The 228,504-nt window shown below is 45.4% G+C and carries 247 protein-coding genes, 1 other RNA gene and 1 pseudogene (1 of these 249 only partly in view); 102 read left to right on the forward strand and 147 right to left on the reverse strand.

Annotated features, from left to right (window positions below; translation table 11 throughout):
- Positions 1-167: 167 nt before the first annotated feature.
- The 5 genes from VC178_RS05340 to VC178_RS05360 form a co-directional block, all read right to left on the reverse strand.
- Positions 168-1,211: a fumarylacetoacetate hydrolase family protein gene (locus VC178_RS05340; protein ID WP_215318296.1), complete on the reverse strand. Its 1,044-nt coding sequence runs from the start codon at positions 1,209-1,211 to the stop codon at positions 168-170.
- A 113-nt stretch (positions 1,212-1,324) separates the two neighbouring features.
- Entirely contained in the window at positions 1,325-3,238 is a 1,914-nt protein-coding gene (feoB, locus tag VC178_RS05345; protein ID WP_323481827.1) for a ferrous iron transporter B, read from the reverse strand.
- Entirely contained in the window at positions 3,231-3,476 is a 246-nt protein-coding gene (locus VC178_RS05350; RefSeq protein WP_215295084.1) for a FeoA family protein, read from the reverse strand. Before VC178_RS05350 ends, feoB begins: the two co-directional genes overlap by 8 nt.
- A gap of 190 nt (positions 3,477-3,666) precedes the next feature.
- Positions 3,667-4,434 carry a molybdate ABC transporter substrate-binding protein gene (gene modA / locus VC178_RS05355; protein WP_323481828.1) on the reverse strand — a complete coding sequence of 256 codons (768 nt, stop codon included), beginning with the start codon at positions 4,432-4,434 and terminating at the stop codon, positions 3,667-3,669.
- A 34-nt stretch (positions 4,435-4,468) separates the two neighbouring features.
- On the reverse strand, positions 4,469-5,485 hold the full coding sequence (locus VC178_RS05360; RefSeq protein WP_323481829.1) for a substrate-binding domain-containing protein: 1,017 nt from the start codon (positions 5,483-5,485) through the stop codon (positions 4,469-4,471).
- Between the two features lie 75 nt (positions 5,486-5,560).
- Here VC178_RS05360 and VC178_RS05365 point away from each other — a divergent pair, with 75 nt between their 5' ends.
- The gene (locus VC178_RS05365; RefSeq protein WP_323481830.1) at positions 5,561-6,385 is read left to right on the forward strand and encodes a substrate-binding domain-containing protein; all 825 of its coding nucleotides are present in this window, start codon (positions 5,561-5,563) and stop codon (positions 6,383-6,385) included.
- 80 nt (positions 6,386-6,465) lie between these two features.
- On the opposite strand, the gene VC178_RS05370 is transcribed toward VC178_RS05365, so the two are convergent.
- The 3 genes from VC178_RS05370 to VC178_RS05380 all read right to left on the reverse strand — a co-directional run bounded on the left by VC178_RS05370 (position 6,466) and on the right by VC178_RS05380 (position 8,792).
- Positions 6,466-6,915, reverse strand: a complete 450-nt coding sequence (locus tag VC178_RS05370; protein WP_323481831.1) for a thioesterase family protein — start codon at positions 6,913-6,915, stop codon at positions 6,466-6,468.
- Positions 6,912-8,060, reverse strand: coding sequence for an iron-containing alcohol dehydrogenase (locus tag VC178_RS05375; protein WP_323481832.1), 1,149 nt, complete (start codon positions 8,058-8,060; stop codon positions 6,912-6,914). The genes VC178_RS05370 and VC178_RS05375 overlap by 4 nt, the downstream gene beginning before the upstream one ends.
- Before the next feature lie 150 nt (positions 8,061-8,210).
- The gene (locus VC178_RS05380) at positions 8,211-8,792 is read right to left on the reverse strand and encodes a hypothetical protein (RefSeq protein ID WP_255534192.1); all 582 of its coding nucleotides are present in this window, start codon (positions 8,790-8,792) and stop codon (positions 8,211-8,213) included.
- A 145-nt stretch (positions 8,793-8,937) separates the two neighbouring features.
- On the opposite strand from VC178_RS05380, the gene VC178_RS05385 reads away from it, so the two are divergent.
- From VC178_RS05385 to selD, 5 genes are all read left to right on the forward strand, one after another.
- The gene (locus tag VC178_RS05385) at positions 8,938-9,378 is read left to right on the forward strand and encodes a GNAT family N-acetyltransferase (protein WP_323481833.1); all 441 of its coding nucleotides are present in this window, start codon (positions 8,938-8,940) and stop codon (positions 9,376-9,378) included.
- A 21-nt stretch (positions 9,379-9,399) separates the two neighbouring features.
- On the forward strand, positions 9,400-9,822 hold the full coding sequence (locus VC178_RS05390) for a YbgC/FadM family acyl-CoA thioesterase (protein WP_323481834.1): 423 nt from the start codon (positions 9,400-9,402) through the stop codon (positions 9,820-9,822).
- A 10-nt stretch (positions 9,823-9,832) separates the two neighbouring features.
- Positions 9,833-10,411 carry a hypothetical protein gene (locus VC178_RS05395; RefSeq protein WP_323481835.1) on the forward strand — a complete coding sequence of 193 codons (579 nt, stop codon included), beginning with the start codon at positions 9,833-9,835 and terminating at the stop codon, positions 10,409-10,411.
- 142 nt (positions 10,412-10,553) lie between these two features.
- The gene (locus VC178_RS05400; protein WP_323481836.1) at positions 10,554-11,834 is read left to right on the forward strand and encodes a DEAD/DEAH box helicase; all 1,281 of its coding nucleotides are present in this window, start codon (positions 10,554-10,556) and stop codon (positions 11,832-11,834) included.
- A gap of 25 nt (positions 11,835-11,859) precedes the next feature.
- Complete coding sequence (gene selD, locus VC178_RS05405; protein ID WP_323481837.1) at positions 11,860-12,927, forward strand: selenide, water dikinase SelD; 1,068 nt, start codon at positions 11,860-11,862, stop codon at positions 12,925-12,927.
- A gap of 7 nt (positions 12,928-12,934) precedes the next feature.
- On the opposite strand, the gene VC178_RS05410 is transcribed toward selD, so the two are convergent.
- Entirely contained in the window at positions 12,935-13,210 is a 276-nt protein-coding gene (locus VC178_RS05410) for a cupin (protein ID WP_323481838.1), read from the reverse strand.
- Positions 13,211-13,275: 65 nt separating this feature from the next.
- Between VC178_RS05410 and VC178_RS05415 the strand changes: the two genes are divergently transcribed.
- Positions 13,276-13,569: a DUF1330 domain-containing protein gene (locus VC178_RS05415; RefSeq protein WP_216125319.1), complete on the forward strand. Its 294-nt coding sequence runs from the start codon at positions 13,276-13,278 to the stop codon at positions 13,567-13,569.
- Between the two features lie 53 nt (positions 13,570-13,622).
- On the opposite strand, the gene VC178_RS05420 is transcribed toward VC178_RS05415, so the two are convergent.
- Entirely contained in the window at positions 13,623-13,811 is a 189-nt protein-coding gene (locus tag VC178_RS05420) for a hypothetical protein (protein WP_087909716.1), read from the reverse strand.
- A gap of 159 nt (positions 13,812-13,970) precedes the next feature.
- Between VC178_RS05420 and VC178_RS05425 the strand changes: the two genes are divergently transcribed.
- Complete coding sequence (locus VC178_RS05425) at positions 13,971-14,954, forward strand: Bug family tripartite tricarboxylate transporter substrate binding protein (protein ID WP_216125318.1); 984 nt, start codon at positions 13,971-13,973, stop codon at positions 14,952-14,954.
- A 19-nt stretch (positions 14,955-14,973) separates the two neighbouring features.
- Complete coding sequence (locus tag VC178_RS05430; protein WP_323481839.1) at positions 14,974-16,563, forward strand: rhodanese homology domain-containing protein; 1,590 nt, start codon at positions 14,974-14,976, stop codon at positions 16,561-16,563.
- Positions 16,564-16,570: 7 nt separating this feature from the next.
- Here VC178_RS05430 and VC178_RS05435 read toward each other — a convergent pair whose 3' ends face one another.
- Positions 16,571-17,371: a fumarylacetoacetate hydrolase family protein gene (locus VC178_RS05435; protein WP_323481840.1), complete on the reverse strand. Its 801-nt coding sequence runs from the start codon at positions 17,369-17,371 to the stop codon at positions 16,571-16,573.
- Positions 17,372-17,456: 85 nt separating this feature from the next.
- Between VC178_RS05435 and VC178_RS05440 the strand changes: the two genes are divergently transcribed.
- Together VC178_RS05440 and VC178_RS05445 are read left to right on the forward strand one after the other, a co-directional pair.
- Positions 17,457-17,768, forward strand: coding sequence for a hypothetical protein (locus tag VC178_RS05440; protein WP_323481841.1), 312 nt, complete (start codon positions 17,457-17,459; stop codon positions 17,766-17,768).
- 12 nt (positions 17,769-17,780) lie between these two features.
- A complete protein-coding gene (locus VC178_RS05445) occupies positions 17,781-18,002 on the forward strand; it encodes a TIGR02450 family Trp-rich protein (RefSeq protein WP_215295114.1) in 222 nt (73 codons plus the stop codon).
- A gap of 49 nt (positions 18,003-18,051) precedes the next feature.
- Here the strand turns inward: VC178_RS05445 and VC178_RS05450 are convergent, their stop codons facing one another.
- On the reverse strand, positions 18,052-18,579 hold the full coding sequence (locus VC178_RS05450) for a hypothetical protein (protein ID WP_215295116.1): 528 nt from the start codon (positions 18,577-18,579) through the stop codon (positions 18,052-18,054).
- Positions 18,580-18,688: 109 nt separating this feature from the next.
- Here VC178_RS05450 and VC178_RS05455 point away from each other — a divergent pair, with 109 nt between their 5' ends.
- Together VC178_RS05455 and VC178_RS05460 are read left to right on the forward strand one after the other, a co-directional pair.
- Positions 18,689-19,075 (forward strand): group II truncated hemoglobin, encoded by a 387-nt coding sequence (locus tag VC178_RS05455; RefSeq protein ID WP_215295118.1) that lies wholly within the window; start codon positions 18,689-18,691, stop codon positions 19,073-19,075.
- A gap of 104 nt (positions 19,076-19,179) precedes the next feature.
- Entirely contained in the window at positions 19,180-19,947 is a 768-nt protein-coding gene (locus VC178_RS05460; RefSeq protein WP_323481842.1) for a TerC family protein, read from the forward strand.
- Positions 19,948-19,959: 12 nt separating this feature from the next.
- Here VC178_RS05460 and VC178_RS05465 read toward each other — a convergent pair whose 3' ends face one another.
- Genes VC178_RS05465 through VC178_RS05475 form a run of 3 tightly spaced genes read right to left on the reverse strand, consistent with a single transcriptional unit; the run spans position 19,960 to position 22,600 of the window.
- Positions 19,960-21,177 (reverse strand): NAD(P)/FAD-dependent oxidoreductase, encoded by a 1,218-nt coding sequence (locus VC178_RS05465; RefSeq protein WP_323481843.1) that lies wholly within the window; start codon positions 21,175-21,177, stop codon positions 19,960-19,962.
- Between the two features lie 3 nt (positions 21,178-21,180).
- Complete coding sequence (locus VC178_RS05470; protein WP_215318315.1) at positions 21,181-21,693, reverse strand: hypothetical protein; 513 nt, start codon at positions 21,691-21,693, stop codon at positions 21,181-21,183.
- A 49-nt stretch (positions 21,694-21,742) separates the two neighbouring features.
- Entirely contained in the window at positions 21,743-22,600 is an 858-nt protein-coding gene (locus VC178_RS05475) for a TIGR00730 family Rossman fold protein (RefSeq protein ID WP_323481844.1), read from the reverse strand.
- A gap of 179 nt (positions 22,601-22,779) precedes the next feature.
- Here VC178_RS05475 and VC178_RS05480 point away from each other — a divergent pair, with 179 nt between their 5' ends.
- From VC178_RS05480 to VC178_RS05495, 4 genes are all read left to right on the forward strand, one after another.
- Positions 22,780-22,992 (forward strand): hypothetical protein, encoded by a 213-nt coding sequence (locus VC178_RS05480; RefSeq protein WP_215318317.1) that lies wholly within the window; start codon positions 22,780-22,782, stop codon positions 22,990-22,992.
- Between the two features lie 54 nt (positions 22,993-23,046).
- Entirely contained in the window at positions 23,047-23,868 is an 822-nt protein-coding gene (locus tag VC178_RS05485; RefSeq protein ID WP_323481845.1) for an ABC transporter substrate-binding protein, read from the forward strand.
- 62 nt (positions 23,869-23,930) lie between these two features.
- Positions 23,931-24,833, forward strand: a complete 903-nt coding sequence (locus tag VC178_RS05490; RefSeq protein WP_323481846.1) for an NAD(P)H-hydrate dehydratase — start codon at positions 23,931-23,933, stop codon at positions 24,831-24,833.
- Between the two features lie 6 nt (positions 24,834-24,839).
- Complete coding sequence (locus VC178_RS05495) at positions 24,840-25,817, forward strand: DMT family transporter (RefSeq protein WP_323481847.1); 978 nt, start codon at positions 24,840-24,842, stop codon at positions 25,815-25,817.
- 14 nt (positions 25,818-25,831) lie between these two features.
- Here VC178_RS05495 and VC178_RS05500 read toward each other — a convergent pair whose 3' ends face one another.
- From VC178_RS05500 to VC178_RS05515, 4 genes are all read right to left on the reverse strand, one after another.
- Positions 25,832-26,080, reverse strand: coding sequence for a protein tyrosine phosphatase (locus tag VC178_RS05500; RefSeq protein WP_323481848.1), 249 nt, complete (start codon positions 26,078-26,080; stop codon positions 25,832-25,834).
- A gap of 74 nt (positions 26,081-26,154) precedes the next feature.
- Positions 26,155-27,303: an aminotransferase class V-fold PLP-dependent enzyme gene (locus tag VC178_RS05505; RefSeq protein WP_216125291.1), complete on the reverse strand. Its 1,149-nt coding sequence runs from the start codon at positions 27,301-27,303 to the stop codon at positions 26,155-26,157.
- A gap of 54 nt (positions 27,304-27,357) precedes the next feature.
- Positions 27,358-28,254 carry a tripartite tricarboxylate transporter substrate binding protein gene (locus VC178_RS05510; protein ID WP_323481849.1) on the reverse strand — a complete coding sequence of 299 codons (897 nt, stop codon included), beginning with the start codon at positions 28,252-28,254 and terminating at the stop codon, positions 27,358-27,360.
- A 57-nt stretch (positions 28,255-28,311) separates the two neighbouring features.
- Positions 28,312-29,241, reverse strand: coding sequence for a fumarylacetoacetate hydrolase family protein (locus tag VC178_RS05515; protein ID WP_323481850.1), 930 nt, complete (start codon positions 29,239-29,241; stop codon positions 28,312-28,314).
- An 82-nt stretch (positions 29,242-29,323) separates the two neighbouring features.
- Between VC178_RS05515 and VC178_RS05520 the strand changes: the two genes are divergently transcribed.
- Complete coding sequence (locus VC178_RS05520; RefSeq protein ID WP_323481851.1) at positions 29,324-30,292, forward strand: tripartite tricarboxylate transporter substrate binding protein; 969 nt, start codon at positions 29,324-29,326, stop codon at positions 30,290-30,292.
- Positions 30,293-30,303: 11 nt separating this feature from the next.
- Here VC178_RS05520 and VC178_RS05525 read toward each other — a convergent pair whose 3' ends face one another.
- From VC178_RS05525 to tcuA, 3 genes are read right to left on the reverse strand one after another with little or no spacing between them, the layout of a single operon-like run.
- Entirely contained in the window at positions 30,304-31,278 is a 975-nt protein-coding gene (locus tag VC178_RS05525) for a Bug family tripartite tricarboxylate transporter substrate binding protein (RefSeq protein WP_216125277.1), read from the reverse strand.
- Between the two features lie 38 nt (positions 31,279-31,316).
- Positions 31,317-32,459, reverse strand: a complete 1,143-nt coding sequence (gene tcuB, locus VC178_RS05530; protein WP_323481852.1) for a tricarballylate utilization 4Fe-4S protein TcuB — start codon at positions 32,457-32,459, stop codon at positions 31,317-31,319.
- Positions 32,447-33,850, reverse strand: a complete 1,404-nt coding sequence (gene tcuA / locus VC178_RS05535; protein WP_216125267.1) for an FAD-dependent tricarballylate dehydrogenase TcuA — start codon at positions 33,848-33,850, stop codon at positions 32,447-32,449. The genes tcuB and tcuA overlap by 13 nt, the downstream gene beginning before the upstream one ends.
- Positions 33,851-33,962: 112 nt before the next feature.
- Here tcuA and VC178_RS05540 point away from each other — a divergent pair, with 112 nt between their 5' ends.
- Positions 33,963-34,916: a dihydrodipicolinate synthase family protein gene (locus tag VC178_RS05540; protein WP_323481853.1), complete on the forward strand. Its 954-nt coding sequence runs from the start codon at positions 33,963-33,965 to the stop codon at positions 34,914-34,916.
- On the opposite strand, the gene VC178_RS05545 is transcribed toward VC178_RS05540, so the two are convergent.
- A complete protein-coding gene (locus VC178_RS05545) occupies positions 34,913-35,833 on the reverse strand; it encodes a DMT family transporter (protein WP_323481854.1) in 921 nt (306 codons plus the stop codon). The genes VC178_RS05540 and VC178_RS05545 overlap by 4 nt on opposite strands.
- Before the next feature lie 141 nt (positions 35,834-35,974).
- On the opposite strand from VC178_RS05545, the gene VC178_RS05550 reads away from it, so the two are divergent.
- From VC178_RS05550 to VC178_RS05570, 5 genes are all read left to right on the forward strand, one after another.
- Positions 35,975-37,120 (forward strand): alpha-hydroxy acid oxidase, encoded by a 1,146-nt coding sequence (locus VC178_RS05550; RefSeq protein ID WP_215295154.1) that lies wholly within the window; start codon positions 35,975-35,977, stop codon positions 37,118-37,120.
- Positions 37,121-37,312: 192 nt separating this feature from the next.
- The gene (locus VC178_RS05555) at positions 37,313-37,921 is read left to right on the forward strand and encodes a hypothetical protein (protein WP_251369955.1); all 609 of its coding nucleotides are present in this window, start codon (positions 37,313-37,315) and stop codon (positions 37,919-37,921) included.
- A 25-nt stretch (positions 37,922-37,946) separates the two neighbouring features.
- A complete protein-coding gene (locus VC178_RS05560; RefSeq protein ID WP_215295156.1) occupies positions 37,947-38,135 on the forward strand; it encodes a hypothetical protein in 189 nt (62 codons plus the stop codon).
- Between the two features lie 102 nt (positions 38,136-38,237).
- Positions 38,238-38,780, forward strand: coding sequence for a cytochrome b (locus VC178_RS05565; protein WP_216176809.1), 543 nt, complete (start codon positions 38,238-38,240; stop codon positions 38,778-38,780).
- A gap of 12 nt (positions 38,781-38,792) precedes the next feature.
- Entirely contained in the window at positions 38,793-38,969 is a 177-nt protein-coding gene (locus VC178_RS05570) for a hypothetical protein (protein ID WP_215295160.1), read from the forward strand.
- A 57-nt stretch (positions 38,970-39,026) separates the two neighbouring features.
- Here the strand turns inward: VC178_RS05570 and VC178_RS05575 are convergent, their stop codons facing one another.
- Together VC178_RS05575 and VC178_RS05580 are read right to left on the reverse strand one after the other, a co-directional pair.
- Positions 39,027-40,127 (reverse strand): alkene reductase, encoded by a 1,101-nt coding sequence (locus VC178_RS05575; RefSeq protein ID WP_323481855.1) that lies wholly within the window; start codon positions 40,125-40,127, stop codon positions 39,027-39,029.
- A 70-nt stretch (positions 40,128-40,197) separates the two neighbouring features.
- Positions 40,198-41,118 carry a hydrogen peroxide-inducible genes activator gene (locus VC178_RS05580; RefSeq protein ID WP_215318331.1) on the reverse strand — a complete coding sequence of 307 codons (921 nt, stop codon included), beginning with the start codon at positions 41,116-41,118 and terminating at the stop codon, positions 40,198-40,200.
- Between the two features lie 150 nt (positions 41,119-41,268).
- Here VC178_RS05580 and VC178_RS05585 point away from each other — a divergent pair, with 150 nt between their 5' ends.
- Together VC178_RS05585 and VC178_RS05590 are read left to right on the forward strand one after the other, a co-directional pair.
- Positions 41,269-41,433, forward strand: coding sequence for a rubredoxin (locus VC178_RS05585; RefSeq protein WP_215295166.1), 165 nt, complete (start codon positions 41,269-41,271; stop codon positions 41,431-41,433).
- A gap of 65 nt (positions 41,434-41,498) precedes the next feature.
- The gene (locus tag VC178_RS05590; protein ID WP_323481856.1) at positions 41,499-42,668 is read left to right on the forward strand and encodes an NAD(P)/FAD-dependent oxidoreductase; all 1,170 of its coding nucleotides are present in this window, start codon (positions 41,499-41,501) and stop codon (positions 42,666-42,668) included.
- A 75-nt stretch (positions 42,669-42,743) separates the two neighbouring features.
- On the opposite strand, the gene VC178_RS05595 is transcribed toward VC178_RS05590, so the two are convergent.
- Positions 42,744-43,337: a urate hydroxylase PuuD gene (locus VC178_RS05595; RefSeq protein ID WP_215295169.1), complete on the reverse strand. Its 594-nt coding sequence runs from the start codon at positions 43,335-43,337 to the stop codon at positions 42,744-42,746.
- Between the two features lie 169 nt (positions 43,338-43,506).
- On the opposite strand from VC178_RS05595, the gene VC178_RS05600 reads away from it, so the two are divergent.
- Entirely contained in the window at positions 43,507-44,487 is a 981-nt protein-coding gene (locus VC178_RS05600; RefSeq protein ID WP_323481857.1) for a tripartite tricarboxylate transporter substrate binding protein, read from the forward strand.
- A gap of 45 nt (positions 44,488-44,532) precedes the next feature.
- On the opposite strand, the gene VC178_RS05605 is transcribed toward VC178_RS05600, so the two are convergent.
- The 5 genes from VC178_RS05605 to VC178_RS05625 all read right to left on the reverse strand — a co-directional run bounded on the left by VC178_RS05605 (position 44,533) and on the right by VC178_RS05625 (position 49,812).
- A complete protein-coding gene (locus VC178_RS05605) occupies positions 44,533-45,309 on the reverse strand; it encodes a 3-hydroxybutyrate dehydrogenase (RefSeq protein ID WP_323481858.1) in 777 nt (258 codons plus the stop codon).
- A 129-nt stretch (positions 45,310-45,438) separates the two neighbouring features.
- A complete protein-coding gene (locus VC178_RS05610) occupies positions 45,439-47,835 on the reverse strand; it encodes a xanthine dehydrogenase family protein molybdopterin-binding subunit (protein ID WP_323481859.1) in 2,397 nt (798 codons plus the stop codon).
- A gap of 19 nt (positions 47,836-47,854) precedes the next feature.
- On the reverse strand, positions 47,855-48,364 hold the full coding sequence (locus VC178_RS05615; protein WP_215318336.1) for a (2Fe-2S)-binding protein: 510 nt from the start codon (positions 48,362-48,364) through the stop codon (positions 47,855-47,857).
- Positions 48,365-48,391: 27 nt separating this feature from the next.
- On the reverse strand, positions 48,392-49,246 hold the full coding sequence (locus VC178_RS05620) for an FAD binding domain-containing protein (protein ID WP_215318337.1): 855 nt from the start codon (positions 49,244-49,246) through the stop codon (positions 48,392-48,394).
- 89 nt (positions 49,247-49,335) lie between these two features.
- Complete coding sequence (locus VC178_RS05625) at positions 49,336-49,812, reverse strand: CoxG family protein (RefSeq protein ID WP_215295181.1); 477 nt, start codon at positions 49,810-49,812, stop codon at positions 49,336-49,338.
- Between the two features lie 112 nt (positions 49,813-49,924).
- Here VC178_RS05625 and VC178_RS05630 point away from each other — a divergent pair, with 112 nt between their 5' ends.
- The 8 genes from VC178_RS05630 (at position 49,925) to VC178_RS05665 (ending at position 57,065) form a co-directional block, all read left to right on the forward strand.
- A complete protein-coding gene (locus tag VC178_RS05630; RefSeq protein ID WP_216125249.1) occupies positions 49,925-50,617 on the forward strand; it encodes a TetR/AcrR family transcriptional regulator in 693 nt (230 codons plus the stop codon).
- Positions 50,618-50,631: 14 nt separating this feature from the next.
- Positions 50,632-51,090, forward strand: coding sequence for a glyoxalase (locus VC178_RS05635; protein WP_323481860.1), 459 nt, complete (start codon positions 50,632-50,634; stop codon positions 51,088-51,090).
- A gap of 9 nt (positions 51,091-51,099) precedes the next feature.
- Positions 51,100-52,341 carry an FAD binding domain-containing protein gene (locus VC178_RS05640; RefSeq protein WP_323481861.1) on the forward strand — a complete coding sequence of 414 codons (1,242 nt, stop codon included), beginning with the start codon at positions 51,100-51,102 and terminating at the stop codon, positions 52,339-52,341.
- 74 nt (positions 52,342-52,415) lie between these two features.
- Positions 52,416-53,651: an ABC transporter substrate-binding protein gene (locus tag VC178_RS05645; RefSeq protein ID WP_251369956.1), complete on the forward strand. Its 1,236-nt coding sequence runs from the start codon at positions 52,416-52,418 to the stop codon at positions 53,649-53,651.
- A gap of 116 nt (positions 53,652-53,767) precedes the next feature.
- Positions 53,768-54,622: a branched-chain amino acid ABC transporter permease gene (locus VC178_RS05650; protein ID WP_323481862.1), complete on the forward strand. Its 855-nt coding sequence runs from the start codon at positions 53,768-53,770 to the stop codon at positions 54,620-54,622.
- Positions 54,623-54,635: 13 nt separating this feature from the next.
- The gene (locus tag VC178_RS05655; RefSeq protein WP_215295189.1) at positions 54,636-55,595 is read left to right on the forward strand and encodes a branched-chain amino acid ABC transporter permease; all 960 of its coding nucleotides are present in this window, start codon (positions 54,636-54,638) and stop codon (positions 55,593-55,595) included.
- Positions 55,595-56,347, forward strand: a complete 753-nt coding sequence (locus VC178_RS05660) for an ABC transporter ATP-binding protein (RefSeq protein WP_323481863.1) — start codon at positions 55,595-55,597, stop codon at positions 56,345-56,347. Before VC178_RS05655 ends, VC178_RS05660 begins: the two co-directional genes overlap by 1 nt.
- A 13-nt stretch (positions 56,348-56,360) precedes the next feature.
- Positions 56,361-57,065 (forward strand): ABC transporter ATP-binding protein, encoded by a 705-nt coding sequence (locus VC178_RS05665; protein WP_216125238.1) that lies wholly within the window; start codon positions 56,361-56,363, stop codon positions 57,063-57,065.
- 43 nt (positions 57,066-57,108) lie between these two features.
- Here VC178_RS05665 and VC178_RS05670 read toward each other — a convergent pair whose 3' ends face one another.
- Entirely contained in the window at positions 57,109-57,612 is a 504-nt protein-coding gene (locus VC178_RS05670) for a YqaA family protein (RefSeq protein WP_216125236.1), read from the reverse strand.
- Positions 57,613-57,767: 155 nt separating this feature from the next.
- On the opposite strand from VC178_RS05670, the gene VC178_RS05675 reads away from it, so the two are divergent.
- The gene (locus VC178_RS05675) at positions 57,768-58,937 is read left to right on the forward strand and encodes an acyl-CoA dehydrogenase family protein (RefSeq protein ID WP_215295195.1); all 1,170 of its coding nucleotides are present in this window, start codon (positions 57,768-57,770) and stop codon (positions 58,935-58,937) included.
- 21 nt (positions 58,938-58,958) lie between these two features.
- The gene (locus VC178_RS05680) at positions 58,959-60,143 is read left to right on the forward strand and encodes a CaiB/BaiF CoA-transferase family protein (RefSeq protein WP_323481864.1); all 1,185 of its coding nucleotides are present in this window, start codon (positions 58,959-58,961) and stop codon (positions 60,141-60,143) included.
- On the opposite strand, the gene cls is transcribed toward VC178_RS05680, so the two are convergent.
- Genes cls through VC178_RS05695 form a run of 3 tightly spaced genes read right to left on the reverse strand, consistent with a single transcriptional unit; the run spans position 60,140 to position 62,567 of the window.
- Entirely contained in the window at positions 60,140-61,618 is a 1,479-nt protein-coding gene (gene cls, locus VC178_RS05685; RefSeq protein WP_323481865.1) for a cardiolipin synthase, read from the reverse strand. The two genes, VC178_RS05680 and cls, sit on opposite strands and share 4 nt — an antisense overlap.
- Positions 61,615-62,367: an endonuclease/exonuclease/phosphatase family protein gene (locus VC178_RS05690; RefSeq protein WP_215295201.1), complete on the reverse strand. Its 753-nt coding sequence runs from the start codon at positions 62,365-62,367 to the stop codon at positions 61,615-61,617. The genes cls and VC178_RS05690 overlap by 4 nt, the downstream gene beginning before the upstream one ends.
- Positions 62,364-62,567 (reverse strand): hypothetical protein, encoded by a 204-nt coding sequence (locus tag VC178_RS05695; protein WP_215318347.1) that lies wholly within the window; start codon positions 62,565-62,567, stop codon positions 62,364-62,366. The genes VC178_RS05690 and VC178_RS05695 overlap by 4 nt, the downstream gene beginning before the upstream one ends.
- 67 nt (positions 62,568-62,634) lie before the next feature.
- Between VC178_RS05695 and VC178_RS05700 the strand changes: the two genes are divergently transcribed.
- Positions 62,635-63,330, forward strand: a complete 696-nt coding sequence (locus tag VC178_RS05700; protein ID WP_323481866.1) for an ABC transporter permease — start codon at positions 62,635-62,637, stop codon at positions 63,328-63,330.
- Complete coding sequence (locus VC178_RS05705) at positions 63,323-64,030, forward strand: ATP-binding cassette domain-containing protein (protein ID WP_323481867.1); 708 nt, start codon at positions 63,323-63,325, stop codon at positions 64,028-64,030. The genes VC178_RS05700 and VC178_RS05705 overlap by 8 nt, the downstream gene beginning before the upstream one ends.
- An 11-nt stretch (positions 64,031-64,041) precedes the next feature.
- On the opposite strand, the gene VC178_RS05710 is transcribed toward VC178_RS05705, so the two are convergent.
- The 12 genes from VC178_RS05710 to VC178_RS05765 form a co-directional block, all read right to left on the reverse strand.
- On the reverse strand, positions 64,042-64,332 hold the full coding sequence (locus VC178_RS05710) for a hypothetical protein (protein WP_215295209.1): 291 nt from the start codon (positions 64,330-64,332) through the stop codon (positions 64,042-64,044).
- Positions 64,333-64,342: 10 nt separating this feature from the next.
- Entirely contained in the window at positions 64,343-65,398 is a 1,056-nt protein-coding gene (locus tag VC178_RS05715) for a formate dehydrogenase subunit gamma (protein ID WP_215295211.1), read from the reverse strand.
- 47 nt (positions 65,399-65,445) lie between these two features.
- The gene (locus VC178_RS05720) at positions 65,446-65,682 is read right to left on the reverse strand and encodes a hypothetical protein (RefSeq protein ID WP_215295213.1); all 237 of its coding nucleotides are present in this window, start codon (positions 65,680-65,682) and stop codon (positions 65,446-65,448) included.
- On the reverse strand, positions 65,682-66,338 hold the full coding sequence (fdh3B, locus tag VC178_RS05725; RefSeq protein ID WP_215295215.1) for a formate dehydrogenase FDH3 subunit beta: 657 nt from the start codon (positions 66,336-66,338) through the stop codon (positions 65,682-65,684). Before fdh3B ends, VC178_RS05720 begins: the two co-directional genes overlap by 1 nt.
- Before the next feature lie 27 nt (positions 66,339-66,365).
- Positions 66,366-69,344 carry a formate dehydrogenase subunit alpha gene (locus VC178_RS05730; RefSeq protein ID WP_323481868.1) on the reverse strand — a complete coding sequence of 993 codons (2,979 nt, stop codon included), beginning with the start codon at positions 69,342-69,344 and terminating at the stop codon, positions 66,366-66,368.
- A 65-nt stretch (positions 69,345-69,409) separates the two neighbouring features.
- Positions 69,410-69,631 (reverse strand): hypothetical protein, encoded by a 222-nt coding sequence (locus VC178_RS05735; RefSeq protein WP_215295218.1) that lies wholly within the window; start codon positions 69,629-69,631, stop codon positions 69,410-69,412.
- Positions 69,632-69,747: 116 nt separating this feature from the next.
- On the reverse strand, positions 69,748-70,380 hold the full coding sequence (locus VC178_RS05740; RefSeq protein ID WP_323481869.1) for a molecular chaperone TorD family protein: 633 nt from the start codon (positions 70,378-70,380) through the stop codon (positions 69,748-69,750).
- Positions 70,377-72,467 (reverse strand): 4Fe-4S binding protein, encoded by a 2,091-nt coding sequence (locus VC178_RS05745; RefSeq protein ID WP_323481870.1) that lies wholly within the window; start codon positions 72,465-72,467, stop codon positions 70,377-70,379. The genes VC178_RS05740 and VC178_RS05745 overlap by 4 nt, the downstream gene beginning before the upstream one ends.
- A gap of 11 nt (positions 72,468-72,478) precedes the next feature.
- On the reverse strand, positions 72,479-73,045 hold the full coding sequence (locus tag VC178_RS05750; RefSeq protein ID WP_323481871.1) for a DUF3306 domain-containing protein: 567 nt from the start codon (positions 73,043-73,045) through the stop codon (positions 72,479-72,481).
- On the reverse strand, positions 73,042-73,557 hold the full coding sequence (locus VC178_RS05755; RefSeq protein ID WP_323481872.1) for a DUF3305 domain-containing protein: 516 nt from the start codon (positions 73,555-73,557) through the stop codon (positions 73,042-73,044). Before VC178_RS05755 ends, VC178_RS05750 begins: the two co-directional genes overlap by 4 nt.
- Positions 73,558-73,589: 32 nt before the next feature.
- Positions 73,590-74,678, reverse strand: a complete 1,089-nt coding sequence (gene apbC, locus VC178_RS05760) for an iron-sulfur cluster carrier protein ApbC (protein WP_323481873.1) — start codon at positions 74,676-74,678, stop codon at positions 73,590-73,592.
- A gap of 128 nt (positions 74,679-74,806) precedes the next feature.
- A complete protein-coding gene (locus VC178_RS05765) occupies positions 74,807-75,001 on the reverse strand; it encodes a heavy-metal-associated domain-containing protein (protein WP_216176854.1) in 195 nt (64 codons plus the stop codon).
- 51 nt (positions 75,002-75,052) lie between these two features.
- On the opposite strand from VC178_RS05765, the gene VC178_RS05770 reads away from it, so the two are divergent.
- Positions 75,053-77,326 carry a heavy metal translocating P-type ATPase gene (locus VC178_RS05770; RefSeq protein ID WP_323481874.1) on the forward strand — a complete coding sequence of 758 codons (2,274 nt, stop codon included), beginning with the start codon at positions 75,053-75,055 and terminating at the stop codon, positions 77,324-77,326.
- Positions 77,327-77,333: 7 nt separating this feature from the next.
- Here VC178_RS05770 and VC178_RS05775 read toward each other — a convergent pair whose 3' ends face one another.
- Positions 77,334-78,131, reverse strand: coding sequence for a DUF3047 domain-containing protein (locus VC178_RS05775; protein ID WP_215295235.1), 798 nt, complete (start codon positions 78,129-78,131; stop codon positions 77,334-77,336).
- A 47-nt stretch (positions 78,132-78,178) separates the two neighbouring features.
- Between VC178_RS05775 and VC178_RS05780 the strand changes: the two genes are divergently transcribed.
- Genes VC178_RS05780 through VC178_RS05800 form a run of 5 tightly spaced genes read left to right on the forward strand, consistent with a single transcriptional unit; the run spans position 78,179 to position 83,719 of the window.
- Positions 78,179-79,675: a glycosyltransferase family 39 protein gene (locus VC178_RS05780; RefSeq protein ID WP_323481875.1), complete on the forward strand. Its 1,497-nt coding sequence runs from the start codon at positions 78,179-78,181 to the stop codon at positions 79,673-79,675.
- Between the two features lie 49 nt (positions 79,676-79,724).
- The gene (locus tag VC178_RS05785) at positions 79,725-80,768 is read left to right on the forward strand and encodes a lysylphosphatidylglycerol synthase transmembrane domain-containing protein (protein ID WP_215318377.1); all 1,044 of its coding nucleotides are present in this window, start codon (positions 79,725-79,727) and stop codon (positions 80,766-80,768) included.
- 18 nt (positions 80,769-80,786) lie between these two features.
- The gene (locus VC178_RS05790; protein WP_215295241.1) at positions 80,787-82,055 is read left to right on the forward strand and encodes a glycosyltransferase family 9 protein; all 1,269 of its coding nucleotides are present in this window, start codon (positions 80,787-80,789) and stop codon (positions 82,053-82,055) included.
- Positions 82,052-82,843 carry a phosphatase PAP2 family protein gene (locus VC178_RS05795; protein ID WP_323481876.1) on the forward strand — a complete coding sequence of 264 codons (792 nt, stop codon included), beginning with the start codon at positions 82,052-82,054 and terminating at the stop codon, positions 82,841-82,843. Before VC178_RS05790 ends, VC178_RS05795 begins: the two co-directional genes overlap by 4 nt.
- A gap of 6 nt (positions 82,844-82,849) precedes the next feature.
- Positions 82,850-83,719, forward strand: a complete 870-nt coding sequence (locus VC178_RS05800; protein ID WP_323481877.1) for a 23S rRNA (adenine(2030)-N(6))-methyltransferase RlmJ — start codon at positions 82,850-82,852, stop codon at positions 83,717-83,719.
- 18 nt (positions 83,720-83,737) lie between these two features.
- Here VC178_RS05800 and VC178_RS05805 read toward each other — a convergent pair whose 3' ends face one another.
- The 16 genes from VC178_RS05805 to VC178_RS05880 form a co-directional block, all read right to left on the reverse strand.
- Entirely contained in the window at positions 83,738-84,304 is a 567-nt protein-coding gene (locus VC178_RS05805; RefSeq protein ID WP_323481878.1) for a heme-binding protein, read from the reverse strand.
- Positions 84,305-84,372: 68 nt separating this feature from the next.
- Complete coding sequence (locus VC178_RS05810) at positions 84,373-85,317, reverse strand: LD-carboxypeptidase (RefSeq protein ID WP_323481879.1); 945 nt, start codon at positions 85,315-85,317, stop codon at positions 84,373-84,375.
- The gene (gene tadA, locus VC178_RS05815; RefSeq protein ID WP_323481880.1) at positions 85,314-85,772 is read right to left on the reverse strand and encodes a tRNA adenosine(34) deaminase TadA; all 459 of its coding nucleotides are present in this window, start codon (positions 85,770-85,772) and stop codon (positions 85,314-85,316) included. The genes VC178_RS05810 and tadA overlap by 4 nt, the downstream gene beginning before the upstream one ends.
- Positions 85,773-86,237: a 6-carboxytetrahydropterin synthase QueD gene (queD, locus tag VC178_RS05820; RefSeq protein WP_323481881.1), complete on the reverse strand. Its 465-nt coding sequence runs from the start codon at positions 86,235-86,237 to the stop codon at positions 85,773-85,775.
- A 31-nt stretch (positions 86,238-86,268) separates the two neighbouring features.
- Positions 86,269-86,922, reverse strand: coding sequence for a 7-carboxy-7-deazaguanine synthase (gene queE / locus VC178_RS05825; protein ID WP_323481882.1), 654 nt, complete (start codon positions 86,920-86,922; stop codon positions 86,269-86,271).
- 27 nt (positions 86,923-86,949) lie between these two features.
- The gene (locus tag VC178_RS05830; RefSeq protein WP_323481883.1) at positions 86,950-87,678 is read right to left on the reverse strand and encodes a hypothetical protein; all 729 of its coding nucleotides are present in this window, start codon (positions 87,676-87,678) and stop codon (positions 86,950-86,952) included.
- On the reverse strand, positions 87,654-88,355 hold the full coding sequence (locus VC178_RS05835) for a hypothetical protein (protein WP_323481884.1): 702 nt from the start codon (positions 88,353-88,355) through the stop codon (positions 87,654-87,656). The genes VC178_RS05830 and VC178_RS05835 overlap by 25 nt, the downstream gene beginning before the upstream one ends.
- Before the next feature lie 28 nt (positions 88,356-88,383).
- Positions 88,384-89,181 (reverse strand): ferritin-like domain-containing protein, encoded by a 798-nt coding sequence (locus tag VC178_RS05840; protein WP_323481885.1) that lies wholly within the window; start codon positions 89,179-89,181, stop codon positions 88,384-88,386.
- A 514-nt stretch (positions 89,182-89,695) separates the two neighbouring features.
- The gene (locus VC178_RS05845) at positions 89,696-90,295 is read right to left on the reverse strand and encodes an alternative oxidase (protein ID WP_323481886.1); all 600 of its coding nucleotides are present in this window, start codon (positions 90,293-90,295) and stop codon (positions 89,696-89,698) included.
- Between the two features lie 62 nt (positions 90,296-90,357).
- Positions 90,358-91,695 carry an NAD(P)/FAD-dependent oxidoreductase gene (locus VC178_RS05850; protein WP_215318412.1) on the reverse strand — a complete coding sequence of 446 codons (1,338 nt, stop codon included), beginning with the start codon at positions 91,693-91,695 and terminating at the stop codon, positions 90,358-90,360.
- A 42-nt stretch (positions 91,696-91,737) separates the two neighbouring features.
- Positions 91,738-92,211, reverse strand: a complete 474-nt coding sequence (locus VC178_RS05855; RefSeq protein WP_215318414.1) for a TspO/MBR family protein — start codon at positions 92,209-92,211, stop codon at positions 91,738-91,740.
- 26 nt (positions 92,212-92,237) lie between these two features.
- A complete protein-coding gene (locus VC178_RS05860; protein ID WP_215295268.1) occupies positions 92,238-92,378 on the reverse strand; it encodes a hypothetical protein in 141 nt (46 codons plus the stop codon).
- Between the two features lie 11 nt (positions 92,379-92,389).
- A complete protein-coding gene (gene dxs / locus VC178_RS05865; protein ID WP_323481887.1) occupies positions 92,390-94,276 on the reverse strand; it encodes a 1-deoxy-D-xylulose-5-phosphate synthase in 1,887 nt (628 codons plus the stop codon).
- Between the two features lie 14 nt (positions 94,277-94,290).
- Positions 94,291-95,592: a glutamyl-tRNA reductase gene (hemA, locus tag VC178_RS05870; RefSeq protein WP_323481888.1), complete on the reverse strand. Its 1,302-nt coding sequence runs from the start codon at positions 95,590-95,592 to the stop codon at positions 94,291-94,293.
- A gap of 139 nt (positions 95,593-95,731) precedes the next feature.
- Entirely contained in the window at positions 95,732-95,971 is a 240-nt protein-coding gene (locus VC178_RS05875) for a hypothetical protein (RefSeq protein WP_215295274.1), read from the reverse strand.
- A 42-nt stretch (positions 95,972-96,013) separates the two neighbouring features.
- The gene (locus VC178_RS05880) at positions 96,014-96,220 is read right to left on the reverse strand and encodes a hypothetical protein (RefSeq protein WP_323481889.1); all 207 of its coding nucleotides are present in this window, start codon (positions 96,218-96,220) and stop codon (positions 96,014-96,016) included.
- 243 nt (positions 96,221-96,463) lie between these two features.
- Between VC178_RS05880 and pufB (VC178_RS05885) the strand changes: the two genes are divergently transcribed.
- The 6 genes from pufB (VC178_RS05885) to VC178_RS05910 all read left to right on the forward strand — a co-directional run bounded on the left by pufB (VC178_RS05885) (position 96,464) and on the right by VC178_RS05910 (position 98,947).
- A complete protein-coding gene (gene pufB / locus VC178_RS05885; protein ID WP_112294365.1) occupies positions 96,464-96,607 on the forward strand; it encodes a light-harvesting antenna LH1, beta subunit in 144 nt (47 codons plus the stop codon).
- A 15-nt stretch (positions 96,608-96,622) separates the two neighbouring features.
- Positions 96,623-96,826, forward strand: a complete 204-nt coding sequence (locus VC178_RS05890; protein WP_216125127.1) for a light-harvesting protein — start codon at positions 96,623-96,625, stop codon at positions 96,824-96,826.
- 87 nt (positions 96,827-96,913) lie between these two features.
- The gene (locus tag VC178_RS05895; RefSeq protein WP_215318423.1) at positions 96,914-98,326 is read left to right on the forward strand and encodes a PucC family protein; all 1,413 of its coding nucleotides are present in this window, start codon (positions 96,914-96,916) and stop codon (positions 98,324-98,326) included.
- Positions 98,327-98,373: 47 nt separating this feature from the next.
- Positions 98,374-98,610 carry a hypothetical protein gene (locus VC178_RS05900; RefSeq protein ID WP_215295281.1) on the forward strand — a complete coding sequence of 79 codons (237 nt, stop codon included), beginning with the start codon at positions 98,374-98,376 and terminating at the stop codon, positions 98,608-98,610.
- A 2-nt stretch (positions 98,611-98,612) separates the two neighbouring features.
- Positions 98,613-98,795 carry a hypothetical protein gene (locus VC178_RS05905; protein WP_215295283.1) on the forward strand — a complete coding sequence of 61 codons (183 nt, stop codon included), beginning with the start codon at positions 98,613-98,615 and terminating at the stop codon, positions 98,793-98,795.
- Entirely contained in the window at positions 98,792-98,947 is a 156-nt protein-coding gene (locus tag VC178_RS05910; RefSeq protein WP_216176880.1) for a hypothetical protein, read from the forward strand. Before VC178_RS05905 ends, VC178_RS05910 begins: the two co-directional genes overlap by 4 nt.
- A 24-nt stretch (positions 98,948-98,971) precedes the next feature.
- Here the strand turns inward: VC178_RS05910 and VC178_RS05915 are convergent, their stop codons facing one another.
- Entirely contained in the window at positions 98,972-99,448 is a 477-nt protein-coding gene (locus VC178_RS05915; RefSeq protein WP_416350543.1) for a glutathione peroxidase, read from the reverse strand.
- Positions 99,449-99,567: 119 nt separating this feature from the next.
- Here VC178_RS05915 and VC178_RS05920 point away from each other — a divergent pair, with 119 nt between their 5' ends.
- From VC178_RS05920 to VC178_RS05935, 4 genes are read left to right on the forward strand one after another with little or no spacing between them, the layout of a single operon-like run.
- The gene (locus VC178_RS05920) at positions 99,568-100,764 is read left to right on the forward strand and encodes a Coenzyme F420 hydrogenase/dehydrogenase, beta subunit C-terminal domain (RefSeq protein ID WP_323481891.1); all 1,197 of its coding nucleotides are present in this window, start codon (positions 99,568-99,570) and stop codon (positions 100,762-100,764) included.
- 26 nt (positions 100,765-100,790) lie between these two features.
- Entirely contained in the window at positions 100,791-101,375 is a 585-nt protein-coding gene (locus VC178_RS05925; RefSeq protein ID WP_323481892.1) for an NnrU family protein, read from the forward strand.
- Between the two features lie 24 nt (positions 101,376-101,399).
- Positions 101,400-101,750: a hypothetical protein gene (locus VC178_RS05930; RefSeq protein WP_323481893.1), complete on the forward strand. Its 351-nt coding sequence runs from the start codon at positions 101,400-101,402 to the stop codon at positions 101,748-101,750.
- 20 nt (positions 101,751-101,770) lie between these two features.
- Positions 101,771-102,334, forward strand: a complete 564-nt coding sequence (locus VC178_RS05935) for a lipocalin family protein (protein ID WP_215318432.1) — start codon at positions 101,771-101,773, stop codon at positions 102,332-102,334.
- Here VC178_RS05935 and VC178_RS05940 read toward each other — a convergent pair.
- From VC178_RS05940 to bchF, 12 genes are all read right to left on the reverse strand, one after another.
- Positions 102,331-102,453, reverse strand: a complete 123-nt coding sequence (locus VC178_RS05940; RefSeq protein ID WP_255534195.1) for a hypothetical protein — start codon at positions 102,451-102,453, stop codon at positions 102,331-102,333. The genes VC178_RS05935 and VC178_RS05940 overlap by 4 nt on opposite strands.
- A gap of 64 nt (positions 102,454-102,517) precedes the next feature.
- Positions 102,518-103,720, reverse strand: coding sequence for a geranylgeranyl diphosphate reductase (locus tag VC178_RS05945; protein WP_216176885.1), 1,203 nt, complete (start codon positions 103,718-103,720; stop codon positions 102,518-102,520).
- A gap of 43 nt (positions 103,721-103,763) precedes the next feature.
- Positions 103,764-105,119 carry a BCD family MFS transporter gene (locus tag VC178_RS05950; protein ID WP_323481894.1) on the reverse strand — a complete coding sequence of 452 codons (1,356 nt, stop codon included), beginning with the start codon at positions 105,117-105,119 and terminating at the stop codon, positions 103,764-103,766.
- A 12-nt stretch (positions 105,120-105,131) separates the two neighbouring features.
- Positions 105,132-106,019, reverse strand: a complete 888-nt coding sequence (gene chlG, locus VC178_RS05955; RefSeq protein ID WP_251372021.1) for a chlorophyll synthase ChlG — start codon at positions 106,017-106,019, stop codon at positions 105,132-105,134.
- A gap of 11 nt (positions 106,020-106,030) precedes the next feature.
- On the reverse strand, positions 106,031-106,783 hold the full coding sequence (puhE, locus tag VC178_RS05960) for a putative photosynthetic complex assembly protein PuhE (RefSeq protein WP_215295302.1): 753 nt from the start codon (positions 106,781-106,783) through the stop codon (positions 106,031-106,033).
- A 4-nt stretch (positions 106,784-106,787) separates the two neighbouring features.
- The gene (acsF, locus tag VC178_RS05965; protein WP_255534196.1) at positions 106,788-107,882 is read right to left on the reverse strand and encodes a magnesium-protoporphyrin IX monomethyl ester (oxidative) cyclase; all 1,095 of its coding nucleotides are present in this window, start codon (positions 107,880-107,882) and stop codon (positions 106,788-106,790) included.
- 19 nt (positions 107,883-107,901) lie between these two features.
- Positions 107,902-108,366 (reverse strand): photosynthetic complex assembly protein PuhC, encoded by a 465-nt coding sequence (puhC, locus tag VC178_RS05970; protein WP_216176888.1) that lies wholly within the window; start codon positions 108,364-108,366, stop codon positions 107,902-107,904.
- Positions 108,363-109,022 carry a photosynthetic complex putative assembly protein PuhB gene (puhB, locus tag VC178_RS05975; protein WP_215295305.1) on the reverse strand — a complete coding sequence of 220 codons (660 nt, stop codon included), beginning with the start codon at positions 109,020-109,022 and terminating at the stop codon, positions 108,363-108,365. Before puhB ends, puhC begins: the two co-directional genes overlap by 4 nt.
- A gap of 24 nt (positions 109,023-109,046) precedes the next feature.
- Positions 109,047-109,817 (reverse strand): photosynthetic reaction center subunit H, encoded by a 771-nt coding sequence (puhA, locus tag VC178_RS05980; protein WP_215295307.1) that lies wholly within the window; start codon positions 109,815-109,817, stop codon positions 109,047-109,049.
- A 56-nt stretch (positions 109,818-109,873) separates the two neighbouring features.
- Positions 109,874-111,322, reverse strand: a complete 1,449-nt coding sequence (locus VC178_RS05985; RefSeq protein ID WP_323481895.1) for a BCD family MFS transporter — start codon at positions 111,320-111,322, stop codon at positions 109,874-109,876.
- 2 nt (positions 111,323-111,324) lie between these two features.
- A complete protein-coding gene (gene bchM, locus VC178_RS05990) occupies positions 111,325-112,050 on the reverse strand; it encodes a magnesium protoporphyrin IX methyltransferase (RefSeq protein ID WP_323481896.1) in 726 nt (241 codons plus the stop codon).
- Between the two features lie 19 nt (positions 112,051-112,069).
- Positions 112,070-112,744: a 2-vinyl bacteriochlorophyllide hydratase gene (gene bchF, locus VC178_RS05995; protein WP_323481897.1), complete on the reverse strand. Its 675-nt coding sequence runs from the start codon at positions 112,742-112,744 to the stop codon at positions 112,070-112,072.
- A 295-nt stretch (positions 112,745-113,039) separates the two neighbouring features.
- On the opposite strand from bchF, the gene VC178_RS06000 reads away from it, so the two are divergent.
- From VC178_RS06000 to VC178_RS06020, 5 genes are all read left to right on the forward strand, one after another.
- Complete coding sequence (locus VC178_RS06000; RefSeq protein WP_323481898.1) at positions 113,040-113,879, forward strand: cobalamin B12-binding domain-containing protein; 840 nt, start codon at positions 113,040-113,042, stop codon at positions 113,877-113,879.
- 1 nt (position 113,880) lies between these two features.
- Positions 113,881-115,293 carry a transcriptional regulator PpsR gene (gene ppsR, locus VC178_RS06005; RefSeq protein ID WP_323481899.1) on the forward strand — a complete coding sequence of 471 codons (1,413 nt, stop codon included), beginning with the start codon at positions 113,881-113,883 and terminating at the stop codon, positions 115,291-115,293.
- Positions 115,294-115,303: 10 nt separating this feature from the next.
- Entirely contained in the window at positions 115,304-115,990 is a 687-nt protein-coding gene (locus VC178_RS06010) for a spheroidene monooxygenase (RefSeq protein ID WP_323481900.1), read from the forward strand.
- The gene (gene crtD / locus VC178_RS06015; RefSeq protein ID WP_323481901.1) at positions 115,953-117,548 is read left to right on the forward strand and encodes a 1-hydroxycarotenoid 3,4-desaturase CrtD; all 1,596 of its coding nucleotides are present in this window, start codon (positions 115,953-115,955) and stop codon (positions 117,546-117,548) included. Before VC178_RS06010 ends, crtD begins: the two co-directional genes overlap by 38 nt.
- 116 nt (positions 117,549-117,664) lie before the next feature.
- The gene (locus VC178_RS06020) at positions 117,665-118,420 is read left to right on the forward strand and encodes a carotenoid 1,2-hydratase (protein ID WP_323481902.1); all 756 of its coding nucleotides are present in this window, start codon (positions 117,665-117,667) and stop codon (positions 118,418-118,420) included.
- Between the two features lie 22 nt (positions 118,421-118,442).
- Here VC178_RS06020 and VC178_RS06025 read toward each other — a convergent pair whose 3' ends face one another.
- From VC178_RS06025 to VC178_RS06090, 14 genes are all read right to left on the reverse strand, one after another.
- Complete coding sequence (locus VC178_RS06025; protein ID WP_215318451.1) at positions 118,443-119,477, reverse strand: phytoene/squalene synthase family protein; 1,035 nt, start codon at positions 119,475-119,477, stop codon at positions 118,443-118,445.
- Positions 119,474-120,991 (reverse strand): phytoene desaturase, encoded by a 1,518-nt coding sequence (locus tag VC178_RS06030; RefSeq protein ID WP_323481903.1) that lies wholly within the window; start codon positions 120,989-120,991, stop codon positions 119,474-119,476. Before VC178_RS06030 ends, VC178_RS06025 begins: the two co-directional genes overlap by 4 nt.
- Before the next feature lie 77 nt (positions 120,992-121,068).
- Positions 121,069-122,136 (reverse strand): photosynthetic reaction center cytochrome PufC, encoded by a 1,068-nt coding sequence (pufC, locus tag VC178_RS06035; protein ID WP_215295322.1) that lies wholly within the window; start codon positions 122,134-122,136, stop codon positions 121,069-121,071.
- Positions 122,133-123,155 carry a photosynthetic reaction center subunit M gene (gene pufM / locus VC178_RS06040; protein ID WP_216861642.1) on the reverse strand — a complete coding sequence of 341 codons (1,023 nt, stop codon included), beginning with the start codon at positions 123,153-123,155 and terminating at the stop codon, positions 122,133-122,135. The genes pufC and pufM overlap by 4 nt, the downstream gene beginning before the upstream one ends.
- A gap of 18 nt (positions 123,156-123,173) precedes the next feature.
- Positions 123,174-123,998: a photosynthetic reaction center subunit L gene (pufL, locus tag VC178_RS06045; RefSeq protein WP_215295324.1), complete on the reverse strand. Its 825-nt coding sequence runs from the start codon at positions 123,996-123,998 to the stop codon at positions 123,174-123,176.
- Between the two features lie 83 nt (positions 123,999-124,081).
- Positions 124,082-124,288: a light-harvesting antenna LH1, alpha subunit gene (pufA, locus tag VC178_RS06050; RefSeq protein WP_088524712.1), complete on the reverse strand. Its 207-nt coding sequence runs from the start codon at positions 124,286-124,288 to the stop codon at positions 124,082-124,084.
- 261 nt (positions 124,289-124,549) lie between these two features.
- Positions 124,550-124,702 carry a light-harvesting antenna LH1, beta subunit gene (gene pufB / locus VC178_RS06055; protein WP_215295328.1) on the reverse strand — a complete coding sequence of 51 codons (153 nt, stop codon included), beginning with the start codon at positions 124,700-124,702 and terminating at the stop codon, positions 124,550-124,552.
- Positions 124,703-124,844: 142 nt separating this feature from the next.
- A complete protein-coding gene (gene bchZ, locus VC178_RS06060; protein ID WP_323481904.1) occupies positions 124,845-126,302 on the reverse strand; it encodes a chlorophyllide a reductase subunit Z in 1,458 nt (485 codons plus the stop codon).
- On the reverse strand, positions 126,302-127,840 hold the full coding sequence (gene bchY, locus VC178_RS06065) for a chlorophyllide a reductase subunit Y (protein ID WP_215295331.1): 1,539 nt from the start codon (positions 127,838-127,840) through the stop codon (positions 126,302-126,304). Before bchY ends, bchZ begins: the two co-directional genes overlap by 1 nt.
- A gap of 24 nt (positions 127,841-127,864) precedes the next feature.
- A complete protein-coding gene (locus VC178_RS06070) occupies positions 127,865-128,872 on the reverse strand; it encodes a chlorophyllide a reductase iron protein subunit X (RefSeq protein ID WP_215295333.1) in 1,008 nt (335 codons plus the stop codon).
- Entirely contained in the window at positions 128,869-129,834 is a 966-nt protein-coding gene (gene bchC / locus VC178_RS06075; RefSeq protein ID WP_251369963.1) for a chlorophyll synthesis pathway protein BchC, read from the reverse strand. Before bchC ends, VC178_RS06070 begins: the two co-directional genes overlap by 4 nt.
- 143 nt (positions 129,835-129,977) lie before the next feature.
- Positions 129,978-131,096, reverse strand: coding sequence for a methyltransferase (locus tag VC178_RS06080; protein WP_215295335.1), 1,119 nt, complete (start codon positions 131,094-131,096; stop codon positions 129,978-129,980).
- Between the two features lie 39 nt (positions 131,097-131,135).
- Positions 131,136-132,038, reverse strand: a complete 903-nt coding sequence (locus VC178_RS06085) for a polyprenyl synthetase family protein (protein WP_215318464.1) — start codon at positions 132,036-132,038, stop codon at positions 131,136-131,138.
- Positions 132,039-132,095: 57 nt separating this feature from the next.
- On the reverse strand, positions 132,096-135,914 hold the full coding sequence (locus tag VC178_RS06090) for a magnesium chelatase subunit H (RefSeq protein ID WP_323481905.1): 3,819 nt from the start codon (positions 135,912-135,914) through the stop codon (positions 132,096-132,098).
- 264 nt (positions 135,915-136,178) lie between these two features.
- On the opposite strand from VC178_RS06090, the gene bchI reads away from it, so the two are divergent.
- A complete protein-coding gene (gene bchI / locus VC178_RS06095) occupies positions 136,179-137,225 on the forward strand; it encodes a magnesium chelatase ATPase subunit I (RefSeq protein ID WP_323481906.1) in 1,047 nt (348 codons plus the stop codon).
- Positions 137,226-137,252: 27 nt separating this feature from the next.
- Complete coding sequence (locus VC178_RS06100) at positions 137,253-139,172, forward strand: VWA domain-containing protein (protein WP_323481907.1); 1,920 nt, start codon at positions 137,253-137,255, stop codon at positions 139,170-139,172.
- Here VC178_RS06100 and bchO read toward each other — a convergent pair.
- Both bchO and VC178_RS06110 read right to left on the reverse strand, forming a co-directional pair.
- Positions 139,169-140,035 carry an alpha/beta fold hydrolase BchO gene (gene bchO, locus VC178_RS06105; RefSeq protein WP_323481908.1) on the reverse strand — a complete coding sequence of 289 codons (867 nt, stop codon included), beginning with the start codon at positions 140,033-140,035 and terminating at the stop codon, positions 139,169-139,171. The genes VC178_RS06100 and bchO overlap by 4 nt on opposite strands.
- 3 nt (positions 140,036-140,038) lie before the next feature.
- A complete protein-coding gene (locus VC178_RS06110) occupies positions 140,039-140,965 on the reverse strand; it encodes an alpha/beta hydrolase (protein ID WP_323481909.1) in 927 nt (308 codons plus the stop codon).
- 62 nt (positions 140,966-141,027) lie between these two features.
- Between VC178_RS06110 and VC178_RS06115 the strand changes: the two genes are divergently transcribed.
- On the forward strand, positions 141,028-142,011 hold the full coding sequence (locus VC178_RS06115) for a protochlorophyllide reductase (protein ID WP_323481910.1): 984 nt from the start codon (positions 141,028-141,030) through the stop codon (positions 142,009-142,011).
- 9 nt (positions 142,012-142,020) lie between these two features.
- Here the strand turns inward: VC178_RS06115 and bchL are convergent, their stop codons facing one another.
- The 5 genes from bchL to VC178_RS06140 all read right to left on the reverse strand — a co-directional run bounded on the left by bchL (position 142,021) and on the right by VC178_RS06140 (position 147,374).
- Positions 142,021-142,926, reverse strand: coding sequence for a ferredoxin:protochlorophyllide reductase (ATP-dependent) iron-sulfur ATP-binding protein (gene bchL / locus VC178_RS06120; RefSeq protein WP_215295351.1), 906 nt, complete (start codon positions 142,924-142,926; stop codon positions 142,021-142,023).
- A 39-nt stretch (positions 142,927-142,965) separates the two neighbouring features.
- Positions 142,966-144,531 carry a ferredoxin:protochlorophyllide reductase (ATP-dependent) subunit B gene (gene bchB, locus VC178_RS06125; RefSeq protein WP_323481911.1) on the reverse strand — a complete coding sequence of 522 codons (1,566 nt, stop codon included), beginning with the start codon at positions 144,529-144,531 and terminating at the stop codon, positions 142,966-142,968.
- Positions 144,528-145,811: a ferredoxin:protochlorophyllide reductase (ATP-dependent) subunit N gene (locus VC178_RS06130; RefSeq protein WP_255535726.1), complete on the reverse strand. Its 1,284-nt coding sequence runs from the start codon at positions 145,809-145,811 to the stop codon at positions 144,528-144,530. Before VC178_RS06130 ends, bchB begins: the two co-directional genes overlap by 4 nt.
- A gap of 260 nt (positions 145,812-146,071) precedes the next feature.
- Positions 146,072-146,275 carry a hypothetical protein gene (locus tag VC178_RS06135; RefSeq protein ID WP_215295355.1) on the reverse strand — a complete coding sequence of 68 codons (204 nt, stop codon included), beginning with the start codon at positions 146,273-146,275 and terminating at the stop codon, positions 146,072-146,074.
- Between the two features lie 121 nt (positions 146,276-146,396).
- Positions 146,397-147,374 (reverse strand): NAD-dependent epimerase/dehydratase family protein, encoded by a 978-nt coding sequence (locus tag VC178_RS06140; RefSeq protein ID WP_323481912.1) that lies wholly within the window; start codon positions 147,372-147,374, stop codon positions 146,397-146,399.
- Between the two features lie 339 nt (positions 147,375-147,713).
- Here VC178_RS06140 and VC178_RS06145 point away from each other — a divergent pair, with 339 nt between their 5' ends.
- Positions 147,714-149,486 carry an ABC transporter transmembrane domain-containing protein gene (locus VC178_RS06145; RefSeq protein ID WP_323481913.1) on the forward strand — a complete coding sequence of 591 codons (1,773 nt, stop codon included), beginning with the start codon at positions 147,714-147,716 and terminating at the stop codon, positions 149,484-149,486.
- Positions 149,487-149,521: 35 nt separating this feature from the next.
- On the opposite strand, the gene VC178_RS06150 is transcribed toward VC178_RS06145, so the two are convergent.
- Positions 149,522-150,055 (reverse strand): Rrf2 family transcriptional regulator, encoded by a 534-nt coding sequence (locus tag VC178_RS06150; protein ID WP_323481914.1) that lies wholly within the window; start codon positions 150,053-150,055, stop codon positions 149,522-149,524.
- Positions 150,056-150,237: 182 nt separating this feature from the next.
- On the opposite strand from VC178_RS06150, the gene VC178_RS06155 reads away from it, so the two are divergent.
- Genes VC178_RS06155 through VC178_RS06170 form a run of 4 tightly spaced genes read left to right on the forward strand, consistent with a single transcriptional unit; the run spans position 150,238 to position 153,842 of the window.
- Positions 150,238-150,846, forward strand: coding sequence for a hypothetical protein (locus VC178_RS06155; protein ID WP_323481915.1), 609 nt, complete (start codon positions 150,238-150,240; stop codon positions 150,844-150,846).
- A 10-nt stretch (positions 150,847-150,856) separates the two neighbouring features.
- Positions 150,857-151,948: a hypothetical protein gene (locus VC178_RS06160; RefSeq protein ID WP_323481916.1), complete on the forward strand. Its 1,092-nt coding sequence runs from the start codon at positions 150,857-150,859 to the stop codon at positions 151,946-151,948.
- A gap of 26 nt (positions 151,949-151,974) precedes the next feature.
- Entirely contained in the window at positions 151,975-152,727 is a 753-nt protein-coding gene (locus VC178_RS06165) for a substrate-binding domain-containing protein (protein WP_323481917.1), read from the forward strand.
- 23 nt (positions 152,728-152,750) lie between these two features.
- Positions 152,751-153,842, forward strand: coding sequence for an amidohydrolase family protein (locus VC178_RS06170; RefSeq protein ID WP_323481918.1), 1,092 nt, complete (start codon positions 152,751-152,753; stop codon positions 153,840-153,842).
- Here VC178_RS06170 and VC178_RS06175 read toward each other — a convergent pair.
- On the reverse strand, positions 153,839-154,528 hold the full coding sequence (locus VC178_RS06175) for a nitroreductase (RefSeq protein ID WP_323481919.1): 690 nt from the start codon (positions 154,526-154,528) through the stop codon (positions 153,839-153,841). The two genes, VC178_RS06170 and VC178_RS06175, sit on opposite strands and share 4 nt — an antisense overlap.
- 248 nt (positions 154,529-154,776) lie before the next feature.
- Between VC178_RS06175 and VC178_RS06180 the strand changes: the two genes are divergently transcribed.
- On the forward strand, positions 154,777-154,995 hold the full coding sequence (locus VC178_RS06180; protein ID WP_215318496.1) for a hypothetical protein: 219 nt from the start codon (positions 154,777-154,779) through the stop codon (positions 154,993-154,995).
- A 5-nt stretch (positions 154,996-155,000) separates the two neighbouring features.
- Here the strand turns inward: VC178_RS06180 and VC178_RS06185 are convergent, their stop codons facing one another.
- Together VC178_RS06185 and VC178_RS06190 are read right to left on the reverse strand one after the other, a co-directional pair.
- The gene (locus tag VC178_RS06185) at positions 155,001-155,378 is read right to left on the reverse strand and encodes a hypothetical protein (RefSeq protein WP_323481920.1); all 378 of its coding nucleotides are present in this window, start codon (positions 155,376-155,378) and stop codon (positions 155,001-155,003) included.
- Positions 155,379-155,609 (reverse strand): hypothetical protein, encoded by a 231-nt coding sequence (locus VC178_RS06190; RefSeq protein ID WP_323481921.1) that lies wholly within the window; start codon positions 155,607-155,609, stop codon positions 155,379-155,381.
- A gap of 137 nt (positions 155,610-155,746) precedes the next feature.
- Here VC178_RS06190 and VC178_RS06195 point away from each other — a divergent pair, with 137 nt between their 5' ends.
- Positions 155,747-156,418: a carboxylesterase gene (locus VC178_RS06195; RefSeq protein WP_323481922.1), complete on the forward strand. Its 672-nt coding sequence runs from the start codon at positions 155,747-155,749 to the stop codon at positions 156,416-156,418.
- Here VC178_RS06195 and VC178_RS06200 read toward each other — a convergent pair.
- The 4 genes from VC178_RS06200 to pmbA form a co-directional block, all read right to left on the reverse strand.
- Positions 156,415-157,200 carry a sulfite exporter TauE/SafE family protein gene (locus tag VC178_RS06200; protein ID WP_323481923.1) on the reverse strand — a complete coding sequence of 262 codons (786 nt, stop codon included), beginning with the start codon at positions 157,198-157,200 and terminating at the stop codon, positions 156,415-156,417. The two genes, VC178_RS06195 and VC178_RS06200, sit on opposite strands and share 4 nt — an antisense overlap.
- Before the next feature lie 28 nt (positions 157,201-157,228).
- Positions 157,229-158,515 carry a divalent metal cation transporter gene (locus VC178_RS06205; protein ID WP_323481924.1) on the reverse strand — a complete coding sequence of 429 codons (1,287 nt, stop codon included), beginning with the start codon at positions 158,513-158,515 and terminating at the stop codon, positions 157,229-157,231.
- A 102-nt stretch (positions 158,516-158,617) separates the two neighbouring features.
- Positions 158,618-159,700 (reverse strand): TRAP transporter substrate-binding protein DctP, encoded by a 1,083-nt coding sequence (locus tag VC178_RS06210; protein WP_323481925.1) that lies wholly within the window; start codon positions 159,698-159,700, stop codon positions 158,618-158,620.
- A 65-nt stretch (positions 159,701-159,765) separates the two neighbouring features.
- On the reverse strand, positions 159,766-161,112 hold the full coding sequence (pmbA, locus tag VC178_RS06215) for a metalloprotease PmbA (RefSeq protein WP_323481926.1): 1,347 nt from the start codon (positions 161,110-161,112) through the stop codon (positions 159,766-159,768).
- Positions 161,113-161,138: 26 nt separating this feature from the next.
- Here pmbA and mog point away from each other — a divergent pair, with 26 nt between their 5' ends.
- Complete coding sequence (mog, locus tag VC178_RS06220) at positions 161,139-161,762, forward strand: molybdopterin adenylyltransferase (RefSeq protein ID WP_323481927.1); 624 nt, start codon at positions 161,139-161,141, stop codon at positions 161,760-161,762.
- A gap of 5 nt (positions 161,763-161,767) precedes the next feature.
- Here mog and orn read toward each other — a convergent pair whose 3' ends face one another.
- The gene (gene orn, locus VC178_RS06225) at positions 161,768-162,352 is read right to left on the reverse strand and encodes an oligoribonuclease (RefSeq protein ID WP_215318514.1); all 585 of its coding nucleotides are present in this window, start codon (positions 162,350-162,352) and stop codon (positions 161,768-161,770) included.
- A 15-nt stretch (positions 162,353-162,367) separates the two neighbouring features.
- Here orn and VC178_RS06230 point away from each other — a divergent pair, with 15 nt between their 5' ends.
- Both VC178_RS06230 and rsgA read left to right on the forward strand, forming a co-directional pair.
- A complete protein-coding gene (locus VC178_RS06230; protein WP_323481928.1) occupies positions 162,368-163,618 on the forward strand; it encodes a M48 family metallopeptidase in 1,251 nt (416 codons plus the stop codon).
- Positions 163,619-163,632: 14 nt separating this feature from the next.
- On the forward strand, positions 163,633-164,646 hold the full coding sequence (rsgA, locus tag VC178_RS06235; protein WP_323481929.1) for a ribosome small subunit-dependent GTPase A: 1,014 nt from the start codon (positions 163,633-163,635) through the stop codon (positions 164,644-164,646).
- Here the strand turns inward: rsgA and VC178_RS06240 are convergent.
- From VC178_RS06240 to rpsP, 6 genes are all read right to left on the reverse strand, one after another.
- Complete coding sequence (locus tag VC178_RS06240) at positions 164,591-165,547, reverse strand: CobD/CbiB family protein (protein ID WP_323481930.1); 957 nt, start codon at positions 165,545-165,547, stop codon at positions 164,591-164,593. The two genes, rsgA and VC178_RS06240, sit on opposite strands and share 56 nt — an antisense overlap.
- The gene (locus tag VC178_RS06245) at positions 165,544-166,281 is read right to left on the reverse strand and encodes a CoA pyrophosphatase (protein ID WP_323481931.1); all 738 of its coding nucleotides are present in this window, start codon (positions 166,279-166,281) and stop codon (positions 165,544-165,546) included. Before VC178_RS06245 ends, VC178_RS06240 begins: the two co-directional genes overlap by 4 nt.
- A 65-nt stretch (positions 166,282-166,346) precedes the next feature.
- Positions 166,347-166,742, reverse strand: a complete 396-nt coding sequence (gene rplS, locus VC178_RS06250; RefSeq protein WP_215318522.1) for a 50S ribosomal protein L19 — start codon at positions 166,740-166,742, stop codon at positions 166,347-166,349.
- A 136-nt stretch (positions 166,743-166,878) separates the two neighbouring features.
- Positions 166,879-167,625: a tRNA (guanosine(37)-N1)-methyltransferase TrmD gene (gene trmD / locus VC178_RS06255; protein WP_323481932.1), complete on the reverse strand. Its 747-nt coding sequence runs from the start codon at positions 167,623-167,625 to the stop codon at positions 166,879-166,881.
- A 27-nt stretch (positions 167,626-167,652) separates the two neighbouring features.
- Positions 167,653-168,219, reverse strand: coding sequence for a ribosome maturation factor RimM (gene rimM, locus VC178_RS06260; RefSeq protein ID WP_323481933.1), 567 nt, complete (start codon positions 168,217-168,219; stop codon positions 167,653-167,655).
- Between the two features lie 91 nt (positions 168,220-168,310).
- Positions 168,311-168,556 (reverse strand): 30S ribosomal protein S16, encoded by a 246-nt coding sequence (gene rpsP, locus VC178_RS06265; protein ID WP_068948964.1) that lies wholly within the window; start codon positions 168,554-168,556, stop codon positions 168,311-168,313.
- 311 nt (positions 168,557-168,867) lie between these two features.
- Here rpsP and VC178_RS06270 point away from each other — a divergent pair, with 311 nt between their 5' ends.
- Positions 168,868-169,311, forward strand: a complete 444-nt coding sequence (locus VC178_RS06270; RefSeq protein WP_251372027.1) for an META domain-containing protein — start codon at positions 168,868-168,870, stop codon at positions 169,309-169,311.
- A gap of 5 nt (positions 169,312-169,316) precedes the next feature.
- Positions 169,317-169,781: a hypothetical protein gene (locus VC178_RS06275; protein ID WP_251372028.1), complete on the forward strand. Its 465-nt coding sequence runs from the start codon at positions 169,317-169,319 to the stop codon at positions 169,779-169,781.
- A gap of 38 nt (positions 169,782-169,819) precedes the next feature.
- Here VC178_RS06275 and VC178_RS06280 read toward each other — a convergent pair whose 3' ends face one another.
- The 5 genes from VC178_RS06280 to VC178_RS06300 form a co-directional block, all read right to left on the reverse strand.
- Complete coding sequence (locus VC178_RS06280) at positions 169,820-171,607, reverse strand: acyl-CoA dehydrogenase (protein WP_323481934.1); 1,788 nt, start codon at positions 171,605-171,607, stop codon at positions 169,820-169,822.
- Positions 171,608-171,647: 40 nt separating this feature from the next.
- Entirely contained in the window at positions 171,648-172,583 is a 936-nt protein-coding gene (locus VC178_RS06285; RefSeq protein WP_323481935.1) for an electron transfer flavoprotein subunit alpha/FixB family protein, read from the reverse strand.
- Positions 172,584-173,333 (reverse strand): electron transfer flavoprotein subunit beta/FixA family protein, encoded by a 750-nt coding sequence (locus VC178_RS06290; protein ID WP_323481936.1) that lies wholly within the window; start codon positions 173,331-173,333, stop codon positions 172,584-172,586.
- An 86-nt stretch (positions 173,334-173,419) separates the two neighbouring features.
- Positions 173,420-175,072: an acyl-CoA synthetase gene (locus VC178_RS06295; protein ID WP_323481937.1), complete on the reverse strand. Its 1,653-nt coding sequence runs from the start codon at positions 175,070-175,072 to the stop codon at positions 173,420-173,422.
- 43 nt (positions 175,073-175,115) lie between these two features.
- Positions 175,116-176,036, reverse strand: a complete 921-nt coding sequence (locus VC178_RS06300; RefSeq protein WP_216124950.1) for a histone deacetylase family protein — start codon at positions 176,034-176,036, stop codon at positions 175,116-175,118.
- A gap of 47 nt (positions 176,037-176,083) precedes the next feature.
- Here VC178_RS06300 and VC178_RS06305 point away from each other — a divergent pair, with 47 nt between their 5' ends.
- Positions 176,084-177,394, forward strand: coding sequence for a lytic murein transglycosylase (locus VC178_RS06305; RefSeq protein WP_323481938.1), 1,311 nt, complete (start codon positions 176,084-176,086; stop codon positions 177,392-177,394).
- Here VC178_RS06305 and cysM read toward each other — a convergent pair.
- From cysM to gyrA, 15 genes and pseudogenes are all read right to left on the reverse strand, one after another.
- Positions 177,391-178,302: a cysteine synthase CysM gene (cysM, locus tag VC178_RS06310; RefSeq protein WP_215318539.1), complete on the reverse strand. Its 912-nt coding sequence runs from the start codon at positions 178,300-178,302 to the stop codon at positions 177,391-177,393. The two genes, VC178_RS06305 and cysM, sit on opposite strands and share 4 nt — an antisense overlap.
- 41 nt (positions 178,303-178,343) lie before the next feature.
- Positions 178,344-178,769, reverse strand: coding sequence for a ComEA family DNA-binding protein (locus tag VC178_RS06315; RefSeq protein ID WP_216124948.1), 426 nt, complete (start codon positions 178,767-178,769; stop codon positions 178,344-178,346).
- 87 nt (positions 178,770-178,856) lie between these two features.
- Complete coding sequence (rfaD, locus tag VC178_RS06320) at positions 178,857-179,876, reverse strand: ADP-glyceromanno-heptose 6-epimerase (RefSeq protein WP_323481939.1); 1,020 nt, start codon at positions 179,874-179,876, stop codon at positions 178,857-178,859.
- Positions 179,873-180,802: a D-glycero-beta-D-manno-heptose-7-phosphate kinase gene (rfaE1, locus tag VC178_RS06325; RefSeq protein ID WP_323481940.1), complete on the reverse strand. Its 930-nt coding sequence runs from the start codon at positions 180,800-180,802 to the stop codon at positions 179,873-179,875. Before rfaE1 ends, rfaD begins: the two co-directional genes overlap by 4 nt.
- A gap of 29 nt (positions 180,803-180,831) precedes the next feature.
- Positions 180,832-182,196 carry a UDP-glucose/GDP-mannose dehydrogenase family protein gene (locus VC178_RS06330; RefSeq protein ID WP_323481941.1) on the reverse strand — a complete coding sequence of 455 codons (1,365 nt, stop codon included), beginning with the start codon at positions 182,194-182,196 and terminating at the stop codon, positions 180,832-180,834.
- Between the two features lie 74 nt (positions 182,197-182,270).
- Complete coding sequence (lapB, locus tag VC178_RS06335; RefSeq protein ID WP_323481942.1) at positions 182,271-183,482, reverse strand: lipopolysaccharide assembly protein LapB; 1,212 nt, start codon at positions 183,480-183,482, stop codon at positions 182,271-182,273.
- 66 nt (positions 183,483-183,548) lie between these two features.
- Positions 183,549-183,887 (reverse strand): annotated as a pseudogene (locus VC178_RS06340) (integration host factor subunit beta); the annotation flags it as partial.
- A gap of 52 nt (positions 183,888-183,939) precedes the next feature.
- Positions 183,940-185,613 (reverse strand): 30S ribosomal protein S1, encoded by a 1,674-nt coding sequence (gene rpsA / locus VC178_RS06345; protein WP_215295463.1) that lies wholly within the window; start codon positions 185,611-185,613, stop codon positions 183,940-183,942.
- 146 nt (positions 185,614-185,759) lie between these two features.
- The gene (gene cmk / locus VC178_RS06350; RefSeq protein WP_323481943.1) at positions 185,760-186,422 is read right to left on the reverse strand and encodes a (d)CMP kinase; all 663 of its coding nucleotides are present in this window, start codon (positions 186,420-186,422) and stop codon (positions 185,760-185,762) included.
- 15 nt (positions 186,423-186,437) lie between these two features.
- A complete protein-coding gene (gene aroA, locus VC178_RS06355) occupies positions 186,438-187,757 on the reverse strand; it encodes a 3-phosphoshikimate 1-carboxyvinyltransferase (protein ID WP_323482040.1) in 1,320 nt (439 codons plus the stop codon).
- 8 nt (positions 187,758-187,765) lie between these two features.
- A complete protein-coding gene (locus VC178_RS06360; protein ID WP_323481944.1) occupies positions 187,766-188,647 on the reverse strand; it encodes a prephenate dehydrogenase in 882 nt (293 codons plus the stop codon).
- 28 nt (positions 188,648-188,675) lie between these two features.
- The gene (hisC, locus tag VC178_RS06365) at positions 188,676-189,794 is read right to left on the reverse strand and encodes a histidinol-phosphate transaminase (protein WP_323481945.1); all 1,119 of its coding nucleotides are present in this window, start codon (positions 189,792-189,794) and stop codon (positions 188,676-188,678) included.
- 49 nt (positions 189,795-189,843) lie between these two features.
- Entirely contained in the window at positions 189,844-190,923 is a 1,080-nt protein-coding gene (gene pheA, locus VC178_RS06370; protein WP_216124919.1) for a prephenate dehydratase, read from the reverse strand.
- On the reverse strand, positions 190,923-192,020 hold the full coding sequence (gene serC, locus VC178_RS06375; RefSeq protein ID WP_323481946.1) for a 3-phosphoserine/phosphohydroxythreonine transaminase: 1,098 nt from the start codon (positions 192,018-192,020) through the stop codon (positions 190,923-190,925). The genes pheA and serC overlap by 1 nt, the downstream gene beginning before the upstream one ends.
- A 26-nt stretch (positions 192,021-192,046) precedes the next feature.
- Positions 192,047-194,755, reverse strand: coding sequence for a DNA gyrase subunit A (gene gyrA / locus VC178_RS06380; RefSeq protein ID WP_323481947.1), 2,709 nt, complete (start codon positions 194,753-194,755; stop codon positions 192,047-192,049).
- A 160-nt stretch (positions 194,756-194,915) separates the two neighbouring features.
- Between gyrA and ompA the strand changes: the two genes are divergently transcribed.
- The 12 genes from ompA (at position 194,916) to VC178_RS06440 (ending at position 204,126) form a co-directional block, all read left to right on the forward strand.
- A complete protein-coding gene (ompA, locus tag VC178_RS06385; protein WP_216176979.1) occupies positions 194,916-195,497 on the forward strand; it encodes an outer membrane protein OmpA in 582 nt (193 codons plus the stop codon).
- A 97-nt stretch (positions 195,498-195,594) separates the two neighbouring features.
- Complete coding sequence (gene ubiG, locus VC178_RS06390) at positions 195,595-196,284, forward strand: bifunctional 2-polyprenyl-6-hydroxyphenol methylase/3-demethylubiquinol 3-O-methyltransferase UbiG (protein ID WP_323481948.1); 690 nt, start codon at positions 195,595-195,597, stop codon at positions 196,282-196,284.
- Positions 196,285-196,292: 8 nt separating this feature from the next.
- Complete coding sequence (locus VC178_RS06395; RefSeq protein WP_323481949.1) at positions 196,293-196,973, forward strand: HAD-IA family hydrolase; 681 nt, start codon at positions 196,293-196,295, stop codon at positions 196,971-196,973.
- A 64-nt stretch (positions 196,974-197,037) separates the two neighbouring features.
- Positions 197,038-197,396: a transfer-messenger RNA gene (gene ssrA / locus VC178_RS06400) on the forward strand.
- 164 nt (positions 197,397-197,560) lie between these two features.
- A complete protein-coding gene (locus tag VC178_RS06405) occupies positions 197,561-198,019 on the forward strand; it encodes a mobile mystery protein A (RefSeq protein ID WP_216176985.1) in 459 nt (152 codons plus the stop codon).
- Positions 198,016-198,603 carry a mobile mystery protein B gene (locus VC178_RS06410; protein WP_323481950.1) on the forward strand — a complete coding sequence of 196 codons (588 nt, stop codon included), beginning with the start codon at positions 198,016-198,018 and terminating at the stop codon, positions 198,601-198,603. The genes VC178_RS06405 and VC178_RS06410 overlap by 4 nt, the downstream gene beginning before the upstream one ends.
- Positions 198,604-198,676: 73 nt before the next feature.
- Positions 198,677-199,447, forward strand: a complete 771-nt coding sequence (locus VC178_RS06415; protein ID WP_323482041.1) for an enoyl-CoA hydratase/isomerase family protein — start codon at positions 198,677-198,679, stop codon at positions 199,445-199,447.
- On the forward strand, positions 199,444-200,370 hold the full coding sequence (locus VC178_RS06420) for a hydroxymethylglutaryl-CoA lyase (protein WP_323481951.1): 927 nt from the start codon (positions 199,444-199,446) through the stop codon (positions 200,368-200,370). Before VC178_RS06415 ends, VC178_RS06420 begins: the two co-directional genes overlap by 4 nt.
- Position 200,371: 1 nt before the next feature.
- Positions 200,372-201,337: a tripartite tricarboxylate transporter substrate binding protein gene (locus tag VC178_RS06425; RefSeq protein WP_323481952.1), complete on the forward strand. Its 966-nt coding sequence runs from the start codon at positions 200,372-200,374 to the stop codon at positions 201,335-201,337.
- 20 nt (positions 201,338-201,357) lie between these two features.
- Positions 201,358-202,551, forward strand: coding sequence for a CoA transferase (locus VC178_RS06430; protein ID WP_323481953.1), 1,194 nt, complete (start codon positions 201,358-201,360; stop codon positions 202,549-202,551).
- Complete coding sequence (locus tag VC178_RS06435) at positions 202,548-203,711, forward strand: acyl-CoA dehydrogenase family protein (protein WP_323481954.1); 1,164 nt, start codon at positions 202,548-202,550, stop codon at positions 203,709-203,711. The genes VC178_RS06430 and VC178_RS06435 overlap by 4 nt, the downstream gene beginning before the upstream one ends.
- A gap of 22 nt (positions 203,712-203,733) precedes the next feature.
- Positions 203,734-204,126, forward strand: a complete 393-nt coding sequence (locus tag VC178_RS06440) for a cupin domain-containing protein (RefSeq protein WP_215295491.1) — start codon at positions 203,734-203,736, stop codon at positions 204,124-204,126.
- A 39-nt stretch (positions 204,127-204,165) separates the two neighbouring features.
- On the opposite strand, the gene VC178_RS06445 is transcribed toward VC178_RS06440, so the two are convergent.
- The 7 genes from VC178_RS06445 to VC178_RS06475 form a co-directional block, all read right to left on the reverse strand.
- Positions 204,166-206,244: a TonB-dependent receptor family protein gene (locus tag VC178_RS06445; protein WP_323481955.1), complete on the reverse strand. Its 2,079-nt coding sequence runs from the start codon at positions 206,242-206,244 to the stop codon at positions 204,166-204,168.
- A gap of 80 nt (positions 206,245-206,324) precedes the next feature.
- On the reverse strand, positions 206,325-206,501 hold the full coding sequence (locus VC178_RS06450; RefSeq protein WP_323481956.1) for a hemin uptake protein HemP: 177 nt from the start codon (positions 206,499-206,501) through the stop codon (positions 206,325-206,327).
- A gap of 5 nt (positions 206,502-206,506) precedes the next feature.
- Positions 206,507-206,968, reverse strand: a complete 462-nt coding sequence (locus VC178_RS06455; RefSeq protein ID WP_323481957.1) for an energy transducer TonB — start codon at positions 206,966-206,968, stop codon at positions 206,507-206,509.
- Between the two features lie 266 nt (positions 206,969-207,234).
- Positions 207,235-208,407 (reverse strand): class I SAM-dependent methyltransferase, encoded by a 1,173-nt coding sequence (locus tag VC178_RS06460; protein ID WP_323481958.1) that lies wholly within the window; start codon positions 208,405-208,407, stop codon positions 207,235-207,237.
- 11 nt (positions 208,408-208,418) lie between these two features.
- Positions 208,419-209,273, reverse strand: coding sequence for a pirin family protein (locus VC178_RS06465; protein WP_216124900.1), 855 nt, complete (start codon positions 209,271-209,273; stop codon positions 208,419-208,421).
- Between the two features lie 21 nt (positions 209,274-209,294).
- Positions 209,295-209,846 carry a carboxymuconolactone decarboxylase family protein gene (locus VC178_RS06470; RefSeq protein ID WP_323481959.1) on the reverse strand — a complete coding sequence of 184 codons (552 nt, stop codon included), beginning with the start codon at positions 209,844-209,846 and terminating at the stop codon, positions 209,295-209,297.
- A 9-nt stretch (positions 209,847-209,855) separates the two neighbouring features.
- Complete coding sequence (locus VC178_RS06475) at positions 209,856-210,857, reverse strand: tripartite tricarboxylate transporter substrate binding protein (RefSeq protein WP_323481960.1); 1,002 nt, start codon at positions 210,855-210,857, stop codon at positions 209,856-209,858.
- A gap of 89 nt (positions 210,858-210,946) precedes the next feature.
- Here VC178_RS06475 and VC178_RS06480 point away from each other — a divergent pair, with 89 nt between their 5' ends.
- From VC178_RS06480 to VC178_RS06510, 7 genes are all read left to right on the forward strand, one after another.
- Positions 210,947-211,717, forward strand: a complete 771-nt coding sequence (locus tag VC178_RS06480; protein ID WP_323481961.1) for a sulfurtransferase — start codon at positions 210,947-210,949, stop codon at positions 211,715-211,717.
- 82 nt (positions 211,718-211,799) lie between these two features.
- Complete coding sequence (locus tag VC178_RS06485; protein ID WP_215295504.1) at positions 211,800-212,795, forward strand: Bug family tripartite tricarboxylate transporter substrate binding protein; 996 nt, start codon at positions 211,800-211,802, stop codon at positions 212,793-212,795.
- Between the two features lie 28 nt (positions 212,796-212,823).
- On the forward strand, positions 212,824-214,197 hold the full coding sequence (locus VC178_RS06490) for an MmgE/PrpD family protein (RefSeq protein ID WP_323481962.1): 1,374 nt from the start codon (positions 212,824-212,826) through the stop codon (positions 214,195-214,197).
- Positions 214,198-214,218: 21 nt separating this feature from the next.
- Positions 214,219-215,196: a D-2-hydroxyacid dehydrogenase family protein gene (locus VC178_RS06495; RefSeq protein ID WP_323481963.1), complete on the forward strand. Its 978-nt coding sequence runs from the start codon at positions 214,219-214,221 to the stop codon at positions 215,194-215,196.
- A 2-nt stretch (positions 215,197-215,198) separates the two neighbouring features.
- Complete coding sequence (locus VC178_RS06500) at positions 215,199-215,738, forward strand: chromate transporter (protein WP_216124888.1); 540 nt, start codon at positions 215,199-215,201, stop codon at positions 215,736-215,738.
- The gene (locus VC178_RS06505) at positions 215,735-216,259 is read left to right on the forward strand and encodes a chromate transporter (protein ID WP_323481964.1); all 525 of its coding nucleotides are present in this window, start codon (positions 215,735-215,737) and stop codon (positions 216,257-216,259) included. The genes VC178_RS06500 and VC178_RS06505 overlap by 4 nt, the downstream gene beginning before the upstream one ends.
- Positions 216,260-216,267: 8 nt before the next feature.
- Positions 216,268-217,245, forward strand: coding sequence for a tripartite tricarboxylate transporter substrate binding protein (locus VC178_RS06510; RefSeq protein ID WP_323481965.1), 978 nt, complete (start codon positions 216,268-216,270; stop codon positions 217,243-217,245).
- A gap of 12 nt (positions 217,246-217,257) precedes the next feature.
- Here VC178_RS06510 and crcB read toward each other — a convergent pair whose 3' ends face one another.
- From crcB to VC178_RS06530, 4 genes are read right to left on the reverse strand one after another with little or no spacing between them, the layout of a single operon-like run.
- The gene (crcB, locus tag VC178_RS06515; protein ID WP_216177010.1) at positions 217,258-217,635 is read right to left on the reverse strand and encodes a fluoride efflux transporter CrcB; all 378 of its coding nucleotides are present in this window, start codon (positions 217,633-217,635) and stop codon (positions 217,258-217,260) included.
- Between the two features lie 9 nt (positions 217,636-217,644).
- Positions 217,645-218,424 (reverse strand): 4,5-DOPA dioxygenase extradiol, encoded by a 780-nt coding sequence (gene ygiD / locus VC178_RS06520; RefSeq protein WP_323481966.1) that lies wholly within the window; start codon positions 218,422-218,424, stop codon positions 217,645-217,647.
- A 9-nt stretch (positions 218,425-218,433) separates the two neighbouring features.
- Positions 218,434-218,571: a hypothetical protein gene (locus tag VC178_RS06525; protein WP_172793433.1), complete on the reverse strand. Its 138-nt coding sequence runs from the start codon at positions 218,569-218,571 to the stop codon at positions 218,434-218,436.
- Between the two features lie 44 nt (positions 218,572-218,615).
- Entirely contained in the window at positions 218,616-218,783 is a 168-nt protein-coding gene (locus VC178_RS06530) for a hypothetical protein (protein ID WP_323481967.1), read from the reverse strand.
- Positions 218,784-218,811: 28 nt separating this feature from the next.
- Between VC178_RS06530 and VC178_RS06535 the strand changes: the two genes are divergently transcribed.
- Positions 218,812-219,477, forward strand: coding sequence for a site-2 protease family protein (locus VC178_RS06535; protein ID WP_215295519.1), 666 nt, complete (start codon positions 218,812-218,814; stop codon positions 219,475-219,477).
- A gap of 86 nt (positions 219,478-219,563) precedes the next feature.
- Positions 219,564-220,016, forward strand: a complete 453-nt coding sequence (locus VC178_RS06540) for a cytochrome c (RefSeq protein ID WP_323481968.1) — start codon at positions 219,564-219,566, stop codon at positions 220,014-220,016.
- A 5-nt stretch (positions 220,017-220,021) separates the two neighbouring features.
- Here the strand turns inward: VC178_RS06540 and VC178_RS06545 are convergent, their stop codons facing one another.
- Positions 220,022-220,702 carry a cytochrome b/b6 domain-containing protein gene (locus tag VC178_RS06545; protein WP_323481969.1) on the reverse strand — a complete coding sequence of 227 codons (681 nt, stop codon included), beginning with the start codon at positions 220,700-220,702 and terminating at the stop codon, positions 220,022-220,024.
- A gap of 42 nt (positions 220,703-220,744) precedes the next feature.
- Here VC178_RS06545 and VC178_RS06550 point away from each other — a divergent pair, with 42 nt between their 5' ends.
- Positions 220,745-221,950: an MFS transporter gene (locus VC178_RS06550; protein ID WP_323481970.1), complete on the forward strand. Its 1,206-nt coding sequence runs from the start codon at positions 220,745-220,747 to the stop codon at positions 221,948-221,950.
- 24 nt (positions 221,951-221,974) lie between these two features.
- Here the strand turns inward: VC178_RS06550 and VC178_RS06555 are convergent, their stop codons facing one another.
- Positions 221,975-222,916 carry a 3-hydroxyacyl-CoA dehydrogenase family protein gene (locus VC178_RS06555; RefSeq protein WP_323481971.1) on the reverse strand — a complete coding sequence of 314 codons (942 nt, stop codon included), beginning with the start codon at positions 222,914-222,916 and terminating at the stop codon, positions 221,975-221,977.
- Positions 222,917-223,000: 84 nt separating this feature from the next.
- On the opposite strand from VC178_RS06555, the gene VC178_RS06560 reads away from it, so the two are divergent.
- The 4 genes from VC178_RS06560 (at position 223,001) to VC178_RS06575 (ending at position 227,933) form a co-directional block, all read left to right on the forward strand.
- On the forward strand, positions 223,001-223,930 hold the full coding sequence (locus VC178_RS06560; protein WP_323481972.1) for a 2-hydroxyacid dehydrogenase: 930 nt from the start codon (positions 223,001-223,003) through the stop codon (positions 223,928-223,930).
- A gap of 11 nt (positions 223,931-223,941) precedes the next feature.
- Entirely contained in the window at positions 223,942-224,868 is a 927-nt protein-coding gene (locus VC178_RS06565) for a dihydrodipicolinate synthase family protein (protein WP_215295531.1), read from the forward strand.
- A gap of 35 nt (positions 224,869-224,903) precedes the next feature.
- Positions 224,904-225,854, forward strand: coding sequence for a TAXI family TRAP transporter solute-binding subunit (locus tag VC178_RS06570; protein WP_215295533.1), 951 nt, complete (start codon positions 224,904-224,906; stop codon positions 225,852-225,854).
- A gap of 66 nt (positions 225,855-225,920) precedes the next feature.
- Positions 225,921-227,933 (forward strand): TRAP transporter fused permease subunit, encoded by a 2,013-nt coding sequence (locus tag VC178_RS06575; RefSeq protein WP_323481973.1) that lies wholly within the window; start codon positions 225,921-225,923, stop codon positions 227,931-227,933.
- Between the two features lie 105 nt (positions 227,934-228,038).
- Here the strand turns inward: VC178_RS06575 and VC178_RS06580 are convergent, their stop codons facing one another.
- On the reverse strand, positions 228,039-228,504 hold the 3' portion of the coding sequence (locus VC178_RS06580) for a mandelate racemase/muconate lactonizing enzyme family protein (RefSeq protein ID WP_215295536.1). 668 nt of this gene lie beyond the right edge of the window; the window shows 466 of its 1,134 coding nt (coding positions 669-1,134); its start codon lies off the right edge, out of view; the stop codon is at positions 228,039-228,041.

Below are 228,504 nucleotides of genomic sequence, written 5' to 3' on the forward strand. Positions count from 1 at the left end.
CCGCTTAAGACCACCTGACTTTAGAAACTCTTTAACTACCTTTAGCTTGAACTGCTTGCTGTACTTGCTCATAAAACAAAACCCCCTTGGTTGGACATAGCGTCCAACTTTTGGGGGTCAGTTCACTAGGGTGGCTTTTCTAATGTACGGCTTAGTTTTAAGTTAGCTTATGCCAAGGTAAATTTGAGTTCACCAAGATTTCCTACTGAACTGACTACCTTATCGCCCTTCTTCAGCCAGACTTGTTTGTCTTTCGGCATCCCTGCTATTACGCCTTCCGGAGTTCCCGTAAAGATAATATCGCCAGGCTCTAGAGTCCAATAGGTACTGATATAGGAGATCATCTTTTGGGTGTTATGAATAAAGTCTGAGGTATTTGAGTTTTGACGTAACTCACCATTGACCCAAGTTTTGACCGTCAAGTTGTTAGGGTCACCCACTAAATCAGCCGTCACAAAATAAGGGCCGATTGGTGCGTACTGATCCAAGGTCTTACCTACCATCCACTGACCATTGGGTAGATCTAGTTGCAAGTCACGCGAGGAGAAGTCATTAGAGGTGCAATACCCACCAATATAATCGAGCGCCGCAGATTCGGGGATGTTACGCCCTTGCTTGCCCACCACAATCAACAGCTCAGTCTCATAGTCAAGCTTGTAAGACACTGATGGCGGAGGAATCTGCAATAAGCTGTTATGCGCAGTCAGAGTGTTATTGTATTTATTAAACAATGGTGGAACGCGTGGGTAACCACGACCAACCTCATCAGCATGGGCACGGAAATTTAAGCCAACACAGATAATCTTGCCTGGATTTTTAAATAGACGTCCAAAAGTAATGTCAGATTCTTTTAAGTAAGGAACACCAGATTTATCTGCGCTAGCCACTACTCTATTAAATCCTGCAGCATTACCTTCTTGCAACAACTGATCTAGCGTAGTTGGAGCGGCAATCTTCATCTTCTTGGCTACAGCGCGGACATCAATTACGCCCTTTGGAGTCACAACCCCTAAAGTCTCTGTACCGTCAGAATTCATAATGGAGAGGATCTTGCTGTTCTTCACCATTTCACGAGGACCCTTGTATGGCTCACCACCCCATACTGAAGTTTGATGTGCAGAAGCTTCTTGCATTACACCCATAGTGGAAGCTGCTACTAAACCAGCACCTGCTGCTGATGCGGTTTTCATAAATTGACGGCGTGAACTCATCCATTTCTCCTTTTGTTTTAATAAATTATTTCAATTGCTAATTAATCACTACAAAAGGAATATTACTGCAGCAAAATATGCGGTGGTGCAGCAAATAGAATGAAAACGGACGACTAAGCCAAGCCGAAGAAAGTCGCAATGCGGTAGGTAATGAATGAAGCAATGTAAGCTAGTCCGAACAAGTAGCTCAGCATAATGATTGGAATCTTCCAACCACCCGTTTCGCGCTTAACCGCAGCAATGGTTGAAAGGCACTGCGGCGCAAACACAAACCATGCCAGCAAAGAAAGAGCCGTCGCTAACGACCAACCACTAGAGATCAATGGAATCAATGCTTCTGCTGCATCAGCACTAGAGCTTGATAAGGCGTAAACCGTTGCAAGTGAACTCACGACTACCTCGCGCGCAGCCATGCCAGGCACTAAGGCAATGCTGATCTGCCAGTTAAAACCAATTGGTGAGAAGACATGCGCTAGGGCCTGTCCGATGACGCCAGCAAAACTATATTGAATCGGAGATGCAGTTGCGCCTTCTGGTGGCTGCGGAAAGCTCGATAAAACCCATAGGCCAATGGTCATGATCAAAATAATGCCACCCACACGACGCAAGAAAATTTCTGCGCGTTGCCATAGACTGATGGCTAAATTGCCTAAGCGTGGTAAGTGATAACTCGGTAACTCCATCATGAGGGCGTTCATTCTGAACTGCTCACTAGTAAATCGTTTCAGCACCCAGGCTACAGCCATGGCCCCCAAGATACCGGCCAAGTACAACAAGAACAGTACTAAGCCTTGCAAATCAATGCCGGCCCATAATTTCTGTTCCGGAATAAATGCAGAGATTAATAAAGCGTACACCGGCAGACGCGCTGAACAAGTCATCATCGGTGCGATCAAGATGGTGACTAAACGATCGCGCGCATTAGAGATACTACGCGTTGCCATGATGCCAGGAATAGCGCAGGCAAAGCTAGATAGAAGGGGAATGAATGAGCGCCCCGATAAACCAACGGAGCCCATCACACGATCCAAGAGATAAGCCGCTCTGGGTAAATAACCAGACTCTTCTAGCAACAAAATAAAGAAGAACAAAATCAAGATCTGCGGCAGAAAGATCACAACCCCACCTAATCCAGCCAAGATGCCATTAATCAACAAGCTACGTAACCAGGTGTCTGGCAGAACCTCACTCATTTGTGTGCCAAGATATTCAATCGAGGTCTTAATCAATTCCATCGGCATGGTTGCCCAAGTAAAGACGGCTTGGAAAATGCAAAAGAGTAAGGCAACCAAAATCATCGGACCAAATATTGGGTGTAGCAATACTGCATCCAAGCGATCACTCAGTTGATCGGGAATAATTTGGTCAAGACCCAAGTTCTGCAATATGCGCTGTACCTGCACGTTGTCAGATTCTGTATGGGCAATATGCGAAGCAACATTTTCTAAGGTGGCATCACTAGTACCGGTGCGCAAGGCATTGAGATTACGCCAATCTAATTCTGATAAGAACTGCTTGATACCATCTGCGCCATCTGACTGTATGCCAACACTCGTAATCACCGGTAGCCCCAGTTCCTGAGAGAGTGCAGCTGTATCAATCTGCAAGCCTTGGCGTTTAGCGATGTCGAGCATATTGAGTACTACAACGCATGGCAATCCCAAGCGCTTCGCAGCTAATACTAGGCGTAGATTGCGACGCAAGTTCATAGCACTCAAAATGCACAAAACTAAGTCGGGACGTTTCTCCCCTTCTGCTCTGCCCAAGAGGACATTACAAGTAACACGCTCATCCAAAGATCTTGGATAAAGACTATAAGCACCTGGCAAATCTAAGATACGAATATTTTTTCCAGACCCAAGTGCTAGTCGACCTTCTTTACGCTCAACAGTTACACCAGAATAATTGGCGACTTTCTGGCGACTGCCAGTGAGTAAATTAAATAATGCGGTCTTTCCGCAATTGGGATTACCCAATAAAGCGACGATTGGTTCGCTAGGGAAAAAATGGACGGTGGATTCAGACATGAGGAATTAACTCAACCTCAATCATCCGAGCTTCTGATTGACGCAAGGCAAATGTAGAAGTACCAACTCGAACTAGATAGGGCCCTTTTTTCAGCAGGCCTTTGCGCAGCAAAGTGACCTGCTCACCGGGAAGAAAACCAATATCTTCCAACTGCCCCTTAATTTGAGGGGCGCCTTTGGGGGCATTCACTTCACTCACCCGATAGAGGTTACCAAGGTCGACCTGATCTAAATTCATTCAATATGCTTTTTAGCTAGCTAAGAAGGGATTATAGCTTTAAATGAGAATGAATATCATTCATTCAAAAGCGCAATTATTCCTTTAATAATGAGGCATCCTAAGCCTTTGGGATTTGATCCAAAGCAAAAGTAATAGGCTTAATCCAGACTCATTTGAATTGATTGAGAAGAGACGCAAATACCTGGAATCAATTCAGTGCAGTAGGTGTTGTGAAGCCGTATTTACGCAGAATCGATTTAGCCTGCGGGCCTTGCATAAATTGATATAGATCTTGCGCCTCTTGTGGAGCATCTTTAATCAACACCATTCTTTGTTGAATGGGGGAATAGAGTTTGCTATCGACCAATATGAAGTTGGTCTCTTTTGCGACCCCTGATGACTTCACTAATGACAAAGCAGTAAAGCCAATATCTGCAGCACCACTCACTACGTATGTTGTAGCCACGCCAATGTTATCGGCATAGACCAGTTTATTTTTCGCCAGATCCCATAAGCCCTCTGTTTTGAGATATTCCATCGCTGCTTTTCCATAAGGCGCTAACTCAGGTTTTGCGATAGAAATCTTGTTTGCCTTCATGATGGCTCTACTGACCTCCGCCTTGCTGTTAACTAGCTGAATGCCAGCAGAGGTTTTGGCGATCAAGGCAAGCTTGCCAATGGCGTAGACAACTCCTTCATTGATCGTCTTGCCATTTTTATAAAGCTCAAGAGGAAAATACTCATCAGCGGCGATCAAGAGATTGAATGGCGCACCATTCATAATTTGAGCTGTGAAATTACCAGAGGAGCCATAGACTATTCTCAACTCTGATTTACCAGTAGCCTTGAACGCACCGGCAATCTCACTAAAGGCATCTTTCATATTGGCAGCAACAGCAACCGTTGCACCCTGAGCAAAAGCAAAGTTTGCAAACAGCAGGAGTGATGCGAATAGCGATAGTAGGCGCAAAGACATATTCAAAGAGATTGTAGCCTTCGATCAAACTCGCTCAAAGCCAGTCTTTTACCTGTCTATTAAGGCTAACTGCCTTATAGCCTGGTGTATTTCCAGAATAGCTGCGAATTTTACGAATCAACTTTGAAGATTCAGGCTGAGACACCATCTCCTTGTGCATGGCAATGAAGAAAATTTCATCTTGCAAAGGCACGAAGCCAAGACCATTTTCAAGTGCAATATTTTTTACTCCGATTCCAACGTCCGCCTTATCAGCCAGAATCGCATTAGCTACTGCAGAGTGCGTGAACTCTTCTTGTAGGTAACCATTAATCTCAAAGGGATCAATTCCCTCATTAATCAATAAGGTGTCGAGCATTAATCTAGTGCCTGAACCTATTTGACGGTTGATGAAGCGAATTTTTTGATTGAGCAAGTCCTCAATTGATCGAATGTGTCGTGGGTTCCCCTTTTTAACGATCAGACCCTGCGTTCGCTTCATCACTGGATATATTTGAATATCGCTTTTGGATAAACGCTGATGAATGGCCTTTGAGCTCTGCTCATTCGATACATGGTAGCCAGCAATATCAGCCTCATTATTGAGAAGCCTCTCCAGAGACTCTCCTGAACCAGCAATTTTCAGATTAAAGCCTTTTACTTCTCTGACAGCCTGCTGAATAATCGAATCGCTACTCGAAAAAAACTTCCAGCGAGCGCTTTCTGATTTTTGGATTTGGTTAATTTCTTTCAAGAGAGCTTCTTGATAAGAGCCCCCATACTTCAGATGCCCAGCCTGCATCTCATCAATAAATTTAAAGAGGAAAGAACCAAATTCAGTTAATTTTGATCCGTGACCTTTAGTTCGAACAATTAGAGGCATACCTAAAGTAGCCTCAACCTCATTCAATTTCCCCCATGCACCACGATAAGAGGTGCCAGACTTTTTACTAGCCACTACCAAAGAACTTCCGCTCTCGATCTCTTTTAGGATCTGAGATAACCAAACAAGATCAACAGAGCTTTTGCCCTGACTTTTCACAATCAGGGACGGGCGAACTTCAATTTGCATATGTAATTTTTTTCATATTCAATGCGTATTAATGTATGCGATGATAGCTACTTAATCAACCATTTGGTAAGTTTTATGAAAAAACTGATCTCTAATCTCTTTTTAAGTCTACTAATTGCTTTTTCTATTCATGCCCCACAAGCGCTCGCACAAGAAAAAAGTATTGTGGTTTCTTCCACTACTTCCACTGAACAATCTGGACTGTTTGGCTTCATCCTACCTATCTTCAAGATGAAGACTGGGATAGATGTCAAAGTGGTTGCCGTTGGTACTGGCCAAGCATTGGATATCGGGCGTCGTGGCGATGCAGATGTTGTCTTCGTTCATGACAAACCAGCAGAAGAGCTATTTGTCCAAGAAGGCTATTCCACTAAACGCAATGAGGTGATGTACAACGACTTCGTATTAATTGGACCCAAATCTGATCCTGCAAAAGTTGGCGGTGGCAAAGATATCCAAGCGGCATTCCAAAAAATTGCATCCGCCCAAGCACCCTTTGTTTCTCGTGGTGATAAGAGTGGCACACATGCTGCAGAGCTTCGCCACTGGAAAGGTGCTGGCATTCCCGTTTCACCAAGTCAGAGTTGGTACAAAGAAACTGGCTCAGGCATGGGCCCTGCCCTCAATACCGCCTCAGCAATGAATGGCTATATCTTGGCAGACCGTGCAACCTGGTTGAGCTTTAAGAATCGTGGTGACCTCACTATATTGGTTCAAGGCGACCCCAAGCTCTTTAATCAATATGGCGTGATGCTAGTCAATCCAGCCAAGTACCCGTCAGTGAAAAAGGCTGAGGGCCAAGCATTTATCGACTGGCTCATTTCCAAGAATGGTCAAGACGTGATTGCTAGCTATCAAATTGGTGGCGAACAACTCTTCTTTCCTAATGCTAAGAAATAGACTTATTGGGAAAAAATCTTAATGCCTCTATGCGCGCTTTGCCAACCATGTCTATCTGCATACTTCGGTTGAGAATGTATTCATTCAGCTACTTTTACAAGTTTCCGTAACACCTCGCGAACATCCTGTGGAATTGGTGTTGGTTTATTAGTCTTCCGATCAACATAAACATGGACAAAATATCCCATCGCTGAGGCAAGGTCATCCTCATTCTTAAAAATGGCGACTTCATATTTGACGCTACTATTTCCTAAATGTGCCACTTTCAATCCAACATGAATCATGTCGGGATAGGCAATTGGTGAAAAATATTGGCATTGGGTCTCAATCACCAAGCCGATAGCGCTGCTTTCAAGTACATCCAAAACATTTTGTTCAATGAGATAACGATTTACTGCTGTATCAAAAAAAGAGTAGTACACCACGTTATTAATGTGCCCATAAACATCGTTATCTATCCATCTAGAATGAACCTCTTCAAATGCTACAAAATCAGCGCGAACTGGTGGACTAGCTTTTTTATCGCTCATAAAGCCTCTCTATATAGCACTGCAGCGTCATTCAAAGTAATTTCACGAGGACTATTTTGTAATAAGCGTGTTTGCAGCATTGCATCTGCAGCCAACTGATCAATATCCTCTGCGGTGATACCAACCTCAATTAATTGTTTTGGCAACCCCAACTCACCAGCAAGACCGCCAAGATAGTTGGCCAGTTGAGTAGCCTGTTCAATGGATGAGCCTTGTAAGCCAGGCTTGATAATTTGACCCAACTCGGCATACATACTGTGCGCAGCTTCTAAATTAAAGCGCATCACAGGCCCCAGCATTAATGCATTTGATAGGCCATGCGGCACATGAAATCTTGCACCAATTGGATAAGCTAATGCGTGTACACCCGCTACAGGGGCATTCGTAAATGCCATTCCCGCGAGACAAGCACCTAACAACATGTTTTCACGTGCATCAATATCGCTACCGGTCCTAACCGCTTTATGAAGATTGTCAGCCAATAAACGCAAAGCCTCTTTGGCTAAACAATCAGAAACAGGATTTTTTAAGCGTTTGGTTGTAAAGGCTTCAATAGCATGAACCATGGCATCAATACCAGTTGCAGCGGTGACATGGGCTGGAAGTCCCAGCGTTAACTCGGCATCAAGCAATGCAAGGTCTGGGAGCAATTGAGGGGAAACGACGCCTTTCTTTTCACTCTCGCTAACAGTAACAATAGAAATGGTGGTTACCTCAGAACCAGTACCTGCTGTTGTAGGAACCAAGATCAGGGGTAAGCGCGGCCCTTTCGCCATGCCTACACCATAGACATCTGCTAACTTTTCTTTACCGGGGGCTAATAGGGCAACTAATTTGGCTACGTCCATTGAGCTTCCACCACCAAAACCAACGATGTAATCCGCTTTGGCATCTTGAGCTGCTTTTACAGCAGCATCAATCACTGATACGGGCGGATCAGCCTGCACATCAGAAAATATTTGCACTGGCAAACCAATTTCTTTGAACTGAGGTAAGGCTTTCTCAAGCAAGCCAGCGGATAGAACTCCTGGATCAGTAATGATTAGTACAGATTTTCCACCCCGCTCGGCAATTCTCTTGGCAAGATGATGAGTGCCGCCTCTTTCTACCAGGATGGAGCGGGTTGAGTGAAAGTCAAATTGCATATTTGCCTCTTACTAATTTTCTAAATTACTTCTTTTAATTTAAAACGCTTTATTTTTCAGAGTCTGTTCTCGACATCTCTTTCGCCAGATGAACATCTGTATGAAGAAAGATAAGGATGGGCCCCAGGTCTTGAACCTGGGGCCAAAGGATTACTTCTTAGGTGTTACGAAACCAATCGCTGTATCGTCAACAAACTCAACGATCACATCATCACCAGCTTTGAATTTCTCAAGACCTAACACTGCTGGGTCTACTTTCACTTTTTGCTTCTCGCCGCTAGGCATTGTGAAAGTGACGATACGGGTCTTTTGATCGATCGTTGAAATCTTCACAGTTGCATAGATAGTGTCTGTTGTTTCTTCGAATGGCTTAGCAGAACCTTTGCCAGCGATCGTTACAGAACGCACACCAGAAACACCTGGCTTAGCATCTTTAGCAGCAGCAGTTAATCCAACCGCAACCGCTTGTGCATGCTCAACCAAGAATACGTCACCTTTTTTGACTTTATCCAAGTCATTGATTGCTTTAGATACATTCATCTGTGCCAAGTTACCATTTGCATCTTTCAAAACAACAATACGTTTTTTAACATCTACAGAATCCACGGTTGCGCTAAGCACAATCACTTCAGCAGCTAAGGGCAACATTTTTGCAGGCGTTTGCGCAAAAACAGAAGTTGCACAAGTAATACCAACGGTAGCGAATAAACCAGCAAGTAAAGATTTCTTCAAGATAACTCCTAATTGAGGGGGTTCGATGGAACTAGATTCGGGCTTGATATGCCACTAGTGCATTGTAACCACGGCATGTTTAATTAAAGTTTCTTATTTGGTAAATTAAACCTCTATACACATTGCATTTCATACTGCCAAACCATTGAAAACTATAGAAATCTTCCTTTTGCCCTGGGAGCGTGCCTCAGAAGCCGCTTACTCCATCCGCAAGCAGGTGTTTATTGAAGAGCAAGGGGTTCCAGAAGCGCTTGAGCTTGATGAGTACGATCCCTCAGCAATGCATGTTCTGGCTCACCAAGACGGCCAATGTGTTGGCACCGCAAGACTAGTCGATTTGGATAATGGGCAAGCCCAGATTGGGCGTATGGCTGTCTTGGCAAACTTTCGAGGCCAAAACATCGGCAGGCAAATACTAGAAAAGCTATTGCTGACCGCTAAATCAAAAGACTTCTCTTCTCTGATCTTGCACTCTCAATTAACAGCAATGCCTTTCTATGAAAAACTGGGTTTTGTAGCTACCGGTCAAACCTACAATGAGGCGGGCATTCCCCATCGTAATATGATGCTTATATTATCTAAATAAATTAAAAACCAATCGCTAATAATGAGTTTGCCAAGCACTTTTATCTACACTCATCGGGTCTGCTATGCCGATACTGATGCTGCAGGATTTATCTATCATGCGCGCTACCTTGATATCTTCGAACGTAGTCGGGCTGAATGGTTAGCTCAAAAAAATCTCAGCCCGAGCAAGCTGATTACTGAATTCAAAATTTTGATGCCCGTTCGTGAGCTTCAAATGGAATTTCATAAACCAGGTCGCCTCGATGATATGTTGCATATCGATCAAGTCATTGAACGCCGAAGTAGAGCTCAGGTTAGCGTTCGACAAACCGCAAAACGAGCCACTTTAAAGACTTCTATGGAACTGGAATTAATTGCCAGCGCTTTAATTAATATCGTCTGCCTGGATGTTGATACCTTGAAACCCAAAGCTTTTCCTGATTTTCTATTTGCTGCTGAATAAAAGGTATCCCATGTCTGATGGAAAATTACTGACCTTCGTTAAAGAACTCAGCCTATTGCTTGAGCAAAAACCAAGTGAAGCAGTGATTTTCACTAAAGGCAAAAAGCTCTTAGAGAATCTCATTGCTGTCGACGATTGGCTACCAGTCGAATTTACTAAACCACATCCTCAGTATTACCAACAATATCTTCTCTATGCAGATCCATTGGATCGCTTTTCGGTTGTGAGTTTTGTCTGGGGCCCAGGTCAAAAAACACCCTTACATAACCATACCGTCTGGGGCATGGTCGGCCAATTACGCGGAGAAGAAAAAGGGACTCCTTACCATCGTCAAGCAGAGGGTGGCTTTAGAGCTGGCGAAGCTTGTATTTGTCCTCCGGGTTACGTGGATACCGTCTCACCGAATACGCATGACATCCATGTTGTTGAAAACAATCATCTCCATCAAACGTCCATCAGCATTCATGTGTATGGTGGCAATATCGGCAGAATTCAGCGCTCGGTATTTGACCCAGTGACTGGCGCAGAAAAATCGTTTGTCTCTGGTTATGCCAATACCGTTGTTCCTAACCTCTGGAATCCGGCTTAATTCAATAAAGTGAGTTCATTGAGGTCAATGACTTAAAATAGAAGCTCTTACTGCAAACGCGCTTGTGTGGCAGCTCACCCCATTGACCGGGATAGTCGATTTTTAAATACGTTGAATACGGGTCAATACTTTATTGGCCCCTATGTTATTTACAGATCTTGGTTTATCAGAACTCATTCTTCGCGCTATTGCAGAAGAAGGCTATACCAGCCCTACCCCTATTCAAGCGAAATCTATCCCCGCAGTTCTGAAGGGTGGAGATCTTTTAGCAGCAGCGCAAACTGGCACTGGCAAGACTGCTGGCTTCACACTGCCTATCTTGCAACGCCTCAGCAGCACTCCCAAAGCGAGTGGCAAAAGACTGTTACGGGTATTAATTTTGACCCCTACTCGCGAATTAGCCGCGCAAGTTCAAGAGTCTGTGCTGACTTACGGCAAGTACACGGGCCTAAAGTCAACTGTCATCTTTGGCGGTGTTGGCGCCAATCCCCAAATTAAAGCGATTGCTGGTGGCCTTGATATTTTGGTTGCGACACCAGGTCGCTTGTTGGATTTGATGTCGCAAAAATGTGTCTCACTCAACGATATTGAAATTCTAGTGTTGGATGAAGCTGATCGCATGCTCGACATGGGCTTCTTACGCGATATCAAAAAGATCTTGGCTGCCTTACCCAAGAAACGTCAGAACCTACTCTTCTCGGCAACCTTCTCAACCGAGATTAAACAATTAGCCGATGGCTTACTCAACTCACCAGAGTTGATTGAAGTCGCCCGTAGCAATAGTGCGAATGAAGCCATTGCGCAGTTAATCCATCCCGTTGATAGGACCAAGAAGCATCCGCTCTTAGCGCATCTTATTAAGAGCAATGACTGGAAACAGGTTCTGGTATTTACACGTACCAAGCATGGCGCCAATAAGCTCGTTACCCAATTAGAAAAAGACGGCATCACCAGCATGGCCATTCATGGGAATAAAAGTCAAACTGCGCGCACCAAAGCGCTAGCTGATTTTAAGGCGGGTAAATTAACAGCATTAGTAGCCAGTGATATTGCTGCGCGGGGCATTGATATTGATCAGTTACCTCATGTGGTGAACTATGACTTGCCAAATGTGTCCGAAGATTACGTCCATCGTATTGGTCGTACTGGTCGTGCTGGCTCTAACGGGGTTGCTGTTTCTTTAGTTTGCGTTGATGAGCACCAGATGCTGCGGGATATTGAAAAACTCATCAAACAAAAACTTCCTCAAGAAGTGATTGCGGGATTTGAGCCAGATCCAAACGCAGTAGCCCAACCCATACAACTGCGCAGCCAACAACACCAACAATCCAGAAAGCCCCGTGGTGGTGGCTCAGGAAGCGCTCCAGCTCGTCAGGCGCCAGCTAAGCGTAGCAGCCCACCGAAAAGAAGCTTCAATCGCTAACATTCTTACGGATTAAAATGTTTGCATGACACAAACAACCATTGCCGCGACACTCGAACCACGCTTAACCTCCCTCTCTCATGGTGGCGGCTGTGGCTGCAAGATTGCACCAGGGGTGCTCGCAGAGATATTGAAGAATGTTCCTCAGTTGCCTTTCCCCAAGGAATTGCTGATCGGCATTGAAACCTCGGATGATGCTGCGGTTTATCAAATTAATGAGTCGCAAGCCATTGTTGCAACGACTGACTTCTTCATGCCCATCGTGGATGATCCATTTGATTTTGGCAAGATTGCAGCAACCAATGCAATTAGCGATATTTATGCAATGGGTGGCACTCCATTATTTGCACTTGCTTTAGTTGGCATGCCGATCAAAGTCTTATCCAATAAAACTATTGCGCGCATTTTGGAAGGTGGCGCTGAAGCGTGTCGTAGCGCCGGTATTCCGATTGCTGGTGGTCACACGATTGATTCAGTGGAGCCAATTTATGGCTTGGTTGCAATTGGCATTGTTGATCCTCAGCGAGTGAAGAGTAATGCGAACGCTAAGCCGGATGATGTGCTGATTTTAGGAAAACCCCTTGGCGTCGGTATTTTGTCGGCAGCCTTGAAAAAGGATTTGCTTGGCCCAGACGGCTATCGAGAAATGATTTCGAACACAACCAAACTCAATGCTGCAGGTCCTGATTTAGCAAAGCTTGCTGGGGTACATGCCCTAACCGATGTTACAGGCTTTGGTTTAGCAGGTCATATGTTGGAGTTAGCACGGGGCTCTGGTTGCACCGCTCATATTGACTGGAGCCAAGTGCCACTCCTCTCAAACGTACAACATCTTGCCGATGAGGGAATTATCACAGGCGCATCTGATCGCAATTGGCAAAGCTATGGTGACGAAGTAGGTATTCCAGCAGATTTCACCTTAGCACAGCGTGCCTTGTTAACCGATCCGCAAACTAGCGGTGGCTTACTCGTCTCTTGCAGCCCAGATTGCGTTAAAGCAGTGTTAGATATCTTTAACCAACATCAATTCTTAGGCGCTAGAGTGATTGGCCAAATGGGCAAACGCCAAGACAAGCCCTTAGTTGTTTCTTAGTTGCTTCTTAGTTGACCGTTTGGCGAGACGCTAAATACTTTACGCCTTGTGGCCCATAGCGCTCTGCATGTTCTTGTTCAAAGGCTAGCTGAAAGACATCGCCTACTTCGTATTTTTTTGTCTCACCTGCGATATCAATCTCGATATACCCATCTAAGATCAATGCTTGTACCGAAAATGGATGGGTGTGATTGCCTAGTTGACCATTAGGAGGTTGTTGTACTTCCACTGGCGTCGGATAACCCGCCTTTTTGAGTTGCTGTAAAAATTGGGCTTGGTTCATGCTTTTACTATAGCGCGGATATACACTGCTGACATCAGTCATTTAAAGCGAGAAAACGAGGGTATATGGCAGTCAAAGTCATCGGATTAATGGAGCTCAGTGATCAAACTGCCTTTGAGCAATACCGCAGTCAGGTAGGTAAAACCGTGGAGCAGTACAAAGGCAGTATTGAGCACCGTGGCGAGATCACCGAAGTGTTTTGGAATGAATTATCCATTCAAGCCTTTAGCGCATTTGTAGAGTTGCATTTCCCCAGCAAGGAAGATGCGCATACTTGGGCTAATAGCCCTGAATACCAATCTCTTGTCGCTATTCGCAAGCAAGCAATGCGACTCACCCTCTTTGGTGTGGGGATCTAAAAGAAAAAGCCTAGTGGATTAGACTAGGCTTTTAGATCAATTGGGGGTAAGAATTACTTCTTAGCTTCCATTGCTTCTTTTGTAGCGGTAATTTCTTTACGACGCTCCTTACAAGCGCCAGCGATTTCTTGCAAGGCTTTACGAGCGCGAGCTGCAGATGCCTTAATACCTTTTTCAATAAATTTTTCGTTCTCAGCTTTGTATGTTTCGAAAGCAGCTAACAATGTATCGTGTTGTGACATCTTGTCTCCCATTCATCAAATAAATATTCATACCAACAACGAAGTCAGTATATCCCCATAAAAAGCACTAAAAATGGCGATTTTTATCAGGGATAACTCTTAGAAGCAGTCATTCAGCCAAAATGCTTTAATCAGACAAAATATCCTGGAGACATCAAAATGCTCAGAAAAATCCTAGTTTTAGCAACTGCCAGCCTGCTCTCCCTTGTCACCTTGATGGCAAGTGCTCAAAACACCACCTGGCCCGCCCCGAACAAGCCCATCACCTTTATTAACCCCTTCCCCCCAGGCGGCGCTGTAGATGCCTTTGGGCGCCCTTTGGCCAAACAGCTTTCTACCCAGCTCAATGATTCCATCGTGGTAGATAACCGCGGCGGGGCAGGCGGCACCCTGGGTGCTGGCGTTGCAGCAAAAATGGCTCCTGATGGATATACCTGGCTTCTTGGTGCAGTGCATCACTCGATTGCACCCAGCATGTACCCCAACCTGCCTTATGACATTACCAAAGACTTTGAGCCCATTGCCATCATCGGCAGCGTTCCCCATGTGGTCGTCGTCAACCCTAGTAAGTTTCCAAAAAATGATTTGAAATCCATCATTGAAGAAATTCGTAAGCATCCTGGCAAATACAACTATGCATCGACAGGCAACGGCACATCACAACACTTAGCTGGTGAGCTGTTTAAGATGCAAAACAAATTATTCATCACCCACATTCCCTATCGTGGCACTGGTCCAGCATTACAAGATTTAGTTGCCGGTCAAGTCGATATGATGTTTGACACCCTAGCTGGTGCAGCACCGTTTATTAAAAGCGGTCAACTTATTGCTGTCGCGGTTGCAAGTAATCAACGCAACCCTGCTTTTCCAAATGTACCTACCGCACAAGAATTGGGTATCAGCAATTTTGTAGTCTCGAGCTGGTATGCCATGTGGGCAATTAAAGGTACGCCCAAAGAGATTGTCGATAAGATGAGCACAGAAGTACAAAGCGCGCTTGCCTCACCTGAGATTAAAGAGCGCTGGGCTGGCATGGGCGCTACCGTACCAAAAATGAGCCGCCCTGAATTAGCCAATTACATCAACCAAGAGATTGTGCGCTGGAGCGAAGTGGTTAAAAAGTCCGGCGCTAAATTAGATTAATCAAAACAGTAGAGACAATATGAGCATTCCAGTAAAACATTATTCCTTCGTACGTAATAAACTTTTAAACAAAGAAGAAATTGCTTTTTTAGATGTCCGTGAAGAAGACCCACATGCACGCGAGCATCCTTTATTCGCTGCCAACTTACCACTCTCTCGTATTGAAATAGATGCTTACGGAAAACTGCCAAACACACATATTCCGATTGTGACGCTCGATGATGGCGAGGGCTATGCAGAGTTGGCTGCACAACGCTTACTGTCTTTAGGTTTTAGCGATGTATCTGTATTTGAGGGTGGTGTGCAAGCTTGGAAAGCTGCAGGTGGCGAAGTCTTTAAGGATGTAAACGTACCCAGTAAATCTTTTGGTGAGTTAGTGGAATCAAAGCGCCATACCCCATCCCTCTCTGCCCAAGAAGTAAAACAGCTCATCGACGATCAAGCAGATGTCGTCGTAGTAGACGTGCGTCGCTTTGATGAATACAACACCATGAGTATCCCTACTGGCATCAGCGTACCAGGCGCTGAGTTGGTTCTTCGTTTACCAGAGTTAGCACCCAATCCCAAAACCAAGATCATCGTCAACTGCGCCGGCAGAACTCGCAGCATCATCGGCACACAATCACTCATCAATGCGGGCATCCCCAATGAAGTCAATGCACTACGCAATGGTACGATTGGCTGGACTCTAGCGGGACAAGAACTGGACAAGGGTCAAACTCGCAAATTTAAAGATGTGAGCCAAGGCACTACCAGCGAAGCAGCGCAGCGGGCACGCAGGGTGGCTGATAGTGCTGGTGTGAAACGCGCCACTCTAGCTGATGTAGATCAGTGGAAATCTCAGAGTGAGCGGACAACTTATTTCTTTGATACTCGCACCCCAGAAGAATATGAATCCGGCCATCTTCCAGGATTTCGTTCGGTACCTGGTGGGCAACTTGTTCAAGAAACAGAAATGGTTGCTCCAGTGCGCGGCGCACGCATTGTCTTAGTAGACCCTAGCGGTGGCAGCGTTCGAGCCAATATGCCTGCCTCTTGGTTAGCACAAATGGCTTGGGAGGTTTATGTTCTCGATGATGTCAGCACTGCTGCCCTCACTGAGAAAGGTTCATGGCAGCCACCTTTACCAAACCTTCCTCAAGTGAAGATGGTTGATGCAATCACTTTAGCGAACTGGCTAAAAGCAGATAGCACTACGATTGCGGTAGATTTCAGTACACACGCTAATTATGTCAAGGGTCACATCCCTGGTAGCTGGTATGCCCTGCGCTCTCAATTGGCGGATGCGATGCAAAAGATTCCCAAAGCCAATCGTTATGTTCTTACCAGCGCACCTGCAGAATTAAGTCTATTTGTTGCACAAGAATTTCAGGTGCCAACTAACGCAGAAGTATTCGTTTTAGAAGGTGGCAATGCCGCATGGATTAGCGCTGGCTTAGAGCTAGAGAAAGGCCCCAGCCATCTAGCTTCCCCACCACTAGATCGCTACAAACGTCCGTATGAAGGAACGAGCGTAGATCCTGCAGCAATGCAGGCCTACCTCGATTGGGAGTTTGGTTTAGTGGAACAACTGGGCAAAGATGGAACCCATCACTTCTGGGTTCTTTAGCAATGAATCAAACTACCTTGATCACCAAATCGGGTAGTCGATCAATCGTGCAGCGGATCACATCCCCTTTGACTACTGGACCTACATTTTCTGGGGTTCCTGAATAAATAATATCCCCAGGAAAGATCTCATTCGCTTCAGATAACTTGGCGATCTGCTCTGCTACTGACCAAATCATTTGATTGAGGTCTGCACTTTGCTTGGTTACGCCGTTCACCGATAGGGTAATTTTTCCACTCTGAAAATGCCCCACTTGCGCCACAGGAAAGATCGGGCCAATAGGAGCGGAGTAATCAAAAGATTTACCAATTTCCCAAGGCTTTTTTTGATCTCCCATAAAACGCTGCAGATCTCTTCGAGTCATATCCAGACCCAAGGCATATCCATATACATGCTCTAGCGCTTTTTCTACTGGAATATTCTTGCCACCCTTGCTGATTGCAGCGACTAACTCAACTTCATAGTGATAGTTTTTAGTCAAGCTTGGGTAGGGATGTTCGACGATTTTATTGGGAGCCACAAATTGAATGGCATCAGTTGGTTTTTGAAAAAAGAATGGCGGCTCTCGAGTGGGGTCAGAACCCATTTCTCTAGCATGAGCGGCATAATTTCGACCAATGCAATAAATACGTCTAACTGGAAACTCTTCTGCACTGCCAGCGATGGGAATATAAGTTTGCCCAACGATAAATGGAGTTTTGATAGAAGCCGCCTGGGTCTGACCTGAGACTGCCGCCGTTGTGAAGGCAGCAGCACCAAGGCTCATTTTGAGGGCACTCCGACGACTCATATTTTTATTGATACTCATGTTGTCTCCACTATCAAATAGATTACACAATCTTAATACTAATTTAAAGAGTGAATGAAGTCATAAAACAGGGTAAGCTACCTCCATGAACTCTGCTAAAAAAGTACTCCATGCCCAGCTGCTCATTGTGATGTTGGCTTTACTTAGTGGGTGCGACAGAGAAACCTATACGACTTGGACTTGTCATTCCGCCAGCGAAACCAAAATCCCCATGGTGCTTCGTAAAGCACAAATGGAGTTTAAAGGGGGCAAGCTTGATTACTGTGGCAGTCTAGGTAATCTCAGCTATTTTGCTCAACAATGTCCCGCTCAAATTGAGCAATCGGGAACATTATTTACACCCTCCACTGGCCTACTTATTATGAATGGGCAAGAGTATCAATGCTCAGCACTCTAGGCAGCACTTCAGATGAATAAACTGAGTCCCAAGAAACTGCTACTCACTAAGTGGACTGCAGTAAAGCCGATTGCCAAACAAAAGCATTTTCTAGTGAGCAAGGTCATTCTTCCCGAGCCGCCCAACGAAAAAATAGAGTTCGTCGAGATTGAGGCAGTCTATAGCAAGAAGACGACACAGATTGCTTGGCGTGACCTCACTAATAGTGAGCTATGGGTACAAGGCTGGAAATAAAAAAACCGCCTCAACAATTGAGGCGGCTCTTTGGCTAATACACGGAGAATTAGTCAGACTTTTTCTTCGATGATGGTGTCTTCTTAACCAATTCATCAATATTTTTTTCTGCAGCATCCGCAACTTCATTCACAATACGGCGCCCTTCTTTAAACATATTCTGACCAGTAGTAGACATTTCGTGAACCACTTTAGATAACTTGTCGGCATGTGCTGGCATTTTATTTTCAGCATCTTCAAGCCAAGTTACCAGTGATGCGCGTACTTTTTCAAGATGCTTCTCTGTTTCATCAGCAGCGCCCTCACTCAAGTCTTTCAAGACAGCTTTCACTTTCTTTTGATAAGCGTTCGCCCGTTTAGCTGCTTCTTTTGTTGCCTCATCTTGCAAATCCTTCAACTTCGCCAAATCATTTTTAGCGGCAGATTTTGCACTATCTAAAGCATTCTTCATGCCCCACTCAATCTCAGCTAAGTGATGTTCACTCAATTTTTTTGCAGCCTCTAGCAAAGTATGTGAATAATCAAATAATTCTTTGGCTTTTTCACGTTGCCATTTTTGCAGTTCTTGTGCATCCATTTTTTCACTCCTATCAATATGGGGTTTATCAAATCTCTCATATCCACTCTATACCGAAATTGGCAGACTGCCAATTCCTTCTAATTTATGGCATTAAAATGACAATACCATGGAAAAACACAGTATTTATGAGGCCATTGGGGGCATCGATAAGGTAGATGAATTGGTCGATCGTTTCTATGATCTCATGGCACTAGAACCCCAGTTTGCCGAGCTTCAGGCTATCCATCCACCAGATTCAACCAGCTCTCGAGAAAAGCTTAAGTTCTTCCTCACAGGCTGGATGGGCGGACCTGACATTTATTCACCCAAATATGGGCACCCTATGCTGCGTGCTCGTCATCTGCATTTTAAGATTGGCATCCTAGAGCGCAACCAATGGCTAGCATGTATGTATCGTGCGCTTGAAGAGTGTGGCATTGACGGCAATATTGCTAAACAACTAGAAGAATCCCTCTTCAATACTGCCGATTGGATGAGAAATCAGCCCAACTAAATTTTGTAGTTTTATCCTGATGATTATTAGGGGTTTAGTTTAATCAAGCACTTTTTTTTGACTTCGATACACTTTAGCTTGAATTCAATTTAGAGAAATAAGCAATGATCGAAAGTGCCCTGCAATTATTAAGTGATCCCAATGCTTGGATCGCTTTTTTAACGCTCTCTGCTCTGGAAATTGTTCTGGGAATAGACAACATTATTTTTATTAGCGTCATTGCCAATAGACTGCCAATAGAAATTCGGGAAAAAGTACGGCGCTTTGGCCTGTTCTTTGCTTTAGCCACCCGCATCTTACTATTACTCAGCCTGACTTGGGTAATGAGTCTTACCACTCCACTCTTCACATTGTTAGATCATTCTATTAGCGGTCGTGATCTCATCCTATTGCTGGGTGGATTCTTTTTAATCTGGAAAGCATCTAAAGAAATCTACGTTGAAGTAGAAGTGGGCGAACACGATGCACAAATTGAAAATGTCGATAACGATACGGTCAAAAAGTCGATTCCCGCTCTATTTCTTAGCTCTGTATTACAAATCGGCTTACTCGATATTATCTTCTCGCTCGACAGCGTGATTACGGCAGTAGGTATGGTCGATGAAATCAGCGTCATGATTGCGGCCGTGATTGCTTCGATTCTCATTATGCTGATTGCTGCCAAGCCGATTGGCGACTTTGTGCAACGTCACCCTTCTATCAAGGTCTTAGCCCTCTCCTTCTTGACGGTGGTTGGCGTGGTACTGATTGCAGAAGGTATGGGTATGCATATTCCTAAGGGCTATGTATATGTTGCGATGGGATTCTCACTCACCGTAGAGTTACTGAATATTCGCTCGCGTGAGAAGAAAAAACTCAAGAAAAGTCATTAGTACTGGGGCTACCTAAAGAGCTTGAGCACAAGCATGGCCACTTGCCCAGGCCCACTGGAAATTGTGACCCCCTAAGTGCCCGGTGACATCAACACATTCACCAATGAAATATAAACCTGGATGTTGGCGCGACATCATCGTTTGCCCATCTAAGTCTTTTGTATCTACACCGCCTAACATGACCTCAGCCTTTTTCCAACCCAAAGTTCCGGCCGGCTTCACAGCCCAATTGGTGATGAGCTCTTTGAGGGCCTGACGATCTTTCTTGGATACCTCGGCCCACTTACGCCCCAGCAGATTTCTTTGTTCTGCAAAAGCTTTAGCAAGCCTTTGGGGTAAAACTGAAGCCAATATGGTTTCTGTCAGCTTAAGTCGATTGTCTTCATTGTTAAATAAGGTATCGCAGCTAAAGCCACCTGGTCGCTCAATGGCACCTAACCAATCAATATGGATAGGCTCACCCTCAAGCCAATAACTACTGGCTTGTAGTACCGCAGGTCCAGATAAACCTTTGTGGGTCAGCAATACATCTTCATTAAAGCGACATGCACCATAACGATAGCCTTTAGAGCCAGATGCGATCCGGACTGGAACACTCAGACCAGCAAGCTCATTCAGATTACCAAAGGTATCTGCAGTAAATGAGAGTGGCACTAATGCCGGCCTAGGATCAACCACCTCAAGACCAAACTGTTTTGCAATATCAAGGGAGTAAGCAGTTGCGCCAATTGCGGGAACAGGCAAGCCGCCCGTAGCCATGACTACAGAATGGGTTTTCTCTACGCCCTCGCTGGTATGAATGAGCCAATGCTCACCCTCTTTTGTAACAGCCGCTACTGCTACGGGATTACGGATTACGACTTTTCCTGTGGCACATTCAGTGAATAACATCTCGATAATCTGCTTGGCAGAGTCATCACAAAATAATTGCCCTTGATGTTTCTCATGGTAGTGAATGCCATGAGTAGTTACGAGTTTGATAAATTCTTTTGAGGAATATTTTGCTAAGGCACTCTTCACAAAATGAGGATTGAGCGAGAGAAAATTAGCAGGGCTGCTATGGACATTAGTAAAGTTGCAACGCCCTCCACCGCTAATACGGATCTTTTCACCTAAAACTGTTGCATGATCTAAAACGAGCACTTTTTTGCCAAGCTGACCAGCTACACCAGCACAAAACAGACCAGCTGCACCGCCACCGATAACGATGGCATCCCAAGCCTTCGTCATGATTTATTCAAAGCGATCAATGATCTCAGAAGAGATATTGAGTTTTTTCATGTGTAGCTTGGTATAGGCCTGACGAAAATTCTTGGTCATTGAAATCATGACAGAGGCAGTCCATGCAAAAGAAAACATCCCCGAGAAGGCAATGATGACTGCCAGCATTTTCCAGCCATCTGGCAGAATATCTTCCATGAAACCCATCGCGGTATAGGTGCTGCCACTAAACAAAATGCTTTGCCCTAAAGTAGGCACTAATTTCAATACAAACAGTGCGATACCCCAAATGAAAATTTCTGTAATGTGGGTGAGGAATAAACAAAATACACTGATGTAAAAGCAGGCAGCAACCGTGGAATATTTTTTCTCAGCTAAATACAGAAAAGTTTTGACTTCATAGCGCTTAGCAATCTGCAGTAACAAAACACCATGAAATACCATCACCACCAATAACATGAATCCACCTAAGAGGTAGCCAGGTAGGTCTAAATTGCTAGCAATGCTAGTTTGTGCAGGGTTCATAAATGGATTCGATTGTCTTTAGGCTATTTTACTTTGGCCGACAATGCCTTTAGGCCAATTGATACCAGTCTTGAATGATCTTCCAAGCTTCTTGGGCAGTCTCGACAAAATGGATCGCTTTCATATCCTCTTGATCAATCACCCCAAACTGCACCATTCCCTTAAAGTTCACCATCTCATTCCAAAAAGCTTTGCCGACTAATATGACTGGGATGCTAACTACCTTTTTAGTCTGCATCAAAGTTAACACCTCAAATAGCTCATCAAAAGACCCAAAGCCACCAGGATAAGCAACGATGGCCCTAGCTCGCAACATGAAATGCATCTTACGTAAAGCAAAGTAATGAAAGCGGAAACTTAAGCCTGGACTAATATAAGGATTCGGGTGCTGCTCTCTTGGCAAACTAATATTAAAACCAATCGTTTGATCACCCGCTTCAAATGCACCACGATTAGCCGCCTCCATAATTCCCGGGCCACCGCCAGTACAAATATGTAGCTTGTTAGAACTCTGTTGTTGAGTCGCGTTGTAATGCGCTACTAAAGCCCCGAAGTCTCTAGCAGACTCGTAATACTGACTATGAAGTAATGCTTTCTTGGCAGCCTCCAACTCTGTAGGCGTCTTGGCATCCTTGATGAATACTTCTGCATGCTCTCGACTGACAAAACGGGTAGAACCAAATACTGTAATCGTATGGTCTATGCCATGCTCTTTTAGTAGTATCTCAGGCTTGAGTAATTCCAATTCAAAGCGAATACCGATCGTTTCCCTGCGAGACAAAAATGCTTCATCGTCAAAAGCAAACTTATAAGAATCAACGGAATCTTCTTCAGACGTCTGACTCTTGTGAAGATTTAAAAACTCAGTAATGGTTTGAGCATTATTAATGGGAAGCTTTGGACTCATATTGCTACCTTAAAACATCTATGTGAAATCATCTTATCCTTTGTGCTGCCCCACTCAATATTCTCAGTATTAATACCTAGTTTAACCAGGAGAATCAGCCACTAGGGCTTGCGAGGATTTACTGAGGCTCTAAGTAGAGTTAATATTGTCAGAATTTAAACCAAACCGAGGGAAAATCCATGAGCAACCGTTCAATCATCATTATGGTACTTGTATTAGTTGGTGCCACAGCCTACTTACTCCTCAAGGGCGATGGCAATATTGATATGGGCGGTGAAAAGCATGGTGCTGAAGCAGTTCATATTGAAGATGCTAAAAAAGATGCTCCTGCAGCAGCTCCGGCTGCACCAGCGGCACCAGCAGCGGCCCCTGCAGCTGACGCGAAGAAGTAATTCTTCAATAGCAAATGAAACCGCGGTTCGCCGCGGTTTTTTTATACTTACTGAATGAACAAAGTTCTTTTCTTCCTCGCAATACTGTGGATTTCACAATCTAGCCATAGCCAACCCTCTGGCCAGTCCTATCGCCCCATGAAAACTATTGATCCCTCCATGATTTCCTCGTTTGCGCCTACAGGCACTCTACGTGTTGGCATTAACTTAGGTAACCCCATTTTGGCCAATGAAAATCCTGTGAGCCACCAAGCCCAGGGAGTGACGGTTGATATCGCCCAAGAAATCGGGAAGCGTATTGGTCTACCAGTCAAACTCATTCCATTCAAAACAGCAGGCAATACAGTGGATGCCGTGAAGACTGGGGAGATTGATTTAGTGTTCGTAGCAATTGATCCCGTCAGAGGCGCTGATATTAGCTATACGCCAGCCTATATCCAGATTGAAGGTGCTTATATGGTCAAAGCTAGCTCACCCATCAAGACAAATGAACAAGTTGACGTAGCTGGTAATGAAATCGTAGTTGGCAAAGGGAGCGCCTATGACCTCTACCTCACACGAGAAATCAAACATGCCACTCTTCTCCGAGCTACAAGCTCACAAGCAGTCGTGGATGACTTTATGTCAGGCAAAGGTAATGTGGCAGCAGGCGTAAAACAGCAGCTAGAGAGTGATGCCAAGCGCTATGAGGGATTGCGGATGTTGCCAGGTCGCTTTATGGCAATCAATCAAGCCATTGGTATTCCGAAGGCAAGACCTCAATACGAACTGACCACTGCATATTTAAGCGATGTGATTACTCAGCTCAAACAATCCGGCTTTGTGGCACAAGCATTGCAACGTCATCAGATTGAAGGCGCTAAGGTAGCGGACTAAGCTTACCCAATAAAGTAGCTCAATCAGCTAAATTCCAATGCATTCAGAGCGATACTATTGGTATGACCTTAGCACCTAGCAAGCTCGATATCCTCCAAGCGCTGAGCCCACTCGGCCCACTCATGTGTCTCAAGCGTGAGCCTGCTGAGCACAAGGGTCATGCTGGTAAAGCCGTCTTGATCGGCGGTGCACCTGGAATGGCAGGCGCCCTCCTCCTTGCCGGAAATGCTTGCCTTCATCTTGGTGCTGGCTGGACCATATTAGAAATGCTTGATCCTGCGTCTGCACGCGCTGATAGCAATCAACCTGAACTCATGATTCGCCTGGCCAACAATGAACCTAGCGAGGTATTAAATCAAAACCAACCTGATGTCATTGCGATCGGACCTGGGCTTGGTAATTCTGCATTAGCGATTAAATGGCTCAAGGCTTGCCTGGCTTATCCCAAGGTTCCGTTGATTATTGATGCAGATGCACTCAATTTGATTGCAGACTCAACTGAGTTACTTAGTGCACTTCAACTACGCAATCAACAATTTCCAGGTCAAAGTATTCTGACTCCCCACCCAGGTGAAGTGGGCAAGTTATTGAAATCTTCATCCGCAGAAATTCAAGCAGATCGCTTCAGCTCGCTTCATCAATTAGTTCAGTTAACTCAGTCTATGGTTGTTCTCAAAGGTCAACACACCTTAATTGCCGGACCCCAACACTCTGCAGTTCAATGTGAAGCCGGCAATCCCGGTATGGGCACCGGTGGCATGGGTGATGTATTGACCGGTAGCATTACAGCAATCGCTGCTCAAGGGGTGCATCACCATCTGAATCTTTGGGACTCTAGCTGCATCGCTGTTCAGCTCCATGCTTGCGCTGCCGATAGCCTAGTACAAAAAGGGGTTGGCCCAATAGGGTTAACTCCTTCTGAAGTAATTGCAGAGATGAGAAGCCTCCTGAATAAACTGTTATAAAACCGTATGCAATCCACTAGCGCTGAACATCACCACCGACGTTACCTCTATGGCATTTTGATGGCCGGAGTGGGCTCCATGCTCTTTTCCGGTAAAGCTGTATTGGTAAAGCTGGCTTTTGGTTATGGGGCCAATGCAGAAACTTTATTAGCATTACGTATGCTGATGGCACTTCCAATGTTTTGGAGCGTCTACTGGTGGGAGTCTCGCAGAAAACCAATGAGCCCGATTACTTGGCAAGACCGTGGCAAATTATTTTTCCTCGGTTTCTTAGGATATTTTTTATCTAGCTATATTGATTTTTTGGGACTGCAATATATCTCCGTTGGATTAGAGCGCATTGTTCTCTACCTGACACCAACGATTGTTTTACTCATTTCTTACTTTGCCTTAAACAAGTACATTTCAAGAATGCAGTGGTATGCCCTAGTTGTGGGATACCTTGGGGTATTTGTCGTCTTTATTCAAGATGCGAGCTCGACAGGCATTCATGCATGGCTCGGAATGATATTGGTCTTTGGCAGCGCATGCAGTTATGCCATCTATATGATTGGCTCTGGCGAAATGGTCAAGCGCATTGGTAGTGTGCGCCTAGTAGTCTACGCAAGCACGGCGTCTGCAGTATTTAGCGTGATTCAATCCTCACTGTATAACCCTAGCGCTGTGTTTGAACAGGCTGCACAGATTTACTGGCTCAGCCTTCTCAATGCAGGATTATGTACAGTAATTCCCATGTTCCTCGTGATGATTGCGATCAATCGCATAGGCTCACCACTCGTTGCACAGGCCGGCATCCTCGGTCCTGTCTCCACTATTTTCTTGGGTTACTTTATTTTGTCTGAGCCAATTACTTTGATGCAGATTGGCGGAATGGTGCTGGTGATTGCTGCTATGTGGTTATTAGTACGTAACGATGCCCCAAGAAAAAAGTCATCTGACTCTAAAACATCCGATGACTTTAATGAAGTGGAGCCCCTCAACTAAGAGCTTAGAAACTACTAAGCTGCTGGTTCTGTAGCTTTAGCTCTTTTCTTAGACTTCTTCTTGGTTTTTTTCTCGGCTTTCTTTTCTTTTTTAGTCTTCTTTGCGATCGCATTATCCGCTGGTGCTACATCTGGAGCAGCAGTAGGCGCTGAAGTAGGAGTAGCTGTCGTGGAAGAATCGGCAGCCATCGCGGAGATGGAAGATAACCCAATCGCTGCTGAAACAAGGGTGGCCAAACTAAAGCGAGCGATACGAGAAATCATACGACCCTCTAAAAAGGTTATGAATCATTTAAAAAGGCCATCATCAGACGGCCTTTTTGTTTTACTAAATCGCATTATGCAGGCTGCGCTTCTGCCTCAGTAATTTTTTCTAGGGCGGCAGCTAAGTGACCAACAGTACGGTCAACATGAGCCAGCTTTTCTAAACCAAATAAACCTAGACGGAATGTACGGAAATCTGATCTTTCATCACACTGAAGTGGCACACCTGCAGCAGTTTGCATGCCTAGCGCAATAAATTTTTTGCCAGACTGAATATCCGGATCCTTGGTGTAGCTCACAACTACGCAAGGGGCTTGGAAGCCTTTCGCAGAAACTGAGTGATAGCCTTTGGATACGAGTAATTCACGAACTTTGGTACCAAGCTCTACTTGTTTTGTTTTTAAAGCAGCAAAGCCAAGAGATTGTGTTTCTTTCATGACACCGCGCAAGATCTTGAGTGCATCGGTAGGCATAGTGGTGTGATACACATGGCCGCCCTTTTCATAGGCTTCCATGATTTGCAACCACTTTTTCAAGTCCATTGAAAAACTACTGCTTTGAGTAGTATCAATACGCTCACGAGCTCTTTCGCCTAAAGCGATTAAGGCGCAGCATGGCGAGCTGCTCCAACCTTTTTGTGGCGCTGTAATCAAGACGTCCACATTACAAGCTTTCATATCAACCCACATTGCACCAGAGGCAATGCAATCTAATACAAACAAACCATTTACAGAGCGCACTGCTTCACCAACTGCTTTGAGGTAATCATCTGGCAAGATGATGCCGGCAGAAGTTTCAACGTGAGGAGCAAATACCACGGCTGGCTTTTCTTTCTTAATAAAAGCCACTACTTCCTCAATCGGTGCAGGGGCAAATACACCCTGTGCAGAATCTTCTAATTGACGACCTTTGATAACAGATACATTGTCAGCGATATGGTCCAAGTCAAAAATTTGGGTCCAACGATAGCTAAACCAGCCATTGCGCAGCACTAGACACTTCTGTTTATTGGCAAATTGACGAGCAACTGCTTCCATGCCGAAAGTACCGCTACCAGGAACGATCACTGCAGAGCTGGCGTTATAAGCATCCTTAAGGACACTAGAAATATCGACCATCACACGTTTAAATTCTTCAGACATGTGATTTAAAGAGCGATCGGTGTAAACAACCGAAAACTCTAGCAATCCATCTGGATCAACATTGGGAAGTAAGCCTGGCATAGTAATTTCCTAGGGATTTCTGTGATTAGCCCTAAATGATACCGATTTAAGCATTTATTGCACTGCAATCTTGTTTTCTTTGATCAATTTGGCCCATTTTGACTGGTCTAGACGTAAAAACGCAGCAAATTCCTCGGCACTACCACTGGCAGGGTCACTTCCCCGCTCCAACATAGCCTTCCGAATTCTCTCCTGAGCTAAAACAAACATCACGGTTTGGTTGATCTTTTGCACCACCGATTTTGGTGTATTGGCAGGCGCGAACAATCCAAACCAACCTACTGCGCTATAGCCTGGTAGACCAGATTCGGCAACAGTGGGAATATTCGGCAAGGCTTCCGATCGCTTTGCACCCGTTTGCGCTAAAGCTAGTAACTTTCCAGATTCAATTTGTGGCATCACAGTTTGTGCAGGCGCAAACATTAAATCAATATGCCCTGCTAATAAATCCGTTAAAGCCTGCCCAGTTCCTTTGTATGGAACATGTAGTAATGTCACGCCAGCCATTGAAGCAAATAACTCACCTGCTAGGTGCGATGCCGAACCTGGTCCTGAAGAGCCATAACGAACTTTTCCAGGATTGGATTTTGCATAGGCAATTAAAGCCTTGATTGAAGTCACATTCAATCCAGAGTTAGTAGTAACAACATAGGGCGAAGCCGATACAAGCGCTACTGGAGAAAACTGTGCAATATTTTTTTCTGTGACGGCAGCAGTTGAGCCCATCAATAAGGTGTAGCCATCTGCTGGAGACTGGGCAACCAAGTCAGCACCAATGAAGCCGCTTGCACCTGGACGATTTTCAATCACGATAGATTGCTTCCATAATTCTCCGACTGTGGGAGCAATCAAACGAATTAATGTATCTGCGCCGCCGCCAGGTGGAAACGGCACGATGACTTTAATTGACTTCGAGGGATAAACATCGGCTGCGCTAACAAATGATGACACAAGAGTAGTACAACACAAAAGTACCAACATCAGAGGCAATGCTCGCTTCATAATGCTCTATTCAATAATCGTTGTGCGTAACGTAGAAATACCATCGATGGCGCACTCTACTACGTCACCGGGCTTTAAATAGAGATCTTCTGCATTTTCTTTGCCAACAGCAACACCGCCAGGTGCGCCCGTAGAAAACATGTCCCCTGCTTCAATGGGAATAAAGCGCGAGAAGTGCTCCAAAATATCTGAGATCTTCCAAATCTGATCCACTGTATTGACGCGCATCCGCTCTTGTCCATTAACCGAACAGGTCATCCACAAGTTATAAACATCGGGAATCTCATCGATCGTGACAATTTCTGGCCCAAGAGGACCAAAGCCTGGAATATTCTTACCTGTCCAAAAACGCGAACCAGATGCTACTTCACGTAATTGCAAATCGCGGCAAGTCAAATCATTCAAGATGGTGACACCCGCTACGTAATCCATAGCCTCAGCTTTTTTTGCCCCCAGGGCTCTTTTGCCAATCACAAAGACTAACTCAGGCTCGTAATCCAAGCGAATAATTCCCTTTGGACGCACTACTTTGGCTTCGTGACCAGATAAACAGGAATTAAGCTTAATAAATGAAGTGGGCTCTTGAGGAATTTCTTTAATCAAGTTAGTGCGCTTGAGCTCTTCTAAGTGTGTGCGATAGTTTTTACCAACACAGAGAAACTTTTCTGCATCGGTAATCGGGGGTAGGTAAGTAATTGTTTTTGGATTAATGAATAGGGATGAGTAATCACTTGCAGCAACTACCCAAGACTTAGCCTGATCCATCACCTTGCTACCAGCCTGCAAGAAGGCCTTCATATCGCCTGGGAAATCCGCAATTCCTAACTTTTTAGCAACATCGACAAATGGCAGAATTTGATCGCCAGAGGGATTTGGCAAGCGAGCACCGATTTCAGGATGATTTGAACCAGCGTGAGTAAAGGTAATGAGTCTCATGTTGTCTTTAAATTAAATTATTTAGAAGGGGGTATTAATGGTTAAAGTTGATACCATACTATAAAAATCATCGGAGACAAGCATGAAGATTCAGCAGTGTTTTTGTGGCGTCATTGCCTTTCTAGCGTTGTACTGTTCAATAGGTATGGCACAAGAATACCCAAATAAACCAATCAAGGTTGTGATTCCTTATGCTCCAGGCGGCCCGTCTGATATTTTCGGTAGGCTGCTCTTCCAAAAAATTACTGAAAATACTGGTTACACATTCTTTATCGAAAATAAGCCTGGAGCAAGTGCCAACATTGGCATTCAATATGTTGCCAAATCCAATCCTGATGGCTACACACTTCTTCTTAGCAGTAGTGCATTTGTGATTAACCCTTCTCTTATTGCAAATTCTGGATATGATGCAAGTCGTGATTTTGCGGCAATTTCATTGCCAGCAAGCTCACCTAATATCATCGTTGTTAATCCCACATTCCCCGCCAAAAATTTCAAGGAATTTTTGGCCTTAATCAAACAAAACCCAGGCAAGTATGACTATTCATCGCCTGGGGCTGGCACAAGTCCGCAGCTGACAGCCGAGTTGCTAAAGCTAAAGGCCAATTTAGACATTAAACACATAGCTTATAACGGTGGTGGGCCAGCGCTTCAAGCAGTCTTAAGCAATGATGTACCCATTGGTTTTGCAGTGTTACCGCCAACTGTCCAGCAAATTTCAGGAGGCAAGGTGCTTGGCTTAGCAGTAACCAGTTCCGCAAGATATCCTTCCCTACCAGATATCCCTACAGTTGCAGAATCTGGACTACCCGAATTTGAAGGGGAAACCATTCAGTTTTTGATGGCGCCTGCAGGAACCCCAAAATCGATCATTCAAAAACTTCATCAGGAAATTACCAAGGTCCTTGGCAATCAAGAGATGCGCAATAAACTATCCGGCATGGGCTTTATTGTCAGCCTCAGAACTCCAGAGCAATCCGAACAAAAGATTAAGCTTGAAGTTGAAAAATGGGCGCAGGTCATTAAGGCAAATAAAATTCAAGCAGACTAATGAAAGCATGATTAATTGGCTGTAATTCCTGCAGCCTTCACTACTAACTCATTCTTTTTTAACTCACTAGCCATAAAGTTTTTAAATTGCTCGGGGGTGCCCCCTATGATCACCGTACCCTCAGCAGAGAATATTTCGACAACTTCTTTATTGGCTAATCCGACATTCACCGCTTGATTTAATTGCTGAATAATTTTTTGCCCAGTACCAGCAGGGGCGAGGATTCCATACCAAGTACCAGCATCTACTCCACTTACCCCAGCCTGCACGAGGGTTGGAACTTCTGGCAATAGCGCAGATCTATTTTTAGAGCTTACCGCTAGTGCTCTTAGCTTGCCAGACTTAATAAATGGTGCAGATGTGCTCACCGTATCAAACAAGACATCAATCTCCCCGCCAAGCAAGGCAGTTAATGCAGGATTGGTTCCCTTAAATGGGATATGCGTCATATCTATTTTCGTCGCCATCTTAAAGGACTCGCCGGCAAGATGCGCTGCGCTGCCATTCCCAAAGGATCCATAATTCATTCTGCCCTTGGCATCCGATCCGGCCCTCAATAAATCAGCAACAGAATATATTTTTGAATCCGCATTGACTACCAACACTAAGGGTTGAGCAGATATCAGTATCACTGGCTCAAAACCTTTTACTGGGTCATACGGCAAATTAGGGTAAGTAAATGGGCTAACCGTTAAGGGCCCAGCTGCACTAAACAATAAGGTGTAGCCATCTGGCGAAGCTTTGGAGACAAAGTCCTGACCGATCGTGCCACCAGCACCCGCTTTATTCTCAACAAGAACAGGTTGATTCAGGCTTGAGGAAAGTATCTTGGCAATCAGCCTCGCCGTAATATCAGTGCCACCGCCAGGCGCGTACGGAACCACTAGCTTAATTGGTCTATTTGGGTAGGGTTGAGCCCATGTTGAGACAATCCCAAGAACCATTAAGGTCAGTAGAAAAACAGAATGCAGGAATTTTTTCTTCATCACAGTTCTCGCCTTCTTTGTGGAGTTAGAAATACATACTAGTCAGAGCCTAACTTCAATGTACTTGGCTGACGTTTCTCAACTGCATTTTTTAATAAGGCTGCCATACGATAAATGCCGTGTGCAAATTTTCCATAGGGCATAGTTAAAAATAAGCCCATCACAAACCCCAAATGAATGATCAGCAAATAAGACATCAAGGCACTTTCTCGAAGTACCAGTAAGAATAGGCCAGATAAGCTAATCAAAAACAGTAGCAAAATAAAAGCTCTGTCCATCGGCTTTTGGCGTGCATCACCATGAAGGGGATTGCGACGTAGATTTAAAAAGAGTAGTCCAATTGGGCCAATCAAAAGACCTAGTCCGCCAACCGTACCAAGAATCACTGGCAGACTATTAAACGCATAAGGAGCGTCTAGTTTCAGAACATAGTGGTATAGCGTTGCAACACTAGTAGATGCAAAACAGAGCATGAAGCCATAAAAGGTAAAGTGGTGAAAACGCTTTCGCCAAAGCGTGAAACCATCATCCTCATTATTACAACCCTGCCCGTGTCCGCCATCCAGGTATTTCATTGTCAAGGCGTCATGAGCTGATTCACCAATAGCAGCAATTGAAGCACCAGTCTTAGAAATATTGCGCCAGAAGTTATAAAAACCAATCCCTAGCGCAAGCATAGAAAAGGAAAATACGGCACCAAAGATTAAAACCAATACATTGTGAGGAAAGACGGCATAAAAGTTTCCATTTAAGGTTACGTTTGAATTTTCTCTGAGCGCTGTTGATAGCCACAAAAAGAAAGCCAAAGCCAAGGAACAGGCAAGCGCAACAATGACACCATTATTTTTATAAAGCCTACCGAATGATTTGGGCCAAGCATATTCAACATAGGTTTCTTGGCGAACAGCTGCCATAGCCTGCGGGACATTTACGGCAAATTCATTCGGAGGAGCATATTGGCATGAATGCAGGCAAGCACCACAGTTATGACAAAGATTTGCCAAATAATTAATATCTGCCTTATTAAATTGCAAACGCCTTGTCATAGCGGGAAACACTGCACAGAAACCCTCGCAATACCTACAAGCATTACAGATTGTCATGATGCGATCAACTTCACCCTCCTGATCGCTCATGCCAGTTCGCCTGGCCTCCTGAATTAAGTCATTTAACTGTTGCATCTTGATTCATTCCCTGCTGCAGAGGCGGCATTTCTACCAGCTATTCGACCAAAAGCAGTCCCTATGGCCATCCCAATACCAGCCGTGTAACCTTTGCCTAAAATATTTCCTGCCATCATTTCTCCAGCTACAAATAAATTGTTGCTGCGAGTGCCATTCAAAAATATCGCGGATGTCTCATCGGTTTTGAGACCAAGATAGGTAAACGTAACACCGGGTCGCAAAGGGTAACCATAAAATGGGGGCACTTCAATCGTGGTAGCCCAATGTGTTTTTTCAGGAGCTATACCTTCGGTATGGCAATTATCCAAAGTCGTATGGTCAAACTCGCCGGGTTTACAAGCCGCGTTAAATTCTTGTACCGTATTTTTTAACACCTCAGCGTCCAAACCAAGCTTAGAAGCTAACTCATCCAGACTATGAGATTCATTGCCGGAAAATACTGGGGGCATAAAGCGACCAATCGATTTCGAGTCAATAATCGAATAAGCAATTTGATCAGGCTGTTGGGCTACTAACCTGCCCCAAATTGCATAACGCTTAGGCCAAAAATCTTCACCCTCGTCATAAAAACGCTTGGCATGCTTGTTTACAACGATACCAAGAGAAACACAATCAATGCGGGTACAAATACCGCCATCATAAAGTGGCGACCGCGCATCAATTGCTGCCATATGTGCCTGAGTGGGATCTCCAACCTGATCCGCGCCAGCGGCAATCATGTGTTTTAGAAGAACCCCTTTATTAAAGGTGGTTCCGCGGATTAAAAAATTATCCGCCGGACTTGCGCCATGCTCGTCAATGCCCCATGCTTCTCGCTGCCATTCAATATTAGATTCAAAACCTCCTGCAGCAAGTACGCAACTTTTTGCTGCAATTCTTCGACCGTCCTTAAGATGGGCTGCAACAAATTGTTTATCTGAAAGCTCAATTGAAGTAACCTCAGAGTCATATTGAATATCAATACCAGCCTTTTCAGCGCTTCGGTAGTAGGCGTTTACCAATGCCTTGCCACCACCCATAAAAAATGCGTTAGTTCTAGATAAGTGCAAAGTACCAGAAAGAGGAGCCTGAAAATGCACTCCATATTTTTGCATCCAAGTACGACAAGTTGCAGATTCACGAATGGCAATCCTCGCTAGAGGCTCATTGGTTAAGCCACCAGTTACTTTGAGCAAATCCTGCCAATATTCATCTTCAGGATAGGATTCCAATAAAACATCTTGAGGCTCTTCATGCATACAACGGATGTTTCGAGTGTGTGAAGAGTTGCCACCACGCCATTCCTTGGGGGCAGACTCAAGCAATGTCACAGACGCCCCAGACTCTCTTGCCATTAACGCTGCACATAAGGCAGCATTACCTCCGCCAATTACTAGTACGTCGGTCAAAATAAACCTTTTTATTTACTGTTGGTGTACGAAAAGTAACTTTACTATAGAATTTGCTACAACATCATCGAGCCCTAAAAGCACTCTCCCATTTAAAACCTAAAGGTCTGCAATGCCTGAAAATCAAAAATCCCTTGTGCTTCGCGGCCTTTACCCTGCAACGATTACACCCTTCAAAGCCGACCTGAGCGTAGACTATGAAGCCTTAGCCCGCCACCTTAAAGAGACCGCTCATACACCTGGGGTCAAGGGGCTTGCAGTAAATGCTGGGCTCGCAGAAATCCTACAACTTTCAGATGATGAGAAAAGGAAAGTACTGCATTTAGCTCGAGAAATTTTGCTCCCCGGACAAATATTGATTAGCGGAATTGAAGGAAGAGGACCTGCAGCCGTTAAAGATGGTCTTCTAGCAAAAGAAGCTGGGGCAGATGCACTATTAGTACTCAATCCATTTGATGCGCGCCCATATCGTAGACTGGCTCAAAACCCTGCATCAGCTTATCAATTCTTCAAAATGTTGGATGAGCAGGTTGATTTGCCAATGATTGTTTTTCAATACCCCGATCCATCTGGCTGCGCTTACTCACTAGAATCTTTGGTCAAAATTTCTACCATTCGAAATGTGGTTGCAGTGAAAGCCGCCTGCGGAACAGTGACTCGTTATGTGCAAATTTGGGAAGCATTGCACGACAAACTCACTGTCTTAGCCGCACTTGATTCACCTCCACTGCTAGGAATGCTGCTGCATGGCGTTCATGGAGCGTTAATTGGTATCAGCGTTATAGACACGCCAAAGTGGGTTGAGTTAATTGATGCCGCAATGAATGGCGACGCCGTTAAAGCACAAAAAATTCACCGTGATTTTTGTATTCCAATCATGGATGGAGTCTTTGAAAACCAAGAGCCAAGCTCTCCCACCAGTGAAGTGGCTTGCGTTAAAGAAGCTTTAGTACAGCTTGGGCAAATTCCTAACTCTCTCGTGAGACCGCCAGCAGTAGATGTCACTGAGAGTCACCGCACTCATGTTAAGCGGGGTTTAATTGCTTCCGGCTTATTAAAAGGCTAAGCAGCATTTCCTTTTGGGCTGGTGGTTTTAGAGGAAACCCAAATCCCAGCCACAATCAAGGCAAACGCTAAGGCATGAAATAACTGTGGGGGCTCACCTAACATAGCTGCAGATAAGATGGCAGTAAACAGCGGAATAAAGTTTGCAAAGAAAGCGGCTACGGTAGGACCCGCTCCACTGACACCCATACCCCAGCAACGGTAAGCAATGAGTGAGGGTCCAACGGCGACAAACAGAATCAAAGAGCCAGTCCATAGATTGAGATCAAGATAAGCATGCCCAGTGGCAATCTCAAAGCCATCAAACAGTCCGGTCCATAACAGGCCCACCAATACTTGGGCCATCAAAAAATCTGCCCAAGGCCATTGACGTTCCGAGCTTGAACCAGGCTTACTAAGCATCCAGCTATAAGTAGCCCACAAGAACGTGGCTAACATAATAAAGAGATCGCCGATAACCAATTGCATCCCCAGCAAGGTGGATGGCTCACCTCTCGTTAATACAATCGCTACCCCAAGTAAAGAAACGATGGCGCCAATCAATTGCAGTAGATTTGGCTTCACTTGGTAAAACACAGCACCAATAAACAACATCCAAATTGGCATACTGGCACCAATTAAGGTGACATTGATTGCGGTAGAAGTTTGTAACGCTAGATATAAAAGAACGTTATAGCTACCTACCCCAAAGAGACCTAAGAGCACAAAACGCTTCTTGTTCTGCCATAAATCACTTCCCGGTTTAAAGACACGCCAACCCAAAGGTAGTAAGAGTAAAGCGGCTAGACCCCAACGTACCGTACTCAAGGTAATCGGCGAAACACTGCCCACCAATAAGCGCCCAGCTATCGCATTTCCAGCCCATAAGGCTGTCGCGATCAACAGATAAGTAGCAGTAGCAAAGATCAGTTTAGGCATGCAATCGTGAGGGATGGGTAGCCATTAAAGGCGCTCTGAATAGGTATACCCTAGCATTGTAGAAACAAATCCTCGGTATTGCTAAGATAGAGCTTAATTAGATAAATGCTAATCCAAAAGAGCAATCAATAAGGGTTCACAGTGCCAATCATTACCAATATCGAAGACTTACGGGTTCTTCACCAAAAACGTACCCCCAAGATGTTTTATGACTATGCAGATTCAGGGTCTTGGACAGAGTCTACCTATCGTGCGAATGAATCTGATTTTCAGAAAATCAAATTACGTCAACGTGTCGCAGTCAATATGACCAATCGCACCACCAAAACAACGATGGTGGGTGAAGAGGTGGCAATGCCAGTAGCGCTGGCACCCACTGGTTTAACTGGTATGCAACATGCAGATGGCGAAATTCTGGCAGCAAGAGCTGCTGAAAAGTTTGGTGTGCCCTTCTGCTTGTCAACGATGAGTATCTGCTCGATCGAAGATGTGGCTGAACGTACTACCAAACCCTTTTGGTTTCAGCTTTACGTCATGAAAGATCGTGGCTTTATTGAGCGCCTCATTGAGCGTGCAAAAGCAGCGAAGTGCTCCGCCCTAGTCTTAACACTCGATTTACAAATCTTAGGTCAACGTCATAAAGATTTAAAGAACGGCTTGTCTGCCCCTCCAAAGCTAACGATCGCCAATATGATGAATATGGCCACGAAGCCACGCTGGTGCTTAGGAATGGCGATGACACCGCGCAGAACATTCCGCAACATCGTCGGTCACGCTACTGGTGTAGGCAATATGTCTTCACTCTCCTCTTGGACTGCGGAGCAATTCGATCCAGGTTTGAACTGGGGCGATGTTGAATGGATCAAAAAACTCTGGGGTGGCAAGCTCATCATCAAAGGCATCTTGGATGAAGAAGATGCGCGCCTCGCAGCAAACTCAGGCGCTGATGCATTAATCGTCTCAAACCATGGCGGTCGCCAACTCGATGGTGCGATTTCGAGTATCCAAGCGCTACCCGGGATTGTGAATGCCGTAGGCAAAGATATTGAAGTCTGGATGGATGGTGGCATTCGCTCTGGCCAAGATGTTTTAAAAGCATGGGCATTGGGTGCGCGCGGTACGATGATTGGGCGCCCCTTTCTCTATGGCCTAGGCGCCATGGGTGAGGCTGGCGTGACTAAATGCCTCGAACTCATCCACAATGAGTTAGATATCACTATGGCATTTACAGGTCATCGTGATATTCAGGATGTGACTAAAGACATTTTGTATCCGGGAACTTTCTAAATTTCTTATCTCCTTAACCACCCCGCTTTAGTCTTTGGGATTGCATTTCTGTGCTTCGCTTTATCTGTTCTTTTTGGTAACGCAGTACTGAGTCGCTTTCGCACGAAAGACACCGAAACCTCAGAAGACCTCGGCGTCATTCAAACGGCAACCCTGACCTTACTGGCACTCATTATTGGCTTTACTTTCTCAATGGCGATTGACCGGCATGACAATCGAGAGACTCTCGAAGAAGGTGAAGCCAATGCTATTGGTACTGAATATCTCAGGGCGGATCTTCTACCGAGCAAGGCTTCCGCTAGAACCAAGGACCTCCTCAATCAATACCTTGATCAGCGCATTCTCTTCTACTCAAGACAAAGTAAAGATAAAGTTCAGGAGATACAGCAAAAGACCGATGCACTTCAGAATGCCCTCTGGGTTGAAGTGCTAGAGGTCGCTCGTTCACAGCCAAGCCCCACTATAGCCCTGGTCATTTCAGGCATGAATGATGTTTTAAATTCTCAGGGATATGTACAAGCCGCCTGGTGGAATCGAATCCCCTATCCTGCCTGGGCCCTCATGTCAGCAATTGCCATATGTGCAAATATGTTGGTTGGCTTTGGTGCCCGCAATTTTAGAAAAAATGTAGGGCTTTTCATGATCTTCCCTTTTGTGACATCGATATCTTTCTTTTTAATAGCAGATATTGATAGTCCGAGAGGTGGCGTGATCCGCATTGAACCACGCAATCTCATGACTCTGAAACAAAACTTAAATCCCAAGATGGTCATCACCAATCCATCTTCAACCAATCATTAAGCTACACCCCAAATAGGCGGTAATCATGAAACGTGTTGTTGATGTGTATAAGAACCGCGGCCGCGAGTTGGTATGGACTTACGTTATTCACCTGCAAAATGATGATGAGTTTCATCCTGGCCAACTCGATTTTGAGGTCGAAGCGCTACGCCTATCTCTGCTGGATAAAAGAGGTCTGCTGAGCGAGCTTAGCGCCAAAGTAAGGCTAAATTAACCCTGGGATACCCAGAAATAGGGGAAATTACCCATAGTCTTGTTATTGCTAATGAGAGTCATTATCATTTATGATGAATCATTACCTCAATAACGCCTTACTATGTCTAAATCACAATATCACCCTGCCTCCATCTTTCTTCACTGGTTTGTATTCCTTCTCGTCATCGCAGCATTTATTGCTATTGAATTAAAAGGTCAGTTTCCTAAAGGGAGTGAGCCCCGTGAGCTTTGTAAAATAGTTCACGGTGTGATTGGGCAGCTCATTTTTTTAGCCATGGCCCTTCGCCTCATGGTTCGCTTGGTTTATGGCGTTCCTAAGCCTACTAACCCCAAACCGATATTGACTTCTTTTGCCCAAGCAATGCATTGGCTCATGTATGCTCTGCTATTGATATCGCCCATCTTTGGCATGCTTTATTTCCAATACGGTGGCAAAGAAATCCATTTCTTTGGATTGGTATGGCCTCAGCTACTAACCCCTAATCCGGAGATGAAAAAACTCGTTGAAGGAATCCATGAGTTTTTAGGAAATTCACTTTACTTCCTGATTGGCATTCATGCTTTAGCTGGCTTGTGGCAACATTACATTATTAAGGACGACACCCTACGTCGTATGCTCAATAAGATTAAAGCCCCCGCTTAAGGACTTTTAAAGATGAAACCGCTTTCTAAAAAAGCCAAGATGGCTGTTGGATGGACGATTTTGATGACCGTAGTAGGTACCGCTATGTTGCATCAATGGCAATTCTTTGCAATGGGTTGTGCCTCGCTTGCTTTATTACTAGTAGCTAATCACTACGATCTTCTCAAAGACCCCGAAGACAAAAAATAAACCCCACCGATAAGAGTGGGGTTTATTCAGTAGCTTCATGTGCTTACTGTCATTGCTCTAGAGCGTTGGGTAATCGGTATAACCCGCCTCTTGACCGCCATAGAAGGTAGCGCGGTTATAGGGATTCAGAGAAGCATTACTTTGGAAGCGCTCAACTAAATCTGGATTAGAGATGTAGAGACGACCGTAAGCTACTGTATCAGCCAAACCTGCTTCTAATACTTTTTCGCCCATTGCCTGATCGTAGCCACCAGCAGTGATAAATTGCCCCTGATAGGCTTTACGGAAAAGCTCTGAAGTCACTGGCGCATCCTCATTTACCTGATCTCCGCCACCAGCACTGGTAGCGCGTGGCTCAATCATATGGACATAAGCCAAGTTGTAAGTATTTAACTTCTGGATTGCTGCACTAAATAGCGCTACCGGATCACTATCAGCCATGTCATTAAAGGTGCCATAAGGTGAAAGACGAACGCCAACCTTATCACTGGGAAATACTTTACTGACTGCATCAATCACTTCGCCTAATAAACGCAAACGATTGTCGATTGAGCCGCCATATTGATCAGATCGTTGATTGGTTTTATCTTGCAAGAACTGATCCAATAAATAACCATTGGCAGAATGAATTTCAACCCCGTCAAAGCCTGCAAGCTTTGCATTCTGAGCGGCCGCTGCATACTCTTTCAAAAGACGCGCAATATCATCTAAGCTCATTGCCTTGGGAGTTTCGTAGTCGTGCAACTTCCAATCAGCGCCATAAGTTTGCCCTGATGCAGCAATGGCCGAAGGAGCCTCCGGTACGCCCTGCTCTGGATGTAATGAAGAATGAGAAATGCGCCCCACATGCCACAACTGCGCGACGATAGTGCCACCTTTGGCATGCACAGCGTCAACAATTTCTTTCCAGGCAGCCGTTTGCTCTGGCGAGTAAATACCCGGCGTTGCTGGATAACCCATTCCCAAAGGGGAAATTTGGGTTGCTTCTGTAATGATGAGGCCAGCACTCGCACGCTGCGCATAATAAGTCTTTGCCAGTGGATTTGGTACGTCACCTGCTACTGCGCGCATCCTTGTCAGCGGCGCCATGACCAGACGATTCTTTAATTGAATAGAACCCAGTTTTACTGGGGTAAACATAATTTCTTTTCCGGACATTAAATACTTTCTTTATGAATAATGAAACAACAGGGGTGACTCTAACAATGTTTACTATTTCGTGCAGGGCTTACTTTGACTTTTGAAGATTGATACCAAAGCGCTCCCGAATACAAGCCGATAGTGCAGCAAACTCTGCGAGGTGGGCAGTAGACGATCTTGCAACCAAAGCAATGATCCGTTTTGGCGCAGGTGCAGCCATGGCTTTGGCAACCAAATCGCTGTTATTGAGCAGACTACTTTTCACGGCCATCTCTGGAAGCAAAGCAATCCCAAAACCAGATTCAACCATTTGCAACAAGGTCAACAAGCTAGTCGCTTCCATGCCCTCATCCTTCCGAATGTCTGCTTTTTTGCAGGCTTGCAAGCTATGTTCGCGCAAGCAATGCCCCTCTTCTAAGAGCAATAGTCGCTCCGCCATTTTGGCAGGCAAAGTGACCTCTTTACCTTTGAGTGCTGGATCACCCTCGCGAGCTACCAACCAAAAGTGATCATCGAATAATTCTTCTACTAGCAGACCGCTGACATCATAAGGCAAGGCAATTAAGGCGAAATCCAATTTATGCTCAGCCAACCTAGATAACAAGTTCGCTGTTAAATCTTCTCGCAAAGTAATTTTAAGATCTGGAAATCGTTTACGGACTTCCGGTAAGACTGTGGGCAATAGGAATGGCGCAATCGTTGGAATCACCCCTAACCGAATGGTTGCTGTCATGGGCTTGCCTGAAGCACCCGCATACTCCACTAAATCTTCAGAGGCCGTCAAAATTAATTTAGCGCGCTCAAGAACCTCTACACCCGCAGGAGTGATAGAAACATTTTGGCGATCACGCTCAACTAGCTTTATCCCCAAACCCTCTTCTAATTCTTTTAAGCCAGCACTGAGAGTAGATTGCCCGACAAAACAGGTCTCAGCTGCACGAGTGAAATTCAGCTCTTTAGCTAAAGCCACCAAATAATTCAGCTGTCTTAATGACGGTAAATACGCCATGACGCCTCCTTATCGATTAATTTGATTAATAATAGCATATTCATTCATTGGAATGATATCAAGATACCCTCTGCAATAGGCTGTTGAGGCTCAGCAAGAAATAAAGCGGAATTAAATTTAAACTCATCCTTCAACATTAAAGGAACCAAAATGAATTCTTGGCAATGTATCGTATGTGGCTTTATCTATGATGAAGCAAAAGGCCTTCCAGAGGATGGGATTGCCCCCGGTACCGCTTGGGCGGATGTACCAGATAACTGGGAGTGTCCAGATTGTGGAGTATCAAAATCTGACTTTGAAATGGTGCAGATTTAATCATCGAATCTATTTCGATATCTACATTGCATCACCACAATTAACGCATTACTAGGGAGTCCAGCTTGGATCAAAATAATTCGAAATCCTCATCTGCTATTGTCATTGTTGGTAGCGGATTGGCTGGATATACCGTCATACGCGAAATCCGAAAACTCGATAAAGAGATTCCTATTACGCTTGTGACAAAAGAGCCGGGATATTTTTACTCCAAACCGATGCTCTCAACTGCGCTAGCTGGGAAAAAAGAGGCAGCTCAATTAATTTCTACTCCAGCAGAGGCTATGGCAAGCCAATTAGGACTCAACATCTTATCTGAAACAGATGTGTATGCGATCGATAGCGCCAAGCAAATCATCATTACGAGTAAAGGTGAGATCACTTACCGTCAACTCGTCTTGGCTCTGGGCGCAGATCAGATTCGCCTCCCACTCCAAGGCAATGCCGCTCATGAAGTATTGACTGTCAATGATCTTGAAGATTATGCAAAGTTTCGCAATGCTATTTCAGGCAAAAAGAAAGTTGCCATTTTGGGTGCGGGACTGATTGGCTGCGAGTTTGCCAATGACTTAGTGCTAGGCAACTACGAAGTCGATGTCATTGACTTGGCACCACAAGCTCTTGGACGCTTGATACCAGAGATGGCAGCAAACGATTTGCAAAGTAAACTAAGTGCTGCTGGAGTGCGATGGCATTTCAACACCACTGTGCAATCCATCGATCGCAATAGCAATGAACTCAATATCACTTTAGCCAATGGTACTCTGATTGCTAGCGATGTAGTGCTGTCAGCTGTGGGACTAAAACCTCGCCTTGATCTTGCTAAAGCAGCTGGCATAGCTACCGGCATTGGCATTCAAGTCAACCGAGAATTAGAAACCAATGCACCCCATGTATATGCACTAGGTGATTGTGCTGAAGTGGAAGGTCTGGTGCTGCCTTATGTGATGCCGATCATGCAAGCAGCTCGAGCATTGGCAGTGACGCTGACTGGTCAACGTACTGCCCTCACCTATCCTGCAATGCCCGTGATGGTGAAAACACCGGCATTGGCTACGATCGTTTCGCCCCCAGCCAAAGGTGCTACTGGGCAATGGAAAACCAATCCTGTTGAAGGCGGACTAGAAGCGCGCTTTGAGTCTGAAGATGGCAAGCTTTTGGGATTTGTACTGATGGGCACAGCGACTGCACAGCGTGGTGCCCTCACTAAGGAGTTGCCCGCTATTCTGGCCTAGCGTTTTTACGCTTACCCTTAGGGAATAAAAAAGGCCCGCATCGCGGGCCTTTTCATTGATGCGAACTCAGAGTGATTATGAAACGATCACGAACCAAGTAGTGTTATGTGATTGTGCAGACATCAAGAACAACATTGGCACTGAGAGCACTGTGTTCAAGCGGGATGTCAACATCGCAACGCGGGCAGATTTTGCTTTGACATCAGCTTCAACAGTTACGATGCCAAGAGCACGTTTCTGATTAGGCCAAATGATGAACCATACGTTGAAAGCCATTATCAAGGCAATCCACATGCCCAAGCCAATTGCACGGAATGGCGCTTGTAATGTAAACGCTTGATGGAGATAGCCATTCAAAGCAGCAACAATCAAACCAGTCACTACTGTGAAGAGTGCTGCGTAACGGAACCAAAACAATGCTGTTGGAGCAATCACTTTACCAATCGCTGGCTTTTGCTCATCTGGGATTTTTGGCATAGATGGAATTTGCACAAAGTTGAAGTACCAGAGCAAACCAATCCACATCACGCCAAACATCACGTGCAACCAACGGAATATGAATGGCAATTCAGCAGAGCTAAAGTTACCGCCCAAAGCGAGAATAATTAAAACGAGGAGCACAAAACCAGCCAATACTGTGCGTCCCAATGAGGTCAAAATTGAAGCCATAAAAGGATCTCCTAGATATAAGAATGCGCTGTAACTATAAACGATTCTGCTGATTTTGTTCGGGTAGCCAAAATTCCATCATTCTTACCCAAAATTGTCACTTCGATAGTGACTTCGCCCAGTTTGGGGCGCAAAATAAGCAAAAAACAGCAACCGAACGAGAAGATATATGCCTGCCCCATCTTTTTTCAAAACACTGATTTACCTCACGCTCACAGCATTTACTTACATCTGTAGCGTCTACGCTCAGGAATTTCCACCTAAGAAGACCATCACGATTGTGGTTGGCTTTGCAGCCGGCGGATCTGCTGACAGTGCAGCTCGTGTGATTGCCAAAAAATTAAGTGAAGATCTTGGACAAAATGTGATTGTGGACAATAAGCCCGGTGCTGGTGGCAACATTGCGCATGCTTATACCGCTACTGCACCAACTGATGGATCGGTCATCCTCTTTGGCTCCATCGGACCACTGTCTATCGCACCGCATCTGATGAAGTTACCCTATGATCCCCAAAAAGATTTAGCCCCCTTAACGATGGGGGTTACCTTCCCGAATGTCTTGGTGGTAATTCCAGAGCTGGGTGTCAAGAACTTTAAAGAATATATAGCGCTAGCCAAAAAGAATCCTGGCAAGATTACTTTTGCCTCTACAGGTAGTGGCTCTGCATCTCACTTACAGGGCGAACTCTTAAACGTACGTGCTGATATTGATACCGTTCATGTCCCCTATAAAGGTGGCAGCCCAGCGATGGTCGATCTTCTAGGTGGCCGAGTCTCTTCTTATTACTCTGCTCTAGCGACTGCTGATCCATATATCAAAAATGGCAAGCTCATTCCGATTGCGACCACTGGATTAAAACGCGCGCCCACCCTTCCCAATGTTCCAACGATTGCAGAGTCTGGCTATCCAGGATTTGATGCCAGTAACTGGTATGCATTTGTAGCACCAGGAAAAACGCCTGACATCATTTTAGAGAAGTGGAATAAAGCGCTAGTAGCAGCGCTGAAAGATAAGGCCACTAGTACGCAATTAGCCGAGCATGGCTTAACGCCCAATCCAGGTAGCAGGGAAGACTTACAAAAATACATTGCGAGTCAATCTGCGATGTGGGGCAAGATCATCGCAGATAAAAAGATCACTGATGAGTAAGCTCTGCAGAGTTACTCAAAGCTAGCGCTATTTGGTAACAAATATTTACTGAGCAGCCCAACCGCCATCCATATTCCAAGCTACGCCACGAACTTCAGAGGCGTCAGGACCACAGAGAAATACTGCAAGCGCGGCTAACTGCTCTGGAGTTACAAACTCTCCAGACGGTTGCTTCTCCGATACCAAGGCAGCCTTAGCGGCGTCATTAGAGATGCCTTCACGCTCAGCGCGGGCATCTACCTGCTTTTGTACCAATGGTGTCAATACCCAACCTGGGCAAATCGCATTACAAGTAATACCAGTGCGGGCATTTTCAAGTGCAGTGACTTTGGTTAAACCAATGATGCCATGCTTAGCAGCGACATAAGCTGCCTTCTGCATCGACGCAACCAAGCCATGAACAGAAGCAATATTAATAATACGGCCCCAGTTACGCTGTTTCATTCCAGGGAGCGCATGATGTGTCGTATGGAATGCAGAACTTAAGTTAATGGCAATGATGGCATCCCATTTATCTGTTGGGAATTCTTCAATGTTGGCGGTGTACTGAATGCCAGCGTTATTCACCAAAATATCCAATGAGCCAAAACGTTTTTCGGTTTGGGCAATAAGATCTTTAATCTCGGCAGGCTTACTCATATCTGCGCCGTGGTAATCCACTTCGACCCCACAGGCCTTGATCTTGGCAATCGCTTCCTCTTTTTCGCCAAAGCCATTGACCATGATGTTGGCACCTTGTTTTGCTAAAGCAATAGCCATACCCAAACCAATACCGCTAGTAGATCCTGTCACTAGGGCTGTTTTACCTTTTAATGAAGACATATCGATTTTTACCGTATCAAGTTAACCCAAAGACTAGCCCAAAAAGGGTTTGCCTAAAAACTTGATGTTACAGGATGTGCAAACCCCCATTCGGGGTTATGCACCGAGGTCATGGGAAGCCTTGAAAAATTAGATTTTCTTGAGCGCCCGCAGGATCTTCTCACAGGTAATTGGCTGATCAAACACTGCAGTATTAAACGGCAGCAAAGCATCGTTGATAGCATTTTGGACTGCGCCAGGAGCACCAGCAGTTCCGGCTTCACCAGCCCCTTTGGCGCCCAGCTTAGAAGATTGGGTTGGGGTTTCTACGTGAGCCACCTCAATATCTGGCATCTCGTTTGCCATCGGCACAAGGTAGTCAGCCATACTGCCATTACGCAGCAAACCACTCTCATCGTAGAGGCACTCTTCAAAGAGCACACCACCGATACCTTGAACAATCGCGCCGCGAACTTGCTCATCCACCAACATCGGATTAAGTACGCGACCACAGTCTTCTACCGCCCAATGTTTGAGGAGCTTCACAAAGCCGGTATCAGGATCTACTTCCACATAAGAGGCTTGCACACCGTTAGTAAAGATGAATGGGTAATCTTTTTGGGTGTAATGACGAGTCACCATCAAGTCTGCAGAAAAACCCACTGGCAGAGTATCAGTCCGAAAATAGCCAATGCGGCCGATTTCACTAAAGGGCAATAACTGTTCACCAGTTGCTTTATCCAAAACATGACTGCGATGCACGCTTAACTCAGCAACCGGACGATTCAAAATCGCACCCGCCAGTTTCAAAATATTTTCTTGCAATGCTTGGCAGGCCAGCAATACTGCTTCGCCACCAACGCCAGCCCCACGGGAAGCCCAAGTACCGCCGCCGTAAGGGGTGACATCGGTATCGCCAGTAACAATACGTACTTGATTAATAGATACACCTACAGCATCTGCAGCAATCTGCGCATAGATACCTTCTGTGCCTTGACCTTGTTCACCAACACCTACTAACACGGAAACTACACCACTAGGATCTAAACGCACTGAAGCGCCATCTTGAGACGCAATACGCGCACCACCCACTCCATAGAAAGCAGGACTTGGGTTAGTGAGCTCAATCAAGGTTGCAAAGCCAATACCACGATAGATACCCTTCTTACGTAACTCTGCTTGCTCTTTGCGCAAAGCTGGGTAATTCATCATCTTTTCAATCGTACGCAAGCATTGTTCGTGTGAGAGCACTTCTAATTTGATGCCCGAGATTCCAGAACAGGGATAAGCATCATCAGGGATCACATTGCGCTTACGAAACTCTAGCGGATCCATCTGCAACTTTTGAGCAGCCAAATCGACCAAGCCCTCAGTCACCGCACACGCAATTGGGTGACCAACTCCACGGTATTGGCAAGTGGGGGTTTTGTTCTGAAATACCACATCTAAATGCGCACGATAGTGCTGATGCTTGTAAGGACCACCAACCAAGTTCACTACTTGGTTGCCCTCAATTGCACTGGTCCTGGGGAACATGGAATAAGGTCCAATACCCGTTAAGTCATGAATCTCAAAGGCTAAGATATCGCCTGCTTTATTAGCCGCAATCCGCCCTTTAATGCGGTGCTCACGAGCATGAATATCGCTCGTAAAGGATTCCAAGCGATCGGCCACAAACTTCACTGGGCGCTCTAGCATCATAGCCAAACCGACGGTCGCAAAATCATCAGGATAGGCGTGTACCTTAATACCAAAAGATCCGCCAACGTCTTTACAAATCACATGCACATCAGATTCAGATAAACCAAACTGACGGCAATACAAGTCTTGCATCATATGCGGCGCTTGTTGCGAGTGATACACCGTCAGACGACGCTCACCCGGGTTGTAATCTGCAATTTGGCAACGCGGCTCTAGGGTTACGCCAGTGTGGCGCCCAAAACCAAAAGTAGCTTCAGCGACAACATCTGCAGTCGCAAAGGCTTCATCAACATTACCAACATCTAAGCTGCGGGTGAAGCACAAGTTGTCACCCAATTCTGGATGAATCAATGGCGTCTTCGGATCCAACGCGGACTCCATAGAGATCACAGCAGGCAATTCTTCCCACTCCACATCAACGAGTTGCAGGGCATCTTCTGCCTGCGCCCTTGTCTCTGCGACCACGGCAACTACCGGCTCACCTTGCCAGCAAGCCCTATCAATTGCAAGAGCATGCTGAGGTGCGGATTTCATACCTGCTAAGTGACCTAAGGTAGCAACCCAAGGCTTACAAATTTTTGCCATCTGAACGCCATCAACGATTGCTAGAACTCCTGGCATCTTGCTCGCTTGCTCAGTATGAATTTTGCCGATCTTCATATGGGCTACTGGTGAACGCCAGAAGACCACGTGACCCATGCGCGGCAATTGAATGTCATCAATATATGTGCCTTGACCTTCCAGCAAGCGACGCGCGCTATGTCTTGGTTCGCTATTACCGATGTAGCGTTGATCGTTAGTAACGGGATCGAGAACGAGTCCCTTTAAATCGCTTGGCTTATTCATAATACGTTTCCTAAATCCCTTAGGCGTGAGCAACGACAGGTTTAATTTTTTGACCCTTAGCACGAGCCTCTAAAACATCGACAATCGCATCAACGATAGAGTGATAACCAGTGCAACGACAATAATTTCCAGAGATCCATTCGCGAACCTCCTCACGACTAGCCTTAGGCTGCTTTTCAATCAGCTCAGCAGCCGCCAGCAACATACCCGAAGAGCAGAAGCCGCATTGCATAGCGTTATGGCGCATAAACGATTCTTGAAGATCAGCTAGAGCACCGCTTTTTGTTAGACCTTCAATCGTTTCAACTACACAGCCATCAGCTTGCACTGCCAAATATAAACAACCGCGGATGATTTGACCATCCACCTTGACGGTGCAAGCACCGCAAGCGCCCTGCTCGCAACCGAGATGTGGGCCTTTAAGATGTAAATCCTCGCGGAGAAAATCCACCAAATGACGACGTGGCTCAATTTCTGCATTGACAGCAACACCATTCACCGTCATCGATACTTTTTTCTTCAAGCTCATTTTCAAATCTCCGAACAATCTGAGTAATTAGGCAAGCATGTGCTTGAGACCACGCTCAAGCAATATACCAATCAAATGGGTCTTCGCTTCTGCACTATTGGTAATATCTGCAATCGCATCTATTTCTTCGCGCGCACTTGCTACCGCCTGTGCAATCAACTGATCATTTAAAGACTGCCCATTGATCAAATCTTGCGCAGCACTTGCCATTACAGGTGTAGCACTTACTGAGAAGAAGGTAAATGCGCAGTGACTTAATACGCCCCCTTGTTTCTCAGCCACCGCTGCCAAACCAGCGACCGCGTAATCGCCATGACGCCTTGCTAGTTCGTGGAAGTAAAAAACTTGATTGCTAGTAGCCAGTGGAATTTCAGTAGCGACCAGAATTTCATCTGGCTCTAACGAAGTGGTGTACAGATCAATAAAGAAATCTTTGGCAGCAATTTTGCGCTCGCCACTAGGCCCATGAATCACCATAGTGGCTTGTAAAGTCAAACTGCAAGCAGGCCATTCCGCCGCAGGATCGCCATAAGCGAGTGAGCCGCCCCATGTTCCTAGGTTACGAATCGCTCGATGCGCAATATGAGGCGCCGCAGCTTTTAAAAGTGGCGCGTGTTTTGCAACTAAAGCAGAATCTTCGATTTCGGTATGAGTAACGAGCGCACCAATCCGCAGTTTGTCGCCTACAACAGAAATCCCCTTGAGCTCGGCAACATCGGTAATATCAATCAAGATGCTTGGCTCTGACAGTCGCATATTGAGCGTAGCCAGAAGCGTTTGTCCGCCAGCAATTAATCTCGCGTCATCACCGCCTTGCTCCAGCAAAGACAAAGCATCACTTAAAGCCTTTGGCTTTACATAGTCAAATGCTGCTGCTTTCATTCTGTCTCCTCCACTGCTAATTGAAGTAAGCCTTTGTGGCTCTTTTGATTTCTACTTTTAACTACTATTTTATTTTTTGAACTACTTTTTTATTCACTACCAGCGCCAGACTCCAGCGCCACTGTCTCCCCGCCTAATTCTTTTGCAAACTTTTGAAAAAAGTCATCTGCAATCTTTTTTGCGGAAGCACTAATTAAGCGCCCGCCAATCTGACCTAACTTTCCACCAATGGATGCTTCAGTTGTATAGGAAATTAAGGTGCCACCTTCAGCAGCTTTGAGCTCGACGCGTGAGCGTCCTTTTGCAAAACCGGCAGCGCCTCCTGAACCTTCGAATGCCATAGAACAGGATTGATCTGGAATCACATCACTGAGCAGTAACTTGCCCGAGAAGCGGGCTCTGACAGGCCCAATCTTGAACATCACCTTGGCATGGACTTCTTCTGGCGATATACGGCTAATCTCTTCGCAACCAGGAATGGATTTGGCAAGCACATCAACATCGTTCAATCCTCTCCAGACATCAGGGATCGATGCGGCTATGAGTTGTTCGCCATTGAGTTCCATTTAACTTCCTTGGGGTTTGTACGGATAGAGTGTTATCTACCAATTGTTCAACAATGTACCATTATTTAACTTTTGGTCAATAAGTCCAAATTCGGATAAACCCTGAGAATCCATGCGTTTTACTGAAGATAGCGTTTCCAGCCCAGAGCAAGCCGAAAATTCGGCTGAAATACTCATACCGGCACGTCGCAGAATGAATACCGCCGATCGGAAGCGCCAAATTTTGGATCGAGCGATTCAGTTTTTTGCTAAATACGGTATTGAAGCTCAACTGCGTAATCTCACCAAAGAATTGGGCGTTACCCATACCCTGCTCTATCACTACTTCCCCACTAAAGAAGCCTTAATTCAAGAAGTCTACAAAGAGGTTTTCGAATCCCGCTGGAAACCCGAATGGGAAGCATTGTTAGACGATCAAAATCTGACGCCAGAAGAAAAGTTCAATGCCTTTTATTTGGATTACACCAAGACAGTGCTCACTTATGACTTTGTACGAATCTTAATCTTTTCAGGATTAAGCGATCAATCGATTAGTGACCGCTTCTTTGAGCTCTTGCGCTCACGCTTGTTGCCCCGACTGATTCGTGAAACACGCAAATACTGCAATCGACCAGTAGAGCCAAAACCAACCGAGCGCGAGCTTGAATTCTTGATGGGCCTGCATGGCGGTATTTTCTATATTGGCATGCGCCGCTGGATCTATGGCCAAGCTATCTATGCCCCGAGCATTCCAAATTCTGAACAGGAAATCATTCGCGACCGCGTTGAGTCCTACTTACATTCCGCTAAAACTTTATTTGCTTAAATGAAAAGGTCATCATGTCCAATCTAAGCCTCAATCACTTCTCGATCCGTAGTCTAGAGATTGAAAAAACAACAGAATTTTTCAGTAAGCTGCTGGGCTTAACCATAGGCCCAAGACCAGAGTTTCCTTTTCCTGGTGTATGGCTCTACAACGGCGACGATAGCAGCTGGGCAAACGCAGTACTGCATTTGATTGCGATTGATAAGAATGATCCAGATGGTTTAAAAAAATATCTAGGTGATCGTGATGCCAGCTCACTTCATGGGTCAGGTGCGGTTGATCACATCGCCTTTTTTGCAACTGGCCTAGAAGAAAAAATTACCTTGTTGAAGCAACTCAAGATTCCTTATCGCGAGCGCACGGTTCCCGTCTTAAAACTTCACCAAATCTTTTTGGATGATCCTAACGGTGTGGTGATTGAGCTCAATTACCCTGCCGAAGAAAAAACAGCCTTAGACGCGAAGGCTGCATAAGGAAAAGCCATGGCAAAAATACTAGTGGTTGGCGGATCCTTAGGCGGTTTATTTGCAGCAAACATCTTGCTGCGCCAAGGTCATGACGTCACCCTTCTAGAAAAAGCGACTGGCTCCCTTGATGGTCGTGGCGCAGGCATTGTGACGCACGATGCCCTTGCTCAAGCTTTACGTGCCGCTGGTGTAAGCGTTGATCACACACTAGGGGTGCCAGTAACTCAACGCGTTACCCTAGGTTCAGATGGTCAAAGTCTAGGTGAGATGGAGTTGCCACAAATACTCACATCCTGGAGTCGTCTGTATCACATGCTCAAAGAAGCATTTCCAGCAGAGCGCTACTTGCAAGGCAAGACTGTCAAAACAGTAGCGCAAGATACCAATGCAGTAGAGGTGCGTTGCGAAGATGGCAGTCAATACAAGGCAGAATTATTAATTGCGTCTGATGGCATTCGTTCAGGTGTTAGAGCACAAGTTGCCCCAGATATTCAACCTGAATATGCTGGCTATATTGCTTGGCGCGGTGTCTGTGATGAGGCCTGTCTCTCGCAATACACGCTAGAGACTCTATTTAATCGTTTTGGTTTTTGCCTTCCTAATGGAGAGCAGATGCTCGGTTATCCCGTAGCCGGATCTGGCAACGATACCCGCCCAGGCAAACGTCGCTATAACTTTGTTTGGTATCGACCTGCTTCTGAGCAGGAAGAGTTAGTTAGCTTACTCACCGATGATGATGGTCATTACTACCCTACTGGCATTCCCCCATTAAAAGTTTCCTGGAAACACATTGCCCATATGCGCAAAGTTGCTCGTGACATTTTGGCCCCACAGTATGCAGAAATTTTAGAAAAAACGGCGTCTCCTTTTTTGCAAGCTATTTACGACGTGCGCTCTGAGCAAATTGTGTTCGGCAGAATTGCCTTGATGGGTGATGCGGCATTTGTAGGTAGACCCCACGTTGGTATGGGTGTTACCAAAGCGGGTGATGAGGCTATCGTGATTGCAAAACAGATTGAAACCCTGGGCGCCACCCCGGAAGCTTTGCAAGCCTATAGCGCTGAGCGCCTCAAATTAGGCCAACAAGTAGTAGCGCGAGCCCAGTATTTAGGGCGTTATATGCAGTCTCAGGGCAGCAAAGGGACAAGGGATGCCGATAATCTCAAACGGAATGCCGGTACGGTCATGGCAGAAACCGCCATCGACATTAGCGATTTATTAGCCCAAGGGAAAGCAGTGCCTGAATCTGCCCATTAAAAGGCGCATTCAGTTAAGATTTGATAAACAAAAAGTATTCTTATTTAAATAAGTTTTATATGGAGGAGACAACCATGAAACAAAAAGTAACGAATCAAACTAGAAGAAAGATGTTGATTGGCGGCGCTGCTGCTGCAAGCACCCCACTTTGGCTCAACGTTGCCAATGCCCAAGCCGAAACTATCAAGATTGGTTTCCCAACTCCATTGACTGGACCATTCTCTGCTGAAGCGCAAGACCAAGTCAAAGCTGCTGAACTGGCTATTAAAGAATTCAATGATGCTGGTGGATTTAATGGTCGTAAAGCAGAACTTCTAGTACGCGACGACAAACTTAATCCTGGTGAAGCCGCTACTCGCACTCTCGAATTGATTGAAAAAGATAAAGTGAATTACGTGGTTGGCTCACTTTCTGCCGCTACCCAACTCTCCATCAATGCCGTATGTAAAGAGCGCAAAGTACTCTTTAACTCCATCAGCCAATCTGATGCGATTAACGAAGTAAAAGATTGGAGTGTCTATACATTCCACGAAGCTTTAAACCCAACCATGACAGCAGGTGCAGTAGCGCGCTACTCCATTCCCCGTTTCGGCAAAAAGATTGTGTTCCTCACCGCTGACTATGCGTACGGACATGAGATGGTGCGTGCGTTTGAGCGTGCTGGTAAGGAAATGGGTGCCACTACCTTGGCTGATATTCGTCATCCATTGGGTGCATCGGATTACTCCGCATTCTTGCCACGCATTAAAGCCTTGAACCCTGATATTTTGGTACTCTGTAACTTCGGACGGGATTTGGTAAATGCTGCCAAACAATGTACTGACTTTGGTCTGAAATCGAGTATGAAGATCGTGACACCAGTCTTGTTGTATACCTCACGTCTAGCAGGTGGTCCAGAAGCGTTTGAAGGCATCATCGGCGGCACCTCTTACTACTGGGGTCTAGAAGATCGTATTCCAACAGCCAAAACATTTAACGATGCTTTCCGCAAGATGTATAACGGCTCTGTTCCATCCGATTACGGTGCATTAGGTTACGCTGGCGTGAAGAGCGTATTGGCATCAGTCAAAATTGCTAAGTCCACCGATACTATGAAAGTAGTGAGTGCGATGGAGAACCTCAAGTACGACTGGTACAAAGGTCCTGAGTACTATCGCAAGTGCGATCACCAAGCAGTGCAAACCGTCATCATCGTAGAGTCTAAATCTAAGAATATGAAAGACAAATATGATGTCTTCAATATTTTGACTATTGAGCCCACTACTGAGAAGAACATGCGCTCCTGCGCAGAGTTAGGTCACAAAGCCTAATAGCAAAATCAGGGAGGATCAGTTGATCTTCCCCGAACCACTCCCCTTGAACCTGGTGGTCTTGGGGAGTTTTTCTGAGTACATTTATGACTGGTCTGACGTTTGAACTTTTATGCATGCAACTGCTTACGGGAATTGCCCTAGGCAGCATCTATGCGCTTTTAGCACTGGGTTTGTGCCTCATTTTTGGCATGCTCAACGTAGTGAACTTTGCCCATGGCGCTTTTTTTATGGTCGGCGCTTTCTTGGGCGTGTATTTCTTAGGCGTCACTGGCAACTTCTGGTTTAGCTTAATCCTCACACCTTTGCTCACTGGATGTCTTGGCTTAATAACGGAACGCTTCTTAGTAAGACCGCTTTATGGTCGCGGACTAGACTATCCGCTGCTGCTCACTTTTGGTCTGTCATATGTATTGATTGAAGTCATGCGCGTGACATTTGGTATCGAAGGCTTACCCTCCATCACTCCTGATGGCTTAACTGGCACCATGAACGTTGGCATTGGTTACTTCCCCAAATACAGACTCTTTTTGATTGGTGCAACAGCACTCATTATTTTTGGCGTTTGGTTCTTGATTCAAAAGACACGCTATGGCCTCATTATTAAAGCAGGCGCGGCTGATCAAGAGATTGTTAAAGTACTCGGGGTCGATATCGCCAAAGTATGGCTCTTAGTGTTTGGTCTGGGCTGTGCTATTGCTGGCCTGTCAGGCATCCTGGCTTCACCAACCCGCTCCGTCAACCCAGAGATGGGTATTCCCATTTTGGCGGAGTCATTTGTGGTGACTGTAGTTGGCGGCATGGGCTCACCTGTTGGCGCTGTGGTTGCGGGCTTATTGGTTGGAGTGGTTTACAGCATGACCTCCCTCTTCTTTCCTGACCTGTCCGAATTATCTATTTTTGTATTGATGGCCGTTGTCTTGTTAATTCGACCACAAGGCCTCTTTGGTAAAGCGGGGGCGATGGGCTAAGGCTCCGTATTTTATGAATTCATTTTTCCAACTCATCGCTCGTCATCGCGTTTTAGCGAGCACCCTATTCTTAGCGATCTTCCCGTTCATCATGCCGTATGAGGCGCTGGCAATTAATATCCTCATCTTCGGTTTATTCGCCATGGGCTTTAACCTGCTGTTTGGCTACATGGGCTTGCTCTCATTTGGACACGGAGCCTTTTTGGGTATTGGCAGCTACCTTACTGGTATCAGCATCGTTCACTATGGCTTAGGATGGGCCACTGCCATCTTGGTAGGCGTGATTGGTGCTGCAATTGGCGGACTCATCATGGGCTTTTTAGCGATCCGCACTCGGGGAATTTACTTCTCGATGGTGACATTAGCGCTTGGCCAAATTGTCTATTACATCTTCTATAAAGCAGAAAGTCTGACTGGCGGTGAAAATGGTTTACGTGGTGTCCGCGTCGACTCATTCAACATCTTCGGTATCCCAGTTGACTTCCTCAACCCCATGGTGAAGTACTACATCATTCTCTTCTTCGTAGTCATTGCGATTTGGTTGATCTCCCGTATTTTGAACTCACCGCTAGGTGCAGTCATGGAAGCCATTCGTGAAAATGAAAAACGCGCAGCAGCCTGTGGCTTTGATGTCGCTAGAACTAAATTGCTCGTATTTGTATTGTCAGCTGCCATTTGTGGATTAGCTGGATCATTACGAGCCCTACACCTTTCCATTGTTCCGATTGATTCCTTGCATTATCTGCAATCTGGTCAAGCGGTGATGATGAGTATCTTGGGCGGCATGGGCACCTTCTTTGGTCCATTTGTAGGTGCCGCAGTGATGCTCTACCTTGAAGACGTTGTTACCACCTTTACAAAACATTGGATGGCAGTGGTTGGCCTAGTATTTATGTTCTTTGTGCTGTTCTTCCCTAAAGGTATCTGGGGAACCATTCTGAGCAAGCTACAAGTTAATCGGGATTTAAAATAATGAATAGCGCAAGCACTCCTATTCTTGAAGCGCGCAATGTCAGCAAGAGCTTTGGTAAATTCAAAGCCCTACAAAATGTTTCTACCAGCTTTATGCCTGGAACATTAACCGCGATCATTGGCCCTAACGGCGCAGGGAAGAGTACTTTCTTTAACGTCTTAAGTGGCGCATTCCCTCCGACTAGCGGAGAAATCCTCTTTAATGGCAAAGATATTACCGGCATGCAGCAACATGAGTTTGCACGTATTGGTATTTCTAAAAGCTTTCAGATCACGAATGTTTTTAAGCAACTGACCGTTCATGAAAATGTTCGCGTAGCTGCACAAATGGAAACGGCCCGCTATAACTTTCTTCGAAATGCCCAAAGCTATCCAGGTCCGATTGAACTCGCAGAGCAACTTCTACACCGTGTGAACTTAGAACATCTGCGCAATAAGAAAACGGGTGATCTCGCTCATGGTCAACAACGGGCTCTAGAAATTGCGATGGCTTTAGCTTGCAACCCCAGCCTCCTCCTTTTGGATGAGCCTACTGCAGGCATGTCCCCCGAAGAGACCTTAGTCATGATGGAACTCATTCGTACTTTGGCTAGCGAGCGCACCGTCATTTTGGTAGAACATAAGATGAAACTCATTATGGGCTTATGCAAGCGCATCATCGTGTTACATCATGGTGAATTTTTAGCTGAGGGCACTCCCGAAGAAATCCAAAATAATGCTGAGGTGCGTCGGGTGTACCTCGGTCATGGTTAATTGAAGGTTCCTTATGTTGCGCATTGAAAACTTAAACGCTTGGTATGACCGCAGTCACGTCTTGCAAGGCATCTCACTTGAAGTAAATAAAGGAGAAATTGTGACCTTAATGGGTCGTAATGGTGCCGGTAAGACCACTACCCTGCGCTCACTCATGGGCTTGCTCTCTAAGCGTCAAGGCAAAGCCTCAATCGATGGCATATCCTTTTTAGATCTGCCTGCACATGAGCGCTTTCACTTAGGTCTGGCTTATGTACCAGAAGACCGCCGCATTGTTCCAGGTTTGACTGTTAAAGAAAATCTGGAGTTAGGTGTGATTGCCCAAAAGAGTCGTGGTGATATGAGCGCTTTAGTAGATGAAATTGCTGAGACCTTTCCTAGGTTGAAAGAGCGTCTTCAACAGGATGGCACTTCCATGTCGGGTGGAGAACAACAAATGCTCGCCATTGCTCGCGCCATGATTGCTAAACCAAAAGTCATTTTGCTCGATGAACCCTCTGAGGGCATCATGCCAGTCTTAGTAGAAGAAATGTTTGAGCTCTTTGCAAAACTGAAGCAGCAAGGCTTAACGATTCTATTGGTTGAGCAAAATGTCCAGCAAGCTTTGAGGATCTCTGACCGCGCTTATATCTTGGATCAGGGAGAAATTGTGTTTCAGGACACCGCTCAGAATCTTCTCAATAACGACGAGATCCAGCAGAAGTATTGCGCTGTTTAGTTCGCTGCTTAGTTAGCGTTTGAGTTAGCCACTTGGTTGATGATTAAATCAAGTGCAACCAATGGCCTAACTGGTGCCAAAAGCTCTCAGGTACCAAGGACAACAACCAAGTTAATATTAAGTAGCGCAGCATCTTGCCGAAAAACATATACATCAGGCACGATTTCCAAGGTAGCCTTAACCACCCTGCTGCAACACACAAGGGGTCACCAAAACCGGGTAACCAAGAAAGCAGCAGCATCTTTGGTCCCCACTCTCCAAGCCAAGCTTTTAGACGGCTATCTTTAGTTTCAGCAATGGATTTAATGCGACTGCGAGCGAGCAATCCCAGCCACCAATCCAGCATGCCTCCCAAGGTATTGCCAACCGTAGCCACCAGTATTGCCACCCAATACAAATGGGGATTGAGAGAGATGTAACCAAAGAGAATGGGCTCAGAGCCAACAGGAAGTAGGGTTGCTGAAACAAAGGCGCTAATAAACACTGCTGGAAGACCCACCGAGGGCATGCCAAACCATCCAAAAAAATGCGTGAGTGCGTGCTCCATGAAACGCATACCCCTTTGAGTAACTTTGTTGGGATTGATTTAATCCCATCTAGGCTATTTTGCCCTGTTTTGTGGATTCTCCATGATTTCCAAATCTTGCTTAAACTAATGCCTTTACAGCAAAAGCAGCACCCATCTTATAAAACGAGAGATTCATGAATCACCCCATTCCCAAGCCTGATCAATATCAAGATATGCGCGAAGCCTTACGCGACCTCTGTAATCGCTTTGATTCGGCTTACTGGCAAAAGATTGATCACGAACGTGGCTATCCAGAGGCATTTGTAACAGCGATGACTGAAGCGGGTTGGTTAGCCGCACTGATTCCAGAAGAATATGGTGGCTCCGGATTGGGCTTGGCAGAAGCTTCTGTCATCATGGAAGAAATTAATTTTTCTGGTGGTAACTCTGGTTCATGCCATGGTCAGATGTACAACATGGGTACGCTACTTCGCCATGGTAGTGAAGCTCAGAAAAAAATGTATCTACCGAAGATTGCCAGTGGTGAGTTGCGCTTACAAAGCATGGCAGTGACTGAACCAACAACAGGTACCGACACCACTAAGCTCAAAACAACTGCAGTCAAAAAAGGTGACAAGTATGTCGTGAATGGTCAGAAGGTTTGGATTTCTCGTATCCAACACTCAGACCTCATGATTCTCTTGGCGCGCACCACCCCTATTAATGAAGTACAACGTAAATCTGAAGGGATGTCGATTTTTATCGTTAATCTCAAAGACGCCATTGGTAAAGGTATGGAAGTTAGACCTATCGCCAATATGGTGAATCATGAAACCAACGAAGTCTTTTTCGATAACCTAGAAATTCCTGCAGAAAATCTCATCGGTACTGAAGGTCAAGGTTTTAAATACATATTAGATGGCCTCAATGCAGAACGTGTGCTGATTGCTGCTGAATGTATTGGTGATGCCTACTGGTTTATCGATCGTGCACGTCGCTATGCCAATGATCGCGTAGTATTCGATCGCCCGATCGGCAAAAACCAAGGTATTCAATTTCCGATTGCTGATAGCTATATCGAAACAGAGGCAGCCAACTTAATGCGCTTTAAGGCTTGCGAACTCTTTGATAGTCATCAGCCCTGTGGTCCTGAAGCTAATATGTCAAAGTACCTCGCTGCCAAAGCCTCTTGGGAAGCGGCAAACGTTTGCCTCCAAACCCATGGTGGCTTTGGTTTTGCAAATGAATACGATGTAGAGCGTAAATTTAGAGAAACGCGCCTCTATCAAGTAGCTCCGATTTCAACAAACTTGATCTACTCTTATATTGCTGAGCACGTTCTTGGCCTACCAAGATCTTTCTGATTCTGCTAATAGGCCTTTGAGATGAGCGTTCGCCCCTTAGACGGAATTACTGTTGTTGCGCTAGAGCATGTGATTGCGGCACCATTCTGCACGCGTCAGCTAGCCGATTTAGGAGCGCGCATCATTAAGATTGAACGCCCTGGTGATGGCGACTTTGCCAGAGGGTATGACAGACAAGTCGAGGGACTGTCATCTCACTTTGTATGGGTCAATCGCTCAAAGGAGAGTTTGACGCTCGATCTCAAACAAGAATCAGCAATTGCCGTATTGAAGAATTTATTAAAGACTGCTGATGTCTTCATTCAAAATTTGGCACCTGGTGCAGCAGCCCGCATGGGACTGACTGCAGAAGCCTTGCAAAAAGATAACCCCGGTTTGATTTTGTGCGCCATCTCTGGCTACGGCAACGATGGTCCTTATCGCGATAAAAAAGCCTACGACCTCTTAATTCAGAGTGAGGCTGGCTTTCTATCGATTACTGGTACGCCTGAGACGCCGAGCAAAGCCGGTAACTCCATCGCAGATATTGCTGCCGGCATGTATGCCTACACTAATATTTTGGCCGCGCTATTGCAACGAGGTAAGACTGGTAAAGGTACTGTCATTGATATCTCGATGCTAGAAGCTTTAAGCGAATGGATGAGCTTCCCAATGTATTACGCCTACAAGGGGGCTAATCCACCCTCTAGAAATGGCGCATCGCATGCCACGATTTATCCATACGGTCCCTTCAAAGCGGGTGATGGCAAGACCGTCATGCTGGGTCTTCAAAATGAACGCGAGTGGGCGAAGTTCTGCGAGACCGTACTCGAAAATCCTGCGCTTGCCAAAGATGAGCGCTTCGATAAAAACTTCAAGCGCAATGAAAAGCGTACTGAATTACTAGAAATCATTAATGCCTGTTTTAGCAAACTCAGCTCTGAACAGTTAATTGCTCGCTTAGAGCAGGCGCAGATTGCTAATGCCCATCTAAATGACATGGAAGGCTTGTGGAAGCACGAGCAATTAAAGGCACGCCATCGTTGGACAGAAGTAAACACCCCCAATGGTCAAATCCCCGCACTGCTGCCACCGGGCTTAAATGACAGCTACGAATATCGAATGGACCCCGTGCCATCGGTGGGGCAACATACTGACGCCATCCTCAAAGAGCTGGGTATAGCGGAATCTGAAATCGCTAATATGCGTGCAAGCGGAGCAATTTAAAGTAGCGGCGATGTGAGGTGGGCGGCATTCTCGAGATAGTGATGCCAACGTGGTCGCTTCGCCCAAGTCGTCATGTCTATGAAATCCGATTCGTTTAAATAAGACTGCACTAGTTGGTTCAGCTTGGCGCAGAAATCTTTGTCATAGGCAATCAAGCTAATCTCGAAGTTCAAACGCAAACTGCGTTGGTCAAAATTCACTGATCCAAAGACAGCAATTCTGCTATCCACTAATAAGCTCTTGGTATGTAGCAATCCCCCGCGAAACTCTGCAATCCGCACCCCCGATCGTAATAAATCAGCGTAGTAGCTTTTACTACTCCAGGCAACCAAGGTCGAGTCATTCAACTTGGGAACAATCAGGGTCACTTTCACACCTCGTCTTGCAGAGGCCATGAGGGCCTGCAAGAGACCATCGTCTGGACCAAAGTAAGGAGTCGTAATGGTTAATTCTTCACGGGCATCAATAATGGCCGAGAGCAACACTTGATACAAAATATCATCTCGATATACGGGGCCTGATGCAAGCTCTTGCGCAATGGCAGCCCCCTCAAACGGCGCTGCGGGAGGATTTCTATCATTGAAGTGCGTAATCTTAGGGTTATCAACGCTCCAGTCAAATGAGAAAGTCAGTTCAAACTGCGCTGCTACTGGACCTTCCACTCGAACCATGGCATCAACCCACTCACCCACCCCTGAGTCTTGCTTAAAAGTGCGTGGATCCACCATATTCATACTACCTGTCCACACGATGGAGCCATCAACGACAAATATTTTTCGGTGTAATCGCAGATCTGCCCGTCGAAACTGAAAGCGCCCCACCTGAATTGGTAATGCTTCGGTTACTTGAATACCAGCATTGCGAAAACGCGCTGGCCATTTAGATTTAAACCAAGCAGAACTACCTAAAGAATCTAATAGCACTTTACATGACACGCCACGTTTGGCAGCAGCGATTAAAGCCTCTCCAACACGGTCTGCATCTCCACCTAAAGCCCAAATATAAAACTCGAGGTGAAGACTTTTCTTAGCTGCATTAATCTCGTCAATAAAGCATTGCAAAATTTCGAGAGAGTTTGTATGCAGCTCAAGCTTGTTCCCAGCGACAACCGGAGAGCCATTCTTGGCCTCTGCCAACAGGCTTAAAGCTCTATCCTCTAAAGGCATCCCCAGCCTATCGTTGGCGTATTGCTGACGCATGTTCCCAGTGATCTTTTCATATTCACGATTCATGCGAGTAATTTTTCGCGTTAATTTTCGACCTACCGGACGCTCACCAATCAGGACATATAAACCGATTCCTAACACTGGAAAGGTCATCACAATAAAGATCCAGGCAAAGGCAACGCCAACCGGCCTTCTCACCGCAATAATGACGCCAATAAAATAAGTGACCAAGAAAAAATGGGCGAAGAGTAGCCAATTTAAGTTCAGCTCAAATGTATGTTTTAGAAATAAGCTTAGTAGGTCATTCATATCAGTTCCAGTTCTGCTGCAATGCCCAAATGATCAGACAATTTCATCCATTCATGCAAAATTTCTGCTGAATGGATCTTGAGTCCACGAACATAAATGCGATCCATGGGTAATAAGGGCTTCACGCTAGGAAAGGTCTTTGCTGGTGTGCCCGTTAAGACTTCAAACACCTCTTCAAACCCTGCAAGCCGCATAGGGGCACTCACACGGTTACGCCAGTCATTAAAGTCGCCAGCAACAATCGTTGGCGCGTCATTCGTCAATTCTCCAATATAACGAATAATCTCTTCTAATTGACGTTCCCTACCCCGTTCAAATAAAGCGAGGTGTACACAAAAACAATGGATCTCTGGGCTTCCATTACCCAACTGAATCACGCTATGCAATAGTCCACGCCTCTCAAAACGATAGGCAGAGATATCGTAATTTTTACCCTTGTGCAAAGGGTGCTTTGACAATATCGCGTTACCGTGATGACCATCTGGATATTCCACATTTTTACCGTAGTGCCAGTCATGCCAAAAATCTTCAGAGAGAAAATGGGTTAACTCAGTAAGAGGCCATTGACCAAATCGCCGAATTCTACCGCGATGCTCTTGCTGCAGCTCTTGAAGAAACAATAAATCCGGATGATGACTTCGCATCTTTTGACGCAACTGATAAATAGTGGAATGGCGATGCAGAGGTGATAGGCCTTTATGCACATTCATACTCATCACCGTAAAACGACTAACTTTGATTTGGGTCATTCACTCTGCCCTGCTGCGCGCTGGCGACGTACGCGAGCCAAATAGATCTCACCTTCAACCAGCTCTTGGCACTGCATACATTTATTGCAAATAGATGCCTGGTCCCTCAACTCATCAATCGAGTCGATAGGATGGGTGTCTAGGTATTCGCGCAGGTCAATGTCCAAGACCTCGTTGCAAAGGCAGACTACTTCAGCCATAAGTCACAAATTAGGGGTATGAGTCTCATTAAACTCATTTTGCCATTGCCTTGATAGAATCGAACGCATGTTGAACGCTTTTTCAGATGCCTTTGCACTTCTTGCCCACCTAGACGGTGGAGTGCTAGGGATCGTCCTGGTCTCCCTAAAGGTCAGTATGGCTGCCCTCTTCTTTGGGGTTCTGTTTGGACTTCCAATCGGCGCCCTTTTAGCGACCGAAGAATTTACTGGCAAGAAAACCGTGATCGTGACCCTCAATACCCTCATGGGTGTACCCACGGTCATTATTGGGGTGATTGTTTACCTGCTTCTCTCTCGCACAGGGCCTTTAGGGGCGTGGGGATGGCTTTTCACACCCAAGGGCATGATTGTGGCCCAAACACTGCTAACAACACCCTTAATTGCAGCCTTAAGCCGGCAAATTCTGGAAGATTCCTGGAAGATTCATCGGGATTCATTTATGAGCTTACGTCTGCCACTACTATCTCGCTATCAGTGGCTCATCTGGGACTGCCGCTTTTCGCTGACCATTGCCGTGCTAGCTGGTCTTGCCAGAGCCATTTCCGAGGTAGGGGCAGTCATGATTGTGGGCGGCAATATTCAAAACTCGACTCGAACTATGACTACTGCAATTGCACTAGAAACCAGCAAAGGCGACTTACCATTGGCACTTGCTTTAGGCATCGTGTTGCTGGGAATCGTATTGATTGCAAACCTATTTACTTTTATTGTTCGTCAAATGGTGGAGCGTCGCTATGGCTGATTTGACAGAGCAATTTGAAAAATACATTGAACTGAAAGACATTACTGTCCTTAGTAATGGTCGAACGATTCTCAACATACCTCATGCCATTATTCCGGCCGATCGGATTACAGCATGCATAGGGCCAAACGGGGCTGGTAAAACTACGCTCTTAAAACTACTCGATGGCCTGATCAAGCCTGATACCGGAACGGTGAACTATTCCTTTAGAAATAAGACAGCATTGGTTTTACATCACACACCCATGATTAAAGCCTCAGCTAGAACCAATATCAGCCTGGTGAAAGATGCAGATTCTGCAATTACTTTGAGTGAGATTGATCAAGTGATTGAGCGGGTGGGACTCAAGAATTTAAGTGCTAGCCCAGCACACAAGTTATCGGCTGGCGAAAGACAGAAACTGTGCCTTGGTAGAGCTATTTTGCAAAAACCGAATTTGGTGTTGCTAGATGAACCCACTGCAAACCTCGATCCTAGCGCCACCGAGCAAGTTGAAGACATCATTCGAGAATTTAATCAACAAGGATCTGATGTGATTTTTTCCTCGCACCAACTCGCACAAGTACAAAGGCTTGCGCAGTACATCCTCTTTATTGATCAAGGCGAGATAAAAGAAAAGGGACCCGTAGGCCCCTTCTTTTCAAATCCTCAAACAGCAGCAGCGAAACGTTACTTACATCAAGAATTGCTAGCTGATTAGAGGCTAATCAATTACTTTGCTGCAGGTGCGGCGGGCGCAGGTGCAGCCGCTGCAGCAACTGGTGCCACAAACGGTGGCGGCGCTACACAAGCTGCAGGTGCAGCAGTTCCAGATACTTTATAGCGTTCAGCCACTCGATTTTGAGCTTGGCAGAGTTGAAATGCGCCCACTCTGTCACCGTAAGCAGTTTTAGCTTTCGCCAAAGTGGCAGCTTCTTGTGCCTCAGGAGTTAATGGTGGCAATGTTGCCATCACCGATGCACTAGTTAGCGCGCAGAATGTAAAAGCAATGATCTTTTTCATGGCTTTGTCCTTATTTATTAACCTTGTTATACCAAAGTTCATGATGCTCCTTAGCCCAAGTAGCATCAACGTAGCCAGACATCATGCCATCTGAGGAGCCTTGCATACCAATTGAACCAATATAAATATGACCCATGGCCATCGTAGTCATCAGAACTGCCGCACCGCCGTGAATAATATTGGCAATCTGCATCGTGCCGCGAATGTATTCAACTTGCATAAATGGCACGATCATGTCTAGCACAAGACCAGATGCAGAGATCACTAAGCCCAAGAAAGTCATACCAAACCAGAACCAAATTTTCTCGCCAAAGTTGAAGAAACCTGCGGGAGGATGTTTTCCACCAAGCATTCCGCCAAATGACATGAGCCAGTTAAGATCACCTTCGCCAGGAATATTTCTAGTAGCAAACAACAGGAAGAAAATAATGATGCTCAGCGTAAATAGCGGGCCAGAATAATTATGGATATTCTTGCAAACCATCAAGAATGACCCAAATGCAGCGCCACCCATTAAAGGCATTGCGAAATACTTTCCGTACAAAATCAACATGCCAGTGAAAGCAAGTCCAACAAAGCTAATCGCCATCACCCAGTGAGTGAAGCGCTCGAAGCCATTAAAACGCTTGATTTTTTGCCCTGATAACGGCGCATGCAATTTGATTGGGCCTTTGATAATAAAGACAGCTGCAATGCCAAAGAAAGCAATCGCCAATAGCCAGCCACCGAAAACGGTAATCACTCCATTGCGAATCACGCGCCACTGCTCACCAGAGCGCTGAATCAGGACACTAGCTTCTTTGTCTGGAATGCTGACATAATTATATGGGTCGCTGTTCGCAGAGGTAAAGATGGATGGGTTAGCTGGCTGAGCTTGCGCTTGCGTACCATTAGCCAAGCTATTCGGATTTGCTGGCACAGACGCAGGTGGAACATCCACTCCGCTAGGCGAAGGCAAGGGTGCCATCGGCCCACGCTCAGCAAAGCTCATGCCGCTCGCCAGAGTAAGTGACAAACCTGCAGCCACCACCAAAGTGCGTAGAACTTTAGAAAATGATCGTTTCATACACATATCCTTAAACGTTTTCGTTTTATTTATTGTTGTTTAGTTGATCACTTAACGCGACTGTATTCGTTTTGACCTTGAGTACGCTTATCAACCGACTCAGTCCAACTGGCTTGATTTTTTGGGGTCCAGTTTTTGGTCATGAAGCCATTGTCCGCACCCATGTATGGTGCAACATCAGGTCGCTTAGCAGCTTTTGCTGCAATTTCTGGGGGCTCAGAACAAGCAGCCAACAGCGCTGCTGCTGCAAAACACAAACCGAGAGTTTTGAAATTGAATTTCATTATTTCGCTCCTGGAATTTTTGCAGCAGGCGTTGGAGTTGGCGCTGGAGTGTCTGGTCCACCATAAGCAGTAGTCCAACCAAAAGCCTTAGAGCCGGCATACTTGCCATTCTTCTCACGAGTGGCAACACGATTATTGAAGATGCCAGAAATAATATCGCTATCGCCACCAATCAAAGCCTTGGTAGAGCACATTTCAGCGCAAAGAGGTAATTTACCTTCTGCCAAGCGATTACGGCCATATTTCTCAAATTCAGCAACGCTACCGTTTTCTTCAGGACCACCGCTACAGAATGTGCACTTGTCCATCTTGCTACGAGAGCCAAAGGCACCCTTACTCAAAAACTGTGGGGCGCCAAATGGGCATGCAAAGGAGCAATAACCGCAACCAATACAAATGTCTTTGTCATGAAGCACGACACCTTCATCGGTACGGTAGAAGCAATCGACTGGGCACACAGCCATACAAGGAGCATCAGTACAGTGCATACAGGCCACTGAAATTGATTTCTCTTGACCGACAATGCCATCGTTCACCGTAACAACACGGCGACGATTTACGCCCCAAGGTACTTCGTTATCGTTTTTACAAGCAGTGACACAACCGTTGCATTCGATGCATCGTTCTGTGTCGCAGATAAATTTCATTCTTGCCATTGTGTTCTCCTGACTTTATTTTTTAACTTAGGCAAATTTTTCGATTTGACACATGGTGGTTTTGGTTTCTTGCATCATCGTCACCTGGTCATAACCATATGTAGTCGCAGTATTGACCGCTTCACCTTGAACTACTGGTGCTGCGCCCTCTGGATAGTACTTACGAATGTCTTCGCCCTGCCACCAGCCAGCAAAGTGGAATGGTACGAAAGCAGTTCCCTGATCAACACGCTCGGTAACCATTGCACGTACTTTGATCTTGGCGCCGGTTGGCGACTTTACCCAAACGTAATCCCAGTTCTTAATGCCACGATCTGCTGCAGCCTTAGGATTAATTTCCACAAAGTTTTCTTGTTGGAGCTCTGCTAACCATGGGTTAGAACGGGTCTCATCACCACCACCTTCGTACTCAACCAAGCGACCAGAAGTCAGAATGATTGGGAATTTCTCATATAACTTCTCATTCAAGTTTTGATCTTGAACAGTCTTATAGAGCGTTGGTAAGCGCCAGAAATTCTTCTTATCTGCAGAAGTTGGATACTTGCGCATCATCGGTGCATTGGTACTGTAAAGCGCTTCACGGTGAATTGGAACTGGGTCTGGGAAGTTCCAAACAACTGCCCGTGCTTTGGCATTTCCAAATGGATGGCAACCGTTCTTCATCACAACGCGTTGGATACCACCAGACAAATCGGTCTTCCAGTTTTTACCTTCAGCGAGTTTTTTCTCGTCTTCGGTTAACTGATCCCACCAACCTAATTTCTTCACAAAGACGTGATCAAACTCTGGGTAGCCAGTTGTAATAGCAGCACCCTTGGAATGAGATCCATCTCCGGCCAACAAACTCACTCCTTCACGCTCAACACCGAAGTTCGCGCGGAAGTTACCGCCACCCTCCATCACAGTCTTGCTGGTGTCGTAAAGGTTTGGTGAACCTGGATGTTTGATTGCGGCTGTGCCGTAGCAAGGCCAAGGCAAGCCATAGTAGTCACCTGTTGTGTCGTACCCAGTCACAGGATCAACTCCACCACGAGACTTCAAGGTCTTCGGATCGAATGTTGCAACCATTCTCATATGCGCTTTGAGACGCTCAGGCGTTTGACCGGTGTAACCAATCGTCCAGACGGAACGATTAATTTCACGCAAGATATCTTCAATTTGCGGCTCTTTCCATTGCTTACCAGCAAATTTAGAGTTGAGCATCTTGTAGTTCTTGGATAGCTCTTGACCAAAACCTAAGCGATCAGCAAAAGCTTGCATGATCACATGGTCAGGAACAGATTCAAATAATGGATCGATCACTTTCTCGCGCCACTGCAATGAGCGGTTTGATGCAGTAGCAGTGCCACAAGTCTCAAACTGGGTTGCTGCTGGCAACAAATAGACATTGCGATTCTTGTTGATTGTCTGTCCTTCTGCTGGTGGCATTGCAGCCATCGCAGCGGTTGCACTTGGATAAGGATCCACTACCACCAAGAGATCCAACTTATCCATCGCACGCTTCATATCTAAGCCGCGAGTTTGTGAGTTTGGAGCATGACCCCAGAAGAACAAACCTTTCACGTTAGTCTGCTGATCAATCATGTCGTTCTTTTCAAGAACAGCATCCACCCAACGAGAAACAGTAGTACCTGACTTCTCCATCATGTCTGGTGCATAGCGACCTTTAATCCAGTCGTAATCAACGCCCCACACTGCTGCGAAATGCTTCCATGAACCCGCTGCCAAGCCATAGTAACCAGGCAATGAATCTGGGTTAGGACCTACGTCAGTTGCGCCTTGAACGTTATCGTGACCGCGGAAAATATTAGTACCGCCACCAGACTTACCAACGTTACCGAGAGCCAACTGCAAGATGCAGGATGCACGCACCATCGCATTACCAATGGTGTGCTGGGTTTGACCCATACACCAAACAACTGTACTCGGACGATTTGTTGCCATAGTCTTGGCTACTTGATAAACCTGTGCCTCTGGAACACCGCAAGCCTCTTCAACTGCAGCAGGCGTCCACTTTTCCATCACTTCTTTGCGGATCTCATCCATACCGTATACGCGGTCATTGATGTACTTCTTATCTTCCCAGCCGTTTTTGAAGATGTGATACAGAACGCCGAACAAGAAAGGAATGTCGCTACCTGAACGAATACGAACGAACTGATCTGACTTAGCAGCGGTACGGGTGTAACGTGGATCAACCACAATCACTTTGCAGCCGTTTTCCTTAGCGTGCAACAACATCAACATCGAAACTGGGTGAGCTTCAGCAGCGTTGGAGCCAATATACATGGCTGCCTTGGCATTCATCATGTCGTTATAGCTATTGGTCATCGCGCCATAACCCCAGGTATTGGCTACCCCGGCAACTGTGGTCGAGTGACAGATACGCGCCTGATGGTCTGTATTGTTGGTACCAAAGAAAGAGACCCACTTACGCAGTAAGTAGGCCTGTTCATTGTTGTGCTTTGATGATCCAATAAAGAACATCGCATCTGGAGAATACTTCTCACGAATACCCTTCATCTGAGCGGTAATTTCAGTAAGCGCCTGATCCCAAGAAATACGCTGATACTTACCATCCACCAGCTTCATTGGGTAACGTAAACGATAGTCGCCATGACCGTGCTCACGCAAAGCAGCACCTTTGGCACAGTGCGCGCCCATATTGATGGGGGAGTCAAACACTGCGTCTTGACGAACCCAAACACCATTCTCAACTGTGGCATCTACCGCACAGCCTACTGAACAGTGAGTACAAATCGATCTCTTGACTTCAATCTTGCCCTTGCCGTCCAGCATGGCTTTGCTTGGCTCAGCTACAGCTTTTTGCACCAAGCTCAATTGGCTAGCAGCAATACCAGCACCGACACCGACGCCTGAACGCTTTAGGAATGTTCGACGATCCATCGTCGGCACCGCTGCTTTTAAGCCACGCGATAAGCTGCCGATGAGGCGTGATGAAGTACGACTGCTTTGTGGGGTATTTGATTTACGAGTCAGACTCATATGATGTCCCTGGGAAAGTTTTTTTATTTATTAATGATTAAATCAATTCAACTGAAACCAACTCTTTAGAGCATGGTGCTTTCGTAATACTTACGCATGTGCGCAGTAATCGTTTGGCCTTTGCTCTGATCTTTTACGGTGCTACCAATTTCTTGAATAACAGCCTTACCAATAGAGGTTTGGGAGGCTACGGCAACCGCACCTACTGCAGCGCCTGCACCAATAAAGAAGTTGCGGCGAGATGGCTTATTTTCTTCGCTAGATACAACTTTGGATTTCGTGCTCATGGCATGCTCCTATTTGGTTATTCTTGATTTCCATCAAGTGTAATTCGTATTTGCATTTTTGACACTTATATGACTTGTAGGGCTAACTAGGACTTTCCCTTTGTTGCAATGCAACATTAAATCATGTCAAAACTTTGTCCCTCAATCGCTAGGAATTCTCGGGTTAGCGCGGCGATTGGACGATACAAATGCATCTCCGGAATGTCTTCAATCGCATCACATAAGTCCTCAAACCAAGGGCGAATATGCGCATTGAAAAAAACCCTTTGATTTGTAAGGTTTGATACCTCTACATCTTCACCCGCAATCAGATATCGCATCACCTCGCAAAGTGCAGAGATATGGTCCTCGGTTTCAGTAACTTCTTCAGCCGACTCAAGGCCAAATTCCTCTAATGCCTTACGAATATTGACTAAGGGTCTTTCATTTAAATGACCCGCCATATAGAAAGAGCCATTAAGGACCACATTAGGCTTGCCCACACTAATAAAGTTCAGATCAAACTCATCATGCCAAGCTTTGGCTGGATTATTCTTGGCTACCTCAATAACATCCATCCAGGCTTTGGCCAAAGGCGCCTCATCGCTTGCATCCTGCTGGTCTGCAGTAGCCGCAATTTGATCAAGCAACTCTTGATCTGGTGGCAAATGAAAAAATCTGGCGATCAGACCATAAAGATCCGCTCTCGCCAAATCCTCTGGCAGGCCTACATCACCTACTTCAGTTGATGCATTCTCTTTTTCGCTCATGTTTCTTTTTTCACCATATCCACTACTCGACAATCACCACACATCTTTAATCTATCCATTGCCGCTCCAGCAAAGGCGCCATGAGCACCAAGCTTAGTTAGCATCAGATCAACCATCTTCGCCGTACCGAAGGGCTTTCCACAACTGATGCAGTGAAACGCTTGTGTTTCATTCAGCACTACCTTCTGTTTCCGTTGCTCAACTGTTTGTAGGCGTGGCATTAAGGTGAGAGCATGCTCGGGACAAGTTTGCGCACAAATGCCACATTGCACACAATGCTTCTCAATAAACGACAGTATGGGTTCATCAGGATTATCGAGCAGCGCGCCCTCCGGACAGCTGCTGACACAAGACATGCATAAGGTGCAAGCGTCTTTGTTAATTGCCAGACCACCTAATAAAGAATTGTTTGGCAAAGACACGCCCAACTCAGGCAATGGTGTCTTTGCTTGCTTTTGTAAATGCTCTAGCGCAGCTTCCAAGGTTTCACGCTTTTGATTGGAGAGGCCATAACTGGCGGGCGTGCAAATGACATCCAGAGCGCCCCGTTGACGCAGCGTGCACATGGCTTTTGATAGACCTTGAAGATCGTCTACAGAATCAGCCATTACCAATTGGATGCGCGCTTCAAAGCCATAGGCTTGCAAAATGGCATTCGCTAATTGAGCCTGCTCTTCAAGAGCGGCACGATAAGCCGGATCTTCATCACCACTTAATAGCATGATGACTTCAGCAAAGCCGTAAGTTAAAGCCCCCAACCAGAGATCTAAGCCAGTAGAGGCAACATGTTCTATGCCATAAGGAATAACAAATGATGGCAGTCCTTCATATTGTTTTGGCATCACATGCGCGGAGCGGCCCAAGCCATCAATCATGCGAGTGCCAGCCTTCAAGGTATGTAAGAGCAAGCTTGGGGCGACTGATTGATTGAGCTTTTTGGCTTCAGCATGAAAAACGCTAGCCAAGGTTTTTAATTCTTTACCTTGATGCGGCACGCTTGGATAGTTATAGCGCATCGCCCCCGATGGGCATACAGTCGAGCAAGCACCACAACCCATGCAAAGATTGGGATTGACTTCAACACTACCTTGCCCATTTTTAAAGATAGAACGGATTGCACCGGTAGAGCAGACATCAATACAGGCACTACAGCCTACTTTACCGTTGCGTCCATGGGCACAAACTTTTTCGTTGTAGGCAAAATATTTAGGCTTCTCAAACTCACCCACCATCTCTAATAATTGATTTACAACTAATGCTTGATCAAGAGGATCTTTACCAGGAGCAAAGTAGCCCTGAGGAGTTTGGCTCATCGGCATTTTTGGATCTGCGCGTAAATCCAAGATCAAATCAAATTCGGCGCTGCGTTTACGTTCCACACGATCAAATGCAATGGCGCCAATACTGGCACAGGCGGTCACACAGTCTCGATGGGATTTACATTTGTCTAAATCAATTTGAAATGAGAGATCAATGGCATTTTCAGGGCAGACTTCAACGCAAGCCCCGCAACGAGTACACATCTCCGGATCAATTGGGTTTTGTAAATCCCAATCTACTGAGAAATTACCCAGATAACCCTCAAGCTTAGTCACTACGCCGGTATAAATGGGATAGTTGCGCACTAAAGGCAAATCACCTGACTCGGTACACAACACAGAGATATCCAAAGAAGCGCCAAGCTTTTCTGCCCAAGGTAAGACCTGAGATCCAGGGCCTACTAATAACAATCTTCCCTGACTTTCATAATTCACCACAGGCACAGGCTCAGCTTCGGGCATATCAGCCAAAGCCAAAAGTGCCGCAATCTTAGGTCCTGATAATTTTGCTTCTTGCGTCCAACCGGCAACTTCGCGAATATTGACAAAGCGCAATGGCGCCACCAAAGGCTTTTCAGATTGCTCTGCTAATTCAGCAAAGAGTGCTCCCTCTTGCGTGCAAGCTACGATTAGAGAGTCAGAACCATCCAGGGCTTTTAAAAAAGATCCAACTTCCTGTCGACATAAGGAACGATGTACTGAAACACCCAAAGCCTTCGCATCCAAAGGCATCGTGCCATTACAGTTACAGACTAATTTTTGACTCATTGACAACCTTCTTAGGTTTTTTTCTGATCTGACGCAATCGGCATTTCATCCAGACTGGCAGATTTTTCCTGCGCTTGGATTTGAGTGGATGTTAAATCACTTTGTGTGGGAGCCTCTAAAGTGGCTTGATCAGGCTCTGTTGCTTTAGCAATCCCAGCAGACCCTTCCTTTTGATCAGCTTCATCACCACTCTTCTTGAAGAGATTAAGCATATCGCTTTGGACCATTCTTTCTAGCATGCCAGGTGGTAAAGGATCCGGCTTGGAATAGTCATCAATATAGATATCTAGACCATCCATCACATTGAAATGGGGATCAGTAAACATCTTCTTAAGAGCGGCCTGCTGAACAGCAGGATCAACATCCGGTTTCATAAATGCAGAAAAGTCCGGCGCAAAGCGATCGATCTTTTCGACATCATCTAAAGTCGGTGGCGGTGGCACCTCAGGATCTGGTGCCTTCATTTCTGCATTTGTCTGAGCTAGTGGCTGAGTAGCTTCTTTTTGTTGCTCCGCTACTTCATCCTCTTTGCCTGCCTTACGGCGTGACCAGCGACTTAGAAAACCATCCGCCATCATTCCTCCGCTGAGCGCTCGGCGCCTTTAAATGATGCTGGCTTGTGCCGTTTTTTGGGCTCAGGTCGATAATTTTCATTGACATACTCTTGCAGCCAAGAGGCATGCTCATCATTCATGGGAACAGTGTCCACTGACTCTCCTCCATCAAGCAATCGCGCTGCTTCGTTATAGCTCACACAGATACGATGAGGAACGGCAATACTGACTTCCGCTTTAGCCATCTCAAGTGATTGCGCATCAATATAGCGATCAATCTCTTCTTCCAAGCGCCACATCACAAACCATGCGGGCGTTGTTGCAGAAACATTCAGGTAATAGCCTTCAGCCTCATCAGGAAAAAGATTTAATTCAAAGCCGGTGAATAACCAAGATTCACCCTCGGCATCACGACCCAAGAACTGCCCTGAGATAGCGCTATTTTGATTGGCATTGAATTGTCCAAAATCAGGGAGCACTTCCTGAGGAACCCATCGGTATGACACCCATGGGTTATCCATATTTTGTTTACGCATTAGCACTGCAAAGCGCATAAGTACCCAGCGCCTTAGGTGTTCTGAACCACAATGTTCGGAAATTTGCTGCTCATATCTTTTGACAGAGTAGCAACACGAATAGCGACTTGTCTTGCGATGTTCTTATAGATTGCACTAATGACTCCATCCGGGTCAGCAACCACAGTTGGACGGCCAGCATCTGCCTGTTCACGAATCGATAAATTCAGTGGCAATGAACCCAAGAAATCAACGCCGTACTCTTTGCACATTTTTTCACCGCCACCACTACCAAAAACATGCTCTTCATGACCGCACTGAGTGCAAACATAAGTGCTCATGTTTTCAATAATGCCGATGATCGGCACACCGACTTTCTCAAACATCTTTAAACCTTTGCGAGCATCCAGCAGTGCGATGTCCTGCGGCGTAGTCACAATGACCGAGCCGGTAACAGGTACTTTCTGCGACAAGGTCAACTGGATATCACCAGTGCCTGGTGGCATATCAACAATCAAGTAATCTAGATCACGCCAGCGGGTTTGACGCAGCAGTTGCTCCAAAGCAGAAGTCACCATAGGACCACGCCATACCATTGGTGCATCCTCTTCAATTAAGAAACCAATAGAGCTAGCTTGCAAGCCATGACCTTCCATTGGCTCAATCGTATTCTCTTCAACAGATTCTGGTCTACCGGTAATACCTAACATCATGGGCTGACTTGGCCCATAGATATCGGCATCTAATATTCCGACTTGCGCACCTTCAGCTGCTAACGCTAATGCCAAGTTCACAGCAGTGGTTGATTTACCAACTCCACCCTTACCGCTCGCAACAGCAATAATATTTTTCACGCCCGGCAATAATTTAACGCCCCGTTGCACAGCATGCGCGACAACCTGACTGCTCACATTCACGCTTACGTTTTTAACCCCAGGCAATGCGCGCACAGCATTGATAACGGATTTACGAATCAAATCAAATTGACTTTTAGCGGGATACCCCAAAACAATATCGAACGAAACATCGCCATCTTCAATACGCAAATTTTTGAGGTTTTTAGCTGTTACAAAGTCGATCTTTGTATTGGGATCAAGCAAGCCCTTGAGGGCTACTTGTACAGCTTCTACAGTAACTGACACTACTTTCTCCTATGCTCAGTAGCTCTGAATACATTTTCAGAACTGCTTTAATTAATTTTTGGAACATCAAGTAGATTAACCGCACCAGCAAAACTTTGCTGAGCGGGTGCTCATGGATCTCTTGGTAATTATTGAATAACCGGAAAACCTGCTTCCGTAATGATCTGACTGGCCTGCGCAGCCGATAAGGAAGTTTCTAGATTGACCATCTGAGATGGCAAATCAGCCTGTACTGTAGCTTGCGGATCTTGAGCTTGAATTGCCCTCGTTACGGCATTAATACAGCCCCCACAGGTCATTCCGGATACTTTAAGACTCAACATATCAACCTTTTTGCATTGAATTTAATTGGCATGAAGTAGATTATCTTCCATATGAACACCCTAAAAGAGATGAGTTCTGAGCTTTTTACCTTAGATATTGGTGGAATGACCTGTGCCTCTTGCGTTGGGCGGGTTGAAAAGGCGCTTCATCAGATCCCTGGAGTAGAAGCTGCCAGCGTCAATTTAGCAACTGAGCAAGCCAGAATTCGCCTCAATACATCATCCCCTAGCAACATTGCTGAGGTTATTGCGGCAGTAAATAAAACCGGTTATGAAGCGCGCTTGAGCAATCCCCACTCAAGTGCAGAGATAAAACCCTCGCATTCATTTTGGGGGGCAGATGGTCTGGGAAGAGTGTTACTGAGTTTTGCTTTATCAGCTCCACTCATCTTGCCAATGCTGTTAATGCCCTTTGGGATTCATTGGGCGCTATCTCCCAAATGGCAACTGCTCTTAGCAAGTCCAGTGCAATTTTGGCTTGGGTGGCGATTTTATAAGTCTGGTTTTAAAGCACTCCTGTCAGGCGTTGGCAATATGGATTTACTGGTTGCCATTGGGACAAGTGCTGCTTATGGTTTGAGCGTATCTCAAATGCTGACTTCACCGCATGCAGTTCATGAGCTCTATTTCGAGGGGTCTGCTGTCATTATTTGCATGGTACTTCTAGGCAAATGGTTAGAGGCTCGTGCAAAGCAACAAACTAGTGAAGCAATACGAGCACTACAAAAACTTTGGCCAGAGCATGCAAAAGTCCTTGACCCTAGGATTGCTATCGCAGAGGGTGTTCCACTCGACCAATATCGCGATCTCCCTCTAGAGCAGGTTTTCCCTAAAGACCGTGTATTGGTTTTACCTGGGGAGCGCATTCCTGTAGATGGCTTCATCTTGCTTGGATCTAGCCATGTAGATGAATCGCTCCTGACCGGAGAAAGTGAGCCAGTTAAAAAAATACTGGGTGCAAAAGTCATTGGTGGATCATTGAATGGCGAAGGCTTACTGGTGGTTGAGGCGCAAGCTGTTGGCGTAGAAAGTGTTCTTTCCCAAATCATTTCATTAGTAGAAGATGCGCAAACCCAAAAAGCGCCCATTCAAAAATTAGTAGATCAAGTCAGTGCAATCTTTGTACCGAGCGTGATTGTGATTGCCATCATCACTGGATTGGTAAATTGGTTTTACCTGGACTCTGCATCGATTGCCATACTGAGAGCAGTCTCTGTCCTAGTGATTGCTTGCCCTTGCGCTCTTGGCTTAGCAACACCTGCAGCCATCATGGCAGGAACTGGTATTGCAGCGCGCTTTGGTATTTTAATTAAAGACCCTCAAGTACTTGAGTTAGTACACCGCTTAAGTATTGTTGCGTTTGATAAAACAGGTACTCTCACGATTGGTAAACCCAGGCTTCTCAATATCATTTCATTTACTGATTCTGTAGATGAAGATGCCATCTTAGCGAGTGCTGCAGGCTTGCAATTGGGCAGCGAGCATCCCTTAGCTAAAGCCTTGCTAGATGCAGCTAAACAAAAAGGGGTCAGCCCAATACCACCCTTGAAAAGTAAGGCGCTAGCAGGTATTGGCATTAGCGGTAAACCGAGTGCTGGTAGTTGGATGGGGCAAAGCCTCTGCTTACAAAGTGTTGCCTCACTAGATGCAAATCCACATCAAGCAGACATTATTCAAAAAGCACAAGTGTGTTTCGATGCAGGGCAGACTGTTTCTGTGCTCATGAATGAAGCTACTTCGTCTCCGATTGCGATCGTTGCCTTTGGTGATGAACTCAAACCGAATGCCAAAGAGGCGATCGCTTCTTTACAGCAACTGCACATTCGTACCGTGATGCTCTCGGGTGATAACACTGCGGCAGCAAATCGCGTGGGTCAGTCCATCGGGATCGATGAAGTCTTTGCGCAGGTGATGCCAAGCAACAAAGCAGATATTATTCAGAAACTGCAATCCTCTCAAAAAGATGGTGATCGTCATTGGGTGGCGATGGTAGGTGATGGCATCAATGATGCTCCCGCTCTCGCAACAGCAGATGTTGGTATGGCCATGTCTACCGGTACTGATGTTGCAATGCAGGCTGCAGGCATTACTTTGATGCGTGGAGATCCCACTTTGGTGGCGGATGCTATTGATATCTCCAAGAAAACCTGGAGAAAGATTCAGCAAAACTTATTCTGGGCTTTTATCTTCAACTCCACCGGAATTCCGTTGGCAGCACTAGGCTATCTCTCACCAATGCTCGCCGGCAGTGCCATGGCACTCTCGAGCTTTTGCGTTCTGAGTAACGCCTTGCTCCTAAAACGCTGGCGTCCCTCTCACGCGTAAGCAATCCTTATTTGGGGATTTTACGAATGAGCTCAATATCGCCATAAATAGCGCGTGTTTCTGACTTTGTATTATCAGTATCGGTTAATAAGGCAATCCCAATGACTTCACCAGGAGCCTCACCATAAGCATGTCTGTAATCAGCAGCAAGATCACGTTGATGTTTGTGCCAATTTCCTAAATTTTCCCAACCAGAATCCACCACAATCATTTTGATACGCGAGGTATGCGCATTGGTAATGACCGTGTCGATAGGAGACTTACCTGACCAGATATACATCAAAGTAGCGTATGGCATTTCTTGACCGCTAATGAGATTGGCCATCTCAAATGTCATTTTTTCTTTTAAAGAAAGTTTTGATTTATTACCATCAAAGGCGACCAAAATTCTTAAGGGCGCATCATCTTGATAACTCTCAGCATTGTCAGCATCAGGCAAGGCGCCTAAAGCCTTCCATTCCCACTGTAACCATAAATTATTTGCTTGACGTGGGCGCAATTTCACCGCCAACCCTGAAGCAGAGGTTTTGGAGTTGGCACTCAAAACAGTTTTGCCTTGGTAAGTTTCTAGGCGATAAACCGTATTCTTTTTATAAGGAGCAATGCGATAGAAATTCCAGCCATTAGGCATCCCATCGCGCGGAGTCTCCGCCGAAAATTTTGGCAACTCATCTTGTGCAGGAATTTGAGCGACATTAAAAGCCTGCCCTGACTCATTTTGCACTGACCCGCCACCCAGCCCTGCGCAAGCCGTTAGAGCCAGCGCAATGCAGACAATGAAGAAAAGGGAAAGGAGCTTGGGCATGGGCTAATTGTCCCAATTATTGACCTAAGTAAGTCTAAAATCAAAGTATGCGCCGACAATCTCCCTCTAGCTGGGCTGCAATCTGCATCTGTATTGCAGCAGTGGTGCACTTTGCTCTAGGCTTTGCGATTGAATTCTCGGTTGATGAAGCGCATTACGCACTGTATGCACAGCACCTAGCGTGGAGCTATTTTGATCATCCGCCACTCGTTGGCTGGATTCAGTGGCCACTAGTAGCACTCACCTCCTCCGAAGGTATTATTCGATTGATCCCAGAGCTGCTCTGGGTACTTTCCTGTTTCTTGGTTTATCAAGTGACTTTGGAGGTGCATCACTTTATCCAAGGACGTAACGCTGGATATCTGACAAGTGCACTACCTTCGTCTAACACTTGCGGACTTATGGCAGTACTAGCCATTATTGCGGCACCAATGCCACATGTATTAGCAATTGGCTTGTTACCCGACAGCTTACTCATTCCGCTGAGTCTAGGTCTGATGTTGATGGCAATACGCTGGTTAATGAAAGATCGCTTCAGCATTGCTGATTGGCTTATCACTGGAGCATTACTTGGTTTAGCGGGACTCAGTAAATATACTGCCGTCTTTACTGCAATGGCATTGCTGCTGATTTTTTTAAGTAGCCCTAGAAAACCTTGGATTAACAAAATCGGTTTTTGGCTTGCTGCAATTGTTGCTCTTCTACTCATTAGTCCTGTTCTGCATTGGAATTGGACTCATGACTGGATCTCATTTAAATATCAAGTGGCTCATGGCGCTGGCAGTGTTTGGCTCTGGCGCAGATTTGGTGGCTACCTGGCTATCCAAGTAGTAGTCTATGGACCCCTACTCATTTTAGGTGCCTACCTTTTTATTAAACATTGTATTCACGGTACCAGACTAGCTTTATTAGCCTTACTAGGGTTCTTTGTGATTCCTTTTGTAATCTTTACAAGTCTTTCTGGTGGTGGCGGATTACCACATTGGACATCGCCTGCATGGTTTTGTCTGGCGCCATTTGCAGGCATTGGCTTAGCAAAAGCATGGTCCACTCAACGCCATCAACTCATTCGAATTTTATTCATCGTACAAGTTGTACTCTGTTGTATTGGATTTACCTATGTTCTGTCTGGTGGCATGAATTCAGCAGCTATCAAATCCAACCCGATTGCAGATCTCTATGGCTGGAAACAAGCAGGTCAAAAGGCTACTGAATTAACGCAAGCAACAAAAGCGAGTGGGATCGCCGTACAAAATTGGACTTTAGGTAGTCGCACCGCTTGGTATACCCAACCGATTCCAGTGTTTGTTTTGGATGAACGTCAAGACCAGTTTGATCTCTGGTTTGGGCAATTGCCCCGTGGGGCAAACATCATCCTCATAAATTGGTCGGGAATGTCTTTTGCACCCCCGCTTGGTAAGCAGTCTGCCTTTGAACGCTGCGAAGCTTTGGATACCCTAGAAATTGTGCGATTTGGACAAATCTTGTCTAAATTTGACTTTAGCCTTTGCAGCAACTGGCAAGGCACTGGTTTAGCGAAGTAATTCACCCAAATTCAAGACCTTAGGCGCCCAAAGCATTATCCTTACGCCTATGAGTTCACTGCCCCAGTCCACCCCAAAAGCCCAATCTGGGTGGAAATCAATGCTGAAGCGTGCCTGGCCGACCATTCGCATTTTGCTATCCATCGCCCTGCTTTGGAAAGCCACCAGCGGAATCGACTGGCATACCCTCCTTGATTCTGAAATCAAGATGCAACCAGCTTGGCTAATAGCTGCAGGAGTGGCGATTTGTTGCGCGTTTATTTGTGGCGGTCTGCGTTGGGGATTTTTAATGCGAAGTGTGGGTTTTCAAGGTGGCTTCAAAACTTATATCGCTCTATATTTTGCTGGCGGACTCATTAACCAAGGATTACCAAGTACGCTAGGGGGAGATAGTTATCGCGCCATCACCGCAACACATCTCAACAGCACCGGAAATCTCACTGAAACACAAGAGCTTGATAAAGAGCTTCATCACTCTGTTGATTTAGAGCATGCTCCTGCAAAACTGCGCCTCAGCTTTGCGATGGTTTTAGTGGATCGCTTTTTAGGTTTAGCGGGCAATAATTTACTCGGTGGCTTAGGCTTAATTCTCGGTGGCGCTACGCTTGCTGCCTGGGGACAAGATTTAGGTTACGCCGTTGTTGCCGTCATGGTGTTAGCAGGGTTAATCATCGCCTTGGTATTGGCTTGGGCGCCAACCCGTCAACTACTGCAAAACTTACTTGACCGCCTGCGTATGAACAACGCCATGCCTGGTATTCGTTTGGCCTTTTCCTGGCCGATGAATATTGCACAAGCCCTCTTCGCAATCGCCATTCATGGCTTCATTATTTTGGCTTTTGGTTGTTGCCTCAGAGCCTATGGTGCTGAAGCGCCAATCTCTAGCCTGATGATTGGCCTGCCCGCATTAAGTCTTTTGTTAATGCTCCCGATTAGTATTTCTGGCTGGGGCTTGCGTGAAGCAACTCTATCGTCTGTGCTAGCACTATGGGGCGTTAACCCTTCACTTACCGTATTAGCCTCTATAAGCTATGGTGCAATTACTGTGATCTCAGTCCTGCCGGGTGCTTACTTTTTACTAAAACGAAAATAATTCTTTCAGAGCAAAATTATGACTATTAGCGTCAATACCATGCGTGCCATTGATCATTGGGTTGGAGTACCCCTTTGCGCAATTGCCAGCCCATTAGTGGTATTGATAGATGGTGTAAAAAGAATTTTTAGCCGTGGTCCAAAAACTCCCAAGAAATTACTGTTTATCGAACTCTCCGAAATGGGGAGCGCCATCTTGGTTGACCCAGCGATGCGCAATGCACAAGCGCGTGGCGCTGAATTATTTTTCTTAATCTTTAAGAGCAATCGCGCTAGTCTCACCCTTTTAAATACGGTTAAGCCAGAAAATATTTTCACGATTGACTCTTCAAGCTTGGGTGGATTAATTAAAGACACCTTGCGCTTTTTGCTCGTCGCCCGTGCACATCGCATCGATACCGTGATTGATCTTGAGCTCTTCTCACGCTTTACTGCCCTTCTCACTGGACTATGTGGTGCTCGTCATCGCGTGGGCTATCACATTTTTCACGGGGAAGGTTTATGGCGTGGCTTCATGCTTACCCGCAAGGTGCATTACAACCCGCACATTCACATTACTAAAAACTTTCTCTCTTTAATTCATGCAGCTTTTGCAAAAGAGATTGAAGTGCCTTTTAGCAAAATTCAGATTCCGGATTCTGAAGTCAAACTTGAGCAAGCCATCATCCATCCAGATGTTATGAAAAAAGTGCTTGCTCGGATTGAAAAGAAAGCTGCTGAAGCCGGCATTCCCTATACCTATGGAAAAAATCGCCTCATTTTGATTAATCCGAATGCTAGCGATCTCTTGCCACAACGTCGCTGGGCGCAACAGCGCTTCTCGGAGCTCATTCAAGCTGTAAATCAGCGCTATCCAAACGATTTAATTCTGATTACGGGCTCCCCTACTGAATTTGTCTATGTCGATAAAGTGCGCTCTGTTGCCAACGTTAAAAATGCTCTGAACTTTGCAGGCCAAGTTACCTTTACTGAATTGCCACCGCTTTACACGCTATCTGATGTGATGGTGACCAATGATTCTGGCCCAGGTCACTTCTCTGCAGTGACACCACTCAGAACAGTGGTTCTGTTTGGACCAGAGACGCCCGCCCTCTACGGCTCTATTGGTAACTCTATTGCAATCACCGCCAATCTTGCTTGCTCACCTTGTGTGAGCGCAGCTAATCATCGCAAAACACCTTGTCAAGATAATGTCTGCATGCAAGCCATTTCGGTTGCGCAAGTATTGGATAAAGTGACTGTTCAATTGCAAGAAGCGGATAGAGCAAAAGGTCGTTCAGCTGGATGAGCAAGACAGTAATCCCCAAACTAGCTTGGTTTGTCCCGCTTGCTCCTATCGCTCTTGCTGCAGCGATTTACTTTGGGGAATTTCAAAGTAGTAGCTTTTTATTCATTAATCGTCTTACCCAGTTATTGCCTGACATAGTTTGGGCCTGGCTCACTTTTCTAGGAAATGGCTGGGGCATATTTGCATTGGCATTTCCGCTACTCCTTTTAGCGCCCCGCTTACTCACTGCCGGTTTATTTGCAGGCGCCCTCTCCGCAATTGCCAGCACAATTCTCAAAAACGGGTTTGATCTTCCAAGACCAGCTGGTCTTTTAGAGAATGGTAGTTTTTATCGCATTGGCGAGCCCCTGCTGCATAAAGCATTGCCATCAGGTCACACCCTTACGGCTTTCGCGATTGCCAGTGCACTGTATTTTGTCTCCAGCAGAGCGAAGCGTAGCCATCTATTGCCGCTGTTCTTGGTTGCGGCATTAGTAGGCTTATCGCGCAACGCAGTTGGCGCACATTGGCTCACAGACGTATTGGCCGGAGCAGGCGTTGGCATTTGGTGTGGGATGTTGGGTGCCCTACTTGCACAATACGTTCCAGAGAATCAACTATCCCTCAAGAATCTTTGGCCTCGCTTGATTGCCCTTGGCGGTGTTGCAGCTATCTATGCGCATTACACCCAAATTATGGATCTTGAATTAAATCTGCCATTGCAATATGCCTCCATTGCCATCGTAGCTATCACCTTCATATTTTTTGTTAAAGCGCAATTTAACAGCTCACCTGGCAGCCCAGAATAGTTTTGTATGTTTAGCTATCGACATGCTTTTCATGCTGGCAGCCATGCTGACATTCTCAAGCACCTTACCCTTATTCATCTTGTAGAGTATTTACAAGAAAAACCGGTAGCCTTGACGATGGTCGACACCCATGCTGGTGCTGGTGTCTATAGCCTAGAGGATGGCTTTGCTGCTGTGAGCAAAGAAGCAGAAGGTGGAATATATCGTTTATTGAAATTCAAAGATGCGGGCAATCCCATTCCAGAAAGCGTTCAAACATATTTGGATTGTATTAAGGCGGAAAATGTTGGGGGAGATCTCAAGACTTATCCTGGGTCCCCATTTATTCTGGCTCGACTGTTGAGACCGCAAGATCGCCTGAAGTTATTTGAACTTCATCCCAAAGAGATTGATATTCTTCGCCATAACATTGGAGAACTGAAGCAATCAAAACAGATTGATATTTATGCTGAAGATAGTTTTAGCAGACTGAAGGGCTTACTACCGCCTCCTAGTAGGCGCGGTTTAGTACTCATTGATCCTTCTTATGAAGACAAGCAGGATTATCGGTATTTAGAGCTTGCAATCGAAGAAGCATTACAGCGTTTTGCTACTGGCTGTTACGCAGTCTGGTATCCGATTCTTTCCAGAAGAGAATCTATCGCTCTACCTGATCGCATGAAAAAGATTTGCGCCGCTCATCAGCGCTCTTGGCTTCATACTGAGTTGCGTGTTGAGAATGCACCTGGTGAACGGCGCCTTCAAGCGAGTGGCATGTTCATTATTAATCCACCGTGGACACTAGAAAAGCATCTCGCTGATGCACTACCCACTTTAACCAAGGCTCTAGGTATTGATGGTGGAGCGCAATTCTTACTCAAGAGTTTTGAGGCATAAAACGAATCTTAGATTTACTCAGTCGCGCACATCAATCATGATCTCGTTGCGACGCATGAACGGTAGTGTCCAAGGCGGGTTATAGCGGGCGAATTTTGGTGAGCCATTCGCTGATAGATTGTGTGTCTTCATCCACTCTTCTAACTCTAAGACTCTCTCGGCGACTTTTTGACTGTTATAAAAACCTGAGAAGGTAATCACCGCTCTTTTGACTGCAGGAATTTGCCTGATCTGCACCTTTGAATTGAGGGGCTTCGGTAGCGTTTCCATAGTGTATTCAGAGGGCATGACAAATGAAACCACCCATTGCCCAGCCTTACTCTCAATATTGACTGGGGTGGTCATGGCTATCTTGGCACTTTTAGCAGGCTGCTCCTCTACCGCAACTGGAGTAGTCATCGAAATTTTTTCACTAACTTGGTTTTGGCCAAAGATATAAGCAGCAATGAGCCGAAAGCCTTGACCTGATGCTTCATCGAGATCGCCCTCAACCTGAACCTCAGCCAAAATCATCGGCGCATAAGATCGAAGTTCAAATGGGGGCGCCTTTTCAAGCACGGAATATTTTGGTTCTTCAATTGCCATGACTGCCCCCGTGAAAGTCAGCGCTAAAAAAAGAATACTTTGCGTGATAAATCTTTTAAAAGACATCTTCACCAGCTTGTCTTAAGATTAAAGCCTGCAGCACTGTACTCAAGAGTAGCACTTGCTCCAACGGGTAGAGTAAGTTTATTGGCTTGATGGCCAAATGGTAGATCAGTCAAAATAGGAATGGATTTTGCTAGGCGATGACGAATAGCCTCAACTGCACGCTCAAGCGTATAGCCTTTATCGTTGTCGTATAAACGATATGCCGAGAAACCGCCTAGTAATACTGCTGACTGATTACCCAGTACACCAGCATCCAATAACTGCATCAAGGTTCTTTCCAGCCGATAGGGATGCTCATTCACATCCTCTAAAAATAAAATACCGCCCTTTGTTTGGGTGCTTGATGGTAGGTAAGATGTTCCGATAAGACTGGCTAGCACCGTGAGATTTCCACCCCAAAGCATTCCAGTAATTGAACCTGAATCTACTTGCCCCAAGAATGCTTGAGATGCATTAATAGTGCAATCGAGTTTTCTTTCTTGTGTGGCAGATAAGAAATGCTTCCACATGAATTTATCTGGAGGAATTGGCTTGCCATTCTCATCGATTCTGCCAAAGTCATAATTGAGCATAGGACCAGATAAAGTAATCGCGCCCGTCTTAGCCAAGAGACCCAGCCCAAAACTGGTGAAGTCGCTATGCCCACAAATCTGGAGCCCACCCTTCACTGCTTGAGCAATTGCATTCCATTGAATATCAGACAGCAGACGATGAATACCATAACCACCACGCATTGCCATCACAATTTGCTTCGCATCTAATGTGGCTAAGTGATTGAGCTCATTTAATCGCTCGGCATCACTTCCAGCAAAACGCTCGTGTACACGATAAACACAATCAGGATTATGAATCGCCATACCCTGGCTTTTTAACCAAGCAATCCCCGCTAAGGGGCTCTTCTCATCCAGACTAGCGCCTGATGGAGCAACCAGATGGATGGAGTTCAACGTCGCTCCTTAAAGAAGCTGCGCAGTAATTGACCACACTCTTCACTCATGACGCCACCCTCAACGCTGGTTTGATGATTTATTTCTTTTGAAGAGAATACATCCAAAACACTTCCAGCGGCACCTGTTTTAGGATCTGGTGCGCCAAAGACAAGCCGCTCTACCCTGGCATGCAGGATGGCGCCTGAGCACATTGCACAAGGCTCTAGGGTTACATATAGAGTGGTGCCTGGAAGGCGATAATTTGCTTCTACTCTTGCCGCTTCTCTCAGAGCCAGCATCTCGGCATGCGCACTAGGATCATGATGCGAGATAGGTTGATTAAATCCCCTAGAAATGACCTTACCGTCGCGTACTAAAACTGCACCAACCGGCACCTCATTTGCAGTAGCAGCTAATTGAGCTTGCTCAATCGCTTGCTCCATAAACTGATGATCAAGTTCAGCTTGATTCATTTAAGTAGGGTGAACGTCAGCCCAACAATTTGGAGTTTCATATAGACGAATTGCTGAGAGCTCAAGACGACCACCAAATGCTTTAGCAAAGACAGGCTGCAAAATAGTGAATGCAGCATTTGCCAGATTCTCGACAGTGGGAACATGCTCCATGATGACGGTTTTATGATTTGGCAATGTGGCCAAGAATGCCACCAAACCTTGATCTTCTTTAGCCACTAAAAATGCATGATCCCATGGTTCAACAACGTGTTCATTGGTGAGCTTTTTGATATCACCAAAATCTAAGACCATGCCATCATCGGCTTTGCCAGGATGATCTGCCACCTCACCAGTCAAGGTCACCTCGATTGCATAGCGATGCCCATGCAAATGCTTGCATTGCCCATCATGATTTGGAATGCGATGACCTGAGTCAAACTCAAGACGGCGGGTAATGGAGATAGCAGCTTGTTTACTAGTCATTTGGTACTTTAAAGAATTGGGCACAGCCCTTTTATCGGATTCCAATCAGTTTATGCGATTGAATACTCAGTCTCCACAAGGGACGTTTTTGGCACAAACCCACTGCCAGCTCTGTATTACTTTTGAGGTTTGGTCCATCCATGGGTTGCAAGAAGCGATTGCGGTAGTCCATCTTCTCAAAACGGGCCATTAGATTTTCTACAGAATCGTGCCCAGCTTGTGGAACCACCAACTTGAGTTCGTTTGCCTGCAACACAATCAGATCAGAACCTGCCTTTGGACTAACGCAAACCCAGTCAACTCCTTTTGGAACCTTGATGGTGCCGTTAGTTTCAATCGCCACCTCAAAACCTTTTTGATGAAGCACGGTGATGAGCTCTTCATCTAACTGCAAGAGTGGTTCACCACCAGTAAACACCACATAACGTTGCTGCGGGCCTGCCGAAGTACTTCTCCAAGCAGTCTCTATAGCCTTTGCTAAATTATTGGCAGTCTCAAATTTTCCACCACCAACACCATCACTACCGACAAAATCGGTATCGCAAAATTGACAGACTGCTGAAGCACGATCCTCTTCACGACCACTCCATAGATTGCACCCGGCAAAACGGCAAAAAATAGCAGCACGTCCAGCGTGAGCGCCCTCACCTTGTAAGGTTGGAAATAGTTCTTTAACGGTATACATAGCAATAGGCTATTTTAAGCGCTTTGCTTACTTCCAGGTGACCAGCTCCCATTGCCAATAGTCTTCCCAGTAGGCGTTTGACCAGAACACTCCGGGCGTAATGTAGCGCCCACTGCCCCTACGGATCACCCAGCGCCCGATTTCTGGAGAGAACCAGACATCTTCCTCGCGGATATTTTGAACTCTAAAGAGGTCATTACTCTCAAAATAAGGTATCTCATTGTGGAGGTGAAGAGTCAGAAACTTTCCTGCTGGAGACTGGATTTGCTCCCAAGCAAGTGCCGACATATTGAGTCCCCAGTAATAACTTCCATCTAGATAAGCGGGAACTTGATAGTGGGTTTTATAAAACCGATGCCAGCCCACCTGAAGTTGTTCAGGCCAAAGAGGAATTGCCTGCTGAAATTTTTGTGGAGGGCTCCAATGCGGATCCTGCAACACAAAGCCCCAGTGCGCTTGGATTTCATCGGGCAATGGACCCGACTTGACTCCCGAGCGTGCAATACGAATTTCACTACCTACCGAGACAACTCTTTCGGTGACGGTATCAATGATTTCTTGGTTAAATACATTACGGACTTGGTAAACCCATTCTTGCCCTACCTTGGGCGCCCGAACGATTGGCGTTGGTATGGGTTGACCTACATTGACACCTTGAGGAAATGGCTGCGAAGAAATGCACCCTAGCAAAAAAATTGGCAGGGCTACTAAAAAGAATCTGCGCCAGTGTTTTACTTGTATGAAGTGAGTTGCCATTGAAGACTATCTTCCAAATTAGGCATGCCTAACTGACCCTGAATCATATAAGAGCCAGAGGATTCGCGGGCAACCCAACGACCAATACTGGGAGCAAACCAGACAGTTTCTTTACGGATGCAATTGACTTTGTTGTCATCATCGCTCACATAATTAATCAGATTTTGGTAACGCAAAGTCAGAAAACTGCCTGCAGGTACAGTCATTTGTTCCCAACCGTGGGCGCTCATATATTCTTGCCAGCCATAAGCATTATCGGGGTAGCCTGCCAAGCTATATTTGGTAATCAATTGCTTACTCCAGCTTGAAGCTAACTCTTGAGGCCATAAAGGGATGGCTGGGTTGAAGCTAATGACCCTAGACCAATGCGGATCTCGAATCACTGTACCCCAAGGTCCTTGAATTTCATTAGGTAGTTTTTCGCCGCCTTCGTTCGATCGATCAACCACAATCGTTGAACCAATGCTGGCTACACGCTCAGTAATCAGCCCTAAATTTTTACCGTCAAATACATTGCGTTTAACGTAGGTCCATTCCTGGCCAACTTGGGGCGCACGAATAGCGGGTGCCGGGTTAGGCTGCGCAACTGGAATGCCACGCTCATATGAAAGCGGCACGCCACAAGCTACCGGCGCTAACGCAGCCGATGTGATGAATGTGCGACGAGATAAATTCATATACTCTCCTAATCAATATTTATTGTGACTATACCCCAAGCAAACTGAGCTCTTCAGCAGTAAATCCTGCTTGCTTACGAGCCTCGAAATTAAATGGCCCCCGTAATTTGGGTGCGGAATATTTTTTTGCTAGATCTCTATAGGCGGTAATCGGCGAGAGATTATCTTTCTCGCATAAGAAATTGAACCAATGATTACCAATGGCAACATGACCGATTTCATCTCGGAGAATGATCTCTAGAATATCGACTGCGCCGAGCTCTTTAATTTGCTTGAAACGATCTCGAATCATGGGTACGGCATCTAGACCCCTTGCTTCCATCGTGCGCGGAACAAGCGCCATCCGAGCAATGACTGAGTCTTGTGTTCTCTCTACCATTTCCCACAAACTATTGTGTGCAGAAAAATCACCATAAGAAAATCCAAAGGATTGGATGTATTCGTTCACTAGTGTGAAGTGGTAAGCCTCTTCTTTGGTAACTCTGAGCCAATCTTCATAGTATTGCTGAGGCATGTTAGGAAAACGCCAAATCGCGTCTAAGGCAAGATTAATCGCATTAAATTCGATATGGGCTAGTGAGTGCAATAAAGCCACCCTTCCCTCGACGCTATCCATTTTTCTTTTGGGAACCTGAAGAGGCGGAATCAATTCAGGCCGTTGTGGGCGCCCAGGCAAAGCCAGATCTTGACTATTCAATAGTGCAGCAGGATTCATGTCGACGAGTTGCTTGTGATATTCGTCAAATAATTGAAAAACTCGGCTTACCTTTATTTGCGCATCGGTAATGGCCAGTATTTCAAGAGTGGCTTGGCGTAACTCAGTCATTTATCAACAATATATAGGGTTCTCAAAGCCTACAAGAAAGATTGCATCGTCATATTTTCCACGATGAAAACTCATTGCCATTATAGGAACAGGTCTTGTATGATCAACAGAGTCTAGAACAAACGCTATTGCTTAGGGATCGATGAAATGTCCAGAGATAAATTGGGATTGTTTGCATTTGGCTTAGTACTAATAGGCTTTGTGGTGTTTGTAAAAACCGGCTCCTTTTTTCTCTTTTCCATAGGCATCGTATCTGTCGCCCTGTTAGTGTTTTCAAAAAGCAAATTCATTAAATAGATGACTGGTGAAAAACTAGAGCTAATCTTTGAGTTTGGTGTGATATTGATCTCACCCATCATCTATCATCTCTACCTTTTGAAATACAAAAAAATTGCGCGAGAAATTGTTTTTAAGGATATCAAGATTTACTTGTTCCTTTACATTCTGATTGCCATTACCGGCTTATTCGCTCTATTGAGATAGCCCAATCATGAAGGCTGAGTTGGCTTAAATCCTAACGGTCGTATTCGCTAGCAAACTCATGATTCACGTCGCGATGCTTTGCTTCATCCTCTCGGACTGCAATCACCACATCACGCAATGTAGCGTCTGCAGATAAGCTCCAATAGTCAATGGCAATTTTTGGCGCAGGGATATTGGGTAAGCTTCCATTATCAATTTCACGTAAATATTCTGTATAGGAATAAACCGCTTCTTCTTCAAAATATCCAACAATGCGATGAGCTGTTCTTGGAAAAAAAACGTAGATAACAAAAAACATATTCCAAAATACTGCTTGCGCAGTCAGGACTAAAAAGCGCTCAAATGCGTTGGGCTTAGCAATCTCAATGAAAGTCATTAAGTGCATTCTTTCATTTTCGGCTTCATCCAACAAAGTACGAATCTTGGGACCATATCCCGTTTTCATCTTGCGCAAACTGGTCAGATGCGTCCACATCCCAGAAACCATCCCAGGAACGCCTGCAACGGTCTCAAGAACGACTGCGCGGTGACCATATCTTTTTTGGAAAAAAGTATCTGCAAAAAAGCGCATACTTTTTGTAAAGAAAAGGGCTACCCGGTCAGAGAAATTAATGGGTTGGTAGTGACTCATTTGATGCTCTTAAGCTAGTTATTTATATAAATATTACTCGCTTAAGAAAATATCTGCTTGGCTCAGTGAAGCTTGACGATAGAATGCGTTCTACGGTGGATTAAACGGCTGATCGTGTCTAAAGCCACCTTAACCCAGCCATGGAGGGCCAGTTGATGAAGTTTGTATAGACTGATATACATCAGCTTTGCAAATAAACCTTCCACCATCAGACTGCCGCCAATCAAACCTCCCATCATGCTGCCCACACTACTGTATTCACCCAAGGATACGAGCGAGCCAAAATCGCGATATTGATAAGGTCGCAGCGGCTTGCCATCCATGATTTGATTGATCTGAGAAAAGAGATGTGAGGCTTGTTGATGGGCTGCCTGAGCTCTAGGAGGCACAATGCCGCCCTTGCCATTATTCGCCTCTGGCCATGGGCATGCAGCACAGTCTCCCATTGCAAAAATATGAGGGTCAAGGGTAGTTTGTAAGGTTGGTAATACCAACAGTTGATTAGCGCGATTACTTTCTAAGCCGCCAATCCCATTCAAAAAGTCTGGCGCCTTAACCCCAGCCGCCCACACAATTAATTCAGCTGGAATTTCTACGCCACTAGATAAACATACTCGATCAGACTGGATTTCTTTCACCTTGGCATTAGTCATGACTTCAACGCCAAGATCAGTGAGTAATTTTTCAGCCGCGCTGGAGATTCTTGCAGAGAGTGCAGGTAATATCTTAGGAGCAGCCTCAATCAAAATGACTTTGAGATCTTTCTCAGGATCCACGCGATCCATGCCAAATGAAATAATCGCACGCGTAGTGCGATGCAATTCTGCGGCTAACTCTACTCCAGTAGCACCAGCCCCAATAATGACAACCTGTAATTGATGGGCTTCCAAAGGCTTGGTTTGAGCTTGAGCCCTAAGACAAGCATTGATCAAACGTAAGTGAAAGCGCTTTGCATCTACAAGAGACTCAAGCCTTTGAGCATATTGTTCAACGCCCGGGGTACCAAAATCATTCGTTAAGCTACCAATAGAAATAATTAGGGTGTCGTATTGAATCGTTTGCTCAGGCGTAATCAATACACCCGCGTCATCATAAAAAGGGGCCACCTGAATTTGTCGGTTGACTCTATCTATACCGGTTAACTCACCTAAGCGAAAACTAAAATGATGCCAGTGTGCTTGCGCAATGTAGTCTAGCTCTTGATCGGCAAGATCCATAGAGCCTGCAGCAACCTCATGCAGTTTTGGCTTCCATAGATGGGTACGATTCTTATCCACCAAAATAACGGATACTTTTTTAGAGCCACTGTTGCGGGAGCGAAAACGATCGCCGAGTTTGGTTGCAAGCTCTAGACCGCCAGCGCCGCCTCCCACAATCACGATTCGATGTTCTTTAGTCATGGACTTCTCTTGATTTGTTTTACCTGCATCCCAGTCGCACTTTTAAGCGAAGGGGCCATTCAGTCGAACTGTATCCCAATTTAAAACAATCGCAATACTGACCCATACCAAATACGGCAAGATGTATAAGCTATATTTAGTAGAAATTTTTCTGATTGTCAGAAAAATAGCTAACACTGAAAGCCATAAAAATACGGCTTCATATAACGACCAATCAGGTCTTTGAAAACGAAAATACAAAATGCTCCACAGTAAATTCAGAAGTGCATTGAGCCAAAAGAAAATATTCAGGCGACCGAGAATCAAAGTATCCGAGGTCAAGTGTTTTACCCCTACCCAAGCGATACCTGAAAGAATAAAAATAGTAGACCAAATGGGACCAAATAAAAAATCGGGGGGTTTCCAAAAAGGCTCTTTTAAAGCGTGATACCAAGGCCCCAAATCCGTTGCCAGGCCGCCCAAAATCGCTATGGATAGGCCCCACACAAATGGCACGACCATTTTCTTATTCAACATGGGTTAATCAGCCTTTGGTTCAGTATTTAAGCGTAATAGTTGATTAAGAAAAAAATCAGAATGAACAGATTCAGAGTGCCAAAGATGATGGCAACAGGTTTACCAATGTATTGCCACTTTTGTTCTTTTGATAAACCTTGAGTGTCTTTTTTTTCTTTCTTAAACATGAAATAGATCGTTAGATTTGAAAATGCTCACGCACCTTAGTCAGAATTTTTTTCGGGGATAGCCCATAAAAATCTAGCAGCACATTAATATCACCATGCTCGACATACTCATCGGGTAGTCCAATTTGTAAAGTCGGTATTTGAATCTTGTGTGCTGATAAGGCTTCTAAACAGGCGCTACCAGCCCCTCCTTGGATAGCGCTATCTTCAACAAAGACCAAAGCATCATGATTTTTTGCCAGATCTAATAATAATTTTTCATCTAGAGGTTTCACAAAGCGCATATCGGCAACCGTAGCATCAAGCTCCTCTGCAGCCTCTAACGCACTGTAAAGCAAAGGACCAAAACAAACGAAAGCAATCTTTTTACAGACGGCTACAGTATTTTTGATTTTGCGAACGATCAATCCTTCGCCAACAGTAATAACCTCAAGTTTCTGAGAGGCTTCAGGACCCAATCCAGAGCCCCGTGGATAACGCACCACTGAGGGACCATTTAAGCTAAAAGCTGTGGTCAACATATTTCTGCAATCTGCTTGATTAGATGGCGTCATGAGCACCACATTCGGCAAGCATCTTAAAAAGGCCACATCAAATGCACCTGCATGTGTTGCACCATCTGCACCAACCATGCCGGCTCGGTCTACGGCAAAGACAATCGGTAAATTTTGCAAGGTCACATCGTGGATCAGTTGATCGTAGCCCCTTTGTAAAAAGGTGGAATAGATAGCGACTACTGGCTTGAGACCTTCACAAGCAATACCTGCCGCAAAAGTCACCGCATGTTGTTCTGCAATGCCTACGTCAAAGTAACGCTCAGGAAACTGTTTTTCAAACTGAACTAGACCAGAACCCTCGCGCATCGCTGGCGTAATACCAATCAGACGCTGATCTTGCTTTGCCATGTCGCAAAGCCATTCACCAAACACTTCGGTATAGGTTTTTTTACCTGGCGCGGAAGGCTTTAGACCTTCGCTAGGATTAAATTTTCCCGGCCCATGATAAGCAATCGGATTTAACTCTGCCCTCTCGTATCCTTTGCCTTTTTTGGTAACGATATGCAGAAATTGTGGACCATCAGTTTGGGCAATCTTTTTTAAATTACTCAATGTGACAATCAAATCTTCCAAGTTATGACCATCGATTGGGCCATAGTAATCAAAACCAAATTCTTCAAAAATGGTAGCTGGACCAATCATCCCCTTAGCATGACCTTCCAGTCTTTTTGCAAACTCTCGCAAGGGAGGGCTATAGGAAAGCACCTTATCTAAGCCTTTTTTAGTGGCCCCATAAATTGAACCGCTAATGAGTTTTGCTAAATATCGATTGAGAGCTCCGACGGCTGGCGAAATCGACATTTCGTTATCGTTCAAAATCACGATCAAAGGAATGGATTTATCAACCCCGGCATTATTTAAGCCTTCGTAGGCCATGCCCGCGCTCATAGAGCCATCTCCAATTACAGCAACCACATTGCGCTTTTCGCCCTTCACCTTACTGGCGACCGCCATTCCTAAAGCAGCTGAAATACTGGTGGAAGAATGTGCTGTGCCAAAAGCATCGTATTCGCTTTCCGAACGCTTAGGGAATCCAGACAAGCCTCCAAACTGACGCAACTGAGGCATTCCCTCTCTGCGCCCAGTCAAAATTTTATGAGCATAGCTTTGATGGCCTACGTCCCAAACGATTCTGTCATCAGGCGTATTGAAAACGTAGTGCAAGGCGACTGCTAACTCTACTGTTCCAAGATTAGAAGATAGATGCCCACCCGTACTAGCAACAGATTGAAGGATAAATTCACGCAATTCATCAGCCAATTGTGGAAGCTCAGACTGTTCGAGTTGCTTTAAGTCCTGCGAAGAATTAATCGTATGGAGTAGTTTGGTGACCTGGAGCATATTCAACGCCGTCATTATTTTGGAGGATAAATACTAGTGAGAATTCGCTTGAAATCTTCGATCTCATTATTGGGTGAATTTTGTAATGCATTGATAGGGGCATGCATAAATTTATTCGCTAGGGCATCTGCCATGATCGATAAAACCTCAACCGGATCTTCGCCCCTTTTAATACGCCGCACTGCTTTTTCCAATTCAATTTCTTTGAGTCGGCCTGCAGTATTTTGCAAGGACTGAATGATTGGTACTAGTGTTCTTTTTTGTAGCGTCTGGAAAAATTCACTCACACCATTGTCAATAATAATTTCAGCATCAGCCATTGAGAGCTCGCGGATATTACGACCTTCATTAACCAGGCTGCCCAAATCATCAACCGAATACAGGTAGGCATCCTTGAGAGAGCGAATCTCTGGCTCTATATCACGTGGCACAGCTAAGTCGATTAATACAATCGGCCTACTATTTCTAGTCTTCAAAGCTGTTTTAACAAGCCCCATACCTATGATGGGCAAGGAACTAGCCGTGCATGAAACAACGACATCAAACTCATGCAAACGGATTGGTAGCGATTGCAAAGGAAAGGAGTCGGTTTTTAAACCCTTCTCGGCAAAAACTTTGGCCATTTCGTCGCCACGGTCAACGGTACGATTCGTGATCGCAATCTGCTTTGGTTTTTTACCAGCAAAGTGTGAGGCGCATAACTGAATCATTTCGCCTGCACCAATAAATAAGACTTTTGAGTTATTTAAATCACCAAAGATTCTTTCGGCTAAGCGAACTGATGCGCTAGCAATGGAAACTGAATGCTTACCAATATCCGTTGTTGCGCGTACTGCCTTAGCAACTGAAAAAGTTTTATTAAATAATGGCTTTAAATAGGACCCTAATGTGCCTGCTTGATCAGCGAATTCAACCGCTTTCTTCATTTGACCCAGAATCTGAGTCTCACCCAAAACCATTGAGTCCATTCCGCAGCTCACTCTAAATACATGCTTTACAGCATCAGTCTCTTTTGCAGAATAAATATATGGCTTTAATGCATCACTATGCAAACGCTTTTGTGCAGTCAGCCAATCAAAAGCACGCTCTTCTAAATGATGACTCGGTTGAGTCACATCATTAGCAGCACAGTAAATCTCCATGCGATTGCAGGTCGATAAAATGGCGACTTCAGGCATTAACTCGCGATGGGTGCCTCGCAAATAATCACGAAGATCCAATAACGAGTCTTGCAAATCCTCTGGAGAAATAGCGACACTCTCTCGAATATCAATTGGAGCCGTGTGATGGTTCACACCAAGATTGAGTAATTGCATACGAGAGGCTATCTAAAAATAGCTTGAAGTGGGCGTAGAAAAATCATGAAAATGATTCTTCCCCGTGATTCACAAGATGTCAATCAAGATTGACACCTATTTCAGTTTCCCACCTAGGGAAAACCCACATATGAACCCATTATTGCTGGCTCTTAGCAGCAGCCTCGTAAGTTTTGAATTTTTTGTATGAATTCACTGTGGAATACAAGGCCAAGGCCGTGATCAGCACAAAAAGTAAATTGGTAAATGAATACTCCTGATACAGAATCCAGATCTGCCCGAGCAAGGCGATGGGGAAGACAACGATGGCAAATTTAAGCCAAAGCATGGTTCTTTTAAACTTCGCATCAATTGGGCTCGATGTAGATTGCTTATTCATAACCTATCCTTATCAAACAAGAGGCCGGACCTCACATTAATCTCAACGCAGTATACGAAAAATGAAGCTTGTGAGGCCCTGCGCAAGAATGAAGGTGAAAATTGCCCCCATGAGGCCCATAAAAACACCAGGGACTTCTCCTAAATCGAGCTGCTTGGCAAATAGGAGGGACATGGCAAACCCGCCTGCAGCACAAGCGATCTCAAAAATGATTTTGATAGTGCTAAAACGCTCACTAGATTGACTCATATGACACCTCAATTAGACCGTGTTCGGAGCCCATTTTATCCCCCAAAAGCCCTAAAACAGCTCAAAAATAGCTGTTTTGCCATGTATTCTGCAGTGCAACACGTTGACTTATAAGGGAAATTCCTTACAAAAGTGTCTAGATTTTTTTACACATTAGGACTAAATTCACCTTGTGGCAAAGAAGGTTAATTAGTACCCTCGTGTGGGTTTGCACGACGCAGTTAGATTTGAGAGGAAAACACTATGACAAATAACACTCTTACAGGTCTGAGTGTTGAGGAAGCGGAAGAGCTACATCGCAACCTCATTCAAGGTACGCAATTTTTTGGGATGATCGCAGCACTTGCCCATTTACTTGCTTACATCTATTCACCTTGGTTGAAGTAATTTAAGGAGCTTAAGATGATCTACGGAAAAATGTGGACAGTAGTAAGACCAACAGTTGGCATCCCATTGTTTTTGGGTGCAGTAGCAGTTGGTTCCTTTTCAGTTCATTTGGCATTACTAAATAACACAACTTGGGTGAAGGCTTTTTTAGAGGGTGGTAAGTCTGCGAAGGCTGGCGCTACTTCTGGAGCGCCCGCGGCACCAGCAGCACAAAAATAAGTTTTATTTTGTCTCATAAGACCTAGATCGTTAGATCTGGGTCTTATTTTTTTGTTTTGCATACTCGTCAGTTAAACTCAGTTTTAGATGAATCGCTTTAGTCAAAAATTAATCAGTACCTGGGCTAATTTAGGTCCCCGTTTTTTGCCCTTCGCAGACGCCGCTTCTGCTGAACTACCACTAGGTAGATTACTCAGACTATCCCTCTTCCAAGTATCAGTTGGCATGGCCTTAGTGCTCTTAGTGGGCACACTGAATCGAGTAATGATTGTGGAGTTACATGTACCAGCATCATTGGTATCGATCATGGTTTCCTTGCCCATTATTTTTGCTCCTATTAGAGCGCTGATTGGTTTTCGCTCCGACACTCATAAATCTGCTCTCGGTTGGCGTCGGGTTCCTTATATTTGGATGGGAACCATGGTGCAATTCGGCGGACTAGCCATCATGCCTTTTGCTTTGCTAGTGTTAGCTGGTGCAGGCAATGCGAGCGAAGCGCCAGCATGGATTGGATTAGCAGCTGCTGGACTGTCATTTTTATTTGTTGGCGCCGGCATTCACACAACTCAAACTGTTGGTCTTGCCTTGGCTTGTGATCTTGCACCGCCTAAGGCGCAACCTAATATTGTTGGCCTGATGTTTGTGATGTTACTCATTGGCATGATTGGCAGCGCTTTGATTTTTGGTCAGTTATTAGAAGAGTACAGCCCTGGACGCTTAATCCAAGTCATTCAAGGAAGTGCTGTCGTCACGATTTTGTTGAATGCCATTGCACTTTGGAAACAAGAAAGCCGCGAAGAAGCGCGTGCTAGAGCGCAAGTCGCTAGAGAACAAAACTTTAAAGAGTCCTGGGAAACCTTCAAGGAGGGTGGTCAAGCAATTCGTCGCTTAATTGCAGTAGGTTTTGGCACCATGGCATTTAGCATGAATGATGTTTTGCTAGAGCCTTATGGCGGTGAATTATTAAACATGAGTGTGAGTGCTACCACTGTGTTAACTGCTACTTTGGCCGTTGGCTGTTTGTTTGGCTTTAGCATTGCCTCCAAGGTATTAAGTGCTGGTTACGATCCTTTTAAGATGGCTAGTAATGGCGCCAAAATTGGTATTCCTGCATTCATGTTGGTCATCATCGCTGCGCCATTTAATAGCACTCTCATTTTTATTCTCGGGGTGGTATTAATTGGCTTTGGTAACGGGCTATTTAGCCATGGCACCTTAACTGCCACCATGAGATATGCTCCAGAAAATCAAAGTGGCTTGGCATTGGGTGCATGGGGAGCAGTGCAAGCAACTGCTGCAGGGATTGCAGTTGGCTTTGGAGGCATTTTTCGGGATATTTTGGCTGGCATGGCTTCCAGAAATTATTTTGGCGAAGAGCTCAATAGCCCAGCTACCGGTTACTGCGGTGTCTATCTAATAGAAATCATCTTGCTGCTCATCACTATCGCAGCAATGACCAATTTCATATGGCCAGCTAAGCCAGTAGAGTCGGTTGCTTAATTGAATCTGCCTGCTAGGCTCCTAAGCTACTAGTCGTCATCAACCCAATGACCAACTTACCGCAATTAGCTGAAAAGACCTTCATCCTTTCGGGCTTCTTCATTAGCTCGGTTAGCTTTATCTTGATTAGCTTGAGTCTGTGGGACTTCATTTCTGCCGATATGTTTTCTTTTGGTCTTTCTTCAGGCATTCGTGTATTGGGTGGCTGCGCTATCATTGGATGCCTTCTGAGCGCAATTGGCTACGGAATTGGGGATTATTTTAATAACGAAGTGAAGGAGTGAATATGTTTAAAAAATCAGATTACTTCATTCTCATGGCGGTGGTGATTTCATTCTTTACCTCAGCCTATTTATGGTTTGTAGTCCAAGATCGTGAGCAGTCGATCTTTACAGCGCTTTGGGTGCCCTCAATATTTTGCTTTGGGATTTATTTCAAATTATCTGCATTATTGAATCGTAAAAAATGAGTAACACTACCCTACTCCTTCTATCGATCTTTGTTTTTTGTCTCTTAATTGCTGGCCTGTATTACATGGTTCGTGAGTTTATGGGTGAAGTTCAAGATGCCTTCCCAGATATCAACGAATGGTTAGACTCCGATAAGAAGAAAAAGAAGTAACTACTTCTCTAGGAAGCATCTCATTTAGAGTAGTTTTTGAAGCGCTTCTTCCATCTTGCTAGCGCCATCGGCCGATGCAAGTCGTGTGATGGATTGACCATCTTTGCTCACGAGAAACTTAGTGAAGTTCCACTTAATACCAGTGGTTCCCAATATGCCAGGAGCCCGATCCTTTAAATAAGCATACAAGGGATGAGTGTTATCCCCATTCACATCAATTTTCTCAAACATCGGAAAAGTCACACCATAGTTAGTGCTGCAAAAGCTTTGAATCTGCTCTGCAGAGCCCGGCTCTTGAGCGCCGAATTGATTACATGGGAAGCCTAATATCTCCAGGCCTTTGGCTTGATTTGCAGTGTAAAGATTTTGTAAATCACGGTATTGAGAAGTAAAGCCGCAGTTACTGGCGACATTCACGATCAAGAGCACCTTACCAGCATAATCCTGTAAATTTTCTACACTTCCATCAAGTCTTTTGAGGGGGATATTCGGTAGCATGATGACTCTCCATATTCATAAAATTGGTCTGCAAGTATTTCTTATTCAGGTCATAATAAATGCATTATCTTTACCTTGCTTTTTGCCCCATTACCCTAAAATGATAGTGACCAAAGGACTGTGTGAACCCTTCTAATGCACCTTATCGGAGCCTCTGCACTGACTGTGGTATTTCTCGCACTGATAATCCAAAACGTTGCGGCGAGGCTTGTCAATTTATCAAGCCCAATTACCCAGAATTAGAAACTCAGGTTCATGGCAGGACAAGAGATTTGGGTCGTCCTGATGAACTGCATTTTGGTCCCTTCATCAAAATGCTGAGGGCTGCACTCAATCATCCTAGTGCAGGCGCGCAATGGACTGGAATTACCACGCGGATCGGAGAGCGCCTACTTGAAACAGGCGCAGTCGATGCCATTCTGACGATGACCGAGGATCCCCAGGATCGCTGGAAACCATTGCCGATCATTATTGATAAAGCATCAGATATGGCCAAGTGTCGTGGCATGAGAATGGGCTATGCGCCACTTCTCTCTCTTCTAGAGCCGGCGATTGCTAAAGGCTATAAAAAGATGGCTGTGATTGGCATCCCTTGTCAGGTATACGCTTTAAGGGCTCTAGAAAAAGAATTGGGCCTCGAAAAACTTTACGTGATTGGAACGCCGTGTTCTGACAACACCACCACTGAGAACTTTCATCACTTTCTGTCCTTAGTTAGTTCAGAACCAGATGAGATTAACTATCTTGAATTTAGAGCAGATTATCACGTTGAAGTGCGCTTTAAAAATGGCAAAAAGAAAGAGATTCCGTTTCTACAATTGCCGCTCTCTACTTTGCCAAATGACTTTTTTCCCTTAACTTGCCGCACCTGTGTTGATTACACCAATGTGCTGTCTGACATCACAGTTGGCTATATGGGCGGTCAGGGTGAGCAATGGCTGATCGTTCGCAATCAACGTGGCGAAGAATTACTAGCGCTCTTGGGTGATGAAGTGCACACCTCTGTACCAGGAAGTGCTGGCAAACGTCACTCAGCCGTGGTGGGCTTTATGAAAAATGTTGAACGCGCTGCTGGTGGCCTTCCTTTAAGAAAAATGCCGAACTGGTTAAGACCGATTGTGGGTTGGTTAATGCCTAAGGTTGGACCTCGTGGCCTTGAATTTGCTCGCACTCGCCTAGAAATGAAAGCCATTGAAACCGTGATTCATCTAAGAAGAGAGCAGCCTGCAAAAATGGTCTCGATGATTCCTAAGCACATCTGGCCTCTAGTAGAACCCTATGGCATTCAGCCCAGCGAATCAGAAATTCACAAACCTTAAAACCTATTTTCCCTTTGGAGTATTCCATGGCTTTATTTCTATTCGGTCTCTTTATTTTTCTCGCCAGTCACTCTTGTCGCATCTTTGCTGAGTCATGGCGCAACCAAATCATTGATCAAATTGGGGAAGTGAAATGGAAAGGCCTCTACACCATCATTTCCTTAATTGGATTCATCATCATGGTAGTTGGCTATGGGCAAGCAAGACAAGATACCTTGGTTTTATGGCAGCCTAATGCATTTCTCATTTATATAGCCTTGGCATTAAACCTCATCGCCTTTATCTTCTTAGCCGGAAGCTCGCCTTCGAATAATGCGATCCGCCTCAAGCTAAAACATCCAATGATTCTCGGCGTCAAAGTATGGGCCCTAGCGCATTTACTATCTAACGGTACCCTAGTAGATCTCATCCTATTTGGCAGCTTTCTCATCTGGGCTGTTTTGGATTTTCGTTCTGCCAGAAAACGACCAGTTCATATTCCTGAGCAAGCTCAAATCAGCACTAAGGCTACTGTGATTACTATCGCCTCTGGTGTGATTCTCTGGGTGGTTTTCATATTCGGATTGCACCAATACTTGATTGGAGTTTCTCCTCTCGCTCAACTCTCTTAAGCGCTAGTTTTGGCGTCTGCCCCGATGAGTCTAAAGAACGCTTTAGCGTCTCTATTATTGGCTTTGGCTTTATGGGGTTGCGACTCTCATGCACCCAAAATAGACGCGATTGATCGTCAAGCAAAGACACTGGCATGCGTTCTCAATGGTAGTCCTATGCAGATAGTCATTCATAAAGACTCGCTAGTTGCAAGCTTGCTCTATGAAGGCAAAGAGATTAGGATTGACCTATTAGAGGTGAAAGATTTCTACCAAATATTAATGCGCTTTGACCCACAAATTGGGCAACTTAAAATCAATAAGATGGGTAACGAATTAATTCAACTCAAAAGTGGTAATGAACAAATCACTACTTGCAGCATTCAACTCAACTGAAAAAAACTGAGGCAAATATCATGAGAAAACATCACTATATTTTTGGCTTACTTTTTTTCTTGTGCGCACAAACTGAGGTGATAGCCCAAGCTGAACCAAAGCCAAATGCTCCTGTTAAAACAATCCCTTCACTAGACGTTGCCCGCTATCAAGGGACTTGGTACGAGATTGCTAAGTTTCCAAATTGGTTTCAAAGAAAGTGTATTGCTGATACCAATGCCACCTACAAGATCAAAGATGATGGCAATGTGAGCGTGACGAATCGCTGCACATTTGAAAATAATGAAAAAGGTGAGGCCTTAGGCACCGCAAGGCAAATTGGTGACTCCACCTCACCCAAACTAGAGGTCCGTTTTGCACCAGCTTGGTTAGGATTCCTGCCTTTAGTCTGGGGTGACTACTGGGTCATTGATATTGACCCAGAGTACCAGTTGGCCGCCGTCAGCGATCCTAGAAGAGAATATCTCTGGATACTCTCACGCACTAAAACAGTGGATTCCAATCGCTACCAAGCGCTATTAAGCCGCCTGGTGAACGACAATGGCTTCAGTCTCGAAAAACTGAGCCTGACCCCACAAAATTAAACTGAGAACAAGAACTTAATAAAGACAATTCCAGTAATCAAACCGGAAAAGGCAATAATCCCAATCAGATACATTTTGCCGGACTTCATTTTTAAGGTTGCTGCGCTGTTATCTTTCATGATGCCACTTCCTTTCAGTAGTCAAAACTGATTAAAAACTGCTGTCAAACAAACACCCTACTCTTTAAACCTTTGCAAAACCCAATAAATGGGCGGTATCTTTTAAGAAAATCTTGAAGTGCGCCAAAGGATCACGGCGAACAAGTTTCTTATTCATATACGATTCAAATGTTAAGCGCTGAACGTCTTTATCTTCACACATCTTGACAAAGCGCTCGCGACGCTTATCGTTGTTGTACCAAAAACGCTGCATGATTCCGAGTACCAAAAATACAGTACCGTGTTCTTTCATGAAACGCTTGCGAGCTTTTGCTAACACCTTGCCATTGCCAGTTACCAGTAGCTCTTCAACAGCCTCAGCAGCGACTCTGCCGCCATACATTCCGTAATAGATGCCTTCGCCTGAGGCTGGCGCAACCACGCCAGCAGCATCTCCTGCCAAGACAACATCTCTGCCGTTATCCCATTTTTTTAATGGCTTCATTGGTAGCGGTGCGCCTTCATGCCTGAGCATTTCAGCATCCTCAAGACCAGTTTGTTTCTTGAGTGCACCTACTGCACTTCTCAAAGAGAAGCCTTTATCAGCAGTTCCAGTTCCAATACTCATGGTTTTGCCATGAGGAAAGATCCAGCCATAAAAGTCTGGGGATAAAGCGCCTTGATAAAAAACATCGCAGCGAGAACCATCAAAGTCAGCTGGTGGATTATCAGGAACCTTCACTATCTCATGATAGGCAAAGACATATTCCACATCCTTAGCGCCTGGAATCGCTTGGCGTCCAACTCCAGATTTAGCTCCATCTGCACCAATCACTGCCTTAGCACGAACAGCTATGGTTTCATCAGGCGCACCATGCTTGCCGCGCACAACATAGTGAATGACTGAGACTCCATCTTGATCTCGAGTGATTTTCTCAAAAATGCCCGTTCTTCTCTCGGCACCATCATTGGCGGCACGCACGCGCAAAAATTCATCAAACTTATCGCGATCGACCATCCCGACAAAGCCGCCCTCAATATGCATATCTACTGCCTTATCTGACGGCGCAATCATTCTGGCGCAATTGGCCTTGGCTACAAGGAGCTCATCAGGGATTTCAAAATCCTTAATTAGGCGTGGAGGTATGGCGCCGCCGCAAGGCTTGATTCGGCCCATGCGATCCAAGAGGAGCACTTTGCGACCTTTCTTAGCCAGATCACTTGCCGCTGTGGCTCCAGTTGGGCCACCACCAACTACTACGACATCAAAAGTTTCTAAAGTACCCATTCTGATCTCCATATATTGAGCACATCATTTAATCTTGAAAAACTTACGCACCTACCAAATGCTTTGACAACTCGTTTGTTTGCTTGTGCGGACGTGTCTGAAATGACAAGTACGCAGCCACAACAAATAAAACAGCTTCTAATAAAAAGATAAATGCATAGGCAGTCGCTGGGTTTCCTAAAACAATCCGAGCTATATCGCTCAGACCAGTCCCGACGATGCCACCTAAACCAAAAGCAAGGGCCTGCGAAGCGCCCCAAATACCCATGCGAACCCCTTCACGCTTTTCACTGCCTAAGCTGGCAAATTGCATCATTGAGCCAATGGCTGCAATTGAAAAAGCGCCATTAAAGATGCCTAAGAAAAAGACAGCGGTCTTGAAAAAGAGACTGCTGGCAACCGGTCCAGATAAGACCAAGCCCATCATGGCAATCGCTGAAGCAAGACACCCACCAATAGTCCAATTGCGCAGAGAAGTTAAATTCTTGGACTTTGCTCTGCTGGTAATAAACGCTAACGCGAGCATCCCTACCAAGACACCACCATTTTGAAGACCTGATAAAGCCGTGGTTTCAGCAGGGGTGTAGCCAAACGCGACTGCAGCAAATGGCTCTAAGATCAAATCTTGTGAGCTATAGGCCAACATGGAAATGAAGACAAACCAGGTAAATGAGCGTACGGTTCCCTCTTGCCAAACTTCAGCAAGTGCCTCACGGAAATTAACCTTGGTATTCTGTTTTTGTAAATCCTCGTGGGCTAGATTGATCGCTTGTTTTTCAACTGACTCTGCTGGTGTCTCCATACCCCAAATAGCCAAAAAGGTAACGATAACTGCTATTACAGAAACGGTAGAAGAGATCATCAATAAACGCTCAAAAGAAAATGGCGTCAAAAATTTTCCGCTGATGCTGGCAGTCATTGCAAAGCCAAAAATCATCATGAGCCAAACACAGGTTGCTGCAGCTGCTTTGCGTTTGGGGTCAACGCGTTTAGCAAGTAAAACCAATAAGGCAGTACCACTAGCACTCACTCCAATACCAATCATGGCAAAGGCAACGATCGCTAGTGCAATACCCAAAATAATAGATTGCTCCAAGAGAATGATTGAAGTTGCAGCCAATATGCCGCCACTTGCTAAAACCAATATGCCACCTCGTATCCAAGGTGAAGCACTTCGAGTCTGATCTGAGCCAAAACCCATGCGGGGACGAACCAATTGGACCAAGTAATGCAGAGCAACTAGTGCTCCAGGCAAAATAGCTGGAAGTGCTAGTTCAATTACCATCACTCGGTTTAAGAGAGAGGTGGTTAAGACCACGATGGAGCCTAAAGAAGCTTGCACCAATCCTAGCCTAGCAATTTGCAGCCAACTGAGATAAGAAATATTTGCGGTGCTCATAGGTTCAATGAATTAACTGATAGCGAATCGCCCTGCTACTGCAAATGCACTGACCATCATTCCTGCAACAAATAATGGCACCCCAAAACCACTCAAAAATAATGCGCGCTTAACTGGATCCTGCAAGAAATAATGCATCATCTTGATTTGACCGGCGATGAGCAGCAAGATCACGAATGCTTGCCAAAAGGCACCCCAAATCAAAAGTAGCCCAAGCACGCCGAACTGTGGAACCAGCATCATCAAACAGGCATTTTCAGCGGCGCCTGCGATACCTAGTTGTACTGGCAGAGATAGAACGCCCATTCGACGATCGCCCTCTACTGCCTTGAAATCATTCAAAGTCATGATGCCATGAGCGCCAATGCTATATAGAATGGCAAGCAAAATCGAAGGGGTCGATGGAAATACATCACCCATCATGACAGCCGAACCAGTAAACCAAGCTAAGCCTTCATAAGATATTCCGCAAGCGGCATTACCCAACCAACCGTTTTGTTTAAAACGTAATGGCGGCATGCTGTAGAGCCACGCTAATAAAAGACCAAGCAGTGTCGCAACAAATGCCCAAGGACTAATAAACCAGCCCAATGCCAGTGATAGCAATGTCCAAATGAAAGCGACATAAAGCCCCCAGGTTCCGGGCATGCGACCTGAAGGAATGGGACGCTGAGGCTCATTGATGGCATCTACCTCACGGTCAAACCAATCATTCACTGCTTGACTAGCCGCACATACCATAGGGCCTGCCAAGATCACGCCAGCGATTAATAAATGCCAGCGACCCTGAAAAGAAACACCAGTCGCTATCACCCCGCAGGCAAAAGCCCACATTGGCGGAAACCAAGTAATCGGCTTCAGTAATTCGAGAATGGCCGAGGGCGCAGGATACCTCTGCACCGGAAGAGTATTTATGATCGCATTCCCCATTTCCACAAGCCTTCACTAGAAAAAGGAACAACCATCAAAATATGCTCCAACACAGCCAAAGATAAAATCGCGCCGGTGAGAGACATGGAAGCTACTTCAAAATCAGTACTGCTGGGATGAATTGCAACCTCCCAGAGTGGAATAGCGCACAGCACACCACCAATTACTGAGAGTGGCAACAAGGGATTCATCGGCTTGCAGGTGAAGTAAGTAAAGATGTATTTCAGGTGATTCGGTAAAAACCGTTCGTTCAGGTTCAGTACACCCAAGAAGATATTGAGCTTCGCACTCTGTCTCATGAGCCAAAGAATCATGAAGGTCCAAAAGCCTGTCTGGTTGGCGCCACCCCAAGTCATGATGGTTACTAAAACTGCTAGAACTACCAAAGCAATTTCATGGTGCTGAATAGTCTGAAAGGCATAGTGCATCTTTTTTAAGCCACGACAATCTTCAGGACAAGGCTCTCTACGAGGGCCAGTGACATAACCGAATAAGAAACCGATTTCTTGCCAACCCCAAACTAAAATTGCGCAGGTAAAACCACAATAAGCCCCCGCTACCGTACCTAAGTTGGCACTTGTTTTCAGCCCTACCAATGCCATAGCTAGCACCATACCGCTTACCCAAAAAGCATTTCTATAGGTGGAGGGATGGCGCTGATTTAAGAGCAGAATGATCCCGGTGCTAAACCACCATATAAAAATCGAGTAGAGGATAGGCCAAACGATGCTCATAAAATTACCAGGTAGGGACCATCCGAACGTTGGCAGGTAAGGTGTTATCTTGGACTGGAATGAAGTAAAGCTTCGCAAACACTAAACCAGCGCGAGCACCCAGAATGGCTGTCTTCACCTTATTCATGAAGCCACCCTCTTTCTTGTATGCGTCCATCTTCTCAAACAAGGCTCGCATCTCCTCAAGATAGTGATAGAAACGCGGATCATCTAAATTCACAGAAATTGGGAAGACCTGCTTAATAATTTCGTTTGTGATGAAAAGTACTTTCTTGTCGTAATCCGTTGGAGAAATTTTCATCGCCTTGTATAGCTCAATGCGGGTATGGTCGCGCACATACATCGTTGCATAGACTGCCAAGATGAAAAAGCGAATCCATAATTTATTTACACCTTGCAGCAACTTAGGATTAGCACGCATGATCAACGCAAAGGATTCACCGTGACGGAACTCGTCATTACACCAACGTTCAAACCATAAAAAGATCGGATGAAAACGAACCTCAGGGCGACTCTCAATTTCCCTAAAGATCGTGATGTAACGGGCATAACCAATCTTTTCTGAGAGATAGGTCGCGTAGAAAATAAACTTCGGCTTGAAGTAAGTATATTTCTTAGCTTTTGCCAAAAAGCCTAAGTCAATACCAATATTAAAGTCCTTCAGCCACTGATTAATAAAACCAGCGTGGCGGCTTTCATCCCTGGCCATATAGCCGAACAAGTTACGCATATCTGGATTGCTGACCTTACGCTTGATCTCAGCGTACAAAATACATCCAGAGAACTCAGAGGTAATCGAGCTGATTAAGAAATCAACAAACTCATCATATAAGGCGGGATGCAGATTGGAATAATTCTTATCCATATCTGCAGGACGCTGGAAGTGATCCGCATTATTGTCGCCCTCATACTCTGCCATCAATGCATCCCACTCTGGGCGCAAGGAATCAATACTAATGCGATCCATCTCTTTAAAGTCGGTCGTATAAAAGCGCGGGCTTAATACCGCATCTTCTAATGCCATCTTGGTGGAGTCATTGATTGATCCCTTTGCAGGGATCTGACTTTGCAACATGCTTTCTGCGCTATCTAAATTCATTTCCAACTCCAATAAATATTTATGACTTACTTACTGCTACTACATTTGATGCATTAAATAACCTAAAAAATGTTCCAGCATTGGTAGGGCCAAAAGACTCTAGGTCTACCATACGACCAGTTGCGGTATCGGCTAGAGTTAAGCGACCATCTGCGCGATAAATTAATTCAAATGGAGGTCCACTATCCAAGCCTCTGCGTTTTCTTTCTTGTGCAAGACCACGCAATGTGCCTCTGACAAAACCGGCTTCACCTTGCACAGCCTCAATTTGCTTACCAGTTTTGTAATCGATGACAGCGATAGAGCCATCAGGACGATCCTCAAAACGCAGTTGCAAAACTTGTACAGGCGATGCATCAGGTTCACGCACCTGACTCAAGTCGCGACTATTAATAAATACCAACAATAAAACAATGATGATCACATCAGCGATCAGCATTTTCGCAACGGGTGATAAAAAATCTTTTCCTTGGGTAACACTCATGCTGTTTGTGCTCTTGCTTGTTCAACTGCAATATCTTGAGGCTCTATCTTGCTAAGACCAGTCGATGCCTTCCAGGCTTCAGTAAGTAATTTTGCAACCTGCTGTGCCTCGGGAATACAACGCATCATCGGTTCTGGTTTTGCTAAACGCCAAGGCCGCACGTGAGGCCATAGGTGGAAGAAGGCAATCTTATCTTCGGTAGCAATTTGCATTGGGATATCACCAGTACCATCTGCATATAACTTTAAATCAGCACTTCTCAGCGTTTTATAAGGGAGGTTAAAGGTCACCGTCAACACAATACCCACTCGCATCACAATCCGACGATTGGTTAAGGTATACATCGTGGTAGTTGCTGACCAGTAAGCCAAAAGACCTATGAGCAGCAGACCAATCAGCGCTAAAAATACTGCAAGGGCAACACTACTCCAACCTTCTGACAAACCACCTTCACTACCTGCTACTGAGAAAACCTGCAAAACCACGATGACTGCAAAATAAACTGCGAGCCATTGCAGACGAAATACATGTTTAGCCATAGCAGTCCAACTAGGAGCGCCTTGCCAAAGAATCGTTTCGCCAGCAGGTAATGGTTCGGGCAACCCTAAGGCTGCCTCGAACTCATGCTCTGCTGATTCATATGGTTTTTGATTCACAAAATACTTTCAATTGAATGGGATTTAAATAAGGGGTTCTTGGCGCTCTGGGGTCGCATACAGAGTACCGCCACCAAAGTAAGCCATGATCTTTTCTTCTTCTAAGAGCGTAATCTGATCTTGACTCTTTAAGCCTGGTACTAAAGCAAACTGATTGCCCAAGATCGATTCCACCTTGATAGCGTCTTTACCAATACGAGAAAAATTCATTGGTAGTAATACTCGTCTGCCACCAAACTCTGGCAAAGTTTCAATTTCAAAATAGCGAATCACGACTTCAGCCTGATCAATCCAGAGCTCTTTCACGGTGCCAGCTACCACACCATCATCACCCTTAACTTGCATACCAATCGGATTTCTATCCTGCTTGGCTACGCTAAATTGACCGAGTAAGCGCCCTGGCAAAATACGTTTTTGACCTTCTGATGTCATGTCAGGAATATCCGCACGCTTCGTAAAGGCGCCCGGCCCTACACCGTCTAACATCGGGTTACCAGTTGGCACTAAAGGCGCACCATTTAAATAGCTTGAAGGTCTAGCGGCTACTTTTTCCAGAGGCTCATCTTTGGGAACAGTGACATCGCCCCAGTACTCCGTATGAAAAGTCTTCGGTGCCGGCATACCAGCTATTCCAGCCGCTCGTCGGGTCTCGCCACGAACGTCATACTCTAGCGGAAAACCTTCACGCTTACTTTCTATAGTCAGGTAATAAACGAGGCCTGCAAAAAATACCCAAAATGCATATAGAACCAATTGTGCAACATCTACATATTCTGTAATTGCTCCGGTTGCCATCTTGCTCTCCCTTTTAACAATAATGCTTATTGTGAAAAAACATACTGTGCCACTATTTAACTTGGTAATTCATCTAAACCGAACTTCTGAGAAACATTCATCACAGGTTCCTTATTCATAATGACTAAAGGTCCAATTGCAATCAATGTAGCAAACAACAAATAAAACTCAATGTGATATACAAAACTATAGCCTGTAGCGGTAGAAATCAAACCCTCACCTAGGAAGCCATTTGTCGCCAGGCTAGAAATCACATCCCGTATGACGCCGCCAGCTGCAATAGCAATACCAGATGCGCTAGCGTGTACCGCGCCCCAAGCACCTAAAACCAAACCATTCATCCCGCCTGATTCGAAACTCATGGCGGCAGTCAAAGTGCTCACAGAAAATAATCCCCCACCAAAGCCAATTAAAAATGCGCCGCAACGAAATAAGGTGGGCGAAAGCAATGGTTCGGAAAAAATGACGCAACTAAATGCCGCAATACCAAACAAAGCGCCAATGGAAGCCAGGCGATAGGGATCAATTGAGCGATTTAGATAACGGGCAGCCACACCAAAAGCAACGAGAGCGCCTAAAGAAGTCAGACTGGTTAATACAGTGGTAGCACTAACCGATAAACCTAATACTTCAGCACCATAGGGTTCTAAAATAATGTCTTGCATACTAAATGCGGCTGTACCTAAACCTAAAGCTACCAAGAAACGCATCACTTTGCCCTGCTGTGAAAAAGTGGCCCAAGTTTCTTTAAAGCTTGGAGCTACGATAGAGTGCGCTGTTAAATGGGGCTGACGAGGCTCTTGCTTCCAGGCTGCGATCAAGTTGAGCACCAAGGTAGTTGCTGCAACACCCTGTACCACCCGAATCAACAGAATCGGGGTGATATCAATCAGCAAATAGCCAAAGATGGCACTACTGACTGCCATACCAACCAACAGCATCATATACATTAGCGCGACCACTCTAGGTCTAGCTTGAGGCTCAGCTAGATCAGATGCTAAAGCGAGACCAGCGGTTTGAGTGGTCTGCATACCAGCGCCTACCAATAGAAAAGCAAGCCCGGTAGCGCCTTGCGCAAACCAAGCGGGCCAAGTGGTATCGCCAGACAAGAGAATGAGTGCGAAAGGCATGATTGCAAAGCCGCCAAATTGCAACCAGGAACCAATCCAAATATAAGGCACTCTGCGCCAACCCAGAAAAGACTTATGGCTGTCACTCTTAAAGCCAACCAGTGCTCTGAATGGAGCAAATAGCAGAGGCAAGGCAACCATAATCGAAACTAAAGCCGCACTCACTTTCAACTCAATGATCATGACTCGATTCAGAGTGCCAATCAACATGACCATTGCCATGCCTACAGAAACCTGAAACAGAGCCAGCCTCAAGAGACGGCTGATTGGTAACTCTTTGGTGGCGATATCAGCAAAAGGTAAGAACTTTGGACTCACTCTCTTCCAAGTTTCAAATAACTCTTTGCCACGCCAGGTCAGAGTAAACATTTTCATTGTTATCGCGCTTTATTCTGATCAGTTAGCTTTTTGCTTAAGCGCATCGCCTGTGAAAAATAAAAAGCGCGTTGCACTTTTTGCGTACTGACTGGCGCCCAATCTGCTAAACCATCATGCTGACTGAAGGTTCTGGTGAGAGAGTCAATCGAAATGGGCTGAATAAACGGTGATCGATCACTTCTCGGAAATACACTACCAATCGTTAACAAGGTACTCAGAGCAGCATTATTGGGGGCAAATGTAAAAGCAATATTGGCACGCGTACGATTGGCAAGCTTCGCCATCGCATCAGCAATATCCAAGTGGTGATAGTGAATCATGGAATCCATACAAACCACATGATCAAACTCACCCAAGGCGGGATCTAACATATCTCCAGAACGGAACTCAATAGATCCAGAGCCAACATCACGACCAATTCTCTCGCGCGCTAAATCAACTAAGGTAGGCGATAAATCAATAGCGACTACATGCGCACCCCGCTTTGCTAAATCAGCTGCTAAGACTCCAGTACCGCAGCCAGCATCCAAAACACGCTGTCCAGACAAATCAGCCGGTAAATAGCTTAGCAAGACATGACGCATCTCTTCACGACCAGCTCGTACCTTAGCGCGTATACCGCTGACTTTGGCTGTCGACGTTAGCTTTGCCCAAGCATCTACCGCAGTGCGGTCGAAATACTCCTGAAGCTGAGTACGTTTTTGAGTATAAGAATTTTCAAGCATTGCTAACAATCGCCTTTAATTATTTCAACCATGGGGAATAGATATAAGCTAAGAGATGCGCTATTACCGCCATGAATCCAAAAAATTGTGTTCCTTGCACAAGGTTGCGATGCAATTCTTCTGCCTCTGCAATGCTTAAGCCAGTTAACGTTGTCTGAGCACTACTAAGACTTGCTGCTTGTGCAGCTTGTAATTGAATAGTCTGCGCGCCAAGCATAGACTCGCGCGTCTTCTTTTCTTGATCTAGGCGAGCCATCCGTAGCTTCCAGATAAATTGACCTGCATTGATCACATAGGTTGCATAGGCTGCCAAAGCCAATAGCATCAGTTGAATTGGGTCCAGATAACCAGTACCCAGCGCTACAAGATATAAGGTATGAAGCAACAACACCAACATACTAAATACGTCTTCCCAGAAAAATGCTGGGGCAAACAAGTAGCAGTTAAAAACAACCTTCTCCCAAATACAACCAGTGATCATGATGGTGTAGAGCGTTAATGTTTTAACCACTACTGAAATATTGGCGGCATACTCTCCCTCGCCGGTAAATAAAAAACGCAGGACGAGGTAAAGACTAACCAGGAAAACAACAAACTGAATAGGCGCCAAAATACCTTGGACAAGTGTCCACTTGGTTTCGTCTCTTCTTACCCTCTCTTCCGGGGTATAAAGTGGCTTATATGTTTTTTCCATGCACAGTCTGATATATTTTCTGCAACAACCTTAAGGCAATTATTAATACACTTTTAAAGCACAAAAGTGTCAATTAAAGTTTACGGTATCTGGAAAAAGAAAGTCCTCGGGATAACCCTATTGGGGGTACTTACCCTATAGCAACTTACTCAAAAAAAGCGCTAAATAGGATCATTACTAAATGATCAGTTTTGAGAGAAATAGCGCCCTTCTTTTTTGCAGTGCAGCATATTTTTCGGGGAGCACTTACAGCCTTTCATTTTGTATTCATTACTAGGCTATTAGGAGATGGGCTTTGTCAGATCCACTGAAAAAAACGTTCCAATCTAATGTAAGTGAATTGGATAACGCAGAAATGAAGCTATGGCTAAATAAAACCATAGAATCAGAGATCATCCCGCGCTTGCTGATGGGGCATAAATTAGAACCAGCAAACGATCAATTTATTCGCCAGATTAATGAAATCAATATTACGCAAGTTGAAATTGTCGACTTTTGCCAAATATTGTTGGATGGCCCCATAGAGGATTCCTTCTCCTTTATAGATAAGATGCAAAAATCGGGGCATACCCTTGTATCGCTCTATATGAATCTGATTCCAGCGTCTTGTAGACGCTTGCAGCATCTTTGGGAAAATGATGAAAACAGCTTTACAGAGGTGACGGTCGCGCTAGGGCGTGCTCAGAACCTCATTCACCAACTTAGCCCTCTCTTTATGAGTCAAGGCAATCTCTCCCATTACCAGGGTAACGCCCTTCTGATTAATGCACCGGGGTCGCAACATACCCTGGGGATCTTAATATTAGGTGAATTTTTCAAGCTGAATGGCTGGAATACGACAGTCGAAATTGAAACTTCTAGTGCAGAATTAAAGGATCGAATCAACTTGCAAGCCTTTGATTTATTGGCAATTTCTATCTCATGTGAAGATCAGTGGGATACTATGGAGGCATTGCTAAACGAAGTAAAGAAGGTGTCAAAAAATAAGGGGATACTGACCATGGTGGGCGGTCCATTATTTGATTACAAACCAGAATTAGTAAAAGCTTGCTCTGCAGATGCCTGCGCCCTAACAGCCGAAGAGGCTATTAAAACAGTGTCGGATCTTTTAGCCCAAAGAACTAGCCTAAATTAATATGCCTGCCTCACATCATCCAGAGCAACTCTTTTCAGACCTGAGCAGTAAAGAGCTTAGCCTGATTGCTCAAGCCTCGGCAGATATTTCGCTTCTGTTGGATGATTATGGAACCATAGTCAACATCTATTCTGAAAATCAGAGTCTAGCCAAACAGATCCCAGATGGCCTCATAGGAAAAAAATGGTTAGACATTGTTGTACCAGACAGCGTCAAAAAAATGCACTACTTGATAGAAGACGCTAGCTCAGACAAGATCACTAAGTTTCGACAAATCAATATGGTCGGTAACCATCAAAATTTGGTACTGCCAATGATGTGCACTTCCATCAAAACATCATCCAATAAAAAAATTATCGTTATTGGCAGGGATCTTTCGGAAGCATCCAAGCTGCAACAAGATTTAGTTGCTGCCCAAAAAGAAATTAGTAAAAATTATCTGCAAATAAGTCAACTAGAAGAACGCTTTCGGTCGATCTTTGAAATCGGTACTGAATCGGTCATCATCGTTAAGGGAGATGATGCTTATCAGATAGTCGAGATGAATGGCAACGCAATTAGGCAAATGCTACTAGCTAAAAATAATTGCATTGGAAAGTCATTTCTTTCGCTCTTACCTGCAGCAGAATTAAACAAAGTCAAAACCTTTCTTCAGACCGTACAAAATACTGGCGAACCTAATACTCTAGAAACTGTCATTGACAGCGGGCAAGTCATTCGGATCAAAGCAACTTCTTTTATAAATAGCGGAAAACCCTACTTATTATTTAACCTTACGCAACCCGACTTAGCTAAGTCATCCAACTTATTAGATGCTGACTCCTTAACTGTTAAGGCCATTGAAAATAATGCGTATGGTTTTATTGTGTGCACTCCGGAAGGTCAGATCCTCAAAGCAAACAAGGCCTTTATTAAATTAAGTAATGCTAAGACCGAACAAGACTTGATTGGCACTACTATCCAAAATTATCTAGGGCACGACACAACAGATTTTGATCGCATGATGCAGTCCTTAAAAGGAAAAGCAAGTACTCAATCTTGTGTCTCTTCGATTAACAACAATAGTGGTGGTTTTAAACTAGTAGATATTTCAGCGGTATCCGTAGTTCAGCCACGCGCTTGTATTGGCATGATTTTCCGACAAGTAGATTCGAGACAAAATAAAGATAAGCGTATCGACAAGAAACTAGTACGAAATTCTGATGAATTGTCGATGCTGGTTGGAAAAGTCCCCTTGAAGGACATCCTAGCCGAAACCACTGACTTAATTGAGCAACTCTGCATCAAAGCTGCCTTAGATCTGACAAAAGACAATCGTGTTTCTGCCTCTGAGATCTTAGGCTTATCTCGACAAAGTCTTTATATCAAACTCAGAAAGTATGGTCTAGTAGACTCCAATAAGGATATTGATTAGAAAGTCAGTAATGGGCAACCAAGTTGCATTGATGGTCCTTGTAGACATTCAATCATCAGCAAAATTCAGCGGAATCTTAAGACTCATGTTTGCAAGACTATGGCTTTGGTCAACGCCAGGACTAGAGTTCTACAAACACATGGGCTCAGGAAGAAACGGGGGCTTTTCATTTCATCCCAGCGCTACCCATCAAGCACTGTTTTGCATTTTCAAAGATATCGCTAGCGCCGAAAGATTTTATAAAACCTCTCGGCTGATTCAATGGTATCGGGCGCACGCTAAAGAATTTTTTTCAGTAAAACTCAAAACCTATTCAATTAAAGGTCAGTGGTCAGGCTTTGTACCTCAAATTACTGTCGATGCACCTTCATCAGGACCAATCGTATCAATTACCAGAGCCTCTATTAAGCCCCTCAATTGTTTGCAGTTCTGGAGTAAAGAACCAGCGGCTGAAAGCTCACTTGAGCAAACGTCTGGCTGCATTATTGCCGCCGGCATTGGTGAAGCTCCCTTTTTTCGCCAGGCTACTTTTACAATCTGGGAATCGCAAGCAGCAATGGATCAATATGCCAGACAAGGCGCTCATCAAGCTGCCATCCGCGCATCCATGAGCGGTAACTACTTTTCAGAATCGATGTTTTCACGCTATCAACCTTTTGATGCCTTCGGTAGCTGGAAGGGTCGCACTCTTGGCTAAGGCACCCGTTGTCATTATTGGTGGTGGTATAGGTGGATTGACCTGCGCACTCGACCTCGCCTCCTCTGGGGTTGAGGTGATCTTGATTGAAAAAGAATCTCAAGTTGGCGGCAAGATTCGACAACTGAATTGCTCAAAGGATCCACTCGAGCCTGCACTCATTGATTCCGGTCCAACCGTCTTCACAATGCGCTGGGTATTTGATGCCCTCTTTCAAAAGGCAGGCACCTCACTAGAGTCTGAGTTAAAGCTTGAAAAATTAAATATCCTAGCAAGGCATGCCTGGAGTAAAGATGAAAGGCTCGATTTATTTTCTGATGTAGAACAATCTGCACAAGCCATTGCAGCATTTTCCTCTCCAGCGGAAGCAAAACGCTTTCTACAATTTTCCGATCAATGTCGCAGACTGTATAAGGCGCTAGAAAAGCCTTATATGCTGTCTGCTAAACCAAACTTTGCCGGAATGATTTCGGATTTGGGAATGTCTGGATCCAAAGTCTTATATGAAATTGGTTTGTTTAATAATCTCTGGAAATCACTCGGCAACTATTTCCATGACCCAAGGTTGCGTCAGTTGTTTGGTCGCTATGCTACTTATTGTGGATCCTCACCCTATCAAGCGCCAGCAACCCTCATGCTGATTGCCGATGTTGAAGCACAGGGTGTCTGGGCGCTGGAAGGTGGCATGTATTCATTAGTAAAAACGATTCGCAAATTAGCCGAAGCTAAAGGTGTGCAATTTTTAACCGGGCAAGCATGCGAAGAAATCTTGTTAGATCACGGTCGTATATCAGGTGTCAGGCTTACGGATGGAACTGTTCTGCATACTGAATCTGTCGTTTTTAATGGCGATCTTGCAGCACTGCAAACTGGCTTACTCAATTCAGAAGGAAGCAAAGCGCTGAGCGCAAAAATGATTCCCCCTTCACCTGCTAAGAGATCTCTTTCTGCAATTACCTGGTCGATGAATACCAAGACAGATGGCTTCCCTTTGGTGCGACACAATGTGTTCTTTAATCAAAATTATCATGCAGAGTTTGATGATATTTTTAGCAAGAGACGTCTCCCTGTAAAACCAACAGTCTACGTTTGCGCTCAAGATCAAAGTGATGTTTATCAATCATCCTCAAATACTCAAAGGCTACTTTGCCTGATAAATGCTCCCGCAAACGGCGATCAATCAGAATTTAATGCTCAAGAAATTGACGCATGCGAACACGAAACTTTTGGTCTTCTGCAACAATGTGGTCTCAACATCGACTTGGATAGCGCAATATGTCAACGTACAACGCCCTCCCTTTTCAACCAGCTCTTTCCGGCAACGGGGGGAGCCCTTTACGGCCAAGCCAATCATGGTTGGATGGAAACTTTTGGGCGAGCTTCAGCGCTAAGCCCGATTCCGGGCCTCTACCTAGCGGGGGGCAGCGTGCATCCGGGTCCGGGAGTACCGATGGCCGCGCTCTCGGGACGAATGGCGGCCGCAACACTGATGGATCACCTCGGTTTGATCAAGCTGTCGGGCAGAACGCTTATCTCTGGTGGTACATCGACGCTCTAAGCGATGACGGTAAGCACGGCATAGTCCTGATTGCATTTGTTGGTAGCGTATTTTCACCTTACTATGCGTGGGCTAGAAGAGGTAATGCCACTGTTAATCCAGAAAATCATTGCTCATTGAATGTTGCCATTTATAGCCGAGGAAAAAATCGTTGGGCGATGACTGAGCGAGGAGAAAAACAAGTTTCCCGCAATGCTACCGAATTTATGATTGGCCCCAGTAATCTGCGTTGGGATGGAGAAAAATTAATCGTTCATATCGAAGAGCGCGCAGTGCCTTTTGGTCAAAAAGTTTCAGGTACGGTTGAACTCTATCCAAATACCTTATTCAACTTTAGTACGCCTTTAGATGCTGCTGGCAAACATCGTTGGGGCCCTCTTGCCCCTTCAGCACGGGTCAAGGTGCGCTTAAACTCCCCAGATTTACAGTGGGTAGGTAACGCTTATTTAGACTCAAATGAAGGTGATGAGCCTATCAGTCAATCTTTTCATGAGTGGGACTGGTCCAGAGCAGAGATGAGTGGCGGTCGAACTGCTGTCATTTACGATGTACGAGAAAAGAGTGCTCAAGAAAAGATATTGGCATTGACCTTTAATCCTAATGGAACAATTGACCATTTTGAACCTCCGCCAAGACAGGCTTTGCCAAAAACCATTTGGGGTATTCGAGGGCATATGCGCAATCAAAGCTCTAAAGGTTTAGAGGTAGTTCAGGTTTTAGAAAACACGCCTTTTTATACGCGTTCCGTTTTAAATTCTGAACTACTGGGTGAAAAGGTGCTTTCGTTTCATGAAACCCTCAGCGTGCCAAAGCTAACGCTGACCTCAACTCAATTGATGCTGCCTTGGAGAATGCCTCGGATTACGTGGTAATTGGCAACTGAAGTTAATACGTTTACTGTAAAGCTCTGCCACTCTTGCGAGGATTGCGACGACGTTCTTGTCTCTCCATGAGATCAACAAACCACAGCAAACGATCGTGAGCCGTTCCTTCAAAACGCTTTTCATGAGGCACTTCAATTACCGCATCTACTAAATACTGAATGGCTTTATCAGCATCCACTTTCAGCTGTCTAGAAAATATTTTAGAGATTGCCGTAAAGGCTTCAGCTAAAAGGACTACTTTTCTCTTGGAAGGTACGTAGGCTCTTGTCGAAACAGAATCCAAATTAAGCTTTTCTACCTGGCGACCAATCTCCGCATAAATCAGTCGAGCGGCCTGAATAGCGGGACGGCAATCCCATGGCAAATCAGAAATGCCGTTCTCCGCACGAGAATATAAAACATCTGCATGCTTTAAGAGACGCGCAATCACAGAAGCAATTTGATCATTAAACTCTGGCTTACTGAGCCAAGCCTGCGGATCTAGGCCCGCTTCCCTAAGCCAAGCAAGGGGTAAATAGATGCGCCCGTTTGCAGCATCTTCACCAACATCGCGTGCGATATTCGTGAGCTGCATGGCCAGACCAAGTTCACATGCTCTTGCCAAGGTCTCAGGTTCTCGACGATCCATAATGACACACATCATTGCCCCTACAGTACCTGCAACCCGTGCGCAGTAATCGAGTAGATCTTCTAAGGTTTCGTAAGTTTTAAATTGGGTGTCCCACTCATAGCCCTCAATCAATGCGAGAGGCAGACTAATGGGCAAATCAAATTCTTTCACCACAATCGATAAAGCACGATCAGCAGCAATATCATCAGGCATACCTTGATAGATACGATCAAGGCGTTCACGCAATTTTGGTATCGCATCCGGCTCTGCATCTATCGCATCAGCTACATCATCCGTAATTCGACAAAACGCATAAAGGGCAGTTGCGGGATCTCTCACTCTCTGAGGCAAGATTCTGGAGGCGGCGAAGAAGGACTTGGATCCATCCCGCATGGTTGCGACGCACTCTTGAAGATCTTTAATATTTTGACTCATGTTAGGACTTTTTTAGGATCGGCTACTACAGACATTAATGCTTTTGCCGAAGATAAAACACCGGGGATACCCGCACCAGGGTGGGTTCCAGCGCCCACCATATAAAGACCTGCAACATCCTCACTACGGTTATGAGGTCTAAACCAAGCGCTTTGTAATAAGAGGGGCTCAAAACCAAAGGCAGCACCTTTGACTGACAAGAGGCGATCCTGAAAATCTTGAGGTGTCATACAAAAAGATGTCTTGAGGTGTTTTTCAAAGCCAGGCAAAACACTTTTATCTAGATACTTAGCGATCGCTTGACGATAAGAGTCAGTCTCTTTAGACCAGTCCGTACCGCTTGCTAAATTCGGCACTGGAGCTAACACGTAAAATGTATCGCCGCCAGCAGGAGCTAAAGATGGATCCGTAGCTGTTGGTCTATGCAAATACAGACTGAAGTCATCTGCCAAGACGTGTTTCTTAAAGATATCCGTTAATAGCTCTTTATAACGTTTACCCAACAAGATCATATGGTGGGGAACATCAGGATATTGCTTGTCTGTGCCAAAGTACCAAACAAAGAGACTCATTGAATATTTACTACTATTGACCTTAGAGTCAGTCCACACTTTCCGATGCTCTGGGGCGATGAGTTTCTGATAAGTCCAAGCGGCATCCGCATTCGAAACCACAATATCAGAAGGTATAAATTCACCATTGGCAAGTGTGACACCCTGAGCTTTACCATTGACTACTTCGATACGCTTCACTTCAGAGTTAAGCCGAATCTCCACCCCTCTATCAGCCAATAAACCCGCTAAACCTTTAATTAAAGAGCCAGTTCCACCCATAGCAGAATGAACGCCATGGCGTCGCTCCAAGGAGTTGATGAGTGCATAGACCGCGGTTACAGAAAAAGGATTTCCACCAATTAAGAGTGGATGAAAACTCATCACCTGACGTATCTTGTCATTTTTTAAATGACGTGCAACTAACTTGTAAATACTCTCCCAGGCCTTCATCTTGATCATCGATGGAATTGCACGAATCAAATCACCAATTGAGTCAAATGCAGTGGAACTGAGTTCCTGAAATCCAAGCTTGTAGCATTTTTCTGCCTCCGCTAAAAATCGCTCATAACCTGGCAAGTCTTCTGGTGCAAACTTAGCCACTTCGGCGCGCATTCTGGCGGGGTCACCGGTATAGTCAAAGTGGGTGCCGTCATCAAAGCGGATGCGATAGAAGGGATCCATTAAACGAAGGTCAACATCGTCGGACATTTTCTTACCGCACAACTCCCATAACTCATTAAGCAGGAAGGGTGCAGTAATAATGGTGGGGCCAGCGTCAAAGGTATAGCCATCGCGACGATGAACGTATGCCCTACCCCCTGGAGCGTCGAGCTTTTCTAAAACAATGACCTTATAGCCTTTACAAGACAAACGAATGGCGGCTGCTAAACCACCAAATCCACTTCCAATCACAATGGCAGTGGATACTTCATTTTCCTTAAAGTCAGCTTTTTTTAACATTTCCTCAAACCAACTTTTCTACAAAAAAATAGCGTCATATTGATCGTATGACGCTATTGGTTAGAACGAACTATAGATTACTTCATTGCCACCGATTTTGCTGGTGGAACAGGATCCTTAGCCTTCATCGCTGGCTTTGCTGGACCAGTTAAGAAAGGATAGTCTGACAACATCGATACTCCATAAAGTGGCTTGTAAGCCCCTTGGTGGCAAGTAGCACAATTGGCTTTGGCAACATCTCCAGTAGGCCCTAAACGATGCTCTGGAAATAGACCTTTAATTGGCTCCATGTAATTATTATTGATATCTTGCGCCATCCGAATGGCATACCAAGCTCTAGCTCTTTGTGGAGGGCTCTCTTCCCAAGATGAGAAATTACGCGAGTTATGGCAATACGTGCAATTAACACCCAATGATTTTGAGAAGTGCATCATCAAACCATAGGTCGCTTCAGTTTCGTTGATGCTGTGTTTATTGCCTGTTGGTAATGCGGTGCCGCCCTGCACGCGAATGTTGCTCGATTTCGTGAGGTACTGAGCAAAATAATCATTTGGCAAGGATGAATAGCCTGAAGCAGCAACTGGCGTATTTTGTCCGTCTTTATCACCTAGCAGTCCATTGCCCGTCTGTTGCTTCGGCGCTTTGAACCAAACTTGCTCAGGGATATTATTGCCACGATGGCAGGTGTAGCATGTCACGCCCGTCTGCGCTACGTGATCTTGCCATTGAGTATTCACTCGCTGTGTCATCAAAATCATATTGCGCGCAACTTGCTTGGTGTAGAGCGAGTCATCTGCAAAGTTCGCAGGGTTATGACAATAAGTACAACCTTGCTCTGGCGCAACCCAGCTTGTCATGGAAGCCATGAAGGTACCAAATTGAGCTACGCTCAAATTATTCAGAACTTTCACATTTTTATAGACTGCTCCTGCTTTTGGTCCATCTGCTGGAGCAGCGCCATACGAGACAGGTACAGCATTTTTCTCAGCCTGTTCAGCTAAGATGCGCGGGTTGTAAATCAAATCCATGCCTGTTCCACGGAAGCCATGCTGGACAGCTTCAATTGGAGGCCTCTCGCAGCCGGACAGAACCAGAACACTTGCCAACAGAGCCGGCAATATCAGAAATTTTCTTAATTGCTTCATGGCTTAACTCCTGTAATAACAGGTGCAGCAGGTGCAGCTGGCGGGACGAATCCAGAAGTGGCTGGATCGGGGATAGGGACTCCAAAAACGTCTGGATAAGAAGGGGCGACATTATGTTTAACTGCCCATAAATACCAGTTATCCACTACGGTACCGGTGAGCAAAATACCAATGCCACCTACTAAAGGTGTTAGTACTGCAAACCACCAAGCCCAACGGTGAATCGATTCCATCGTGGCATTAAAGCCCATGGTCCATCTCCAGAACAAAGCGGCTCTTTCTGAAGCTGTACCACGATCAACGATTTGCTCAATCTCGCGTTCGCCACCAAAGCGGCTGACTGCCAAAATCGTTGCGCCATGCATGGCAAATAAGAGTGCTGAGCCATAGAGGAAAACAATCGAGAGCATGTGGAATGGGTTATAGAATAAATTGCCATAGCGCAATGAAAATGCGGCAGTCCAATCTAAGTGCGAGAAGACTCCAAATGGAACCGCCTCACTCCAGCTACCCATCATGATCGGACGAATGAATCCCAAAACAAGATATAACCAGATAGCCGCTAAGAAACCCCAGGCAATGTGAGTACCCATACCTAAAGCGATAGCACGACGATACATTCTTGCCCACCACAATAGAATCGATACGGTTAGGAAGAAGCCTGCCATCATCCACCAGCCACCCTCATTGAGGGGCATAAACAGAGACAAGCCATGTTTAGGTAAAGGTGGATCCAGTGACAGCCAAAATAATTGGCGCACAAATTGAATTGGGCTCCAATTAACTGAGGCCAGCATATTCCAGCCCATGATCTGAATGGCAATAATGCCGAAAAATAAAGAGGCTAAACCAAGACGTCCTAAATAAATTGGTCCTAACTGAGCATTACCCAATCGGCCAAATAAATGATAGAGCTTAGGCTCGCCAAAGCGCTCGCGCTCATCATAAGGGTCTATGGAGACGCCATGATGTGGTGGCGCAACGACTTGAACTTGAGTAAAAAGGTTTTGATATTCCATAATTTTTATATTCCCCTCTTATCGCCAAATCGGCAGGTTCAACCACCAGCCCCACCATTCTGGCCAACCACGAGTCCAAAATGGGCCGCTAATCACAATACAAACGGCGCTCCAGAAAACTGCTGCTAAAGCTAAAAATAATCCGAGGCGATGAATGCCTAAAGTTCCGATGGAATAACCGATCGCATCTCTAAAGAAAGTATCTTCATGCTCAGGCGTTTTAACAAACTGCCCTTTTTGTGGATTGGTGGACGATAAGACCAAGCCACCGTGTAATACCAAAGCGAAGGTGGTAGTAAAGAATAAGGACACAGCGATCATATGCGCTGGGTTGTAATGAAAATGTAAGTACTGATAGCCTGTATTCGATACCCAATCGAGGTGACTTAAGATGCCATATGGGAAACCGTGACCCCATGCACCCATGAGTACAGGTCTAATGACTACCAAAGTGAAATACGCAAATACCGCCATTAAGTAGGCGAAGGGAACATGAAGTCCCATACCCAGTTTTCGGCAAATTTCAATTTCACGTAAAGCCCACGAAAAGAATGCGCCTAGAGCACATACTGTGATGAGCTGCCACAGGCCTCCTTTTAATAAGGGGGCAAAGCCTAATCCATAACTGATATCCGGTGGGGCAATGTTAATTTGCCAAGGGTTCCAGGTTGGACCCTGTGAAGCGCCCCATAAAATGAGTGCGGTGCCTAAAAAAGCAAAGAAGACAGTCGTAACACCAAAAAATCCAACATAAAACGGCCCTACCCAAAAATCGAATAAGTCCCCACCAACTAAGGTACCACCTCGAACACGATACTTTCTTTCAAAACTTAGCATGGCCATTTTTATGCTCTCCAATGAATGGATAAATAGGGTTGAGCTAAAAAGCTTTTTAACCTAACCCTATTCACCATTTTTTATACAAATTACTTTGCTGCTGGAACTGATGGTGGCATTGCAGAACCTGTTTTTGCTTCCATCGCCTTGAACTGGGCTTGGCTCAAACCATCCAACCAGTTGAAACGAACGCTGCTCAGCAAAATCAAGTGAATCATTGCTGCAAGACCAAACAGAAAAATACCTTGAACAACCATTGATCGCAACGGATCATACAGTTTCCAAATTCTCCACATAATCTTCTCCTAATTTAAGTAAGACATAAAACCATAAACAGCCGACCTTGTGCCCTCAATAAGCGATTTTTCTTCAGCCCCTGGAAGCCAAGAACTCCACTTATTTGGCAAAATCTGGGTAAACAAAGAAATAACAAAGCACACTAGAAAACACAAAATAAAAATAAGATTGAAAGAAATAGAATCTTCTCTAATCATATTTTTTTTCCTGCTCATAACGTGATCATTTTTCATTTCATCCCCCTAAGATTGAGTCCTATTTCAGTGGAACCAAGGACGCCAAGCCCAAACCAAAATATGGGCTACTACTGCTATCGAAACAAAACCAACTAAACCTTGGACGTACAACTGGTGAAACTCCTTGGCTTCGTCATCAGTAAGGCCGGATATTGAACCTGTTCTGTGGTCGCTCATAACCTAATACCTCCTTCAAAAATAGCCTTGCGGCCGTTACCGCGCTTAACCCGCGCGACATGGGCTGTAGCGTACGGCATGCCACATTCCGTTTTCAACAAATCAATTGATTTGTTGTAGTTAACTTTTGCCAATGAAGTCATCATGCTTCGACCTCTTCAATAATTTCTTTACAGGATGACTTCACTCTGGCAGCGGTGATTCTTTCTTCACCAGCTTTTTCTGCTTCTTGCTCTACACGATCGCGCATCTCTTTAGCGGCAGAAATCTGAACCAACACTGGCCTGGTTTTAATATAGTCAGCCACCAATTTCTGAGCATCCTGGTCCCAGGGCAGAGCATTCGAACGATAAGTACGCGTTAGCGAAGCATCGACCTTATCCATATCGGTACCCAAGGGCAGGATATAAAAGAGCGCATCGAATAGTCCGTTACAAAATTCTTGAATGATGTAGGTTGCGCCGGCATAGCCCATAAATGGAGTGCCGGTATGGCGACGAAAAATGGCGCCAGGAAATGACGAGGGAATATAAGAGGCTTTGCTACCGTTTTCAGCCAAATACATTCTTTCGTTGTAGCTACCAAACATGACTAGCGGTGGCTTTTCTTTGGTCAACTTACGTACGTCTTGATTATTGGTTTTCTCACCAGGCTTTCTTGGAACAGCAAAGCTGCAAGGTAGGCCCATCTCATCGGATAAGAAATGACGAATGCCTCTGGTGTAAGTTTCATTAGCGACTACTGCATAACTTGCAGTACTGAAAAAGTCTTGGGTTACCGAACGCCACAAGTCCCAGATCGGTTTAATGGTGGTATGTTTCTCGCGTTCAATAAATGGCTCTGGATCTACACCAAGCAATTCACCGAGTTTGCGCAAGAATTGAGTAGTGCTATGTAAACCCAGTGGTGCTTGCAAATAAGGACGCTCCAAAGCTTCGCAAAGCATGCGTCCAAACTCACGGTACATACAGATATTCACATCAGCATTGACTAAGTTCTCAACTTCAGCCAAATGGGATCCCAATGGGAAGACCATATTAATTTCAGCACCAATACCTTCGACCAAACGACGGATTTCTGCTAAATCACTCGGCATATTAAAGGTGCCATAACAAGGTCCAATAATATTGACACGTGGCTTTTCACCTTCTGCTCTGGGTTTACGCTCTGGAATCTTACGAACGCCATACTCGCTCCATAACCAATACATGGCGCGATTAGCACATTGCCATTGATCTTCATCGATGGTTCTTGGTAAGAAACGAGCAATATTCATGCCTTCAGGAGTAACGCCACCGCCAATCATTTCTGCAATGGAACCTGTCACTACGACTGCTGGTAAGTCTGGGTCTAAGGTAGCATGCGCACGCTTCATGGCGCCTTCAGTACCTTCACGCCCTAACTGCTCTTCCTCTAAGCCAGTAACGACAATCGGTAACTCGTGAGGAGGTAATGCATCGGTGTAATGCAAAACAGAAGTTACCGGTAAGTTTTCGCAACCCACAGGACCGTCAATAACTACTTGCAGACCTTTGATAGCAGTAAATACGTATACTGCTCCCCAATATCCACCGGCGCGATCATGATCGATGACAAACATTACATCATCTCCTCAGCTTTACGCTTCTTGATTTTCTTCTCTAGTTTGCGACGCACTTCAGCTTTGAACTCTGGATGATCTTGAGGAACATTCTCCCAAACACCAGACTTAAATCCAGATCCAACATCACCAAAGAATGCTTTCATCTCATCAAAACGCGCTTGATTACCAATTGCGGCATTGATTACTTGCGCTAATGAACCTGCACCGGCAGGACCCATCAACGGTCTTGCTGAAATCAAATTCGTAAAATACAGAGAGGGGATTGATGCTTGCTTAGCAGCTTGCACTACTGGGGTAGTACCAATCGCCAAGTCTGGTTTGAATTCTTTCATTGCTGCCAAATCTTGCTCCAATGAAGCGCGGAACTGAACGTGCACTCCTTTGGCCTCTAACCATTCACGATCTTCATCGCTCCATGGCGTGCGAGGACAGGCAGAGCCAACATAACGAACATCGGCACCACTCTCAATCAGTAGACGGGCTACGATGAGCTCCGAACCTTCATAGCCACTTAAGGTAATACGGCCCTTAATTGGTGCCGCAGCAAGCACGCCTTTAATGGCTGGAAGAATCTTGTTTTGTGCAGCAGCGATCAGATCCTGCGGAGTATTGGTTGATTTACCAATGGCCTCTAACCAACGCGCTGTACCTTCATAACCTACTGGAGCTGAGCCAACAATGGAACGTCCTGCTGCTTCAAACTCACGAATACAAGAGGTATAAAACGGATGTAGTGCAGCAACAGTTACACAATCGAGCGCTTGATACATTTCACGCCATTCACGAGTAGGCACTGAAGCACCAACTGCCAAGCCCATTGGCTCAATCATCATACCGATGCCAACAGGATCTGCTGGGAAAATTTCACCTAATAGAGTAATCGTTGGCTTGCTTGAGCGACCAGCACGAGGCGCTTGCACTGGACCCGACATGGCTTCATTGCGAGCGTAATTGAGCATTGCACCGGCTAGAACATCTTTTGCTTCAGCATGGGTTGGCACACCAAAGCCTGGTACATCAATCCCAATAATCCTGACACCATTAATTTCTTTTGGCAGCAACTGAAGTGGAACACCACTGGCTGTTGGTACGCATAAATTAATAATGACGATCGCGTCATATTTTTCTGGATCCGCTTCTTGGTAGACAGAGTCACGAATATCTTCAAACAACTTACCAGTCACGAGGGTCTCTGAATTAAACGGCACATAACCCACACTACGACGGGCGCCATAAAAATGAGAAGTGAAAGTTAAACCATAAACACAGCAGGCAGAACCAGAAAGAATCGTGGCAGTTCTACGCATCCGCAAACCTACGCGCAATGCTCCAAATGCAGGGCACATACTTTGTGGTTGGTCATGCGGGCCCTTAGGATAGTCTTTGGCATATTGCTGCAGAGTTTCAGACTTACCAGCCGCCTTAGCAGCAGCGAGCATCTCTGCTTCACCGGAGTGACAGCCCAGACCATCACCTAAAGTAGGATCGGTCTTGAGCTTTTCCTCGGGAGTAATCGGAATGATCGTTTTAGTCATAGCAGCAGATTGCTCTCTATCTCTTTAAGCTTGATCGTAAATAACTTCGAGTGTTTTCTTAACGACTTCGTCTTTACCCATCATGTCCTTAACGGTAGCAGGCTTCAAAACAATGTCGCGACCAGTCACTTCTGAAGAGAACAAGCCTAGTAACTCATCTTGACTTAATGGTTTAGGACGAACTGGTGGAGCTTCTGAAACATTGGTAGCCAGCTCTTCGAATAGTGGGGCCCACTGCGTGCCAGGCTGACCAATAATTTCATAGCTAGCACTCTTGCGACGAATATCTTCGTTCGCAGGAATAGCTGCTAGTACTGGAATACCAGCCTTTTCAGCAAACGCTTGAGCTTCACCGGTGAGGTCATCTTTATTGATCACCATACCTGCTACGCCCACGTTACCGCCTAATTTACGGAAGTACTCCACCGCTGAACAAACGTTGTTAGCAACATAGAGAGATTGCAAATCGTTACTAGCAACCACAATGACCTTTTGGCACATATCACGTGCGATTGGCAAACCGAAGCCGCCGCAAACCACGTCACCTAAGAAATCAAGGAGTACATAGTCAAAGCCCCAATCATGAAAGCCCAATTTTTCTAAGGTTTCAAAGCCATGAATAATGCCGCGACCACCGCAGCCACGACCTACTTCTGGACCACCGAGCTCCATCGCAAATACACCATCACGAATAAAGCAAACATCGCCAATCGATACTGACTCACCAGCTAATTTTTTCTTCGAGGAAGTTTCAATAATGGTTGGGCAAGCTTTGCCGCCAAATAGGAGAGAAGTAGTATCGCTTTTAGGGTCGCAACCAATCAACAACACTTTCTTGCCTTGCTGAGCCATCATGTAAGACAGGTTCGCAAGCGTAAAGCTCTTACCGATTCCGCCCTTGCCATAAATAGCAATGATTTGGGTTTCTTTGGTCACTGGACCTGTGGAAACTGGATCGGGCTCAATTGCAGCCTCTTTCTTAAGGTCCATGAATTGCACTGTTGCTGTTGCTGGGATGCTTGATGAACTCATTGTAGATTTCTCCAATCTAGAACCATTTTTAAACAATCGATATTGTTGAAAGCCGTGTGATAGGCCTCATTTGCATCATTAGGTGAAGAGCGATGCGTAATCAAGCCATCTAAACTTAACTTGCCCGACTCCACCAAATCTTTAATTGCAACTAAATCTCCAGGCGCCCACTGTGCTGCAATACGAATACGCGCTTCCCGCATAAATGCTTGCGGAAACGAAAAAGAAATCGTGTCATAAAATCCTGCCAAAACAATTTCACCGCCAGGAGTAAGGCAGCTGATCAATGTATCTACTAATTTGGCATCGCCACTCACATCCACAATCGTTTTGTACTTCTTAATCTGATCGTCTTTAGGATCTATGGCCTCATAACCTACAGCGCCTTCTCGGCGGCCCGCATTGGTCTCCCAAACTACTGGGCGCTTGCCTTTAGCAACTGCAATCCGCGCAATCAAGCGACCTAATACGCCATGTCCAACAATTAAATCTGGTTGCTCCTGACCAGGACCAGAGGTCACGTGATAACCAGTCGCAGCCAAAGCAAAGAGGATTGCCTCTTCGCCTAAATGATCTTGAATCGCAATCACGCGATTGCTATCAACAATCACGCGTGAAGCTGCACCACCAAACAGACCTCGAATTTCTCCATAGCATTTAGCTCCTGGAACAAATACTCTTTGTCCCACCTTCAGATTCGAGTCAGTACCTGCTTTGACTACCCTACCTACAGACTCATAACCGGGCACGAGCGGATAACCCATGCCAGGAAAGTTGGGCATTTTTCCGGTCCACAATAATTTTTCTGTACCAGTACTAATGCCGCTCCACTCCATATCTACCAAAACATCGATGGGGGTCATGGGCGTTAATTCAAGATCAGCAAGAATGACACTTTCTGGCTTTTCTAGAACAATTGCCCTGGTTTGATACTTATCGGTCATGTCTCTTGGGTCATTCAATTTTTGATTAAATGTGTAAAAAAATATTTACACTTTAGTTTTTAATCCTTAATTGCCCACTTGTCATCTAGGGGTTTTCTCTACTAAATTGAGTATTTAGAGAGACTTCTATGGATATGTTTTTGAGGTGCGTCTTACCTACCCTAAAGAGCAGGTTTACTGCACTGCAATATTTGTGCATTTAAGGGCATATAGGAATTTAATAATTGAATACCAGTAAAACCTGCATCGCCCAGTAAGCGTCTTATTTCAATTTCAGTTCTCGGTCTGCCCCTACCCATTGCCAACAAATAAAAACCAAAATAGGCGTGACCCATTGCCTCAAAACCTTTGGTCTCAGCCATTGGCTCTGCTAGCAATAAAGTGCCGCCAGGATTAAGGGCATCAAATACATTGGCTAGTAACTGCCTTACGCGAGCATCATCATGATCAAAAATAACCCGCACCAGGGTGGCAAGATCGCACCCTCTTGGTAAGGGATCTTGAAAAAAGTTACCGCCAATCGCTTGCGCGCGCCCAGAAAGTCCAATGTCTTTGAAATGAGCATTGGAGAGCTCTGCTACTCCAGGGATGTCAAATAATTTGAACTGCAAATGAGGGTAACGCGCGGCCAACCTTTTAATAAAGGCGCCCTGCCCACCACCAATATCAAGAACCGTTTGATGCTTACCCATAGAATAGGCATCGATAATTTCATCTGTTACCAGTGATTGCGTATGCGCCATCAATTTGGAGTAAGCGGCAACCTTTTCAGCAGACAAGTTTTCTGGTGCAGCACCTTTTTCAGAAGTGATATAGGGCCAGTATTCGTTGAGCGAAGCAGAACTGGTATCGCCCTGCAAGAGCGCGATTGGGTCAGCGAGATCACGATAAAAATCGGCATGGTGTTTAACCATATCCAAAATAGCAATATTTCCAACCAATGGGGCGCTCTTCATGCTGAGGGCATAACGATCTTCGCTACGTTTTACGAGCAACTCAATAGCAACAGCAGCATCCAATAAGCGTCTCAGGCCAGCAGGTTTTAATGGGATTTGTTTTTGCAGTTCATCGAAGCTGAGAGCGCCCTTCGCCAAAATATCAAACAGGTTGATTTGAGTGCAGGCTAATAGGACTTGGGTATAAACAAACCCCGCCATTAAATCAAAAATATCGGATGCTTGTTTTTTGACTAACCAGCGAGTAAGGGGGAAGCGTGTAGCCCAGCGCTGAAAGCTGGGTGAAGCAATGAGTCGATTTCGCCAATCGAAGAAAATTTCCATGAATGGCAATTCAGAAATTAAATAAGGGTGGTAATGGGATTAAGAATGACTGGTTTGACGAAATAAAATTTTTCTTTTTGCATCTTTAAACCAATCTGAAGGCACAAGACGCTCAGATTCTTGAGTAACAAGAGCACGCAACATCTTCTCACCTTTGCAATGCGGTATAGAGGCAATAGCCTTCCTTACTAATTCATCAAAGCGTTGCACGGCACCACTAAGACCCAAATCCCTAGCAGAGCTCGGACGATCATGAGCTATATCCTGGCCAGCAGGCTTTCCTAATTCTGCTTGATCAGCTACGACATCACGTATGTCATCTGCTACTTGATAAGCCTCACCGAGCCATTCACCAAGTGGCCTCCAGGTGGCAGCATCAGCACCGGCTGCTTGTGCACCAGCAGCAGTTGCTGCCTCGAACAAAGAGCCTGTTTTAGCACGTTGATAGTCGCTCAAATCGACTTTTGGCTCACACTCCCACGCTTGACCCGCAACAATTCCATGGGGTGAACCGACACTCATCGCAATCGTATTCATGAGTGGACCCAAGCGGAAGATAGAGCGTGTACCAGAACTAGCTAAGCACTGAAATGCCAACACAATGAGTGCATCTCCGGCGAGCACTGCAATACGCTCGCCATAGGCAGCGTGCACAGAGGGTCTGCCACGCCGTAACTCTGCATCGTCAAAGCAAGGTAAATCATCATGCACTAAAGATGCACAATGCAATAACTCAATGGCACTAGCAGCCGCATTTGATAAAGCAGGATCATCATCACCACAAGCTGCAGCAACAGCTAAACATAATTGCGGACGAATTCTGGCTCCACCTGGAAACACCGAGTAATGCATTGCCTCTTGCAAGAGTTGTGGCCCCTGTTTGGATTGAGCCAAATGCATTGCATCCTCAAGACTTTGATTAATTCGTTCTAATATGCTCATATTAAATTTTGTATTGAAGTATTGTGTTTAAGAAATAGTTCTGACCACTGAAAATCATTAAGCCGCTAAAGAGTTATTGTCGTAAATGCCCTCTAAGCGATCCTCTAGCTCGTCATTAGCCTCTTGCATCGCTTTGAGCATTTCTGGCTCAGGCTGCCAGTAATTTCTTTGCGACGCTTCAGTCAAACGATTCGCTAAACGAGCAGCAGCAGTAGGATTTAGTTTTGCTAAACGCTCACGCATTTCAGGGTTCAGCATAAAAGTCTCTGTTAACTGCTTATAGACCCAAGGCTGCACTTGACCCGTAGTCGCAGACCAGCCCATGGTGTTGGTGATATGCACCTCAATTTGTCGCACACCCTCATAACCACTTTCCAACATGCCTTCGTACCATTTTGGATTGAGCATCCGAGTGCGAGTTTCTAAAGAAACCTGCTCAGAGAGTGTTCTGACTGCGCCCTCACCTTTTGTCTGATCACCAATAAAGACTGGGACGTCGGCACCACCCTTGGCACGCTTCACTGCTCTCGTAATTCCGCCCAAGGTGTCAAAGTAGTTATCAATTGTTGTTACACCTAACTCCATCGAGTCAAGATTTTGATAAGTCATTTGCACATCGGATAAAACGCTCTTTAACAAAGCGTTATTTTGAATCGGTACACCAGCGCGTCCGAAAGCAAAACCTTTTCTACGGGTGTAGGTTTCAGCTAATTCATCCTCCTCTTCCCACACGCTGTTTTCAACCATATTGCTAACGTTAGAACCATAAGCGCCATCGGCGTTTCCATAAACACGCAATGAAGCTGTTTCTAAATCACAACCATGTTCTTTTTGGTAAGCCAAAGCATGCTTACGAATAAAGTTTTGTTCCAGCGGCTCATCTTCCGCAGAAGCTGCCATAAATGCTGCCTCAGCTAGCAACTTAATTTGCAAAGGTAGTAAATCGCGGAATATGCCAGACAAAGTAATGACTACGTCAACCCTTGGGCGACCCAGCTCACTTAAGGGAATTAATTGTGCGCCTGCTAGACGACCATAACTATCGAAGCGTGGTTTTGCGCCCATCAATGCAAGCGCTTGACCAATTTGACCGCCTTCAGATTTCAAGTTATCACTGCCCCACAAAACCATCGCAATCGATTCTGGAAGTGAGTTGCCATCTTCTTGGTATTTATCCAAAATGCGCTGAGCCTGTTTAGCCCCATCTTTCACGGCAAACACGCTGGGAATACGGAATGGATCAAAGCCATGTAGGTTGCGGCCCGTTGGCAATACTTCAGGATTGCGCATCACATCGCCACCAGCTGCTGGGCGAATAAAGCGTCCATCTAACGCATCTAACATACCAGTCACTTCAGTCTCTGCAGACATCAACTTATTGGACTGCACCATCTTGCCAAACAAATCTTCTAATATCTCGCGAGTACCAAGCTCTAATAGCTCAGGATAAGCATCAATCACTTTGTCAAACTTCTCGCCATTCATCAGGGCTTCTACCACCGTATCTTCAACTGGATGATCCAGAGCTACATCAGCCATCGCTTTTAATAATCCAAAGCGCTCAGCTAAAGGTGGCACAGCACCAACCACATGCAAGCCATGAGGAATTAAGGTGTACTCGAGCTCGAGTAATTCGTTAAAGAGATTGCTGACGATATTTTGTAAACCATTTAAATCTGTTTTATCCCAGACAGGCTCGGCTTTGCATAGATCAATCTCTGCTGCTTGGGCCTGAATCAGATCTCCCAAATCTATCCGCTCCTGATTTGCATCAACATCTAAAGATCTAAAGCGCTCAATCGATGCTTTGAGATCAGCCAAGCCGGCATATAAACCGGCTTGCGTTACTGGCGGAGTAAGGTAACTAATCAGGGTTGCACCAGAGCGGCGTTTAGCAATCGCGCCCTCAGAAGGATTGTTCGATGCATACAAATAAATATTAGGCAGATCATTGATTAAACGGTCTGGCCAACATGCGCCACTCATGCCAGTTTGCTTACCAGGCATGAACTCTAATGCGCCATGCGTACCAAAGTGAATGACTGCTGTAGCAGCAAAGTCTTCCCGCAAGTAACGATAGTAAGCAGAGAATGCATGGGTTGGCGCAAAGCCACGTTCAAATAGCAAGCGCATCGGATCACCTTCATAACCAAACGAAGGTTGTACTGAAATCAGCACATTGCCAAACTGCTTACCAAGGACAAAGATGGAGCTTCCGTTAGAGAGTTGCTTACCTGGAGCTGGACCCCATTGCGCTTCAATTTCTTTTAACCAAGGTTCACGCCGAACATGATCATCTACAGGAATTAAGGTATGTACGTTTGCATCTGCGCCATACTGCTCGGCATTGCCTTTTAAGATTGAATCACGCAACTCATCTACGGACTTGGGAACGTCAACGGTGTAGCCACGCTCCTTCATGCCAACTAATAAATTTTGGACCGATTGGAAGACGCTCAAGTAAGCAGCGCTACCAATATTGCCGGCATTTGGTGGGAAATTGAATAATACAATGCCAACCTTACGTTGCGCACGCTCCGAACGACGCAAGTCAACTAACTTTCCAACCCGTGCAGCCAACATTCCAACACGCTCGGTGCAGGTAAACATATCCTGTGGATTATGGTCATCTGTAAATGAACACTGCTTATGGCAACCTGTACAGGTGGTTCCAGATGCGCCGGGTCGCCCACCATACACCATCGGAATGGTTGAGCCATCTAGTTCAGGGATCGCCACCATGATGGTACTCTCTACTGGGAGCAAACCACGCTCAGAACCTCCCCACTGCTCAAGATTTTGAAACTCAACAGGGTGAGCCGCAATATAAGGAATATCTAATTTAGCCAACACCTCTTCAGCCGCATGAGCATCGTTATAGGCCGGACCACCCACCAAAGAGAAGCCTGTTAGAGAAATCATGGCATCAATCGTTGGCTTGCCATCTTTTGTAAAGTAATCATCAATAGCTGGGCGAGCATCTAGACCGGCCGCAAAAGCAGGTACTACTTGCAAACCTTGCGCTTCTAATGCAGCAATGACCGGATCATAGTGGCCGCTATTACCAGAGACCAAGTAAGAACGCAGAACCAAAAGTCCGACTCTTCCGCGCGCTTTTGCATCTGGCACTACCTTAGGCAAATCACTTAAATTACTACTCAAGCGATTTTTCATGCGTGGATGATAGACCCCAGAATCTGGATATTCGACTGGATCAAGGGCCTTCGCATTTTTACGCAAGACCTCACGTGAACCAGCTGCATAGCGATTAATCAGGTTAACCATCATGTTGTACATGTTCTCTTGAGAACCACCCAGCCAATACTGCAATGACAAGAAATAAGCCCTGAGGTCTTGAGCAGTTCCAGGCACAAAGCGCAGCATTTGCGGAATCACACGCAACATCTTCATTTGCTTTGCGCCAGCAGTCGAACTCTTGCTATTGCCATCTTTGTCTTTTGCGCTCGGACGGAGCTTTTTCAGCATGGCCATCAAGCCACTGGCTGGTTGACTCATATCGAGCTTACCAATTTTCGTTAACTTAGTAACGTCTCCTGCAGACATGGCGCAAACCATGGCATCACAATGGTCTCGCCTTGCTTTAAGATCCTCCAAAATTGGTAAATAGTGATCCTCTAGGAACAACATGGTGGCAATCACGATGTCGCCACTAGCAATGTCGTCCTTACAGTGTTGTAAATGCTCTGGATTACCGGCAAATTCACTGGCTGAATGGATGCTCAGCGTTGCCCCCGGAATAGTCTTCTTGAGATCCTCATAGGCACGGTTTGCAGCGCTATTTAAATGAGTATCCATCGTCACAAGCACTAACTTAATAGGCTCATGCATATTGGAAGATTTTGTTTTGGTAAGCATTCAATAAGTGTTATTAAAAAGATTAAATTTAAAAAAATTTACTTTTTAGTTTTTACTTTCTATCTCCGATTGATTCTTGAAGAATCCTACAATACTGTCAACCAAATTAGACACCTATTTCGCCTCAAAACTATCCTTTAAGGGTATCTCCTAATAAAAACTCAATACCGGTATATTTAAAGAATTGAGCACTCATTGATTTATTTGCTGCTATGCAATAAATCAATTTATTAGGCTCGTATTAAACAATTTCAAGGAATCTGAATGGCACGTAATTACCCTTTCTCTGCAATTGTTGGGCAAGAGGATATGAAGCTGGCAATCTTGATTGCGGCACTCGATTCCAGTGTTGGGGGAGTGTTAGTAATGGGCGACCGTGGCACAGGAAAATCCACGGCAGTTCGTGCACTTGCAGCATTACTTCCGGAGATGAGCTCAGTTCAAGATTGTGTATATGCCTGTGATCCGAATGCTGCACCAGGAACCTGTCCTGTATGCGATGAATTAAGAGCCAAGCTCAAGGTTGGTGGAAAACTCAAGGCCATTAAGAAAGCAGTGCCAGTAGTGGACTTGCCATTGGGCGCTACGGAAGATCGGGTTATTGGCGCATTAGATATCGAAAAAGCACTGAGTTCTGGAGAAAAAGCATATGAACCCGGCCTTCTTGCTAAAGCACATCGAGGCTTCCTGTACATAGACGAAGTGAATCTTTTAGAGGACCACTTAGTCGACTTATTAATCGACGTTGCTGCTTCTGGAGCCAACGTGGTCGAAAGAGAGGGTCTCAGTATTCGTCACCCTGCAAAATTTGTTCTAGTCGGCAGTGGTAACCCAGAGGAAGGTGAATTACGTCCACAACTACTCGATCGCTTTGGTCTTGCTGTTGAAGTGAAGACTCCTCAAGAATCAAAGTCTCGAGTAGAAATTATCAAACGACGCGATGAGTTTGAGCGCAATCAAGCGAAGTTCATGGAGACTTGGGAAAAAGAAGATGGCATCATTCGACAGCAAATTCAAGCTGGGAAAAAGAAATTGCCTTCAGTCAAAGTGGATGATGCGATGCTCGAAAAAGTAACCCAGCTTTGCAGTCACCTGGGAACTGATGGTCTACGTGGGGAGTTAACCCTGCTGCGCGCAACTCGAGCTTATGCCGCACTCTGCGGAAAAAATCAGGTAACGATCGAGCACCTGAAAAAGATTGCAGTACCTGCCTTACAGCATCGACTCAGGCGCAATCCTTTGGATGACTCTAGTTCTGCCGTTCGAGTCAGAAGAGCTTTAGAAGAATTGTTTCCCGAAAAAAGTAAGTAAAAACACTCAATCAGCAAATACTGTCTTTTGGAAAATCTAGCACAAACGCAAGAGATTAGTAAGAGCGCCAAACTCGAAACTTGGTTGCGGGCGCTCCAGGTTGCCCAACTCTTAGCTATTCATCCGCATGGTTTGGGTGGCGTAATTTTGCGTGCACGCTCAGGACCAGTCAGAGATCGTTGGCTAAGCTACCTCAATACCGTCGCTCAATTGGGAGGTATGCGCCTGCCTTTACGCAAAATGCCTCTTGGCATCTCAGATGAAAATCTGATTGGTGGTATCGATCTCGATCAAACACTACGCACAGGCAAAGCCGTTCTCAGGCAGGGACTCCTCGCGCAATGCGATCAACAGTTATTACTCATGCCAATGGCAGAGAGAGTTGAAGTAGGCGCTGTAGCGAAAGTGGTGAGCGCTTTGGATAATGGATTTATTGCAATTGAGCGTGATGGTCAAAGCCGCAGAATTGAAAGTCGCTTTGGAGTTGTGGCTTTGGATGAGGGTATCGAAGATGATGAACAGCCCAATGAAAAAATTCGGCAGAGAACCGCATTTCTGTTGAACCTCGATATTCTCGGCTGGAGAGATCTACCAGAAACTGATGATGATTTTCTGCCTGATACCCAAACACTTCAATATGCACGTGAGAACTTCTCTGCAGTCACTGTGAGTGAAGATAGTCTTAATGCATTGGTTGGTGTTGCTGAACAGTTGGGGGTGATATCGATACGTGCCCTTAATCTGGCTATGAATACCGCGAAGTGTTTAGCAGCTTTTGATAGAGAAGATGAAGTGACTAGCATGCATTTGCAACAAGCGATTGCATTAGTTTTATCCCCACGCGCTACGCGACTGCCACAAAGCGCTCCGCCCGAAGAGGAAGAGATTCCACCTGAACCAGAGTCAGACGAACAACCTGAGAGTGAGCAAGATCCCTTAGATCAAGAGCCGCCGCCTCCTCCAGAAACACCTCCACCTGATCCGAGTGAAGATCAAAATAGGAATGAAGATGAGGGGGAGGAACAGGAAAATAATGCAGAAAATCCACAAGCGCTTGAAGATGAAATTTTAGAAGCCGCTCAAGCAGCAATCCCTGCAGACCTCTTGGCGCGCTTGGCAGATTTAGCTGACTTAAAAACACCTAAAGGTATGGGTGGCAAAACTGGCGCTATCAAAGTCGGCCGCATACGTGGTCGTCCACTCGGAAATATACCCGGCATGCCCGAGGGTGGCAAAACTCTGAGCATCATCGATACGCTGCGTGCTGCTGTTCCTTGGCAAGCTGTACGCAGAGCAGAAATGAAGGCAGCTGGCAAAACAATCCCTCTTGGGAAAATTTTGATTCGTAAAGAAGATTTTCGGATTAAGCGCTATCAAGAGCGTACTCAAACCTTAACGATGTTTATCGTAGATGCATCTGGCTCCTCCGCGATGCATCGCCTTGCAGAAGCTAAGGGTGCAGTGGAATTGCTATTAGCCGAATGCTACGTAAGACGAGATCAAGTAGCAGTGATGTCATTTAGAGGTAGTGTTGCCGAACTCGTCCTCGCCCCTACGCGTTCACTAGTCAAGGCTAAACGAGCCCTCAGTGGTCTGCCTGGCGGTGGCGGGACCCCCTTGTCACGTGCGATTGATGAATCTTTTGAAGTTGCTAGCGCATCGATGCGAAAAGGACTTACCCCCGCCTTAGTCTTCTTAACGGATGGCCGAGCCAATATTGCTAAAGATGGCTCTCCTGGAAGACCAAAGGCAATGGAAGATGCGCAGCAGTCAGCACGCGCTGCATCTCATTACTCTTTTAAGTCCTTATGGATTGATACTTCACCGCAAGCTCGAGACGAAGGTAAAGCCATGGCTGCAATGCTGGGGTCTATGTACTTGCCACTACCGAATGCAGGCGCTAATGAGGTTTCTCAAGCGATCATGCAAGGCCTGAAAAAGGCTTAATCGCCAAACTCAGTCTTCAAGCCTTCGAGAATCAGTTGTGCCACTTTGTTTGGCTCAAGTTCATGCATGATGTGACCACCCTCCCATTTCACAATCTCTGCAGCAGGAAAATAATCCAGAATAATCTTTTCTAAAGGCTTTACTGGAATCCACGCATCCTGATTACCTAAGACGCAAATTAATTTACCGCGATATAAATTTGCTTCAACCAAAACTTTGTGAATATCTGCCGCCGCCATAAAATTCATGGAGCCGCGTACATGTTCTGAACGCTCAAAGAGTTTACGGTAATAAACTCTGCGAGTCTCCGGCAAAATCGTATTCGTTGAGTCTAGTAGCTTATCAACCATTCCTAAACTAGGTGAAAGTGAAGCAAGCAAGCTAGAGAGCGATGAGGATCGGGTAATGGGACCTAAGAGTGGTCCAAAGAAACTAGTGTAGACAGCTGGCGGCGGTATAAAAGAGGGATTCAAAGCAATCACTAGCTTAGGTGGCTTTGATGAAACTACGGCAAAACGCAATGCTAAAGGTGCACCAGCAGAATGCCCGACTACGATCGAGGGCGCTTCAATCCCTAATTGCTCAATGAGTAGCTGTAAAGAGTTTGCTATTTCATCAAGTGTTAAGTCTTCTAATTTTGCGCCTAAGGTAAAGGCATGTCCTGGCAAATCTGGCACTAAGACTTGTGCATGGGCTTCTAACAGAGGAATCAGATCAGACCAAGAATGGGTTGAGCTACCTGTGCCATGTAATAACAAAACAACGGGGCCCTTACCAGTGAGCTGCACATGCCAATCTAAACCTCCAACAGAGACGGTACTACTATGTTGTCGATTGGGCCAATCTAAGGGTATTCGTTTCATTGCTTATAAGAACTCTTTGAGTGCCTGAAGTCCAATTGTAGGTTGCTCTTCTTGTGGCAAGTGGCCAATATTAGGCAAGGATACTCTCTTCACATTGGGCATTACCTTCAAGTAATCATTTGAATTTGCAATCGGGATAAAAGCATCCTGCTCACCCCAGATCAATAAAGTAGGTGCCTTGATATTGGTCAAAGAGGGCACTGGATCTTGTAAGACAGTTTGCTGCATACGGGCCAAAATGGCACCTCTTACCCCAGGGGCTAACATCAGGTCGTAGTAACGATTCACTAAAGCATCATTTAATGTTTTTGGATTGGCGTAAGCTGGCTCAAGGTTCATTGCTAAAAAAGTTTTAGAAAAGAAATAGCGATAGAGCTGAGCAATTGCAGGGACTTCAGTCTTTTTGCCGTACTCAATCCCTGGGCTAGCATACCCATCCGGTGAGATGAGCACCAACTTCGCAACCTGATCCGGATACCGCGCGGCAAATTGCCAAGCAAACTTGCCGCCCATCGAATTGCCTACCAACACCACCTTTGGAATTTGTAGCGCTTTCATGAAAGCCTCAAGCACCTCTACACTTCTCTCATCGGTATAGACGCCGCTTGGATCTTCTCCGGTGAGACCAAATCCTGGCAAGTCTACAGAAATCACACGGTAGTCCTGACTTAAAGCTTCTGACCAAGCATCCCAAGTCTGCAAACTTGCACCAAAGCCATGCAAAAATAGAATGGGTATCGGGTTTTTGGAAGGGCCAGTATCTTGATAATGAATGTTGACTCCCAATGCACTGACATATGCATTTTTAGGAGAGCCATACATTTTTTCTAACTCTGTTTTAGACTTATCGGGAGCCCATAAATAGAGGGCTGCAAAAAATATGAAGGTTGTTAATACCAGAGCAATGATCTTGAACGCTTTGAGGAGCATCGATTTCTAGCCTTAAAATAACAATGATGAATTTCTACTAAAACTAAGACTGTAATAGAAAAATGACTGCCAATACTACTCAACCCCTTGCCATTATTACCGGAGCCTCATCTGGAGTTGGCTTATATGCCGCCAAAGCTCTGCTGGCTCGTCATTGGCGACTGATACTGGCAGTCCGAGACCCTCAAAAAATGGAGTTAACCGCCAAGGCACATCAATTTGATTCTAGCCAATATGAAATCTGGGAACTAGACCTTGGAAATCTCGATAGCGTTAAAGCATTTGTCCAACGCTTTAATGAAAGCGGTCAAAAGCTTAACGCTTTGCTCTGTAATGCGGCGACTTATTTACCACTCTTAAAAGAACCTGCCCGCTCTCCTCAAGGATTTGAAATTAGCGTAGCAACGAATTATTTTGGGCACTACGTTCTGAGCAGAATGCTGCTGGACAAGTTAATCCAAACTGCCAAACAACATGAGCATGCACGTCTGATTACCTTAGGCACTGTGACCGCCAACTCAGAAGAATTCGGCGGCAAAGTACCTATTCCTGCCCCCGCAGATATTGGTGCTTTAGAAGGTCTCATGGCTGGCTTTAAAGCACCGATTGCCATGATCAATGGAAAACCCTTTAAACCTGGCAAGGCATACAAAGATAGCAAGCTATGCAATATGGTCATGAATCGAGAGCTACAAAAAAGATATCACGCTAGTACTGGCGTGATCTTTAATACCCTATATCCTGGATGTGTAGCTGAGACGGCACTCTTTAGAGACACTCCGCCACTCTTTCAAAAAATATTTCCCTGGTTTCAGAAAAACATTACTAAGGGTTATGTGAGCCAAGAGCTTGCTGGAGAACGTGTTGCTCAAGTGGTTGCAGATCCACGCTTTACCCAATCAGGTGTTCATTGGAGCTGGGGCAATCGCAACTCGGCTATCAGAGAGCCTTTCGCCCAAGAACTTTCTATGAAAGCCAAGAGCGAAAAATTAAGCAAAGATCTCTGGGAAATTACAGCCAAGCTCGTTGGCATGCCCAGTGATTAACTAAGCAGATTAATCAAAGCCAAGCAAATCAAATATATCTCTGTCCTTCATTGGTATTGAAGGCAGGGGATCTGCTCCGGCCCAAAGTGCTGCAGCCAAACGCATGTACTCTTGCTGGACTTTTTCAAGCTCAGGAGAGTACTCCATCTCAAATAAAGTTGACTTTTTAAGACGGCTACGACGAATCACATCCAAGTCGGGGAAGTGAGCCATCGTTTTTAATCCGACCTGTTCATTGAATTTATCGATTTGATCGGTATCCTTACTGCGATTCGCAATCACACCACCTAAGCGAACGTTATAGTTTTTCGCTTTTGCACCAATAGCTTGAATAATGCGATTCATCGCAAAAATAGAATCAAAGTCATTGGCAGTAACGATAAGCGCGCGATCAGCATGCTGCAGTGGCGCAGCAAAGCCACCACAAACTACGTCGCCCAAGACGTCAAAAATCACGACATCGGTATCGTCCAGTAAATGATGTTCCTTCAGGAGTTTCACAGTTTGCCCAACCACATAGCCCCCACAACCTGTTCCTGCTGGAGGTCCGCCTGCTTCTACACACATCACGCCGTTATAACCTTCATACACAAAATCTTCGATGCGCAACTCTTCGGAATGAAAATCCACTTTCTCCAGCACATCAATTACCGTAGGCATCAGCTTTTTGGTGAGGGTAAATGTTGAATCATGTTTAGGATCGCATCCAATTTGGATAACGCGTTTTCCTAATTTAGAGAAAGCAACCGATAAGTTAGATGAGGTAGTGCTCTTACCAATCCCACCCTTACCGTAAATCGCAAAGACCTTCGCTTTACCAATTTTCAAATTGGGATCTAGCTGAACTTGAAGGCTCCCTTCACCATCAGGTGGTGGACTGCGAAAATCTGAAACGGGTATGTTAATTGCTTTCATTTTGGATTGCTTTCACTGTTTTTGACTAGATGTCACTATTTAACTTTTAAAGTGTGCCTTAGCATCATACAAAGTTTCTAAGGTAATACTCAAGAGTCCTTGCTCAACTGCATAACGCTCTGTATTTCTTCTGGCCTTGCCTCTCACAAAAAATGGGATTTTATTGAGTTCTTTTTCAGCGTCATTTTCCCAGGAAGGTGCTCCATTCTTGACAGTAATCATCGAAGGGGCATTCTCTGAGGCCTCTTTTGCGGGAGTCGAATGTCCAAGATGGGATGGCATCGCGCCATCATGAAACTCAAAGTCTCCTTTGAACATGCCAATTAAATGTTCTTCGAGACCCATCATGAGAGGATGAACCCAAGAATCAAATAATACGCAGGCACCTTCAAAGCCCATTTGCGGAGAATAACGAGATGGAAAATCTTGGACATGCACTGGAGACGAAATGACTGCACAAGGTATTTTTAAGCGCTTGGCAATATGACGCTCCATCTGGGTTCCTAAGATCAACTCTGGCTGAAGTTCAGTAATCTTTTCTTCAACTTCTAAATAGTCGTCCGAAATGATTGCCTCAAGCCCGAATTCAGCAGCAGCCTCACGTACTTCACGAGCTAATTCACGGCTATAGGTGCCTAGTCCAACTACTTTGAAGCCCATTTCATGAGCGGCTACTTTTGCTGCAGCAATAGCATGCGTTGCATCACCAAAAATAAAGACTCTCTTGTTGGTGAGATAGGTTGAGTCTACCGATAACGCATACCAACGTGCTCTAGATGATTGACTTAATTTTTCAACATCACACTCAATACCTGCTAACTGGCAGACTTCAGTAATAAAAGCTTGAGTACCCTTAAATCCAATCGGAATCGTTTTAGTCGAAGGCTGACCAAAGCTTCTACTCATCCAAGTGACTGCAGTGTTTGCTGTCTCTGGGTATAAATTGACATTAAAGTCGGCTTCATGCAAACGCGCAATATCTGCAGGGTTGGCACCTAAAGGTGCAACCACATTGACTTCAATTCCTAAATCACGCAATAAACGAGAAATTTCTTCGACATCATCGCGATGCCGGAAACCGAGAGCCGTAGGCCCTAAAATATTACAACTCGGCTTTGCATTGGCTGCACGGGCTGGACGTTGTTGGCCTGGAGGCAGAATAAATGACTGCCCCAATAGGCGAACCATCTGATAAAAGGTTTCTGCTGCGCCCCAATTCTCTTTCTTTTGATATGCCGGCAATTCCAGCGGCAAGATCGGCACAGGCAAATCAAGCGCGGCGGCTAGGCCACCAGGATCATCTTGAATCAACTCTGCTGTACAGGAAGCGCCCACCATTAATAAATCAGGCGTAAAACGGGCATAAGCTGATCTAGCAGCATCTTTGAATAACTCTGCAGTATCGCTACCTAAATCACGCGCCTGGAAAGTGGTGTAAGTGACCGGCGGTCTCTTTTTCATCCGCTCAATCATGGTGAAAAGGAGATCGGCATAAGTATCGCCTTGCGGAGCGTGCAGAACATAATGCACCTTCTCCATTGCGGTAGCAATGCGCATCGCTCCGACATGGGGTGGTCCTTCATAAGTCCAAAGCGTTAATTTCATACGGTCTCCGCCATCATGAGCTTATGTTTTCTCGTTAAAGGGCGAGCAAATAATTCCGCAAGATCAGCTGCTTGGTTAAATCCTTGAATAGGTGTGAAGACAAGCTCAATCGACCACTTTGTAGTAAAGCCCTCGGCTTCCAAGGGATTCGCTAATCCCAAGCCACAGACAACCATATCTGGCTGTTGCGCGCGACAACGGTCTAATTGATTTTCTACATTTTGACCTTCAGATAATTGCGTCTGAGAATCCAACATAGTCAATTCTTCCGCCATATGCTGACGATGCAAATAGGGAACGCCGACTTCCATCAATTTCATGCCAAGCTCTCTATTTAAATAACGAGCCAAAGGTATCTCTAACTGTGAGTCAGGGAAGAAGAAAATGGATTTGCCTTGCAGGATCTCACGATGCGGCGCAAGTGACTTATTGGCACGATCACGTTGGGGTGCAATGACCTTCTCAAAGATATCTGGAGGCACACCTAACTCCTGGGCGGCGGCTGCAAACCATTTTTCCGTTCCCTCTACACCCAATGGGAAAGGTGCAGCAATTCTCTGAGCCCCTAAATTTTCTAAGAATCTAGCGGTATCGGTCAAAAATGGCTGAGCCAATAAATACTTTGTCTTTGGACCAACAACGATTTTTTGCGTCGACTCCCTAGGTGGGAAAAAAGCAAAAGACTTGAGACCCAGGTCTTTAAAGATGCGACTAAATTGATCCTCAACCACATCAGCCAAACAGCCGACCACCAATAAATCAACTTCATCAGATTGATTAGACTTGGGTAGATCTTGCACTAACGCAGCCAAACAAGCGTCTTCCCCTTGGGTAAAAGTTGTCTCAATACCGCTGCCAGAATAATTCAGAATGCGTACATTTGGCGCAAATGTTTTACCAAGACGTTGTGCTGCCCTCGACAAATCTAACTTTATGACTTCTGACGGGCAAGAGCCTACTAGAAATAATAGTTTGATATCAGGACGACGCTCTAGCAATTGCTTTACAACCTTGTCTAACTCATCATTAGCATCTGCAAGACCAGCTAAATCACGATCATCAATGATTGCTGTTGCAAAACGTGGTTCGGCGAAAATCATCACCCCAGCGGCAGACTGAATTAAGTGTGCGCAGGTTCGAGAACCAACCACTAGAAAAAATGCATCTTGAATTTTTCGATGCAACCAGATAATCCCAGTCAGGCCACAGAAAACTTCTCTTTGGCCACGCTCTTTTAAGGGCTGGAAATCCATCTTCACTTCATTGGCTACAGAATTCAATTCTTACCTCAGACTTTGATGAACGAATTGAATTGGGAATGGAGGACCATCGAACCAATTTCAGACGGGGCACAGAAAAAAGTAGTCATACAGTCATACGCAAATCAATAGATGCCTTAGTAAAAGGCTCTTGAGGGCTTTTAGATATAAGTGTTTATACCCATAAAAAGCCTATCCCTAAAAGGGGAATATTGCCAAGCCAAAGAAAAAGCCCCAAATATTAAGCAACTTGGGGCTTTTAATTGAGTGAAGTTTGAACCTTATCGTTGCGACTTTAGCAATGCTTTAAAGGTAAGCACGCTGAGAGATACCGCAATTCCTAGCGAAACTAAAAACATGGCAAATTTAGACTGGGTCTGGCCCGCAGGAAAGATCAAGTAGAAAGCAACGGTAATGCTGACGACCATTCCAAAAAATCCTGCAATTTTAGAAATCCGGTCTTTCATATCATGGAATTTAAACATGCTCTGTATCCTTTCAGGTTTTATATCTTGCGCGCATAAGAACATCAATGGATGATTGCTAATTGATGTCGAAAACTTTAAACCTCGTTTTTGGTAGAGTCAAGACACTAGGGTAAACCCTCTAAAAATTAGCAGCTTTCTCTATCTCCAGCATGCCATCTTCGTTGGAATAGATTGGTTCATAAGCTAACTGATCTTTGGCTTTCTGAATCGAGACAGAAAAAGGGTACGCCATTAAATGGACCATCTCCCTAATTAACGGGGGTTCGCCACGAAGCGGTAAGTATTTCCAACCATTTTCTGTAAACCGAGCCAACGGCCTAGCCAAGGAGCGAGGTATCGATAAAGATGGCACCTTGTAATGACCGGCTTTGAGTCTCTTGGTCATCCATTGCCTAAATGGAATTGTCTGCCCATCGCTGATAAAAAAACTCTCTTGAGTTGATGCTGACAGCAGCGCTTTATTTACTGCTTCGCAAAGATTTTGAATGTAGCAAGTTGAGAAGGGGTAGTCACCCTGATCAAACCAGCCAAACTGATTCAGATTAGCAGCCTTGCCCAAGCTTTGGTCAACCAAATCACCTTTACCCCAAATGGATGCAGGTCGAAGGCTTATCGTTCGGAACTCTTCATTTCCAGCATCAAGCACCAACTGTTCTGCTTGGGACTTGCTATGACTATAGGGAAAGTCATGCAGCGCTGGTAAAGATTGAGATTCAAAAAGATTCAGATTTTGCCTCAAGGGATCTTTAGCGATCGATGCATCACTCATGTAAATAAACTGCTTTACACCGGCCAGCTTGGCTGACTCTAAAACATTTTTTGTCATCAGCACGTTAGTCTCAAGCAAAGCTTGCTCTGAATTCCAAAGCCTCATCTCTGCGGCACAATGAATCAGGACATCAAAATCCTGAAGTCTCTTCATTAAGCTTTGGATATCGTTTAAGTCTCCCGACCAAATCTCAAGATTCTGCGAAGGTTTGCTATGAATAACATGCGGCGTACGAAAGTGGCAGAGGATTTCGTGCCTGGCAGCATTTAAGGACTCAAGCAAATGACTTCCAACAAAACCACTAGCTCCAGTTAAAAAGATCTTCATAGAACGAAAGAGTTAGTCACTTACTAAACCTTTGCCCAAGAAATAGAGCTGATTTTCCATAGCAATAGGCGGTGGCCAACAATATCTTTGGTGAGAATGCGATGATAGAAACCAGAAGCAAGGGAATGAAAGACCAATGTTGAGTTGATCCATAAGCACCCAATATGATGAGTGCTAAAAAAATAATCTTACGCACTCCACCGCGAGGTAGCCAGGGACTTCTTTTATATATGGGTTCTTTATGAGTCGCGGGGCTGTCGTCTGCCATCTTCCTAGTATCACTAAAAATACACATCCAATCTAAGTGAACTATCATAGATAATTATTAGGGATTCTTCAATGACCAAGCTAAGCAACAAGACAAATCCCCATGGGTTGCGTACCTTAGCAGCACTTCTTCCCTTTTTGAAGCCGTATAAAAAACAATTTATATTGGCAATCTTTAGCCTAGTTCTTGCCGCTAGCGCAACTTTAGCTGTTCCCTTCTCTTTTAGGCAAATCATTGATTTAGGTTTCAACACGGATAGTGGCAACCAAATCAATATCACTTTTTTAACCCTATTTATTGTTGCTGCCTTAGTAGCACTGGGAACCTCTCTCCGTTTTTATATGGTGTCCTGGTTGGGAGAAAAAATTACGACTGATATACGCTCAGCTGTCTACAGTCACGTCATCAAACAAAGCCCCGAGTTCTTTGAATCTACACATAGCGGCGAAATACTCTCGCGCCTCAATACAGATACCGTTCTGATTCAGACATTAATTGGTACTAGTGTCTCTATGGCGATCAGAAACATTCTTTTACTAGCAGGCGGTCTGGTGATGATGTTTATCACTAGTCCAAAATTATCTGTGCTGATTTTTGCAACCCTACTACTCACAATTATTCCAACGATGATCATGGGCAGGCGAGTCAGAAAGCTCTCCCGAAACTCGCAAGATAAGATTGCTGATGCCTCAGCTTTGGCAGGAGAGAAATTAAATGCCATCCCCACTATTCAGTCATTCACTAATGAAACAATAGAAATTCAACGATTTGATCAATCCATTCATACCGCTCTTGATGCGGCTATCCATCGATCACAAGCTAGGGCCTTACTGACATTTGTTGCTATTTTGTTTGGCTTCACCAGCATTATTTTGGTTCTTTGGCTTGGCGCCTATGCAGTGATGGACAAGCAAATTACTGCCGGAGAATTATCGCAATTCATTTTGTATGCTGTGATTGTTGCGGGAGCAATTGCTGGCATCTCAGAAGTAATCGGTGACACTCAAAGAGCCATTGGTGCAAGTGATCGCCTGCTGGAACTCTTAAACGTTCAATCTTCTATCCAAGCCTCAGCAATTGTGGAATCAGTACCTCAGGTCAATGCCGCGGGTATTGGAGTAGAAATACAAAATCTCTGCTTTCAGTATCCATCCAATCAAACTCAGGTTTTATCAGATGTCTCTCTAGAAATTAAACCTGGGGAAAGAATTGCCATTGTTGGCCCATCAGGCGCTGGTAAGACAACGCTCTTTCAACTCCTGCAACGCTTCTATGATCCCACTAGCGGAGAAATTCTTTTCAATAACATCAACATTCGCAATCTGCGACTTGAAGCACTTAGAAAAATGATCGGTGTTGTTCCGCAGGATATTGTCATTTTTTCAGACAACGCTATGGAAAATATTCGTTTTGGCAGAATGGATGCGACTGATGAGGAGGTGATATCAGCAGCGCGTCTTGCCATCGCTGATGAATTCATTTCTAAATTACCAGAAGGTTATCAAAGCTTCTTGGGAGATCGAGGTATCCGCTTATCTGGTGGACAAAAACAGCGGATTGCGATTGCTAGAGTATTGTTAAAGAATCCAGCCTTATTACTCTTAGATGAAGCTACTAGCGCCTTAGATGCTGAGTCTGAATTACTTGTTCAGCGCGCGCTTGAAGCTGCGATGGACCACCGGACAACGATTGTGATTGCTCATCGACTGTCTACCGTAAAGCAGGCAGATAAAATTCTTGTGTTGGAAAATGGACAGATCATAGAAACTGGAACCCATGCCGATTTGATTCTACGAAGTGGTCTTTATGCCCGCTTAGCGAAACTACAATTTACTGACCAATAATTGAGAATCCCTCAGACTCAATAAATCAGCATCAGTCATGCTTTAGATTTTAAATACTCACCAAATGAAAATACTGAGTTAGGGCCTAAGCGAGGCTTCAGCTTCTGAGGTTCTTTCTTGGATTTTGCTGCCACAGGAATTTTAGGGGCTGCATTAAGTCTTACTTGACCAAGACCTTGAGTAGATTGCTCAAGAACAATGGATGATCTTTGAAGAGCGTCAGATAATGTAATTTGCTTCATCTGCAGATCCATGTAGGCATCAAGGTTAGCCCAAAGAGACACACCTAAATCCTCATAAAGTGGCTCTTGTCCGTTCATCAGACTAAGCACATCATATAAAGAAATATCTTCAGGCTTTTTGGCTAAAGAATAGCCTCCCCCAGGACCGCGATGACTACGAATGAAACCCGCATCTCTCAGCTGACCAAAGATGACTTCTAGATAGGAGTGAGAAAGCTGATGCCTGCGACAAACTAGAGGCACAGAAATGGCGCGACCTTGGGCTGTGTGAGCGGCAATGTCTAATAAGATATTAAATGCGATTTTGCTCTTGCTGAAAATTCTCATAACTTTAATGTACAGCCAAAGATTCCGAAATGAAAGTACCCGCCCCTTTTTACATTAAAAAGGCGTTTTTTGAGGGGAATTATTGGCTTTGGGTCTAGGGAATAACCCATAGAACAGGCTTTATCTCAAGCGATCAAGAGTAAGCTCTTCATGGCAATAAAAGCTAAAAATATGGAGACAAAATGAAATTCCTATACGTTGCTACCGCATTTTTTACTTGCACCTCACTGGCAGCAGAGCCAAAAGTGAACCCTACAGATCCTCAGCCAACTTGCTACATGTGTCCGGGCACCTTTATTCCCGTGGATGAGCTGAATGCCTATACCAAAAAAGCCATCCAAGAACGTCACATTGATCAACAGGTGCGTGATATTGATATTGGTAAAGCAAGGGTGGGAATTGGCATGGTTTATCGCGGCAAGCTTGATGCCCCAAATCCAGACTCAGTAGCAGAGCATGATCAGATTAGCGAGGTCTATCACATCATCTCCGGCTCCGGAACATTAGTTCTTGGACCAGACATCACCAATCGTCAACGTAGACCAGCCACCCAAAAAACGGTGGTTGAATTTAACGGCCCAGGAAATAATGGCAGCGAAATTCTGAATGGCATCTCACGCAACCTCCAGCCGGGAGATGTGGTGGTGATACCCGCAGGAACAGGGCATTGGTTTACAGAAATTCCAGACCATATCAATTACCTGATGATCCGATTCGATCCAGATAAAGTAACACCGCTAAAAAGCGAAGCTCAGTCACTTAATTACCTCTCAAAACCAGCAAGCCGTTAAGGAGACTACTATGAAAAAAATGATTCGTTGCGGACTTGTCATCGCGTTAGTAGCTGTAAGTTGCAGCACATTCTCGCAGAGCCAATCATCTGCGAAGGCCCCAGAATATAAGGTGGATGCATCCTGGCCAAAAGCATTACCCAATAATTGGATATTGGGTCAAGTAGCTGGCGTAGCTACTGATAAAAATGATCATGTATGGATTATTCATCGCCCATTAACCATTACGGATGATGAAAAAGGTGCGACGCTCACTCCTAAAAGATCAAAATGTTGCATCCCAGCTCCACCCGTTCTTGAGTTTGATAAAAAAGGTAATTTATTGCAAGCCTGGGGTGGTCCTGGCAATGGCTACAACTGGCCAAAAAATGAACATGGAATTTATATCGACCCAAATGGGAATGTTTGGGTTGGTGGCAATGATCAAGCTGACCATATGATTTTAAAATTCACCCAACAAGGAAAATTTCTTCTGCAGATTGGGTCGCCTGGTGCAAGTCTTGGTAGTAACGACACAACTCAGCTTGGTCGTCCTGCACACATGAATGTAGATCCGATTGCAAATGAAGTCTATATTGCTGATGGCTACTTAAACAAACGAGTGATTGTGTTTGATTCCAATACTGGCAACTATAAGCGTCACTGGGGTGCTTATGGCAACATGCCCAGTGATGAAAAGATCCCAAACTTTAATCCGACATCAACGCAATTTGCTAATCCAGTTCATTGCGTTCGCCTCATGAAGGACAACACCCTATTTGTTTGCGATAGAGCAAACAATCGCATTCAAGTCTTTGAGAAAAGTGGAAAATTCATTCGAGAAATGGCGTTTGAGACTGACACTAAAGGATCTGGCTCTGTATGGGACCTCATCCCTGCAGATAGCAATCAAAAGTACATCTTAATTGCTGATGGCACCAACAATGAAATCACAGTGATTGAGCGCGATACTGGCCGCAAGCTCAGTTCATTTGGAAGAAGCGGTAGAAATGCCGGTGAATTTCATTGGGTGCATAACATTGCCGTTGACTCCGAGGGTAGCGTCTATACCACTGAGGTAGATACTGGAAAACGTGCCCAAAAATTTATGAGAACTCAATAAATTTGAGACCTCGCTTGAGACCTTACTTGAAACTTCTCTTGGTATGCGCACTTTCTTTCCTACTGAGCACTCCCGCAATGGCCCAGCTTGAGGTTTTAATTTCGGGAGGCTTTCAAGGTCCTTACAGCCAAATGCTGCCCTCTTTTGAAAAGATGACTGGCATTACAGTCATCACTAAATCAGGCGCCTCACAAGGCTCCGGCCCAAAGACCATCAAAGCACAACTAGCTACTGGTGTTACTGCAGATGTGGTCATATTGTCACGCGAGGGTTTAGCCGAACTCATTACAGAAAATAAAATCGTGCCAAATTCAGATGTTGATTTAGCACAAGCCCCGCTGGGCTTGGCTGTTCCTACAGGCAATGCTAAGCCTGACATCTCTAGCACGAAAGCGTTTGCAGATGCCTTAGTCAAGGCTAAAAAAATTGTTGTTCCCGGAAGTACCAGCGGTATTTACTTAAGCAAGCAACTCTTTCCTAAGCTTGGCATTAGTGAGCAAATCTCAGTACAGATTACCGAGCGAGGTTCTCAGGCCACCGCCGCCTTAGCTGCGCGCGAAGCCAATATTGCCGTCCAGCCCAGCAGCGAACTCGTGAATATTTCGGGCATTGATTATGTTGGCCCCCTACCCAATAGCATTCAACTCATTCAAACCTTTGCTGCAGCAAGAGTGATGAACTCATCCAATTCTGAGGCTGCAAAAAAATTGATTGAATATCTAAGCTCACCAAACGCAGCCGAACCCATTAAAAATGGCGGCATGAATCTAGTTCGCTAGCAATACTCATTGGAATATTACCCATGAATAATCGTAGATCATTTTTAAAAACCTCTGGCAAAGCACTGGGTGGATTATTTTTTTGCGGCTGCGGTCTCGCACATGCTGCAGAGAATCAAACAAAACGGGTAACCCCTGTTTTGATTAACGGCAAACGTATCAAAACAATTGATGTGCATGCCCATTGCATGTTTCAAGATGCGATTGACTTAATGGGAGATGAGGCTAAGTCAGTTCCACCTCCAACTAAAGGTGTACCAGAACATTTCATCAAAATTAATGAGCGCATTAAGGCAATGGAAGCTCAGGGCATTGACATGCAAGTTCTCAGCATCAACCCCTATTGGTATCGTAAAGATAAGGAAACCGCTGCAGAAATCTGCCGCCTGAATAACTTGCATTTAGCCGAGCTATGTGCGCTAAGACCAGATAAGTTTGCAGCCTTTGCTTCACTCAGTATGCAATTTCCAGAACTTGCTGTGGAGCAACTAGAATACGCCGTAAAGCATCAAGGTCTGCGTGGTGCTGCCATTGGTGGGAGTGTTATCGGACAAGATTTTTCAGATCCTAAATTTCACCCAGTATTAGCAAAGGCTCAGGAACTCAATGTCACACTCTTCATTCATCCTCAGAGCACCCCTCAACTTGCGCAACGCTTCAAAGGAAATGGCTGGATGTCCAATGTCATTGGCAATCCACTCGATACAACCATTGCACTCCAGCATCTCATCTATGAAGGGGTGTTAGATAAATACCCACAACTCAAGGTACTAGCAGCTCATGGTGGGGGCTTCTTGGGATCCTACGCACCCCGCATGGATCACAGTTGCTTTGTCTCTCCACAAAATTGTGATCCCAACATTGTGCTCAAGAAAAAACCTTCTGAATACTTAAAGCAGCTTTATTTTGATTCTCTTGTTTTCACGCCGGAAGCCCTAGGATATTTAGTCTCGCAGGTAGGCGCCAGTCAAGTGGTCATTGGAACCGATCATCCTATCCCGTGGGAGGAATTTCCGGTAGAACGAGTCATGCAGACTAAAGGATTGAGTAACGCTGATCGTGTTGGAATTTTGGGTGGGAATGCAGCGCGCCTACTCAATCTAAAACTGAGTTAAGCAAGCCAAGTTGTAAATTCTTCTGCAGCTACTCGGGGTGTCCGGAAGGTGTTAATAATCTCTTGTTTATCCGCATATCCGAGCGCCATGCCACATACCAACATCTCATGATCTTGAGCCCCAATCAAGGGCAAGATGATTTTGGTATAAGCATTCCAGGCAGCCTGTGGGCAGGTATCTAAACCCTCCCCCTTTGCTGCAACCATGAAATTCTGGAGGAACATCCCATAATCCAGCATGGAGCCCCTACCCAGTTCTTTGTCGATGGTAAAAAAGATTCCCACAGGTGCACCGAAAAATTGAAAGTTTTTGCGATGCTGTGCATGCATCTTGTTTTTATCGCCTTTAGTGATACCAAGCAATCCATATAAGCTCCAGCCGTTCTCACGACGTCGATCAATGTAAGGGCTAAACCATTTGCTGGGGTAATAGTCATAACCTGGTTGGTATTCTTTTTCTAATTCGGGATTAGCTGCAATGCTGTCATAAGCATCACATACTTGTTTGCAGAGGCCTTCGAGTTTTGCACCCTCGAGTACGTAAGTTTTCCAAGGCTGAGTATTGGTTCCTGAGGGGGCTCTAGCTGAGAGATTTAGAATCTTCAAAATCTGCTCTTTTGAAACCGGTTCTTTTGTAAATGCGCGCACTGACATTCTTGACTGAATAGCGTCTGCTACAGAATTCATATTCCCTCTTTTTATCTTTAAATACTATTGAGCCATGATATTTTGATGCAATAAGAAATTGTCTTTCCCATCCAACAATAATGCACTATCAAGGTGCGTGAAATACCCAATACCTATATAGGATTCCCCTAAAAATCAGCTTTCGAGGCACTCTGAGCGCTATTCCCAAAACACCCAAATGGTGCATCTGATTTTCTAAATTGTGCAGGGCGGTAATTACTACTAAATTTTGGAACCTATGATGAGGCATGCGTATCAAAATTACAAAAAGCTTGGTGCTCAATGCCCAAATTCATAATACGGAGACCGTTCCGGAAGCCTTATTTCCGGAGGGGGAGTATCTCGCCAACCTGACTCCAGATGGCAAGATTGAGGTCGTCAACACCAAATCTATTAAGGCGCTATTTTCCTTTTCTCAGTTCAGAGAAAAAGTATCACAGGGCGACTTTGTGGTCATGGAAGCTTAAGGCGTTTAGTGATCGAGATCTAAGCTCTGCACTAGACTCGCCAACTTCACAACCGATTCAAATGCATTAGAGTCACTAGCCTCTACATCTACATTCTCCCAATTAAATTCCAAGGAGAAATGTGCAGACTCAACAATCAACTCATAACTGGAAGAGGCCTTATTACTTGGATTGGCTTCCATCTCCTCAGTCACTGGAACCTTCAGTGCCTCAATGGCCTTTAGAAGCAGTTGTGTCTCTGCTGTCGAAAGCTCTCTAGTGTGCAGCACATCATCTGTCCTCTTCACCGAAATCTTAGAGACGCCATCAATAGTGACCTCATATTGATTGAGACCCAAATCAAACCAGACAGTTAATTCAATTGCGATGGGATACGTTTTCATTTAATCGACCTCGTCAGCGTGGGGCTCATCAAAATGTTCGGTATGGGGCTTGAGCTTAGCTTCCAATTGAACCCATTTACTCTGCTGTGTACGGTATGTGCAATCCTCGGCATGATTTTCTAATAAACCAAAAATGACCGTGGTTGGAATTTTGCAATATGCACATCGATAGGCATGTTGGTGCTCTTCTATTTTTTCCTGTGGATAATCAATATAGAACGGCTTCACCATCAACTCCTTTGACTTTTAGGTCTTACTACTTCAATAAATATCTTACACCCCATCTATTTCAACTGAGGGTCAAATATCGCCAAAAAGGGCAGATGAGTTGATAATGGGATATTCCATTTAATAAAGTCTTGAATCTGATGTTGCCCTGCGTCGAACTCGAAACCTCCCCCAATCCAAGCGCTGCTGTTATTTGGCTCCATGGCCTAGGCGCTGATGGCAATGATTTTGTACCCATCATTCCAGAGTTACACCTCGAGGGATGTCCTGGAATTCGGTTTATTTTTCCAAGTGCGCCCAGCATGCCGGTCACCGTTAACGGTGGCTATGTCATGCCAGCCTGGTACGACATCATTGGCAGAGACCTCATGGACCAAGAAGATGCCGCAGGCATCCATCGCTCAGCTGCAGCGATTAGTGAGCTGATTGAGCGTGAGGCGAGTCGCGGCATTGCTTACGAGAATATTGTTCTAGCGGGTTTCTCACAAGGCTGCGCAATGGCTCTGCATATTGGTCTGCGCTTTCCGCATCGTTTAGCAGGCATCATCGCTCTTTCTGGATATTTGCCTTTAGCGATATCGCTCCATACTGAAAAACAAGCAGCTAACCAAAAGACACCCATCTTTATGGCGCATGGTTTATATGACGCAGTAGTGATTCCTGAAAGAGCCGAAGCATCCTATGCCATGTTAGAAAAAATGGGTCATCAAGTCAGCTGGCATGAATATCCAATGGAGCACTCAGTCAATCACGAAGAACTCATGGATATTTCGCGATTCTTACAAAGCATCTTAATTAAAACTAAGAGCTAGATGAGCCCATCAATCAATAATTTAACTCCAGCCACTAGCAAGAAAAATCGCACGATACGGTAGTACCACCGAACAGGAATATGTTTTGCCAGGTAAAAGCCAAAATACACACCAACAGGTACGCAGGGAAAAATTAAAACCGAAGTAGTCAAATAATCTAATTTGATTAAATCCAAATAGGCATATGGGCCTAACTTCGCAAAATTCATGCAAGCGAAAAAAATTCCCAAAGTAGATGTATAGACTATTGGCGACAGTTTCTCTCTCAACATATAAGCGGTAATGGGAGGCCCTCCGTTATGGGCAACAAAGGAAGTCACCCCTGAAAGTAAGCCCATTACCATCCCGACCCAAGGCGATAACTTCGCTTCTTTTGCATCTAAATAACTCATGACTAAATCTTGGAGCAAATAAAGCAAAATAAAAATACCAATACACAGTGTTAACACTTTAGGTTCAATCACTGTGAAAAAGACCATGCCAACCAGAATCCCACAGATAGCAGGTGGCAATACGAGGGTCAAAATTTTCCAATTAGCATTACGCAGAAAACGTCTTAACCCGACCAAATCAATTGCAATCAGCAGAGGCAACAAAATAGCTAACGCTTCAGCAACACTCACCTGACTCGCCAACAAAGGTAACGAGAGGGTTCCTAAGCCAGCACCAAAACCGCTCTTAGAGATACCCACCAGCAATACACTAACAATGGCGACAATAAAAAACGTCAATGTATGCGCATGAAAAGCTTGGGTTAATGGGGCTAATAATGAATCAGACATCTATCCATCTTACCAAGATGACATTACCTTAAGCTACAAACATATAGACCGCAGCTATTGCCATAAACAGTGTTGCAAGCCAACCCAGTATTTTCAGAGGCAATGAAGCTACATGCGAGCCCATCACAGATGACCTACTTGAGAGAATCATGATCGCCACCATTAAGGGAACTGCAACTACACCATTGAGCACCGCACTCCAGAACAGCGCTTTCATTGGGCTAATGGGAGAATACTGAATTGCCAAGGCGCCAAGGACACTGAAAGTGATAATTAAATAAAACTTGCCAGCCTGCCGTGCACTATCTTCAAGACTAGAGCGCCAACCAAAGACTTCGGATAAGGCATATGCTGCCGAACCTGCTAAGACTGGAACGCCCATTAAGCCTACACCCAGAATACCTAGGGCGAACAAGAGAAAAGCAAATTCTCCTGCTAGCGGTCTTAAGGCAGATGCAGCCTCTGCAGCAGTATTGATATCGCGAATTCCAGAAGCATGCAAAGTTACTGCGGTAGCCAAAATAATGCAATAGGCCGCTATATTGGAATACAACATACCACTCCAGGTATCCCAAGAAATTCTACGTAACTCAGAGTGAATTTCCCGCTCTCCCGCTTCGCCAACATCTTTCAACAAACTGAACTCATGACGCAAATTCATATCTTCCACTTCTTGAGAAGCTTGCCAAAAAAATAAATAAGGGCTGATCGTTGTACCAAAGACACCCACTACTACTGCTGCTGAATCTGCATTCAAAGTAACCTGGGGAAAGAAAGTACTCCAAACGACCTCTGTCCAAGGAACATGAACGGTGAATAAAACAGCGCCATAGGCCAGCAATGAGAGTGATAACCACTTTAAAAAAAATACGTAATGCCGATAAGGAATCAATATTTGCAATGCCAGGGTAAGCAGAACAAAAAAGCCCGTCATGATATGCCAATTAATTCCTGTAATCAGTTGTGCAACCTCGCCCATTGCTGCAATATCTGCAGCAATATTAAGAACGTTCGCAATCAATAAAATGCTGACTAATAGGATCAACACCAGCGGAGGAAAAGCTAACTTCATATTGGCAGAGAGGCCTCTGCCTGTTACCCTACCAATACGCGCGCACAATACCTGAATAGTAGACATCAATGGATAAGCAAAAGGCATTGTCCACAACATATTGAAACCAAATTGCGCACCGGCCTGAGAGTAAGTCACGATTCCACTTGGATCATCATCTGCGACACCTGTAACTAAGCCAGGTCCCACTCTAGATAAAGGATGCTGTTTAATACGCACCCAAATGGCAGAGAGACTGATCATATTTGCAAATAGCTCTTAATCATCACCTTAGTGTAGTGCGTATAGAGATTTAAAAAGAAAAAGGGCTCTGCTGAGCCCTTGATCGGAGAGCGCGGTGAATACTTACAGCTTTTTATTGAAGCTATATTGAGCAAAAGCCTGCTCTGCAACCCCAAACCACTGGGCTTCCATGTTTCTAAAAACGCGATAGTCATCAAAGATCTTTTTAAACTGAGGATTCTTAGTAGACTCTTCTGCATAAGTTTCCTGACTGGCTTTAAAGCAAGCATCCATGATGGAAGTGTTGAACTTGCGTAAAACAGCGCCATTTTGAATGAGACGCTGCAAAGCAGGTGGATTGAGTGCATCGTATTTTGCGCACATATCAGTATGAGCTTCATAACAAGCCGCTTCCCATGCGGCTTGATAAGAAGGTGGCAGTGCATCCCATTGTTTCTTATTGACTAAGAAGGAGAGTCCAGCAGCGCCCTCCCAAAATGCAGGGTAATAGTAGTTTTTGGCAACTTTTGCTAAGCCCAACTTTTCATCATCGTAGGGACCAACAAATTCGGCCGCATCGATCGTACCTTTTTCTAATGCAGAGTAAATTTCACCAGCAGGCAATTGTTGTGGCACTACGCCTAATTTGGCGAGTACTTGGCCAGCAAAGCCAGCAATACGGAATTTCAAACCCTTTAAATCTTCTGGTGATTTAATTTCTTTGCGGAACCAGCCACCCATTTGGGTTCCAGTTTGACCGCCAAGAAAGTTGACGATGTTGTAACTTGCATAAAGCTCACGCATTAACTTCATACCATTACCATGAAGCATCCATGCAGATTGCTGACGCGCAGTCATACCAAATGGTGCTGCAGTATCAAAGATGAAAGCGCTATTTTTTCCTAAGTAGTAATAGCTAGCGGTATGTCCACACTCAACCGTACCATTTTGAACAGCATCCAATACCTGCAATGCCGGAACCACTTCACCCGCAGCAAATACTTTGACGTTGAACTTACCATCAGTGGCTTTACGCAATGAATTTGCAAAAACTTCAGGGGTGCCAAAAAGCGTATCTAAGGATTTAGGAAAGCTAGAAACCAAGCGCCAGTTGAGCGTAGGTAAGTTTTGCGCAAGCGCTGATGCACTCAGGGCAGCTACTCCAGCACCGACAGTTGCCTTCTTCAGAAATGAACGTCTTTGCATCACTATCTCCCTCTAGTATTAATAGATATGTATACAGATTCTGTCATTGAATTCTATAGCGAGGTTTATTTTCCGCCAACTGTCATAGAACCGAGCAGAATCGAGCCAGTTTCTTTGGTACCCCGAATTAAGGAATCGCTTCCTATCAACTCAATATCTAAGAGCATATCGCGTAAATTACCTGCAATCGTTACCTCTTCCACTGGATATTGAATCTCACCATTCTCAACCCAATAACCAAATGCGCCACGTGAGTAATCTCCCGTTACATAATTCACGCCCTGCCCCATCAACTCAGTTACCAATAAACCAGTACCCATTTCTTTTAATAAAGCAGGTAGACCGCCTTTAGGTGTTTTCTTGCTTTGCAGAGTCAAGTGGTGTGAGCCGCCTGCATTACCAGTAGTTTTCATTCCCAATTTACGCCCTGAATAGGTCGACAGAAAATAACCCTGCAAAACACCTTTATCAACTACAGTACGCGCGTTGGTCTTTACGCCCTCTTCATCGAATGGTGCGCTACCGGACATGGCTTTGAGATGGGGATTCTCAAACAGACTGACGTGCTTAGGCAATACCTGCTTACCCAAACTATCGAGCAAAAAACTAGAGCGACGATATAGAGCACCTCCAGATACTGCCTGCACCAAGCTGCCTAACAAACCTGCAGCCAAAGGAGCTTCAAAGATGACCGGGCAGCGCCGCGTAGTCAGTGACCTTGCCTTTAAACGCGATAAGGCGCGCTGGGCAGCATACTGACCGATAGCTGCAGGATCAGCTAACTCTGTTGGTATACGCGAACTCGAATACCAATCGTCTCTTTGCATAGGAGATTTTTTTCCGCCCTCACTTGCAATCGGTGCACATGAAATATAGTGGCGTGAAAATGGATAACCCCCCATAAATCCAAGTGAGGTACCCATCATGAAATGTGCGTGATGTGCAGATACTGAGGCGCCATCACTATTTTGAATTTGCTTGCTCACTGAAAATGCCGCGCCCTCCGCAATCCGTGCAATTTCTACAGCGCGTCCTGCATCAAGATCCCAGGGATGAAATAAATCAAGATCTAATGGATTTTTTTCGAGCAACTCTGTTTCTGCTGGGCCAGCACAATTGTCTTCCGCAGTGTGTTGGGCAATGTGATAAGCAGCATCAACGGTCGCCTTCAAAGACTCTTTTGAAAAGTCACTCGTACTGGCATTGCCGCGATGGTGCCCCAAAAATACCGTCACCCCTACTTGCTTGTCCAAGCTTTGTTCAATGGTTTCGACTTCGCCCTTACGAACGGTTACCGAGAGGCCTTGACCCTCCGATACTTCGGCCACTGCATCCGAGGCGCCCCTTCTTTTGGCCTCTTTGAGCATGAAATTGATAATTTCTTGAAACTGGCTAGATGAATATGTAAACATGCCCTAATAATAGCTAGAATAGAAATATGAAGCATACTGAAACCTCGAAGCGCAATACCCCAAACGAAGTCAAAATTGGTCTAATCTCGATCTCAGATAGAGCCAGTAAGGGTGTTTACCTTGATGAAGGCATTCCAACCCTGCAAACCTGGCTGATGAAAGCCATGAGTAATCCCTGTGTTTTTCATGAACGTCTGATTGCCGATGAGTCTGAGATCATTACTGAAACCATTGTGGAGTTGGTTGATGAGATGGGTTGTGACCTAGTCCTCACCACGGGTGGCACCGGCCCTTCGCGTCGCGATGTCACCCCAGAGGCAACCCTAGAGGCGGGAACCCGAGAAATGCCTGGATTTGGTGAGCAAATGCGTCAAATAAGCCTCAAGTTTGTACCAACGGCTATTTTGTCTAGACAGACAGCGGTCCTGCGTGAAATCGAAGGACATGCGGCTCTCGTGATTAACTTACCAGGGCAACCTAAGGCGATTGCTGAAACCCTAGAGGGCCTCAAAGATGAGAACGGCAAATCAATCGTGCCCGGAATCTTTGCTGCGGTGCCTTACTGTATCGATCTGATTAGTGGACCGTATATCGAGACCAATGAAGAAGTCATTAAAGCCTTTAGACCCAAGAGCGCTATTAAAAAATAAATTTCTTAGGGCAGCGGTACGATAAATTTATCGCGGTAATACTTCAGCTCTTCAATCGATTCTTCAATATCCGCTAAGGCAGTATGAGCCTGTTGCTTGGTGAAGCCTTTCACCAACTCTGGATGCCAACGTTTACATAACTCTTTCAGAGTGGAGACGTCGACATTTCGATAATGAAAGTAGGCTTCTAACTTGGGCATGTACTTCGCCATAAAGCGACGATCTTGACCAATAGTATTTCCGCACATCGGAGCAATACCCGCTTTGATGTACTGCTTTAAAAAGGCAATGCATTCTGCCTCTACTGTCGCCTCATCCAGTGTCGATGCCTTAACCTTATCAATCAGCCCCGAGCGCCCATGGGTACCTTTATTCCAAGCATCCATGGCATCTAAAAGTGCATCATCCTGATGCACCACCCAAACAGGTGCCGTAGCAATGGTATTGAGGTGGGCATCGGTCACAATAATGGCGATTTCTAGGATACGCTCAGTTTCTGGATCTAATCCAGACATCTCCATATCCACCCAGATTAGGTGCTCGCTAGCTGGTGCCGTCTTTGCTGCTGCAGTATTCGTTTGTTCGCTCATATCTATAATGATCTCATGACATTCACAATTATTTTCCTAATCGCTTTTATTGCCAGTTTTGGCCTGCGCCACTGGCTCTCCCAACGTCAAATTCGCTATGTTGCCCAGAATCGAGATGTGGTCCCGACAGAGTTTGCTGAAAAAGTCACTCTAGCCGAACACCAAAAAGCTGCTGACTACACGATCGCAAAATTGCGCTTAGCGATTTTAGAAAACGGGGTGAGCGCCGTCATTTTAATTGCCTTCACATTGTTGGGCGGATTAGAAATCCTCAATCTTGTTCTTCTACAATTACTTGGTGAAGGTATTGCACAACAAATTGCACTGCTAGTATCGATTGTCATCATCTCCGGAATACTGGATCTACCTTTCTCTTGGTACAAACAGTTTTATCTTGAAGAGCGCTTCGGCTTTAATCGCATGAATAAAAAATTGTTCTTTAGCGACATGATCAAAGGTTTGTCGGTAGGTGGCGCCATTGGCATTCCCTTGCTATGGGTCATCCTCACACTTATGCTCAAGGCTGGCGATCTTTGGTGGCTCTGGGCGTGGGCCGTGCTTTCGACATTTAGTCTGTTGATGCAGTGGATCTTCCCAACCTTCATTGCACCCTTATTTAATAAGTTTCAAGCATTAGAAGAAGGTCCACTCAAAACCCAAATTGAGGCCTTACTAAGCCGTTGCGATTTTGCTAGTCAAGGCTTGTTTGTTATGGATGGTAGTAAGCGTAGCGCCCATGGCAATGCATTCTTTGCTGGCATGGGTAAAGCCAAGCGCATTGTGTTCTTTGACACCCTCATTGAAAAACTCAATCCTGGTGAAGTAGAAGCAGTGCTCGCCCATGAGTTGGGTCACTTCAAGTGCAAACATATTCGTAAGCGTCTCATCGTTTCCTTTGCCTTAAGCTTTGCTATGTTTGCATTGCTTGGCTGGATCAGCACGCAGGTTTGGTTCTATACCGACCTGGGTGTAATGCCTAATCTGAATGGCTATAACGGCGGTCTGGCTTTAGCACTATTTATGTTGGTCTCGCCCGTATTTAGCTTCTTCTTCACGCCACTAGGAAGTCTTGCTTCGCGTAAACATGAATATGAGGCCGATGGCTTTGCCGCAGAAAAATCTTCAGCAAAAGATTTGATTTCTGCCCTCGTAAAGTTATATCAAGATAACGCTGCAACACTGACACCAGATCCAATCTATACCGCCTTTTATAGCTCGCATCCACCTGCGCCGCTGCGTATCGCAAACCTACAGCGCTTTAGCTGATTGCAATTATCGGCATGGAACAATTTCACGCGCTACTGACTGCTTCCTACGGAAGACATTATTTAGCGCAGCGCCTAGTAGCAGATACCGCAGGGAAAGAATCCCCAAGCGGTCCTTTAATTCAAGTGAGCACTCCCGCTAAGCAGCATATTGGTGCTGTGGGTGATCGTATGTTGCTGGAGATGACATCTGCAGATCAAGCGCGCATTATTGAAATTGAGCCTCGTGAAAATATTCTCTACCGCTCTGACGCTTTTAAAAGCAAAATCATTGCTTCTAACGTCGATCAAATTCTGGTGGTACTAGCAACCCAACCCGCCTTCTCTCCCGACCTCCTGGGCAGAGCGGTCGTGGCGGCTGAGGCCAATCAAATTGGCTTGCATATCCTACTCAATAAATGTGATCTCCAAGATAACTTAGTGCAAGCGCGCAAAATCATTGAACCCTATGCGCGCATGGGCTATCCCGTCAGTGAGGTCTCCGCTAAATTTGACCCCGCTTCGATTGATGCACTTCGTCCTGCCTTAGCCGGTAAGGTATCCGTCTTTGTTGGTCAATCCGGCATGGGTAAATCTAGCCTGCTCAATGCTTGGGTACCCAATGCTGCTGCACTCACCCAGGAATACTCTGTGCGTTTAGATACCGGTAAACACACCACCACCGCCTGTCGTTATTTTGAATTACCGGAATCTTGGGGGAAAGATGGGGTCAGCAAATTGGGTGCATTAATTGATTCACCAGGTTTTCAGGAGTTTGGTTTAGCACATATGTCTGTGAGCGAGTTACAGCATGCCTTTAGGGAATTTAAAGACTTGCTCGGTAAATGTCGCTTTCATAACTGTGCTCATCAATCTGAACCTGATTGCGCGGTACGTGATGCGGTAGACAGAAATGAAATAGCGCCAGAAAGATTGGCGCTATTTAGACAGTTGCGTTCAGATTCGAAAACAGCAGATACGCAAATTCAGGGAATTAGCCAAGCCAAAGAGCGATGGTCAGCATTAGCAACAAAGCCATCCAAACGATAACCAAGCGCCATACTAAGCCAACCGCGGAACGCATCGTGCGCTCAGTAGGCTCAAGACCCACTTCATAGATTAAAGGTTCACCGGCCTCAGCCATACGCAGTGCCTCATCACTTTCAGGCTCGCTCAAGGGCTCACCGAGTCGCACGCCTAAGGCACCACTACCTGCAGCCAAGATCACAGCCGATAATGAATCAGACCATTTTTGGGTGAGATAGCGCCAACCATATACTGCACCCTCAAAGTTTCCAACAATCGCAAAGCCCATTGCCGTGATACGCGCTGGAACCCAATCCAATACATAAAAGAAATGACGCGCTGCTTCACTTAAGTTGAAGTCACGCTCAGACCAACGCTGAGCAGCAATATCAGCCAAACGATACAGCACCACACCTGCGGGACCCATTGGCATCATGAACCAAAACAGCACACCAAACACATGGTGATGTGAACCAATAATGGCTCGCTCTAGCGCTAATGAAATCACTTCCGTCTCAGAAAGATTGGCAGTATCTAACTCTGGGCCATACCATTCACCCAGTGCTGCCCGCGCAGCTGGTAGATCATGCGCTTCAATTGCTTCATGCACCAAAGTAAATGAGTGGCTGAATTGACGGAAGCCGAAAAATAAATACGCAATGACGACGTTCCATAAGAAACCAAGAATGGGATAAGTCAACATGCAGGTGACATACACCATAAATACCAAAAAGGTAGGTAGCACAAAAGCAACCAAGCAAGCCATGCGTGCGCCAATTGGACTTGCACCTTCTTCAGACTTGCCACCGAATTCACCAGCGACCCAATCTAACCAACGAGCGCTCATACGCGCAATCCAATGGCTAGAGGTTACTGGGCGATATTGCTCAGCAATGAGGGCGAAGAGAATAGAAAAGAAAGTCATACTTTTAATAAATGATATAGGTTCCGCAACATTCCCGCAGTAGCGCCCCAAATAAAGCGATTCTCATAAGGAATCGAATAAAAACGACGACCACCCTGCTCGCTTTGCCACAGCCTGATCTGATGGTTCGCTGGATCTAGTAAAAAATGTAGCGGCACTTCAAAAACATCTGCCACCTCAAACTCATCTAAAACATATTCTTCCTGAGCTTGCACCAACCCCACTACTGGTGTGACGCTATAACCAGAAACAGTCAAATACTGCGGAAGATAGCCAATAATTTCCACCCGTTTAGGATCAAGGCCAATCTCTTCCTGACTCTCCCTCAATGCAGTGTCATCGGGACTAAGATCTTCTGGATCCATCCGTCCACCCGGAAAGCTAATCTGCCCTGCATGATCACGCAAATGATTCGTTCTTTGCGTCAGCAATACTGAGAGGCCATTCTCTTTTAACAACAAAGGGATCAATACCGCTGCTCGCGTTATCTTGCCAGCAGCTTGGCGCTTAGCGATGATATCGGTAGCAATCACATGACGATTCTCATCGGTAATCTCTGGTTGCCACTCCGGTGGATATTGAAGACGGGTCTTTAAGCCCTCTGGCTCGAGAAATTCAGGTGCTACTTTTTTGTCATTGACGCAAACCTCATGAATCGGAATGGCTTCCGCATTAAATCCTGGAGGCGCAGCGACATTGATTAGGTCTTCTTCAGGCTGAGAGGTCTTGGGCATAGTCATATTTTAAGGCAATAAAAAAGGCGACCTAGGCCGCCTTTCTATTTGCATTAAAGCAGCAATTATTCAGCAGCTGGAGCAGCCACTGCCTTAGTGCGAGCCTGAAGCTTTTCTTTAATACGTGCAGACTTACCAGAACGATCACGCAAGTAGTACAACTTTGCACGACGGACATCACCACGACGCTTTACTTCAACGCTAGCGATCAATGGTGAGTATGTTTGGAAAGTACGCTCAACGCCTTCACCAGATGAAATCTTGCGCACGATAAAGCTAGAATTTAGTCCGCGATTACGTTTAGCAATCACAACGCCTTCAAAGGCTTGGGTACGCTTACGTGTACCTTCAACCACGTTTACGCTAACAACCACTGTATCGCCAGGCGCAAAGCTTGGCAAAGTTTTGTTAGCACTTAAGCGAGCAATTTCTTCTTGCTCAATTTTTTCAATTAAATTCATTTTTAATCCTTAAACATCGTATTAGCGTTTAATCCCGAGACCTAAATCAACGGACCTAATAGAGGATGTAGTTAAAACAATTTCACTAAACCAAAAACCAAACCACTCATTCACAACTGCGCACCACTAAAAGTATTCACAGCGAGCGAAGAAATTGTTCATCTTCTCGGGTTAGCAACCCATTGGCTCTAGCCGATTCAATTAAATCCGGCCTTAACCTGAACGTCAGCTCTAAAGACTTCTGCCGACGCCAATCCGCTATTTTAGCGTGATGTCCGCCTAAAAGCACGTCTGGCACTGATAAATTTTCATAAATCTCAGGCCTGGTGTAGTGCGGATAGTCCAAAAGACCATTCATAAAGCTATCCTGGGCGGCAGATTCGCCATCTCCGAGAGCCCCAGGAATAAGCCTAATAACCGCATCCATGATGGCCATAGCAGGGATTTCGCCCCCTGAAAGCACAAAATCGCCTATGGATATCTGTAAATCGACATTGCGATCCACAAAACGTTGGTCTATGGCCTCATATCGACCACAAACCAAGCTCAGATTGCCGTCATTTAAGATATCTGAGGCCATTTTTTGGGAGAAGCGCTCTCCTTGGGGCGCCAACAAGCAAATAGGGCCCGATTGAGTTCCAGCAGCCCGATGAGCCGCCTTAATCCCTGCAATAGCATCTTCGAGGGGCTTGGCCATCATGACCATGCCTGGACCGCCACCATAAGCACGATCGTCTACTGTCTTACGCGCATCCAAACAAAAGTCTCGTGGATTCCATAAATGAACACTCGCTAATGATTGCTCACAAGCACGACCAGTGACACCCCACTGCGTGAGTGCAGTAAACATCTCGGGAAATAAGGTCACGACATCAAAGCGCATGGGTTATTTCTTGAATATGGTTTAGTTTTATTGCCAGTCTAATTGCCAATCAAGCGTAATCACTTGATTTGGTAAGTCGACGTTTTGCACTACTTCTTTGACAAAGGGTACAAGATATTTGATTTCTTTAGAAACAGGATCACCAATAGCAATCACACCATGAGCACCATTTTCAGTGACATCGAGCACTTCACCTAGCGCCTCATGTTGCAAATTGATTGCCTGGCAACCAATCAGATCGACCCAGTAATAAGAATCATTATCCGCTTTTGGAAATGCATCACGGGCCACTAATATGCGCGCACCTTTTAATGCCAGGGCCTGATCACGATCAGTAACACCATCTAATGCAAGCACGACATTACCGCTGTGCATCTTGGTGCTTTTTACTTTGTATTGCGTCAAAGAGGCTTGTTCTACAGATGCAGAAACGCCAGCATCCCGACGTGGGATCAAGGACAACCAAACTGTCTTAGAAGAGAGAAGCGCTACAGGGTCTGATGAGTGAGGTCTAACCTTCACTTGCCCCTGCAAACCTTGCGCCTCAGAAATGGCGCCAAGTTCAATCAAATCATTTAGGGAAGGTGTGCTCATTTGCAAGTCACCTTATTTTCCCAAAATAAACCACCAACAATTTCGCCACTAAATGCATCATCTCAAAGATGAAGCATTTAGCAACAGAATATTAAGCAGCAGGATTGTTCTTAATTAAACGAACAACCGTTGGAGATACTTGCGCACCAACGCCAGTCCAATAAGTCAAACGATCTTGAGCAATGCGCATGGCTTGCTCAGATTCAGCTGCTTGTGGATTGAAGTAACCAATGCGCTCGATAAAGTTCGAGTCGCGACGGTTGCGCTTATCAGTAGCAACAATGCTGTAAAAAGGGCGCTTCTTAGAGCCGCCGCGTGCCAGTCGAATGACGACCATACTTATTCCTTAAAATCTAAAAATGAAAACAGGTTGATTACAACCCAATGAAATTTCTACAAAAATCTTGGGCTCCAGCTCACCAACTAAACGTACGGTAAAGCGGAAAACCTCATATTCTAGACGAAAACCCCTACTTCTTCCACCTATTTAAGTGCCCAAGACAGTAGAATAGAATCCAAATCAATATAAAAAATACATATAAATCAATTACTTATACCGATATGGCCAATAAAACAACGCGATCCACCCACAATCGAGGCTCTTTAAATCGCCTCTGGATCGCACTTTCTTGCGTAGGACTAGGGCTTTTGAGCGCTTGCGCAAATGTGATTCCGCCTTGTGGCGCCAAAATTAGTCCTCCGAGCAGCGAACTGCGCAATACCCGGTGGGAGCTCACTCGCTGGAACTTACCCCCCAATAGCAATGGTGAAGTTCGTGCACGCCAAATTCCACAGGGGGAAGCGAGCAACCCTATTCAAATGAACTTTGATGCGAATGGGCAAAGGGTTAGCGGATCTACTGGATGCAATCGCTTTACTGCGGAGCTGAATGAAGATGCACGAGGCTTTAGCTTGAGCAAAATTGCTAGCACCAAAATGGCCTGCACTCCGCAACGCATGGAATTAGAAAATGATTTCCTTTATGAACTCAATGACTATCGCAGCATCGTTCGCAATGGCGATCAATTACTCATGATCGGCACTGATCGTGAAGTGCTGAGCTTTACCCAACGGCCTGTTACCAATAAATAAAATAAATGAGTATTGATATCTTGATGAAAAAATCCAAACTTCTATTTTGTGCACTCGGATTATTTTTTCCAGGCACTGGCCTCAATTGTTTTTACTTGCAGGGACTCAAATCCTTCTGGGCTTGGACACAATTACTCGCATTGTTTGGAGGCTTTGTTGGCTGGGGTCTACTAAAAGATGCCCATTTTCATTCAGGACCTGGCTGGGTACTGCTGACCTTTGGTTTTATTGCGATTGAGGCCAGCTGGCTCACCACGATCACCTTTGGTTTACGCCCCGATGAAAAATGGGATGCGCAATTTAATCCTGGCATTGCAGAACTTGAGCGCAGTCAATCGGGTTGGCTAGTGATTCTTACTGTCATCTTTTCCTTAGTACTAGGTGCGGGTGTCATGATGACCTTTTTGGCTATAGCCTTTGAGCAATTCTTTATTTCTCAACTCCAAGAAGCCAGAAAGCTATCCCAGTAATAGCAAATAGCTTTCGTGATTTACGAATTGCCAATATTTTAGAACTGCTCAAGCTCTAGTGCATTGGTAGAGTAACCACCTTCAATAATCGAGGTGGCCAAGGCCTGTGCCTGTGGTAGTAAGTTTTCCGCAAAGAAGCGCGCCGTTGCAATCTTCGTCTTATAGAAAGTTGGATCGCTATCGCGCAAACGTTCGGCTGCTAATAAGCCCCGTGCCATTTGCCATCCTCCGAAGACCAAACCTGATAAACGTAAGTAAGCAAAGCTACCGGCGTATACCGCTTTAGTGTCCGTCTTTGCATGCGCCAAAATATAAGCAACCGCTTCATCGAACGCAGCGCGCCCAACAGTCAATTGCTTGAGAACTGCTTTCGCATCAGCGCTAGAACTAGCTGCTAACTCTTTTTCCGTTTCGGCAATTTTTTGTGACAGTACTTTTGCAATAGCCCCACCATCACGGACAGTTTTTCTACCGACCAAGTCATTTGCCTGAATGGCTGTCGTCCCTTCATAAATCGTCAGAATACGAGCATCACGATAGTGTTGTGCAGCACCAGTCTCTTCAATAAAGCCCATACCGCCATGGACTTGTACACCCAGGCTCGCCACCTCAATCGACATCTCAGTAGAGAAGCCCTTCACAATCGGTACCAAGAATTCATAGATTGCTTGATTTGCTTTACGCACTGCTTCATCTGGTGCAGCATGCTGTGCATCGTATGCAGCAGCAGCATAGTATGCCAAGGCACGAGAAGCCTCTACATAAGCGCGCATGGTCATCAACATCCGTTTCACATCAGGCTGATGAATAATCGCTACAGGGCCGGGAGAGCCAGCGAGATCACGACTTTGAACGCGATCTTTAGCATATTGCACGGCCTTTTGATAAGCGCGCTCTGCGACCGCAACACCTTGCATCCCCACTGCAAAACGCGCAGCGTTCATCATCACAAACATGTATTCCAGACCGCGATTCTCTTCACCAACTAAATAGCCGGTGGCGCCACCATGATCGCCAAACTGCAGTACTGCGGTTGGGCTCGCCTTAATTCCGAGCTTATGTTCAATTGATACACAATGCACATCATTGCGCTCACCTAATGAGCCATCTGCATTAACCAAGAACTTCGGCACTACGAATAATGAAATCCCTTTAACACCCTCTGGTGCATCAGGCGTCCTAGCCAAAACTAAATGAATAATGTTCTTGGCCATATCATGCTCACCGTAGGTGATATAGATCTTGGTCCCAAAGATCTTATAGATGCCATCGCCCTCAGGTACAGCCTTAGAACGCACCATCGATAAATCAGAACCTGCTTGGGGCTCGGTCAAACACATCGAACCCGTCCATTCCCCGGAAATCATGCTCGGGACAAATTGTTCTTGGAGTTCTGGGCTTGCTGCTGTGAGCAATGCCTCAATAGCACCATCAGTGAGCATCGGACATAAAGCAAAAGAGAGGCTGGCTGAGTGAACCATTTCAAAGCAGGCAGTAGCAATGAGTTTTGGCAAGCCTTGACCACCAAATTCTGCCGGATGAATAACGCCCTGCCAACCAGCAGTAGCAAATTGTTCAAATGCTTCTTTGAACCCAGGAGTCGTAGTCACTACGCCATCTTTGAATGAGCTTGGCTGTTGATCGCCAGGCCAATTGAGTGGGGCAACGACATCCTGATTAAATTTTGCAGACTCTTCCAGAATTGCTGGCGCAAGATCAACATCAGCACCTGCTTCCGTATAGGATGGGTAAGCCACTATATCTGATAGCCCCGCAAGCTCATTCATTACAAACAACATGTCTTTCACGGGGGCTACATATGGCATGACAACTCCTATGGATTCGAATCAGGTGGGCTATTCAAAATTACGAGAGTGCTTTCGTTAATTCTGGAACAGCAGTAAAGAGATCGGCAACCAAACCATAATCAGCAACACCAAAAATTGGTGCTTCTGGATCTTTGTTAATGGCCACGATCACTTTAGAATCCTTCATGCCAGCCAAGTGCTGAATAGCGCCAGAGATACCTACGGCAACATATAACTGGGGAGCAACGATCTTGCCAGTTTGACCCACTTGATAGTCATTGGGTACATAGCCCGCATCTACGGCAGCACGTGAGGCGCCTAAGGCAGCACCTAACTTATCAGCCAAAGGCACTACTAACTCTTGATACTTTTCGCCAGAGCCTAAACCACGGCCGCCAGATACAATGATCTTGGCTGCAGTCAGTTCTGGACGATCTGATTTAGTCAACTCACGACCGACAAAAGCGGATTTACCTGCGCTATCAGTAGCAACCACTTTTTCAATCACAGCAGACCCACCAGTAGCAGTAACAGGATCAAATCCCGTCGTACGCACAGTAATCACTTTGACCGCATCACCTGACTGAACGGTAGCAACAGCATTACCCGCATAGATCGGGCGCTCAAAAGTATCAGCGCTCACGACCTTAGTAATGTCAGAAAGCTGCGCAACATCTAACTTTGCAGCAACGCGAGGCATGACATTCTTACCGCTAGCAGTAGCAGGTGCCAATAAGTGGCTGTACTTACCAGCTAGCGACAAAATCTGGGCAGCTAAAGGTTCTGCTAATTGATCCGCTAGATTTAAGGCATCAATCTGGATCACCTTGCGGACACCTGCTATTTGGGCTACGGCTGTGGCTACGACATCAGCACCGTTACCAGCAACTAGCACGTCTACTTCGGGAGAGCACTGCAAAGCAGCTGCAACTGCATTGAAGGTAGCCGCCTTTAATGATTGATTATCGTGTTCAGCTATAACAAGAGCAGCCATTTAAATCACCTTCGCTTCATTTTTGAGTTTTTCAACAAGAGCAGCTACATCAGCAACCATCACACCAGCGCTGCGCTTAGGTGGCTCTTCTACTTTGAGAGTTTTGAGGCGAGGCGCAATATCAACACCCAAGTCTTCTGGCTTCACAATATCAATCGTCTTCTTCTTTGCCTTCATGATATTAGGCAAGGTCACATAGCGGGGTTCATTGAGACGAAGGTCAGTCGTGATAACTGCCGGCAATGACAGTGCAATCGTTTCTAAGCCACCATCTACTTCACGAGTCACAGTAGCTTTGCCATCCGCAATCACCACCTTAGAGGCAAAAGTTGCTTGTGGAATATCTAATAAGCTTGCCAACATCTGACCAGTCTGGTTGCTATCGTCATCAATCGCCTGCTTACCGAGAATAATAATTTGTGCTTGTTCTTTTTCTGAAAGCGCCTTGAGAATCTTGGCTACTGCCAAAGGTTGCAACTCAGTATCAGCCTCTACCAAAATAGCGCGATCTGCACCAATAGCTAAGGCTGTACGCAAAGTTTCTTGGCATTGAGTTACGCCTGCAGTCACCACCACAACTTCAGTAGCAACCCCAGCTTCTTTGAGTCTGACTGCTTCTTCTACTGCGATTTCGTCAAAGGGGTTCATACTCATCTTGACGTTCGCAATATCGACACCAGAATTATCTGACTTCACACGTACTTTAACGTTGTAATCAACAACGCGTTTCACTGCAACTAAGATCTTCATCTGACTTTCACAATCCTCAAACGCTTCAAAAACGATATTTATCTAAAAAATCGGGTAACCCTTATTTTACCGCCCTCTCTATTGAACTAGACATCAATAGCAGTGGCCGAGCCAGCCTGCTTGCGCAGCTCGAACTTCTGGATTTTTCCAGTTGAAGTCTTTGGCAGCTCTCCAAAAACAATCGCCTTGGGAACCTTAAAGCCTGCTAAGTGCTGTTTGCAATGAGCGATGATGTCAGCCGGGGTCACTTCGACACCAGGCTTGATTTCTAAGAAAGCGCAAGGGGTCTCACCCCACTTTGGATCGGGTTTTGCTACCACTGCCGCAGCAATCACGGCTGGATGGCGATAGAGCACGTCTTCCACCTCAATCGAAGAAATATTCTCACCCCCAGAAATTATGATGTCTTTGCTACGGTCTTTGATCTTGACATAACCATCGGCACTCTTTACTGCTAAGTCACCTGAGTGAAACCAGCCACCCTCGAAGGCTTCTTGCGTAGCTTTCTCATTCTTCAGGTAGCCCTTCATTGCAATGTTGCCCTTAAACATAATCTCACCCATCGTCTCACCATCAGCGGGAACAGGCTCTAGCGTTTCTGGATTGAGTACATCGATCGCTTGTTGCATGTGATAGCGCACACCTTGACGGGCATTCAAACGGGCACGCTCGCTGATATCCACATCATTCCATTCATCTTGTTTAACGCAAACAGCAGCAGGGCCATACACTTCTGTTAAACCATAGACATGGGTTAGATCAAAGCCTAACTTCTCCATACCTTCAATAATCGAAGCAGGTGGCGCAGCCCCAGCAATAAGACCTTTGACGCCCGCTGGCACTCCAGCCTTAAGCTCATCTGGGGCATTGACCAAGAGGTTATGCACAATCGGTGCTGCGCAGTAGTGGGTCACGCTATGCTCTTTGATAGCAGCAAAGATATGTTGCGCATCTACGCGACGCAAACACACGTTAATACCAGCACGAGCAGCAATCGTCCAAGGGAAACACCAACCATTGCAATGAAACATTGGCAAAGTCCACAAATAGGTGGGATGCTTGTTCATATCCCAATCGAGCACATTCGAGACAGCATTAATGGCTGCGCCACGATGGTGATAGACCACTCCCTTAGGATTACCTGTAGTGCCGGAGGTGTAGTTCAAACAAATCGCTTGCCACTCATCAGCAGGCACTTGCCACGCAAATTGAGGGTCTCCTTCTGCCAGTAATTGCTCATAAGTAAGCTTGCCTAGCCTCTCACCTGCAACGTCGTACTCTTTTTCTTCGACATCAATGACTAAAAATTCACGACCACTATCTTTCTTGGCAATCTCTAAAGCTTTCTTCATCACTCCTGAAAACTCTGGATCGACAATCACGACTTTTGCTTCACCATGGTTCAACATGAAGGCGATGGACTCTGGGTCTAAGCGGGTGTTTAAGGCATTTAATACTGCACCTGCCATCGGAATACCGAAGTGCGCCTCCACCATCGGTGGCGTATTCGGCAACATGACAGCAACAGTATCACCAAGACCAATGCCATGCTTTTGTAAGGCACTAGCCAAGCGGCGGCAACGCTCGTAGGTTTGCGCCCAAGTTTGATGTAACTTGCCATGGATAACGGCAAGCTTCTTCGGATAGATCTCGGCAGATCTTTCTAAAAACAAGAGTGGAGTAATAGGGGTGTAATTTGCAGGATTACGATCTAAACCTTGCTCATAAATATTTGCCATCTTTTGCTTTCAATCTTTGAATAACCGTTTTTCTTGTAACGCTTTAAATATCAGCCAAGGCTTTAACATGAGCAACAACACTTCGACCTAATGCAGATAAGTTATAACCACCCTCTAAGCAACTGACAATGCGATTGTTAGCATATTCATGCGCAATCTCCTTCAAGCGCTTGGTGATCCAAACATAGTCATCCTCAACCAAACCCATTTGACCAAGATCATCTTCGCGATGCGCATCAAATCCAGCTGAAATGATGATGAGTTGGGGCTCAAAGTTGCGGAGCACTGGTAGCCATTGCTCTTCCACAATCGAGCGCACCACGTCGCCACGAGTCGCTGCCGGCAAAGGTACGTTCACCATATTGTCAGCACGATCAAGACCGCTATAGGGATAAAACGGATGCTGGAAAAAGCTACACATCAAAACACTCGGGTCATTGAAAAATGCGGCTTCTGTGCCATTGCCATGGTGCACATCAAAATCAATAATGGCCACGCGTTCAAGACCGTAGGCTTCCATGGCATAACGAGCGGCAATAGCCACGTTATCAAATAAGCAAAATCCCATTGAACGGGTAGGTTCGGCATGATGCCCTGGGGGTCTTACTGCACAAAAGACATTTTCAACCTCACCCTTCATGACAGCATCGACCCCGGCAATCGCTGCCCCAGCAGCACGCAAGGAAGCCTGCCATGTATGGGGATTCATGATGGTATCGCCATCGAGCATGGCATACCCACTTTGGGGTGCTTTCTCTTTGACGAAAGCAACGTGATCAGGACTGTGAACCAGTTCTAGCTGGTCTTCGCTAGCCAATGGCGCATCGAGGTGATGCAAGAAGCGATCTACCCCACTACGAATCATCTGGTCATTGATAGCTTGAATCCTTTCAGGGCACTCTGGGTGATGGCTACCCATCTCATGTTTCAGAAAGTCTGGGTGAGTTATGTATCCTGTTGTCATTAGCTGTAATCCTTAATAGCAAAACTGTATTTTTTATACTCTAATTAATGGTGCTTAATTCTCAACAATCCTTGCTCTGGGGCATGAACTTTCGGGTCTGCTACCTGCTGCTCGCACTGTTACTTGGGGCCTGCTCGAGCAGTCCTTCGCAACAAAGTAATACCCAACAACCCATCGTAAACCAAGCCGATGATGCGATCACCGAAGCACGTTACAGCCAAAACCTGAGTACCCTATTAAACCAAGTCTCACAAACCCAAGAAATACCGCTGCAGACCCTAGAAAACGGCTTTCTTGATGCTAAAACGATTCCCTCTATTCGCAAATTGGTATTACCCCCATCGGGCACTTTTAAGAAAAATTGGCTAGCGTATCGCAAACGCTTTATTGAGCCAGTGCGCCTCAAGGCTGGAAAGGCCTTTTGGGATGAAAACCGCGCCTTTTTAAGTCAGGTAGAGCAAGACTCAGGGGTGCCAGCAGAGATGATTGTCGCCATTATTGGAATTGAGACTATTTATGGGCGTCAGACTGGTAATTTTCGAGTCAAGGATGTGTTGTCAACACTCGCCTTCAGCTATCCCGATACCCCTAATAAGCCTGCCCGCGAGCAGCTTTTTAAGGATCAACTTCAAGAACTGATCCTGCTGTGCTGGACAGAAGCTGGCGGTAAGTTGCCAGCCAAAAATAGCATCCGAGGCGTAAATGTGACTCGCTTTAATACCTGCCTCAATCAAAACAGCTCCTATGCTGGAGCGATTGGCTTGCCACAATTTATGCCCAGCAGTATCCGCAGTTTTGCTGTTGATGGTGACGGCGATGGACGCATTGATCTTAAACAAAGTCCTAAAGATGCAATCGCGAGCGTAGCGAACTTTATGAAGCAACATGGTTGGCAAGCAGGCATGCCGATTTCTTTTCCTGTACAAGAAAACGCTATACCAGTTGCAAAGCAATGGGCTGATGGTGAACCACAACTGAAATACACCGTTGCAGAACTAATTGAACAGGGCATCCTATTGCCTCAACAAGGCGATCTTCAAAGTGGTGGGGTGGAACCCCAAAGTAAAGCCTTGATTGTGGATCTGCCCTACCCCGACAAAGACGGACTCGATCAAGCACAGTATTTTGTGGGATTAAATAATTTCTTAACCATTGTTCAGTACAACCGCAGTTATTTCTACGCTCAGAGTGTGGCAGAGTTTGCAGAAGCACTAGGTTATAAGAACCAAAGCGTAGTACCAGCTACCTTATCAAATGAAGCACTAGCGAAAGCAGCAGATCAAAAAAGCTTTGCAGATAAATCAAAGGTTAAGAGTTCAAAGAAATCTAACGCTAAGAAAAAAACTAATCCAAATTAAGCAGGGAATACGCCTGTCGATAAATAGCGATCACCGCGATCGCAAACTATGAAAACGATAGTGGCGTTTTCCACTTGGCGTGCAATGCGCAAAGCTACCACTAGCGCTCCACCTGCCGAGATGCCGCAGAAGATTCCTTCTTCCACTGCCAAGCGTCTTGCCATATCTTCAGCATCTGCCTGCGTGACATACTCAATACGATCAACCCGATCACCTTGGTAAATCTTTGGTAAATACTCTGGCGCCCACTTCCGAATACCAGGAATCTGTGAGCCCTCTTCAGGCTGGGCGCCAATAATCTGAATGGCAGGATTCATTGACTTGAGATAAGTCGATACACCAGTAATTGTGCCGGTGGTGCCCATCGCAGAGACAAAGTGAGTGACTTGCCCATCGGTATCGCGCCAAATCTCTGGGCCCGTAGTTTCAATATGGGCTCTGGGATTATCCGAGTTGGCAAATTGATCTAACAATCTGCCACGCCCCTCACGCTGAAGTTGTAGCGCGTAATCTCTTGCAAACTCCATGCCACCAGATGCAGCAGTCAAAATAAGTTCTGCACCATAGGCCGCCATACTTTGACGTCGTTCAATACTTTGGTTTTCAGGCATTACCAAGACCATCTTGTAACCCAGCATGGCTGCAGTCATTGCTAAGGCTATACCAGTATTGCCACTGGTTGCCTCAATCAAGGTATCACCAGGTTTAATTTCGCCACGCTCTTGTGCGCGCATAATCATCGACAGCGCAGGTCGGTCTTTTACCGACCCGGCTGGATTGTTGCCTTCTAGCTTACCTAAAATGACATTGTTACGATTCTCGTTTTCTAAACCGGGAATACGCTGCAAGCGCACTAATGGGGTGTTGCCCACAGTTTGTGAAATCGTTAGGTAAGAAGGTTTGCTCATGAGCCCATTTTAGCCATAAGCAAGCCTACACTCTGAAGGGCTTAATTTCGGCGATGTGGCGTCGTACGCTCCGGCTGATTGCGGCTACCAGCTTGATGACGCGAATTGCGTCGGCCAGAGGCTCCGCCATCCTTCTTGGTGCGACCATTAGGCTCCCGAAAGGAGCCAGGGGCTTCAATAGTTAAACCGTTATCCACCATTTTTTCAACGGATTTCATGCCAATGCCACGGACTCGCTTCTGTAAATCATTAGCATCTTGAAAATGACCGCCATCGGTACGCTCGCTAATAATCGTTCTTGCTTTAGATGGACCAATTCCTTTAATACTTTCTAATTCAGATTGGGTTGCTGTATTGACATTAATGGGTGAAGCGTTAGCAAGCCCTAGGGAAGTCATTGCTAAAACTGCAGAAACCAAGGCAGATCTCATCAAACCAGCACTTCTTATATGAAAACTTTTCGTCATATATTCTCCGTAGTAAACAAAAAATCCACGGACACAAAGTGCACGTGGATCGCTTATAACGAAGAAAAAAGTATTGGGTTGACTAGCTTACAGTGGGTTGGCTAAGAAACCAGAATTGGCCTCCAACCACTCGATATAACGACTGACACCTTGCTCAACATTTAGGAAGGGTTCTTTGTAGCCAGCAGCGCGCAGTTTTGTTAAATCGGCTTGAGTAAAACACTGATACTTACCTTTGAGCGCATCCGGAAACGGAATGTACTCAATTGCTTTTTCCTTGACCAACTCTTGTAGGCTGGCAGGTTTTGCCTTATCCAACTTGCGCATTGAATTTGCAACTGCATGTGCCACATCATTAAATGGCTGAGCACGACCACTACCCAAATTGAAGATGCCACTGATTTCTGGATGATCTAAGAAAAATAAATTCACTTTGACAACGTCCTCAACAGAAACAAAGTCACGACTTTGTTCGCCTGGACCATAACCACCGTATTCTCCAAAGAGTTTGACGTGGCCGTTAGCTTTGTATTGGTGGTATTGATGAAAAGCTACTGAAGCCATACGGCCTTTATGCGATTCACGGGGACCGTAGACGTTGAAGTAACGGAAACCAACTACTTGGGCGGTATTAGCATTTTCAGCAAAGCGCTTACGCATCACTTGATCAAACAAGAATTTAGAGTAGCCATAGATATTGAGTGGCTTCTCATGTTCGCGACTCTCAACAAAAATATCGGATCCACCGTAAGTGGCTGCTGAAGAGGCGTAGAGTAGTTGTACTTTTTGCGCTGTACAGATGTCCAACAAATCAATGGTGTAGCGATAGTTATTCGCCATCATAAAAATGCCATCAGTCTCCATAGTGTCCGAGCAGGCACCTTCATGAAAGACTGCCTTTACTTTTCCGAACCGACCACTTCTAAAAGCTTCTAGAAATTCATCTTTATCAAGGTAATCAATAATGTCTAGATCGGCAAGGTTGCGATACTTATCAGCAGGACGCAAATCATCTACAGCGATGATGTTTTTCTCGCCACGGGCATTAAGCGCTTGAACAATATTGGCCCCAATAAAACCAGCAGCGCCAGTTACGATAATAGTCACTGTAATTCCTCTGAAGTAACGGTAGCAGTACCGAGCTTACCAACCACAATACCACCAGCACGGTTGGCTAAGGCCATCGCCTTTTCTAAAGGCCACTTCGCAGCCAAAGCAACCGCTAGAGTTGCAATCACAGTATCTCCAGCACCCGATACATCAAATACTTCACGTGCTTGAGCCTTAACATGACTAACACCTGCTTCGGTATATAAACTCATCCCCTCTTCAGAACGCGTCAAGAGAAGTGCCTGTAAATTAAGTGATCTTCTGAGATCTTGCGCTCTGCGGGTGAGGTCTTCCTCACTCGTCCACTGACCAACCACTTGGCGCAACTCGCTGCGATTCGGAGTTAAGACCGTGGCACCACGATATTTTTCATAATCTTCGCCCTTAGGATCAACCAAGATCACTTTATTTTGCGCTCTAGCTTGCTCAATCATATGCGCTACTTGACCTAAGGCGCCTTTGCCGTAATCAGAGAGGATAACGACGTCAGCAGAGCCAACCAACTTCTCAAAACGCTCTAATTTATGCGCTAAAGCTTTTTCACTCGGCGTTTCTTCAAAATCTAAACGAATTAACTGCTGCTGTCGCGCAATGACACGCAACTTCACAATCGTTGGCGCTTTAGGATCAATTTCTAATTGACTATCAACGCCACCAGACTTGAGTAAATCAATAACTCGCTGTCCTGGCTCGTCTTGACCAACAATACCGAGAATAGTCGTTTGTGCACCCAAAGCAGCGACGTTACGAGCGACGTTTGCAGCACCACCCAAACGTTCATCAATCTTACCCACCTGCACCACTGGGACAGGCGCCTCAGGAGAAATGCGATTCGTATCGCCAAACCAATAACGATCTAGCATCACATCACCGACTACTAGCAGGCGTGCTTTAGAAAACTGTTCGCGATTGGCTTTTTCCATTTGGAGACTTGATATTTTTTTGATTTAGCTCAATTATGTCGCCCAATGCCATGGTATTCAATACCTAACTCATCCATGGCTTGTGGTTCATAAAGATTACGTCCATCAAATATGATTGGGTGAACTAATTTTTGCAGAACGGCATCAAAATCTGGACTGCGGAATGCCTTCCACTCGGTAACGATCACGAGTGCATCACAACCATCTAAAGCAGCCATTGGATCGGCAACCATTGATACTTTCTTGAGACCCTCTGGATTTCCTTTGAAATCCACCTCTAAGCAATGCTTTGCTTCTGGCATCGCTACTGGGTCATGGGCAACCACAGTTGCACCACGCCTCACCAACTCTTGAATAATTACTCGGCTTGGTGCTTCACGCATGTCATCAGTATTGGGCTTAAATGCAAGGCCCCATAAAGCAAATTTCATCTTAGAAAGATCTTTACCGAAGCGCTTTTCAATCTTCTCAACCAAAACATGCTTTTGAATCTCATTGACTGCCTCAACCGCATCCAAAATCTTGAGATCACGTCCGTGCTCTTTGGCAGTCTTAGATAAAGCTGAGACATCTTTTGGGAAACAAGAGCCACCATAACCAGTACCTGGATATAAGAAACCAAAGCCAATGCGTGAGTCAGAACCAATACCTTGACGAACTGCTTCAATATCCGCACCAACCAAATCAGCCAAGTTAGCCAATTCATTCATAAAAGAAATGCGGGTTGCTAGCATGGCATTAGCAGCATACTTTGTTAATTCTGCACTTTTGACGTCCATGTAATAGGTACGCTCATGATGGCGGTTAAAAGGCGCATAGAGTTTGCGCATTTGCTCTTTGGCACGCAAACCTGCTGGGGTATTTTCAGTGCCAATCACAATACGATCAGGGCGCATAAAGTCTTCTACGGCGGCACCTTCTTTTAAGAACTCTGGATTCGAAACAACCGAGCAGAGTTCAGCAGACAAACCTCTTTTCTCTAACTCTTCTGTAATCGCTGCCGATACTTTATCTGCCGTACCGACCGGCACCGTAGATTTATCAACAATCACCTTAGCACTGCTCATATGACGACCAATATTGCGCGCAGCAGCAACAACATACTGTAGGTCAGCAGAGCCATCCTCATCCGGCGGAGTGCCTACTGCAATAAATTGAACATCTCCATGAGCTACAGAAGCAGCGACATCCGTAGAAAACTGCAGGCGGCCAGCAGCGCGATTGCGCTCAATCATTTCCTTTAAGCCCGGCTCGTAAATGGGTACACCACCAGAATTGAGGATCTCAATCTTCTTCGGATCCAAGTCTAGGCAAAAAATATTATTGCCTTGCTCTGCAAGACAAGCGCCAGTAACCAAACCTACGTAACCACTGCCTATGATCGTAACTTTCAAAATAGCTCCAACTTTTCTTATGTTTATTGAACAATCATCATTGAACTATAACTTGATGACGATTCCATTAATCTTTACATGGAAGGACCGCTAGGTGCGACACCTTCAGAACGCCTTGGGGAATAAGCCTCCCAATGATTACAGCCAGGACACTGCCAATAAAATCTCCGGGCACGGAAACCACAATTGCCGCAGGTATAGCGCGCCAAACTCGTCGTGCGTTGACGCAAGAGATTGAGGATGGATTGCAACTCAGCAAGTCTTTCTGGTTTGGCACTGCCCTCCTCCAAGGCTAAACGGGTCTCAGCCAACTTAGATAAAGCACTCAAACTAGGTGAATACTGCATCACTTCAGACAACATCACATCAGCAGCTTGGGGGCCCCGTATTTTCATGACCTGCTTGTGAACAATATCCAAGAGCTCACCAGAAGCTTGCGTCTTCAGCAATTCACAGAGGCGCTCAAGCCCCTCGTTTTCTTTACCTAGAGCAGCATGTGCCACCATCCAACGATCTGCCAATAAATGCATGTAGGCAGGATGAGATGCAGCAACCAAACTCCACGCTTGAATAGCTTGCGCTGGACGCTCTAAGGCCATTAAGTAATCGCCCTGCAAAATCAAAGCACGGGCATGATTAGGCACAGCTTGTAGAGCGCGCTCAATCGATTGTTCAGTATCAGTGAGGTCTTTACGACGCAAGGCGTCTTGCCCCAGTTCGCAATGGAACTGAGCAATCTCAGTTTGATGTGATTTACCTTGCAAGCCCTCAAGCTCAGTAGCGGCGATGATGGCTTTTTTCCAATCACGCTCTACTTGATACATCTCTAAAAGGCTTTCCTTGGCAGGAACCGCAAACTTACCATCACCAACACGATTGAGTGATGCCTCAGCGCGATCCAGTAAGCCTGCACGCAAGAAGTCGCGACCCAACTCATAGGCAGCCTGATCACGATCGCGGGGCTTTAAATCATCCCGATTGGCTAAATGTTGATGAACTTTAATGGCTCGCTCGGTTTCGCCGCGCCGACGAAATAAATTGCCCAGTGAAAAATGCAATTCCACCGTTTCGGGATCTAATTGTGCGATCTTTACCAATGTTTCAATCGCTTGATCGGGCTGCTCATTCAGCAGGAGACTTAAACCCTTAAAGGTAGAACGCTGCTGCAGCATACGCTCACGCTCATCCATGCGATTCTCAAGGCGCAAATCCCAACGCGATGCTAACCAGCCAATGCCAAACATCACAGGCAGAAGCAATAACCAAGATGTCGCTATCTGAATCATGGCGTACAGAATCTAAATAAAAAAATGGTCCGTATGGACCACTGAGGATGAGCCAGAATACTAGGCACCAGAACCCTCTTTGGGGCCCGCCTGTTTTAATGGCTTGTAATCTACTCGCTCACGCAATTCTTTGCCAGGCTTAAAGTGCGGAACGCGTTTTTCTGGAATCAATACCTTCTCGCCAGACTTTGGATTACGACCAGTACGTGCTGGGCGATGATGAAGTACAAAACTTCCCACACCGCGTAACTCAATACGCTTACCCTCAGCCAAGGCTTGAGTCATTGTGTCCAACAATGTTTTTACTGCCAACTCCACATCCCTAGGCAGAAGCTGCGGGAACTGTTCCGCAAGGCTTTCCACGAGTTCGGAGCGGGTAATTGCTTGTTGCTCTTGATCTGTCATGATCTATCAATAAAAAACCGCCGCTCTCCTCATGGAAAGCGGCGATATTGATTTAGCCTTGATTGTCCATTTTTGCTTTCAACAAAGCACCCAAATTGGTTGTGCCAGACTGCGCATCACCTTGGAGCTTGTTCATTGCATCTTGTTGATCAGAGCTGTCTTTTGCCTTGATTGAAAGATTGATGGCGCGTGACTTACGATCAATATTAATGATCATTGCAGTAACGCTATCGCCTTCTTTCAATACATTGCGTGCATCCTCAACACGATCTGTTGAGATCTCAGAAGCGCGCAAATAAGCTTCCACTTCATCAGCTAAGTGAATGGTTGCACCTTTAGCATCCACGGCCTTGACAGTGCCAGTGACTAAAGCACCTTTGTCATTCACAGAGGTGTAGTTGTTGAATGGGTCACCAGACAATTGCTTGATACCGAGAGAGATACGCTCTTTCTCAACATCAATTGCCAATACGGTGGCTTCAACTTCATCACCTTTTTTGTATTTCTTAACAGCTTCTTCGCCTGGCTCATTCCATGAGAGGTCTGAGAGGTGAACTAAACCGTCGATACCGCCAGGTAAGCCAATGAACACACCAAAGTCGGTAATAGACTTGATTGCGCCAGAAAGCTTGTCGCCTTTTTGTTGTGAACGTGCAAACTCTTCCCATGGATTTGCTTTGCACTGCTTGATGCCCAAGCTAATACGACGCTTGTCTTCATCGATATCGAGAACCATGACTTCAACTTCGGTACCCAATGCAGTTGCTTTGCTTGGAGCAACGTTCTTGTTAGTCCAATCCATTTCAGAAACGTGTACCAAACCTTCGATACCAGATTCGATTTCTACGAATGCGCCGTAATCAGTCAAGTTAGTAACTTTGCCAAATAAACGGGTATTTGGTGGGTAACGACGCGCGATACCAACCCATGGATCATCACCAAGCTGCTTCACGCCAAGTGAAACACGGTTCTTCTCTTGATCGAACTTCAAGATCTTCGCGGTAACTTCTTGACCAACGGTCAACATTTCGCTTGGATGACGCACGCGACGCCATGCCAAATCGGTAATGTGCAAGAGGCCATCGATACCGCCGAGGTCAACGAATGCGCCGTAATCCGTAATGTTCTTCACGAGGCCAGTAACTACTGAACCTTCTTTTAAGTTAGACATCAACTTAGCACGCTCTTCACCTTGGCTGGCTTCAACTACCGCACGACGTGACAACACAACGTTGTTACGCTTACGGTCAAGCTTAATAACTTTGAACTCCATGGTCTTGCCCTCGTAAGGGCTAGTGTCTTTGATTGGACGTGTATCAACGAGTGATCCAGGCAAGAATGCGCGGATACCGTTCACCATCACAGTCAAGCCACCCTTAACCTTACCAGTAACAGTACCGGTAACGATCTCAGCTTGCTCAAGCGCTTTTTCTAAGTTCAACCATGATGCAAGACGCTTAGCCTTGTCACGAGAGAGGATGGTGTCGCCATAGCCGTTTTCGAGTGCGTCAATAGCAACAGAAACGAAATCGCCAGGAGCTACTTCAATCTCGCCAGCGTCGTTATGGAATTCTTCAACAGGAATAAACGCTTCAGACTTTAAGCCAGCGTTAACAACGACGAAGTTATGGTCGATGCGAAGAACTTCAGCCGAAATAACTTGGCCAGTCTTCATATTCGAGCGGGTTAATGATTCTTCAAATAATTCTGCAAATGATTCAGACATGTGTATTCACTTTGTGCCGTCAGAAGGCCCGACGGGTTAGGTTAAAAAAGCCTTAAAGAAACACGCTAATGAAATAATCGCGTTGTGGAGTTTCTCAAGACGCCAAAACTACTACTTACTTCTCACTACTTTTACTGCTTACAAAGCTAAGCAATCACAGATTGATACCAATCTAAAACCGTCTTAACTGCTTGATCTATCGATAAATCTGACGTTTCAAGCACTTTTGCACCATCTGCAACTAGCAAGGGTGCGGTACCTCGACTACTATCCCGGGCATCGCGCTCCTGCAAATCCTGCAGTAAGTCAGAAAGTTTAGCAGAAATTCCCTTAGCTATCAATTGCTTATAGCGACGTTCCGCTCTGGCAACGGCGGTAGCAGTCAAAAAAACCTTCAAAACTGCATCCGGGAATATGACGCTGGCCATATCTCTACCATCCGCCACCAGACCAGGAGCCTGGCGAAAACTGCGCTGCAGACCCACCAAAGCTGATCTGACCTCAGGATGAATAGCCACGGCGGAAGCCCTCAAACCGATACTTTCGGTACGAATGGCGTCCGTCACACCCTCACCATTCAAGAAAATTTGCCTATTTTTAAATGAAATCAATAACTTAGGGACCAAAAGACCTAATTCTGGGCCATTTTTAACGTCTATCCCCTGTTGTTCACTCGCCAAGGCAACTAGGCGATACAAGGCCCCGCTATCCAAATAATGAAAGCCTAACGTTTCTGCCACCAAAGCAGCAACCGTGCCCTTACCTGAGGCAGTTGGACCATCGATTGCGATGACTGGGCAATTGCTCATGAAATCAATCTTGAATTAACTGACTACTTTCGCAAATTCAGCGAAGTAAGTAGGAAAAGTTTTGGCTACACAATTAGGGTCATTAATCTTGAGCGCGTTTGGACCAAACGCCGCAAGCGAGAAACACATCGCCATCCGATGGTCATCGTAGGTATCAACACCTTCGGCGGGTGACTTCCAATCAGCGAAAGATGCTGGCGCCTGAACAACAATGTAGTCAGCGCCTTCTTCAACAATCGCACCAAGCTTTTTTAATTCTTTTGCCATCGCGGCGATGCGATCGGTTTCTTTGACACGCCAACTGGCAATGCTATTTAAACGAGTGGGGCCTGCTGCAAATAATGCAGCTACCGCCAAAGTCATTGCAGCATCTGGAATCTCAGTGCAATCCATCGTGATGCCATTGAGCTTGCCGTTTGCATTTTTAACGCCAGCGACCTCAATCCAATCTTCACCAGCAGTAATATTGGCACCCATCAAAGCCAGCGCATCCGCAAAAGCAACATCCCCTTGAATACTCTCTTTACCCACGCCCAGTACTCGCACAGGTCCGCCACCAATGGCACCAAGGGCCAGGAAGTAAGAAGCAGAGGAAGCATCCCCTTCAACAGATAATTGACCTGGACTTTGATAAACCACATCAGACGTTTTTGCGGGAATGACAAATGATTGTGGATTTGGACAAGCAACAATCACGCCGAAGCGCGCCATGAGTTTTAAGGTGATATCAATATATGGACGGGAGATCAGTTCGCCAACGACTTCAATTCGGACAGGCTGGTTCGCTACCAAAGGCAAAGCCATCAATAATGCCGTCAAGAACTGACTTGAAACATCACCGCGCACCTTCACAACATCTTTAATCTGAATATCCGCCGCCAAGATTTTGATTGGGGGATAGCCTTCTTGTAATTCGTATTCAATCTTCGCGCCCACTTGACGCAAACCATCTACTAAATCTCGAATGGGTCTTTCATGCATCCGTGCAACGCCAGATAAGCGATAGTTACCACCTTGCATCGCTAGCGCCGCTGTTAAAGGGCGTATTGCTGTACCAGCATTACCCATAAAGAGGTCAGCATCGTGCACTGGAAATTTGCCACCACAGCCTTCCACCACGCAAACCTTATCAGCCTGATCAGTGACAGACAGGCCAAGCTGACGCAAGGCATTACGCATCACTTGCGTATCGTCCGCATCCAACAAATTCTTGAGCGTAGTTGTGCCGGTAGAAAGCGCTGCTAATAATAAGGCGCGATTTGAAATACTCTTAGAGCCTGGCAACACAATCGAACCTTGTGCTTGCTTGAATGGGCCAATACTAATATGAGGCAAACCACTCATCAAATGGAATCCAAATCTTGACGGGCTTTGCTCGCCTTATTAAATAATTTTTCTAGACCAGCACCATCATTTTCGGCAATGAGCTTACGCATATGATTGACGATCAATAAATACTGATCTAACTCTTTCAAAATAGCAGTGCGATTACCCAAGCAAATATCTCGCCACATCTCTGGGCTAGAAGCTGCAATGCGCGTGAAATCTTTGAAGCCTGCGCCAACATGACCCAATTTTTGATCTGCATCTTCAGAATTCACTACGCTAGCCATCAAGGCATAAGACAAGAGGTGTGGCAAGTGAGAAACAGCTGCATAAATGGCATCGTGCTGAACAACACCAATCTTTTTCACTTCGGAACCAACGGACTCCCAAAAGCCGGTGATCAACGCAGTATCTTCGGGAGAGTTTTCTTGTAGAGGGCAAATGATGGTTTGCCTGCCTTTGAATAAATCTGCCTTGGCAGCGCTAGCACCATGCTGAGCACCACCTGCAATGGGATGGGCTGGTACAAACTGACACGCCTTTTTCCCTAATACTTCTTTAGCAGCCAGAATCACATCTCCTTTGGTGCTACCAGCATCAGTAATCATCGTGCGGGGCTCAAGATGAGGCTCCATCAATTCAAACGCTGCGCGCATTTGCGCTACTGGAACACAAAGCACAATCACATCAGACTGCTTGGCTGCCTCAACTAAATTCACCACACTGTCGATCGCACCCATCTTCAGCGCTTGATCTACATTTTCTTTACTGCGGCCTACGCCCAAAACTCTGGTAACCACACCAGCTTTTTTTAGCGCCAATCCTAATGAAGCACCTATCAAGCCAACACCAACAATGGTGACGGTGCCGTAATTACTTGCAGGATTGATAATAGTCATTAGTATTTTTAAATTCTGATTTTTGCTATCACTTCAGGATCGCTTTTAAGGCATTAATAAATGCCGCATTTTCTTCCGGCAATCCGATGGAGATACGCAACCATTGTGGCAAACCATAGTTACCTACTGGGCGAACAATGATGCCTCGCTTGAGTAATTCCAAATTGATGCGAGCGCCAGCTTGATCGTCATCACCCACTTTCACCAAGACAAAGTTGCCAGCAGAAGGCAAATACTGAAGACCCAGCTGATCGAATGCTTTAGTCAGTTGTTCGTAACCGGCGCAATTGAGCTCAAAACCTTCTTGCAAAAATGCTTTGTCCTGAAACGCGGCAATCGCTGCAGCCTGCGCCAAACTATTGACATTAAACGGTTGACGAATGCGGTTAAGCAAGTCGGTTAAATGGGGTTGGGCAACGCCATAACCAATCCGGAGGCCTGCAAGGCCATAAGCCTTGGAGAAGCTACGAGACAAAATCATATTGGGGAAACGCTTCACCCAAGTAATAGCATCATACCGCTGCTCAGGTGTTAAGTACTCGTTATAGGCCTCATCCAATACTACGACTACATGTGATGACACAGCCATCAAGAAGTCTTCAATGTCTTTTGCACTGAGATAACTACCTGTAGGATTATTTGGATTAGCCACAAACACTAGCTTCGCTTTATCACCAGCTGCTTTCACTGCAGCTAACATCGCTGGCAGATCGTGCCCATAAGTAGCAGTTGCCGACACCTCTACCGCCTTGGCACCAACAGCTTGCGTAGCTAGGGGATAAACCGCAAATGCATGTTTAGAGAAGATCACCTCATCACCAGCTTGCGCAACTGCGCGGGCAGCCAACTCTAAAATGTCGTTACTACCATTACCTAGAGTAATCCAATCGCTTGGCACACCCAAGGAGGTAGCAAGAACATTCTTTAACTCAAAGCCATTGGAATCTGGGTAACGACCTAAATCGCTTGCTGCCTTAAGCATTGCATCTTGCGCAGACTTGGGCATACCCAATGGATTTTCATTGGAAGCCAACTTCACAATCTTGTTTTCATCTAAGCCATATTCACGTGCAACCTCGCTGATGGGTCGCCCGCCAACGTAAGGTGCAATGGCATGAATGTGTTTTAGACCAATCTTAGAAGTCATTTGGATTTAATAATGTGTTTACTAAATTTGCGCTGAATCTTTAACTCGATTAAGCAGAATGTGGATAAGAGCCGAGGTTCTTGTAAAAAGCCGCAACACCCTTGAGCTCATCCAAAGCTTTGATTACCTTTGCATCATCGGCATGACCAGCGATATCAATATAGAAGTGATATTCCCAAGTGCCCTTGCGTGCCGGGCGAGATTCAAAACGATTCATGGATACACCATGTTTTGCTAAAGGCGCCAATAAGCGATGTACAGCACCCGGTTGATTATCCACAGAGAGTACTAAAGACGTTTGGTCTTTACCAGTTGGCTGACACGCATAGTTACCCACCACTACAAAACGGGTTCGGTTATGTGGATCGTCCTGAATTTGTGCAGCAACTGCCTGCAGACCATAAGCCTCCTGAGCTGGATCGCCAGCAATAGCGGCCACGCTTGGATCAGCGGCGGCCAAGCGAGCGGCTTCTGCATTGCTGCTCACGGCTTGTCGTTTGAGTTGTGGAGCATGCACACTCAACCATTGCTGGCACTGTGCCAATGCTTGTGCATGAGCACAAACCGTTGTGACGCCATCTAAATTACCACTCTTGGTTAGCAAATGATGACGAATAGGTAATACCACTTCGCCACTAATACGCATCGATGAATCCAATAGTAAATCTAGTGTGCGAGAGATCGCACCTTCGCTCGAGTTCTCGACTGGAACAACGCCAAATTGCGCCGCGCCCTTCTCAACCGCTTTAAAAACTTCATCCAAACTTGCGCAAGGCAAAGCAGCAATCGAATGACCGAAGTAGGTCTGCGCTGCTTGCTCTGAAAAAGTTCCGACTGGTCCAAGGTAAGCAATCGTTTGGCGCGCCTCTAGCGCTCTGCAGGCAGACATCACTTCACGCCAGATGGCAGCAATACCATCTGCAAGTAAAGGACCCTGATTGATCTCCTGTAAACGAGCAACTACCTGACGCTCACGCTCAGGACGAAAGACTGGAGAGGAGAAGCCACCTTTGACATGACCAACCTCTTGCGCAGCTTTAGCACGCTGAGTCAGTAAATCTAAAATCTGGGCATCGAGCGAATCAATTTTTTCCCGCAAGGGAGCTAAGCGCTGTTCTTCAGTACTCATTAAGCCCGCCTTTCAAAATCGCGCATAAATTCAATCAAGGCTTTTACACCTTCAATGGGCATTGCATTGTAAATACTAGCGCGCATACCACCAGCGGCTTTGTGGCCTCGCAAAGCAACCAAACCAGCAGCATTAGACTGCGCCAAAAACTCTGCGTTCAGGTTCTCATCTTTTAAGAAGAAAGTCACGTTCATCCGTGAACGGTATTCTTTGGTGACGCGGTTTTCATACAGACTGCTTTGATCTAAGAAGTTGTAGAGCAATTCAGCCTTTTCTTGATTACGCTTCTCAATTACCTTCACGCCACCTTGCTTTAACAACCACTTAAAGCCTAAACCAGCCATGTAAATCGAGAATGTCGGCGGAGTATTAATCATAGATTGGGTATTAGCTTGAATAGCCCAATCCCAGATCGTTGGAGTAATACTCATGCTATGTCCGATTAAGTCTTTACGGACGATCACGATGGTGACCCCGGAAGGACCGATATTCTTTTGGGCTCCAGCAAACCATACAGCACACCGATTGATATCCATCTCTTTAGAGAGAATGTTGCTAGAAATATCGGCAACGAGAGGAGTGCTACCAACATCCGGCACATCTGGAAACTCAACACCACCAATGGTTTCATTAGCACAGTAAAGAACATAAGCAGCATCATTCGATAGTTTCCAAGTACTTCTTAAAGGAATCGTATTGAACTTTTCTGCAGCAGATGTTGCAGCCAGATTGGCTATGCCGTACTTCTGGGCTTCTTTATGGGATTTTTCTGACCATATACCAGTAACGATGTAATCCGCCTTCGGACCATTCTTAGCCAGAGGCATGAGGTTCATTGGGATGGCTGCGTTTTGACCAAGCCCGCCACCTTGCAATAACAAGATTTCGTAAGCATCTGGAATATTCATCAAGGTACGCAAATCTCGCAGCACCTCTTCATACACTTCCATGAACTCTTTACTGCGATGACTGATTTCCATCACACTGGTGCCCAGTCCACGCCAATTGAGCATTTCATCAGCCGCTTGCTTTAACACCTCTTCGGGTAAAGTAGCGGGCCCCGCAGCGAAATTGAAAATGCGGCGGTCAAAAGTCATAGTGTTACTAGTCTTGTGATGACGCCTTAAGCGTCACCTGCCGCATCAGAATTGGTGTCAGTTGCTGGATCTGAAGATACATCACCCTCTTCTGCATCATCAACATCATCGTCCGAATCGCTCTCAGCAATGCGTTGCAAACCAGATAAACGAGTACCTTCATCTACATTGATCAAAGTCACGCCTTGCGTAGCGCGACCCATCTCCCGAATTTCAGATACCCGAGTACGAACCAAGACGCCACCAGTGGTGATCAACATAATTTGATCTTCCGGTGATACCAATGCTGCTGCAACAACCTTGCCGTTACGTTCGGTTGTCTGAATTGCAATCATGCCCTTGGTACCGCGACCATGACGAGTGTATTCAGCGATTGGAGTCCGCTTGCCATAACCATTCTCAGTAGCAGTTAAGACGCTACTTGGAATCGCCATGTCATTCGTATCAACAACTACCGCTTCAGTACCCTCAGCAGCCTCTGCTGGGGCAACCAGCATAGCAATAACCTGATGGTCTTCACCTAAGTTCATGCCACGCACACCACGTGCAGTACGACCCATTGGACGCACATCATTCTCATCAAAGCGTACCGCCTTGCCAGCGTCAGAGAACAACATCACATCATGCTGACCATCAGTAATCGCTGCGCCAACCAAGAAGTCGTTCTCATTGAGATCGACCGCAATAATGCCGGCCTTACGTGGATTAGAGAAGTCAGACAAACGGGTCTTCTTCACGGTACCCAAGCTCGTTGCCATGAAGACGTATTGATCATCTTGATAGCCTTGGATTGGAAGAATCACAGTGATCTTTTCACCTTCAATCAACGGGAACATGTTGACGATGGGCTTGCCACGAGAGGTGCGGCTTCCTTGCGGAACTTCCCACACCTTCAGCCAGTACATACGACCACGATCCGAGAAGCACAGAATCGTATCGTGTGTATTCGCTACGAATAAAGTATCAATCCAATCTTCATCTTTAGTAGCTGCAGCTTGCTTGCCACGACCGCCACGTTTTTGTGCGCGATATTCGCTGAGAGGCTGACTCTTCATGTAACCAGTATGCGAAAGCGTGACCACCATATCTTGTGGAGTAATTAAATCTTCTGTGAAGAGTTCGGTTGCGTTCATTTCAATAAATGAACGACGACCACTATCACCGCCAGCTTTACCAAACTCTGCTTGGACTTCTTTTAATTCAGTCTCAATTACAGAAGTAACGCGCTCTGGTTTGGCCAACAAATCGAGCAAGTCAGAAATCTCTGCCATGACTTCTTTGTATTCATTCACAATCTTGTCTTGCTCAAGACCAGTCAAGCGTTGCAAACGCATCTGCAAAATTTCTTGCGCTTGGCTATCTGACAGGCGATACAAGCCAGTCGTTTGCATACCGTACTCGGGCAACAAACCTTCTGGGCGATAAGCGTTACGACCGCCCGGTGTATCCGTCTCAGCGCGCGCTAACATCTCACGCACCATCGATGAATCCCAAGCCTTACCCATCAACTCTTGCTTCGCAATCACAGGATTTGCAGCAGCTTTAATAATCGCGATGAATTCGTCGATATTTGCTAATGCAACAGCAAGACCTTCTAAGACGTGGCCACGCTCGCGTGCTTTGCGCAACTCGAAAATAGTGCGACGTGTCACCACTTCGCGACGATGTTGTAAGAAGTACTCCAGCATTTGCTTCAAGTTCAACAAGCGTGGTTGGTTATCTACCAATGCCACCATGTTCATACCGAAGTTATCTTGCAGTTGTGTGCTCTTGTACAAATTATTGAGAACGACTTCAGGCACTTCACCGCGCTTGAGTTCAATCACAACACGCATACCGGATTTATCCGACTCGTCACGCAAATCAGAAATACCTTCTACTTTTTTCTCATTCACCAACTCAGCAATACGCTCGAGTAAGTTCTTTTTATTCACCTGATATGGCAACTCATCAACGATGATGGCTTGGCGCGCACCTTTATCTAGGTCTTCGAAGTGAGTCTTCGCTCTCATCACTACACGTCCACGGCCTGTGCGATAACCCTCACGAACGCCTTGAACCCCGTAAATGATGCCGGCGGTCGGAAAATCAGGAGCTGGAATGATCTCAATCAGCTCATCAATTGAGCATTCAGGGTTGTGGAGAACATGTAAACAGGCTGAAATCACCTCATCCAGGTTGTGAGGGGGAATATTAGTTGCCATGCCCACCGCAATGCCTGAACTGCCGTTAATCAATAAATTAGGTACTTTTGCGGGAAGAATCAGGGGTTCTTTCTCGCTACCATCGTAATTTGGCCCAAAATCAACGGTTTCCTTGTCCAAATCTGCCAAAAGCTCATGGGCTATCTTGCGCAGACGGATCTCCGTATACCGCATTGCAGCAGCGTTATCGCCGTCTACGGAGCCAAAGTTACCCTGGCCGTCAACCAGCATATAGCGCAAAGAGAAATCCTGGGCCATCCGAACGATGGTGTCATACACTGCAGAATCACCGTGCGGATGGTATTTACCGATGACATCGCCAACTATACGGGCAGATTTTTTGTAAGCCCGGTTCCAATCGTTGTTTAATTCATACATTGCGAATAAGACCCGGCGGTGAACCGGTTTGAGGCCATCACGCACGTCTGGCAGGGCTCTGCCGACAATGACGCTCATTGCGTAGTCCAAATAGGACCGCCGCATTTCGTCTTCTAGGGATATTGGTAGTGTTTCTTTAGCGGCTTGTTCCATCTAGAAATAATATCATTTTGATGACAGAGGGGCGCTATGCTAAGATTCTGTCAGTTTGTACGAAATTGAGATGTGTCGCTTTGCGGTTTTTTGCTTCAAAGTAGGGCGAATTACATTTAAGTTTGACTTTAATTAAAAAAGAGATTTTTGAGGACTAAAAATGAACAAAACCCTAAAACTGGTACTTGCTGGCGTAATTTCTATTGCTGCTACTGCTACTTCTGCTCAAAAGGTTGACAACTGGGTCAACTCAACTGGTACATCTTGGAAAAACGGCGACGGCACATTGTGCTGGCGTGACAGCAGCTGGACTCCAGCTACTGCTGCTAAGGGTTGCGACGGTGCTTTGACTGCTGCTCCTGCTGCTGCCGCTTCTGGCGTTAGCCAGAGCAAGATTACTTTGCAAGCTGACACACTTTATGACTTCAACAAGTCTGATTTGAAGCCAGAAGGCAAAGCAACTTTGGACAAAATCGCTAGAGATTTGGGCAAGATCAAGTTAGAAGTAATTATCGCTGTTGGTAACACTGATAGCGTTGGTTCAGATGCATACAACATGGCTCTCGGTCAGCGTCGTGCGCAATCCGTTAAAGCATACTTGGTAAGCAAGGGTGTTGACGGTAGCCGTATCTACACAGAATCAAAAGGTAAGAGCAATCCAGTTGCAAGCAATGCAACTGAAGAAGGTCGCGCCAAGAACCGCCGTACTGACATCGAAGTTGTTGGTACAGCTGCTAAGTAATTCTTTTTACTTGTAAAAAAGCCCGCTTCTAGCGGGCTTTTTTATTTCCACTATATTCATAAACTTCACAAACAGTCTCACACTGAATGAACCCAATATGAACGTCGATCAATCCGAAATAGCTAAATTTAGCGCCCTAGCCCATCGTTGGTGGGATCCCAATAGCGAATTCAAACCCTTGCACGCAATCAATCCATTACGCCTCAATTGGATTCAATCCATCATCAATCTTGAGGGTAAGAAGGTTGTCGATATTGGTTGTGGTGGTGGCATTCTGGCGGAATCGATTGCTCAATCAGGCGCCGATACTACTGGTATCGATTTATCTGAAAAGGCATTAAAGGTTGCAGAGCTACACGCATTAGAAGTTGGAGCAAAGCTCACCTATCGGTCTATCTCAGCAGAAGCATTGGCTGAAGAGCATCCTGAACAATACGATGTTGTTACTTGCATGGAAATGCTGGAACACGTTCCAGACCCAGCTTCCGTAGTACGTGCTTGTGCCAAACTCTGTAAACCTGGTGGCACATTATTTTTCAGTACCCTCAATCGCAATCCGAAGTCCTACTTATTTGCCATTATTGGCGCAGAGTACATCCTCAAACTACTGCCTAAAGGTACTCACGAATACGCTAAATTTATTAAGCCATCTGAGTTGGTCGCTTTTACACGACAGGCAGGCTTGGAGATGCTTGGCATGAAGGGTATGACTTACAACCCGCTCACACAAGTCTATAGCTTGAATGATGATGTAGATGTGAACTACATGATTGCAGTGCGAAAGTGATTCAGAGCGTGAATCATTTATCGAGTCCTTACGAGGGAGTCTTCTTTGACCTAGACGGCACTCTGGCAGATACTGCGCCTGACTTGGTGGCTGCAGTGAATCAACTCGTCCTAGCACGCAAGGCATCGCCAAAATCATATGAACTGCTTCGCCCTTATGCCTCTGCTGGTGCCCGCGGGCTAATTGAAGGTGCATTCGGAATGAGACCCGATCACCCCGATTACCTCTCTTTGCGAGATGAATTTTTAAGTAATTACGAAAATGCACTGATGGTGAATAGCACTTTATTTGATGGGATCAGTCAGGTGTTAGATCAACTCGAAGCCGCCAGCATTCCTTGGGGAATTGTTACCAACAAACATGAACGATTTACTAGGCCCATTACCGAACAAATGGGTCTACATCAAAGGGCCATATCGACAGTCTCGGGTGACACTACCGCGCATGCAAAACCGCACCCTGAGCCGATATTGCATGCCGCAAGAATCGCCAGTATTGACCCTGCAAAATCTATTTATATTGGCGACGATATTCGGGATGTGATTGCAGGCAAAGCAGCGGGCATGCAAACCGTTGCGGCTGCCTATGGCTATTGTGGCTGCAAAGAGCCTCCTGAGGCCTGGGGCGCAGATTTCATCATTAATACTCCACTCGAACTAATAAAAATCATCTTCCCCAATCAGGGTTAAGTCAAAGATATTCAACAATTTAAGGCCAGCGGCTTTAAAATAGTCCTTCCTATGCATGAACTCTGGGGTCGACATGGTTTCGACGTGGATTACAAAGCATCAAGGGCATACCGAGGACCCGTTATCTCGTAAATCAATGGGAATGTAATAACTGCTAACGACGAACGTTACGCACTAGCCGCTTAATTGCGGTTGCCCCTGAACTGATTCTCTCTTGGGTCAGGTAGCGCAAGCTACATCAGGGTCATATACAAGAGATAAGACTATTTTGTGTCACGAAGAATAGTACGAAAACCTAGTGAATCGTCAGCGAGGAACGTGTCAATCCGTGCCTAACTGATTAAATCAAACGATATGACTAAGTATGTAGAACTTGTTGTGGAGGATTTGCGGACGCGGGTTCGATTCCCGCCGACTCCACCATTTTGAAGTCTGTAACAGTCTAACGCCACCTACTAGGGTGGCGTTTTTCTTTGCAGTCAAGGCAGGTTTATAAGTCTATTGTGGTAAAAAACCTTTGTTCTTATAGAAATTTGGTACCTATAGGTTACAATTATGATTATTAATTAATACCCATAGGTATCAATATGAATAAGAAATTCGCTAACCTACAGCTCCATCAAATGGAATCTACCCTTACTAAGTTAAGGGAAACTCACCTTCCAAACCGCCCAGGTAATGGGTGGGCTAAAGCCATTCGAGAATCCTTAGGCATGTCAGCATCTGCATTGGCTCGTAAGCTGGGTGTTACACCCCATAGCATCGCCAAGCTAGAAAAAGCTGAGGTAGATGAAAAAATCACCTTGGCTAGTCTTAGAAAACTGGCTGACGCTTTAGATTGTGAATTGCAATATACCCTGGTGCCACGCAAGTCATTAGAGGAAATCCTGGAAGATCGTGCCATTTCGGTTGCGCGGGAGCGCTTGCGCCCCATTTCTCACTCAATGAGTCTTGAAGATCAGGCGGTGGACAAGTCTGCCAGTGAAAAGCAACTCCAACTACTGGCAAAAGAGATTCTGGATGGTCCTAGAAGGAATCTGTGGTGATTCGTTTTGAATATCCGCTAGGGGCTACTCTGATTGATCCAGATGAACCCCTTGGTCTCATTCCAAAACACATTAGTACGCAAGCTGATTTAAATGCTTGGGAAGAATTGAATATTGTCGAAGGCGCAAATTGGATCGCGCGTCAAAAGATTATTCAAGGCTTGAATGAAGGGCTCGTACGTGAGCTACATCGCCGTATGTTTAACCAAACATGGCTCTGGGCTGGCACGTTCAGAAAGAGCGCCAAGAATATCGGTATTGACTGGACCCAGATTGCTGTTGCCCTTAAGAATCTCTTAGATAACACTAGCTATCAGATTAAAAATAAGGTGATATCCATTGATGAAATCGTAGTACGCTTTCATCATCAACTTGTGCTAATCCATGCGTTTCCGAACGGTAATGGTCGACATGCTCGCCTTATAGCAGACGCACTCATTGTCAATCTTGGTGGCAAGAGATTTTCTTGGGGTAGCAATACTGCAATCACCAACCTAGATGTTGTCCGCCAAAACTACTTATCAGCACTGCGCACTGCGGATAAGGGCGATATCGCGCCGTTAATGGATTTTGCTAGACAATAAAACGAAATTCCTGGGTTTCCAGTAAATTAAAGAAAAATCAAGAAACTGGAGACTGAAGTTGGCCAACGATCAATTGCCTACCTACCAATACCTCGCCGTTGAGGGTGCGGACTTGGTGCGAGTTACTTTAAACCGACCTGAAGTTCGCAATGCTTTTAACGCGGGTTTGATTGGCGAGTTGCATGATGTCTTTACAAAGTTAGGGGCTGATGATCACTGTCGAGTGATTGTGCTTCAAGCTATGGGTAAAAGTTTTTGTGCGGGTGCTGATCTCAATTGGATGAAGAACATGGCCAACTTCACCAATGAAGAAAATATTGCTGACTCTAGAAAGATGGCGCTGATGCTCAATGCCATTTATTCCTGCCCAAAACCAGTAATTGCCAAAGTACAAGGCGATGCCTATGCTGGTGGCGTCGGATTAGCTGCAGTATGCGACATCGTAGTTGCCTCCTCACAAGTTCGCTTCTGTATATCGGAAGCTAAATTAGGTTTGTTACCAGCAACAATCGCCCCTTATGTCATTAGAGCGCTAGGTGAACAAGCATCACGTAGATATTTTGTTACTGCAGAAGTCTTTACTGCTGCTCATGCAAAGGATCTAGGTTTTGTCCATGAGCTAGTTGATCCAGAGGCACTTGACAGTAAAGTCAATGAGATCTGTCAAAGCATTATTAGTAATGGTCAGATGGCGGTGATGGCGTGCAAAAAAATTGTGCAGGATATTTCACATAAAGCTATTACAAATCCTTTAATTGAGGAGACCGTAAAACGGATCGCTAGTATTCGTACAAGTGATGAAGCGCAAGCTCGCATGAAAGCCTTTCTCGAGAAAAGCAAATGAAGTCATCACCAAATCTTCCTAAAAAGGTCAAGATCGTTGAAGTAGGCCCTAGAGATGGCTTGCAAAATGAAAAAGAGTTTGTGCCCATTGAGATCAAAGTTGAGCTCATCAATCAACTCTCCAATGCAGGCTTCCCCAATATCGAAGCAGCCTCCTTTGTATCGCCTAAGTGGATTCCACAAATGGCAGGCAGCGCTGAAGTGATGGCTACGATTGCCAGGAAATCAGGCATCATCTATTCGGCCCTCACCCCCAATATGAAAGGATATGAGGACGCATTAGCAGCAAAAACAGATGAGATCGTCATCTTTTCTGCTGCCTCCGAAGTCTTTGCTCAAAAAAATATCAATTGCAGTATCGCTGAATCGGTTGAGCGTTTTATTCCCGTAGTCAATGCCGCCAAACGTGATGGTATTCGGGTTCGCGGCAGCATCTCATGTTCATTTGGTTGCCCCTATCAAGGTTTAGTAGAGCCTAGGCAAGTTGCTGAGGTAGTTAAAAGAATGATGGATTTGGGTTGCGATGAAATCGATATTGCAGATACGATTGGGGTGGGTACTCCGGGAGAGGTTGCTGCAGTATTTGAAGAAATACTGGCATTTGCTCCTAAAGAATTATTCTCTGGGCACTTTCATGACACCTATGGGCAATCGCTTGCCAATATTTATGCTGCCATGGAAATGGGTATCAGTATTTTTCACTCCTCTATCGCTGGATTAGGTGGCTGCCCTTATGCCAAAGGTGCAACTGGCAATGTCGCTACCGAAGATGTCTTATATATGCTCAAAGGGTTGAGCATTGAAACAGGGATAGACTTTGATGCTGCTGTAAACATTGGCGAATACATCACTAAAACAATTGGTAAGCCCAACGCTTCTCGAGCTGGACGCGCCATTACTGCTAAAAAATCAACCGGAGATTAATATGAATAGATTACGTACACTCTTTGCACTCGCGCTTACTGCAGGCTCATTACACTGTGCCGCGCAAAGCTATCCGTCTTCGAATATCACGATGGTTGTACCTTTTGCAGCTGGTAGCGGGACAGATGGGGTCGCTCGTGTGATGGCAACCAAGATGAGTAGCATATTAGGACAGCCCGTCATCATTGACAACAAACCTGGTGCGAGCGCACAGATTGGCGCTCAACTTGTAGCCTCAGCCAAGCCTGATGGCTATACCTTGTTGATGACTACCAATACTTCGCACTCAGCCAACCCTTGGTTATTTCAAAATCTAAAGTACGACCCCATTAAAGACTTCACACCGATTACACGCGTTGGTGAACTTCCATTCGTGCTTTGTGTGAACAACGACCTCCCCGTTAAAACCGTCCAAGAACTGATTGATTACGCCAAAGCCAATCCTGGCAAACTATCTTATGGCACACCAAACAGTACTTCACTAGTGACAACCGAAACGATCATGCATTTGACCAAAATTAGCATGACACAAATTCCCTATAAATCTAGCCCACAAGCGCTGACGGATCTTATTGGAAATCAAATTCAGGTATATGTGGCAGATACAGGTTCAGGGATGGCAATGATTAAAGCCGGTAAAGTACGCGCCATTGGTTTAACTGGTAACAGACCTTATGCACAATTACCGAATGTTCCGCCTATTGCGAAAACCATCGCCGGCTTTGATCTTGTATCATGGAATGGAGTCTTTGGTCCGGCCAATCTTCCTAAGCCCATCATAGACAAAATCAATGCTGCAATTCAAGAGGCTACTAAAGATAAAGAAGTGCAAGCCAAATTAGCACAACTTGGCTTTGTCATTTGGCCATCCAAGAACCCACAAGACTTTGCTCAATACGTTAGTGATCAAATGGCTTACTGGGGTAAGTTGATTATTCAATCAGGCATTAAGTCTGAACTTAACTAATTCGTAGATTCTCAAGGAATATGATGGGCCCATTAGCTGGCGTTCGCATTTTAGATTTGACCTCAGTCATATTGGGACCTTTTGCGACTCAAATATTGGCATCCATGGGCGCAGAAATTATTAAGATTGAAACCCCTGAGGGTGACAATATGCGCGATGTTGGCCCCATGAGAAATCCAAAGATGGGTCACATCTTTTTACAAGCCAATCGCGGTAAAAAGAGTATCGTTTTGGATCTCAAAGATCCCGAATCCAAGCAAGTCACATTAGATCTTGCGAAAACGGTAGATGTCTTTATTTCTAATATCAGACCTCAAGCGCTCGATCGTCTTGGCTTGGGTTATGCAGATGTAAAAAAAGTAAATGAGAAAATCATTTATGTTTCCTGCTCAGGATTTGGCCTGAATGGACCATATGCAGATAAACCTGCTTACGATGACTTGATCCAAGGCGCCACAGGTGTACCCTGGTTAATGCAAGAACATGGGGTACACGAACCTCGCTATGCCCCGACTACTCTGGGAGACAGGGTCACGGGTCTTCATTCAGTATATGCAGTGACTTCAGCCTTATACGCCAGAGAAAAAACAGGTAAGGGGCAACACGTTGTAGTTCCCATGTTTGAATCGATTGCCCAGTTTATTTTAGGAGATCACCTAGGCGGAGAATCCTTCATCCCCCCGATTGGTAAATCGGGATATGCCCGACTTCTATCCCACTACCGCAAACCATATGCCACACAAGATGGCTATATCTCCATCCTGATCTATAACGATAAACATTGGAAAAGTTTTTTTGAGGCCATTGGCCAAGCAGAGCGACTACAGGAAGAAATTTTTTGCACGCACACGAATCGCGCCAACAATATCGACCGTGTTTATAGCGAGGTTGAGAAAATCATTCAAACCAGAACTACTTCGCAGTGGCGTCAACTTCTGGATCAGTACGACCTACCAAATCAGCCTATGAATTCGATTAGCGATTTGATTCAGGATGAGCACCTCAATCAGACTGCCTTCATTCATACTGAAAATCACCCGAGTGAAGGACAAATTCGGGTCATGAATAGCCCCGTATCTTGGTCTGAAACGCCTGCAGAAGAAAACCTCAGTCCCGCCCCCACACTCGGTCAACACACTGCCGAGATTTTGCGGGAACTGGGTTACGCAGAAGATGCTATTGCATCCTTAATCCGCTCAGGAATGAAAAAATGAATTTTCAGTTCACGCCAGAGCAGCTGCAAATTCAAGATGCTATTGAAAAACTGTGTAAACCATTCGATGCAGACTATTGGCTTAAAAAAGACCAGTTGGGCGACTTTCCCTTTGATTTCCATCAAACACTAGCCGATGCTGGCTGGCTGGGAATAGCAATGCCCCAAGAATATGGTGGTGCAGGTCTAGGCATTACTGAAGCCGCCTTAATGATGCGCACTATCTCAGGAAGTGGCGCAGGCTTATCCGGGGCCTCTGCAGTGCACATGAATATTTTTGGTTTGCACCCAGTAGTCGTATTTGGTTCAGATGAACAAAAGCAACGCTGGTTACCGCCATTAATTGCAGGCAAAGATCGCGCCTGTTTTGGGGTGACAGAACCTAATGCTGGCCTCAATACCCTTAAGCTTTCGACTAAAGCTGAGAAACAGGAAGATCACTACCTTGTAAGCGGACAAAAGATTTGGATTTCGACCGCTCAGGTTGCTACAAAAATTTTACTGCTAGCACGTACTACGCCTGTTGAAGACGCGAGGGGCACTGAAGGTCTATCTCTGTTTTATACCGACCTCGATCGCTCCTGTATTGATGTGCGTGAAATTGAAAAAATGGGGCGTAAATGTGTCGACTCTAACGAAGTGTTTATTGATCAGCTAAAGATTCCAGTACAAGATTTAATTGGAGAAGAGGGTAAAGGCTTCTCTTATATTCTGCATGGCTTAAATCCCGAAAGAATTTTGATTGCGGCTGAAGCCATTGGTCTTGGTCAAGTAGCCTTAGCTCGTGGAGCTCTGTATGCAAAAGAACGGATTGTGTTTGATCGACCTATTGGTCAAAACCAAGGCATTCAACACCCACTAGCTAAATCTTGGATGGAATTAGAAGCTGCTGACCTCATGGTATTTAAGGCTGCGAGTTTGTATGATGCAAAACTGTCTTGCGCCGCAGAAGCAAATGCTGCTAAGTACCTAGCAGCAGAAGCCTGTTTTCATGCCTGCGAGAATGCCATCATGACTCATGGTGGCATGGGTTATGCCAAGGAATACCATGTAGAGCGCTATCTTCGAGAGTCATGGATTCCACGTTTAGCCCCGGTTAGCCCACAACTCATTCTTTGTTTTATTGCCGAAAAGGTCTTAGGCCTACCAAAATCTTATTGATATTTATTTAGAAAGCACATCGATGAGCAATACTAAATCCCGTTACTTCGTTAAAGCTGGAGAAGTTGAAGGCTATCACCCAGCAAACCATCATGGGACCGTCAATCGTCGACTCATCGGTAGTGAGACTGTTGGCGCAAAACAGCTAGAAGTGCTTCATGGCACCATTGAAAAAGGTAAGGGCGCTCTACCCCATGCTCACCCTGGAATAGAACAGGTCTGCTATATGCTTGAAGGACGCGCCAGAGCTGAAGTGAATGGCGAAGTCTGTGAAATGGGCCCAGGTGATGCCTGTTTTTTCCCTGCAGATGCCATGCATGTATTTACCGTCATCAGTGAAGAACCAGTGAAGGTCTTGGTCATCTACTCTCCACCTTATGAAGAGAACCCCAAAAGAGTTATCAGACCAACCTGAGGCAAATGCCACTCACAAGAGTGGCATTTTTTTACCTCGTTAATTGAACTGATAACTCATGCCCGCTTGGAAATTAAGGGGCGCCCCTGGAAAGATTCCATCTGGGCTACGGCTAGCGATATAACGCTTATCGAATAGATTATTCACCACGCCAAATACTTTCCACTCTTTATTGATAGCGTAGTTTGCACTCCAGTTAACCGTTGCGAAGGCAGGAATCTCACCCAGCGTTCCAATTGCATTTTGTGTAACTGTATTTGCTGCATCAGCGTATTGAGCAGAAATATAATTGACTGAGACTAAAGTATTGAAGCCATTTTTTTGATAATTGATACCTAAGTTAGAAGTGAGCTCGGGCGTGTAAGGAATTCGTTTGCCATCCCTTCCCATTGAGCTCGTACCAACAAACTTAGCAACAGGTATATAGGTTGCATTAGTGTTGAGACTCCAGCCTCGACCCAGCTCATAGCCTAAAGCCAATTCAAGACCTTGATGCAGACTCTTTCCGCCATTTGCTTTTGATATTCCTGAAGCAAGACTCTGATTGACGATCTGATTACTGAAATCCATACTGAAAACAGCAGAGTCATAAGAAAGAGCTCCCGAGCGGCCCCTCAGCCCAAGCTCCATATTCGTGGAACGCTCTGGGGCAAGCTGTTGATCCACCCCTTTATCATCAATTGCCGTAGCTAACTGAGCTGGAGCAAAACCCTTATAAAGGCTGCTATAAATCTGCGCCTCTGGAATGAGCTGCCAGGTGGCACCGAGCTGGGGAACAGTTTCAATATTCTTGGCATTACCACTTTTACCTGAAATCACATTAGAACGATTTTGGTTATAGCTTTCAATTCGGACTCCAGGAATCAGGGCAAAGTTTTCAGTAATTGAGAATCGGTTTTGAGCGTACACTGCAACTGAGTTAGCCTTATTTTCCTCATGTAATGAAAGCCGTCCAGAATGTGCAAAGGTTTGTGAAGTCACAACTTGATTAGACTGTGACTCTGTATGCAGGCGAACACCAAACTCAGCCTCATTAGAGATACCAAGAGCTTCATAGGCATGTGAAACACGGGAATCTATTCCTAGCATTTGAAACTCTCGATTGCGACCTGCCAAACAATCTGCCCCAACATTACAGGGCTTAAAAACTGTTGCATCCTGGGTGCGATCTGCAATAGACTGCCTCCAGTAATCTCGCCCCAGCCTACTCCAATACACCAATGTATTGATCTTGGTATCAGAGTCAATCTCCAAGGAATGGTTAATGTCTACTGCATTTCTTTGCGTAATAAAGCGATCGTTAGGGGCTGGATTAATGCCCGAGTTCGCTACAAACTGATTTGGACGCAGACCAACATAAGAGGTATTGATGTTGTTGTCGTAGTGGCTATATTTCAGACTTAACCACTGATTCTGAGCAACTTGCATACCTCCTTTAAGCAAGATGTCATACATCTTGAATCCATTATTTTGATAGCCATTCGACTCAGCTTGGATGACATTAATCCCTCCAATAATCCCATTGGAATCAGATTTTCCGCCAGCCTCTATTTCTGCCAAATGGTATCCATAATTACCAAGCTTGCCGGTTAATTTAAAACCCGAAGCGGGAGTTTTACTCAGGTAATTGATGACGCCACCGATGTTGGAAGGGCCGTACTGAAGTCCAGAAGCACCCTTTAAGATCTCAATACTACTAATGCGTTCGACTGGAGGACTATAGTACGAGGCATTGGAAATAAATAAGCTGGGTTGAATGGGTGCCCCATCCTCTAAAAGCAGGACTTTAGAACTGCGACTGGGGTTCAGTCCGCGAATACCAATATTGGGAATAGATCCAAGACCACCCTCGTCTCCGCGAACGTTTATACCTGGGACTGTTTTTAATACATCTTGAAGAGAAAGTGGCTGAAGTAATTCAATTTGCTTTTCAGTCACAACGTCAACTGTTCCGGGAATCTGACGAGAAGCACCCTCCTCTTTTGCCACAATATCGATTCTGGGTAGTTCAATATCCTTGGCTTTTGCTAAATTTGAAAGTGCACTTCCAAACACTAACGCGATAGATGAAAACCAAACAATCTTATTGCAGGCGCTTCCAATGACGTGATACTTCATATACAACCTCCAGTGATAACAACAAAAAATCGCTGGCTATTTGCATATGAAAATGCTCTTGCTGGCTGCTAATTAACTTTTTATTTTGTGAGAATGAGCTTCCTCAATTTGGTGATACGTAATTGATATCGATGCCCATCATGCTCAATGAATATTAGTTCTTTTGGGCCCAGTAAAGTTTTGCTGGAAATAATTTGAGGTAGATCTCGACAAGATGCGTTGGGCTTTAGCTCAGAATTTGCCATACTGTTATCCATTGAGATTAAGCCTCTAGGGTAAATTGCACTGGCAAACGGAAACAGTCAACCGCATTACTATCAAATGAATCCGCAGAAGATGCAAACTTCCATTTTGCTAATGCATTCAATGCCGAATTATCTAAACTTAGATATCCAGAGCTCCTAAGAACATCGACTTTTTCTACCATACCCCTTGGGTTCACACAGAGCTTCACTAGAACGACGCCCTCCTGCCTAAGACGCCTACTAATTAAAGGGTAAGTAGGCTTTGAACCATCAATTTTTTGTCGACTGATGGCGCCAGGCATTAGGGCATCTTGGGCAAGAGGAAGAGAGGCTTGCTTGCTAGGAGAACCTGATTGAATACTGGTAGATGATGTATTTGATGTGCTGGCTTGTAGTGTTATCGCGGATTTTCGCTGCAGCGATGAACCCTGATCTGAATCTCGTAAATCCATAATCATCAGTTCAGAGGGTAATTTCAAACCTCTCGAAGAATAAGGGATAAATGAGCCAACCAACAAAAGGGCATGAGCAATCAGGACAAATAAAATAAGATAAAAATTTCTGATTTGCAAGCCGCAATACACATTTCTTCCTTAAAAACCAATGGGCAGAACATCACAATATATTTACTGACGATTGTGTAAAACACATCTCAAATAAAAGTAGTACCGAATGATTTTAGGGATGAAGCTTGCTATTAACAACCCTGACGTAAATGAGGATAGATGCTGTAGGGATATTTTTACTAATGAGTATTGCCAGATATTGCTAGACGCCAGAGAGATGTGGTCTCTTGAGATCGGGCCTTATATAATGCATCCGTCTTATCAAACACCTTTTGATGTTGTGGCTTGGTATCCAATCGAGCAATCACCTTGAGTCCAGCAGTTTCAATCCAAGCAAGTAACTCTTCTCTGGTACGTAAGCCTAAGTGCTCGGCTAGATCTGAAAGAATTAACCAACCCTCACCTTTTGGGAGTAAGTGATCTTTCAATTGACTTAAGAAACCCTTGAGCATCTGACTATCTGGATCATAAACCGCATGCTCCAGAGATGAACTTGGTCTTGCTGGTAGCCAAGGTGGGTTACAGACAACCAAGGCCGCGTTTCCTTCAGGAAATAAATGCCTTTTTTGAATTTCAATCTGATTGTCCAGATTTAGGCGATCAATATTTTCCTGTGCACAAGCAATGGCGCGATCATCTTGATCAGTGCCAATGATCTTTTTGATTTCTCGCATTGCTAATACTATTGATAGGACGCCTGTACCTACACCGATATCAAAAGCAGTTGAATTTTCTTTGAGCGCGCTTGGAAGTGGTGCCTTGAGAACAAGCTCAATATATTCCCCGCGAATTGGTGAAAAAACGCCATAGTGTGGATGAATGCGAATCTCTTCATCATCTCTTGCCAAAATCGGCACGCCCTTCTTGCGCCACTCATGCGCACTGATAACACCGAGCAATTCTCGTAAGGAGATGACATACGACTCATTCTGATCCCCATATGCCTCAAGACAAGCTTGTGCTACATCTGGAGCACGCCTTAAGGAAATGGTGTGATCTGCATTCACTTGAATGAGCAACATTCCTAAAATACGAGCACGCTGTGATTGAGAGAGACGATGCAAATTGAAAGTATCTAGAGAACTTTTCGTTTTGTCTTTTTCGATACGATCCACCCGTTTAGATTTTTTGGATGGCTTATCTACTCTTCTGACTAAAGCTTGTAGTAACTGGCGTGCATTCTGAAAGTCGCCTCTATAGAGAATTGCAGTACCTTCGCATGCCATACGGTATGCAATATCTGCCGTTAGCGTATCGTCGCCAATCTGAATTTTTTTATGCGAACCAATACCATTTTCGGAATGCCATTTAGCAGCGCAAGATTGACCCGCCTCGTCCCAATGGATCGTCACGAATGAATCATTCAAGAGGTCACAAAGCGATTGTTTTGGTAATCGTCGATGGCCTGTTCAATCTCAGAGCGTGTGTTCATTACAAAGGGGCCGTATTGAACAATCGGCTCATGCAAAGGTAGTGCTGCAAGCACAATAAACTGCGCGCCTTCAGCACCAGCTTTCGCCTTGAGCAAATCACCATCACCTAATACGATCGCAGCCTGCTTGGGTGCAGCTTTCATTGGACCACCAAGCTCAAGGTTGCCCTCATAGATATACACAAATGCGTTGAGTTCCTTGGCAACGCGATGCTCAAACTCTGCATTAGGAGGCAAATGTACATCTAGAAATAAAGGCGTAGTAGTAATCCCCTGAATAGGCCCTTGAATACTTGCAACCCCGTCCTCATAAGAGCCTGCAATCACCTTCACAGATCCACCATTCAGCAACGATGTCCTTGGAATATCTTCCACTTGAATGTCTTGATAGCCAGCTGGCTTCATTTTTTCTTTAGCGGGTAAATTAATCCATAGCTGAAAGCCTCGCATTGCGCCGCTTACTTGCTGTGGCATTTCTGAGTGGATGATTCCGCGTCCTGCCGTCATCCACTGCACTCCGCCTGTTTTGAGATGCCCTTGATTGCCCAAGTGATCCTCGTGCAACATGTGCCCTTCAAGCATATAAGTCACCGTCTCAAAACCACGATGAGGATGCGCTGGAAATCCTGCCACATAATCATTTGGATCATTCGATGAAAACTCATCGAGCATCAAGAAGGGATCAAGCCTGACTTGCTGTTGACCCCCCAAGCTGCGCCGCAACTTCACGCCTGCGCCATCAGTAGTAGCGATGCCTGGAATAATCGTTTGGATATTGCGGATCATTGAAGAATTGTTATCTTCGCTTCAGGCTGGTGGATGATCTTCAGGATTCACATCCAAAGCAATCAAAAAGCGTGACACCATGTTGTAAGCAGCAATCACTGTTACTAATTCGACTGTATCAGTGCTACCCAGCTCTTTTTGCAAACGCTTCATCAATTCAGAATCTACTTTGATATTACGAGTCATTTGAAAAGTCAGGTCTGCAGCATCATTCTCTACCTGGGAGAACAGATTTCTAGGGAAGCTAGACTGACCAATTAAACGCAAAGCCTGAACTTGTTCTTCTGTACCACCGGCTTTCTGAAAAGGGGGTGCATGATGAAAGAACTCATATTCAGCGCCGTTCAATACTGCAACACCACACATCGCCAACTCACGCAACTTGGGATCTAGTGAAAGATTGTTCCGAATCTCGCCGATGAAATGATTCCAACCCTCGGCAACCGGCACGCTATGCAATAGCATACGATCCAAATTAATAAACTGACCGCCACGACGCTGACGAATGGCGGCAACTAGCTCAGCTGGTTCAGCCAAGTCCATGGGCTGATAGGGAATTAAACGTTCTGACATAAATACTTTCTATTGAGCGGTTTCTTTAATATTGTTTTCAATCACGAACTTACCCCAGATACCAATTTGCTTGCCAATAAATTCGCGCGCAGTTTCTGGAGTGCCGCCAATGATTTCAATGCCTTGAGATTTAAATTTCTCAGCTACAACTGGGGTCTTTAAGGCTTTATTCAAAGCCTTATTCATCGCATCCACAATGGCTGGTGGTGTTTTGCCAGGCGCCAATATTGCCCACCATGCTGGCGCACTAAAGCCAGGGAAACCACTCTCAGCAATGGTTGGAACATTTGGCAAGGCTGGAGATCTCTTTGCAGTAGTAATCACCAAAGGAATGACGCCGCCACTTTCAATGTGCGGCTTTACCAAGAACTCTGAACCAATTGCTAGCTCAACTTGACCACCCAAAACGTCTTGCATTAAAGGACCACCGCCACGATAAGGAATGTGGTTCCAATCAAAGCCTGCCTGCTTTGCCAAACGCGCCATCGCTAAGTGCCCTAAGCTACCTATACCGATAGAACCGTAGCTAAATTTCTTACCTGCTTTAGATTGCTCAACAATTTGTTTAAAACTGGTAATGCCGGAGTTCTTACTAGCAACCAGCACCATTGGCGAAGTACCTACCAAAATGATCGGCGCAATATCTTTAATCGTGTCGTAGGGGAGCTTATCTTTGAGACTCGGGTTCACGCCATGGGTATCAAAAACTGCTGCGAAGGTGTAGCCGTCAGGATCAGAGCGTGTCATGGCAGATGTACCAATCACGCCTGAAGCACCGCCGATGTTTTCAACGATCACATTTTGTTTTAGTTCGGCCTGTAGTGCGGGAGCCAAAATTCGGGCTACCTGGTCTACAGATCCACCAGGAGGAAAAACAGCAATCAAGCGAATAGGTTTCTGGGTTGGCCAAGCACCGGTGCCAGCAGTTTGTGCCAAGCCATGGTTACTGGCCCCGAGAGCTAATAAAGCCAGGATCAGGACTCTTTTAGCCTTTTTTGCCATATCTAGCATGGATTCGTCTCCTTTGAATAAGACCTCAAGATTACCACCCTCAAGCCCTATTTGCTCGATAATGCTGGGGTAGCTTGAAGAGAAAAAACATGAAGTCGATTTTGAACATTGCCGCCTATTTATTTGTCAGCTTAGATGAGCTGCCAGAACTACGCGCCAAAATGCTCGATGAATGCAACGCCAGAGAACTCAAGGGCACCATTCTGCTCACTGGCGAAGGCATCAATCTATTTCTCGCAGGTAAAACAGATGCCTTACGTGGATTTTTAGATTGGCTACGTACCGACTCTCGCTTTGCACCTTTGCAGGCAAAAGAAAGTTGGTCGGATGAGCAGCCGTTTAAAAAAATGCTCATCAAACTCAAGAATGAAATTATTCGCATGAATCATCCAAGCATTCAGCCAGAGAAAGGTCGAGCGAATTTTATTTCCCCAAAAAAATTACAAGAGTGGTTAGATCGAGGCACAGATGATTTAGGCCGCCCTGTAGTGATGGTCGATACGCGCAATGCATTTGAAGTGGACTACGGCACTTTTGAAAATGCCCTGCACTTTAATATTGAGAAGTTCACCGAATTTCCTGCGGCCATCTCTGCGCATAAGGAAGAGTTGGCCGATAAAACCCTAGTCAGTTTTTGCACTGGCGGAATACGTTGCGAAAAATCAGGACTCTACATGCGAGAAATCGGCATGGAGCATAGCTACCAACTGGAAGGTGGAATCCTCAGGTACTTCGAAGAGGTTGGTTCTGCCCACTATCAGGGCACCTGCTTTGTGTTTGATGAGCGTGAAGCGCTAGAACCCAATCTAGATACCATACCCCTAGAGCGATCGATTCGGAAAAAGCTCAAAACTGGCTGACTTGATAGCCAGTTTTGAGCATCGATAGTAAAATAATCTACCTGCATTACCTTAATAAGTAACAATCATTCGGACTTGAGACATGTCTAAATCTATTTATCGGCAAACGCCGATTTTTTTATCTTTTCTGTTTGCTTTGATCGGACTCACAACGAGTCTTAGCATTCAAGCGCAGACACCCGCTTATCCGACTAAGCCGATCAAGTTGATTGCACCAGTTGCTGCCGGTGGTGGGCTCGATAACATTGCTCGGGCTGTTGCAGAAAAATTGTCTCGCTCTATTGGTCAAACTATTGTGGTTGAAAATATGGGTGGTGGTGGCGGCACCATTGCTTCTCAAGTAATCGCCAAGGCACCTGCTGATGGCTACACTCTGATGATTGCCTATGTGGGGACTCATGGCACCAACCCAGCAGTTCGTCGTCTGCCTTATGACGCCATTAAAGACTTCACACCGATCGGCATGATTGGCGCAACACCAAACGTACTAGTGATTAACTCTGATTTACCGATTAAAAACTTTAAAGAGTTTGTTGATTACGCTAAAAAGAACCCTGCCAAGTTAAGCTATGGTTCTGCTGGCCCAGGAACGTTAACTCACCTCGGAATGGAGCAACTGAAATTAGCAGCTGGGATCTTTATGGTTCACATTCCTTATCGCGGGGTTGGTCCTGCTTACACCGACTTGTTAGCAGGCCAGACACAAGCCATGCTCCCCACCCTATTTGCTGCTTTACCTTATATCAACACAAATCGTGTGCGTGGACTGGCGGTAACAGGCGCCAAACGCAGCTCCGCTGCCCCCACCATTCCGACTTTTAAAGAGCTAGGTTTTAGCGGTTTTGATGGCCAACAATGGTATGGACTAGTAGGACCCGCGAATTTGCCACCTGCGATCGTCACCAAGCTCAATAGTGAACTTAACAAAGTTCTCGCCCTGCCTGACTTCTCAGAAAAAATGACCAGCGAGGCGATGACTTTGATGCCAATGACACCACCCCAGTTTACAAATTACATCAAAGAAGATATTGCACGCTGGGCTAAGGTTGCAAAAGATCGTCATATTGAACTCGAATAAAAATAACCCATTAAGAATAGGAAAACATATGTCTCACGCTATTGCTGCAGCAGCTGATTTAAATGCACCACCCGTTACCAAAATATTGGCAGAGTTTGTTACCTCCCATCCAAGCCAAGGCTGGACACCAGAGGTGGATCACGAAGCTCACCGGACTTTTCTCAACTGGCTAGGTTGTGCTATTGGCGCTGCCAATCATGAAAGTGTTGAATCGTCTTTAGCCGCTATTCGCGAATTCCAGCCAGCACCGCAAGCCAGCATCTTAGGTCGTAAAGATAAAGTTGATATGGGTGGCGCTGCCTTAATCAACGGCATCAGCTCACATACTTTTGATTTTGATGACACTCACCTCAAAACCGTGATCCATCCTGCAGGTCCAGTAGCTTCTGCAATTTTGGCTTTAGGCGAACACATTAATGCCAATGGTCGCCAAATCATTGACTCTTTAGTTTTAGGTATCGATGTTGCTTGCCGCGTTGGTAATGCGATGTATCCAGATCACTACCACCGTGGTTGGCATATCACTGGCTCAACCGGTATGCTCGGATCTGCTGCAGCTTGCTCACGCTTAATGGGTCTTGATCTACAGAAAACTACCATGGCACTGGGTATTGCCGCATCACAACCAGTTGGAATGCGTGAGCAATTTGGCACAATGACAAAGCCATTTCATCCAGGTGGTGCAGCACGCGCAGGGCAACTCTCTGCATTACTTGCCAAGCATGGGTTCACTTCGAGCCCGAAAGCATTAGAAGCGGGTCGCGGCTATATGCAAACTGTTTCTACGAAATGTGACTGGTCAGAAATTGATCGCGCCCTCGGAAAATCATTTGAGATTTCTTTAAATACTTACAAGCCCTTTGCTTGTGGCATTGTGATTCATCCTGCCATTGATGCTTGCGCACAATTACGCGCCCAAGGCGTTAAGGCAGAGGAAGTGGAGCGTATTGAATTACGTGTGCACCCTCTGGTCTTGGAGCTCACTGGCAAGAAGACTCCGAAAGATGGTCTCGAAGGGAAATTTAGCGTGTACCACGGCTGCGCTGTTGGCTTAATTTTTGGTCAAGCGGGTGAAGGTGAGTATGCTGATGACATCGTCAATCGCGCTGATGTCGTGGCTTTGCGCGCCAAAGTAAATGCTACTACCGACACTTCTATTGACGAAGCTTCAGTTGATGTCAAAGCATTCTTAAAAGACGGTAAAGAAGTACATGTATTTGTAAAGAATGCTATTGGCTCTCTCGAAAATCCAATGAGCGATGCTAATTTAGAACAGAAATTCACAAATTTGGCTGAACCCATCATCGGCAAAGAAAAAACTCGTCAACTCATCTCAGCATTATGGAAACTTGGCAATGCATCAGATCTCAAGCAAATCTTGAGCCTTTGCACACCTGACTAAATCTAAAGAAAGTATCGAGTTATGGCCTCATTACCAAACATCGTCATCCTTGGCGACTACGAACGCGCTCTGGCTCGCTTTTCTGACTGGAAAAAGTTAGAGCAGCAAGCAAGCCTTACCTTTCATCATGAGCCCCAGCGTGATGAGGCGCTCTATGAAGCCGTTAAAGATGCTGATGCAATTGCAATCGTACGGGATCGCTCCCCATTTAATGAAGCCATGATTGCGCGCTTACCTAAGCTGAAATTTCTCATGTTTACTGGTGAACGTAATGGCACCTTGGATGCTTCAGCATTAATCGCACGCAATATTCCGATAGCCTGCTCGCCCGGCGGCCCATCCAAAGAAACTACTGCGGAACTCACATGGGCACTCATTCTTGGGGCTTCAAAGCGCCTGATTGAGGAAAACAAACTGATTGCCTCTGGTGGTTGGCGTGATCAACTATCGGTTCTTCCCATGCTCTCAGGTGAGCGCTTAGGCATCATGGGTCTTGGTGCCATTGGTAGTCGCGTTGCACGCGTAGGCGCCGCCTTTGGTATGGAAGTCGTTGCGTGGAGCCCGCGCATGACTCCTGAACGAGCTGCTGTAGAAAATGCAAAAGCAGTGAGCCTAGAAGAATTACTTTCCACATCGAAGATTGTGTCAATGCACCTAGTAGCTGGTCCTGGAACCAAGGGGCTGATTAGTGCAGATCAATTGGCTTTAATGCGCCCTGACTCTATCCTGGTAAATACTTCACGCTCTGCGCTCATCAATATGAACGATCTGCAAAAAGCATTGGCAGCTGGCAGGCCAGGGCAGGCAGCTGTCGATGTCTTTGACATTGAGCCCCTCCCAGAAAAAGATCCTTTACGTAATACCCCCAATCTTTTAGTAACTCCCCATTTAGGATTTATTGCAGAGCCAATTTTTGCTAGCTTCTCAAAAGGCATTACTGAAACTCTAGATGCCTGGTTGAACAACAAACCCATACCTCATCCTTTTAAGCTACAGTAATTTTGAAAACACTCACACCTCTCGAGCTATTTATTAGCTTTAGCAAAATCGGGATGTCTGGGTTTGGTGGGGTCTTACCTTGGGCCAGAAGAACCTTGGTTGAGCGCGATAAGATTTTGACCTCTGAGGAATTTAGCGCCATTCTGGGCATCTGCCAAATTGTTCCCGGGCCTAACATTGTCAACCTCGCAGTGTGTATTGGCTCTCGTTTTGGCGGCGCCAGAGGCGCTATTGCCGCCGTATTGGGTTTAACTCTAGGGCCCATCTCGATCGTCATGGTGTTAGCCCTTTTGTATGAACACTATCGATATCTTGACTCCGTCCAAGGTGTACTTCGAGGAATATCGGCCGTGGGTGTTGGCTTGATTGCGTCTACAGGCTTCAAAATGCTCAAGGATGAGTTTCGGTATCCAGCGATGTTGATTGTGGTCATTGTCACCATACTTGCCGCTAGCTATTTCCATCTTGGCTTAGGTTGGGTGGTACTCATCTCCTCGCCATTAGCATTGGTCTTAGCCTGGAAAAAGGCCCATACAGAATGAGTATTCTCATCAGTCTTTTTCTAAAACTGTCTGCATTCTCTTTGATTGCATTTGGTGGGGTGAACGCCCTGCTTCCGGTGCTATTTAACTTGGCTGTAAACCAAGAGCATTGGGTTGATGTGCAAACTTTCTCAGACTATTTTGCAATCGCCCAAGCAGCACCCGGCCCTAATTTTATGACCGTCACTCTATTGGGTTGGCATATCTATGGTGTCATTGGTGCACTCGTTGCCACCTTTGCTATTGCATGGCCATCTTCTATTTTGATCTTCTACTTACAGCGGCTCATTATGGGCATCAAAGATCCTCTGAAAAAGAAATCGATTCAATATGCTGCGGCAGCGCTAGCCATTGGCTTGGTACTTTCTTCAGCCTGGCAAATTTCTTTACAAATCAATCAAAGTGTCGCGGCTTATATATTGACAATGACTACGATTGCGATTACCTTCTTTACACGTTGGCACCCTTTGTACCTGATAGTCATCGGAGCCGCACTAGGTTTATCAGGTGTCGTCAAATAAGGATCAAAATGAAACTGACCCATTTTCTTCTAAGCGTAATTGGCTTAACCAGCCTCTTGAATACTGGTATGACACAGGCACAGTCTAGCTACCCTAATAAGCCGATTAATTTTGTAGTGCCTTATGGTGCTGGTGGTGGTGCAGATTCTCGTAGCCGTCAGATTGCACAAAAGATGAGTGTCATTCTGAAGCAGCCGATTGTTGTCGATAACAAGCCCGGTGCTGGTGGCAATATTGGCACTGAATTTATTTCTCGTGCCGCTCCAGATGGTTACACCATTGGTATGGGCAACTTTGCACCCATGGCAGTAAATAAAACATTGTTTGGTAATTTACGCTACGACCCCGAAACTGATATCACCCCAATTGTGTTGGTTGAAAAAGGTCCTTTGGTATTAGTAGTCAATCCAAGCTCATCTTATAAAACCATCCAAGATATTGTGGCTGCAGCCAAAGCGAAGCCAGGTGAACTCACATTCTCATCCGGTGGCATTGGTGGTAGTCACCAGCTTTCTGCAGAACTCTTTGAGCAAAATGCCGGTATCGATATGATTCACGTGCCATATAAAAGCGGCTCTGCTGGCCTCACCGATTTGATGGCAGGCAATGTCACGATGATGTTTGATCAAATGTATTCGGCTATGCCGAGCATCAAAGCAGATAAGCTCCGTCCAATTGCCATTACCAGTAAGAAGCGTTCTCCGCTTCTACCCAATGTGCCAAGCTTTGCTGAGAATGGCTACCCCAAGGTTGAGGTGCTGAATTGGCAGGGATTAATTGCCCCTAAAGGCACACCGAAGGTCATCATCGACAAACTCAACGCCGCAGCCAATGAAGCCTTAAAAGATCCTCAATTACGAGAACTCATGCTTTCACAAGGAAATGAAATCGGTGGTGGCAGTCCTGCAGACTTTGCAGCGCTGATTAAATCAGAATCCATCAAGTGGAGTGCCGTCGTCAAGACGGCTAATATCAAGCCAGAGTAATTTACTCTTGACTCACTTGAGGGCTTGGTAAGTCAAGATACCCAAGAAGGTTAGTACCAATGAGCCAATCAGGTGCAGTAGTGCTGTGCCCAGCGCCCAAGTAAATTCTCCGCGCTGAATAAAACTCACTACTTCCGCGGAGAAGCTAGAGAAAGTAGTGAGACCCCCAAGGAAACCTGTAATCACAAAGAGTTTCCATTCCGGTGAGAGTTGTGGATTGTTACCAAAGAACGCTACTGCTAAACCAACGAGGTAGCCACCGACCATATTCGAGATCAAGGTACCTAAGGGTATGACTGAGGCTGCACTCACGGTCAAAATATTAAAGCCTGCCCGCAACAAAGCACCAAGACCAGCACCAAAGAAAATTGCAAGAATAGAGAGCCACATAATTTTTCTTTATTGAACAGAAAAACTGAGCATACTGATCGAACTCATTTCGATACCATCAACAAATACTTTGGCATGCTCACCGTCTTGTTGTAATGCTAGGGTATATAAAGCAGGCCAGTAGTGCTCTGCAGTCGGAATCGATAGATGGGCAGCCTCACCATACTTTTCCCAATCGATCAGAGGTTCATGGTGATTGGCAAGAATCTCGGTAGCAAAGAATTCACTAAATTCTTTCGCCCACGGGTAAGGTTGCGCATTCTCTTGCCAATGAATCGTGCGCAAGTTGTGCACCACATTCCCGCTAGACAGAATCAGAATATTTTCATCACGCAAAGGTCTTAACTGCTTTGCTAATTCATAATGCTCGCGCGCTGACATAGACCCATCTAAACTCAATTGCACCACTGGCACATCTGCATTGGGATAGAGGTACTTCAAAACAGACCAGGCGCCATGATCAATGCCCCATTCATTCTCTTCAAGTACTACGGGTATATTGAATAGCTCTTGAACGCGATCCGCGAGAGCAGGACTGCCCACTGCTGGATATTCAATTTCAAAGAGTGCTTGCGGAAATCCGCCGAAGTCATGAATGGTTTTAGGTTTTGCCATTGCGGTAACCCAAGTACCTCGAGTGACCCAATGCGCCGAAATCACCAAAATGGCGTCAGGACGTTTGAGTGATTTTCCTAGAGCAGCCCAAGCCGCAGTAAAACGATTGGGCTCTATAGCGTACATCGGACTGCCATGGCCAGCAAATACAGCAGGTTGGCGATGGCTAGTCATGAAGACTAATTAACCGAATACGTAACCAGTATGAGCAGCTACCAATGCAAACAAAATCGCCAAGCTAGTTGCAGCAGCCAACATCACGATCAAAGTAATGATCTTTTTGTTAACTTCTTCTTTAGATTCGTTGTGCCATTCGTTCATGCTAAATCCTCTGTATGCGCATTAATAATGAGTGCAATTATCCACTATCGACCGCGGCCGGCCTTGCGCATCATCCCTTTTCCGCCGCCAAAGCCTGCCTGAGGCCTACCAGCAGGTCCAGATGGGCCTTTTGGTGCTGGTGGACGGGCTGGGGGTTTAGCCATTACAGGTTTAGCTGGGTTTTTTGGGTCGGGTTTTTTATCGTCAGTCACTTTGAGCTCCTATGGATATCATATTGCCATGATTACTGACTATTCTATCCAAGCCGTCGCCATTAATGCGATTCCCCTCATTTTTGCTATCACCATCCATGAGGCAGCCCATGGGTATGCAGCCCGTAAATTTGGCGATAACACCGCCTATATGCTTGGCCGAGTGAGCCTCAATCCCGCCAAACATATAGATCCCGTTGGCACGATCTTGATTCCCTTGGTCCTTATTCTGACTGGATCGCCCTTCTTGGTTGGCTACGCCAAACCCGTGCCTGTGAATTTTGGACGCTTGCGAAACCCTAGAATGGACTCTATTTGGGTTGCCTTAGCGGGACCTGGCTCAAACTTTTTTCAAGCCCTGATTTGGGCGATCTTGCTTATCCTATTGTTAGGTTTTGGCATGAATGAGAAATTCTTTATCTCAATGGCTCAAGCCGGTATTACCTGGAATTTGGGTCTCCTGGTATTTAATCTTTTTCCTTTGCCACCCTTAGATGGTGGACGTATTCTTTCCAGTCTGCTCCCCGCCCGTCAATCGATTGCTTTAGGCAGACTAGAGCCTTGGGGATTTTTTATCGTTCTCGGGCTGGTCTTTACTGGAATCATCGGTAGCCTCTGGATGGAACCTTTGATGGCTTTTTTCAAATGGATCGTTTACCTACTGACGATCCCGCTGCAAATGATCTTTTCATAGGACGGTCAAACAAAAGTCATCATTCTGGAGTATGCTAATTTCACAGTAGGCGGTCTCCATTAACGAATATATCTAAAGAGGTTCCCATGAAGCTACAGAAAATTATTTTAGCGAGCACGGCGGTAGTCTTGGCAATTGGTGCCGGCGCTGCGATTGCGCAATTTCAAAAACCAGAAGATGCTATTAAGTATCGCCAAAGCACCTTCACTGTTATAGGCAACTCTTTTGGAAAAATCGGCGCTGTCGTTAAAGGTGAAGCTCCCTATAACAAAGATGAAGTCGCTAAAAATGCTGCGATCGTTGCTATGCTTTCTACCTTACCTTGGCAAGCATTTGGCCTAGGCACTGAGGGTGGTAAAGCGCAGTCTGATATTTGGTCTGATAACGCCAAGTTCAAAGCTGCTTCTGAAAAAATGCAACTAGCAGCAGTCGATCTCAATAAGGCTGCACAGTCTGGTGATTTGGAGAGTATCAAAAAAGCATTTGGCGCCGCTGGTCAAACCTGTAAAGGTTGTCACGACGATTTCAGAAAAAAATAATCTGCTTATTTAGTAATGAAATAAGCTACCGCAAGGGCTATAGCACTAAAAAGCACCAAGGCTAGAGTACGTTGCAAGCCTCCATCTTTGGAGGGTTGACCCAAGTCAGAAAGCATATATTTTGCTTCCTCGCTTGGGTCGATTTCTTTATCGCCGCTCAGCATAGGTTTAATTAAGTCCTCATTTTTGTATTTCCTATAAAACCAAATGGCAGCGATATGAATCGTAATCAAGGTATAGATCACGACTTGATTGCCTTCGTGAATTTGAGATAAAAAAGAAACTGCTGCATTGGGCACATATTTAGACAAGGGTCCTTGAAAGGCAATCTCATCATCAACAAATAAACCCGTTAATACTTGAACGCTTAAAACCAAGAGCAAAGCAAAAACGGAGAGAGCACCTACAGGGTTATGCCCCAAAACGCGGAGAGACTTTCCTTGTAGGTAGTCGAAAATAGCAGCACGCGTAGGAAAGAAGTTGGCAAAGCGGGCATGTCTAGATCCCACAAAGCCCCAGATGACTCTAAAAATCAATAAACTCAAAACGCTGTAACCAAAATAAGCATGCCATTCAATAGCGTTACCACCGAGGTTAACGCTAATCAGACTGCCGGCAATGCAAAGCACTAGCAGCCAGTGAAATAAGCGGATTGGTAAATCCCAAACACGAATTGTTTTCTTCATAGCATGAAGAATAAAGCAGAAACTCCCTTAAACTCATTAAAAATGAACCCAAGTAAAGCCTTTAGAACCCTGCTGCTCTACCGTATTGGCGCAACACTCAGTTACCAAATTACGATGGTGGCGGTGGGTTGGCATATTTATGAGATTACCAATAGCGTAGTTTCCTTAGGCCTCATTGGTTTAGCTGAATTGGTACCGTACTTTCTGCTGGCACTCTATGCGGGCCATGCGGTAGATCACTACTCTCGCAAACTCATCGCAGCGATTGCCTGTCTCATTCATATTGGGGTCGCTTTATTTCTGACGGCGATTGCGCTTGGCTGGGTGGCACCACCCGTTCCTTTAATTTACACCGCGATTGCCTTGATTGGTGCAGGCCGCGCCTTGTTAAGACCCGCCTATACCGCTATCTTTGGACAAATTATTCCTAGAGAGCATTTACCACGCTATACCGCCTACGCATCTTCTGCATTTCAAATTTGCGTAGTCGCTGGTCCTGGCTTAGGCGGTCTGATGATTGGGTTTGCGGGACTAGAGTGGACCTATCTTCTCGCCGGATTTTGTGGGGCTATTGGTTTGTATGGCATCACCTTCATACATGCACCACAAGAAAAAATGAGCCAGCTCTCAGGACATTTCTTTAAAAGCTTCTTAGAAGGGTTTGATTATGTTCGTAAGCATGAACTCATCTTGAGCATCATGGCATTGGATATGTTTGCCGTATTGTTTGGTGGTGCTGTTTCAATCCTGCCAGCTTTTGTAAAAGAGGTTTTGGATGCGGGACCAGAAGCTTTAGGCATTCTTCGCGCTGCGCCAGCAGCGGGCGCAGTCATTACTGGCATCTACTTGGCTAAGCGGCCATTGCTAACAGATTCTGGCAAGCATTTGTTGCTCTCAGTAGGAGGCTTTGGTTTAGCCATTATTGCTTTTGGTCTTTCCAGTGATCTATGGATTTGTGCCGTCTTCTTATTTATTTCGGGCTGCTGTGATTCAGTCTCGGTCGTGATTCGCGGCAGCATTATGCAACTCACTACTCCGGATCACATGCGCGGTCGAATCAGCGCCATTAATGGGATCTTTATTGGGTCCTCAAATGAATTGGGTGCGCTAGAGTCAGGCATCGCAGCGAGCATGATGGGCTTGGTACCATCGGTTGTATTTGGGGGAGTTGCGACCATCGCAATCGTACTGATTACCTATCGACTCGCACCACATCTCAGTAAACTCCATCTCAAAGATATTTCCTAAAGATGGAGTTTGGTTTAGCTAGGCTTATTTGATTTCTGGCAAGTCTTTTTGAATAATCTTCAGACCTTCACGCAAGGCATCTTGATATCGCTCACGTTCAGCTTTAATAGATTCAGCAGTCCATGAATAAAAACCTTCGCCCGTCTTCATGCCAAACTTTCCACTCTCTACCCGCTCGCTTAAGCACTTAGCAATCGTAGTTGAGTTATTTAGCGTGGGATAAATCGTCGCTCCACCAGCAGCATGAATCTCTAGACCCGCATGGTCTCTTTGCATTGCCGGTCCAGCGGCAATATAACGGAAGCCAAATCCATAGCGCACTGCCTTATCAATATCTTCTGGAGTGCAAATACCAGCATCGACCATCGAAAACGCCTCACGCGATAAAGCATGTTGCAAACGATTTGCTAAGAAGCCAGGCAAATCTTTTTTGACCGTTACAGGCACCATGCCACATGCAGTCATCAAACGAATCAGGCTATCGCCAACTAGGGGTGAAGTTTTTGCACCGTAGATCACTTCCACACAAGGAATCAAATGGGCCGGCATAAAAAAATGTAAACCAATCATACGCGCAGCTGTTTTTAATCCGCTAGCGATTTCGCTAATTGGAAAGCTCGTACTATTACTAGCTAACACTGCTTCTGGCTTTGCGTACTTCTCTAGCTTGGTAAATAATTCACGCTTAATATCTAGACGCTCCGGAACACACTCAATCACCAGGTCAATCTCTGCCCAATCGACCTCTTCCAGAGATCCAGCAACAGACAACAAGTGAATACGATTTTCATAACCCAAATCGGTCATGGTGTTCACAAAGTAATCTGGTAACAGGGCACGACGCTCTGTGGTCGGCTCGACTACTTGCACAGCACAACCACCACGCGCGCAGACTGCGGCGACATCGGCCCCCATCGTTCCGCCGCCGACGACAACTACTTTGGTTTCAGCTGGGGTAAACAACATGACATATTCTCCTAGAGGGGAGGACTTTTCTGCAAAAATCCTCATACAATGGAATCATTATTCCAATAAAAAATAGAGACAGACATGATCCCCGTCAATTCGGTGCTGCAGGTCGGCCATTTTCCTGAGATTATGCAGGCGGAAATCGATCGCCGCTTTACGCCAACCCGACACCCCGACATTAATGCGGCACCCCCCGCTGGAAACTTCGAGGCTATCTTGATTCGGTCTAACACCAAATTACCTGAAGCCCTGGTCAAACAAATTCCCAGTATTAGACTGGTATCCACCTGCGGCGTGGGTTACGACAATCTCCCCCTAGGCTACCTTCAGGCACAGGGAATCAAGGCCACCAATACCCCTGGCGTTCTGAATGATGCCGTTTGTGAGTTGGCGATTGGCATGATGCTCAGCCTCATGCGGCGCCTTCCTGAATCTCAAGAGTATGTCAAAAGCAATGCTTGGGCTAAAGCCCCGTTTCGCTTAACCACCACCTTGGCAGGCAAACGGGTTGGGATCGCTGGTATGGGTCGCATCGGCCAAGACCTAGCCAAACGTTTAGAGCCATTTAAGGTCGAGATTGCGTATTCCGGGCCAAATCCAAAGCAGGTTCCTTATACCTATTACAAAGAGATCACAGATTTAGCTAGGGCTTGTGATGTTCTGTTTTTGGCCTGCCCAGCAACACCTGATACGGATAACTTGGTTGACACTGCCGTTTTAGAAGCGCTTGGACCCTCGTCATACTTAATCAATATCGCTCGCGGAAGCGTGATTAACGAAGCCGCTCTTTTATATGCACTGCAGCATAAACAAATTGCTGGCGCCGCCCTGGACGTGTTTAATAATGAGCCCTGCCCTAATCCTGCCTTTCTGGATCTGGATAATGTTCTACTGACACCCCATATCGGTAGCGCTACCTTGGAAACACGAGTAGCTATGACGAACTTAGCAGTAGATAATTTAGAAGCTTTCTTTACACAACAACCACTTCTTTCAGAAGTTCATTATTAATTGGAGTCAGCATGACCATTTCTTTACATCCCTCTACTTTGCCAGCGGTGTTATCACCAGTTTTGACACCATTCAAAGCAGACGGTAGTCCAGATGCCCAGAAATTACTAAAGCAATGTCAATGGTTAGAAACCAATGGCGTAGGTCAAGCCATCTTTGGTACAAACTCAGAAGCAAATTCTATGTCTGCTACGCAAAAGATGAATACGCTCACTGCGCTGATTGAAGGTGGTTTAAATCCAAAGCATATGATGCCCGGTACTGGTTCTACCTCGATCGAGAGTACTTATCGGATGACTGCTCATGCATTGAGCTATCAATGTGCAGGCGTATTAATGTTGCCACCCTTCTATTACAAAGACATTAATGATGATGGTCTGTTTGCTTATTTCTCTGAAGTGATTCAGAAGGTAGGCAGCTCAGGATTACAGATTTACATCTATAACATTCCGCCAGTCACTAAAATCAACTTAAGCTTGTCACTACTCGAGCGCTTGACAAAAGAATATCCAAAGACAGTCGTTGGGATGAAAGATAGCTCGGGCGATTGGGAATATACAGAGTCCGTGATTAAGCTCTTGGCGCCACACGGCTTCCGCGTCTACGCTGGTAGTGAAGTATTCTTAATGCGCACCCTGCGTGCTGGTGGCGTTGGCTGCATCTCTGCTACTGCAAACGTTAATCCACAAGCCATTGCTGACCTTGCCACACATTGGAGAGAATCTAATGCAGATGAACGTCAAGCAGGCTTAGATAAAGTACGCAGCGTCTTTGCAAAATACCAAATGATTGCCGGTATGAAAACAGCGGTAGCACACTACAGCAATGATCCAGAATGGTTGCGTGTACGCCCACCGCTAATGCAATTGAGTGCGGAACAGCAAGCTCAGCTGCTCAGTGAGTTAAAGCAAATTAACTTCAGCATGCCAGGTCTTTAATCAATACCTCTTCATAAGATCAATAGGAGACACCAATGAAATTACTAAAGCTCATTGCCTTATCGCTCAGTTTTATATGGGCTAGCGCATATGCACAAAACATCTCGATTGCAACCGGTGGTACTGGTGGCGTTTACTACCCAATGGGTGGCGGCCTTGCTGCCATGCTCTCAAGCAAAGTACCGGGTATGTCAGTTACGGCGGAAGTCACTGGTGGCTCTGTGGATAACTTAAAACTGGTTGGCACTGGCAAGCCTTACGTTGCCTTCTCTATGGCTGATGCCGCCAAAGATGCATCAGTGGGTGACGATAAATTTAAAGACAAGCCAGTCGATTTACGGACCTTGCTGATACTGTATCCAAACCTCATGCACGTCGCTACCGTTGAGTCTACTGGCATCAAAACCATGAAGGATTTGAAAGGTAAACGCGTTAGTACAGGTGCTCCAGGAAGCGCCACTGAAGTCATGGCCTTCCGCTTGCTAGAGGCTGCAGGTCTAGACAAAGATAAAGATGTAAAACGTGAGCGCTTGAGCGTTGCTGAATCTGTCAATGCAGTAAAAGATCGCAAGATTGATGCTTTCTTTTGGGTGGGTGGCTTACCCACTGCAGCTGTTACTGATTTAGCGAATAGCCCAGGCATGAAAATCGTGATGGTTGATACCGCTGCTGAAGTTCCTGCTATGAACAAAAAATATGGCAACCTTTACTTCCCGGCTGTGATTACCAAGCAAACCTACAGTGGTATGGCGAAAGATAATAATGTTGCCGCCGTTGCAAATCTGCTGGTTGTAAACTCATCTATGCCTGATGCAGAGGCATACAAAATCGTCAAGGCTATTTTTGATAATCAACTTGAACTAGTGCGCTCACATGCGGAGTTCAGAAATATTAAATTAGAGAGCCAAAAATCTAATGCAACACCAGTTGCTTATCATCCAGGCGCATTAAAGTACCTTAAAGAAAAAGGTGTCAAGGTAAACTAAGCCATATCGGGGTGAGTTACTCTCACCCCTTCTGCTTTTAAGTGGTACATCAATATAGGTTTAAGCATGAATCAGAACGTCATCGACAATGAAACCCAAGAGAAATTAGACGCTTTTATTAAGCAAGAGGAAGGCGACTCTAATGACTACAAAGGCTTATTGGCCAAGTTCATTACTTTAGTTGCCGTCGGCATGTCTTTGTTTCACCTGTATGCCGCCTACTCGATTGTTCCAACTCAGCAGTTACGGGTTATTCACGTTGCCTTAGTGTTATTCCTGGTGTTCTTAAGTTTTCCGCTGGCAGCTCGCTTTAAAAATAAGTTGATGTTTTGGGATGTATTGTTTGCCCTAGGATCAGTAGCTATTTCTTATTACATCCTGAGTGGTGGTGATGACTTCATGGATCGCAATACCGCCCCAAATCCTACTGACGTCATCATCGGGATTGGCCTCATTCTATTGATTCTAGAAAGTGTGCGCAGAACAAACGGCATGGTTCTAGTGACCGTTACAGTGCTCTTTTTACTTTATGCCCTCTTTGGTAACTACCTGCCTGCACCATGGACACACAAAGGCTATGGCCTCGATCGCCTAGTTGGTTACATGTATATGAGTCTTGAGGGAATCTATGGCACTGCGGTTGATGTCTCTGCAACCCTCATTATTCTCTTTACGATTTTTGGCGCCTTCCTACAATTTACTGGGGCTGGCAAATTCTTTATCGATTTCTCTTTTGCTGCAATGGGTGGCAAATCCTCTGGTGTAGGCAGAACCATTGTTCTCTCTTCTTTCTTAATGGGTGGTCCATCAGGATCCGGCGTTGCAACAACCGTTACTGTAGGCTCAGTTGCCGCCCCCATGCTGGATAAAGTTGGTTACGAAAAAAATGCTGCGGGCGGACTGTTAGCTGCTGGTGGACTTGGCGCAATCATCTCGCCACCCGTTTTGGGTGCCGCAGCCTTCTTGATTGCAGACTTCCTGAAAATTTCCTATTTGGATGTTTTGCTCATGGCAACCATCCCCACCATTTTGTTTTATCTTGGTTTATTTGTAATGGTCGAAATTGATGTTCGTAAATATGGCATGAAGAACATCCATTTTGAATCTGCCGAATCTGCTTGGGAATTAACAAAAAAATATTGGTTTCACTTTTTCTCGCTGATCTCGATTGTGGTGTTTATGATGTTTGGCTTCTCACCAGTCATGTCGGTATTTTGGGCCACCGTAGTGTCCGCCTTCTCCAGCATGTTGCGAGAAGATACAGCCATCATTCCTTGGGCTTGGTTTAAAGGTAAGGAACCTATCTTGGCAGGTCTGTATAACTCCAACCTCACCAAGGCCCTGGCCTCAGGCTCCACAGGCGTATTGGCCATTGCTGCAACTTGCGCTGGTGCTGGCCTGATCGTAGGTACAGTAACCTTAACGGGTTTAGGACTGAAATTCAGCTCGATTGTGATTCAGTATGCAGGCGGCTCTTTATTGCTCACCGCCATCTTCACCGCCTTAATTGTTTGGATTGTGGGTCTGGCAGTTCCAGTCACTGCTTCTTACATTATTTGCGCAGTGATTGCCGCGCCAGCCTTAATTAATTTAGGGGTGCCTGCATTTGCTGCTCACATGTTCATCTTTTATTACGCCGTTCTCTCTGAGGTATCCCCTCCAACTGCTTTATCTCCGTTTGCGGCAGCCGCTATTTGTAAAGGCAATCCTTATAAGACGACATTACAAACCTGGAAATATGTTGCGCCAGCCATTCTGGTGCCGTTCATGTTTGTTTTAGATAAATCTGGTGTGAGCTTGCTCTTGATGGGATCAAGCAACGCCCTCGAGCAAGCAGACTGGATGCAGATTGCGTGGATTTCTTTCACTGCAGTGGTGGGCATTATCTGTTTAGCTGGTGGCCTACAAGGCTGGTTTATTGAGAAAACCAAATCCTTCGAACGTATCATCATGGTGATCTCTGGCGTGGCTTTAGCTTATCCATCCACTGAGGCAGATCTGATTGGCTTTATTGGTTTTGGCTTGGTCTTGGTTACCCAAATGATGACTTATTACAAGCTCAATCGAAAGCCTTCCTAAACACTGTTGAGCATCAATATGAATTCCCTAGTTTCATTTATAAAGCCCGCAATTGCGGACTTTATTTTTACTCAGTGTATCTAGCTTACTTTAATGTGACTAAGCTCAAGAGATCTTGGTCCAAGGTGTTTTGCCAGCATACTTCTGAACTGCAGCTTCATCAAACTCAAAACCCAGTCCCGGAGTCTTGTGCAAAATCAAATCGCCATTCTTAAATGTTAATTGCTTATTAATTAAGCGGCGGAAGTTCAGCACTTGATCATCCAAGAAAAACTCAACAAAGCGAGCATTGGGTGTTGCAGCTACAAGAGGAGCATGGAGATCATGCATCCAATGAGGGCAAACAGTGATGCCCTTAACATCGGCATAAGCAGAGATACGGCGCCACTCCGTAATACCGCCACAAACCGCTGCATCAGATTGCAAAATCGCTGCACCACCAGCATCAATCAACTCTCTAAAGCGCCAACGACCTGCCTCCATCTCACCGGTCGCTACATTGATCTTGGTTTGACGTGCTAAAGCAGCATGCAGATCAATCGCGTCAGGTGAAAAAGGCTCTTCAATCCAA

The sequence above is a fragment of the Polynucleobacter sp. AP-Sanab-80-C2 genome, from assembly GCF_035012965.1.
Lineage (GTDB): Bacteria > Pseudomonadota > Gammaproteobacteria > Burkholderiales > Burkholderiaceae > Polynucleobacter.

Bases quoted from the DNA above. Each gene is read 5' to 3' on its own strand.
- VC178_RS05520 (WP_323481851.1), top strand. From the start codon at position 29,324: ATGAAGATTCAGCAGTGTTTTTGTGGCGTCATTGCCTTTCTAGCGTTG.
- VC178_RS05705 (WP_323481867.1), top strand. From the start codon at position 63,323: ATGGCTGATTTGACAGAGCAATTTGAAAAATACATTGAACTGAAAGAC.
- VC178_RS05500 (WP_323481848.1), bottom strand. From the start codon at position 26,080: ATGATTTCTCGTATCGCTCGCTTTAGTTTGGCCACCCTTGTTTCAGCA.
- VC178_RS05460 (WP_323481842.1), top strand. From the start codon at position 19,180: ATGATCGAAAGTGCCCTGCAATTATTAAGTGATCCCAATGCTTGGATC.
- VC178_RS05655 (WP_215295189.1), top strand. From the start codon at position 54,636: ATGAATTCATTTTTCCAACTCATCGCTCGTCATCGCGTTTTAGCGAGC.
- cls (WP_323481865.1), bottom strand. From the start codon at position 61,618: ATGAATGACCTACTAAGCTTATTTCTAAAACATACATTTGAGCTGAAC.
- VC178_RS05890 (WP_216125127.1), top strand. From the start codon at position 96,623: ATGATCTACGGAAAAATGTGGACAGTAGTAAGACCAACAGTTGGCATC.
- pmbA (WP_323481926.1), bottom strand. From the start codon at position 161,112: ATGTTTACATATTCATCTAGCCAGTTTCAAGAAATTATCAATTTCATG.
- hisC (WP_323481945.1), bottom strand. From the start codon at position 189,794: ATGACTTCTAAGATTGGTCTAAAACACATTCATGCCATTGCACCTTAC.
- VC178_RS06470 (WP_323481959.1), bottom strand. From the start codon at position 209,846: ATGTCAGAACGTTTAATTCCCTATCAGCCCATGGACTTGGCTGAACCA.
- VC178_RS05480 (WP_215318317.1), top strand. From the start codon at position 22,780: ATGAGCAACCGTTCAATCATCATTATGGTACTTGTATTAGTTGGTGCC.
- VC178_RS06525 (WP_172793433.1), bottom strand. From the start codon at position 218,571: ATGAACGAATGGCACAACGAATCTAAAGAAGAAGTTAACAAAAAGATC.
- bchI (WP_323481906.1), top strand. From the start codon at position 136,179: ATGGCACGTAATTACCCTTTCTCTGCAATTGTTGGGCAAGAGGATATG.
- VC178_RS05730 (WP_323481868.1), bottom strand. From the start codon at position 69,344: ATGAGTCTGACTCGTAAATCAAATACCCCACAAAGCAGTCGTACTTCA.
- VC178_RS06185 (WP_323481920.1), bottom strand. From the start codon at position 155,378: ATGAAAACGTATCCCATCGCAATTGAATTAACTGTCTGGTTTGATTTG.
- VC178_RS05485 (WP_323481845.1), top strand. From the start codon at position 23,047: ATGAACAAAGTTCTTTTCTTCCTCGCAATACTGTGGATTTCACAATCT.
- VC178_RS05390 (WP_323481834.1), top strand. From the start codon at position 9,400: ATGAGTTTGCCAAGCACTTTTATCTACACTCATCGGGTCTGCTATGCC.
- VC178_RS05600 (WP_323481857.1), top strand. From the start codon at position 43,507: ATGCCTGCCCCATCTTTTTTCAAAACACTGATTTACCTCACGCTCACA.
- VC178_RS06240 (WP_323481930.1), bottom strand. From the start codon at position 165,547: ATGACTTTCTTTTCTATTCTCTTCGCCCTCATTGCTGAGCAATATCGC.
- VC178_RS06115 (WP_323481910.1), top strand. From the start codon at position 141,028: ATGACTGCCAATACTACTCAACCCCTTGCCATTATTACCGGAGCCTCA.
- VC178_RS06030 (WP_323481903.1), bottom strand. From the start codon at position 120,991: ATGTTAAAAAAAGCTGACTTTAAGGAAAATGAAGTATCCACTGCCATT.
- VC178_RS05645 (WP_251369956.1), top strand. From the start codon at position 52,416: ATGAAACAAAAAGTAACGAATCAAACTAGAAGAAAGATGTTGATTGGC.
- VC178_RS05650 (WP_323481862.1), top strand. From the start codon at position 53,768: ATGCAACTGCTTACGGGAATTGCCCTAGGCAGCATCTATGCGCTTTTA.
- VC178_RS06315 (WP_216124948.1), bottom strand. From the start codon at position 178,769: ATGACGAAAAGTTTTCATATAAGAAGTGCTGGTTTGATGAGATCTGCC.
- VC178_RS05400 (WP_323481836.1), top strand. From the start codon at position 10,554: ATGTTATTTACAGATCTTGGTTTATCAGAACTCATTCTTCGCGCTATT.
- VC178_RS05450 (WP_215295116.1), bottom strand. From the start codon at position 18,579: ATGGATGCACAAGAACTGCAAAAATGGCAACGTGAAAAAGCCAAAGAA.
- VC178_RS05880 (WP_323481889.1), bottom strand. From the start codon at position 96,220: ATGAGTCAATCTAGTGAGCGTTTTAGCACTATCAAAATCATTTTTGAG.
- bchO (WP_323481908.1), bottom strand. From the start codon at position 140,035: ATGAAACGAATACCCTTAGATTGGCCCAATCGACAACATAGTAGTACC.
- VC178_RS06405 (WP_216176985.1), top strand. From the start codon at position 197,561: ATGAATAAGAAATTCGCTAACCTACAGCTCCATCAAATGGAATCTACC.
- VC178_RS05420 (WP_087909716.1), bottom strand. From the start codon at position 13,811: ATGTCACAACACGATACATTGTTAGCTGCTTTCGAAACATACAAAGCT.
- VC178_RS05895 (WP_215318423.1), top strand. From the start codon at position 96,914: ATGAATCGCTTTAGTCAAAAATTAATCAGTACCTGGGCTAATTTAGGT.
- VC178_RS05430 (WP_323481839.1), top strand. From the start codon at position 14,974: ATGAGCATTCCAGTAAAACATTATTCCTTCGTACGTAATAAACTTTTA.
- trmD (WP_323481932.1), bottom strand. From the start codon at position 167,625: ATGCGCTTTGATGTCGTGACCTTATTTCCCGAGATGTTTACTGCACTC.
- VC178_RS05700 (WP_323481866.1), top strand. From the start codon at position 62,635: ATGTTGAACGCTTTTTCAGATGCCTTTGCACTTCTTGCCCACCTAGAC.
- VC178_RS06180 (WP_215318496.1), top strand. From the start codon at position 154,777: ATGCGTATCAAAATTACAAAAAGCTTGGTGCTCAATGCCCAAATTCAT.
- VC178_RS05680 (WP_323481864.1), top strand. From the start codon at position 58,959: ATGAGCGTTCGCCCCTTAGACGGAATTACTGTTGTTGCGCTAGAGCAT.
- VC178_RS06160 (WP_323481916.1), top strand. From the start codon at position 150,857: ATGAAAAAAATGATTCGTTGCGGACTTGTCATCGCGTTAGTAGCTGTA.
- VC178_RS05670 (WP_216125236.1), bottom strand. From the start codon at position 57,612: ATGGAGCACGCACTCACGCATTTTTTTGGATGGTTTGGCATGCCCTCG.
- VC178_RS05840 (WP_323481885.1), bottom strand. From the start codon at position 89,181: ATGACTGAGTTACGCCAAGCCACTCTTGAAATACTGGCCATTACCGAT.
- VC178_RS05735 (WP_215295218.1), bottom strand. From the start codon at position 69,631: ATGAGCACGAAATCCAAAGTTGTATCTAGCGAAGAAAATAAGCCATCT.
- bchY (WP_215295331.1), bottom strand. From the start codon at position 127,840: ATGACTAAAACGATCATTCCGATTACTCCCGAGGAAAAGCTCAAGACC.
- rplS (WP_215318522.1), bottom strand. From the start codon at position 166,742: ATGAATTTAATTGAAAAAATTGAGCAAGAAGAAATTGCTCGCTTAAGT.
- VC178_RS06175 (WP_323481919.1), bottom strand. From the start codon at position 154,528: ATGAATTCTGTAGCAGACGCTATTCAGTCAAGAATGTCAGTGCGCGCA.
- VC178_RS05665 (WP_216125238.1), top strand. From the start codon at position 56,361: ATGTTGCGCATTGAAAACTTAAACGCTTGGTATGACCGCAGTCACGTC.
- VC178_RS06145 (WP_323481913.1), top strand. From the start codon at position 147,714: ATGACCAAGCTAAGCAACAAGACAAATCCCCATGGGTTGCGTACCTTA.
- VC178_RS05555 (WP_251369955.1), top strand. From the start codon at position 37,313: ATGGCGATTGACCGGCATGACAATCGAGAGACTCTCGAAGAAGGTGAA.
- VC178_RS06485 (WP_215295504.1), top strand. From the start codon at position 211,800: ATGTCTAAATCTATTTATCGGCAAACGCCGATTTTTTTATCTTTTCTG.
- VC178_RS06155 (WP_323481915.1), top strand. From the start codon at position 150,238: ATGAAATTCCTATACGTTGCTACCGCATTTTTTACTTGCACCTCACTG.
- cmk (WP_323481943.1), bottom strand. From the start codon at position 186,422: ATGAGCAATTGCCCAGTCATCGCAATCGATGGTCCAACTGCCTCAGGT.
- VC178_RS05445 (WP_215295114.1), top strand. From the start codon at position 17,781: ATGAATAAACTGAGTCCCAAGAAACTGCTACTCACTAAGTGGACTGCA.
- VC178_RS05495 (WP_323481847.1), top strand. From the start codon at position 24,840: ATGCAATCCACTAGCGCTGAACATCACCACCGACGTTACCTCTATGGC.
- bchF (WP_323481897.1), bottom strand. From the start codon at position 112,744: ATGGAAAAAACATATAAGCCACTTTATACCCCGGAAGAGAGGGTAAGA.
- VC178_RS06555 (WP_323481971.1), bottom strand. From the start codon at position 222,916: ATGTTGTTTACCCCAGCTGAAACCAAAGTAGTTGTCGTCGGCGGCGGA.
- VC178_RS06360 (WP_323481944.1), bottom strand. From the start codon at position 188,647: ATGACTATTATCAATCCTGCAAGTAATTACGGCACCGTCACCATTGTT.
- VC178_RS05835 (WP_323481884.1), bottom strand. From the start codon at position 88,355: ATGAATTTATCTCGTCGCACATTCATCACATCGGCTGCGTTAGCGCCG.
- VC178_RS06190 (WP_323481921.1), bottom strand. From the start codon at position 155,609: ATGGTGAAGCCGTTCTATATTGATTATCCACAGGAAAAAATAGAAGAG.
- VC178_RS06505 (WP_323481964.1), top strand. From the start codon at position 215,735: ATGAGTATTCTCATCAGTCTTTTTCTAAAACTGTCTGCATTCTCTTTG.
- VC178_RS05765 (WP_216176854.1), bottom strand. From the start codon at position 75,001: ATGTTGAGTCTTAAAGTATCCGGAATGACCTGTGGGGGCTGTATTAAT.
- orn (WP_215318514.1), bottom strand. From the start codon at position 162,352: ATGAGCGAACAAACGAATACTGCAGCAGCAAAGACGGCACCAGCTAGC.
- VC178_RS05415 (WP_216125319.1), top strand. From the start codon at position 13,276: ATGGCAGTCAAAGTCATCGGATTAATGGAGCTCAGTGATCAAACTGCC.
- VC178_RS05855 (WP_215318414.1), bottom strand. From the start codon at position 92,211: ATGTTGAATAAGAAAATGGTCGTGCCATTTGTGTGGGGCCTATCCATA.
- VC178_RS06495 (WP_323481963.1), top strand. From the start codon at position 214,219: ATGGCCTCATTACCAAACATCGTCATCCTTGGCGACTACGAACGCGCT.
- VC178_RS05935 (WP_215318432.1), top strand. From the start codon at position 101,771: ATGAGAAAACATCACTATATTTTTGGCTTACTTTTTTTCTTGTGCGCA.
- puhE (WP_215295302.1), bottom strand. From the start codon at position 106,783: ATGAGCATCGTTTGGCCTATCCTCTACTCGATTTTTATATGGTGGTTT.
- selD (WP_323481837.1), top strand. From the start codon at position 11,860: ATGACACAAACAACCATTGCCGCGACACTCGAACCACGCTTAACCTCC.
- VC178_RS05365 (WP_323481830.1), top strand. From the start codon at position 5,561: ATGAAAAAACTGATCTCTAATCTCTTTTTAAGTCTACTAATTGCTTTT.
- VC178_RS05830 (WP_323481883.1), bottom strand. From the start codon at position 87,678: ATGGCAACTCACTTCATACAAGTAAAACACTGGCGCAGATTCTTTTTA.
- VC178_RS06565 (WP_215295531.1), top strand. From the start codon at position 223,942: ATGACCATTTCTTTACATCCCTCTACTTTGCCAGCGGTGTTATCACCA.
- VC178_RS05465 (WP_323481843.1), bottom strand. From the start codon at position 21,177: ATGACGAAGGCTTGGGATGCCATCGTTATCGGTGGCGGTGCAGCTGGT.
- acsF (WP_255534196.1), bottom strand. From the start codon at position 107,882: ATGAATTTAGATAGCGCAGAAAGCATGTTGCAAAGTCAGATCCCTGCA.
- VC178_RS05630 (WP_216125249.1), top strand. From the start codon at position 49,925: ATGCGTTTTACTGAAGATAGCGTTTCCAGCCCAGAGCAAGCCGAAAAT.
- VC178_RS06445 (WP_323481955.1), bottom strand. From the start codon at position 206,244: ATGAAGTATCACGTCATTGGAAGCGCCTGCAATAAGATTGTTTGGTTT.
- VC178_RS05755 (WP_323481872.1), bottom strand. From the start codon at position 73,557: ATGCGTAAACAAAATATGGATAACCCATGGGTGTCATACCGATGGGTT.
- rimM (WP_323481933.1), bottom strand. From the start codon at position 168,219: ATGAGCACACCTTCCCTAAATGATTTGATTGAACTTGGCGCCATTTCT.
- tadA (WP_323481880.1), bottom strand. From the start codon at position 85,772: ATGAATCAAGCTGAACTTGATCATCAGTTTATGGAGCAAGCGATTGAG.
- VC178_RS06025 (WP_215318451.1), bottom strand. From the start codon at position 119,477: ATGAGTCAAAATATTAAAGATCTTCAAGAGTGCGTCGCAACCATGCGG.
- VC178_RS05900 (WP_215295281.1), top strand. From the start codon at position 98,374: ATGACCAACTTACCGCAATTAGCTGAAAAGACCTTCATCCTTTCGGGC.
- VC178_RS05780 (WP_323481875.1), top strand. From the start codon at position 78,179: ATGCGCCGACAATCTCCCTCTAGCTGGGCTGCAATCTGCATCTGTATT.
- pufA (WP_088524712.1), bottom strand. From the start codon at position 124,288: ATGTGGAGAATTTGGAAACTGTATGATCCGTTGCGATCAATGGTTGTT.
- VC178_RS06280 (WP_323481934.1), bottom strand. From the start codon at position 171,607: ATGCCATATGTAGCCCCCGTGAAAGACATGTTGTTTGTAATGAATGAG.
- VC178_RS06490 (WP_323481962.1), top strand. From the start codon at position 212,824: ATGTCTCACGCTATTGCTGCAGCAGCTGATTTAAATGCACCACCCGTT.
- feoB (WP_323481827.1), bottom strand. From the start codon at position 3,238: ATGTCTGAATCCACCGTCCATTTTTTCCCTAGCGAACCAATCGTCGCT.
- VC178_RS05425 (WP_216125318.1), top strand. From the start codon at position 13,971: ATGCTCAGAAAAATCCTAGTTTTAGCAACTGCCAGCCTGCTCTCCCTT.
- puhC (WP_216176888.1), bottom strand. From the start codon at position 108,366: ATGAGTGTTACCCAAGGAAAAGATTTTTTATCACCCGTTGCGAAAATG.
- puhA (WP_215295307.1), bottom strand. From the start codon at position 109,817: ATGGCAACCGGAGCAATTACAGAATATGTAGATGTTGCACAATTGGTT.
- VC178_RS05560 (WP_215295156.1), top strand. From the start codon at position 37,947: ATGAAACGTGTTGTTGATGTGTATAAGAACCGCGGCCGCGAGTTGGTA.
- VC178_RS05805 (WP_323481878.1), bottom strand. From the start codon at position 84,304: ATGGCAATTGAAGAACCAAAATATTCCGTGCTTGAAAAGGCGCCCCCA.
- VC178_RS05635 (WP_323481860.1), top strand. From the start codon at position 50,632: ATGTCCAATCTAAGCCTCAATCACTTCTCGATCCGTAGTCTAGAGATT.
- VC178_RS06205 (WP_323481924.1), bottom strand. From the start codon at position 158,515: ATGATCAGTCTCTCTGCCATTTGGGTGCGTATTAAACAGCATCCTTTA.
- VC178_RS06570 (WP_215295533.1), top strand. From the start codon at position 224,904: ATGAAATTACTAAAGCTCATTGCCTTATCGCTCAGTTTTATATGGGCT.
- fdh3B (WP_215295215.1), bottom strand. From the start codon at position 66,338: ATGGCAAGAATGAAATTTATCTGCGACACAGAACGATGCATCGAATGC.
- VC178_RS06290 (WP_323481936.1), bottom strand. From the start codon at position 173,333: ATGAAGATCTTAGTTGCAGTGAAACGCGTTGTTGATTACAACGTTAAA.
- VC178_RS05720 (WP_215295213.1), bottom strand. From the start codon at position 65,682: ATGAAATTCAATTTCAAAACTCTCGGTTTGTGTTTTGCAGCAGCAGCG.
- VC178_RS06090 (WP_323481905.1), bottom strand. From the start codon at position 135,914: ATGCTTACCAAAACAAAATCTTCCAATATGCATGAGCCTATTAAGTTA.
- VC178_RS05795 (WP_323481876.1), top strand. From the start codon at position 82,052: ATGAGCAAGACAGTAATCCCCAAACTAGCTTGGTTTGTCCCGCTTGCT.
- VC178_RS05580 (WP_215318331.1), bottom strand. From the start codon at position 41,118: ATGGCGTATTTACCGTCATTAAGACAGCTGAATTATTTGGTGGCTTTA.
- pufM (WP_216861642.1), bottom strand. From the start codon at position 123,155: ATGGAATATCAAAACCTTTTTACTCAAGTTCAAGTCGTTGCGCCACCA.
- VC178_RS06070 (WP_215295333.1), bottom strand. From the start codon at position 128,872: ATGAGTTCATCAAGCATCCCAGCAACAGCAACAGTGCAATTCATGGAC.
- VC178_RS06200 (WP_323481923.1), bottom strand. From the start codon at position 157,200: ATGTCTGATTCATTATTAGCCCCATTAACCCAAGCTTTTCATGCGCAT.
- cysM (WP_215318539.1), bottom strand. From the start codon at position 178,302: ATGAGCAAACCTTCTTACCTAACGATTTCACAAACTGTGGGCAACACC.
- VC178_RS05505 (WP_216125291.1), bottom strand. From the start codon at position 27,303: ATGCCAGGCTTACTTCCCAATGTTGATCCAGATGGATTGCTAGAGTTT.
- VC178_RS06275 (WP_251372028.1), top strand. From the start codon at position 169,317: ATGAGTATTGATATCTTGATGAAAAAATCCAAACTTCTATTTTGTGCA.
- VC178_RS06085 (WP_215318464.1), bottom strand. From the start codon at position 132,038: ATGAGCATATTAGAACGAATTAATCAAAGTCTTGAGGATGCAATGCAT.
- VC178_RS06010 (WP_323481900.1), top strand. From the start codon at position 115,304: ATGGGCAACCAAGTTGCATTGATGGTCCTTGTAGACATTCAATCATCA.
- modA (WP_323481828.1), bottom strand. From the start codon at position 4,434: ATGTCTTTGCGCCTACTATCGCTATTCGCATCACTCCTGCTGTTTGCA.
- bchZ (WP_323481904.1), bottom strand. From the start codon at position 126,302: ATGTTTGTCATCGATCATGATCGCGCCGGTGGATATTGGGGAGCAGTA.
- VC178_RS06430 (WP_323481953.1), top strand. From the start codon at position 201,358: ATGATGGGCCCATTAGCTGGCGTTCGCATTTTAGATTTGACCTCAGTC.
- VC178_RS05360 (WP_323481829.1), bottom strand. From the start codon at position 5,485: ATGCAAATTGAAGTTCGCCCGTCCCTGATTGTGAAAAGTCAGGGCAAA.
- VC178_RS06440 (WP_215295491.1), top strand. From the start codon at position 203,734: ATGAGCAATACTAAATCCCGTTACTTCGTTAAAGCTGGAGAAGTTGAA.
- VC178_RS06450 (WP_323481956.1), bottom strand. From the start codon at position 206,501: ATGGATAACAGTATGGCAAATTCTGAGCTAAAGCCCAACGCATCTTGT.
- dxs (WP_323481887.1), bottom strand. From the start codon at position 94,276: ATGCTCCAGGTCACCAAACTACTCCATACGATTAATTCTTCGCAGGAC.
- rpsP (WP_068948964.1), bottom strand. From the start codon at position 168,556: ATGGTCGTCATTCGACTGGCACGCGGCGGCTCTAAGAAGCGCCCTTTT.
- VC178_RS05515 (WP_323481850.1), bottom strand. From the start codon at position 29,241: ATGAGACTCATTACCTTTACTCACGCTGGTTCAAATCATCCTGAAATC.
- mog (WP_323481927.1), top strand. From the start codon at position 161,139: ATGAAGCATACTGAAACCTCGAAGCGCAATACCCCAAACGAAGTCAAA.
- VC178_RS05370 (WP_323481831.1), bottom strand. From the start codon at position 6,915: ATGAGCGATAAAAAAGCTAGTCCACCAGTTCGCGCTGATTTTGTAGCA.
- VC178_RS05640 (WP_323481861.1), top strand. From the start codon at position 51,100: ATGGCAAAAATACTAGTGGTTGGCGGATCCTTAGGCGGTTTATTTGCA.
- pufL (WP_215295324.1), bottom strand. From the start codon at position 123,998: ATGGCCATGCTAAGTTTTGAAAGAAAGTATCGTGTTCGAGGTGGTACC.
- VC178_RS06110 (WP_323481909.1), bottom strand. From the start codon at position 140,965: ATGCTCCTCAAAGCGTTCAAGATCATTGCTCTGGTATTAACAACCTTC.
- VC178_RS05775 (WP_215295235.1), bottom strand. From the start codon at position 78,131: ATGCCCAAGCTCCTTTCCCTTTTCTTCATTGTCTGCATTGCGCTGGCT.
- VC178_RS05455 (WP_215295118.1), top strand. From the start codon at position 18,689: ATGGAAAAACACAGTATTTATGAGGCCATTGGGGGCATCGATAAGGTA.
- VC178_RS05925 (WP_323481892.1), top strand. From the start codon at position 100,791: ATGGCTTTATTTCTATTCGGTCTCTTTATTTTTCTCGCCAGTCACTCT.
- VC178_RS05625 (WP_215295181.1), bottom strand. From the start codon at position 49,812: ATGGAACTCAATGGCGAACAACTCATAGCCGCATCGATCCCTGATGTC.
- VC178_RS05340 (WP_215318296.1), bottom strand. From the start codon at position 1,211: ATGAGTTCACGCCGTCAATTTATGAAAACCGCATCAGCAGCAGGTGCT.
- tcuB (WP_323481852.1), bottom strand. From the start codon at position 32,459: ATGCAACAGTTAAATGACTTAATTCAGGAGGCCAGGCGAACTGGCATG.
- VC178_RS05490 (WP_323481846.1), top strand. From the start codon at position 23,931: ATGACCTTAGCACCTAGCAAGCTCGATATCCTCCAAGCGCTGAGCCCA.
- VC178_RS05790 (WP_215295241.1), top strand. From the start codon at position 80,787: ATGACTATTAGCGTCAATACCATGCGTGCCATTGATCATTGGGTTGGA.
- VC178_RS05620 (WP_215318337.1), bottom strand. From the start codon at position 49,246: ATGAAAGCAGCAGCATTTGACTATGTAAAGCCAAAGGCTTTAAGTGAT.
- serC (WP_323481946.1), bottom strand. From the start codon at position 192,020: ATGACTTTTGACCGCCGCATTTTCAATTTCGCTGCGGGGCCCGCTACT.
- VC178_RS05715 (WP_215295211.1), bottom strand. From the start codon at position 65,398: ATGAAACGATCATTTTCTAAAGTTCTACGCACTTTGGTGGTGGCTGCA.
- VC178_RS05745 (WP_323481870.1), bottom strand. From the start codon at position 72,467: ATGAGTCAAAAATTAGTCTGTAACTGTAATGGCACGATGCCTTTGGAT.
- rsgA (WP_323481929.1), top strand. From the start codon at position 163,633: ATGGAACAATTTCACGCGCTACTGACTGCTTCCTACGGAAGACATTAT.
- VC178_RS06480 (WP_323481961.1), top strand. From the start codon at position 210,947: ATGAAGTCGATTTTGAACATTGCCGCCTATTTATTTGTCAGCTTAGAT.
- VC178_RS05545 (WP_323481854.1), bottom strand. From the start codon at position 35,833: ATGCCTAAACTGATCTTTGCTACTGCTACTTATCTGTTGATCGCGACA.
- VC178_RS06545 (WP_323481969.1), bottom strand. From the start codon at position 220,702: ATGAAGAAAACAATTCGTGTTTGGGATTTACCAATCCGCTTATTTCAC.
- ygiD (WP_323481966.1), bottom strand. From the start codon at position 218,424: ATGACTAGCCATCGCCAACCTGCTGTATTTGCTGGCCATGGCAGTCCG.
- pufB (WP_112294365.1), top strand. From the start codon at position 96,464: ATGACAAATAACACTCTTACAGGTCTGAGTGTTGAGGAAGCGGAAGAG.
- VC178_RS05575 (WP_323481855.1), bottom strand. From the start codon at position 40,127: ATGTCCGGAAAAGAAATTATGTTTACCCCAGTAAAACTGGGTTCTATT.
- VC178_RS05475 (WP_323481844.1), bottom strand. From the start codon at position 22,600: ATGAGTCCAAAGCTTCCCATTAATAATGCTCAAACCATTACTGAGTTT.
- VC178_RS05740 (WP_323481869.1), bottom strand. From the start codon at position 70,380: ATGAGCGAAAAAGAGAATGCATCAACTGAAGTAGGTGATGTAGGCCTG.
- VC178_RS06535 (WP_215295519.1), top strand. From the start codon at position 218,812: ATGATTACTGACTATTCTATCCAAGCCGTCGCCATTAATGCGATTCCC.
- VC178_RS06510 (WP_323481965.1), top strand. From the start codon at position 216,268: ATGAAACTGACCCATTTTCTTCTAAGCGTAATTGGCTTAACCAGCCTC.
- VC178_RS06140 (WP_323481912.1), bottom strand. From the start codon at position 147,374: ATGAAGATCTTTTTAACTGGAGCTAGTGGTTTTGTTGGAAGTCATTTG.
- pheA (WP_216124919.1), bottom strand. From the start codon at position 190,923: ATGAGTACTGAAGAACAGCGCTTAGCTCCCTTGCGGGAAAAAATTGAT.
- VC178_RS05540 (WP_323481853.1), top strand. From the start codon at position 33,963: ATGCCTGAAAATCAAAAATCCCTTGTGCTTCGCGGCCTTTACCCTGCA.
- VC178_RS05675 (WP_215295195.1), top strand. From the start codon at position 57,768: ATGAATCACCCCATTCCCAAGCCTGATCAATATCAAGATATGCGCGAA.
- ppsR (WP_323481899.1), top strand. From the start codon at position 113,881: ATGCCTGCCTCACATCATCCAGAGCAACTCTTTTCAGACCTGAGCAGT.
- queD (WP_323481881.1), bottom strand. From the start codon at position 86,237: ATGACTAGTAAACAAGCTGCTATCTCCATTACCCGCCGTCTTGAGTTT.
- VC178_RS06295 (WP_323481937.1), bottom strand. From the start codon at position 175,072: ATGGCAAATATTTATGAGCAAGGTTTAGATCGTAATCCTGCAAATTAC.
- bchM (WP_323481896.1), bottom strand. From the start codon at position 112,050: ATGCTTGAAAATTCTTATACTCAAAAACGTACTCAGCTTCAGGAGTAT.
- VC178_RS06465 (WP_216124900.1), bottom strand. From the start codon at position 209,273: ATGATCCGCAATATCCAAACGATTATTCCAGGCATCGCTACTACTGAT.
- VC178_RS06305 (WP_323481938.1), top strand. From the start codon at position 176,084: ATGGTGCTTAATTCTCAACAATCCTTGCTCTGGGGCATGAACTTTCGG.
- rpsA (WP_215295463.1), bottom strand. From the start codon at position 185,613: ATGTCTGAATCATTTGCAGAATTATTTGAAGAATCATTAACCCGCTCG.
- VC178_RS06210 (WP_323481925.1), bottom strand. From the start codon at position 159,700: ATGCAAAGACGTTCATTTCTGAAGAAGGCAACTGTCGGTGCTGGAGTA.
- VC178_RS05525 (WP_216125277.1), bottom strand. From the start codon at position 31,278: ATGAAGAAAAAATTCCTGCATTCTGTTTTTCTACTGACCTTAATGGTT.
- VC178_RS06475 (WP_323481960.1), bottom strand. From the start codon at position 210,857: ATGCTAGATATGGCAAAAAAGGCTAAAAGAGTCCTGATCCTGGCTTTA.
- VC178_RS05905 (WP_215295283.1), top strand. From the start codon at position 98,613: ATGTTTAAAAAATCAGATTACTTCATTCTCATGGCGGTGGTGATTTCA.
- VC178_RS06420 (WP_323481951.1), top strand. From the start codon at position 199,444: ATGAAGTCATCACCAAATCTTCCTAAAAAGGTCAAGATCGTTGAAGTA.
- crcB (WP_216177010.1), bottom strand. From the start codon at position 217,635: ATGTGGCTCTCTATTCTTGCAATTTTCTTTGGTGCTGGTCTTGGTGCT.
- VC178_RS05660 (WP_323481863.1), top strand. From the start codon at position 55,595: ATGAATAGCGCAAGCACTCCTATTCTTGAAGCGCGCAATGTCAGCAAG.
- VC178_RS05615 (WP_215318336.1), bottom strand. From the start codon at position 48,364: ATGAGCTTGAAGAAAAAAGTATCGATGACGGTGAATGGTGTTGCTGTC.
- VC178_RS06435 (WP_323481954.1), top strand. From the start codon at position 202,548: ATGAATTTTCAGTTCACGCCAGAGCAGCTGCAAATTCAAGATGCTATT.
- VC178_RS05350 (WP_215295084.1), bottom strand. From the start codon at position 3,476: ATGAATTTAGATCAGGTCGACCTTGGTAACCTCTATCGGGTGAGTGAA.
- VC178_RS06575 (WP_323481973.1), top strand. From the start codon at position 225,921: ATGAATCAGAACGTCATCGACAATGAAACCCAAGAGAAATTAGACGCT.
- VC178_RS05610 (WP_323481859.1), bottom strand. From the start codon at position 47,835: ATGAATAAGCCAAGCGATTTAAAGGGACTCGTTCTCGATCCCGTTACT.
- VC178_RS05800 (WP_323481877.1), top strand. From the start codon at position 82,850: ATGTTTAGCTATCGACATGCTTTTCATGCTGGCAGCCATGCTGACATT.
- VC178_RS06300 (WP_216124950.1), bottom strand. From the start codon at position 176,036: ATGACAACAGGATACATAACTCACCCAGACTTTCTGAAACATGAGATG.
- VC178_RS06170 (WP_323481918.1), top strand. From the start codon at position 152,751: ATGAATAATCGTAGATCATTTTTAAAAACCTCTGGCAAAGCACTGGGT.
- VC178_RS05710 (WP_215295209.1), bottom strand. From the start codon at position 64,332: ATGAAAAAGATCATTGCTTTTACATTCTGCGCGCTAACTAGTGCATCG.
- queE (WP_323481882.1), bottom strand. From the start codon at position 86,922: ATGTATACCGTTAAAGAACTATTTCCAACCTTACAAGGTGAGGGCGCT.
- VC178_RS05690 (WP_215295201.1), bottom strand. From the start codon at position 62,367: ATGACCCAAATCAAAGTTAGTCGTTTTACGGTGATGAGTATGAATGTG.
- VC178_RS05945 (WP_216176885.1), bottom strand. From the start codon at position 103,720: ATGGGTACTTTAGAAACTTTTGATGTCGTAGTAGTTGGTGGTGGCCCA.
- pufC (WP_215295322.1), bottom strand. From the start codon at position 122,136: ATGAAGCAATTAAGAAAATTTCTGATATTGCCGGCTCTGTTGGCAAGT.
- lapB (WP_323481942.1), bottom strand. From the start codon at position 183,482: ATGATTCAGATAGCGACATCTTGGTTATTGCTTCTGCCTGTGATGTTT.
- bchB (WP_323481911.1), bottom strand. From the start codon at position 144,531: ATGAAATTAACGCTTTGGACTTATGAAGGACCACCCCATGTCGGAGCG.
- VC178_RS06245 (WP_323481931.1), bottom strand. From the start codon at position 166,281: ATGCCCAAGACCTCTCAGCCTGAAGAAGACCTAATCAATGTCGCTGCG.
- VC178_RS05570 (WP_215295160.1), top strand. From the start codon at position 38,793: ATGAAACCGCTTTCTAAAAAAGCCAAGATGGCTGTTGGATGGACGATT.
- VC178_RS05770 (WP_323481874.1), top strand. From the start codon at position 75,053: ATGAACACCCTAAAAGAGATGAGTTCTGAGCTTTTTACCTTAGATATT.
- VC178_RS06425 (WP_323481952.1), top strand. From the start codon at position 200,372: ATGAATAGATTACGTACACTCTTTGCACTCGCGCTTACTGCAGGCTCA.
- VC178_RS05845 (WP_323481886.1), bottom strand. From the start codon at position 90,295: ATGAGTCACTACCAACCCATTAATTTCTCTGACCGGGTAGCCCTTTTC.
- VC178_RS05565 (WP_216176809.1), top strand. From the start codon at position 38,238: ATGTCTAAATCACAATATCACCCTGCCTCCATCTTTCTTCACTGGTTT.
- VC178_RS05395 (WP_323481835.1), top strand. From the start codon at position 9,833: ATGTCTGATGGAAAATTACTGACCTTCGTTAAAGAACTCAGCCTATTG.
- VC178_RS06540 (WP_323481968.1), top strand. From the start codon at position 219,564: ATGAAGCTACAGAAAATTATTTTAGCGAGCACGGCGGTAGTCTTGGCA.
- VC178_RS05930 (WP_323481893.1), top strand. From the start codon at position 101,400: ATGAGTCTAAAGAACGCTTTAGCGTCTCTATTATTGGCTTTGGCTTTA.
- VC178_RS06550 (WP_323481970.1), top strand. From the start codon at position 220,745: ATGAACCCAAGTAAAGCCTTTAGAACCCTGCTGCTCTACCGTATTGGC.
- VC178_RS05875 (WP_215295274.1), bottom strand. From the start codon at position 95,971: ATGAATAAGCAATCTACATCGAGCCCAATTGATGCGAAGTTTAAAAGA.
- VC178_RS06195 (WP_323481922.1), top strand. From the start codon at position 155,747: ATGTTGCCCTGCGTCGAACTCGAAACCTCCCCCAATCCAAGCGCTGCT.
- rfaE1 (WP_323481940.1), bottom strand. From the start codon at position 180,802: ATGGAAAAAGCCAATCGCGAACAGTTTTCTAAAGCACGCCTGCTAGTA.
- VC178_RS05750 (WP_323481871.1), bottom strand. From the start codon at position 73,045: ATGATGGCGGATGGTTTTCTAAGTCGCTGGTCACGCCGTAAGGCAGGC.
- VC178_RS05595 (WP_215295169.1), bottom strand. From the start codon at position 43,337: ATGGCTTCAATTTTGACCTCATTGGGACGCACAGTATTGGCTGGTTTT.
- bchL (WP_215295351.1), bottom strand. From the start codon at position 142,926: ATGAAAGCAATTAACATACCCGTTTCAGATTTTCGCAGTCCACCACCT.
- VC178_RS06135 (WP_215295355.1), bottom strand. From the start codon at position 146,275: ATGTTTAAATTCCATGATATGAAAGACCGGATTTCTAAAATTGCAGGA.
- VC178_RS05910 (WP_216176880.1), top strand. From the start codon at position 98,792: ATGAGTAACACTACCCTACTCCTTCTATCGATCTTTGTTTTTTGTCTC.
- VC178_RS05850 (WP_215318412.1), bottom strand. From the start codon at position 91,695: ATGACTAAAGAACATCGAATCGTGATTGTGGGAGGCGGCGCTGGCGGT.
- VC178_RS06230 (WP_323481928.1), top strand. From the start codon at position 162,368: ATGACATTCACAATTATTTTCCTAATCGCTTTTATTGCCAGTTTTGGC.
- VC178_RS05985 (WP_323481895.1), bottom strand. From the start codon at position 111,322: ATGAAAATGTTTACTCTGACCTGGCGTGGCAAAGAGTTATTTGAAACT.
- VC178_RS05375 (WP_323481832.1), bottom strand. From the start codon at position 8,060: ATGCAATTTGACTTTCACTCAACCCGCTCCATCCTGGTAGAAAGAGGC.
- VC178_RS06150 (WP_323481914.1), bottom strand. From the start codon at position 150,055: ATGAGAATTTTCAGCAAGAGCAAAATCGCATTTAATATCTTATTAGAC.
- VC178_RS05435 (WP_323481840.1), bottom strand. From the start codon at position 17,371: ATGAGTATCAATAAAAATATGAGTCGTCGGAGTGCCCTCAAAATGAGC.
- ompA (WP_216176979.1), top strand. From the start codon at position 194,916: ATGAACAAAACCCTAAAACTGGTACTTGCTGGCGTAATTTCTATTGCT.
- VC178_RS06560 (WP_323481972.1), top strand. From the start codon at position 223,001: ATGATCCCCGTCAATTCGGTGCTGCAGGTCGGCCATTTTCCTGAGATT.
- VC178_RS05785 (WP_215318377.1), top strand. From the start codon at position 79,725: ATGAGTTCACTGCCCCAGTCCACCCCAAAAGCCCAATCTGGGTGGAAA.
- VC178_RS05410 (WP_323481838.1), bottom strand. From the start codon at position 13,210: ATGAACCAAGCCCAATTTTTACAGCAACTCAAAAAGGCGGGTTATCCG.
- VC178_RS05950 (WP_323481894.1), bottom strand. From the start codon at position 105,119: ATGAGCACCGCAAATATTTCTTATCTCAGTTGGCTGCAAATTGCTAGG.
- VC178_RS05860 (WP_215295268.1), bottom strand. From the start codon at position 92,378: ATGTTTAAGAAAGAAAAAAAAGACACTCAAGGTTTATCAAAAGAACAA.
- VC178_RS05440 (WP_323481841.1), top strand. From the start codon at position 17,457: ATGAACTCTGCTAAAAAAGTACTCCATGCCCAGCTGCTCATTGTGATG.
- VC178_RS06285 (WP_323481935.1), bottom strand. From the start codon at position 172,583: ATGGCTGCTCTTGTTATAGCTGAACACGATAATCAATCATTAAAGGCG.
- VC178_RS05605 (WP_323481858.1), bottom strand. From the start codon at position 45,309: ATGTCTTCATTAAAAGGTAAAACAGCCCTAGTGACAGGATCTACTAGC.
- VC178_RS05695 (WP_215318347.1), bottom strand. From the start codon at position 62,567: ATGGCTGAAGTAGTCTGCCTTTGCAACGAGGTCTTGGACATTGACCTG.
- VC178_RS06080 (WP_215295335.1), bottom strand. From the start codon at position 131,096: ATGGAAATTTTCTTCGATTGGCGAAATCGACTCATTGCTTCACCCAGC.
- crtD (WP_323481901.1), top strand. From the start codon at position 115,953: ATGCCTTCGGTAGCTGGAAGGGTCGCACTCTTGGCTAAGGCACCCGTT.
- hemA (WP_323481888.1), bottom strand. From the start codon at position 95,592: ATGCAATTACTCAATCTTGGTGTGAACCATCACACGGCTCCAATTGAT.
- VC178_RS05470 (WP_215318315.1), bottom strand. From the start codon at position 21,693: ATGAACCCTGCACAAACTAGCATTGCTAGCAATTTAGACCTACCTGGC.
- VC178_RS05940 (WP_255534195.1), bottom strand. From the start codon at position 102,453: ATGAAAGATAACAGCGCAGCAACCTTAAAAATGAAGTCCGGCAAAATG.
- ubiG (WP_323481948.1), top strand. From the start codon at position 195,595: ATGAACGTCGATCAATCCGAAATAGCTAAATTTAGCGCCCTAGCCCAT.
- gyrA (WP_323481947.1), bottom strand. From the start codon at position 194,755: ATGGAACAAGCCGCTAAAGAAACACTACCAATATCCCTAGAAGACGAA.
- VC178_RS05585 (WP_215295166.1), top strand. From the start codon at position 41,269: ATGAATTCTTGGCAATGTATCGTATGTGGCTTTATCTATGATGAAGCA.
- pufB (WP_215295328.1), bottom strand. From the start codon at position 124,702: ATGAGCGACCACAGAACAGGTTCAATATCCGGCCTTACTGATGACGAA.